General features: G+C 72.1%; 216 protein-coding genes, 6 tRNA genes and 1 pseudogene (2 of these 223 running past the window's edge). 124 read left to right on the top strand and 99 right to left on the bottom strand.

What is annotated here, in order from left to right:
* The 3 genes in view from HUT12_RS06675 to HUT12_RS06685 are tightly spaced (each overlapping or abutting the next) and all read right to left on the bottom strand, a layout consistent with a single transcriptional unit that may run on beyond the window.
* A protein-coding gene (locus HUT12_RS06675) for a hypothetical protein (RefSeq protein ID WP_176092834.1) crosses the window boundary here: on the bottom strand, positions 1-584 show its 5' portion. Its footprint begins 118 nt before the window's first position; the window shows 584 of its 702 coding nt (coding positions 1-584); it begins with the start codon at positions 582-584; the stop codon falls past the left edge of the window.
* Positions 581-1372, bottom strand: coding sequence for an ABC transporter permease (locus tag HUT12_RS06680; RefSeq protein ID WP_131054257.1), 792 nt, complete (start codon positions 1370-1372; stop codon positions 581-583). Before HUT12_RS06680 ends, HUT12_RS06675 begins: the two co-directional genes overlap by 4 nt.
* Positions 1369-2298, bottom strand: a complete 930-nt coding sequence (locus tag HUT12_RS06685) for an ABC transporter ATP-binding protein (protein ID WP_176092835.1) — start codon at positions 2296-2298, stop codon at positions 1369-1371. Before HUT12_RS06685 ends, HUT12_RS06680 begins: the two co-directional genes overlap by 4 nt.
* Positions 2299-2431: 133 nt before the next feature.
* Between HUT12_RS06685 and HUT12_RS06690 the strand changes: the two genes are divergently transcribed.
* The 3 genes from HUT12_RS06690 (at position 2432) to HUT12_RS32705 (ending at position 5030) form a co-directional block, all read left to right on the top strand.
* Positions 2432-3670, top strand: coding sequence for a sensor histidine kinase (locus tag HUT12_RS06690; RefSeq protein ID WP_176092836.1), 1239 nt, complete (start codon positions 2432-2434; stop codon positions 3668-3670).
* A gap of 92 nt (positions 3671-3762) precedes the next feature.
* Positions 3763-4362: a response regulator transcription factor gene (locus HUT12_RS06695; RefSeq protein ID WP_254877030.1), complete on the top strand. Its 600-nt coding sequence runs from the start codon at positions 3763-3765 to the stop codon at positions 4360-4362.
* Between the two features lie 338 nt (positions 4363-4700).
* Positions 4701-5030, top strand: coding sequence for a hypothetical protein (locus tag HUT12_RS32705; RefSeq protein WP_254876737.1), 330 nt, complete (start codon positions 4701-4703; stop codon positions 5028-5030).
* Positions 5031-5106: 76 nt separating this feature from the next.
* Here the strand turns inward: HUT12_RS32705 and HUT12_RS33135 are convergent, their stop codons facing one another.
* On the bottom strand, positions 5107-5895 hold the full coding sequence (locus HUT12_RS33135; protein WP_176092838.1) for a M15 family metallopeptidase: 789 nt from the start codon (positions 5893-5895) through the stop codon (positions 5107-5109).
* A gap of 303 nt (positions 5896-6198) precedes the next feature.
* Here HUT12_RS33135 and HUT12_RS06710 point away from each other — a divergent pair, with 303 nt between their 5' ends.
* Positions 6199-6828 carry a DUF6642 family protein gene (locus tag HUT12_RS06710; protein WP_131055281.1) on the top strand — a complete coding sequence of 210 codons (630 nt, stop codon included), beginning with the start codon at positions 6199-6201 and terminating at the stop codon, positions 6826-6828.
* A gap of 19 nt (positions 6829-6847) precedes the next feature.
* A complete protein-coding gene (locus tag HUT12_RS06715; protein WP_131055279.1) occupies positions 6848-7312 on the top strand; it encodes a PPOX class F420-dependent oxidoreductase in 465 nt (154 codons plus the stop codon).
* A gap of 52 nt (positions 7313-7364) precedes the next feature.
* On the opposite strand, the gene HUT12_RS06720 is transcribed toward HUT12_RS06715, so the two are convergent.
* The 3 genes from HUT12_RS06720 to HUT12_RS06730 form a co-directional block, all read right to left on the bottom strand.
* Complete coding sequence (locus HUT12_RS06720) at positions 7365-8726, bottom strand: M28 family peptidase (RefSeq protein ID WP_131055277.1); 1362 nt, start codon at positions 8724-8726, stop codon at positions 7365-7367.
* A gap of 180 nt (positions 8727-8906) precedes the next feature.
* Positions 8907-9548 (bottom strand): NAD(P)-dependent oxidoreductase, encoded by a 642-nt coding sequence (locus HUT12_RS06725; protein ID WP_131055275.1) that lies wholly within the window; start codon positions 9546-9548, stop codon positions 8907-8909.
* Between the two features lie 101 nt (positions 9549-9649).
* Complete coding sequence (locus HUT12_RS06730) at positions 9650-10882, bottom strand: serine hydrolase (protein ID WP_176092839.1); 1233 nt, start codon at positions 10880-10882, stop codon at positions 9650-9652.
* Positions 10883-10955: 73 nt separating this feature from the next.
* On the opposite strand from HUT12_RS06730, the gene HUT12_RS06735 reads away from it, so the two are divergent.
* The 5 genes from HUT12_RS06735 to HUT12_RS06755 all read left to right on the top strand — a co-directional run bounded on the left by HUT12_RS06735 (position 10956) and on the right by HUT12_RS06755 (position 14189).
* Positions 10956-11552, top strand: a complete 597-nt coding sequence (locus tag HUT12_RS06735; RefSeq protein ID WP_131055272.1) for a pentapeptide repeat-containing protein — start codon at positions 10956-10958, stop codon at positions 11550-11552.
* A 131-nt stretch (positions 11553-11683) separates the two neighbouring features.
* A complete protein-coding gene (locus HUT12_RS06740) occupies positions 11684-12646 on the top strand; it encodes a hypothetical protein (RefSeq protein WP_176092840.1) in 963 nt (320 codons plus the stop codon).
* A gap of 62 nt (positions 12647-12708) precedes the next feature.
* On the top strand, positions 12709-13146 hold the full coding sequence (locus tag HUT12_RS06745; RefSeq protein WP_131057061.1) for a nitroreductase family deazaflavin-dependent oxidoreductase: 438 nt from the start codon (positions 12709-12711) through the stop codon (positions 13144-13146).
* 104 nt (positions 13147-13250) lie between these two features.
* Entirely contained in the window at positions 13251-13580 is a 330-nt protein-coding gene (locus HUT12_RS06750; protein ID WP_131057063.1) for a hypothetical protein, read from the top strand.
* A 327-nt stretch (positions 13581-13907) separates the two neighbouring features.
* Positions 13908-14189 carry an adhesin gene (locus HUT12_RS06755; RefSeq protein WP_131057065.1) on the top strand — a complete coding sequence of 94 codons (282 nt, stop codon included), beginning with the start codon at positions 13908-13910 and terminating at the stop codon, positions 14187-14189.
* 8 nt (positions 14190-14197) lie between these two features.
* On the opposite strand, the gene HUT12_RS06760 is transcribed toward HUT12_RS06755, so the two are convergent.
* From HUT12_RS06760 to HUT12_RS06785, 6 genes are all read right to left on the bottom strand, one after another.
* Positions 14198-15271: a beta family protein gene (locus HUT12_RS06760; RefSeq protein ID WP_176092841.1), complete on the bottom strand. Its 1074-nt coding sequence runs from the start codon at positions 15269-15271 to the stop codon at positions 14198-14200.
* 170 nt (positions 15272-15441) lie between these two features.
* Entirely contained in the window at positions 15442-15996 is a 555-nt protein-coding gene (locus tag HUT12_RS06765; RefSeq protein ID WP_176092842.1) for a PepSY domain-containing protein, read from the bottom strand.
* Positions 15997-16086: 90 nt separating this feature from the next.
* Positions 16087-17373: a HAMP domain-containing sensor histidine kinase gene (locus HUT12_RS06770; RefSeq protein WP_176092843.1), complete on the bottom strand. Its 1287-nt coding sequence runs from the start codon at positions 17371-17373 to the stop codon at positions 16087-16089.
* Positions 17370-18065 (bottom strand): response regulator transcription factor, encoded by a 696-nt coding sequence (locus tag HUT12_RS06775; protein ID WP_176092844.1) that lies wholly within the window; start codon positions 18063-18065, stop codon positions 17370-17372. The genes HUT12_RS06770 and HUT12_RS06775 overlap by 4 nt, the downstream gene beginning before the upstream one ends.
* Before the next feature lie 73 nt (positions 18066-18138).
* The gene (locus HUT12_RS06780) at positions 18139-19500 is read right to left on the bottom strand and encodes an IS4 family transposase (protein WP_176092250.1); all 1362 of its coding nucleotides are present in this window, start codon (positions 19498-19500) and stop codon (positions 18139-18141) included.
* 131 nt (positions 19501-19631) lie between these two features.
* Positions 19632-20993, bottom strand: a complete 1362-nt coding sequence (locus tag HUT12_RS06785) for an IS4 family transposase (protein WP_176092250.1) — start codon at positions 20991-20993, stop codon at positions 19632-19634.
* A 171-nt stretch (positions 20994-21164) separates the two neighbouring features.
* Between HUT12_RS06785 and HUT12_RS06790 the strand changes: the two genes are divergently transcribed.
* The 4 genes from HUT12_RS06790 to HUT12_RS06805 all read left to right on the top strand — a co-directional run bounded on the left by HUT12_RS06790 (position 21165) and on the right by HUT12_RS06805 (position 24829).
* Positions 21165-21665: a septum formation initiator gene (locus HUT12_RS06790; RefSeq protein ID WP_176092845.1), complete on the top strand. Its 501-nt coding sequence runs from the start codon at positions 21165-21167 to the stop codon at positions 21663-21665.
* 211 nt (positions 21666-21876) lie between these two features.
* On the top strand, positions 21877-22284 hold the full coding sequence (locus HUT12_RS06795) for a hypothetical protein (RefSeq protein ID WP_254876738.1): 408 nt from the start codon (positions 21877-21879) through the stop codon (positions 22282-22284).
* A 288-nt stretch (positions 22285-22572) separates the two neighbouring features.
* Positions 22573-22965 carry a cupin domain-containing protein gene (locus HUT12_RS06800; RefSeq protein ID WP_117228987.1) on the top strand — a complete coding sequence of 131 codons (393 nt, stop codon included), beginning with the start codon at positions 22573-22575 and terminating at the stop codon, positions 22963-22965.
* Between the two features lie 67 nt (positions 22966-23032).
* Positions 23033-24829 (top strand): glycoside hydrolase family 15 protein, encoded by a 1797-nt coding sequence (locus HUT12_RS06805; RefSeq protein ID WP_176092846.1) that lies wholly within the window; start codon positions 23033-23035, stop codon positions 24827-24829.
* An 18-nt stretch (positions 24830-24847) separates the two neighbouring features.
* Here the strand turns inward: HUT12_RS06805 and HUT12_RS06810 are convergent, their stop codons facing one another.
* Entirely contained in the window at positions 24848-26041 is a 1194-nt protein-coding gene (locus HUT12_RS06810; protein WP_176092847.1) for a threonine synthase, read from the bottom strand.
* Between the two features lie 10 nt (positions 26042-26051).
* Positions 26052-27095 (bottom strand): DNA polymerase ligase N-terminal domain-containing protein, encoded by a 1044-nt coding sequence (locus HUT12_RS06815; protein ID WP_176092848.1) that lies wholly within the window; start codon positions 27093-27095, stop codon positions 26052-26054.
* 78 nt (positions 27096-27173) lie between these two features.
* Between HUT12_RS06815 and HUT12_RS06820 the strand changes: the two genes are divergently transcribed.
* Positions 27174-27959: an aldo/keto reductase gene (locus HUT12_RS06820; RefSeq protein WP_131052073.1), complete on the top strand. Its 786-nt coding sequence runs from the start codon at positions 27174-27176 to the stop codon at positions 27957-27959.
* 61 nt (positions 27960-28020) lie between these two features.
* Here the strand turns inward: HUT12_RS06820 and HUT12_RS06825 are convergent, their stop codons facing one another.
* Positions 28021-28542, bottom strand: coding sequence for a GNAT family N-acetyltransferase (locus HUT12_RS06825; protein ID WP_176092849.1), 522 nt, complete (start codon positions 28540-28542; stop codon positions 28021-28023).
* 86 nt (positions 28543-28628) lie between these two features.
* On the bottom strand, positions 28629-29750 hold the full coding sequence (locus tag HUT12_RS06830; RefSeq protein ID WP_131052075.1) for a cellulose binding domain-containing protein: 1122 nt from the start codon (positions 29748-29750) through the stop codon (positions 28629-28631).
* A 361-nt stretch (positions 29751-30111) separates the two neighbouring features.
* On the opposite strand from HUT12_RS06830, the gene HUT12_RS06835 reads away from it, so the two are divergent.
* Together HUT12_RS06835 and ctaD are read left to right on the top strand one after the other, a co-directional pair.
* On the top strand, positions 30112-31218 hold the full coding sequence (locus HUT12_RS06835; RefSeq protein ID WP_131052076.1) for an FAD-dependent monooxygenase: 1107 nt from the start codon (positions 30112-30114) through the stop codon (positions 31216-31218).
* A gap of 116 nt (positions 31219-31334) precedes the next feature.
* Positions 31335-33092, top strand: a complete 1758-nt coding sequence (gene ctaD / locus HUT12_RS06840) for a cytochrome c oxidase subunit I (RefSeq protein ID WP_131052077.1) — start codon at positions 31335-31337, stop codon at positions 33090-33092.
* 270 nt (positions 33093-33362) lie between these two features.
* Here the strand turns inward: ctaD and HUT12_RS06845 are convergent, their stop codons facing one another.
* The 4 genes from HUT12_RS06845 to HUT12_RS06860 form a co-directional block, all read right to left on the bottom strand.
* Complete coding sequence (locus tag HUT12_RS06845) at positions 33363-34646, bottom strand: MFS transporter (protein WP_131052088.1); 1284 nt, start codon at positions 34644-34646, stop codon at positions 33363-33365.
* Between the two features lie 71 nt (positions 34647-34717).
* Complete coding sequence (locus tag HUT12_RS06850) at positions 34718-35299, bottom strand: isochorismatase family protein (protein ID WP_131052078.1); 582 nt, start codon at positions 35297-35299, stop codon at positions 34718-34720.
* A 33-nt stretch (positions 35300-35332) separates the two neighbouring features.
* Complete coding sequence (locus tag HUT12_RS06855) at positions 35333-36619, bottom strand: nicotinate phosphoribosyltransferase (protein ID WP_176092850.1); 1287 nt, start codon at positions 36617-36619, stop codon at positions 35333-35335.
* A 16-nt stretch (positions 36620-36635) separates the two neighbouring features.
* Positions 36636-39317: a LuxR family transcriptional regulator gene (locus HUT12_RS06860; protein ID WP_131052080.1), complete on the bottom strand. Its 2682-nt coding sequence runs from the start codon at positions 39315-39317 to the stop codon at positions 36636-36638.
* A gap of 200 nt (positions 39318-39517) precedes the next feature.
* Here HUT12_RS06860 and HUT12_RS06865 point away from each other — a divergent pair, with 200 nt between their 5' ends.
* The 10 genes from HUT12_RS06865 to rdgB all read left to right on the top strand — a co-directional run bounded on the left by HUT12_RS06865 (position 39518) and on the right by rdgB (position 46891).
* Positions 39518-41005, top strand: a complete 1488-nt coding sequence (locus HUT12_RS06865; protein ID WP_176092851.1) for a hypothetical protein — start codon at positions 39518-39520, stop codon at positions 41003-41005.
* 157 nt (positions 41006-41162) lie between these two features.
* A complete protein-coding gene (gene clpS / locus HUT12_RS06870; protein ID WP_131052082.1) occupies positions 41163-41453 on the top strand; it encodes an ATP-dependent Clp protease adapter ClpS in 291 nt (96 codons plus the stop codon).
* A gap of 2 nt (positions 41454-41455) precedes the next feature.
* Positions 41456-41956, top strand: a complete 501-nt coding sequence (locus HUT12_RS06875; protein ID WP_176095674.1) for a DUF2017 domain-containing protein — start codon at positions 41456-41458, stop codon at positions 41954-41956.
* Between the two features lie 54 nt (positions 41957-42010).
* The gene (locus HUT12_RS06880; protein WP_131052084.1) at positions 42011-42499 is read left to right on the top strand and encodes a Mov34/MPN/PAD-1 family protein; all 489 of its coding nucleotides are present in this window, start codon (positions 42011-42013) and stop codon (positions 42497-42499) included.
* A gap of 65 nt (positions 42500-42564) precedes the next feature.
* Positions 42565-42951: a MoaD/ThiS family protein gene (locus HUT12_RS06885; protein WP_176092852.1), complete on the top strand. Its 387-nt coding sequence runs from the start codon at positions 42565-42567 to the stop codon at positions 42949-42951.
* A gap of 10 nt (positions 42952-42961) precedes the next feature.
* Positions 42962-43927: a PLP-dependent cysteine synthase family protein gene (locus tag HUT12_RS06890; RefSeq protein ID WP_131052086.1), complete on the top strand. Its 966-nt coding sequence runs from the start codon at positions 42962-42964 to the stop codon at positions 43925-43927.
* Between the two features lie 260 nt (positions 43928-44187).
* Entirely contained in the window at positions 44188-44934 is a 747-nt protein-coding gene (locus tag HUT12_RS06895; RefSeq protein ID WP_131052087.1) for an MBL fold metallo-hydrolase, read from the top strand.
* A 53-nt stretch (positions 44935-44987) separates the two neighbouring features.
* The gene (locus HUT12_RS06900; protein ID WP_176092853.1) at positions 44988-45401 is read left to right on the top strand and encodes a hypothetical protein; all 414 of its coding nucleotides are present in this window, start codon (positions 44988-44990) and stop codon (positions 45399-45401) included.
* 82 nt (positions 45402-45483) lie between these two features.
* Positions 45484-46209 (top strand): ribonuclease PH, encoded by a 726-nt coding sequence (rph, locus tag HUT12_RS06905; protein ID WP_176092854.1) that lies wholly within the window; start codon positions 45484-45486, stop codon positions 46207-46209.
* A gap of 64 nt (positions 46210-46273) precedes the next feature.
* Positions 46274-46891 (top strand): RdgB/HAM1 family non-canonical purine NTP pyrophosphatase, encoded by a 618-nt coding sequence (gene rdgB / locus HUT12_RS06910; RefSeq protein ID WP_131056644.1) that lies wholly within the window; start codon positions 46274-46276, stop codon positions 46889-46891.
* 67 nt (positions 46892-46958) lie between these two features.
* Here rdgB and hutH read toward each other — a convergent pair whose 3' ends face one another.
* From hutH to HUT12_RS06940, 6 genes are read right to left on the bottom strand one after another with little or no spacing between them, the layout of a single operon-like run.
* Positions 46959-48494, bottom strand: a complete 1536-nt coding sequence (gene hutH / locus HUT12_RS06915) for a histidine ammonia-lyase (RefSeq protein ID WP_176092855.1) — start codon at positions 48492-48494, stop codon at positions 46959-46961.
* The gene (gene hutI, locus HUT12_RS06920) at positions 48491-49672 is read right to left on the bottom strand and encodes an imidazolonepropionase (protein ID WP_176095675.1); all 1182 of its coding nucleotides are present in this window, start codon (positions 49670-49672) and stop codon (positions 48491-48493) included. Before hutI ends, hutH begins: the two co-directional genes overlap by 4 nt.
* Positions 49673-49679: 7 nt before the next feature.
* Complete coding sequence (locus HUT12_RS06925) at positions 49680-51044, bottom strand: formimidoylglutamate deiminase (RefSeq protein ID WP_176092856.1); 1365 nt, start codon at positions 51042-51044, stop codon at positions 49680-49682.
* Entirely contained in the window at positions 51041-52288 is a 1248-nt protein-coding gene (locus tag HUT12_RS06930; RefSeq protein ID WP_176092857.1) for an allantoate amidohydrolase, read from the bottom strand. Before HUT12_RS06930 ends, HUT12_RS06925 begins: the two co-directional genes overlap by 4 nt.
* Before the next feature lie 11 nt (positions 52289-52299).
* Complete coding sequence (hutU, locus tag HUT12_RS06935) at positions 52300-53973, bottom strand: urocanate hydratase (RefSeq protein ID WP_131052680.1); 1674 nt, start codon at positions 53971-53973, stop codon at positions 52300-52302.
* Positions 53974-53987: 14 nt separating this feature from the next.
* A complete protein-coding gene (locus HUT12_RS06940) occupies positions 53988-54836 on the bottom strand; it encodes a MurR/RpiR family transcriptional regulator (protein ID WP_176092858.1) in 849 nt (282 codons plus the stop codon).
* Between the two features lie 164 nt (positions 54837-55000).
* Between HUT12_RS06940 and HUT12_RS06945 the strand changes: the two genes are divergently transcribed.
* Positions 55001-56914 carry a serine protease gene (locus HUT12_RS06945; protein ID WP_176092859.1) on the top strand — a complete coding sequence of 638 codons (1914 nt, stop codon included), beginning with the start codon at positions 55001-55003 and terminating at the stop codon, positions 56912-56914.
* Between the two features lie 9 nt (positions 56915-56923).
* Here the strand turns inward: HUT12_RS06945 and HUT12_RS06950 are convergent, their stop codons facing one another.
* The 6 genes from HUT12_RS06950 to HUT12_RS06975 form a co-directional block, all read right to left on the bottom strand.
* The gene (locus tag HUT12_RS06950; protein WP_176092860.1) at positions 56924-59038 is read right to left on the bottom strand and encodes an acyltransferase family protein; all 2115 of its coding nucleotides are present in this window, start codon (positions 59036-59038) and stop codon (positions 56924-56926) included.
* A gap of 69 nt (positions 59039-59107) precedes the next feature.
* A complete protein-coding gene (locus HUT12_RS06955) occupies positions 59108-60454 on the bottom strand; it encodes an O-antigen ligase (protein ID WP_176092861.1) in 1347 nt (448 codons plus the stop codon).
* A 1-nt stretch (position 60455) separates the two neighbouring features.
* Positions 60456-61802: a lipopolysaccharide biosynthesis protein gene (locus HUT12_RS06960; RefSeq protein WP_176092862.1), complete on the bottom strand. Its 1347-nt coding sequence runs from the start codon at positions 61800-61802 to the stop codon at positions 60456-60458.
* Complete coding sequence (locus tag HUT12_RS06965) at positions 61799-62863, bottom strand: glycosyltransferase (protein WP_176092863.1); 1065 nt, start codon at positions 62861-62863, stop codon at positions 61799-61801. The genes HUT12_RS06960 and HUT12_RS06965 overlap by 4 nt, the downstream gene beginning before the upstream one ends.
* A complete protein-coding gene (locus HUT12_RS06970; RefSeq protein WP_176092864.1) occupies positions 62863-63816 on the bottom strand; it encodes a glycosyltransferase in 954 nt (317 codons plus the stop codon). Before HUT12_RS06970 ends, HUT12_RS06965 begins: the two co-directional genes overlap by 1 nt.
* A gap of 146 nt (positions 63817-63962) precedes the next feature.
* A complete protein-coding gene (locus HUT12_RS06975) occupies positions 63963-65507 on the bottom strand; it encodes a sugar transferase (protein ID WP_254876739.1) in 1545 nt (514 codons plus the stop codon).
* Positions 65508-65869: 362 nt separating this feature from the next.
* Between HUT12_RS06975 and HUT12_RS06980 the strand changes: the two genes are divergently transcribed.
* Complete coding sequence (locus tag HUT12_RS06980; protein ID WP_176095677.1) at positions 65870-67327, top strand: sugar transferase; 1458 nt, start codon at positions 65870-65872, stop codon at positions 67325-67327.
* A gap of 52 nt (positions 67328-67379) precedes the next feature.
* Here the strand turns inward: HUT12_RS06980 and HUT12_RS06985 are convergent, their stop codons facing one another.
* Positions 67380-68447 carry an LCP family protein gene (locus HUT12_RS06985; RefSeq protein WP_176092865.1) on the bottom strand — a complete coding sequence of 356 codons (1068 nt, stop codon included), beginning with the start codon at positions 68445-68447 and terminating at the stop codon, positions 67380-67382.
* Positions 68448-68561: 114 nt separating this feature from the next.
* Here HUT12_RS06985 and HUT12_RS06990 point away from each other — a divergent pair, with 114 nt between their 5' ends.
* The 3 genes from HUT12_RS06990 (at position 68562) to HUT12_RS07000 (ending at position 71330) form a co-directional block, all read left to right on the top strand.
* On the top strand, positions 68562-69395 hold the full coding sequence (locus HUT12_RS06990; RefSeq protein WP_176092866.1) for a class I SAM-dependent methyltransferase: 834 nt from the start codon (positions 68562-68564) through the stop codon (positions 69393-69395).
* Positions 69396-69399: 4 nt separating this feature from the next.
* Complete coding sequence (locus HUT12_RS06995; protein ID WP_176092867.1) at positions 69400-70218, top strand: MOSC domain-containing protein; 819 nt, start codon at positions 69400-69402, stop codon at positions 70216-70218.
* Positions 70219-70307: 89 nt separating this feature from the next.
* Positions 70308-71330, top strand: coding sequence for an expansin EXLX1 family cellulose-binding protein (locus HUT12_RS07000; protein ID WP_254876740.1), 1023 nt, complete (start codon positions 70308-70310; stop codon positions 71328-71330).
* Between the two features lie 20 nt (positions 71331-71350).
* Here the strand turns inward: HUT12_RS07000 and HUT12_RS07005 are convergent, their stop codons facing one another.
* From HUT12_RS07005 to bcp, 3 genes are all read right to left on the bottom strand, one after another.
* On the bottom strand, positions 71351-71884 hold the full coding sequence (locus HUT12_RS07005) for a GNAT family N-acetyltransferase (protein ID WP_176095679.1): 534 nt from the start codon (positions 71882-71884) through the stop codon (positions 71351-71353).
* Between the two features lie 67 nt (positions 71885-71951).
* Positions 71952-72034, bottom strand: a tRNA-Leu gene (locus HUT12_RS07010).
* A 54-nt stretch (positions 72035-72088) separates the two neighbouring features.
* Positions 72089-72565 (bottom strand): thioredoxin-dependent thiol peroxidase, encoded by a 477-nt coding sequence (gene bcp, locus HUT12_RS07015; RefSeq protein WP_176092868.1) that lies wholly within the window; start codon positions 72563-72565, stop codon positions 72089-72091.
* A gap of 147 nt (positions 72566-72712) precedes the next feature.
* On the opposite strand from bcp, the gene HUT12_RS07020 reads away from it, so the two are divergent.
* Genes HUT12_RS07020 through HUT12_RS07035 form a run of 4 tightly spaced genes read left to right on the top strand, consistent with a single transcriptional unit; the run spans position 72713 to position 75352 of the window.
* Positions 72713-73429 (top strand): energy-coupling factor ABC transporter permease, encoded by a 717-nt coding sequence (locus tag HUT12_RS07020; protein WP_131056086.1) that lies wholly within the window; start codon positions 72713-72715, stop codon positions 73427-73429.
* Complete coding sequence (locus HUT12_RS07025; RefSeq protein WP_131056088.1) at positions 73426-73812, top strand: PDGLE domain-containing protein; 387 nt, start codon at positions 73426-73428, stop codon at positions 73810-73812. Before HUT12_RS07020 ends, HUT12_RS07025 begins: the two co-directional genes overlap by 4 nt.
* A gap of 8 nt (positions 73813-73820) precedes the next feature.
* Complete coding sequence (gene cbiQ, locus HUT12_RS07030) at positions 73821-74585, top strand: cobalt ECF transporter T component CbiQ (RefSeq protein WP_176092869.1); 765 nt, start codon at positions 73821-73823, stop codon at positions 74583-74585.
* The gene (locus HUT12_RS07035; protein WP_176092870.1) at positions 74582-75352 is read left to right on the top strand and encodes an energy-coupling factor ABC transporter ATP-binding protein; all 771 of its coding nucleotides are present in this window, start codon (positions 74582-74584) and stop codon (positions 75350-75352) included. The genes cbiQ and HUT12_RS07035 overlap by 4 nt, the downstream gene beginning before the upstream one ends.
* On the opposite strand, the gene HUT12_RS07040 is transcribed toward HUT12_RS07035, so the two are convergent.
* From HUT12_RS07040 to HUT12_RS07055, 4 genes are read right to left on the bottom strand one after another with little or no spacing between them, the layout of a single operon-like run.
* Positions 75342-76487: a hypothetical protein gene (locus HUT12_RS07040; protein WP_254876741.1), complete on the bottom strand. Its 1146-nt coding sequence runs from the start codon at positions 76485-76487 to the stop codon at positions 75342-75344. The genes HUT12_RS07035 and HUT12_RS07040 overlap by 11 nt on opposite strands.
* On the bottom strand, positions 76484-77200 hold the full coding sequence (locus HUT12_RS07045) for a thioredoxin domain-containing protein (protein WP_176092871.1): 717 nt from the start codon (positions 77198-77200) through the stop codon (positions 76484-76486). Before HUT12_RS07045 ends, HUT12_RS07040 begins: the two co-directional genes overlap by 4 nt.
* Positions 77193-77711 (bottom strand): MauE/DoxX family redox-associated membrane protein, encoded by a 519-nt coding sequence (locus tag HUT12_RS07050; protein WP_176092872.1) that lies wholly within the window; start codon positions 77709-77711, stop codon positions 77193-77195. The genes HUT12_RS07045 and HUT12_RS07050 overlap by 8 nt, the downstream gene beginning before the upstream one ends.
* Positions 77708-78301 (bottom strand): sigma-70 family RNA polymerase sigma factor, encoded by a 594-nt coding sequence (locus tag HUT12_RS07055; protein WP_176092873.1) that lies wholly within the window; start codon positions 78299-78301, stop codon positions 77708-77710. Before HUT12_RS07055 ends, HUT12_RS07050 begins: the two co-directional genes overlap by 4 nt.
* 204 nt (positions 78302-78505) lie before the next feature.
* On the opposite strand from HUT12_RS07055, the gene HUT12_RS07060 reads away from it, so the two are divergent.
* The 3 genes and pseudogenes from HUT12_RS07060 to HUT12_RS32720 all read left to right on the top strand — a co-directional run.
* Complete coding sequence (locus HUT12_RS07060; RefSeq protein ID WP_176092874.1) at positions 78506-80170, top strand: copper resistance CopC/CopD family protein; 1665 nt, start codon at positions 78506-78508, stop codon at positions 80168-80170.
* A gap of 15 nt (positions 80171-80185) precedes the next feature.
* On the top strand, positions 80186-80947 hold the full coding sequence (locus HUT12_RS07065) for a YcnI family protein (protein ID WP_176092875.1): 762 nt from the start codon (positions 80186-80188) through the stop codon (positions 80945-80947).
* 668 nt (positions 80948-81615) lie between these two features.
* Positions 81616-81879: pseudogene (locus HUT12_RS32720) on the top strand (hypothetical protein); the annotation flags it as partial.
* Between the two features lie 266 nt (positions 81880-82145).
* Here the strand turns inward: HUT12_RS32720 and HUT12_RS07075 are convergent.
* Positions 82146-83441 (bottom strand): glycosyltransferase family 87 protein, encoded by a 1296-nt coding sequence (locus tag HUT12_RS07075; protein WP_176092877.1) that lies wholly within the window; start codon positions 83439-83441, stop codon positions 82146-82148.
* A gap of 67 nt (positions 83442-83508) precedes the next feature.
* On the opposite strand from HUT12_RS07075, the gene orn reads away from it, so the two are divergent.
* The 4 genes from orn to HUT12_RS07095 all read left to right on the top strand — a co-directional run bounded on the left by orn (position 83509) and on the right by HUT12_RS07095 (position 86552).
* Entirely contained in the window at positions 83509-84105 is a 597-nt protein-coding gene (gene orn, locus HUT12_RS07080) for an oligoribonuclease (protein WP_201272270.1), read from the top strand.
* A 92-nt stretch (positions 84106-84197) separates the two neighbouring features.
* A tRNA-His gene (locus HUT12_RS07085) sits at positions 84198-84273 on the top strand.
* Between the two features lie 160 nt (positions 84274-84433).
* Complete coding sequence (locus tag HUT12_RS07090; protein ID WP_176092878.1) at positions 84434-85957, top strand: MFS transporter; 1524 nt, start codon at positions 84434-84436, stop codon at positions 85955-85957.
* Between the two features lie 34 nt (positions 85958-85991).
* On the top strand, positions 85992-86552 hold the full coding sequence (locus HUT12_RS07095) for a TetR/AcrR family transcriptional regulator (protein ID WP_131054056.1): 561 nt from the start codon (positions 85992-85994) through the stop codon (positions 86550-86552).
* A 21-nt stretch (positions 86553-86573) separates the two neighbouring features.
* Here the strand turns inward: HUT12_RS07095 and HUT12_RS07100 are convergent, their stop codons facing one another.
* Positions 86574-87833 carry an Ig-like domain-containing protein gene (locus HUT12_RS07100; protein ID WP_176092879.1) on the bottom strand — a complete coding sequence of 420 codons (1260 nt, stop codon included), beginning with the start codon at positions 87831-87833 and terminating at the stop codon, positions 86574-86576.
* A 125-nt stretch (positions 87834-87958) separates the two neighbouring features.
* On the bottom strand, positions 87959-89203 hold the full coding sequence (locus HUT12_RS07105) for an Ig-like domain-containing protein (RefSeq protein ID WP_131054054.1): 1245 nt from the start codon (positions 89201-89203) through the stop codon (positions 87959-87961).
* A 185-nt stretch (positions 89204-89388) separates the two neighbouring features.
* Between HUT12_RS07105 and HUT12_RS07110 the strand changes: the two genes are divergently transcribed.
* Positions 89389-89464, top strand: a tRNA-Lys gene (locus HUT12_RS07110).
* 571 nt (positions 89465-90035) lie between these two features.
* Here the strand turns inward: HUT12_RS07110 and HUT12_RS07115 are convergent.
* Complete coding sequence (locus tag HUT12_RS07115) at positions 90036-92375, bottom strand: MMPL family transporter (protein WP_176092880.1); 2340 nt, start codon at positions 92373-92375, stop codon at positions 90036-90038.
* A 129-nt stretch (positions 92376-92504) separates the two neighbouring features.
* Between HUT12_RS07115 and HUT12_RS07120 the strand changes: the two genes are divergently transcribed.
* From HUT12_RS07120 to HUT12_RS07150, 7 genes are all read left to right on the top strand, one after another.
* The gene (locus HUT12_RS07120) at positions 92505-93068 is read left to right on the top strand and encodes a TetR/AcrR family transcriptional regulator (protein WP_176092881.1); all 564 of its coding nucleotides are present in this window, start codon (positions 92505-92507) and stop codon (positions 93066-93068) included.
* A 131-nt stretch (positions 93069-93199) separates the two neighbouring features.
* Positions 93200-94153, top strand: coding sequence for an aldo/keto reductase (locus HUT12_RS07125; RefSeq protein WP_176092882.1), 954 nt, complete (start codon positions 93200-93202; stop codon positions 94151-94153).
* Between the two features lie 140 nt (positions 94154-94293).
* Positions 94294-95229 carry an oxidoreductase gene (locus HUT12_RS07130; protein WP_176092883.1) on the top strand — a complete coding sequence of 312 codons (936 nt, stop codon included), beginning with the start codon at positions 94294-94296 and terminating at the stop codon, positions 95227-95229.
* Positions 95230-95607: 378 nt separating this feature from the next.
* Complete coding sequence (locus tag HUT12_RS07135) at positions 95608-97776, top strand: M48 family metalloprotease (RefSeq protein ID WP_176092884.1); 2169 nt, start codon at positions 95608-95610, stop codon at positions 97774-97776.
* Positions 97773-98171 carry a hypothetical protein gene (locus HUT12_RS07140; RefSeq protein ID WP_131054049.1) on the top strand — a complete coding sequence of 133 codons (399 nt, stop codon included), beginning with the start codon at positions 97773-97775 and terminating at the stop codon, positions 98169-98171. Before HUT12_RS07135 ends, HUT12_RS07140 begins: the two co-directional genes overlap by 4 nt.
* Before the next feature lie 70 nt (positions 98172-98241).
* On the top strand, positions 98242-99891 hold the full coding sequence (locus HUT12_RS07145) for a sigma-70 family RNA polymerase sigma factor (RefSeq protein WP_176092885.1): 1650 nt from the start codon (positions 98242-98244) through the stop codon (positions 99889-99891).
* A gap of 176 nt (positions 99892-100067) precedes the next feature.
* The gene (locus HUT12_RS07150) at positions 100068-100421 is read left to right on the top strand and encodes a hypothetical protein (RefSeq protein ID WP_131057791.1); all 354 of its coding nucleotides are present in this window, start codon (positions 100068-100070) and stop codon (positions 100419-100421) included.
* Positions 100422-100485: 64 nt separating this feature from the next.
* Here the strand turns inward: HUT12_RS07150 and HUT12_RS07155 are convergent, their stop codons facing one another.
* The 4 genes from HUT12_RS07155 to HUT12_RS07170 form a co-directional block, all read right to left on the bottom strand.
* A complete protein-coding gene (locus HUT12_RS07155) occupies positions 100486-101091 on the bottom strand; it encodes a DUF305 domain-containing protein (protein WP_236146072.1) in 606 nt (201 codons plus the stop codon).
* Entirely contained in the window at positions 101076-101891 is an 816-nt protein-coding gene (locus tag HUT12_RS07160) for a lytic polysaccharide monooxygenase (RefSeq protein WP_176092886.1), read from the bottom strand. The genes HUT12_RS07155 and HUT12_RS07160 overlap by 16 nt, the downstream gene beginning before the upstream one ends.
* 87 nt (positions 101892-101978) lie before the next feature.
* A complete protein-coding gene (locus HUT12_RS07165) occupies positions 101979-103289 on the bottom strand; it encodes a HAMP domain-containing sensor histidine kinase (RefSeq protein ID WP_176092887.1) in 1311 nt (436 codons plus the stop codon).
* Positions 103286-103972 carry a response regulator transcription factor gene (locus HUT12_RS07170; protein WP_176092888.1) on the bottom strand — a complete coding sequence of 229 codons (687 nt, stop codon included), beginning with the start codon at positions 103970-103972 and terminating at the stop codon, positions 103286-103288. Before HUT12_RS07170 ends, HUT12_RS07165 begins: the two co-directional genes overlap by 4 nt.
* 36 nt (positions 103973-104008) lie before the next feature.
* On the opposite strand from HUT12_RS07170, the gene HUT12_RS07175 reads away from it, so the two are divergent.
* The gene (locus HUT12_RS07175; protein WP_176092889.1) at positions 104009-104599 is read left to right on the top strand and encodes a DNA mismatch repair protein MutL; all 591 of its coding nucleotides are present in this window, start codon (positions 104009-104011) and stop codon (positions 104597-104599) included.
* A gap of 20 nt (positions 104600-104619) precedes the next feature.
* Here the strand turns inward: HUT12_RS07175 and HUT12_RS07180 are convergent, their stop codons facing one another.
* Both HUT12_RS07180 and HUT12_RS07185 read right to left on the bottom strand, forming a co-directional pair.
* Complete coding sequence (locus HUT12_RS07180) at positions 104620-105447, bottom strand: DUF72 domain-containing protein (protein WP_217706065.1); 828 nt, start codon at positions 105445-105447, stop codon at positions 104620-104622.
* 152 nt (positions 105448-105599) lie between these two features.
* Positions 105600-106514, bottom strand: a complete 915-nt coding sequence (locus HUT12_RS07185; protein ID WP_236145850.1) for an alpha/beta fold hydrolase — start codon at positions 106512-106514, stop codon at positions 105600-105602.
* A gap of 62 nt (positions 106515-106576) precedes the next feature.
* On the opposite strand from HUT12_RS07185, the gene HUT12_RS07190 reads away from it, so the two are divergent.
* Complete coding sequence (locus HUT12_RS07190; RefSeq protein ID WP_176092891.1) at positions 106577-107197, top strand: TetR/AcrR family transcriptional regulator; 621 nt, start codon at positions 106577-106579, stop codon at positions 107195-107197.
* Here HUT12_RS07190 and HUT12_RS07195 read toward each other — a convergent pair.
* Together HUT12_RS07195 and HUT12_RS07200 are read right to left on the bottom strand one after the other, a co-directional pair.
* The gene (locus tag HUT12_RS07195; protein WP_131054448.1) at positions 107194-107940 is read right to left on the bottom strand and encodes a hypothetical protein; all 747 of its coding nucleotides are present in this window, start codon (positions 107938-107940) and stop codon (positions 107194-107196) included. The genes HUT12_RS07190 and HUT12_RS07195 overlap by 4 nt on opposite strands.
* Before the next feature lie 125 nt (positions 107941-108065).
* Positions 108066-109313 carry a glycoside hydrolase family 16 protein gene (locus tag HUT12_RS07200; protein WP_176092892.1) on the bottom strand — a complete coding sequence of 416 codons (1248 nt, stop codon included), beginning with the start codon at positions 109311-109313 and terminating at the stop codon, positions 108066-108068.
* 189 nt (positions 109314-109502) lie between these two features.
* Here HUT12_RS07200 and HUT12_RS07205 point away from each other — a divergent pair, with 189 nt between their 5' ends.
* On the top strand, positions 109503-110228 hold the full coding sequence (locus HUT12_RS07205; protein WP_131054447.1) for a Clp protease N-terminal domain-containing protein: 726 nt from the start codon (positions 109503-109505) through the stop codon (positions 110226-110228).
* A 4-nt stretch (positions 110229-110232) separates the two neighbouring features.
* Here the strand turns inward: HUT12_RS07205 and HUT12_RS07210 are convergent, their stop codons facing one another.
* Positions 110233-110751 (bottom strand): hypothetical protein, encoded by a 519-nt coding sequence (locus HUT12_RS07210; RefSeq protein WP_131054446.1) that lies wholly within the window; start codon positions 110749-110751, stop codon positions 110233-110235.
* Positions 110752-110858: 107 nt separating this feature from the next.
* Complete coding sequence (locus tag HUT12_RS07215) at positions 110859-111041, bottom strand: hypothetical protein (RefSeq protein WP_131054445.1); 183 nt, start codon at positions 111039-111041, stop codon at positions 110859-110861.
* A 168-nt stretch (positions 111042-111209) separates the two neighbouring features.
* Between HUT12_RS07215 and HUT12_RS07220 the strand changes: the two genes are divergently transcribed.
* Complete coding sequence (locus HUT12_RS07220) at positions 111210-111869, top strand: GNAT family N-acetyltransferase (RefSeq protein WP_131054444.1); 660 nt, start codon at positions 111210-111212, stop codon at positions 111867-111869.
* A gap of 204 nt (positions 111870-112073) precedes the next feature.
* Here the strand turns inward: HUT12_RS07220 and HUT12_RS07225 are convergent, their stop codons facing one another.
* A complete protein-coding gene (locus HUT12_RS07225) occupies positions 112074-113543 on the bottom strand; it encodes a glycoside hydrolase family 3 protein (protein WP_176092893.1) in 1470 nt (489 codons plus the stop codon).
* A gap of 163 nt (positions 113544-113706) precedes the next feature.
* Here HUT12_RS07225 and HUT12_RS07230 point away from each other — a divergent pair, with 163 nt between their 5' ends.
* Positions 113707-114882 (top strand): ROK family transcriptional regulator, encoded by a 1176-nt coding sequence (locus HUT12_RS07230; protein ID WP_176092894.1) that lies wholly within the window; start codon positions 113707-113709, stop codon positions 114880-114882.
* Between the two features lie 80 nt (positions 114883-114962).
* Here the strand turns inward: HUT12_RS07230 and HUT12_RS07235 are convergent, their stop codons facing one another.
* The gene (locus tag HUT12_RS07235) at positions 114963-115973 is read right to left on the bottom strand and encodes an ABC transporter permease subunit (RefSeq protein WP_131056773.1); all 1011 of its coding nucleotides are present in this window, start codon (positions 115971-115973) and stop codon (positions 114963-114965) included.
* Positions 115970-116977, bottom strand: coding sequence for an ABC transporter ATP-binding protein (locus tag HUT12_RS07240; protein WP_176092895.1), 1008 nt, complete (start codon positions 116975-116977; stop codon positions 115970-115972). Before HUT12_RS07240 ends, HUT12_RS07235 begins: the two co-directional genes overlap by 4 nt.
* 97 nt (positions 116978-117074) lie before the next feature.
* Here HUT12_RS07240 and HUT12_RS07245 point away from each other — a divergent pair, with 97 nt between their 5' ends.
* Positions 117075-117917, top strand: a complete 843-nt coding sequence (locus tag HUT12_RS07245) for an ABC transporter ATP-binding protein (protein WP_176092896.1) — start codon at positions 117075-117077, stop codon at positions 117915-117917.
* A gap of 95 nt (positions 117918-118012) precedes the next feature.
* Entirely contained in the window at positions 118013-118912 is a 900-nt protein-coding gene (locus HUT12_RS07250) for a ribokinase (RefSeq protein ID WP_176092897.1), read from the top strand.
* Here HUT12_RS07250 and HUT12_RS07255 read toward each other — a convergent pair.
* Entirely contained in the window at positions 118894-119922 is a 1029-nt protein-coding gene (locus HUT12_RS07255) for a helix-turn-helix domain-containing protein (protein WP_176092898.1), read from the bottom strand. The two genes, HUT12_RS07250 and HUT12_RS07255, sit on opposite strands and share 19 nt — an antisense overlap.
* 70 nt (positions 119923-119992) lie before the next feature.
* Between HUT12_RS07255 and HUT12_RS07260 the strand changes: the two genes are divergently transcribed.
* Positions 119993-120448, top strand: coding sequence for a rhodanese-like domain-containing protein (locus tag HUT12_RS07260; RefSeq protein ID WP_176092899.1), 456 nt, complete (start codon positions 119993-119995; stop codon positions 120446-120448).
* Between the two features lie 80 nt (positions 120449-120528).
* Here HUT12_RS07260 and HUT12_RS07265 read toward each other — a convergent pair whose 3' ends face one another.
* From HUT12_RS07265 to HUT12_RS07275, 3 genes are all read right to left on the bottom strand, one after another.
* Positions 120529-121347, bottom strand: a complete 819-nt coding sequence (locus tag HUT12_RS07265; protein WP_176092900.1) for a hypothetical protein — start codon at positions 121345-121347, stop codon at positions 120529-120531.
* A 48-nt stretch (positions 121348-121395) separates the two neighbouring features.
* Positions 121396-121875 carry a DUF6232 family protein gene (locus tag HUT12_RS07270; protein WP_131054623.1) on the bottom strand — a complete coding sequence of 160 codons (480 nt, stop codon included), beginning with the start codon at positions 121873-121875 and terminating at the stop codon, positions 121396-121398.
* Between the two features lie 78 nt (positions 121876-121953).
* Positions 121954-122433 carry a DUF6232 family protein gene (locus HUT12_RS07275; protein WP_131054624.1) on the bottom strand — a complete coding sequence of 160 codons (480 nt, stop codon included), beginning with the start codon at positions 122431-122433 and terminating at the stop codon, positions 121954-121956.
* Positions 122434-122532: 99 nt separating this feature from the next.
* On the opposite strand from HUT12_RS07275, the gene HUT12_RS07280 reads away from it, so the two are divergent.
* Entirely contained in the window at positions 122533-123306 is a 774-nt protein-coding gene (locus HUT12_RS07280) for an enoyl-CoA hydratase/isomerase family protein (protein WP_131054625.1), read from the top strand.
* Positions 123307-123373: 67 nt separating this feature from the next.
* The gene (locus tag HUT12_RS07285) at positions 123374-124996 is read left to right on the top strand and encodes an acetolactate synthase (protein WP_176092901.1); all 1623 of its coding nucleotides are present in this window, start codon (positions 123374-123376) and stop codon (positions 124994-124996) included.
* Between the two features lie 24 nt (positions 124997-125020).
* On the opposite strand, the gene HUT12_RS07290 is transcribed toward HUT12_RS07285, so the two are convergent.
* From HUT12_RS07290 to HUT12_RS07300, 3 genes are read right to left on the bottom strand one after another with little or no spacing between them, the layout of a single operon-like run.
* Positions 125021-125434, bottom strand: coding sequence for a PLD nuclease N-terminal domain-containing protein (locus HUT12_RS07290; protein WP_176092902.1), 414 nt, complete (start codon positions 125432-125434; stop codon positions 125021-125023).
* Between the two features lie 30 nt (positions 125435-125464).
* Positions 125465-125767 (bottom strand): DUF202 domain-containing protein, encoded by a 303-nt coding sequence (locus HUT12_RS07295; RefSeq protein WP_176092903.1) that lies wholly within the window; start codon positions 125765-125767, stop codon positions 125465-125467.
* Positions 125764-126153, bottom strand: coding sequence for a DUF202 domain-containing protein (locus HUT12_RS07300; protein ID WP_131054629.1), 390 nt, complete (start codon positions 126151-126153; stop codon positions 125764-125766). Before HUT12_RS07300 ends, HUT12_RS07295 begins: the two co-directional genes overlap by 4 nt.
* A gap of 40 nt (positions 126154-126193) precedes the next feature.
* Here HUT12_RS07300 and HUT12_RS07305 point away from each other — a divergent pair, with 40 nt between their 5' ends.
* The 4 genes from HUT12_RS07305 to HUT12_RS07320 all read left to right on the top strand — a co-directional run bounded on the left by HUT12_RS07305 (position 126194) and on the right by HUT12_RS07320 (position 129343).
* Entirely contained in the window at positions 126194-126991 is a 798-nt protein-coding gene (locus HUT12_RS07305) for a GNAT family N-acetyltransferase (protein ID WP_176092904.1), read from the top strand.
* On the top strand, positions 126988-127401 hold the full coding sequence (locus tag HUT12_RS07310; RefSeq protein ID WP_131054631.1) for a hypothetical protein: 414 nt from the start codon (positions 126988-126990) through the stop codon (positions 127399-127401). Before HUT12_RS07305 ends, HUT12_RS07310 begins: the two co-directional genes overlap by 4 nt.
* Before the next feature lie 190 nt (positions 127402-127591).
* The gene (locus tag HUT12_RS07315; protein WP_176092905.1) at positions 127592-128371 is read left to right on the top strand and encodes an electron transfer flavoprotein subunit beta/FixA family protein; all 780 of its coding nucleotides are present in this window, start codon (positions 127592-127594) and stop codon (positions 128369-128371) included.
* A 12-nt stretch (positions 128372-128383) separates the two neighbouring features.
* On the top strand, positions 128384-129343 hold the full coding sequence (locus HUT12_RS07320) for an electron transfer flavoprotein subunit alpha/FixB family protein (protein WP_176092906.1): 960 nt from the start codon (positions 128384-128386) through the stop codon (positions 129341-129343).
* A gap of 101 nt (positions 129344-129444) precedes the next feature.
* Here HUT12_RS07320 and HUT12_RS07325 read toward each other — a convergent pair whose 3' ends face one another.
* Together HUT12_RS07325 and HUT12_RS07330 are read right to left on the bottom strand one after the other, a co-directional pair.
* Positions 129445-130242 (bottom strand): anti-sigma factor, encoded by a 798-nt coding sequence (locus tag HUT12_RS07325; RefSeq protein ID WP_176092907.1) that lies wholly within the window; start codon positions 130240-130242, stop codon positions 129445-129447.
* A complete protein-coding gene (locus tag HUT12_RS07330; RefSeq protein ID WP_176092908.1) occupies positions 130196-130798 on the bottom strand; it encodes an RNA polymerase sigma factor in 603 nt (200 codons plus the stop codon). The genes HUT12_RS07325 and HUT12_RS07330 overlap by 47 nt, the downstream gene beginning before the upstream one ends.
* A gap of 229 nt (positions 130799-131027) precedes the next feature.
* On the opposite strand from HUT12_RS07330, the gene HUT12_RS07335 reads away from it, so the two are divergent.
* The 14 genes from HUT12_RS07335 (at position 131028) to HUT12_RS07400 (ending at position 149623) form a co-directional block, all read left to right on the top strand.
* Positions 131028-131858, top strand: coding sequence for a DUF4397 domain-containing protein (locus HUT12_RS07335; protein WP_131057029.1), 831 nt, complete (start codon positions 131028-131030; stop codon positions 131856-131858).
* On the top strand, positions 131855-132505 hold the full coding sequence (locus HUT12_RS07340; protein WP_176092909.1) for a class F sortase: 651 nt from the start codon (positions 131855-131857) through the stop codon (positions 132503-132505). Before HUT12_RS07335 ends, HUT12_RS07340 begins: the two co-directional genes overlap by 4 nt.
* A gap of 49 nt (positions 132506-132554) precedes the next feature.
* Positions 132555-133730, top strand: a complete 1176-nt coding sequence (locus HUT12_RS07345; RefSeq protein ID WP_176092910.1) for a cysteine desulfurase family protein — start codon at positions 132555-132557, stop codon at positions 133728-133730.
* Between the two features lie 111 nt (positions 133731-133841).
* Entirely contained in the window at positions 133842-134915 is a 1074-nt protein-coding gene (gene mnmA, locus HUT12_RS07350) for a tRNA 2-thiouridine(34) synthase MnmA (protein ID WP_217705961.1), read from the top strand.
* A gap of 16 nt (positions 134916-134931) precedes the next feature.
* A complete protein-coding gene (locus HUT12_RS07355; RefSeq protein WP_176092911.1) occupies positions 134932-135933 on the top strand; it encodes a methionine synthase in 1002 nt (333 codons plus the stop codon).
* Positions 135934-135969: 36 nt separating this feature from the next.
* Positions 135970-136341, top strand: a complete 372-nt coding sequence (locus tag HUT12_RS07360; protein WP_131055842.1) for a VOC family protein — start codon at positions 135970-135972, stop codon at positions 136339-136341.
* A 61-nt stretch (positions 136342-136402) separates the two neighbouring features.
* Complete coding sequence (locus tag HUT12_RS07365; RefSeq protein WP_176092912.1) at positions 136403-137407, top strand: ADP-ribosylglycohydrolase family protein; 1005 nt, start codon at positions 136403-136405, stop codon at positions 137405-137407.
* Between the two features lie 83 nt (positions 137408-137490).
* Positions 137491-139626 carry an NAD-dependent DNA ligase LigA gene (gene ligA / locus HUT12_RS07370; RefSeq protein ID WP_176092913.1) on the top strand — a complete coding sequence of 712 codons (2136 nt, stop codon included), beginning with the start codon at positions 137491-137493 and terminating at the stop codon, positions 139624-139626.
* 158 nt (positions 139627-139784) lie between these two features.
* Complete coding sequence (locus tag HUT12_RS07375) at positions 139785-142235, top strand: bifunctional diguanylate cyclase/phosphodiesterase (protein ID WP_176092914.1); 2451 nt, start codon at positions 139785-139787, stop codon at positions 142233-142235.
* A gap of 186 nt (positions 142236-142421) precedes the next feature.
* A complete protein-coding gene (gene gatC / locus HUT12_RS07380; RefSeq protein ID WP_088995614.1) occupies positions 142422-142727 on the top strand; it encodes an Asp-tRNA(Asn)/Glu-tRNA(Gln) amidotransferase subunit GatC in 306 nt (101 codons plus the stop codon).
* A complete protein-coding gene (gene gatA / locus HUT12_RS07385; RefSeq protein ID WP_131053692.1) occupies positions 142724-144199 on the top strand; it encodes an Asp-tRNA(Asn)/Glu-tRNA(Gln) amidotransferase subunit GatA in 1476 nt (491 codons plus the stop codon). Before gatC ends, gatA begins: the two co-directional genes overlap by 4 nt.
* A 201-nt stretch (positions 144200-144400) precedes the next feature.
* Positions 144401-145549, top strand: coding sequence for an Ig domain-containing protein (locus HUT12_RS07390; protein ID WP_254877032.1), 1149 nt, complete (start codon positions 144401-144403; stop codon positions 145547-145549).
* Between the two features lie 97 nt (positions 145550-145646).
* Positions 145647-147140 carry an Asp-tRNA(Asn)/Glu-tRNA(Gln) amidotransferase subunit GatB gene (gene gatB, locus HUT12_RS07395; RefSeq protein ID WP_176092916.1) on the top strand — a complete coding sequence of 498 codons (1494 nt, stop codon included), beginning with the start codon at positions 145647-145649 and terminating at the stop codon, positions 147138-147140.
* 125 nt (positions 147141-147265) lie between these two features.
* Complete coding sequence (locus HUT12_RS07400; protein ID WP_176092917.1) at positions 147266-149623, top strand: 1-deoxy-D-xylulose-5-phosphate synthase N-terminal domain-containing protein; 2358 nt, start codon at positions 147266-147268, stop codon at positions 149621-149623.
* A gap of 558 nt (positions 149624-150181) precedes the next feature.
* Here HUT12_RS07400 and HUT12_RS07405 read toward each other — a convergent pair.
* Together HUT12_RS07405 and HUT12_RS07410 are read right to left on the bottom strand one after the other, a co-directional pair.
* Entirely contained in the window at positions 150182-151774 is a 1593-nt protein-coding gene (locus HUT12_RS07405; protein ID WP_131053688.1) for a metallophosphoesterase, read from the bottom strand.
* Positions 151775-151840: 66 nt separating this feature from the next.
* On the bottom strand, positions 151841-153004 hold the full coding sequence (locus HUT12_RS07410) for a sorbosone dehydrogenase family protein (RefSeq protein ID WP_176092918.1): 1164 nt from the start codon (positions 153002-153004) through the stop codon (positions 151841-151843).
* Positions 153005-153098: 94 nt separating this feature from the next.
* On the opposite strand from HUT12_RS07410, the gene HUT12_RS07415 reads away from it, so the two are divergent.
* Complete coding sequence (locus HUT12_RS07415; protein ID WP_176092919.1) at positions 153099-154025, top strand: 2-hydroxyacid dehydrogenase; 927 nt, start codon at positions 153099-153101, stop codon at positions 154023-154025.
* Here HUT12_RS07415 and HUT12_RS07420 read toward each other — a convergent pair.
* Complete coding sequence (locus HUT12_RS07420) at positions 154019-154396, bottom strand: PH domain-containing protein (RefSeq protein ID WP_176092920.1); 378 nt, start codon at positions 154394-154396, stop codon at positions 154019-154021. The genes HUT12_RS07415 and HUT12_RS07420 overlap by 7 nt on opposite strands.
* A gap of 195 nt (positions 154397-154591) precedes the next feature.
* Here HUT12_RS07420 and HUT12_RS07425 point away from each other — a divergent pair, with 195 nt between their 5' ends.
* Entirely contained in the window at positions 154592-156847 is a 2256-nt protein-coding gene (locus HUT12_RS07425; protein WP_254876742.1) for a GGDEF domain-containing phosphodiesterase, read from the top strand.
* A gap of 16 nt (positions 156848-156863) precedes the next feature.
* Here the strand turns inward: HUT12_RS07425 and HUT12_RS07430 are convergent, their stop codons facing one another.
* Positions 156864-157886, bottom strand: a complete 1023-nt coding sequence (locus tag HUT12_RS07430; protein WP_176092922.1) for a LacI family DNA-binding transcriptional regulator — start codon at positions 157884-157886, stop codon at positions 156864-156866.
* Between the two features lie 292 nt (positions 157887-158178).
* Between HUT12_RS07430 and HUT12_RS07435 the strand changes: the two genes are divergently transcribed.
* The 5 genes from HUT12_RS07435 (at position 158179) to HUT12_RS07455 (ending at position 164908) form a co-directional block, all read left to right on the top strand.
* Positions 158179-159450, top strand: coding sequence for an ABC transporter substrate-binding protein (locus HUT12_RS07435; protein ID WP_176092923.1), 1272 nt, complete (start codon positions 158179-158181; stop codon positions 159448-159450).
* A gap of 71 nt (positions 159451-159521) precedes the next feature.
* On the top strand, positions 159522-160415 hold the full coding sequence (locus HUT12_RS07440; protein WP_254877033.1) for a carbohydrate ABC transporter permease: 894 nt from the start codon (positions 159522-159524) through the stop codon (positions 160413-160415).
* Positions 160412-161332 (top strand): carbohydrate ABC transporter permease, encoded by a 921-nt coding sequence (locus HUT12_RS07445; RefSeq protein ID WP_176092925.1) that lies wholly within the window; start codon positions 160412-160414, stop codon positions 161330-161332. Before HUT12_RS07440 ends, HUT12_RS07445 begins: the two co-directional genes overlap by 4 nt.
* Positions 161329-163785 carry a glycoside hydrolase family 2 protein gene (locus HUT12_RS07450; protein WP_176092926.1) on the top strand — a complete coding sequence of 819 codons (2457 nt, stop codon included), beginning with the start codon at positions 161329-161331 and terminating at the stop codon, positions 163783-163785. Before HUT12_RS07445 ends, HUT12_RS07450 begins: the two co-directional genes overlap by 4 nt.
* 493 nt (positions 163786-164278) lie before the next feature.
* Entirely contained in the window at positions 164279-164908 is a 630-nt protein-coding gene (locus HUT12_RS07455) for a DUF4352 domain-containing protein (protein ID WP_254876743.1), read from the top strand.
* A gap of 151 nt (positions 164909-165059) precedes the next feature.
* Here HUT12_RS07455 and HUT12_RS07460 read toward each other — a convergent pair whose 3' ends face one another.
* The 7 genes from HUT12_RS07460 to HUT12_RS07490 form a co-directional block, all read right to left on the bottom strand.
* Positions 165060-165374: a hypothetical protein gene (locus tag HUT12_RS07460; protein ID WP_131052024.1), complete on the bottom strand. Its 315-nt coding sequence runs from the start codon at positions 165372-165374 to the stop codon at positions 165060-165062.
* Between the two features lie 73 nt (positions 165375-165447).
* On the bottom strand, positions 165448-165873 hold the full coding sequence (locus HUT12_RS07465; protein WP_176092928.1) for a hypothetical protein: 426 nt from the start codon (positions 165871-165873) through the stop codon (positions 165448-165450).
* Entirely contained in the window at positions 165860-166516 is a 657-nt protein-coding gene (locus tag HUT12_RS07470) for a hypothetical protein (protein WP_176092929.1), read from the bottom strand. Before HUT12_RS07470 ends, HUT12_RS07465 begins: the two co-directional genes overlap by 14 nt.
* Positions 166513-166773, bottom strand: a complete 261-nt coding sequence (locus tag HUT12_RS07475) for a hypothetical protein (protein ID WP_176092930.1) — start codon at positions 166771-166773, stop codon at positions 166513-166515. Before HUT12_RS07475 ends, HUT12_RS07470 begins: the two co-directional genes overlap by 4 nt.
* A 15-nt stretch (positions 166774-166788) precedes the next feature.
* On the bottom strand, positions 166789-167052 hold the full coding sequence (locus tag HUT12_RS07480) for a hypothetical protein (protein ID WP_131052028.1): 264 nt from the start codon (positions 167050-167052) through the stop codon (positions 166789-166791).
* Positions 167053-167350: 298 nt separating this feature from the next.
* Complete coding sequence (locus HUT12_RS07485) at positions 167351-167545, bottom strand: DUF397 domain-containing protein (RefSeq protein WP_176092931.1); 195 nt, start codon at positions 167543-167545, stop codon at positions 167351-167353.
* Positions 167538-168422 carry a helix-turn-helix transcriptional regulator gene (locus tag HUT12_RS07490; protein WP_131052040.1) on the bottom strand — a complete coding sequence of 295 codons (885 nt, stop codon included), beginning with the start codon at positions 168420-168422 and terminating at the stop codon, positions 167538-167540. The genes HUT12_RS07485 and HUT12_RS07490 overlap by 8 nt, the downstream gene beginning before the upstream one ends.
* Positions 168423-168701: 279 nt before the next feature.
* Between HUT12_RS07490 and HUT12_RS07495 the strand changes: the two genes are divergently transcribed.
* From HUT12_RS07495 to HUT12_RS07515, 5 genes are all read left to right on the top strand, one after another.
* Positions 168702-170669 (top strand): hypothetical protein, encoded by a 1968-nt coding sequence (locus HUT12_RS07495; protein WP_176092932.1) that lies wholly within the window; start codon positions 168702-168704, stop codon positions 170667-170669.
* A 151-nt stretch (positions 170670-170820) separates the two neighbouring features.
* Positions 170821-171225, top strand: a complete 405-nt coding sequence (locus HUT12_RS07500; RefSeq protein WP_131052031.1) for a helix-turn-helix domain-containing protein — start codon at positions 170821-170823, stop codon at positions 171223-171225.
* A gap of 35 nt (positions 171226-171260) precedes the next feature.
* Complete coding sequence (locus tag HUT12_RS07505; protein ID WP_176092933.1) at positions 171261-171680, top strand: VOC family protein; 420 nt, start codon at positions 171261-171263, stop codon at positions 171678-171680.
* Between the two features lie 226 nt (positions 171681-171906).
* Positions 171907-172689, top strand: coding sequence for a transposase family protein (locus tag HUT12_RS07510; RefSeq protein WP_176092643.1), 783 nt, complete (start codon positions 171907-171909; stop codon positions 172687-172689).
* Between the two features lie 127 nt (positions 172690-172816).
* The gene (locus tag HUT12_RS07515) at positions 172817-173599 is read left to right on the top strand and encodes a transposase family protein (RefSeq protein WP_176092643.1); all 783 of its coding nucleotides are present in this window, start codon (positions 172817-172819) and stop codon (positions 173597-173599) included.
* 7 nt (positions 173600-173606) lie between these two features.
* Here the strand turns inward: HUT12_RS07515 and ilvD are convergent, their stop codons facing one another.
* Complete coding sequence (gene ilvD / locus HUT12_RS07520; RefSeq protein ID WP_131052033.1) at positions 173607-175454, bottom strand: dihydroxy-acid dehydratase; 1848 nt, start codon at positions 175452-175454, stop codon at positions 173607-173609.
* 112 nt (positions 175455-175566) lie between these two features.
* On the opposite strand from ilvD, the gene HUT12_RS07525 reads away from it, so the two are divergent.
* The 5 genes from HUT12_RS07525 to serA all read left to right on the top strand — a co-directional run bounded on the left by HUT12_RS07525 (position 175567) and on the right by serA (position 183566).
* Positions 175567-177927: a putative bifunctional diguanylate cyclase/phosphodiesterase gene (locus tag HUT12_RS07525; RefSeq protein ID WP_368660230.1), complete on the top strand. Its 2361-nt coding sequence runs from the start codon at positions 175567-175569 to the stop codon at positions 177925-177927.
* Between the two features lie 233 nt (positions 177928-178160).
* The gene (locus HUT12_RS07530; RefSeq protein ID WP_176092934.1) at positions 178161-180026 is read left to right on the top strand and encodes an acetolactate synthase large subunit; all 1866 of its coding nucleotides are present in this window, start codon (positions 178161-178163) and stop codon (positions 180024-180026) included.
* The gene (gene ilvN / locus HUT12_RS07535; protein ID WP_131052035.1) at positions 180026-180541 is read left to right on the top strand and encodes an acetolactate synthase small subunit; all 516 of its coding nucleotides are present in this window, start codon (positions 180026-180028) and stop codon (positions 180539-180541) included. Before HUT12_RS07530 ends, ilvN begins: the two co-directional genes overlap by 1 nt.
* 118 nt (positions 180542-180659) lie before the next feature.
* Entirely contained in the window at positions 180660-181673 is a 1014-nt protein-coding gene (ilvC, locus tag HUT12_RS07540; RefSeq protein ID WP_131052036.1) for a ketol-acid reductoisomerase, read from the top strand.
* Positions 181674-181967: 294 nt separating this feature from the next.
* Positions 181968-183566, top strand: coding sequence for a phosphoglycerate dehydrogenase (gene serA, locus HUT12_RS07545; protein ID WP_131052037.1), 1599 nt, complete (start codon positions 181968-181970; stop codon positions 183564-183566).
* Positions 183567-183671: 105 nt separating this feature from the next.
* On the opposite strand, the gene HUT12_RS07550 is transcribed toward serA, so the two are convergent.
* Together HUT12_RS07550 and HUT12_RS07555 are read right to left on the bottom strand one after the other, a co-directional pair.
* Positions 183672-184034 carry a hypothetical protein gene (locus HUT12_RS07550; RefSeq protein WP_131052038.1) on the bottom strand — a complete coding sequence of 121 codons (363 nt, stop codon included), beginning with the start codon at positions 184032-184034 and terminating at the stop codon, positions 183672-183674.
* A gap of 335 nt (positions 184035-184369) precedes the next feature.
* Positions 184370-185215, bottom strand: a complete 846-nt coding sequence (locus tag HUT12_RS07555) for an FAD:protein FMN transferase (protein WP_176095683.1) — start codon at positions 185213-185215, stop codon at positions 184370-184372.
* Positions 185216-185431: 216 nt separating this feature from the next.
* On the opposite strand from HUT12_RS07555, the gene HUT12_RS07560 reads away from it, so the two are divergent.
* Entirely contained in the window at positions 185432-186463 is a 1032-nt protein-coding gene (locus HUT12_RS07560; protein WP_131053244.1) for a 3-isopropylmalate dehydrogenase, read from the top strand.
* A 242-nt stretch (positions 186464-186705) separates the two neighbouring features.
* Positions 186706-187803, top strand: a complete 1098-nt coding sequence (locus HUT12_RS07565) for a branched-chain amino acid aminotransferase (protein ID WP_176092935.1) — start codon at positions 186706-186708, stop codon at positions 187801-187803.
* A 136-nt stretch (positions 187804-187939) separates the two neighbouring features.
* Here HUT12_RS07565 and HUT12_RS07570 read toward each other — a convergent pair whose 3' ends face one another.
* Positions 187940-188677, bottom strand: coding sequence for a tyrosine-protein phosphatase (locus HUT12_RS07570; protein WP_131053242.1), 738 nt, complete (start codon positions 188675-188677; stop codon positions 187940-187942).
* 73 nt (positions 188678-188750) lie between these two features.
* Entirely contained in the window at positions 188751-189263 is a 513-nt protein-coding gene (locus HUT12_RS07575; protein WP_176092936.1) for a PRC-barrel domain-containing protein, read from the bottom strand.
* Positions 189264-189570: 307 nt separating this feature from the next.
* On the opposite strand from HUT12_RS07575, the gene cimA reads away from it, so the two are divergent.
* Positions 189571-191154 carry a citramalate synthase gene (gene cimA / locus HUT12_RS07580; protein WP_131053241.1) on the top strand — a complete coding sequence of 528 codons (1584 nt, stop codon included), beginning with the start codon at positions 189571-189573 and terminating at the stop codon, positions 191152-191154.
* A 131-nt stretch (positions 191155-191285) separates the two neighbouring features.
* Here cimA and HUT12_RS07585 read toward each other — a convergent pair whose 3' ends face one another.
* Entirely contained in the window at positions 191286-192278 is a 993-nt protein-coding gene (locus HUT12_RS07585; protein WP_236145732.1) for an endonuclease/exonuclease/phosphatase family protein, read from the bottom strand.
* 376 nt (positions 192279-192654) lie between these two features.
* Between HUT12_RS07585 and HUT12_RS07590 the strand changes: the two genes are divergently transcribed.
* The 7 genes from HUT12_RS07590 to arfB all read left to right on the top strand — a co-directional run bounded on the left by HUT12_RS07590 (position 192655) and on the right by arfB (position 198112).
* Positions 192655-193149 (top strand): hypothetical protein, encoded by a 495-nt coding sequence (locus HUT12_RS07590; RefSeq protein ID WP_131053240.1) that lies wholly within the window; start codon positions 192655-192657, stop codon positions 193147-193149.
* Between the two features lie 191 nt (positions 193150-193340).
* Positions 193341-194393 carry a MoxR family ATPase gene (locus tag HUT12_RS07595; protein WP_131053239.1) on the top strand — a complete coding sequence of 351 codons (1053 nt, stop codon included), beginning with the start codon at positions 193341-193343 and terminating at the stop codon, positions 194391-194393.
* Positions 194393-195409 (top strand): DUF58 domain-containing protein, encoded by a 1017-nt coding sequence (locus HUT12_RS07600; protein WP_131053238.1) that lies wholly within the window; start codon positions 194393-194395, stop codon positions 195407-195409. Before HUT12_RS07595 ends, HUT12_RS07600 begins: the two co-directional genes overlap by 1 nt.
* Positions 195406-196365 (top strand): VWA domain-containing protein, encoded by a 960-nt coding sequence (locus tag HUT12_RS07605; RefSeq protein ID WP_131053237.1) that lies wholly within the window; start codon positions 195406-195408, stop codon positions 196363-196365. The genes HUT12_RS07600 and HUT12_RS07605 overlap by 4 nt, the downstream gene beginning before the upstream one ends.
* 53 nt (positions 196366-196418) lie before the next feature.
* Entirely contained in the window at positions 196419-197273 is an 855-nt protein-coding gene (locus HUT12_RS07610) for a S1C family serine protease (protein ID WP_131053236.1), read from the top strand.
* A gap of 110 nt (positions 197274-197383) precedes the next feature.
* Positions 197384-197620: a hypothetical protein gene (locus HUT12_RS07615; RefSeq protein ID WP_176092937.1), complete on the top strand. Its 237-nt coding sequence runs from the start codon at positions 197384-197386 to the stop codon at positions 197618-197620.
* Positions 197621-197686: 66 nt separating this feature from the next.
* Entirely contained in the window at positions 197687-198112 is a 426-nt protein-coding gene (gene arfB, locus HUT12_RS07620; protein ID WP_176092938.1) for an alternative ribosome rescue aminoacyl-tRNA hydrolase ArfB, read from the top strand.
* A gap of 85 nt (positions 198113-198197) precedes the next feature.
* On the opposite strand, the gene HUT12_RS07625 is transcribed toward arfB, so the two are convergent.
* On the bottom strand, positions 198198-199064 hold the full coding sequence (locus tag HUT12_RS07625; RefSeq protein ID WP_131053233.1) for a 3-methyladenine DNA glycosylase: 867 nt from the start codon (positions 199062-199064) through the stop codon (positions 198198-198200).
* Positions 199065-199097: 33 nt separating this feature from the next.
* A complete protein-coding gene (locus HUT12_RS07630; protein WP_176092939.1) occupies positions 199098-200381 on the bottom strand; it encodes a hypothetical protein in 1284 nt (427 codons plus the stop codon).
* A gap of 168 nt (positions 200382-200549) precedes the next feature.
* On the opposite strand from HUT12_RS07630, the gene HUT12_RS07635 reads away from it, so the two are divergent.
* The 4 genes from HUT12_RS07635 to HUT12_RS07650 all read left to right on the top strand — a co-directional run bounded on the left by HUT12_RS07635 (position 200550) and on the right by HUT12_RS07650 (position 202169).
* A complete protein-coding gene (locus HUT12_RS07635; protein ID WP_131057754.1) occupies positions 200550-201353 on the top strand; it encodes a fumarylacetoacetate hydrolase family protein in 804 nt (267 codons plus the stop codon).
* A 96-nt stretch (positions 201354-201449) separates the two neighbouring features.
* Positions 201450-201521 (top strand) — tRNA-Gln (locus tag HUT12_RS07640).
* A gap of 136 nt (positions 201522-201657) precedes the next feature.
* A tRNA-Glu gene (locus tag HUT12_RS07645) sits at positions 201658-201730 on the top strand.
* A gap of 363 nt (positions 201731-202093) precedes the next feature.
* Positions 202094-202169, top strand: a tRNA-Glu gene (locus HUT12_RS07650).
* Positions 202170-202385: 216 nt separating this feature from the next.
* Here the strand turns inward: HUT12_RS07650 and HUT12_RS07655 are convergent.
* Entirely contained in the window at positions 202386-203072 is a 687-nt protein-coding gene (locus HUT12_RS07655; protein WP_091084913.1) for an IclR family transcriptional regulator, read from the bottom strand.
* 49 nt (positions 203073-203121) lie between these two features.
* Here HUT12_RS07655 and leuC point away from each other — a divergent pair, with 49 nt between their 5' ends.
* The 4 genes from leuC (at position 203122) to HUT12_RS07675 (ending at position 208107) form a co-directional block, all read left to right on the top strand.
* Complete coding sequence (leuC, locus tag HUT12_RS07660) at positions 203122-204567, top strand: 3-isopropylmalate dehydratase large subunit (RefSeq protein ID WP_176092940.1); 1446 nt, start codon at positions 203122-203124, stop codon at positions 204565-204567.
* 16 nt (positions 204568-204583) lie between these two features.
* Entirely contained in the window at positions 204584-205171 is a 588-nt protein-coding gene (leuD, locus tag HUT12_RS07665) for a 3-isopropylmalate dehydratase small subunit (RefSeq protein WP_131054512.1), read from the top strand.
* A 172-nt stretch (positions 205172-205343) separates the two neighbouring features.
* Positions 205344-206000 (top strand): HU family DNA-binding protein, encoded by a 657-nt coding sequence (locus tag HUT12_RS07670; RefSeq protein ID WP_176092941.1) that lies wholly within the window; start codon positions 205344-205346, stop codon positions 205998-206000.
* Between the two features lie 157 nt (positions 206001-206157).
* Entirely contained in the window at positions 206158-208107 is a 1950-nt protein-coding gene (locus HUT12_RS07675) for an endonuclease/exonuclease/phosphatase family protein (protein WP_254876744.1), read from the top strand.
* 12 nt (positions 208108-208119) lie between these two features.
* Here HUT12_RS07675 and HUT12_RS07680 read toward each other — a convergent pair whose 3' ends face one another.
* The 4 genes from HUT12_RS07680 to cofC are packed head-to-tail and all read right to left on the bottom strand — an operon-like array spanning position 208120 to position 212256.
* Positions 208120-208998, bottom strand: a complete 879-nt coding sequence (locus tag HUT12_RS07680; RefSeq protein WP_131054514.1) for an NUDIX hydrolase — start codon at positions 208996-208998, stop codon at positions 208120-208122.
* A 53-nt stretch (positions 208999-209051) separates the two neighbouring features.
* Entirely contained in the window at positions 209052-211346 is a 2295-nt protein-coding gene (locus HUT12_RS07685) for an RNA degradosome polyphosphate kinase (protein WP_176092942.1), read from the bottom strand.
* A gap of 54 nt (positions 211347-211400) precedes the next feature.
* Entirely contained in the window at positions 211401-211598 is a 198-nt protein-coding gene (locus HUT12_RS07690; protein WP_176092943.1) for a cold-shock protein, read from the bottom strand.
* Positions 211599-211626: 28 nt separating this feature from the next.
* Positions 211627-212256 carry a 2-phospho-L-lactate guanylyltransferase gene (cofC, locus tag HUT12_RS07695; RefSeq protein WP_176092944.1) on the bottom strand — a complete coding sequence of 210 codons (630 nt, stop codon included), beginning with the start codon at positions 212254-212256 and terminating at the stop codon, positions 211627-211629.
* A 129-nt stretch (positions 212257-212385) separates the two neighbouring features.
* Between cofC and HUT12_RS07700 the strand changes: the two genes are divergently transcribed.
* The 5 genes from HUT12_RS07700 to HUT12_RS07720 all read left to right on the top strand — a co-directional run bounded on the left by HUT12_RS07700 (position 212386) and on the right by HUT12_RS07720 (position 217341).
* Complete coding sequence (locus tag HUT12_RS07700) at positions 212386-213117, top strand: 1-acyl-sn-glycerol-3-phosphate acyltransferase (RefSeq protein ID WP_131053798.1); 732 nt, start codon at positions 212386-212388, stop codon at positions 213115-213117.
* 120 nt (positions 213118-213237) lie between these two features.
* A complete protein-coding gene (locus HUT12_RS07705) occupies positions 213238-214236 on the top strand; it encodes an NAD(P)H-dependent glycerol-3-phosphate dehydrogenase (protein WP_176092945.1) in 999 nt (332 codons plus the stop codon).
* Positions 214237-214250: 14 nt separating this feature from the next.
* A complete protein-coding gene (locus tag HUT12_RS07710; RefSeq protein ID WP_176095685.1) occupies positions 214251-215399 on the top strand; it encodes a cystathionine gamma-lyase in 1149 nt (382 codons plus the stop codon).
* Entirely contained in the window at positions 215399-216250 is an 852-nt protein-coding gene (locus tag HUT12_RS07715) for a putative protein N(5)-glutamine methyltransferase (RefSeq protein ID WP_176092946.1), read from the top strand. Before HUT12_RS07710 ends, HUT12_RS07715 begins: the two co-directional genes overlap by 1 nt.
* 38 nt (positions 216251-216288) lie before the next feature.
* Positions 216289-217341 (top strand): ROK family protein, encoded by a 1053-nt coding sequence (locus HUT12_RS07720; protein ID WP_176092947.1) that lies wholly within the window; start codon positions 216289-216291, stop codon positions 217339-217341.
* A 37-nt stretch (positions 217342-217378) separates the two neighbouring features.
* Here the strand turns inward: HUT12_RS07720 and HUT12_RS07725 are convergent, their stop codons facing one another.
* The 3 genes from HUT12_RS07725 to HUT12_RS07735 form a co-directional block, all read right to left on the bottom strand.
* Positions 217379-217963: a hypothetical protein gene (locus HUT12_RS07725; protein WP_176092948.1), complete on the bottom strand. Its 585-nt coding sequence runs from the start codon at positions 217961-217963 to the stop codon at positions 217379-217381.
* A gap of 162 nt (positions 217964-218125) precedes the next feature.
* Positions 218126-218326 carry a DUF397 domain-containing protein gene (locus tag HUT12_RS07730; protein WP_131053803.1) on the bottom strand — a complete coding sequence of 67 codons (201 nt, stop codon included), beginning with the start codon at positions 218324-218326 and terminating at the stop codon, positions 218126-218128.
* A 4-nt stretch (positions 218327-218330) separates the two neighbouring features.
* Entirely contained in the window at positions 218331-219176 is an 846-nt protein-coding gene (locus HUT12_RS07735; RefSeq protein ID WP_131053804.1) for a helix-turn-helix transcriptional regulator, read from the bottom strand.
* A 275-nt stretch (positions 219177-219451) separates the two neighbouring features.
* Between HUT12_RS07735 and HUT12_RS07740 the strand changes: the two genes are divergently transcribed.
* The gene (locus tag HUT12_RS07740) at positions 219452-219688 is read left to right on the top strand and encodes a hypothetical protein (RefSeq protein ID WP_131053805.1); all 237 of its coding nucleotides are present in this window, start codon (positions 219452-219454) and stop codon (positions 219686-219688) included.
* Between the two features lie 157 nt (positions 219689-219845).
* A complete protein-coding gene (locus HUT12_RS07745) occupies positions 219846-220952 on the top strand; it encodes a D-alanine--D-alanine ligase family protein (protein ID WP_176092949.1) in 1107 nt (368 codons plus the stop codon).
* 54 nt (positions 220953-221006) lie between these two features.
* Here the strand turns inward: HUT12_RS07745 and HUT12_RS07750 are convergent, their stop codons facing one another.
* Both HUT12_RS07750 and HUT12_RS07755 read right to left on the bottom strand, forming a co-directional pair.
* Positions 221007-221627, bottom strand: coding sequence for a DUF3515 domain-containing protein (locus HUT12_RS07750; RefSeq protein WP_131053807.1), 621 nt, complete (start codon positions 221625-221627; stop codon positions 221007-221009).
* Positions 221628-221861, bottom strand: coding sequence for an Lrp/AsnC ligand binding domain-containing protein (locus HUT12_RS07755; RefSeq protein WP_088646044.1), 234 nt, complete (start codon positions 221859-221861; stop codon positions 221628-221630).
* A 166-nt stretch (positions 221862-222027) separates the two neighbouring features.
* Between HUT12_RS07755 and HUT12_RS07760 the strand changes: the two genes are divergently transcribed.
* Positions 222028-222966 (top strand): thiamine-phosphate kinase, encoded by a 939-nt coding sequence (locus HUT12_RS07760; protein WP_131053808.1) that lies wholly within the window; start codon positions 222028-222030, stop codon positions 222964-222966.
* A 41-nt stretch (positions 222967-223007) separates the two neighbouring features.
* Positions 223008-223475 carry a GNAT family N-acetyltransferase gene (locus HUT12_RS07765; RefSeq protein WP_131053809.1) on the top strand — a complete coding sequence of 156 codons (468 nt, stop codon included), beginning with the start codon at positions 223008-223010 and terminating at the stop codon, positions 223473-223475.
* Positions 223476-223517: 42 nt separating this feature from the next.
* On the opposite strand, the gene HUT12_RS07770 is transcribed toward HUT12_RS07765, so the two are convergent.
* The 3 genes from HUT12_RS07770 to rpmB form a co-directional block, all read right to left on the bottom strand.
* Positions 223518-224879 (bottom strand): IS4 family transposase, encoded by a 1362-nt coding sequence (locus tag HUT12_RS07770; RefSeq protein ID WP_176092250.1) that lies wholly within the window; start codon positions 224877-224879, stop codon positions 223518-223520.
* A gap of 131 nt (positions 224880-225010) precedes the next feature.
* A complete protein-coding gene (locus HUT12_RS07775) occupies positions 225011-226372 on the bottom strand; it encodes an IS4 family transposase (protein WP_176092250.1) in 1362 nt (453 codons plus the stop codon).
* Positions 226373-226667: 295 nt separating this feature from the next.
* Entirely contained in the window at positions 226668-226859 is a 192-nt protein-coding gene (gene rpmB, locus HUT12_RS07780) for a 50S ribosomal protein L28 (protein ID WP_093401721.1), read from the bottom strand.
* Between the two features lie 270 nt (positions 226860-227129).
* On the opposite strand from rpmB, the gene HUT12_RS07785 reads away from it, so the two are divergent.
* Positions 227130-227479, top strand: the start of a protein-coding gene (locus tag HUT12_RS07785; protein WP_176092950.1) for a DAK2 domain-containing protein. 1333 nt of this gene lie beyond the right edge of the window; the window shows 350 of its 1683 coding nt (coding positions 1-350); it begins with the start codon at positions 227130-227132; the stop codon falls past the right edge of the window.

Genomic DNA, 227479 nt, shown 5'->3' on the forward strand with positions numbered 1-227479 from the left:
TCGTCGTCCATCGCCTTCTGCCGGGCTTTCAGCAGCGCGTCCGCGCCCGGCGGCAGGCCGGGCAACTCGGGCACCCAGAGCCGGTACGCGGCCCGGTGCGGGTCATCGTCCGCCCAGGGCCAGCCGTGCTCCCGGAACGCCCCGGCCAGGTCGGCGCCCGAAAGGTCGGAGCGCTGCCGGAGGAGTTCCTCGTCGTCTGCGCCGAGCAGCACCAGCTCCTTGCCGTCCCGGTAAGCCACCTGGGCGTCCCGCCGGGCGAACTCCCGCTCCTTGCCGCCGCGCCGTACGCGTACCCGGTCCACCGCCACCTCGACGACGACCCGATCGGCGGCCCCGAGAGCACCGAACACCAGCCCGGCCAGGACGCCGACCGCCACCCCGGCCGCCAGAGCCTGCTGGTCGGGCATGCGGTCGACCATGCGGAACAGCCCCTGCGCGGGGGCCCAGGACAGACCGGCCACCCAGCCCGCCCCGGCCGCCAGCGCCGCCCCCACGGCACCGCCCGCCAGCGGGAACCCGACCCAGAGCACCAGCGTCTCCAGCCGACCCCCGCTGACCACGGTCGGCCTGCCGTACGCCGTCACGCCACCTCCCGACGCGTCGTCCGCACCAACCCGACGACCATGGGTAGGACCAGCCACACCAGCAGGGAGACCGCGAGCCGGGCCCACTGCCCGGCGGTCACCTCCGGGGTGAACAGCGGCCCCATGGTGCGCCCGGTGTCCAACCACTCGGCGCTGCGGTTCAGCGGCCGGATCAGCCCGCCGAGGATCATCCAGACGTTCGGCAGCACCAGGTAGGAGACGATGGCCAGCGGCGTGTGCAGGAACAACAGGCCGAAGGCGGCGCCCATCAGAACACAGGACACCTGGAACACGACGGCGTGCAGGACCAACGCACCCTCGATTCGCCAGGTCCCGGCGCCGCCGGTGGCGTCGGCGATCAGGTTCGCCACGGCCGCCACGGCGAGACTGACCACCACCGACGCCAGGGCGGCCAGCACCACCGCGACGAGTTTGGCGATGATCACCCGGCCTCGGCGGGGTACCAGGGCGAAGGTGGTCAATGCCGTCCGCTGCGACCACTCGCTGGTGATCGAGAGGATGCCCAGCACCGGCAGCAGCAACCCGATCGGCAGCAGCGACGGGATGAAGAAGTCGACGAAGGTCTGCTCGGCGTCCTCCGCGTACACCAGTTGGATGGTGGCGATCAGGGCGGCGATCAGCGCGATGGTGATCAACAGCCAGCGTCCGGCCCGGGTGTCGACGAGCTTGCGCAGCTCCACCCGGGTCAGCCGGGTCAGTGACGGTGCCCGCTCGGCCGCCCGGCTGGCCGGCCGGGTGTCCTCGGGGGCGACGGTGGTGGTGGTCATCGGACGGGCTCCCTGGTCGGCTCGGTGGCGCTGGTCGCGGCGGTCTGTGATCCGCCGGTCGCGGTGAGGGTGAGGAAGAGCTGCTCCAGGCCGCCGCTCCCGGCCGGGCGCAGCTCGGTCAGGGCGACGCCGGCTGTCAGCGCGGCCTCGCCGACCGCGTCGGTGTCGGCGCGGACCACCAGCCCGTCGGTGCCCTCGCTGATCGGCAGGCCGGCGCGTTCCAGCGCGGTCCGCAGCGCGCCCCGGTCGCGGGCGCGCACCAGCGTGCCGCCGTCGGCCAGCAACTCCTCCTTGTCGCCCTGCGCCACGACCCGGCCGCCCCCGATCACCACCAGCCGGTCCGCCACCGCCTCGACCTCACGCAGCAGGTGGGAGGAGAGCAGGACGGTGCCGCCCCGGTCGGCGAAGTCGCGCAGCAGGCCGCGCATCCAGAAGATCCCCTCCGGGTCGAGGCCGTTGGCCGGCTCGTCCAGGACCAGCACCCGGGGGTCGCCCAGCAGCGCGTGCGCGAGGCCGAGCCGCTGACGCATCCCCAGCGAGTACGCGCCCACCCGCCGCCGGGCCGCGACCGCGTTCAGGCCCACCCGGTCGAGCACCTCTCCCACCGCGCGCCGGTCCACGCCCATCGTGGCCGCGGCCACCGCCAGTGCCTCCCGGCCGCTGCGTCCGGCGTGCTGGGCGGAGGCGTCCAGCAGGACACCGACGACGCGACCCGGGTTGGGCAGTCGGCGGTAGGGGTGCCCGGCGACGGTGGCGGTGCCGGAGGTCGGTGTGCTCAGCCCGCAGAGCATCCGCATCGTGGTCGACTTGCCGGCCCCGTTGGGCCCGAGGAAGCCGGTGACCGTGCCCGGTTCGCAGCGGAACGACACGTCATCGACGGCGGTGTGCCGTCCGTACCGTTTGGTGAGCTGGTCTACGACAATCATGCCGATCAGGCTGCCGGGGCCACCCGGCTGTCCGCAGCGGCCGCCGGTCGACACCGGCTAGACCAAGGTCGACCCCGAAGGACCGACTTTGGTCGCTGGCCGGAGCCCTCGACGACTGCCTACCATGACGTCTGTGACCAGCCCTGTCGTCCCCGAGCACCCGTGGCTGCTGCCCGGGGCGCTCGGTGGGGCCGACCGTAGCCCCCGTCGCACCATGCGGGACTGGCTGATCGACAGCACCTGCTTCCTGCTCTCGCTCGGCTGGGTGGTGCTGACCACGTTCGACGCCCTCACGCCGGCCCCGATCGTCGCCGAGCGGCTGCCGTACGGCTGGATGATCGTCGCGGACGCGGTCGTCGGGCTGGCCTGCACGGTGGCGCTCTGGTGGCGTCGTCGCTGGCCGCTCGGGCTTCTGCTGGTGACGTTGCCGCTGACCATGCTCTCGGTCACCTCGATCGCGGCGCTGCTGATCATCTACTTCACCGTGGTGGTGCATCTGCGGACCGCCGTGGCGTTGGCGGTCACCGCGGCCGCGCTGGTCTGCAACATGTTCTTCGCCCTGTTCCGCCCCGACCCGCAGAGCAGCTACTGGGCCGCGACCATCTGGGGCGTGGTGATCACCCTGCTGGTGATGGCCTGGGCGATGTTCGTACGGGCGCGTCGGCAACTGGTGCTGTCGCTGCGGGAGCGCGCCGAGCGGGCGGAGGCCGAGCAGCAGCTCCGGGTGGCCCAGGCCCAGCAGGTGGAGCGCACCCGGATCGCCCGCGAGATGCACGACGTGCTGGCCCACCGGATCTCCCTGCTCAGCCTGCACGCCGGTGCGCTGGAGTTCCGGCCCGACGCCAGCCCGGAGGAGGTCTCGCGGGCCGCCGGGGTGATCCGGGGCAGCGCGCACGCCGCCTTGCAGGACCTGCGTGAGGTGATCGGCGTCCTGCGGGCCGACACGTCGCTCACCGCCGAGCCGGAACGCCCGCAACCCACCCTCGACGACCTGCCCGCGCTGGTCGCCGAGTCCCGGGCCGCCGGTACCCGGGTGGACCTGCGGGACCGGGTCAGCGACCCGGAGCGGCTGCCCGCCGGTCTGGGGCGCAGCGTCTACCGGATCGTGCAGGAGGGGCTGACCAACGCCCGCAAGCACGCCGGGGGTGCGGCCGTGACGGTCGGGCTCAGCGGGGCGCCCGGCGACGGGCTGGCCGTGGAGATCCGCAACCGGTGGCCGGTGGGTGACGCCGTGCCGTCGATCCCGGGTACCGGAACCGGGCTGATCGGGGTCGCCGAGCGGGTCACCCTGGCGGGTGGGCGGTTGGAGCACGGCCGTGACGACAGCGGCGACTTCCGGCTCGCCGCCTGGCTGCCCTGGCCGGCGTCGTGACCGGACCCGAGCAGGCGCTGCCGGTGGCGGACCCGCAGCCGATCCGGCTCCTGATCGTGGACGACGACGCGCTGGTGCGCGCCGGGCTGTCGATGATCCTCGGCGGTACGCCCGACCTGGAGGTGGTCGGGGAGGCGGCCGACGGCGGCGAGGTGGTCCAGGCGGTCGCCATCTGCCGGCCGGACGTGGTGCTGATGGACATCCGGATGCCGAGGGTGGACGGGCTGGCGGCCACCGAGGCGCTGCGGGCGCTGCCCCGACCGCCGGAGGTACTCGTGCTGACCACCTTCGACGCCGACGAGCACGTCCTGCGGGCGCTGCGGGCCGGTGCCGGCGGATTCCTGCTCAAGGACACCCCGCCGGCCCAGATCGTGCAGGCGGTACGCCGGGTGGCGGCCGGGGAGGCGACCCTGTCACCGACGGTCACCCGGACCCTCATCACGCACGTCACGGTGGGCACCGCGAGCGATCCCCGACAGGAGCGGGCCACCCGGCTGCTCGGCGGTCTCACCGACCGGGAACGCGCGGTGGCGATGGCCATCGGTCAGGGGCGGACGAACGCCGAGATCGCCAGCGAGCTGTTCATGAGCGTCGCCACCGTCAAGGCGTACGTCTCGCGGCTGTTGACCCGGCTCGGTCTGAACAACCGGGTGCAGGTCGCGCTCCTCGTGCACGACGCCGGGCTGGTCTGACCGGGGCCGGCGGCGACGGTCGGCACTCTCGGTTAACGGTGCGCCGAGCCGGTTTGAACTTTCCCGCTCGCCAGGCCGTATCAATGGGCGAGGTGCGGTGCTCAGGCGCATCGCCACCGAACTGCGGGAGGCCTGCCGTGCGAGTTGATGGTCAGTCGACGGATCCCATCGATCAGATTCTGGGCGAGTTGCCGGTCCCGACGCCGTTGACCCCCGAGGATGTCCGCGTAGCGGTCCGGGCGGTAGTAGTGCACGCGGCGGAGGAATGGCCCACCGGGCCACTCTGCCGCAACGACGGCGCGAGGTTCCCCTGCCGGCTGCATCGCTGGGGTCGGAAGGTGCTGCTCGACCACGGGCTCAACGAACGACAGCTCGATGCCCTCATCCGGCACGGGAATCCGTTCGTCCACGTACCGTTCCCGTTCCTGGTGAACGGGCCGCAACAGGGCCGCACTCCGGTCGCCCGCCCGGCCGGTGCCGAGCGGTCCGCCGGTCACCCGATGCGTGCGGGCGCGGCCGGATATCCGCCGAGGACGAACCCGGCCGGTTACCCGGCCCGGGGTCCGGTGCCGAGGGTGGCAGCGCCGGCCGCCCGGGCCGGTGTCCGAACCCCCGGCCGGCCGGTGGCACCCCCCGCCACCGCGCCGCGCTGGCCGCGGGCGAGCTGAGCGGGCTCGTCCGCCGACACGACGCCGGCCCGGGCGTACGGGCATCCCCCCGCCCAGCCCGGGCCGGCGTCGCGACTCAGCGGTAGCCGGGTGCGATCCCGCAGTCGGGTGCCGCCCAGTACGTGTTGTTCGTGCTGTTGTCGCGGTTGTTCTCGCGGCGTGAGTCCACGTGCACGTGCGAGTTGTGGCCACTCACCCCGGGGCCGATGATGCCGCTGAAGCCGTGGTTGCGCGCGGCGCGAGCGATCTGGCACAGCGAGCGGTTGTCGGAGACGAGGTCGGCCGCGTTGCCGTAGAGGTGCTGGCTGTTCGACGCACCACCCACCTGGCTGTTGCAGGTGCGGCTGCGGAATCCGCTGGTCACCTCCAGCGGCTGGTCGCCGAGGCCCTTGCGCAGCGCCTCCAGCTTCCACATCGTGCGCAGGGCGTTCTGCCGGGTCTGCGCGGTGGTCAGCGGACCACCGGTCCAGCCGCCCCGGCCACAGCCGTCGTCCATCTCGTTCCAGGTGAAGTGGCGCGGGGTGCAGTCGTTGTCCTGGATCTGGTACAGCTTCGCGAAGGTCTGCTGGCCGGCGACCCCGTCGGACCGTAGTCCGTACGCGGACTGGAAACGGCGTACGGCGGCAGCGGTCTTCGGGCCGTACTGGCCGTCGAGCTCCACCACGTTGTTGTTGCCCGCCCAACCGGCGATCCGCAGTTGCAGCTCGCGGACGTCGCTGCCCGAGCTGCCCCGGGACAGCGTGCGGTTCCAGGTGTAGCAGCCGTCGGCATGGGCCGGCGGCGCGGCGACCGCCGAGGCGATCGCGGCACCTGGCACGGCCAGGGCGAGGGCGAGGACAGCCCGCTTCATCAGATGTGCGCGCACAGAGAGTCCTCCTGCTAGGAGAGCGAATGGGGTGGCATTCCGGGACGTGGACCGCCGTCCCGTGAATCCACACTCGCACCTCGACGGCCGGTTGGTGACGGTTAACGCGAATTCCTCTCGGGATGACCTGTGATTGTCGGTTGGCCCGGAATTAATCCGATTCCACGGAATCGGGCATTCACCCTGGCCATGCCGCAAAGGCGCGTGGCGGTACGGAAAGTCGCAGGTGACCGCAGGACGGGTGATGTCGCCGGGCCGAGGTGGCCCGGTAACCTCAGCGCGGGCGACGACGGGGAGGCGGGCGTGGCACGCGGAGGCATCTTCTGCGTCGAGGGCCAGTGGCACCGGGACCTCAACGAGCGGGGATCGGTGCTGCCCACCCTCGAACTGCTCGAACGGCTGGGCAAGGTCCGTTTCATCCACAAGGACGCGGCCACCCGGGACGAGCTGTTCTACTTCGTCGACCGCTGGCTGCTCAAGCAGTACGCCGACCACCGGCTCGGCTTCTTCGCCATGCACGGCGAGCCGAACCGGCTGTGCCTGACCGACTGGCAGTCGGTCGAGCTGACCGAGGTGGCGGAGTTGATGGCCGGGCGCTGCGAGGGGCGCCGGCTCTACTTCGGCAGTTGTTCGGTCCTGCGCGCCCCCGAGTCGGTGCTGCGGGAGTTCCTCGAGGTGACCGGCGCGGCGTTGATCTGCGGCTTCACCCGCGAGGTGGACTGGGTCGAGTCGGCGGCGTTCGAGACCGTGCTGCTCGACGTACTCGCCAACGGTCGGCGGCACAACGCCGCCGAGCTGCGGATGGGCTCGGCGCACTGGGCGCCGCTCGCCTCCTACCTCGGCTTTCGGGTGATCTACGCCAACGGCCGCGCCTGGCGACCCTCGGCGCGTCCCCGGGTGCCCCGCCAGTCGTCCGTGGGCCGGATCGGCTGACGACTGGTACAAACGAACGATGCCACGCACGATCGCTCGTAACACCCGCGTCGACCGCGACGACCTGCTCGCCTTCGTCCGCCCCCGGCACCGGGTGGTGCTGATGACCACCCGTCCGGACGGTCGGCCGCAGTCCTCGCCGGTCAGCGCCGGGGTGGACGCCGACGGCCGACTGGTGATCTCCACCTATCCGGAACGCGCGAAAGTCTCCAACATCCGCCGCGACCCCCGGGTGTCGGCGTGTGTGCTCTCCGACGACTGGAACGGACCCTGGGTGCAGCTCGACGGCACCGCCGAGGTCCTCGACCTGCCCGACGCCCTGGAGCCGCTGGTGGAGTACTTCCGCAGCATCTCCGGGGAACACCCGGACTGGGACGACTACCGGGCGGCGATGGTGCGGCAGGGCAAGTCGCTGATCCGGGTGACCATCACCTCGTGGGGCCCGGTCGCCACCGGCGGTTTCCCGGCCCGACTGGCCGACTGACGACGGGCGGGGCACGGCTCCCGCCGTGCCCCGCCCGCCCCGGTGGTGGGTGTCAGTGTCCGGCCGTCGCGTACGTCGCGCAGCCGATCAGCTCCATTGACACCTGCAACCGCTCCAGGCTGATGTTCTTGGCGATGGTGTCCTCCGGGCTGTGGTACGGCGGCTCCAGCAGCGCCGGAGACTCCTCACCCCGCCAGGAGAAGTTGGCGCTGGCGATGCCGACCTCCTGGAACGACTGGTGGTCACTGGCGCCGCGCTGGGTCACCGGGGAGATCTGTGGCTGGTAGCCGAGCCGCAGCGCCGCGGCGGAGACCTCGTCGGTGGCCCGGTTGGCCTCGCCGGTGAAGGAGAGCAGCCAGTACCGCGTCGCCGGGTCCCAGCTCGTGGCGACCATGTCGTTCTGGTAGACGGCGAGGATCCGGTCCCGCTCCACCTGCGGCAGCTCCCGCACGTAGTAGCGCGAGCCGATCAGGCCCTGCTCCTCCGAGCCCCAGAGGCCGAACCGGACCGTGGCGTTGATCGGGATCGCCTTCAGCACCCGGGCCAGTTCCAGGCAGAGCACGGTGCCGGAGCCGTCGTCGTTGGCGCCCGGCGCGCCGATCACCGAGTCGTAGTGCGCGCTGACCATGACCACCGGGCCGTTCGCGCCGGACCGCCCACGCCGCTCGGCCAGCACGTTGTACGAGGTCAGGCCGCGGTGCGCGGTGGTGGCGACGGTGAGGGTGAGCGGTCCGGCGGCGAGCAGCGCCCGCAGCCGGTGCTTCTGCGCCTGGGCGACGCCGACCACCGGGATGCCCAGCGGCGTGGCGGCGGAGCCGGGCAGGGTGGGCGAGAACGCCGACGCGCGGCGCGGCTCGACCAGGTCGGCCGGGAGGAAGACCACACCGGCCGCACCGGCGGCCACCGCCCGCGCCGCCACCGCCTCCCGTTGGGCGGCGACGTAGTCCACCAGCACGATCTTGCCGGCGACGTCGGCGGTGAAGTCCGCCGCCGCACCGGCCCGCACGTCGACGACCGCGGCGGTGACCGAGGTGTCCAGGGCGGCGTGGGCGCTGGCCCCGACCTGCCAGTTCAGGTCGGTGGGCAGGCCGGCGGGGGAGCTGAGCTGGGCGAGGAACTTGTCGGCCACCGGAAACGGTTGCAGCGTGGTGTCGTACCGCAGCTTGTCGAACTGGCCCGCGAGGTAGTTCGCGGCCCGGCGCTCGGACTCGGTGCCGCCGATGCGCGGGCCGATGTCCTCGGAGAGCACCTTCAGGTGTTCCAGCGCCCGGCGGGGGGAGAGCTGAGCGATGACCTTGCGGTCCTGGGGGGTGAGCTTGGGCGGGCGGTGTGCGCCCGGCCGCTTGTCGTCGGCGGCCCAGGCCGGTGCCGGGAGTGCCACGGTGGCCGCCCCGCCGAGTGCGACGGTGAGCATGCGTCGACGGTTGAACACAGTGGAGCTGGACGATTCGTGCGAGGGTGTCACGGCGTCGTCGAGGGATGACAAGAGCAAGCCTCCTGATTCGAGGTACGGACCCGGGAGTCAGGGGTGAACATCCCGGGTCACTGCGGCTCGAATCTAACCCGCTAGCTGCTCGTTCTCAAGATCGAGGAATTAGTATGCGGCAGTGAACCGCATATTCCGGAAACGCGGGCTCTCGATTTCGTCGACCACCGCGACCGCCAGATCCTCGTAGCTGAGCGCGCTGCGGCCATCGTCGTCGGTCACTGGCTGCTCGGTGCCGGTGCGGTACCGTCCGGTGCGCTCGCCGGGATGGAACTCCAGCGGCGGCGGGGACAGGTAGGTCCAGGTGACACCGTCGGCAGCGGACCGGTAGACGTCCAGCGCGTCGGCCTGGCCGAGCGCGGCCTCCCGGTAGTCGGCGGGGAAGTCCGGCTCGTCGAGCAACCGGCCCCCGGTCGGAGTGAGCAGGGTGGACCCGCCGCCGACGTGGATCACGCGGGGCGCGGCCGGCATCCCGCCCAGCACGTGGAGCAGCGTCCGGGCCGCGTCCGGCCACAGCGTACGGTCGCCACCACCGATCGCCACCACCAGCGCGTCGGCGTCCGGCGCCAACTCCCGTACGCTGCGCTCGCTGGTGGCGTCCCCGGTGACCACGCGTACGGCCGGTGGCAGGTACGAGACGGCCTCCGGTCGGCGTACCGCGGCCACCACCCGGTGTCCCCGGTCGACCGCCTCCACCACGATGCGGGAACCCGCGGTGCCGCCCGCCCCGAACACGACGATGTTGCTCACCACCCCAGGCTATGGACCGGGCCCGGGGTGCGTCGGTGGAACGGCGATCCTTCAGTCCACCAGGGCGGATGGTCCTTCAGTCCACCAGTGCGGATGGTCCTTCAATCCACCAGGGCGGAGTAGACGAGCTGCCTCAGCTGCGCGCGCAGCGGCCAGGTGCTCGACGGCATGAGCTGGGTGAACAGCAGGGCGGTGAGCTGCTCCGCCGGGTCGACCAGGAACGCGGTGCTGGCCACCCCGCCCCAGTAGTACTCGCCCACGCTGCTCGGCAGCCGGCTCGGCACCGGGTCGTCGACCACCGCGAAGCCGAGGCCGAACCCGATGCCGTCCAGCGTCGTCTCGGCGAACCCGCCGGTGGACAGCATGCCCAGGTCACCGCCGCCGGGCAGGTGGTTGCGGGTCATCAGGCGCACCGTACGCGGGCCGAGCAGGCGTACCCCGTCGAGCTCGCCGCCGCGCAGCAGCATCTGGGTGAACCGGTGGTAGTCGGCGGCCGACGAGATCAGGCCACCGCCGCCGGAGAGGAGACTCGGCTTCGCGTACGCCAGGTCGCCGAGCCGGTCGTGCCGGACCGCCCGACCGGTGGTCGGGTCCGGCACGTAGAGCGCGGCCAGCCGCTCGGCGTCGGCCCCCGCCACGTGCCAGCGGGTGTCGGTCATGCCCAGCGGATCCAGCATCCGTTCGCGCAGGAAGGTGTCCAGGCTCTGCCCGGAGACCACCTCGATCAGCCGGCCCAGCACGTCGGTGGCGACCGAGTAGCCCCACGCGGTGCCGGGCTGGAACAGCAGTGGCAGCTCACCGAAGACCCGGGAGGCCTCGGCCAGGTCCACGCCCGACGGCGGGTACAGGTCGTACCCGGCGGCCCGGTACAGGCCGTCGACCACCGAGGTCTGCATGAAGCCGTACGTCAGCCCGGAGGTGTGACTGAGCAGGTGCCAGACCCGGATCGGCTCGATCGCCGGCACCGTGTACGGCTTCAGCGTCGAGCCCTTCGAGTAGACCCGCATGTCGGCGAACTCGGGCAGCCAGCGGCCGATCTCGTCGGTCAGCTCGAAACGGCCCTCCTCCCAGAGCATCATCGCCGCCACCGAGGTGATCGGCTTGCTCATGGAGTAGATCCGCCAGAGCGTGTCCGCCTCGACCGGCGTACCGGCCTCGCGGTCGCGCAGCCCGTACGCCGCACTGTGCGCGATCTCGCCGTGCCGGGTGACCAGGACCTGGAAACCGGCGAGCCGGCCGTCGTCGACGTACCGGCCGAAGTGCGCGTCGATCCGGGCCAGCCGGGCCGGGTCGAAACCGACCTCGGCCGGCGCGATGCTGCGTGCCATGCTCATCCGACCGAACCTACCGGCCGGTACGCGGGCCGGGAACGAAAGGTCGTCGGTGTCACTGGCTAGGCTCCGCCTCATGCCGGAGCCGATCGAGGGCGTCACCTTCCACGACGAGGACTGGTACGCCGAGGAGCTGACCGACCGGCGTTTCGTCGGGTGCACCTTCCACCGCGTCGACCTGACCGAGGCCACCAGCCGGGGTGCCGTCTTCGACGGCTGCACCTTCGGCGACGTGCTGTTCAACGTCTCCCGGCACGTCGACTCGGCCTTCACCCGGTGCGTCTTCACCCGCTGCAACCTGTTCGAGGCGGAGTTCACCGGCTGCAAGTTCGTGGGCAGCAGCTTCGACCGGTGCGATCTGCGTCCGCTGACCGTCGACGGCGGCGACTGGTCGTTCGTCACGCTCGCCGGCGCCGACCTGCGGGGCGCGCGCCTCACCGGCGTACGCATGCGGGAGGCCGACCTCTCCGGTGCCGACCTGACCGGCGCGACCGTGAGTGGCGGCGACCTCTCCGACGTGCAGTGGCGCGGAGCCCGGCTGTCCGGTGCGGACCTGCGCGGCAGTGACCTCTCCGGTCTGGATCCGACCGCCGTGCACCGCTCCGGCGCGATCGTCGACGCGGTGCAGGCCGTCATGATGGCCCGCGCCCTCGGCTTCCAGGTCCTCGGCTGAGCCGTCCGTGGCGACGAACCGGCCACGACGCCGCACTAGCGCGCCGGGTGTCGGTGATGCGAATGTGAGACGGCCCCGCGTCCGGGTCGAGCGTGCCGGCGTGATTCCGGTCCGGCAGAAGTGGAGAGTCGGTGGCGGAGGAGAAGCCCGCGCAGTCGGTCGGGCCGGCGTCGCACCGCACCCGGGCGGGCCGCCGCCGCGCGGAATCGGCCCGACCCTCGCCACCGACAGCGCCACCGTCGGCCGAAGGGGAGACCCGGGCAGCCGCCCGACGGCTCGCCCGCGCCCGGCGACGTCGGCGCACCACGGTGGAGGCGGTCGCCGCCCTCGCCGGTCTGCTGGCCCTCGTCGGCTACGTCAACTGGTGGTCGGAGCCGGTGCCGGACGACCAGCCGGACCCGGACGGCCTGCCGGCGGTGGTCGGGCGTCCGGCGCTGCCCAGCGCCACCGCCGACGCCGACGCCATGCCGGGCCTGCGACCGCGCGAGCGCAGTCCGAGCCCCTCGCCGAGTGCCGTCGTGGTGCCCACGCCCGCCCCGCCGGCCGCGCCGCCGACGCTGACGCTCGGCCGGGCCGACATCCCGGCGACGGTGGACCTGACCGAGGCGGGCCGCCGCGACTGGCTGCACTGGGGCCTCGGCGGCACCACCAGCCCGGTACGCAAGCGCGACGGCTCCGCCTCCCTGCGTGACCTGGGCGGACAGGGCGACCGGGACAGCTGGGACGGCAACCAGGAACTGTTCCGGTGGCGCGACGGAGCGCCGGTGAACTCGGCCGGCGACGTCGCGGACGGGGTCTACACCTGCGGTGCGGGCAACGGTTTCCGGCTCGCCGTCGTCGCCGACGGTCAGCCGCGTACCGCCACCGTCTATCTCGGCGTCTGGATGGCCCGCGGTCGGCTCGACATACGCGTGGGTGACGACGGGCCACGCCGGACGCTGCGTCTGGAGGAGCGGCACACCAGTCTCTCCTCGGGCGTGACGGTCCGGTTCGAGGCGCCGCAGGGCACCCGTGTCCTGCTCACCTGGACGGTGGAGGAGACGTTCACACCGCACTGCGGCAACGTCGGCCTCCAGGCCGTCGCACTGCGCTGACCTGCCCCCGGCACGGTTCTCCAGTAGCGTGGTCGGTGACCGATCATGATCGAGGAGGACCGATGACGTCGGGCGAGAAGGTAGTGGACAGCCCCACCGACTGGGTGGCCGAGCACATCGACAGGTACGTCGAGACCGACGGTGCCGAGGGACACGAGTGGCAGCCGGGCGTGTTCACGTTGCTGCTGACCACCCGGGGCCGGCGCAGCGGCGCCCTCCGCCGGACCGCGTTGATCTACCGGCGGCACGGCGACGCGTACGTGGTGGTCGCCTCCCAGGGCGGCGCTCCCCGACACCCCGCCTGGTATCTGAACCTGCTCGCGGACCCGGAGGCCCAGGTCCAGGTCGCGGCCGAGCGCTTCACCGCACGGGCCCGCACCGCCACGGCCGAGGAGAAGGCCCGGCTCTGGCCGGACATGGTCGCCGTCTGGCCGGCGTACGACGACTACCAGACCAAGACCGACCGGGACATCCCCGTGGTGTTGCTGGAACGCCTCTGACGGCAGCCGTACCCGCCGTCGGGCAGTTTGTCCGTCGGGTCGCCTCCACCGGACCGTACCGTCCTGCTGTCCGGGTTCGACTGTCCTGTGTGGAGGCCAGGCTGATGAGCAGCAGCAGTACCCTCCGTCCGTCCCCGCCCACCGGCGAGCCGGTCGGAACGGCGTTGCGGGAGATCCCGCTGCCGCCGTACGTGACCGCCGAGGACGCCCAGTTCGCCGTCCGTGCCGTCGTGGTGCACGCGCCCCGAAGATGGTCCGGCGGCACAGTCTGTCGCAACGACGCCAGCCCGCACCCGTGTCGGCTGCACCGCTGGGGCACCCGCGTGCTGGCGCTGCGCGGCCTGCGTGACTCCGAGATCGCCGCCCTCATCGAACGCGGCGATCCCGCCGCTCCCGTCCCCCCGCCCAAGATGCAAGGAAGGGCCCCCTCCTAACGCCTGCGGTATAGCAAGGGTCCCCTCCTAACATCAGGGAAACCTCGTCGGGTACCCGTTCGCAGAGCTTTCACACCCGGTTAATCAATCGACGGTGGTCTACTTGACGGATGCCTCCAGAGCGGGCACCGTGGGCAGTGGAGGGGCCTTGAGCTGCCCCGATGCGGCGGTGGGCGACCGCTGCCCGGCGAGCCGCGCCGGGTGTGGTCGGCCTGGAAAGGCCGCCAAATCCGTACCCGGTGTGCGGGCCGAGTGCCGGTCCGCTCACGGACTGGCCGGCAGTGTGCCTCCGGCACCGGGAGTCGAGAACCCACGAGGAGTCCCGCCATGCTCACGATGACCGACAACGCCGTCCTGGTGATCCGTGATCTCGCCAACCAGCAGGACGTGGCCGAGGGCGGTGGGGTACGCATCGCCGCGGACACCACCGCCGGATCGCTCACCGTCGAGCTGGTCGCCGCGCCGGTCGCGGGTGATCAGGTGGTCGACAACCAGGGCGCCCGCATCTTCCTCGACTCCGACGCCGCCGACCTGCTCGGCGACGCCGCGGTCGACGCGACCGTCGACGACGAAGGCGTGGTGCAGTTCGGGTTCACCGAGCAGCAGTAGCCGCAGGCTCAGCCCGCGCGGCGGTGCTCCCCGCCACGGGGCCGTGGGGGCGGGACGGGCCCCGGGGGCCGGGCTCCACCACCGCTGGTACGTCCCAGTGTGGCCAGCACGTGTGCCAGGTGGTGCGAGGTGCTCCAGGCCACCCAGTTGGTCGCCGACCCGGCTCCGGCGACCCGACGCGCCCGGCGCACGATCTCGTGGTCGCCCCAGGAGAAGCCGGCGCCCGTCGACGGCCAGTGCGGCGCGGACACCAGTTCACGGCAGAGGTCGGCGACCCGCTCGTCGCCGCGCCGACCCCGCCGCGACCACCGGTAGAGCCACCACGCGTCAACGTCGGTGTAGCGGACCGTCGGCAGCCGGTCGGCCGGTTCCGCGCCGGGCGCGGCGGAGGCGACGCCGTAGTCACCGAACCCCACCCCGAGGTCGGCCAGCCGCCGCCAGAGCAGCCAGTCCCAACGGTCCAGCCGGACCGGTTCGTCGGTGGGCAGTCGGGCCAGTGCCGGGGGCATCCCGCCCGCCACCACGGTGACCGTGCGCCACGCGTGCCGTCGGGCCCAGTCCCGCGCCCGGCGTACCCGGGGCTCCGTCGTGCGGATGTCCGCCGGGCAGCACACGTCACCGCAGTCGAGCACCAGGTCGCACTGCTCGGGGGCCAGTCGCGCGTACCGCCAGATCCGTTCCACGGCGGTCGTGGCGGCGTCGGGTCCGGCCCGGTCCAGGCGGATCCGCAGGCGCACCACGGCCCGGCCGCAGTACGCCCGGGCGGTGACCCCGTGCGCCGCAAGCCGCTGGTCACCGTCGGTCAGACCGATCACCGGCACCAGCGGTACGCCCCATCGCAGCGGCTCGGCACCGGCCGGATCGGGCAGCGCGCCCACGTCGACGGCCGGGATCAGCCCCGGCGGCAACCGGTTCACGGCTTCCACGATGGATCTGTCGAGTTCGGACACGTGCAGGATCGGGGCGATCAGCGGGGCGAGGGCGTCGTCGAGGTGGCCGAGCGCGTCCAGTTCGCCCCGCCGTGCGGGGAGGACGGGACGGTAGACCGGTTCCGTCGCCCAGCCCCGGTGGGCGGGCACCATAATTAAATGTAGCCAGGTGATTACCCAGCTCACAGGGCATGCAGCCGGAAATTCGGCGGAACTCTGTCAGCTCCGCGACTGTCATCGCGGGGCACCGACAGCGCGACACCCCGGGCGGCGGGTGCCGCTCCGGGGTGTCCATCGGCCGTCACCGGCCCGCTGCCGACCGGTCAGTCGTCGTCGCGGTCGTCATCGTCATCGTCATCGTCATCGTCGTCGTCGCGGTCGTCGTCGCCGTCGTACCGCTCCTTCTCGGCCTTGAGCACCTCGCCGGTCTCCCGGTCGACGTCGATCTCGTGCTCGACGTCGCCGTTGACGATCTCGACCTCCCAGACCGGGCGCTTGTTCTCCCGGTCCCGGTCGATCTCGGTGATCCGACCGCCGCCGGCGTGCGCCAGGGCGATCTCACCGGCCCGCTCGCGGCTCACCTTGTCGGCGGGGTCCGGCGTGCCGGTGCCGGCCGGCGGGGTGGCCGTGGTCGGGTCGGCGGGCGGGGCCACGGTGCCGGGGTCGGTCGGCGGGGCGACCGTGCCCGGGTCAGCCGGGGGCGTGACCGCGTCGGGAGCGGCCGGGGTGGTCTCCTCCGGCGCGGCGGTCGCCGCGGTCAGCGTGGTCTGCCGCGCGCGGTCGGTGTCGGCCGCCGTGACGCCCAGGAAGATCCCGGCCGCCGCGAGGACCGCCGCGGCGCCGCCGACCGACGCCAGGATCAGGGGGTTGCGCTTCATTGGTGCCACCTCTCCTCGGTTGATGCACACAGCATCTGTCGCGGCGGGATAGCGGCGCGCTGTCCGAACACTAAGGCCGGGTTAAAAGCGCTAGGGACCGGTCGCGGCGATCTTCGGCGTGCCCAGGACGAGCACCACCTCGGCGCCGCCACCGGGACGTTCGCCCAGTTCCAGCCGGCCGCCGCTGGCCTGGGCGGCCCGGCGGGCGATGTCCAGCCCCAGGCCGGTCGACCCGGCCTGGCTGGCTCCGCGCCGAACCGACTCGGCGGCGATGCCGGGGCCCTCGTCGGCCACCGCCAGCACCACCCGGTCGCCGTCGGGAGCGAGTCGCACGGCGAAGGCGGTGCCGTCGGGGGTGTGCGCGAAGACGTTGCCGAGCAGCGCGTCCACCGCCGCCGCCAGCTCGTCGACGGGGACGCCGACCGGCAGCGGGCCGGGTGCCAGGTCGAGGTCGACCGCTCGGCCGGTCTCCTCGGCCAGCACCGACCAGAAGGCCACCCGCTCGGTCACCGTCGCCACGGCGTCGGTGACCACCGCACCGTCGGCGGGCGTACGCCAGCGGGCCTGCCGGATCAGACCGGTGACCGCCCGTTCCAGCCCGTCCACCGCACCGGCGATCCGGGCGGCGTCCTGCGGATCGGTCAGCGACTCGGCCTCCAGCCGCAGCGCGGTCAGCGGGGTCCGCAACCGGTGGGACAGGTCGGCCACCTGCTCGCGTTCCTGCACCAGCAGTTCCTGGATCCGTCCGGCCAGGTGGTTGAGGGCACCACCCACCTCGCGCAGCTCCGCCGGCCCGGACGGCTCGACCCGCGCGTCCAGTTCGGCGTTGGCCAGCCGGTGCGACACCGCCGACAGCTCACCGATCGGGCGGACCAGGGTGCGGGCCAGCCGGTCGGCCACCGCGAGACCGATCAGCACCAGCAGCAGTCCGAGCAGGGAGAGCACCAGCCAGGCCCGGTCCACCCCGTGGGTCAGCTCGGCCTCGGAGACGAAGGTGCGGATGACCGCGGTGCCGTCCGTACGGCCCTGTACCGCGATCACCACCTCGCGGCCCTCCGGCGTCTCGGCCGTCAGGCTCTGCCCCCGGGCGGCCAGCTCGACGGCGGGCGTCCGCGGTGCCGGCGCGCCGAGCTGTTCGCCGTCGGGGAGGAAGACACTGACCGGGCGGCCGGACTGGACGAGTTGGTCGACGGTCAGCCGGACGGTCTCGGAGTCGGCGGTGCCGACCACCGGGGCGAGACCCTGCACGTCGGCGGTGGCCCGTGCGGTCGCCCGGTCCTCGGCGGAGGTCCGCAGCAGCAGCGCCAGCGGCACCAGGAAGGCGATCACGATGAGCACGCTGACGGCGGTGACCAGCAGTGCCAGGCGCGCCCTCATCGTGGTGCCTCGGGCGAGACCAGCCGGACCCCCACCCCGCGTACGGTGTGCAGGTAACGCGGCTGCTGGGCGCTCTCGCCGAGTTTGCGACGCAGCCAGGACAGGTGCACGTCCACGGTCTTGTCCGCCCCGCCGTACGGGATCTGCCACACCTCGGTGAGCAGCTCCCGTTTCGTCACCACCTCACCGACCCGGCCGGCCAGGTGCCGCAGCAGGTCGAACTCGCGCGGCGTCAACTCGACCGGCGTGCCGTCCAGGCTGACCTGCCGTGCCCGGGGGTCGATCCGCAGCCCACCGACGACCATGGTCGGGTCCTCCTCGGCCGGTCCGCCCGGCCCGCGTCGCAGCACCGCGCGGACCCTCGCGTCGAGTTGGGCGGCGGTGAACGGCTTGACCACGTAGTCGTCGGCCCCGGCGTCGAGGACCCGGACGACCTCCGTCTCGTCGTCGCGGGCGGTCGCGACGATGACCGGCACCGCGCTGACCGCGCGCAGCATCCGGAGCAGCTCGCGGCCGTCCAGGTCGGGCAGCCCGAGGTCGAGCACGACCAGGTCGGGGCGGTCGTCGAGCGCGTCGCGGAGCCCGGCCATCGCGGTGGACGCCGCCGCCACCGCGTGTCCCCGTTCGCGCAGCGCCCGCACCAGCGGGTTGCGGATGGTCAGGTCGTCCTCGATGAGCAGCAGGCGGGCCACAGCAGGCAGGGTATATCCGCTCGGGCGCGACGGCGGCGTCCGTTAACCCTCCCTTAGCCTCAATGCCGCTCAGTTAGGGCGGTGGGCGGGTTGTCAATGCTGCTGTTTCGAGGATGTTGATGTTGATGGTGGCGTGGTAGTTGGTGCGGTCGATGGTGCCTTTGGCGCGGTGTTTGGAGATCGCGCGTTTGACCACGCGGGGGCTGATTCGGGTGCGGCGTGGGGGTAGCAGGTCGGCCAGGATTGCGCGGCCGATGGTGCCGACGAGGTCGATGACGGTGCCGGCGATGACACCAGCGGCTTGGGTGATCTGGTCTCGGGCGGCGTGGACGGCGATGGTGAAGCTGGCCCGGTCGGGGTTGGTCGTGGGCCGGCTGGCGGTGGCGTCAGCCATTGCCAGCCGGACCGCTTGGTAGGTGGTGAGCAGGGCGTGGACCTCTTGACTGATCCCGTTCGGGGTTCGGGCTCGTAGGACCCGTCCGCCCCGCAGGGTGGACTTCAACTCCAGATATGTCGTCTCGATCTCCCAGCGGTGGTGGTAGAGGGTGACCAGGTCCATGGCCGGGAAGCGGCGCTGGTCGGTGAGGGTGGTGATCAGCCGGTACCGGCCGACGTGGCGTTTACCGTTCATGCTCACGACGATCTCGGCGTCAACGACCCGGACCGTCATCGTGCCGATGACAGACAGCCAGGACCCGTCGCGATGGCGGCGGATGACGGGCAGCCGCCGGTCGTCCTTGTCGCGGATGAGCAGGTCAGCGCCGGTGCTGGCGAACTGTTCGATCATCTGACGGGCGGCGAACCCACGGTCGGCCAGCAGCAGCATGCCTGGGCGCAGGCAGCCCAACAGACGCCCCGCACACGTGAGTTCGCCAGTGCTGATGGGGGTGAACACCGCGTCGATGACAGCGCGGGTGCCGCACGCCACGACGGCGACCAGCCGCAGCATCGGATACCCCGACCCACCGTGGCTGCCCGCCTGACGCGGATAGACCGTCAGGTTAGCCGCCGTATCGGGCACGAACATGCTGGTGCCGTCGATCGCGCACACCAGCAGACCCCGCCACCGGGCGGCCCCCGCCGGCGGACCCGACAGCAACCGGAACAACGCCACCAGCGGCTTGTCCCCGACCCGACGGCGAGCCTGCGACAACGCCGAAGACGTCGGCAGCGCCACCGTCAACCCGTCCAGCCCAGCGACCAACCGAGCCCACACCTGCCGGTAACCGACCTCAGCGAACAGCCCCGCCGCGAGCAGCAGATACACCACCACCCGCGACGGCAGATCCCGCACCCGCGACTGCACACCACCGGCCTCAGCCAGAACGGCATCGACCATCTCGAACGGCACCTGCTGCGTCAACTCACCCAGATGGCCCGGCGCGAACCGCCCCGCAGCCACCCTGATCGTGGACGTGATGGCAGACTGTTCCAACGGCGGGGCTCCCGGTCCAGAGGCTGTCTTGGAGTGACAAACCTCTATACCGAGACCCCGCCGTCCACGTCTACACCCCGCTTGACATCCACCACACCGCCCTAACTGAGCGGCATTGCAATGCCGCTCAGTTAGGGCGGTGGGCGGGTTGTCAATGCTGCTGTTTCGAGGATGTTGATGTTGATGGTGGCGTGGTAGTTGGTGCGGTCGATGGTGCCTTTGGCGCGGTGTTTGGAGATCGCGCGTTTGACCACGCGGGGGCTGATTCGGGTGCGGCGTGGGGGTAGCAGGTCGGCCAGGATTGCGCGGCCGATGGTGCCGACGAGGTCGATGACGGTGCCGGCGATGACACCAGCGGCTTGGGTGATCTGGTCTCGGGCGGCGTGGACGGCGATGGTGAAGCTGGCCCGGTCGGGGTTGGTCGTGGGCCGGCTGGCGGTGGCGTCAGCCATTGCCAGCCGGACCGCTTGGTAGGTGGTGAGCAGGGCGTGGACCTCTTGACTGATCCCGTTCGGGGTTCGGGCTCGTAGGACCCGTCCGCCCCGCAGGGTGGACTTCAACTCCAGATATGTCGTCTCGATCTCCCAGCGGTGGTGGTAGAGGGTGACCAGGTCCATGGCCGGGAAGCGGCGCTGGTCGGTGAGGGTGGTGATCAGCCGGTACCGGCCGACGTGGCGTTTACCGTTCATGCTCACGACGATCTCGGCGTCAACGACCCGGACCGTCATCGTGCCGATGACAGACAGCCAGGACCCGTCGCGATGGCGGCGGATGACGGGCAGCCGCCGGTCGTCCTTGTCGCGGATGAGCAGGTCAGCGCCGGTGCTGGCGAACTGTTCGATCATCTGACGGGCGGCGAACCCACGGTCGGCCAGCAGCAGCATGCCTGGGCGCAGGCAGCCCAACAGACGCCCCGCACACGTGAGTTCGCCAGTGCTGATGGGGGTGAACACCGCGTCGATGACAGCGCGGGTGCCGCACGCCACGACGGCGACCAGCCGCAGCATCGGATACCCCGACCCACCGTGGCTGCCCGCCTGACGCGGATAGACCGTCAGGTTAGCCGCCGTATCGGGCACGAACATGCTGGTGCCGTCGATCGCGCACACCAGCAGACCCCGCCACCGGGCGGCCCCCGCCGGCGGACCCGACAGCAACCGGAACAACGCCACCAGCGGCTTGTCCCCGACCCGACGGCGAGCCTGCGACAACGCCGAAGACGTCGGCAGCGCCACCGTCAACCCGTCCAGCCCAGCGACCAACCGAGCCCACACCTGCCGGTAACCGACCTCAGCGAACAGCCCCGCCGCGAGCAGCAGATACACCACCACCCGCGACGGCAGATCCCGCACCCGCGACTGCACACCACCGGCCTCAGCCAGAACGGCATCGACCATCTCGAACGGCACCTGCTGCGTCAACTCACCCAGATGGCCCGGCGCGAACCGCCCCGCAGCCACCCTGATCGTGGACGTGATGGCAGACTGTTCCAACGGCGGGGCTCCCGGTCCAGAGGCTGTCTTGGAGTGACAAACCTCTATACCGAGACCCCGCCGTCCACGTCTACACCCCGCTTGACATCCACCACACCGCCCTAACTGAGCGGCATTGCCCTTAGCCTTCCCCGAAGGTGGCCCCAACCCGCGATCAGGGATAGTCGGGTGATGGGACGTCGCACGCTCCTCGCCGTCGCCGGGTGGCTGGCCACCGCGGTGGTCGCCACGCTGATCGGAGTCGCCGCCATCCGGCTGGTGGGGGAGAGCCTCACCGGCACGCCGGGCGGCGTCCGCAGCCAGGAGGAGATCGCCCGCGAACTGGCCGCGCCGCCCCGGACGACCGGACCGACGACCGGTACGCCGGGCCCGACCGGCTCGCCGGACCCGGCGGCCACCGCTCCGGTGAGCCCGACCGCCTCGACGAGTCCCACCCCGGAGACGTCCCACCGGCGCAGCTTCTCCAACCAGGGCGGCAGCGTGGTGGCCGAGTGCGTGCCGGGCGGGGTGTGGCTGGCGTCCTGGTCGCCGAAGCAGGGTTACTCGGTCGAGGACGTGGACCGGGGCCCGGACGACGACGCCGAGGTGAAGTTCGTCGGCCCGAGCGGCGAGCACGAGCTGTCGGTGCGGTGCGCCGGTGGCGTGCCGGTGCTGGACCCGGACGACGACTGACGACACACACCCGACTGCGGAAGTTCCGTCGCAGGTCAGAGGCTTGATCGAGATGCCGATTGTCCTTGATCGGACAGCCTGTCGTGTGGCTGTCGACGGGGAACGCGACATACGTTCGATGCACAAAGGGTGCTGATCGGTGCTGATCCTTCTTAGTCGCCCCAATCAACTCAACACGTCTCGGCCGCCCGGCCGGCTGGAGAGGAGAACGATGTCCAGCGCGAGAGCCAGGAGCAGGCGGGCGACCCAGCCGGTGCCAGGCCAGGAGACCATGGCCCGTGCCGACGCCGCGCACACCACCTGCGGCGGCGCCGGCATGCCGTCCACGGCGAGGGTGCTGTTCGCCGTGGTCAGCGCGAACGGTGTCCTGGTCCGGGGGATGGGCGCCGCGACCGCCGACCGGTTGAGCACCGGGATGTACCAGGTGGTCTTCGACCAGGACGTGACCGCCGCCGGATGCGTCGGCACGGTGGGGCTGTCGGGCAGCTCGGGGCTGGCGCCGTCCGGCCAGATCGCCGTGGCCGGGCGTACCGGCATCCCGAACGCGGTCTTCGTCACCACCTTCGACAGTGCCGGGGCCTCTGCCGACCGGCCCTTCCACCTGGCCGTCCTGGCGTAGCCGTGGAGTGCACCGTCCCGGCGTGGCCGCACGGACGGGGCACCGACCGAGGTCCGGGCACGAGCGCACGGCGCCGTTCGATCCGAGGACCCGAACGTCGCCGCGCTCAGCCGTCTCCCGCCACCGCAGCCGTACGGCGGTACGTCGACGGGGACCTGGCATGGCCGACCAGTGCCGGCCGGTCGTGTCGATCCCCGTTCGGCGTGCCTCCAAACCCTCGGATCGTGCGCAATTCCACTATCTGCAAGTCCCGGCGTGGAGCGGGTCGCAACGGGGTATGTCCCCGTCATGGAGCACTTCACTATCGCCACGGTCGCCGAGAAGAGCCCGGACTTCCGGCGCGTGCTGTGGACCGGGAAGCACACCCAACTGGTGATCATGACGATTCCGGCGGGCGGTGAGATCGGCGAGGAGGTCCACGAGGACATCGACCAGATCCTCACCTTCGTCAGCGGCACCGGCGAGGCCCGGGTGGCCGGCGAGAAGCGCGAGGTCGTGCAGGGAGACCTCGTGGTGGTGCCGGCCGGGACGAAGCACAACTTCGTCAACACCGGGCCGAACCCGCTGGTGCTCTACACCGTCTACGGGCCGCCGGAGCACGCCGACCAGGCGGTGCACAAGACGAAGGAGGAGGCCGACGCGGCCGAGGCCGCCGGCGAGGACGAGCCGCCGACCTCCTGACCCGTCCCGCCGGCCCGGGCCTCCTCCGCCGGCGTGATGTGGACGAGGATCCGGGTACGCGCACCGGATGGTGCAGCCGCCGATCTCCGACTACGCGTTCCTCTCCGACTGTCGATCGGGGGCGTTGGTCGGGCGGGACGGCTCCGTCGACTGGTGGTGCCCGAACAGGTTCGACTCGCCCGCCGTGTTCGCCCGGCTGCTCGACGCCGACGGCGGCCACTGGCGGCTCGCGCCGGTCGCCGCCGGGAGCGCCGGACACCGGGTGCAGCGGGCGTACCGACCGGACACCCTGGTGCTGCGGACCGTGCACCGGACCCCGGAGGGCAGCGTCGCGGTGACCGACGCGCTCGCCGCCGAGGCCGGTGCCCGGGGCCACGAACTCGGCCTGCGGTCGCCGGCCGTGCTGCTCCGCGTCGTGGAAGGACTCTCCGGCCGGGTACGAATGGCGCTCGACTTCCGGCCCCGGCCGGAGAACAGCCTGCTCACCCCTTACTTCTGCGAACTCGACGACGGTGGGGTGCGGGCCGTCGCCGGGCCGGTCGAGTTGACGCTGCGCTGCGCCGGGATGCGGCTGACCGCCGAGCACGACCGGGTGCGGCACGTCTTCGAGGTCGACGAGGGGCAGGTGCTCGGCTTCGAGGTCGCGTACGCCCCCGCCTACGGCGAACGGCCCCCCGCGCTGGACCCGGTCCGGCGGCTGGCGGACACCGTGCAGGCCTGGCGCTCCTTCCGCGACACGCACCACTACGACGGCCGGTACCCGGACCTGGTCCGACAGAGTGCGACCGTGCTCATCGGCCTCACGTACGCCCGCAGTGGCGCGGTCGTCGCGGCACCGACCACGTCGTTGCCGGAACGCGTCGGCGGTGACCGCAACTACGACTACCGCTTCTCCTGGCTGCGCGACTTCGCGATGACGATGCGCGCGCTGTGGGTGGCGGCCTGCCCCACCGAGGCGTCCCGGCTGTTCGACTGGTCGGCCCGCTCGATCGGCCGGATCGGTGCCGATCCGGTGCCGGTGATGTTCGGCCCGGAAGGGGAACGGGACGTCTCCGAGCACGACTGCCCCGGCCTGACCGGCTACGCGGGCAGCTCCCCGGTACGCGTCGGCAACGACGCCTGGCGGCAGCGCCAACTGGACGTACCGGGCGAGATGGTGTCGGCGGTGTGGCGTCTGCGCGACTACCTCGGCGAGCCGTTCGGCACCGAGGTGCGGGAGATGGTGCTCGGCCTCACCGAACAGGTGGCCGCCACCTGGCACCTGCCGGACCGGGGCATGTGGGAGACCCGCGACACCGACCGGCACTACGTGGCGTCGAAGGCGCTCTGCTGGGTGGCGATGGACAAGGCCGTACGGCTGGCACCCCACCTCGGCGAGCGGGCCGACCCACGACGCTGGGCGGGCGTCCGGGACGAGATCCGCGCCACCGTGCTCCGCGACGGCTTCAGCCGGGAGCGGGGTGTCTTCACCGGCGCGTTCGGTTCGCCCGAGCTGGACGCCGCGGTGCTGTACCTGCCGGTGGTGGGCTTCCTGCCGGCGACCGACCCACGGATGCGCGCGACCATCGACGCCGTCGAGCGGGAACTCGGCGGCGAGGGCGGCCTGATCCGCCGCTGGGACACCGACCCGGCCGGCTTCCTGCTCTGCTCGTTCTGGCTGGTGGAGTGCCTGGTGCTGGCCGGCGAACAGGAGCGGGCGGCCCGGCTGTTCACGCAGGTGGCCGGGCACGCCAACGACGTCGGCCTGTTCAGCGAGCAGATCGACCTGACCACCGGCGCGCAGCTCGGCAACACCCCGCAGGCGCTGTCGCACATCGGCCTGGTCAACGCCGCCTGGCGGTTGACCGACCCGGCCGCCGAGTGACCGGCCGGGCGTCGCGCGTCAGGCGGGCAGCAGCGGTACGCCGCTCACGTCCACCGTCTCCGGATACTTCAGCCCGGTCCCGGTGTTGAGCACCACCACCCGCTCGCCCGCGCGGATCCAGCCACCGGCGCGCAACCTGCGGGCGGCGGTCAGACAGGCCGCCCCCTCCGGGCAGAGCAGCAGCCCCTCACGAGCCGCGAAGTCCCGCAGGTCGGCGAGGATCTCGGCGTCGTCCACCGCGATCGCGGTCCCGGCGGTGGCGCGTACCGCGGCCAGGATCAACTCGTCGCCGAGCGGCGCCGGCACGGTGATGCCGAACGCCACCGTGTGCGCGTCCGCCCACGGCTGCGCCCGGTCCTCGCCGGCCGCGAACGCGCGCACGATCGGCGCGCAGCCGGTCGACTGCACCGCCACCAGCCGGGGCAGTCTGTCCTCGACCCAGCCCAACTCGCGCAGCTCACCGAGCGCCTTGTGGATGCCGATCAGCCCCACCCCGCCGCCGGTCGGATAGATGATCACATCGGGCACCTGCCAGCCCAACTGCTCGACGATCTCGTACCCCATCGTCTTCTTGCCTTCGAGGCGGTACGGCTCGCGCAGCGTACCGGCGTCGAAGATGGAACCGCCCGAGGCCGCGACGAGCGCGGCGACCTGCCGCCCGGCGTCGCCGATCAGCCCGTCCACCAGGCGCAGGTCCGCCCCGGCGGCCACGCACTCGCGGCGGCAGATGGTCGGCGCGGACAGCGGCATGGCGATGGTCGCGCCCATCCCGGCGCGGGCCGCGTAGGTGGCCCACGCGGCGCCCGCGTTGCCGTTGGTCGGCATGGCGATCCGCCGCACCCCCAGCTCCCGGGCCCGGGACACCCCCACCGCCGCGCCGCGCGCCTTGAACGAGCCGGTCGGGGTCAACCCCTCGTCCTTGACCAGCAGCTCGTCGACACCGATCTCCGCGCCGTACGCCGGAGCACGCAGCATCGGCGTCCAACCCTCACCGAGCGTGGTGACGTACGCCGGGTCCGCCACCGGCAGCAGCTCCCGATAGCGCCACAGGTCGGCCGGGCGCAGCCCGAACCGTTCCGGCTCCACCGTCCGCCGCACCGCCGCCAGGTCGTAGCGGGCCAGCAGCGGCGAGCCGCACGAGCAGAGGTTCTGCGGTACGCCGGAGTCGTGCTCGGTGCCGCAGCGCGGGCACTCCAAGTGGGTCAGGTGCACGATGGCCCCCTCAGCTCGCGTCGACGCTGCGCCATGCCGGGCTGCGTCGTCCGGGCTCGTAACCGGAATCCAGCCGCTTCGCCACGACCCCGGGCAACCCCTGCTCACGGGCGGTACGCAGGGCTTCGGCGCCGGTGCCGGGGAACCACGGCGGAGTCTGCCAGTGCGGCCCGGCCAGCGCCAGACCGTCGAGCAACTCCCGGCGCTGTGGATAGGGCAGGTCGACGCTGCTCACGCCCTCCAGCCAGAGCAGGTCGACCAGCAGATACTGGGCGTCGGAGGTGCTCCGGCCACCCCGGGCGGGTCGAACCCGGCCGGTCCTGTCGATGCGGACCAGGACGCCGTCGAGCACCGCCTCGGTCGGTGCCAGCGCCTCGGCCATCGGGCGCAGCCAGGGGTACCCGCCGGTGATCTCCGCCCCGTCCTCGGCGAGCAGCCGCAACCGCCCGCCCGACACGTACGCCGTCGCGCGTACCCCGTCCCAGCGCAGCTCGTACCCCCAGTCGGCCTGGTCGGCGGGGAGCCGGCGGGCGGGTGTGGGGCGCATCGGCGCGACCTGCTCGGGCATGCTGGTCCAGCCGGGCGGCGGCGGATCGGTGCGTCGCACCATCCAGTCCCGGCCGTCGCGGCCACCGGCGGCGAACAGCACGTACCGCCCGGTGGTGCGCCGGCCGCGCAGCTCCACCACCACCTCGCGCTCCTGCCACTTCTCGCAGCGGTAGGTGCCCCGATCGTGAACGATCATGCGTCCGCCGCCGTACTCGCCGGCCGGGATCTCACCGGAGAAGTCCAGGTACTCCATCGGGTGGTCCTCGGTGTGCACGGCCAGGTGGTTGCGGCCCGGCTCGCGGGGCAGCCCGCGTGGCACCGCCCACGAGGCCAGCACCCCGTCGTGCTCCAGCCGCAGATCCCAGTGCAGGCTGCGGGCGTGGTGCTGCTGGATGACGAAGCGGCCCCGGTCCGCGCCGGCCCGGCGACTCCGGGACGCCGGCACCGGTTCCGGGGTACGCGCCGCGTCGCGCTTGCGCCGGTACTCCTCCAGCCGGTCAGCCACGATGACATTCTCCGGCAAACCGGGGCGGCGTGCCCGGGTCCGGGAATGGCGGCGACGATCAGGGGTAGAACAGTCGGTATGGACCACGTCGACCAGCCCACCGCCGTCCTCCCCGGTGACGTCCGAATCCCCCTGCTCGGTTTCGGCACCTGGCAGGCCACCGGTGAGACCGGCTACAAGGCGGTGCTCGCCGCGCTGGACGCGGGCTACCGGCACATCGACACCGCCACCATGTACGGCAACGAGGAGGAGGTCGGCCGAGCGGTCCGCGAGAGCGGGCTGCGCCGCGAGGACGTCTTCATCACCACCAAACTGCCGGCCGACCAGGTCGGTCGGGAACGCGAGACGATCGAGGCGAGCCTGCGCGCCCTCGGCCTCGACTACGTCGACCTGTGGCTGCTGCACTGGCCGCCCAGCGACCCCGGCGCCCTGATCCCGACCTGGCGCGAGATGCTCGCCGCCCGGGACGCGAACCTGGCCCGCGCGGTCGGCGTGAGCAACTTCAGCACCCCGCAGATCGACGAGCTGATCCAGGCCACCGAGGAGAACCCGGCGGTCAACCAGATCAAGTGGAGCCCCCGGCTGTACGACCGGCAGCGGCACGCCGAACACCGTGACCGGGGCGTGGTGCTGGAGGGCTACAGCCCGTTCAAGGCCAGCGACCTGTCGGACCCGGTGCTGACCCGGATCGCCGGCGCACACAACGTCTCGCCGGCCCAGGTGGTGCTGCGCTGGCACCTCGACCACGAGATCGTGGCGATCCCCAAGTCGGTGACCCCGGACCGGATCCGGGCCAACGCCGACGTCTTCGGCTTCTCCCTCACCGCCGAGGAGATCCGCGACATCGACGCACTGGGCTTGTGACTCTGTGAAAGGAGGGGTCCCCTGCTAACGCCTCGTGCATAGCAGGGGACCCCTTTTAACGTCAGGAGCGGGTGCAGGGCGTCACCGAGCCGCCGCGTTCCCAGCGGTGCAGCACGAGCCGGCGTCGTCCCTCGTCGACGACGACCGGCTCGTCACCGGTCGGCCGGTAGCCGACCGCCCGAGCGGTGGCCATGCTGCCCGTATTGTCCGCCTCGATCTCCAGGTACGTCGTGGGCAGGCCCGGGATCGAGTCGGCGTACGCGGTCAGCAGTCGCAGCGCCCGGGCGGCCAGCCGCTCGCCCCGATAGGGCGGCCCGACCGCGTACCCGATGCCGCCGGTGACCAGGTTGAGCATCACCTCGCCCCGGGCCAGGTCGTCGGCGTCGGTGACGGCCAGGTACAGCCGGTCGCGGGAGGCCCGCGCCTTCGCCAGGTACGCCTCGGCCGCGGCCCGGTCGAAGGGCGTGGCGACCGGTAGCCGATGGGCCATCTCCGGATGATCGAAGATCACGACGAGCTGGGGCAGGTCGTGTACCGCCCACGGGCGCAGCACGAGCCCGTCGCCGTCGAGGCGAATCTGCACGGCCTCGGTCCTCTCGCCGGCTGGATGTTAGGAAGGGTCCCCTCCTATGCACGAGGCGTTAGGAGGGGACCCTTCCTTACATCAGGTTAGGAGCGGGTGCAGGTGGCGCCGTTGAGGGTGAAGGTGGTGGGGGAGGAGTACGACCCGCTCAGCGAGCCCTGGTAGCCGAAGCTGGCCGTGGCGCCGGGGGCGAGGGTGCCGTTCCAGGTGATGTTCCGCGCGGTCACCGAGGATCCGCTCTGGCTCACCGTGGCGTTCCAGGAGCTGGTGATCTGCTGTCCGGAGGGCAGTGAGTACGCCAGCGTCCAGCCGTTGAGGGTGCTCGACCCGGTGTTGGTGATCTGCACGTCGGCGGTGAAGCCGTTGTTCCACGAGTTGGCGGTGTACTTGACCGCGCACGCGCCGCTGCCCGAGGGCGGCGGGGTGGTGGTGGGCGGCGGGTTGGTGCCGCCGCCGTTGACCGAGGCCGAGAAGTTGGTGACGGCCAGGCCGGCGCCGCCCTGCCAGGGCTCGAAGCCGGCCTGGATGCTGGTCAGGTACCAGGAGTTGGTGATCGCGCCCCGGTTGCGGGTGTCGTTGATGAAGGCCAGCAGGTTGAGGTTCGCGCTGCTGATGGCCGACGGCGACAGGTACGAGATGACGTTGTTGGAGCCGTTGCTGCCGCGCCAGACCTCCCAGTTCCGGCCGTCGATGTTCGCGTTGCCGACGGGGGAGCCGATGGGCTGGATGGAGCCCTGGCGGTTGAGCCAGATCATGATCTCCATCTGGTTCACGCCGTCGCGCTTGGGCGACGGGTCGAGCCAGATGTCGTACGAGGCGTTGTAGGTGGCCCCGCTGACGTACCGGTAGTTGATGCTGCTGCTCGCGCTGCTGATCTGGCTGACCTGGATCGGCAGGTTGGTGCCGGGGGAGCAGTTGGTGTAGTGGCAACCGACGAAGACCGACGGGTACGCGGTGGGAGCGCCGTTGGTCGGGCTGCTGCCGTTCTGGGTTCTGATCTCGAAGCCGCTGCTGGTCACGTTGATGCACTGCTCGGCGGTGGTGCCCCAACGGTTGTTCTGCACCACGTAGCGGTTCTGGATCACCGTGCTGCCGTACTGCTCGCAGATCAGGGTGTCGGCGGAGGCGGTGCCGCCGAGGGCCACGGCGACGGTGGAGCCGGCGGCGAGCAGGCCGACGGCCGTGATGGCCCGCAGGATACGTCTCATGATGCTCCTTGCGCTGCGGCGTCAGGGACGCCGGGACGGTGTGCGAGTGGAGCGGAGGGAGGTGCTCGCCGCCGGGGGGTGGGTGGCTCCGGGAGCGCTCCCATGTGCTCATCGTCACATTTACATACTTGAAACAACGGGCGCAACCGACCGGGGTTATTGAGGGGAATTATGAGGTGTGTCACGTACGCGCCGACCGGTCGGCCGAAGGCCCCCGGCCGGGCGCTGGGCGGCGCCGACGGGAGGGATCGCCGCGCCGAGGGATGTCCGTCGTGGGCTGGTTGCCTCTGGCGTGCACCGATTGCGCCGAGTAGTGTCTTGCCTCCAACGCGTGCCGACCACTCCGGAGGCGTACAACCCCATGCGTAGCTCCCCCCTGCGCATTCTCGTCGTCGGCGCGGGCATCGCCGGTCTGGCCGTGGCCCGGGCGCTGCGCCTGGCGGGTTTCCGGCCGGACGTGACCGACAAGGCGCCCCCGGGCGAACTCGCCGACGCCGGCCTCTACCTGCCGGGCAACGCCGCCCGCGCGCTGCGCCGACTCGACCTGGACGACCCGGTACGCCCCTACGGGCAGGTCATCCACCGCCAGCGCTTCCTGGACGCGGACGGCGTACCGCTGTGCGAGGTCGACCTCGACACACTCTGGGCCGGCGTCGGCGAATGCCGCGCCTTGCCCCGCGCCGACCTGCACCGGGTCCTGCTCAGCGGGGCCGGCGGCGCGGTCCGGCACGGCGCCGAGGTCCGCACCATCGACCTGCTGGCCAACACCGTCGGCGTCACCTTCGTCGACGGCACCCAGACCGAGTACGACCTGGTCATCGGTGCCGACGGTCCGCGCTCCTCGATCCGGGCGCTGGCCGCGCTCGGTGGACCGCCCCGCCCCGCCGGTCAGGTGGTCTACCGCAGTGTCGTCCGCGACGGGCCGACCGTCCGGGACTGGACCGCGCTGCTCGGTCAACGCAGCGGGATCCTGGTGGTGCCGATCGGTGCCGGTCGGCTGCACTGCTACGCGGACGAGGCCGGCACCGCGTCGCCGGCCGACCCGAGGGCCCGGCTGCGGGAGCTGTTCGGCGAGTACGGCGGCCCGGTGCCCGAAGTGCTCGACGCGCTCGGGACGGTGCACGCCAGCGTCACCGACGAGGTCGAACTCGGTCGCTGGCACCGGGGCCGGGTGCTGCTGGTCGGTGACGCCGCCCACGCCACCGCGCCGACGCTCTCCCAGGGTGCCGCGATGGCTCTGGAGGACGCGGTGGTGCTCGCCGAGTCGCTGGCCGCCGCCGGCAGCGTCGAGGCGGCGCTGACCGCGTACGAGAGCCGCCGCCGACCGCGTACCCGATGGGTGCGGGACCGGACCCGGGACCGCAACCGCACCCGCGACGTGCCGCCGGCGCTCCGCGACCCGTTGTTGCGCGGACGCGGCGACCGCATCTTCGGCGAGCATTACCGGTTGCTCCTCGGCCCGCTGTGATCCACGCCCGGTGACCCCACGCGGCGCTCTCACCTGCCGGGGACTATCCTCCTTGCGGATGACGGCCCGCAGAGACACGCGTGCCGAGCGGGACAACCCAGAACCGGAGGCCACTCGTGACCACCGTCGCACCCAAGCCGGTCGTGACCCGGCCCTGGCCGGTCCGGGAGCCGGTCAAGGGGTCGGCCATCGCGCGGCTGTTGCGGTCCACGGACGCGAAGCAAATCGGGATCATGTACATGGTCACCGCGTTCGTGTTCTTCATGATCGGTGGCCTGATGGCCCTGATCATGCGGGCCGAGCTGGCCCGGCCCGGGCTGCAGTTCCTCTCGCCCGAGCAGTACAACCAGCTGTTCACGATGCACGGCACGATCATGTTGCTGTTCTTCGCGACGCCGATCGTGTTCGCCTTCGGTAACTACATCGTGCCGATCCAGATCGGCGCGCCGGACGTCTCCTTCCCGCGACTGAACAGCTTCGCCTACTGGCTGTACCTGTTCGGTGGCACCATGGCCACCGCCGGCTTCCTGACCCCGGGCGGCGCGGCGGACTTCGGCTGGACGGCGTACACCCCGCTGAGCACCGTGGAGCACTCTCCCGGCGTCGGCGCGAACATGTGGGTGGTCGGTCTGGCCATCTCCGGTCTGGGCACGATCCTCGGCGCGGTCAACCTGATCACCACGATCCTGACCCTGCGCGCGCCCGGCATGACCATGTTCCGGATGCCGATCTTCACCTGGAACATGCTGGTCACCAGCCTCCTGGTGATCCTGGTCTTCCCGCTGCTGGCCGCCGCGCTGTTCGCGCTCGCCGCCGACCGGCTCCTCGGTGCCCACGTCTACAGCCCGGACACCGGCGGCCCGATGCTGTGGCAGCACCTGTTCTGGTTCTTCGGGCACCCCGAGGTCTACATCATCGCGCTGCCGTTCTTCGGCATCATCAGCGAGATCATCCCGGTCTTCTCCCGCAAGCCGATCTTCGGCTACAAGGGTCTGGTCGCCGCCACCATCGCCATCGCCGGCCTGTCGATGAGCGTGTGGGCACACCACATGTTCGCCACCGGCCAGGTGCTGCTGCCGTTCTTCAGCTTCCTGAGCTACCTGATCGCCGTGCCGACCGGTATGAAGTTCTTCAACTGGATCGGCACCATGTGGCGCGGCCAGATCAGCTTCGAGACGCCGATGCTCTGGTCCGTCGGCTTCCTGGTCACCTTCCTCTTCGGTGGCCTGACCGGCGTGCTGCTGGCCGCCCCGCCGCTCGACTTCCACATGCACGACTCGTACTTCGTGGTGGCGCACTTCCACTACGTGCTCTTCGGCACGATCGTGTTCGCGGTGTTCGCCGGCATCTACTTCTGGTTCCCGAAGATGTTCGGCCGGATGCTGGACGAGCGGCTCGGCAAGATTCACTTCTGGCTGACCATGATCGGTTTCCACACCACTTTCCTGGTGCAGCACTGGCTCGGCAACGAGGGCATGCCCCGGCGGTACGCCGACTACCAGGCCATCGACGGCTTCACCACGCTGAACATGATCTCCACGATCGGCGCGTTCATCACCGGTATCTCCACGCTGCCGTTCATCTACAACTGCTGGAAGGCGTACAAGGCCGGTCCGGTGGTCGAGGTCGACGACCCGTGGGGCCACGGCAACTCGCTGGAGTGGGCGACCACCTCCCCGCCGCCGCTGCGCAACTTCGACCGGATGCCCCGCATCCGCTCCGAGCGCCCCGCCTTCGACGCCAAGTTCCCCGAGCTTGCCGCCGGGCAGAGCCTGGCCGGCCCGCCCGAGGGTGGCTCCAAGCCGCTCACCAGCGAGTCCGACGGCGGCGCCAGCTACCAGGAGGACACCTCCAGCGACATCGATCGCCGCTGACACCACCACACGCACCCACGACGGGCGCCACCCCCACCAGGGGAGGCGCCCGTCGCCCTTTCCACCCAGGGGCCGTACGTCGGGTCGACCACCGGAAACCTGATCGGCGCTGCCGTGCCCCGCTGCGGTGCGGCAGCAACTTCATGGTTGTTGCTGTCTCAGAGCGAGACGAGGCAGCAACGTCCCCGAAGTTGCTGCCTCGGCCACGGCCGTCAACAGAGGGCCAGGGCGACGGCCAGGGAGGCGGGTGCGGGTTGACGCGGCGCCGTGTCAGGAGGTGGTCGTGGAGAGGGCCGGTGTGGGTTCGTGCTCCGGGCCCGATCGGACCAAGGGGATGGGCGTGGCGTCGGCGGGGACGGTGGGTGGCGGGGTGTCGAGGGTGGTGCGGTCGGCGCGGCGGTGGCGTAGCTCGATCGGGAGGACCGCGAGGGCCACCAGGGCGCCGATCGCGCCGGTGACGGCGAAGCCCCACAGCGGGGTGGAGGCGTCGATGACCGCTCCGGACAGGGGGGCGCCGACGGCGATGCCGACGGTGACGGCCGAGCCGTGCAGGCCCATGGCCTCGCCGCGTACGCCGGCGGGGGCGAGACGGCTCACCGCGTCGGAGGTGGCGGCGATGGTGGGCGCGCAGAGGGCTCCGGCCGGGATCAGGGCCAGGCAGAGCAGCCACCAGTGTGAGCCACCCAACCCGACGGGGATGGTGCACAGGCTCAACGCGCCCATCAGCGCCACGGTGGAGAAGGAGCGGCGGGCGGCGCCGTACGCGAAACCGCCGGCCAGCGACGCCACCGCCCAGACGGCGAGGACCACGCCGGTGAACCCGGCGTCGCCGTTCTCGCGCAGGACCGCGATGACCGCCACGTCGGTGCCACCGAGTACGAGGGTCGCCGCGGTGCTGACGGCGAAGACGGCGATCAGCCGGGAGGTGAGCCACTGGCGTCGGGCGATCCTCGGCTGCGGGCCGGCGGCTGCCTCACCGGCGCTGCGGACCGGCGGGTTGAGCATCCACAGCGCGATACCGGCGGTGACGATTCCGGCGCCGACCAGGTAGAGCGTGAGGCGCGCGGAGACGGTGGTCACGCCGACCGTGGCGAGCGCCGGGCCGATCATGAAGGACAGCTCGACGGACATCGAGTCGAGTGCGTACGCGGGGCGGCGTTTCTCCGGTGGCACGAGCGCGGCGACGGACTGCCGGATCACCGAGAAGATGGGCAGCGCGAGCAGGCCGGCCAGGAAGGCGGCCGGCAGCAGCAGCGGGTACGAGAGCTGTGGCGCGGTGGACCAGAAGACGGCTTCGGCGACGGTGGTGAGGACCAGGACGGGACGCAGCCCATGGCGGTCCACCAGCCGGCCGAGCAGCGGGGCGCCGACGGCGGCACCGACGGTGATCGCGGCACCGGCCAGTCCGGCGGCGCCGTAGCCGCGCCCGAGGTCCTGCACGACATAGAAGGTCAACGTGACCCCGGTCGCCGTCAGTGGGATGCGCGCTAGTACCGCCACCAGCAGCAATGACCGGAGACCGGGTAGGGCGAGCGCCTCCCGGTAAGGCTTCATGTTCACGTCGGTCCGTACCTCCGCCGGACATCTTCGACGGAGGGTGGCGCCGACGCCAGCCAATTAGCCGATCATGCGTCCCTGATCACAGGGGCGCCGTGCACGGTGATCCCGGCACCCTCGAAGGCGCGCAGCGCGACGTCGGTGGTGTCGGGCGCGACGGCGGCGGTCAGGTCCAGCAGCACGGTGGTGGCGAAGCCCTCGCGGGCGGCGTCCAGGGCGGTCGCACGGACGCAGTGGTCGGTGGCGATGCCGACCACGTCGACCCGGTCCACCCCGTGTCGGCGCAGCCAGTCGGCCAGTCCCGCGCCGTCGGGGGTCTGCCCTTCGAAGCCGGAGTACGCGGCGGCGTACTCGCCCTTGTGGAAGACGGCCTCGATCCGGTCGGTGGCCAGCTCCGGGTGGAACTCGGAGCCCGTCGTGCCGACCACGCAGTGCCGGGGCCAGGTGCTGACGTAGTCCGGTGCGTCGGCGAAGTGGTTGCCCGGGTCCACGTGGTAGTCCTTCGTCGCCACCACGTGGTCCCAGCGCTCCGGCTCACCGGCCAGCAGCCGGGAGATCCCGGCGGCGACGCCGGCTCCGCCCGCGACGGCCAGCGAGCCGCCCTCGCAGAAGTCCTTCTGCACGTCGACGATGATCAGCGCGTTGCTCACCGACGCGCTCCTTTCACTCGGCGGGTAGGGCGGTCATCCGGCGGGTACGACGGTGACCGGGATGGCCGGGTCGCCCGTGGAGAGCTTGAGGCCCTCCCACGGGATGGAGATCAGGCACTGGCGCAGGTGTTCGCGCGACTCGTCCAGCGTCGGCAGTTCCACCGGCTCGCCGTCGGCGACGTACGACCGTTGCAGCAGTCGGTCGTGGGAACGGCGGTCCGGCACGCCCTGCGAGACGATGATCTCTTCGGTGGCGGTGCCGGTGGGCTTGTGTCGGCGGACCGCGACCTTGCGTCCGCCGATGGTGGCCTTGTGCTCGGAGCGCTTGACGACCGGCCGTCCCTCGACCTCGACCAGCTTGTAGACCAGGCCGGCGGTGGGCGCGCCGGAGCCGGTGACCACGGCGGTGCCGGCGCCGTACATGTCCACCGGCTCGGCGGCGAGTGAGGCGATGGCGTACTCGTCGAGGTCGCCGGAGACGATGATCTTCGTCTCGGTGGCGCCGAGCGAGTCCAGCAGTTCCCGGGACTGCTGGGCGATCACCGTCAGGTCGCCGGAGTCGATCCGGACCGCCCGCAGCTCCGGCCCGGCCACCTCGATCGCGTTACGGATGCCCTGGCTGATGTCGTACGTGTCGACCAGGAGCGTGGTCTCCTTGCCCAACGTGGCGACCTGCGAGGCGAAGGCGGCCCGCTCGTCGTCGTGCAGCAGGGTGAACGCGTGCGCGGCGGTGCCGGCGGTGGGGATGCCGTACCGCTGGCCGGCGGCGAGGTTGGAGGTGTACCGGAACCCGGCCAGGTACGCGGCACGGGCCGCCGCGACGGCGGCCTCCTCGTGTGCCCGCCGGGAACCCATCTCGATCAGGGCCCGGCCCCGGGCGGCGGTCACCATCCGGGCTGCGGCGGCGGCCACCGCGCAGTCGTGGTTGAGCACCGACAGCACCAGCGTCTCCAGCACCACGCACTCGGCGAAACCACCGGTGACGGTGAGGATGGGGGAGCCGGGGAAGAAGAGGTCGCCCTCGGGGTAGCCGTCGATGTCGCCGGTGAACCGGTAGTCGGCGAGCCACGCGGCACCCTGCTCGTCGACCACACCGGTGCGGCGCAGGAAGTCCAGGTCGGCCGGGTCGAAGCGGAACTCGCGGAGCATCTCCACCAGCCGGGTGGTGCCGGCGACCACGCCGTAGCGGCGGCCGATCGGCAGCCGCCGGCTGAACACCTCGAAGACGCAGCGGCGATCCGCCGTGCCGTCGCGAAGGGCGGCGCTGACCATGGTCAGCTCGTAGTGGTCCGTCAGCAGGGCGGGACGAAGGCTGTGCACAGCCCCAGCCTAGGGTTCAGGCGGTCGCCGTGCCGTCGTGGCCCGGGATCGTCCGCAGCGCCGCCCGCAGTTCGACGCGTCCGGTCACCCCGAGCTTGGTGTAGATCCGCTGGAGGTGGTTCTCCACCGTCCGCGCGGAGAGAAAGAGCTGCTCAGCGATGGCGCGGCTGGTCTCGCCGAAGGCCGCCAGCCGGGCCACCTGCCACTCCCGGTCGCTGAGCGTCGGGGTGGCCGCGCGCAGCGCCGGAGTGTGCACCATGTCACAGCAGCCGAGCATCACCGCGAGCCGCTCACCGGCGCTGGCGAGCTGCGGCGAGCGACGCTGGCGCAGCAGGTGCACAGCCTCGGCGGCGGCCTCCGCGGCCGGCAGCGCCAGCCCCAGGTCCAGGAAACCGTCGGCGGCGGCGAGCAGCTGCTCGGGCGAACTCTCCGCCGCCGCGCGGGCGTGCCGGGCCAGGAGCGGCGGCAGGGTGCCGTCGACCTGTTCCGAGAGTTCGGCCAGCCGCTGGGCGACCGTGCGGCGGCTGCCGTCGGAGCAGGTCGGGCCGGTCGGCGCGGTGGCCTCGCCGAGGCGTACCAGATCGTGCAGCACCAGGGTCTCGTGCCCGGCGAAGCCGTCCACCCGAAGCCGGTCGACCAGCCCGTGCAGGTGGGCCGCCGCGCCGGTCAGGTCACCACCGGCCGCGAGCGTGGCCGCCCGGGCCTGCTCCAGCCACGGGTACAGCACGGCCATGCTCGGCGCGTGGATGCGGTCCGCCTCGGCCATCGCCTCGGCGGCCTGCCGGGCGTCGCCGCGCAACGCGGCGGCCTGTGCGCGTTCGGCCTGGGCGAGACCGGCGTACACCCGACTGGTCGCCAGCACCGCGCAGGCACCGAGCGCGGCCTGCAACGCCGCGTCGCTGCGTCCGCGCAGCCGGGCCGCGTACGCGCGCAGGATCGCCAGGTAGCCGCTGCCCAGCCGGAAGTCACCCGCGTCGGCCAGGTCGGCGAACTCGTCGGCGACCAGCGCGTCGATGCCGGACAGGTCACCGGAGAGGGCCAACCGGGTGCCCCGGGCCAACTCCACGGCGAGTTGGAGGTATGGCATGTCCGCCCGCCAACTGGCCACCTTCGCCTGGACGAGGTCGACGGCGGTGGCGCTGCGGCACAGTTGCCCCTGCACCGCCTGGAGGTGGGCGATGGCGCACCGGGCCAGCTCCCGCGCGGCGATGCTGGCGGCCGGACGGTCCAGCACGTTCTGGGCGAGCCGGAGCGCGGTCGGCGCGTCCAGCCGGTGCAGCCGCATGATCGATTCGAAGGCGCGTACCCGGGCCTGGGCGGCGTGGTCCTTGAGGTCGCCGCCCCGCTTGGCGATCTCCTCCACCGTCGAGTGCTGACTGAGTCCCCAGTAGCTGACCATGCCGCGGACCGTGAGCCACCGGCTGAGTCGTTCCTCGTCACCGGTGTCGGTGGCGACGGCGTCGAGCACGCCGAGCGCCTCGGCCGGGCGGTCGGCGAACATCAGGATGGTGGCCAGCAGCTCGGCCGCGTCGAACCCGCCGTCGGCGTCGAGTGCGGCCCGCGCCAGCCGGGTCGCCAGCGGTACGTCGTAGCGCGCGAACGCCTGAGCGGCCGCGTCGACCAGCATCGCCGGATCCTGCGCGGTGCCGGAGTCCAGGCGCCACACGGCGACCCGCAACAGGTCCTCCCGGCGTCGCTTGCCGACCCCTTCCAGCAGTTCGGCGAGGTGTGCCTGCAACCGGCGGGTCCGGCTGACCGGGCACTGCCGGCGTACCACCTCGCCGTAGAGCGGGTGGGCCAGGCGGACGTCGACCCGCCGGTCGGAGGGGGCCACCGTGATCAGACCGCGCTCCTCGGCGGTCTCCACATCGGCCTGTTCCGCCGCGCGGTACAGCAGCCGCAGGCCCAGCGGCTCGCCGAACGCGACCAGCTCGACGACCGTGCGGACGCCCGGGGTGAGCTGGTTGATCCGGATGTCGATCAGGTCGGTCAGGTTGGGTGCCAACTCCAGTCGGCCGGTCCAGGTCCAGACGCCGTACTTCTTGCTGGACTCGCCGCTGTTGGTGACGGCGTGCACCAGTTCGCGCAGCAGCAGCGGGTTGCCGGAGCTGAGTCGGCCGAGCCGCTCGGACGAGGCGTGGTCGACCTGGCAGCCGAGGATCTCCCGGAGCAACCGGGCGGTCTCGGCCGGTGGCAGTGGGCTCACCTCGGCGTGGTCGACCAGTCCGTCCGTCCACAGTGCGCGGATCGGCAGCGGGATCTGTTCGCCGTCGCGCAGGGTGCCCACCACGGAGGCGTTCTCGGACCGGGCGACCAGGTGCACGAGTGCGGCCGACGGCGGGTCGAGCAGGTGGGCGTCGTCGACGGCGAGCACGATCCGCCGGCCGGCGGCCTGCTGCTGCAACACGTCCACGGCCCAGCGCAGGATGCCGGCCGGGGAGAGCCCCTGTGGTTGTTCGACGGGAAGCACCTGGACCAGGCCGCCGAACTGCACCGCCTGGGTGGTGGCGCTGGCCGCGATCCACCAGACCGCGTACTCCTCGACGGGCAGCGCGTTGACGCCTTCCCGGAGCAGACGGCTCTTGCCGATACCCGGGCTTCCGGCGAAGAATATGCCTCGCCGGCCCTGGGCGCCGGTCACCGCCGCCTGCAGACGGTCGAGTTCCGCCGTGCGGCCCACGAACTTCCACCGACTCATTCGCGCAGCATATCGATGGAACTGTGCCCCGGCCGGTAGCCCGAGCGGGTGAAGTTGAGTAGTCGCGGAGTTACCCAAGAGTACTTTCGTTTGTCCCGTTCCCGCCGCCCGCGCCCGTACTCTTCCGAAATCCGGGTGCGTCGCCGGATGCTCACCGCGGCCGGCCCTGCCGACCGCCCAGCCTCGGAGGCCGCCGCCTGATGAAGCCGGGCCCTCTCCACGACATCGGTACGTCCGACGATGCGACCGGGCCGCCGGGTCACCGCCCGTTCCCCGATCGGCTCGGCGTGACCGTCGATCCGCGTGAGCCCCTCGGGGTGGTCGCCGTGGGTCCGGCCGGCGCCGGGCGGGCGAACGTGCTGGCCGCCCTGCTGGACCTCGACGCCGGGATGTTCACCGTGCCGGCCGGAAGCTGGCTGGTGGTGCGGCACGCGGCCGAGGCGAGCCGGTCCGCCTACGTGCCCGGCTACCGGGCGCCGTTCTCCTACCGTGTGGACCTGCCGGAGGTGGGACCGGCGCTGGCCCGGCCGCCCCGCCGGGTCGAGCTGAACCTGTCCGCGCCACTGCTCAAGCGGTACGTCCTCGTCGACACGCCGGACATCTCCTCGCTCGGACGGACCGGCACCGGGGTCGTGCTCGACGCCGCGGGCCGGGCCGGCGCACTGCTGTTCGTGATCGCGGCGGATCAGTCCTTCAGCGCTGCCGAACTGCACCTGCTCGCCGAGGTCGTGGGTAGCCGGGTCGAGGTCTTCTTCGCGGTGACGCCGGGCGCGGGCGGCTGGGCGTCGCCGGAGTCGGCCGACGGCACGGCGGTGGATCCGATCGCGGTCACCGTCGAGGCGCACCGGGCCGCGTTGCTCGCCGCCGTACCCGGGCTGGCCAGGGCCCGTTGGTTCCCGATCGTCGCGGGCGACGCACTGGACCTGCGGCGGGCGCTCGTCGGGTGGGCCTCCGACGAGGGACTGGAACGCTCCAGCCTCGATCCGCCGGACGTGCCCGGGCTGTACGGCCGGGTGCCGGTGCTGCCGGAGCCGGGCGAGTGGTCCGAGCTGCTCGACCGCCAGGTGCGGTCCGCCGGTCGGCGCATCCGCCAGCATCTGGCGCTGGAACTGGCCAAACTGCACCTGAGGGTGGTGCAGGAGATCGTCTTCGGCACCGGCTGCGCCGGTCTGCCACAGTTGCTCGACCGGGAGATGGAGGCGCTCTCCCTGCTGGCCACCTCGCAGTGCGACCACGCGGTGCGGGAACTGGTCGAGGACGTCGGCGGCCGGCTCTTCGGCGCTCCACTGCCGGAAGGGGTCCGTCGTCGCATCGCCAAGGCGGTCCGGTGGGGAATGTCCGACCACGTCACCGGTCCGGAACTGGAGCGGGTGCTCTTGATCACCAGCACCGCCGGCGTGGCGTCGCTGATCGGCCCCGCCGCGATCGACGCGCTGGCGGCGTACCCCACCGTGCCGCGGACCGAGGTCCTGCCGCCGGTCGCGGTGTCGCTTGCGGGTGGCTGCTGGCAACACTGGCGTACGCCCGCCAACGCCGACCAGAGCGCCGCGCGGGCCTGGTCCCAGCGGGCGTTGCGGGAGGTGGAGCTGGAGTTGTCCCGCGAGATCGCTCGTCGGTTCGAGGCGGTCCGTCTCTCGCTCGGCACGGTGCTGTCCGATGCAGCCGAACACGGCATCCTGCTCGCCTGACCGCCACGCGGCGTACCCCGGCGGCCCGGCCACCGGGGTGCCCGCGTGTGCGTTCAGGACGACCAGCCGTGGTCATCGGGCGGCGGTCGGTGGCGATCCCCGCCGGTCCGGCGTTCCGGTTCCTCGGTTCCGCCGAACCGGTGGCACGATGGGGGGCATGGCGGCTCCGCAGGTTGCACCGGCGCAGACCCCGGACACCGATGAGGTGCCGGCCTCCGATCGGCCGTGGGTGACGATCGTGTGGGACGACCCGGTCAACCTCATGACATATGTGACCTGGGTCTTCCAGAAGCTCTTCGGCTACAGCCGGGAGAAGGCCGAGCAGTTGATGCTGGACGTGCATCACAAGGGCAAGGCGGTGGTCTCCAGCGGGGCCCGCGAGCGCATGGAGCACGACGCCTCGCAGCTGCACGCATACGGACTGTGGGCGACGGTGGACCGCTCGTGAGCATGTTCCGCCGCCGGGGTGACCGGTACGTCGCCTCGTTCGCCGTCGACGAGGTGCGTGTCCTGCGCAAGGTCGCCTCCGAGGTGGTCGGGCTGCTGACCGACGGGTTCGACCACTCCGACCCGGTGGTGTGCCGACTCTTCCCGGAGGTCTATCCGGAGGACGCGGCGGGGACGGCGGAGTTCCGCCGGTACACCGAGGGCGACCTCAAGACCGCCAAGATCGATCAGGCCGGGGCGATCCTGGCCGCGTTGCCCGACGACGGTGACGGCGGCGGTGAGGTACGCCTGGACGCCGAGGCGGCCGAGGCGTGGCTGCGGGCGCTGAACGACGCCCGGTTGGCGATGGGCGTACGGCTGGAGATCAAGGACGGGACCGATCTGGGGGCAGAACTGGACGATGCGGTCGCCGAGGACCCGTCCTCCAGCCGGGTGTTCCAGCTTTCGGTCTACGCGTATCTCGGTTATCTCCAGGAGTCCCTGCTCAACGCCTTGATCGAGTGACTGTGACCGGCGCGACCTCGCGGTCGTGGGCCGCCGGGCGCTAGTCTTGGCGACGTGCTGAGCATCGACCGGTCGATCGTTGACGCGATCGTCGCCCACGCCCGTCGGGACCACCCCGACGAGGCCTGCGGCGTGGTCGCCGGCCCGATCGGCGGCGACACTCCGACCCGGCACATCCCGATGGAGAACGCCGCCCGCTCGATGACGTTCTACGAGTTCGACTCGATGGAGCACCTGCGGGTGTGGCGCGAGATGGACGACCGCGACGAGGAACCGGTCGTGATCTACCACTCGCACACCGCCACCGAGGCGTACCCCTCGCGGACGGACATCTCCTTCGCCGGTGAGCCCGGCGCCCACTACCTGCTCGTCTCCACCCGCGAACCCGACACGGAGGAGATCCGTTCCTTCCGCATCGTGGACGGGGTGGTCACCGAGGAGCCGGTGCGGATCCTCGACGCCGGGGTGGACCCGCACGCCGTGCAGTCGTACATGTTCGGGCAGAGCCCGGCGACGGTCGACTACGAGTGTTCGGGTCGCTGATCCCCTTCAGCACCCGCACGCCCTTTCCCGTCACCGAGCACACCTGATCGAGGAGTACGACAGACATGGCCATCGAGGTTCGCATCCCCACCATCCTGCGCAGCTACACCGGCGGCGCGAAGGTCGTCGAGGGCAGCGGTGACACGCTGGCCGACCTGCTCAGCGACCTGGACTCCCGGCACGCCGGGCTGCGGGGCCGGCTGGTCACCGAGGCCGGCGCGCTGCACCGCTTCGTCAACGTCTACGTCAACGACGAGGACGTCCGGTTCCTGGGCGCGCTGGACGCCAAGCTGAACGACGGCGACAGCGTCACCATCCTGCCCGCCGTGGCCGGTGGCGCGTTCGGCTTCGCGGCCGCTGCGGCGATCAGCCAGCACAGTGCGGCCGCTGCGGCGACCAGCCAGCACCGCGCGCCCGTGGCCGGGCTTCGCGCGCCCGTCGCCGCGAGCTGAGGCGGCCGCGATGACGCGGTACGACAGCCTGCTGGACGCCTGCGGCGGTACGCCCCTGGTGGGGCTGCCCCGACTGTCGCCGACGGTGCCCGACGGGGCACCGCCGGTGCGGCTGTGGGCGAAGCTCGAGGACCGCAACCCGACCGGCAGCGTCAAGGACCGGGCCGCGATGTTCATGGTGCGGGCCGCCGAGGAGTCCGGCAAACTCCGGCCCGGCGACACGATCCTTGAGCCGACCAGCGGCAACACCGGCATCTCGCTGGCCATGGTGGCGAAGCTGCGCGGCTACCGGCTGGTCTGCGTGATGCCGGAGAACGTCTCGACCGAGCGGGTGCAGCTGCTCCGGATGTACGGCGCGGAGATCATCTTCTCGCCGGCGGCGGGCGGCTCCAACCAGGCGGTGGCCACCGCGAAGCAGATCGCCGCCGAGCATCCGGACTGGGTCATGCTGTTCCAGTACGGCAACGAGGCGAACGCCCGGGCGCACTTCGAGACGACCGGCCCCGAGCTGCTGCACGACCTGCCCACGATCACCCACTTCGTGGCCGGGTTGGGCACCACCGGCACGTTGATGGGGACCGGGCGCTACCTGCGCGAGAAGGTCGAGGGCATCCAGATCGTCGCGGCCGAGCCGCGCTACGGCGAGCTGGTCTACGGCCTACGCAACATCGACGAGGGGTACGTCCCGGAGCTCTACGACGCGACCGTGCTCAACCGGCGGTTCTCCGTCGGCACCCGGGACGCGGTACTGCGTACCCGGCAGTTGGTGGAGGTGGAGGGTCTGTTCGTGGGCTTCTCCACCGGGGCGGTGCTGCACGCCGCCCTGGCCGTGGCGCACGAGGCGGTACGGGACGGCCGCCGTGCCGACGTGGCGTTCGTGGTCAGCGACGGCGGCTGGAAGTATCTCAGCACCGGGGCGTACGGCGGCACTCTCGCCGACGCGGAGGACGCCCTGGAGGGGCAGCTCTGGGCCTGAGCCCGGCGACATCGACGAGGGTCATCGGCGTGATGCCGGTGGCCCTCGTCGCGTCGGACGGTCCGGATCAGCCGGTCCGGTAACCCGGGCTCGATCGGATGGGCGGAACGGGTGTCACGTTGGTGACAACTTCCAGCGGATCATTCTTGCGTTCCGGCGCGCGGGCGTAGGCTGCGCAGCGTGGCGTACGCGTCGGTATTGATCATCTCCGGAGCGGCGACCGGCTCGATCGCTACCTATCGTGACAGCGAGACAACTCGATGCGACTGACCGTCCTGGGCTGTGCGGGCAGCTTCCCCGGACCCGAGTCCCCGTGTTCGGCCTATCTGGTCGAGGCCGAGGACTTCCGGCTCCTGGTGGACTTCGGCCCGGGCTCGTTGTCCACCCTCCAGCGGTACGCCGGGCTGCACGCGCCGGACGCCATCCTCCTGACCCACCTGCACTGCGACCACATCCTCGACGCCGCGTCGTACGTGGTGGTCCGGCGGTACGCCCCGGACGGCCCGTACCCGCCGCTGCCGGTGTACGCCCCGGCCGGTGCCCCGGACCGGCTCGCCACCGCGTACGGGCAGGAGGACAGCACGGTCGAGGACGTGTACCAGTTCTACGCGCTGGAACCCGGCACCTTCCCGATCGGCCCGTTCACCGTCACCGTCGACCGGGTGCTGCACCCGGTGGAGACGTACGGCGTGCGGTTGGAGCACGGCGGCCGGACGCTCTGCTACTCGTCGGACACCGCCCCCTGCGAGGCGTTGCTGCGGTTGGCCCAGAACGCCGACGCCTTCCTCTGCGAGGCCAGCTACCTGGACGGCGTGGACAATCCACCCGATCTGCACCTCACCGGACGGGAGGCGGGCGAGGCGGCGGCCAAGGCCAACGTGGGACGGCTGCTGCTGACCCACCTGGTGGCCGCCTGGGGCAGCGAGGCGCACACCGTCACCTCGGCGGCGGCCGCGTACAGCGGCCCGCTGGACGTGGTCCGACCGGGCGCCAGCTACGACATCTGAGCCTGCGCCGGGAGCGGGCAGCGGGGTCGTCGACCGGACTCTAGGATCGCCCGGTGACCGACCCCTCCGCCGGCCCACCCGATCCGCGTCCCGCCGACCGGCCGGCTTCTCCCGCGCCGGGCCGGCCGCCCGCCGGGCCGTACCCTCCGGCGTTCGTGCCGCACCCGCCGGGCGCCTGGGCACCCCCACCGGGCCCCGGAGCGTACGGTCCTCCGCCACGCCCCGGACCGTTCCCACCGGCGCCGGCACCGCGTCAGCGGCCCCGCACCGGCCTGGTGGTGGGTCTCCTGATCGGTGTCGCCGCGTTGCTGCTCGCGCTCTGCTGCTGCGGCGTGTTCGCCTACAAAGGGTGGTACCAACCGCGTCAGCTTCAGGAGCAGCGGGAGGAGTTGGTCGAGACGGCCGGCGTGCCGCCGGGGTCCACCGTGTCGACCGTTCGGCGAGCGACAGGCGGGTCGGCCTGGTGACCCTGGTCGTCGGTCGGCACGACCGAGTCGCCCCGACGGCACCCGGGGACGGTCCGATCGTGGCACCGCATAGGGTGCAGGCATGGCGCGACCTGACGGGCGGGAGCCCGACCGACTCCGACCGGTGACCCTGACCCGTGGCTGGAGCAGCCACCCGGAAGGCTCCGTGCTGGTGGAGTTCGGCGCGACCCGGGTGCTCTGCACGGCGAGCGTCACCGAGGGCGTGCCCCGCTGGCGCCGGGGCTCCGGGCTGGGTTGGGTCACCGCCGAGTACGCGATGCTGCCCCGTGCCACGAACACCCGTTCCGACCGGGAGAGCGTCAAGGGGCGGGTCGGTGGGCGTACCCACGAGATCTCCCGGCTGATCGGTCGGAGCCTGCGCGCGGGCATCGACCTCAAGGCCCTCGGCGAGAACTCGATCGTGCTGGACTGCGACGTCCTGCAGGCCGACGGCGGCACCCGGACCGCCGCGATCACCGGCGCGTACGTGGCGTTGCACGACGCGGTGAGCTGGCTCGCCGACCGCAAGGCCCTGGCCGGCAAGCCGGAGAAGGTGATGCACCGGTCGGTGTCGGCGGTCAGTGTCGGTGTGGTGTCCGGTGAGCCGCGCCTGGACCTGTGCTATGACGAGGACGTGGCCGCCGAGGTCGACATGAACGTGGTCTGCACCGGCACCGGGGACTTCGTCGAGGTGCAGGGCACCGGTGAGGCCGGCGTCTTCGCCCGCGAGCAACTGGACGCGCTGCTCGACCTGGCGGTCGCCGGCTGTCTGGACCTGGCCGAAGCCCAGCGCGCGGCTCTCCTGTGAGGGCCGTCGCGAGCGAACGTGAGCTTGCGAGCCCCACAGTCGCGAGCGAAGGAGAGGTCTATCCATGAACAAGGTCCTGCTCGCCACCCGGAACCGCAAGAAGCTCGTCGAGCTGCAGCGGATCCTCGACGGTGCGCTCGGCGCGCACCGGGTCGCCCTGATCGGGCTCGACGACGTCGAGGCGTACCCGGAGCTGCCGGAGACCGGGCTGACCTTCGGCGAGAACGCGCTGATCAAGGCGCGGGAGGGCTGTCGGCGTACGGGTCTGCCCACCGTCGCCGACGACTCCGGGCTGGCCGTGGACGCGCTCAACGGCATGCCGGGCGTGTTCAGCGCCCGCTGGGCCGGGCGGCACGGTGACGACCAGGCCAACCTCCAGCTCGTCCTGGACCAGATCGGCGACGTGCCGGACGAGCACCGGGGTGCCTCCTTCGTCTGCACGATCGCGTTGGTGCTGCCCGGTGGCAAGGAGCACCTCGTGGACGGCCGTCAGGCGGGTCGGGTGCTGCGTGCCCCGCGTGGTGAGGGCGGTTTCGGTTATGACCCGATCTTCCTGGGTGACGGTCAGGACCGCACCAACGCCGAGCTGACCCCGCAGGAGAAGGACGGGGTCAGCCACCGGGGCAAGGCCCTGCGCGAGCTGGCCGCCCTGATCGCGAAGGTCCTCCCCGCAACTCCCTGACCCACCACCAAGGTCGCCGCCCGGCCCGTCCGGGCCAGGGCCGGCTCTGCGCGGGCCAGCCGCACAGTCAGGTCAGGGGGCCGATCTCGGCCTCGATGGCGGTGCGCAGCGCGGGGCCGGACACCACGTCCCGGGCCGCCTCCATCAGCGGGGCGAGGAAGACGTCCGGGCCGGGTGGGCCGGCGACTCCGCCGAGGGCGGCGATCGCCGCCTGTCCGGCCGGGGACGGCGTCAGCGGGGCCCGGAGCTGGAGTCCGCGTACGGCGGCGAGCAGTTCCACCGCGAGCAGGCTGGTCAGGTTGTCCAGGACCGTCCGCAGCTTCTTGGTCGCCGCCCAGCCCATCGAGACGTGGTCCTCCTGCATGCCGCTGGTGGGCAGCGAGTCCACCGAGGCGGGCGCGGCCAGCCGCCGGTTCTCCGCCACGATCCCGGCGGCGGTGTACTGGGCGATCATCAGCCCGGAGTTGACCCCCGCGTCGGGGGAGAGGAAGGCGGGCAGGTCCCGCGAGCGGGTCACGTCGAGCAGCCGGTCGACCCGACGTTCGGAGATCGCACCCACCTCGGACGCGGCGATGGCCAGGTAGTCCGCCGCGAAGCCCAGCGGGGCGCCGTGGAAGTTCCCGGTCGACTCGACCCGCCCGTCCGGCAGCACCACCGGGTTGTCCACCACGGACACCAGTTCCCGGCCGGCGACCGTCCGGACGAAGTCCAGCGTGTCCCGGGCCGCTCCGGCGACCTGGGGCGCGCACCGCATCGAGTAGGCGTCCTGCACCGCGTGGGCCAGGTCGTCGCGGTGCGAGTCCATCACCGCCGAGTTCTGCAACAAGCGGTGGATGTTGGCCGCCGAGACGCCCTGCCCGGGATGCGGGCGGATGGCGTGCAGCTCCGGGCGGAACGGCCGCTCGGAGCCGAGCATCGCCTCGATCGCCAGGGCGGCGGTCACGTCGGCCATGGTGAACAGGTGGGCGGCGTCGTGGATCGCCAGCAGCAGCATGCCGAGCATGCCGTCGGTGCCGTTGATCAGTGCCAGGCCCTCCTTGGCGGCCAGCGCCACCGGAGCGAGACCGGCCTGCCGCAACGCGTCGGCGGCGGGCCGCCGCTCCCCGGCCGGGCCGAGCACCCAACCCTCGCCGAGCAGCACCAGCGCGCAGTGCGCCAGCGGTGCCAGGTCGCCGGAGGCACCCAGCGAGCCGTGCTCCGGCACCCACGGCGTCACGTCGTGGTTGAGCAGGTCGACCAGGGCCTCGGCGACCAGCGGCCGTACCCCGGAGTGGCCCAGCGCCAGCGAACGGACCCGCAGCAGCATCATCGCCCGCACCACCTCGCGGGGCATCGCCGCGCCGACGCCCGCCGCGTGCGAGCGGATCAGCGCGTGCTGGAGTTCGGCACGTCGCTCGGGGGCGACGAACGTGTTGGCGAGCGCGCCGAAGCCGGTGGAGACGCCGTACACCGGACGACCGGCGGCCTCGATGCCGTCCACGATGGACCGGCTGGTCGCCATCGCGGCGATCGTGGCCGGGTCGAGCACGACGGTGACGGCACCGCGCGCCACGGCGAGCACGTCGGCGGGACAGACCCCGGTGGGTTCGATGGTGACGGTCATCGTGGCACTCCGTTGCGCAGGACCTGGCGGATGAGGGGTACGCCCGGCCGGTAGGCCAGGTGCAGGTGGGACGGGGCGTCGAGGATCATCAGGTCGGCCCGTGCACCGGGCCGCAGCACGCCGACGTCGGTGCGGCGCAACGCCCGCGCGCCGCCTGCGGTGGCGGCCCACACCGCCTCCGCCGGGGTCATCCGCATCTCGCGGACGGCCAACGCGATACAGAACGGCATCGACGACGTGTACGACGAACCGGGGTTGCAGTCGGTGGCGAGGGCGACGGTGACCCCGGCGTCGAGCAGCCGACGCGCGTCCGGATACGGCGACCGGGTGGAGAACTCGGCACCCGGCAGCAGCGTGGCGACCGTGCTGCCCTCGCTGTCCGCCAGCGCGTCCACGTCGGCGTCGTCCAGGTGCGTGCAGTGGTCCACACTGGCCGCGCCGAGTTCCACCCCCAGGCGTACCCCCGGGCCGGGGCCGAGTTGGTTGGCGTGCACCCGTACGCCGAGACCGGCCGCCTGTCCGCAGGTCAGGATCGCCCGCGCGTGGTCGGCGTCGAACGCGCCCCGCTCGCAGAACACGTCGATCCACCGGGCGTACGGCGCGGCGGCGGCCAACATCGGCCCACAGACCAGCCCCACGTACTCGTCGGGCCGGTCGGCGTACTCGGTCGGCACCACGTGCGCGCCGAGGAACGTGGTCTCCTCGGTCACCTCGGCGGCGATCCGCACCGAGCGGGCCTCGTCGGCGACGGTGAGGCCGTACCCACTCTTGATCTCGATCGTGGTGGTGCCCTGCCGCAACGCCTCGTCGTGCAGTCGGCGCACGGTGGCGCGGAGCTGCCCGTCGCTGGCCGACCGGGTGGCGCCCACGGTGGTCCGGATGCCACCACCGGTGTACGGCTGCCCGGCCATCCGGGCCGCGAACTCCGTCGCCCGGTCCCCGGCGAAGACCAGGTGCGCGTGACTGTCCACGAACCCGGGCAGCACCGCCGCGCCGTCGGCGTCGATCCGCCGGTCCGCAGCCGGCGCGTCGGCGGCCGGACCGACCCAGACCACCTCGCCCGCCTCGACCAGCAGGGCGACCCGCCGACGGAGGCCCAACGGCCCGCCCTCGCCCGCGCCGGCCTCGTTGGTGACCAGCTCGCCGATGTTGTCCACCAGCAGGCTGCCCGCGCGCACCTTCGGCTCACTGGGCACCGGTCACCTCGGCGATGGCCGTGGCCAGCTCGCGGGGGACGTCGACCCGGACGTGCCGGCCGTCGCGGACCAGCACCCGGCCGTCGACCACCACCTGGGTCACGTCGGCGGCGCCGGCCGCGAACCACACACCCGCCGGGACCACCCCGGCCGTGCGTACGCTGTCCAGCCGCACCGTCACCAGGTCGGCGCGGTCACCGACGGCGAGCCGACCGGCGTCGGTCCAGCCCAGCGCGGCGTGCCCGGCCTCGGTGGCGGCGGTGAGCAGCTCGGCCGGGGCGAAGTGGCCGCGCCGACGGGTCCGCAGCCGCTCGTCGAGTTCCATCGCGCGGGCCTCCTCGAACGGGTCGATCACGGCGTGACTGTCGCTGCCCAGGCTCAACGGGATCCCCGCGTCGGCCATCCGGCGGGCCGGTCCGAGACCGTCGGCGAGGTCGCGTTCGGTGGTCGGGCAGAGACACACCCCGGTCCGGCTCTCCCCGAGCAGGGTCACGTCGGCGCTGGTGGGGTGGGTGGCGTGCACCGCCGTGGTGGCCGGTCCCAGCACACCGTGCTCGGCCAGCAACCCGGTCGGCGTCAGCCCGTGCACCGCCCGGCAGGCGTCGTTCTCGGCGGGCTGCTCCGACAGGTGCACGTGCAGCGGTGCGTCACGTCGTCGCGCCCACCCGGCCACGGTGGCGAGCTGGTCGGCCGGGACGGCCCGGACCGAGTGCACGGCCGCGCCGACGCGGGCGCGCTCCCGGTCCGTGGTGAACGCGGTGACCCGTTCCGCCCACCGCTGCGCGTCACCGTCGCCGAAGCGCTCCTGCGGCCCGACCAAGGGCGTACCGTCCACCCCGGCGGTCAGATAGCAGGTGTCCAGCAGCGTCAGCCGGATCCCGGCCTGTGCCGCCGCCTCGACCAGCGCCGCGCCCATCGCGTTCGGGTCCGCGTACGGGGTGCCGCCCGGACCGTGGTGCAGGTAGTGGAACTCGCCCACACAGGTGATCCCGGCCAGCGCCATCTCGGCGTACACCGCGCGGGCCAGCGCCAGGTACGTGTCCGGGTCCAGGCGACCGGTCACCGCGTACATCTGGTCGCGCCAGCTCCAGAAGTCGCCGCGCCCGCTGTGGGTGCGCCCGCGCAGCGCCCGGTGGAACGCGTGCGAGTGGGCGTCGGCCAACCCGGGCAGCGTCAACCCGGGCAGCCGCACCGCGTCGGCGAGCACGTCCACGCCCGCGTCCGGGTCGCCGCCGGGAGTCAGCGGCGTCACGCCGGTGATCCGGCCGTTGACCGTCTCGATCAGCACGTCCGGGGTCGGCGCGGCGTGTGCGGGCAGCCACGCGTACTCGGCGAGCCAGCGGGTGGCGGTCATCCGGCACGCTCCGCGTCGCGCCGGACGGCCCGCGTCAGCTCCGCCAGCACCGTGGCAAGGGCGGTCACCCCGGCCGCGCAGTCCGCGTCGGTGGCCGACTCGGCGGGGGAGTGCGACACCCCGCTCGGGTTGCGGACGAAGAGCATCGCCGTCGGTACGTGTGCCGCCAGCACCCCCGCGTCGTGTCCGGCCCCGGTCGGCAGCACCGGCGCGGCCAGCAGCCCGGCCAGCCGGTCGGCCAACCCGCCGTCGAAGGAGACCAGCGGCGTCGCCGACTCCTCGGTCAGGGTCACCTCGGTGCCGTCGCGTCGGGCCCGTTCGGTGGCCTTGGCGCGTACCGCCTCGACCAGCCCGGTGAGGGCCTCCGGCTCGGCGGCCCGCGCGTCCAGCCAGCCGGTCACCCGGGACGGGATCGCGTTGGTGGCGTTCGGCTCCACGGTCACCCGACCCACGGTGGCGTGCGCGTCGCGCAGCCGGGCCTCCTTGTTCGCCGCGAGCACCGTGAACGCGTACGTCAACATGGGATCGCGGCGGTCGGCCATCCGGGTCGTACCGGCGTGGTTGCCCTCGCCCGTGACGTCGAAGCGCCAGCGGCCGTGCGGCCAGATGGCGCTGGCCACCGCCACCGGTGCGTCCCGGTCGACCAGCGCGCGGCCCTGCTCGACGTGCAGCTCCACGAAGGCCGCGAAGCGGCCCAGCAACGCCGGATCGGCCCCCGCCGGCGGGTGTCCCAGCGCCTCGGCGAAGCTCACCCCGGCCGCGTCCCGCAACGCGCCCGCCCGATCGGGACTGATCTGGCCGGTGAGCAGCCGCGAACCCAGGCAGGGTACGCCGAAGCGGGCGCCCTCCTCCTCGACGAAGGCGGCGACGACCAGGGGCCGGGCCGGAGTGACGCCGGCCGCTCGCAGTTCGTCCACGGCGAGCCAGGCGCTGACGATGCCGAGCGGCCCGTCGTACGCCCCGCCGTGCGGCACCGAGTCGAAGTGGCTGCCGGTCAGCACCGCGCCACCGGCGTCCGGGTCACCCCACCAGGCGAAGAGGTTGCCGTTGCCGTCCTGCGCCACCGGCATGCCCCGGGCGTCGGCCTGCTCCCGGAACCACGCCCGCAGGCGCAGCTCCGGTGCGGTGAGCGCGTAGCGCAGGTAGCCGCCGCTGTCCGCGTCCCGCCCCACCGGCGCGATCTCGTCCCACAGTTCCCTGAACCTGAAAGGAAGGGACCCTTCCTCTACCGTATGCGTTAGCAAGGGACCCTTCCTCACTCGGACATCGGCACGCGGACGCCGGTGCGGGCGGCGACCTCGCGGGCCGCGTCGTAGCCGGCGTCGACGTGCCGGATCACCCCCATCGCCGGATCGTTGGTGAGCACCCGCTCGATCTTCTGCCCGGCCAGCGCGGTGCCGTCGGCCACGCACACCTGCCCGGCGTGCAGCGACCGGCCGATGCCCACCCCACCCCCGTGGTGGATCGACACCCAGGACGCCCCGCTGGCGGTGTTCACCAGCGCGTTCAGCAGCGGCCAGTCGGCGATCGCGTCGGAGCCGTCGGCCATCGCCTCGGTCTCCCGGTACGGACTCGCCACGCTGCCGCAGTCCAGATGGTCCCGCCCGATCACCACCGGGGCGCTCAGCTCACCGGCGGCGACCATCTCGTTGAACCGCACACCCGCGACGTCCCGCTCGCCGTAGCCGAGCCAGCAGATCCGCGCCGGCAGGCCCTGGAATGCGACCCGCTCACCGGCCATCCGGATCCAGCGGGCCAGCGGCTCGTTCTCCGGGAACAGCTCCAGGATCGCCCGGTCGGTGGCCGCGATGTCGGCCGGGTCGCCGGAGAGCGCCGCCCACCGGAACGGCCCCTTGCCCTCGCAGAACAACGGCCGGATGTACGCCGGCACGAAGCCGGGGAAGTCGAAGGCGCGCGGGTACCCGCCGAGCTGTGCCTCGCCCCGGATCGAGTTGCCGTAGTCGAAGACCTCCGCACCGGCGTCGAGGAAGCCCACCATCGCCTCGACGTGCTTCGCCATCGACGCCCGCGCCCGGTCGGTGAACTCGGCGGGCTTGGCCGTCGCGTAGTCCCGGGCGTCAGCCGGCTCCACCCCCTCCGGCAGGTACGACAGCGGATCGTGGGCGCTGGTCTGGTCGGTCACCACGTCGATCGGCACACCCCGGCGCAGCAGCTCGGGGAAGACCGTGGCGGCGTTGCCGACGACGCCGACGCTGAGCGCCCGCCGGTCCCGCTTCGCCGCCAGGACCCGCGCGACCGCGTCGTCCAGGTCGTCGCCGATCTCGTCCAGGTAGCGGTCGTGCACCCGCCGTTCGAGCCGGGTGCGGTCGACGTCCACGATCAGGCAGACGCCGCCGTTCATGGTGACCGCCAGCGGCTGGGCGCCACCCATCCCACCGCACCCGCCGGTGAGCGTCAGCGTGCCGGCGAGGGTGCCGCCGAACCGCTTCTCGGCGACGGCCGCGAAGGTCTCGTAGGTGCCCTGGAGGATGCCCTGGGTGCCGATGTAGATCCACGAGCCGGCGGTCATCTGGCCGTACATGGTCAGACCGAGCTGCTCCAGGCGGCGGAACTCCGGCCAGGTCGCCCAGTCACCGACCAGGTTGGAGTTGGCCAGCAGCACCCGGGGCGCCCACTCGTGGGTCCGCAGCACCCCGACCGGCCGACCCGACTGCACCAGCATCGTCTCGTCGTCGCGCAGGTCGGTCAGCGTACGCACCAGGGCGTGGTAGGACGGCCAGTCCCGCGCGGCCTTCCCGGTGCCGCCGTAGACGACCAGGTCGTCGGGGCGCTCGGCGACCTCCGGGTCGAGGTTGTTCATCAGCATCCGCAGCGCGGCCTCCTGCGGCCAGTTGCGCGCCGTACGCGTGGTGCCGCGCGCGGCCCGGATGTGTCCGGTGCCCGGCGCGGCCGGGATGGACTGCGTCATGTGCGGAACGCCTCCTAACCGAGGAACAACTGACGACGGGTGGCCGAGGCCTCGAACGCCTCCAGCCGACGCTGGGTCTCGGCCGGCGCGGCGTCGCAGATCGCCTGGAGCAGCACCATGGCCAGGGTCATCGGAGCGGTGTGCAGGTCGAACACGAGCTGCGCGCCGACCGCCGCGGCGAGCACCACGTCGGCGTGCTCGGTCGCCGGGCTGACCGGCGAGTCGGTGATCGCGACCACGGTCAGCCCGGCGGCCTGGGCCTCGCCCAGCGCGTCCAGGGTCTCCCGGGGATAACGAGGCAGCACGAACGCCAGCAGCGCCCCGGCCCCGGCCTCGGCCGCCTGTTCCAACCGGTCGGTGAGCAGGCTGCCGCCGTCGTTGAGCACCCGCACGTCCGGGTGCACCTTGGCGGCGAAGTACGCGAAGTACGCGGCCAGCGGCGCGGCGGCGCGCAGCCCGAGCACGGGCAGAGGTCGACTGGCGGCCAGCAGTCGCCCGGTCTCGGCGATCCGGTCCCGGTCGGCGAGCTGCCCGGCCAGCCGGTCCAGGTTGCCCATCTCGGCGCGTACGGCCTGTTGAAGCTCGTTGCCGGCGGTGTCCGGACCCGGCGCGGCGGCGGTCAGCTCGCGCAACCGGCGGCGCAGCGCCGGATAACCGTCGTGTCCGAGCGCCACCGCGAACCGGGTGACCGACGGCTGGCTGACCCCGGCCAGCTCGGCGACCTCGGCGGCGGAGAGATAGCCGACGGAGGGCGCGTGCTGCACCAGGCAGTGCGCGATGCGCCGCTGCGTCGGGGTCAGTCGTACCCCGTCGAAGAGGCCGACCATTCGTTCGGTCGACGCGACGGTGGCTCCGTCATTCATTCGTCGACTCTATGCATGAAAACTTTCACGAGGCAACCCTTCCCGACCCCTGCCCGGTCGTGACCTGCGGGTTCGAATCGGCGAGGAAAGGCCCACGACCGGCGGAGAGGGCGAGGTGCGGCGGGTCGATAGGATCCGCACGGCGGTCGACTAGAGGAGTTGTCATGCAGCCGGACGGCCCCTACCGGTACACCCACCTGCTGGGCGGGTCACCGGTCGGCAAAGCGTGGGCAGCCATCGACGGGCAGGGCCGTTTCGTGACGGTGGCGGTGCTCGACGCCGCAGTGGCCGCTTCTCCGGGCTGGCGTGAGGCGTTCGCCGGGATCGTCAACCACCTGGCGCAGGCGCCCGGTGGACTGCCCTTCACCTACGCCGACTTCTCCGCCGCCGCGCCCTGGGTGGCCTATCCCGCCGAGACCGGACCGGCCGCGGAGAAACTCTTCCGGGCCCTCGGGGTCGACTACCAGCCCGTACCCACGCCGGCCCCGCCGCCGGTGTCGGGTCCGCCCGCTCCGGTGTCCGGTGCGCCCCACCCCACCTCCGGTCCGCCGCGCGCGGTGTCCGGTGCACCGCACCCGACCTCCGGTCCGCCGCTTCCGACCTCCGGTGCGCCCCACTCGGTCTCCGGTCCGCCGCGACCGGTCTCGGCTGCTTCGCAACCGGTCTCCGGCCTGCCCAGGCAGCCGATTTACGCCGATCCTGTCTCGGGCGCGCCGATCTCCCCGGGCCTCGGTCCGTCCCTCGACGATCCGCCGCAGCACGATCCGTTCACCGCCCCGGCGCGCCGGATCCAGCCATCCGCACCACCCAAGCGGCAGACCGGTCTGTGGGTCGCGGTCGCCGCGCTGCTCCTGGCTGCCGTCGCTGGTGGCGGCGCCGGCGTCTGGGCCATCTCGGCGAGCGGGTCCGACCCCTCGACGCCAGCTCCCGCCCCGACCGCCACTCCGCCCGCACCGGGGCTCAAGCCGTGGGCGGAGGCCACGCCGCGTAGCGCGGAGGAGCGCACCCTCGCCACCGCGGCGCCGTCGATGGTCTTCCTGGAGGCCGTCCTCACCGGCTTCATCCGCAACCGGCAGGACAACGCACTGCTGCACCCGGAGCCGTTCACCTTCAGCCGTCGGTGCACCGGGGTCGTGGTCAACAACGACGGTCACGTGCTCACCAACGGGCAGTGCGTGCAGCCCGCCCCGGACATCCTGCTCGAACATGCGCTCGGTTCGTTGGCCGACACCCGCGTGGCCGACGGCGAGCTGAAGGCCGCCGAGGTCAGCGGTTTCGTCCGGGCCCGGCTGGCAAGCAGCGTCTTCACCGGACCCGAGGCGGGCACGCCACCGGCGGCCACCCTGTACGGACAGCTGAACGTGGCGAAGGGTGACCTCAAGGACGGCGCGGCGATTCCCGGCACCGTGGTCCGCGCGCTCAGCCTCGACGAGGGCAATCTGGCGCTGGTGAAGCTGGACCAGGCGAACCTGCCCGCCGTGGAGCTGAACACCTCGGCCACCGTGACCGCCGGGACGGCGTTGCACGCGCTCGGCTACGGCACCACCGACACCGACTACCGCTCCGCCGCCTACCAGGTGCTGACCAAGCCGGTGCAGGTGACCGAGCTGGACGTCGAGTCGTCGACCTACCGCATCAACGAGGACATCGGCTCCTCGTCCCGAGGTGGCATCGTGGTCGACGGCGAGGGCCGGGTGGTGGGGATGCTCGACAACGACCTGTTGCAGCCCGACCGGCTGAACCGGCTCGTGGTCCCGGTCTCCCGGATGACCGGACTTCTCGACGCGGCCGGTGTCGCGCACGCGCTCGGCGAGCCTGACCGGATCTACCGCAGCGCCCTGGACGCGTACTTCGGTGACGACGAGGCCGAGGCCGCCGCCCGGTTCGCCGAGGCAGCGGAGGCGGCACCGATGAACGCGTTGGCGCAGGCGTACCGTGAGGCGTCCGTGGCCGCCGGTGGGGAGGTGCCGTCCTCCCGGCCCGGCTGGGCGGTACCGCTGCTGGTAGCGGCCGGAGTCGCACTGGTGGGTGGAATCGTGGTGGTGGTCCTGCTGCGGCGGCGACCGAATGCACGGTGACGCCCGGGGCTAGTCGGTCGACGGCGGACCGAGGATCGGAATCAGCGCGTCGTCGAACAGCGGAGCCAACCGGCGGGCGTAGTCGGGCGTGACGTGGTTGCCGTCGCGTCGCACGATGACCCCGCCGATGAAGATGGGGCAGCGGCCGGAAAGACAGAACCAGTCCGTGGTGGGGATGTACCAGGAACCCTTACCACCCCAGACCCGCTGGTCGGCCTCGGCGTACGTCCGGTACTCCTCGGAGAGCGCCGAGATGCAGTCGCGGGGCGCGGAGAGCCGGGTGATGCAGGTCTTCGGGTCGGGGCCGAGCGGCGGCGGTTGCAGGGCCACCACCCGGCCCGCCGCACCGAGCCACCTCTCCTTGGCCGTGCGGGCGGCCTGCTCCCACTCGGCCAGCGACGGGTTCCCGCCGGTGTCGGCGAACCGCTGCCGGTAGGCGTTGCTGAGGATCACCAGATCGGGCCGGCTGTTCTCGACGACGGTACGTACCGCCCGCCGGTGACCGGGGCACGTCTCGGTGATGCTGGCGGTCGGTGACACCGTGTCCGAGGCGAGGAAGGGGCAGCCGGCGTAGGTCAGGTCCCGCACCTCCCACCCGTCCGGTTCGAGCACCCGCCGCACCAGGGGCAGCCAGGCACTGCCGATCGAGTCTCCGACAACGACCGCCAGCCTGCGGGGGCGTGGCGTGACGGTGCAGTCGTTGCCCTCCGGGACCGAGGGCCGGCAACCCTGGCCGTCCCCCCGTGTGAATCCCAGAGTGTCCAGTTCGCCTGGGGGAGGGGTCAGCACCGGCCAGTCGGCGGCGTCGAGTGCCGCCCCGATCTGCTGTGACAGCTCCCGCTGCGACGCGACCACCGCCACCTCCGGTCCAACCTGCGGCGACGACGAGGTCCGGACCGCTACCGTGCCCACCGTGACCGTCACCGCGGCCAGCGTCACCAGGACGGCGGTGCGGCGGATCCGGGCCACACCGCTGGGTTGTCGGGGCTTGCCCGGAGGCCGTCGTTCCAACCAGGACGATCGACGGACCGGATTCTCCACCAGGTGGTAGGAGAGCACCGAGAACACCGCCGTGCCGACGAGCGTGAGCAGCGCGACGACGTGTCCACCGGTCGGCAGGGCGGCCCCGATCAGGACGAGCAGCGGGAAGTGCCATAGGTACAGCGAGTAGGAGATGTCACCGACGTATCCGACCGCCCGGTTGGTCAGCGGGAACATAAGCCGCTGGCCACCGACGCCACCGGCGATGACCAGGGCCGTCGAGATCACCGCCAGGAAGGCGCCCGGGACGGGGAAGGGCGACTGCGCGGTGATGACGAGCACCGAGACGACCAGGCCGGTCAGGCCGAGCCACTGGTATGCCGGGCGGGCCGGGGCCGGAATCCGGGCCAGCAGCGGTGCCGCCACCGCGAGCAGCGCACCCACCCCGAGTTCCCAGGCACGGGAGAAGGTCGAGAAGTACGCGACGGTCGGGCGGTGACCGACCTCCCACAGGGCGAACGCGATGGAGCCGACGACCACGGCCGCCAGCACCATGCCGACCGCCCACCGGGAGCCGCTACCGTACCTGCCCCGTCGGGCGGCCATGCCGAGCACCGCCACCAGCAGCACCGGCCAGACCAGATAGAACTGCTCCTCGACGGAGAGCGACCAGTAGTGCCGCAACGGCGAGACCGGTCCGTCAATCTGCCAGTAGTCCGTGCCGGTGTACGCGAATCGCCAGTTGGCCGCGAAGAGAGCGGCCCAGAGCGCGTCCCAGGCCGTCGCGCGGACCCGCTCGCCGAAGAACAGCAGCGACGACGCGAGGTACGTGCTCACCAGGACGAGCATCGCCAGCGGCAGGATTCGGCGGACCCGTCGACGGTAGAAGTCCGCGAAGGAGATCCGTCCTCTGCGGTCATGTTCGTCGAGCAACAGGCCGGTGATCAGGAAACCGGAGACGACGAAGAAGACGTCGACGCCGACGAACCCGCCGGCCGGCCACCCGAAGACGTGTTCGAGGATCACCACCACGACCGCGAACGCGCGCAGTCCCTGGATGTCCGGTCGGAAACCCGAACCGGGCGTCGACGGCCGCCGGGCGGCGGCCCGATGAACCGGCGCCGTGAGGGAGCCTGACGACATCGGGTCCTTCCTCACACCAGCGGACCTGCGGCCCGCGACGACTGTGGCGGAGACCGGTCCGGAGCCCGGTCAGTCACGCGCCTCGGTGGGCGTACGACCGACGGACGGCCGGCCGGTCCCGCGGCGGAGCCGGGCCAGCGCTCCCTGCCGGCGGTCGGCCGTCGCGTCGACCGGGACGGGGCCGGTCGATCCTAGCGCGGACTTCGTCAACACCATCAGGACGAAGATCCAGGTGAGTCCGTCGACCGAGAGCGGGTTCCAGACCACCTCGGTGAACGAGTAGATCACGAAGAGTGCCACCGGTGCCTTGGCGGAGAACGCGCGCCCGTCGACGACAGGCGCGCGCAGCAGCGTGGCCAACAACAGGCCCCACAGGGTCAGTGCGACGAAGCCGCCGGAGAAGATGGCGAGCACGTAACCCGAGTGGAAGAAGTGGTGTGGAGCCTCGCCGATGTCCCGCAGGTAGTACCACTTGGAGACGCCCACACCCGTGGCCTCCGCACCGGCGATGTACTCCCGCACGTGGATCCAGATGTTCCCCCGGTTGCTCAGGGTGGTCTTGGAGGCGCTCCAGGTCAGATAGGTGGCCACGGCTGCGGCGCCGACGACCAGCGACACGCAGAGGGCGAAGTGGATCCGCTGGTACGGCCGGTACCACTGGAGCACCCACGCGCCGAGCACCCAGACGCCGACGGCGGCCAGTGCCAGGTAGCTCGTCCGGGACCCGGTCGCCACGATGACCAGCAGGCAGAACGCCACCACCGCCCACCGCTCGGCCCGGCGCAACGCGCAGACGGCGGCGACCAGCGTGAACGAGGTGATCAGAGCGATGTAGTTCTCGGAGTCGTAGAAACTCTTGAACAGTCCGCCCGCCAGTGAGCACTTCTCCAACTGCCCATCGGTGCAGGCCCGCCATGCCTGTCCGTAGACGGCCGTCGGGATGGTGAGCAGAGCCAGGACGGCCAGCCCGGTGTAGGCCATCGCGCCCAGGCTCACCGGGGCCCCCGTCGCCAGCAACCAGGCCGCCACCAACAGCAGACCGGCGGCGGCATACGCCGGCAGTCGTGACCCGTACACGCCGTCCCCGGTGAGGACGTCGACGGCGACGCACCAGACGAGCACGGCCCCGGCCAACCCCAGGCAGATCCGTCGCCAGATCTCGGGCAGGCCGGCCAGCCGTCCGCGGCGTGCCACGAGCAGCCAGACGACCAGGGCGAACACCAGGACGCCGATGAGCGCCGACGAGTGGTCCCCGGCCAGTACGGGCGCGGCGTTCGCGAGCACCGCGAATCCGATGAGCGCGACGGCGGTCGACGCACCGCCGAAGCTGGCAGCGACCGCCTTACGCGCGTACACCAGCCAGCCGGCCACCGCGAGACCGGTGGCGCTCAGCAGGACACCGAAGAGTGTGGTCACCTCAGACCCTTTCCATGGAACGTGGCGCGGGGGGCGTGCCCGCCGGGTCGCGGCGGACGGCGACGGCGAGACATCCCCAGAGCAGTACGGCGAGCAGCGCGTCGCAGGCCAGACTGGAGTAGACGGCACCCTGCCAGCCGTACGCCGGAATGAGCCACAGGTTGAGCAGGACGTTCAGCACACCGACGCCGATCTGGCAGACCGTCCGTCGCCCCTGCATCCGGGCTCCGGACAAGGCATCTGCGGCAAGGTAGTGCAGAGACTTCAGCACGAGCAGCGCGCTCAGGCCCTGGAGCGCCGGCACGGCTGCCTCGAAGTCGGCACCGAACACCAGCGGCATCATCCACGAGAAGGCGACCAGCAGCAGGCTCACCGGCACGCTGAAGGCCAGGAATCGCGGCAACAGGCCCCGGGCCATCCGCAGGGCCGCCCTAGGGCCGTTGCGGCCCGCCTCGAAGAACCGGGGATAGGCGATCGCGCTCATCGACCGGGCCGGTGTGTACGCCAGGTCGACCACCCGGTAGGCCGCGGCGTAGATGGCGGCGCTCTCGGGGGTGCCCAGACGCGAGAGCATGACCTTGTCGACGTCGTTGTAGACCGACTGGGCCGACAGCCCGACGGCGAAGAGCATCCCGGTCCGAGCCTGTCCGAGGGAGCCCCGGACGCTGATCGCGTGCCGGCCTCCGCCGCGCAGCCCGCCCAGGATCACCGGCAGGCACACGACGACGGACAGCACCACGGACGTCACCGCCCACCCGTGCAACGTGATCGGTCCCGCCGCGACGGACAGCACCACGGCGCCGGCCAGCCGACAGACGTGCAGCAGGGCCGGGATCAGCGCGGCGAGCAGGATCCGACCGCGTACCTGGATCGACGCCGCCACGGCCTCGATGAGCCGCCACGCGACCAGGTCGGCGAAGGCCAGACAGAGCAGGTCCACCACTCCGACGTCGGCGCCCCAGATGACCAGCCCTGCGGCGGCGACCAGGACGGTTGCCGCGCAGCCGAAGACGGTGGACAGGAACAACCCACGCACGAGGTGGCGGGCCCACTCGCCCGGCGCGTCCGCGTAGTTCTGCATGATCAGGCTCGGCGCGCCGGCGGACGCGAAGGGCGAGACCACCGCGACCAGCGCGGTGACACCGACGAAGAGACCGTACGTGCTGATCGGCATCTCCCGCGCCAGCAGCACGAAGAGAGCTCCCTGGGCGAGGGTGCGCAGCAGGGTACCGGTGAAGAAGGTGCCGGACTTGCGCAGGAAACCGTCGCCTCGACCGGCGCGGAACGGCCTGCGTCGACCGGGTCGTGGACGACCATCGTCCGCGACGTCACCGGGCGCCGCCGTCACGTCAACGCCTCCACCCACCGGCCCCCGACCGTCGCCGGGTCCAACTCGGTGCACCGGGCGTGCCACGCCCTCTCGAAGTCCGTGACGCCGGGGCGGCCGTCCCCGGCCAGCCGCACGATCGCGGCGGCGAGTGCCTCGGCCGAGGTGTCCGCCGCCAGCGTGCCCGGGACGAAGGTCGGGATCATCTCGTCCAGAGCGGGCACCGGCAGCGCGGCGACCGGCAACCCCGCCTCGGCGGCCTCCACGATGCTGAAGCCGAACGTCTCGGCACGGGACGGATGCACCAGCATGTCCGCCTCGGTCAGGAGACGGGCCACCGTCGGCACCCGGCCGAGGAAGGTCGTACGGTCCTGCAACCCGAGCCGGCGCGCCGTGTCGTGCAGCAGTTCACGCTCCTCCCCGTCCCCGGCGAGCGTCAGCTGGTAGTTCGTGGGCAGCAGGGCCAGCGCTTCGAGCGCGCAGGAGTGGTTCTTGTACGGCCGGAAGGCGGCCGTGGTGAGCAGGCGGATCCGCGCCCGGTCCGGCACCTCGCGTGGCGCGACGAACGGCTTGGCCGGCATCGGGTTGAGGATCGTCACCACCCGCTGCTCGGGAGCGAGTCGCCGGACGGTCCGCGCGACACCGTCGGAGACGGCGACGACGAGTCGAGGCCGCAGCGCGCGGGCCCGGGCTGCCCGGGCGAGCATCCGGACCCGGCCGTCGATGCGCAGCCGCTCCGGCAGCAGCGAGTGTTCCCAGGCGACGTACTCGCGACCGGTGCCGGTCAAGGCGGCACCGACCGGGACACTGCCCCAGAGTCCGCTCGCCACGATCTGCGTGTTCGCCGGAAGACGTGGCAACCGGCGTCGTAACGGTGGGACCGCCTCCATCAGGCGGGTGATCCGGGTGCCGAGACCGAGCGTGTCGATCGCCAGGTCGCCCAGGGAGGCCGGGACGGGCCCCGACACCACGGTCGCCGACACCTCGACGCCCTGGTCGTGAAGTCCTCGCATCAGCAGCGCGGCGGCGAGTTCCATGCCGTACAGCGGTTCCAGTTGGGGGAGCACGAAGTGCAGACGCATCACTGCTGCCCACCAGTGGGGACGCCGCCGGTGGTCCGGGACTTGCGCATCGCCACCCGTTCGAGCGCGGAGCGCGGCACGAGGCCGAGTGCCGCGAGAACGGCGTTGCTCGCCGACGGAACGGAGTTGCGTCGGATCGCCCGCACCATCTCGCGTACGCCCTCGCGGTCACGGGCCTGGAGCGCGTACCGCAGGGTCTGTGCGGTGACGAAGTCGGCGAAGGTCGCTGGTGCCCAGACGCCCTCCCAGCGTTGGGCCCAGGCCCATGAGGTACGCCAGTCGGCGCCCGCCGAGATCGAGCCGGGGCTGCCCACGGTGTAGACAGCGGTCGCCTCCTCGATCTGCACGATCTTCGCACCCGGCAGTCGGGCCGCCCGGACGAGCCAGTCCCAGTCCTGGTGGCGGGGCAGCGACTCGTCCCACGGGCATTTCGTGGCCACCGTGATGGTGGTCAGCAGCGTCGAGGTGGGCAGCGACTGGCGTGCGACCCCGAGCTGCCGTCGACGGAACAGGTAGTCCTCCGGTCGCTGGCCGTCGGCGATCAGCGTGCCCGGCACGGCGGAGGGAAGCGGATCGGCGCCCGCCTTGCGCTGCAGCGTCCGCGACGACACCACCGGCAACCAGCCCTCGCCGGCCAGCCGTTCCAGGACGGGCAGTTGGGCGGCGAGCTTGCCGGGCAACCACGCGTCGTCGTCGTCGAGGAACGCCACATGGCTACCTGGCGCGGCATGCCGTACGCCGAGATTGCGGGCGTGTGAGCCGCGTCGTCCGCCGCCGGTGCAGACGATCTCGTCGATCTGGCCGCGCAACTCGGACACGCTGGTCGGTACCTCGGCGAGATCGCATACGACGACCACGTGCACCGAGACACCGCGCTGCGCGCGGGCGGTGGCGACCGCCTCGGCGAGGCTGGGCCTGCCCGTCGTCGGGATGACTACCGAAACGTCCGGCATCGGGATTTCTCCAAGCGGTTCGGCTGCACGCGGTGAGGGCGTCGCCGGTGGGTTCAGGGGCACGTCGGTGAGGGCGTCGCCGGTCGCGAGCGGGCGATCAGGTCGCCGGTCCGGTCCGGACGACGGCACGGACTATGGCAGATCGGTCAGCGACCACCACCGCGGAACACCTCTGCCACCGTCCGCAGGAGCACCTTGGTGTCCAGCCACAGTGACCAGTTCTCGATGTAGTAGTTGTCGAAGCGGGCGCGATCGGAGATCGGCGTGTCACCTCGCAGGCCGCTGACCTGGGCGAGGCCGGTGAGTCCCACCGGCACCCGGTGACGCATGGCATAGCTGGGATATTCGGCGGAGAACTTCTCCACGAAGTACGGGCGCTCGGGGCGCGGCCCGACCACACTCATGTCGCCCTTGAGGATGTTCCAGAGCTGAGGCAGTTCGTCCAGGGACGTACGCCGGAGGAAACGTCCGATCGGGGAGACCCGCCGGTCGTGGGCGATCGACCAGTTGGTCTGTGACTCCTGCTCGTCGAGTGGCCGCATGGTGCGGAACTTGATGATGTCGAAAGGCTGACCGTGTCGACCGATGCGCTCCTGCCGGAAGAAGACGCCACGCCCTCCGTCGACGAAGGCGAGCGAGGCACAGAGCAGCAGGAGCGGGCTGAGCAACAGCAGGGCCGAGCCGGCGAAGAGCGCGTCGGAGGCGCGCTTGAGTGCCCAGTGCGGCCCGGACAGGATGGTGTCGCTCACCTTGACGATCGGGATGGCGCCGATGTGGTCGCCGTGGGACCGGGAGCCCCAGAGCCGGGGGGCCGCCCACAGGTCGCAGGTGGCGACCGGGGGCTGCCGGAGGATCTCCATCAGCACCAGCTCGGGACAGTCCGGATCAGCGATGATCAAAACGTCGCACTCGGTCAGCCGTACCAGATGCCCGAGCTGGTCGAGCGTGCCGATGACGGGCACCGTGGACGAGGTCGCCGGTGACGGGCTGTCGACGTGCCCGACGAACCGCAGCCCGTAGCGGGGGTAGCGACGCAGCAACCGGGCCAGTTCCACGGCGGTGGGTCCACTGCCGATGATGATGGCGTTGTGCTCGACCCAGCGGCGACGGCGGGCCAGGGTGGCGATCTCCCGGGTGAGCAGCCGACCGGCCAGCACCAGGACGGCGGCGATGGCCATGCCGCGAATGAAGCCGACGAGGTACTGCGGGGAGTCGTGGCGCAGCGCCGCGAGGATCACGACGATCGCCGAGGAGGCCAGCAGCCGGCCGCAGAGGCTCGGCAACTCGTCGAGGATGCTCACGTGGCGGCGGGCGCGGTAGAGCCCTCCGGCGGCGAAGACGGCCACCGTCAGGGCGGTCATGACGAGGGTGCCACGCCAGTACTGCGGGGCGACGGCGAGCGGCGACAGCAGTGCGGCGACGTCGACCGGGGCGGTCAACATCCAGGCACGCAGACCACGGGTACGGGCCGAAGCGCGGGAACCGGCGTACGGCAGCACGGTGGTCACGTCGAGACCGGGCCGCGGGCCGGTTTCCGTTGCCGCCGATGCGGGCGGGGCCTCGGCGGCTTCGGTCACCTGCGGGTCGTGGCTCTCGTGCTCCGGCTCCGGAGGCTGCTGGTCCAGGATCGACATTCCCGCGTCGTCGGGCACGTCCGTGGCCGGACAGCCCACGACAGGTTGCCTCGACATGTCCAGTTCCTCTCCCCCGCGGAGTGAACGCCGTTGGCGTCGGAGCCACCGGAGCGAACGCAGGATACGGCGGCCCTGGTGACAGCCGCCAGACCCGGTGGGTCAATAGATGAGCTACTTTCCGCCTACCACCGGGGTCACGGGGTGGCCTCCCGACAGCGGCCCCTGTCGAGACACCGTGAACCTTCGTCCACCGTGCACCGTACGGTTGGGCACTCGTGGCGTTCGTTATCGTCACGATTGACGAGGCTGGTGAAAGGAAAGTCGTGTCCGCGCACACCCAGTTCCTCAAGACGGTGGGACCGGTACCGGCCCCGCGCTTCGACCCCGATCTCGGGGTGATCACACCTCCGTCCAACGGCATGCCCCGGTCGGTCTTCGGTCGTCCGGTCGCGCCCCGGGCGAAGTGGCGACGGCGGTACATGGCCTGGCTGATCGCGCTCGACTTCCTCGCCGCGTGGGCCGCCAGCCAGACGGTCGTCACGGTGTTCGAGGAGGCGGACGCCGGCTTCTGGGACGAGCGGCTGCTCGGTGTCAGCACCTTCGAGTTGGTGGCCAACCTGATCGTGCCGTTGATGTGGTTGACCATCCTCGCCGGTGCCGGCGCGTACGACCGGCGGGCGCTCGGACGGGGCACCGAGGAACTCAAGCGGGTGGTCCGGGCCAACGTGGCGATGGCCGCCGCCGTCTCCTTCCTGGCCCTGGGCTTCAAGAAGGACCTGTCCCGGGCCACCGTCGCCGCGATCATCATCGGCCTGCTGGTGTACACCGTCTTCGTCCGGTTCGTGGCCCGGGTGGTGCTCCGCCGGATCCGTCGCAGCAGCCAGCGGGCCTCGCAGAAGGTGCTGCTGGTGGGGCGCCTCTCGGACGCCCTGGCGGTGCACGAGGTGGTGACCCGCAACGCGGGTGCCGGTCTGCGTCCGGTCGCCATCCACCTGCCCCGGTTCCCTCGGGCGGGTGAGCGGGTGGAGGCGCCGGTGCCGGTCTATGTCGGCTGGGATCTGGTGCCGCTGGTCCAGCAGTTGGGGGCCGACACCATCGCGGTCTGCGGTCCGGCCAGCCTCGAGTCGTACGAGTTGCGCAAGCTGGCCTGGCAGTTGGAGGGCACCGGCCTCGACCTGGTCGTGGTGCCGCAGGTGACCGACATCACCGGGCCACGGATCCACGTCCGCCCGATCGAGGGCCTGCCGCTGTTGAACGTCGAGGAACCGACGATCTCCGGCCTGTCCCTGCTGGCCAAGAGTGTGATGGACCGGCTCTCGGCGCTCGCCGGGCTGATCGTGCTGAGTCCGCTGCTGCTCGGTATCGCGGTGGCGATCAAGGTGACCGATCCCGGTCCGGTGATGTTCCGGCAGAGCCGGATCGGTCACCAGGGCAAGGCGTTCAAGGTGTGGAAGTTCCGCACCATGTACACCGACGCCGAGCAGCGGTTGGAGGCCCTGCGGGCGCACAACGAGAGCGACGGCCTGCTCTTCAAGATGAAGAACGATCCGCGGGTCACGCCGATCGGTCGGCATCTGCGTGCCCTGTCGCTCGACGAACTACCCCAGTTGATCAACGTGTTGGCGGGGCAGATGTCCCTGGTCGGCCCGCGCCCGTTGCCGACCGAGGACGACGACTATCGCGGCGACGTCCGGCGTCGACTGCTGGTCCGTCCGGGCATCACCGGCCTCTGGCAGATCTCCGGCCGATCCGACCTGACCTGGGAGGACGCCGTCCGGCTGGACCTGCACTACGTCGACAACTGGTCGCTCGTCTACGACCTCGGCATCCTCTGGCGCACGGTGCGGGTGGTGCTGGCCCGGCGCGGCGCCTACTGAGATCGGGCAGTGGTGGTGCGGCGCCCCGACCGGAGCGCCGCACCACCACCGGTCACTTCTTCTCGGCCCCGGCGATGATGTCCTGGACGGCGTCGCGGCGGACGGCCGCATAGAACGTGTCGACCCGCTCGTCGTCGGCGAAGACCACGCTCTCCGAGCCGACCCGTCCGGTGCCCCTGGTCGGGCTGGTCACGAACGTCAGACTCCGGCCGCGCAGGTTGCGGTTCTCGGTGGCCATGTCGAACAGGGAGAGATCCCTGTCCATCGAGAGCGAGCCGGAGGTGGCCTGGAGGAAGGAGTTCAGCCGCGCCGGGTTGGTGAGCAACCCGCCCGAGGTCGCCTTGTCCAGGATCGCCTTGATCACTTGCTGCTGGTGCCGGATGCGGGAGAAGTCGCCGTCGGCGAACTGCTTGCGCTGGCGGGAGTAGTCGAGAGCCGCCTCGCCGTCCATCTTCTGCGGACCGGCCTGGAACGTGCGGAACGGTGGATGGATCGAGGTGAACTGCTTCTCCGAGTTCACCTCGATGCCGCCGAGCGCGTCGATGATCTCCGTGAAACCGGCGAAGTCGACCATCACCACGTGGTCGATGCGGACCTTGGTGAACTGTTCCACGGTCTGCACCATGAGCGGCACCCCACCCCACGCGTACGCGGCATTGATCTTCGCGTCGCGACCGCCGCGTCCCTCCGCGGAGCGTGGCACGGCGACCCAGGTGTCGCGGGGGATGGAGATGAGCTGGGCGCTGGAGCGGTCCTTCGGCAGGTGGGCCAGGATGATGGTGTCCGTGCGAGAACCGCCGGTGCTCTCCGGATCGCGCGAGTCGCTGCCGAGCACCAGAATGTTGAGCGCGTCGGTGGCGACCACCTCGGGCCGGGTCTCCGCCGGTACGCCGTCGAAGGCGTCGACCCGCTCGATGTCCGACTCGACCGACTTCAGATAGAAGCCTGCGGCCACCATGCCCCCGGCACCGACCAGCACCAGCACCAGCACGCTGATCAGGGTGATCCGCAGCCATCGGCGACGCGGTCTGCCGGCGGTCGTCGGCTCCGGCCCGTCGGTGCCTCCCGCAGGCGGGTTCTCCGCCGGGGAGACGGTCCCGGCCTGCTCTCCACTCGACATGGCGGAGATGCTACTGATTTCACGTTCTCGGGGAATCCCCGGCCGGTGCCGAATTTCGCCTGGCCGTCCCGTCGTGTCCCCCACACGTTCCCGTCAGTCTGATACAACCCAGCCGTGGACGCCGTCAAGCTGCGTCGGGCCATCGCCCGTACCCGCCTCGCACCCGTTGCCGCCTTCCCGAAACGACTGGTCGCGGTCGCCCGTCATGACGCCCGGGTGCTCCGTACCTCGGTCCGCTGGTTGGTGGCCTCCCGGGAGCACCACAACTACACGTACGAGCTGACCAAGCTCAGCCGCAGCCACCTCGCCTGGTTCGTCAGCGTGGTCTGCGACCTGCCGGTGCGGCAGGTGCGCGGTTACCTGAAGGAGATCGAGTCGGACGACGCGCTGCGGCAGCACATCTCCTCGGCCACCGCCGGTGCGGCCCGTCGCGGGCTGGCCGACACGCAGGTCCGGTACGCCCGCCGGATCGGCTGGTACGCGATCGTCCGTGCCCGCAAGCCGACGCACATCGTGGAGACCGGCGTGGACAAGGGGCTGGGCAGTTGCGTACTCGCCGCCGCTCTGCTGCGCAACGCCGCCGAGGGCCACCCCGGCCGGGTCAGCTCGATCGACATCAACCCGGAGGCCGGCTACCTGGCCCGGGTCGCGCCCTGGTCGGAGGTGATCGACCTGGTCGTCGGCGACTCCGTCGAGTCGATCGGCGCCCTGGACCGGCCGGTCGACCTGTTCCTGCACGACAGCGACCACCGCCGCGCCTACGAGAAGCGCGAGTTCGACGCCGTCGAGTCGAAGCTGGCACCGGAGGCGATGCTGCTCACCGACAACGTCACGCACACCACCGTGCTGGCCGACCACGCCGAGCGGACCGGCCGTCGGTTCCTCGCCTACCGGGAGACGCCGGTCGACCACTGGTACCCCGGCGACGGCATCGGGGTGGCATGGTGACCGGGTGCGGTTGACCGAGATCAACACCTATCCGATCAAGGGCTGTCGGGGGATCGGCCACGCCGAGGTCGGGGTGGCGCCGTGGGGCCTCGACGGCGACCGGCGCTGGATGGTCGTGGACGCCGAGGGCGTCGGCGTCACCCAGCGCGAGGACACCTCGCTGGTCCGGGTGCACGCCCGGCCCGGACCCGACGGGCTGCTGCTGCGCGCCGAGGGGCAGCCCGACCTGTCGGTGCCCGAGCCGGTCGGCGTCGACCCGGTGCCGGTGCGCACCTTCCGCCGTCGGGTGCTGCGGGTCGACGCGCTTCCCGCCGGCCCGGCCGCCGACGCGTGGTGCAGCGCGGTGCTGGACCGGCCGGTCCGGCTGGTCTGGCTGGCCGAGCCGACCCGGCACATCGAACCGGGCCGCAAGAAGCACGACCCGGGCGACCGGGTCAGCTTCGCCGACGCGTACCCGGTGCTGCTGACCAGCACCACGTCGCTGGCCGCGCTCGGCGACTGGCTGACCGAGGCGGGCGCGGAACCGGTGCCGATGACCCGGTTCCGTCCCAACCTGGTCGTCGACGGCGCACCCGCCTGGGCGGAGGACGGCTGGGAGGGGAGGCCGCTGCGGATCGGCGGTGTCGCGTTCCGCGCCGCCGGCCCGTCGGCCCGCTGCCTGGTCACCACCACCGACCAGGAGACCGGGGTACGCGGCCGGGAACCGTTGCGCACCCTCGCCCGGCACCGCAACATCGGCCGCCAGTTGCTGTTCGGGCTGAACGTCGTACCGGTGGAGTCCGGCCGGCTCACCGTCGGTGACCAGGTGGAACCGGCCGGTTGAGGCGTGTCGACCGGCCCCGCTGATCTTCGTCTTAGCTTTCGCTTAGGTGGCTTGTCCGATCCGGTGGCCGTCCGGCAACATCGGTCCGCGTGACCGACGGAACCGACGGCCCCGCCGACCGAGCCCGCACCCGGCGTCCGAAGCTGGGCCGTTGGCTGGCCGGTGGGGCCGTGGCGACACTCGCCACCGTTCTCGGCCTGACCCTCGCCCTGCGCTCGGGTGCCGCACCCGCCTGCGCCGCACCGCCCCGCGCCGCCGCCCCGGTCGCCGCCGCCCCGGTCGCCGCCGCGCTGCTCGCCCCGCCCGCCGCCGGCACCCTCAACAAGGGGAAGTCGACCTTCTACGACTCCAAGGGCGAGGGCGGCAACTGCTCCTACCCGTCCGCCCCCGCCGACCGTCTCTACGTCGCCCTCGGCCCCAGCGAGTACGCCGGCGGCGCGGGCTGCGGCGGCTACCTCGACGTGACCGGGCCCAAGGGCAAGGTCCGTGTCATGATCATGGACCAGTGCCCGGAGTGCGCGCCCGGCCACATCGACCTGTCCCGGGAGGCGTTCGCCCGGATCGCCGACCCGGTGCAGGGCATCGTGAACGTCAGCTACCGCCTGGTGGTCGACCCGCCGTTGGCCGGCCCGCTCAGCTTCCGGATCAAGGAAGGCGCGTCGCAGTACTGGTTCGCCGTGCTGGTCGCCGGACACGGCAACCCGCTGCGCGCGGTCGAGGTGCGTCAGGGCAGCTCGGGCGGCTGGCGCACGGCCACTCGGGAGAGCTACAACTACTGGCTGATCGACTCCGGTGCCGGTCCCGGGCCGTACCAGATCCGGGTGACCGACACGCGCGAACACCGGGTGACCGCCACCGGCATCCGGATGGCTCCCGGCCAGGTCCAGCGCTCCACCGTCCGGATGTACGGCGGCACGAGCGGCGGTACGACCACCACCTCCCGGTCACCGTCGGCCAGTCCGAAACCGCGCGCCAGCGCCACCGGAAGCCCGACCCCGTCCGTCTCGACCACCCCGTCGGCCGAGACGGCGACCCCGGCCGCACCGACCAGCGACCCGGCCGACCTGCCGCCCGTTCCGGTGGCCGCCACGTCGCCCGGCTGCGGTTCCTGACGACCCGCTCGCCGGCAGCGCTAGCCGGTCGGGTCGGGCGTCAACCCGAGCCACATCAGGATCTCGTCGCGGTCGTCGCCGGGGCCGACCCGCAGCGCTGCGGGCCAGCGGCCCACCTCGCGGTAGCCGAGTCGCCGATAGAACCGGTCCAGTCCCAGCCCGTCCCGCACCGTCACGTGCAGGGCCGCCAGCCCCAGGACCCGGCCCACCCGCTCGGCCTCGCGCATCAGCGCCTCGCCGAGCCCACGCCCCTGCGTGTCCGGGTGCACCATCACGCGGGTGAGCACCCGCAGGTGCGTCTTCAGGTGGAACCGGGGGTCGGTGAAGATGGCCATCGCGACCAGCCGGTCACCGTCGTACCCCACCAGCAGGCGGTCCGGCCCGTCCGCGATCCCGGCCAGCGTCGGGTCGGCGATGGTGCGGACATGGTCGGCGGTGACCGGGGCGACGAAGCCGACCGCCCCGCCCGCGTTGGTGACGTCGACCCAGAGCGCGACGATCCGGGTACGCAGATCGGGGGTCAGCTCGGGATCCAGGACGAAGCGCAGACTCACGGTGCCCATCGTCATCGAACCGCACCCCGATCACCTGCGATCGTGACCAAGGCGACGGATCGGTCGGTGCGGGAGGGGGGATTCGAACCCCCACGTCCTTTCGGACACAGGTTCCTAAGACCTGCGCGGCTGCCCTTACGCCACTCCCGCCAGCGAGACAGAGTCTAGAGCGTCGCGCCGGGACCGTGTCGAGTCGGCGCAGCGTCAGTCCAGGCCGAGATCGCGGCGGAGCTTGGCGACGTGGCCGGTGGCCTTGACGTTGTAGAGCGCCCGCTCGATCTTGCCGTTCTCGTCGATGACGAACGTCGAGCGGATCACCCCGGTCACCGTACGGCCGTAGGACTGCTTCTCGCCGTACGCCCCGTACGCGGTCAGCACCGACTTGTCGGTGTCGGCGACCAGCGGGAAGGTGATCGCGTCGCGCTCGCGGAACGTGGCCAGCTTCTCCGGCTTGTCCGGCGAGATGCCGATCACCTCGTAGCCGGCGGCCTGGAGCGAGGCGAGCGAGTCACGGAAATCGCAGGCCTGCTTGGTGCAGCCGGGGGTCATCGCGGTCGGGTAGGCGTACAGGATGACCTTGCGGCCGCGCAGGTCGGCCAGGGTGAGCTGCCCTCCGGTGTCGGTGGGGAGGGTGAACTCGGGTGCCGCGTCACCGGCGGCGAGACGAGCGGGTGCGGTCATGGCACGACCCTACCGCCGTGCCGTGCCGACCCGGTCGGCACGCCGCACCCGTGATCACCCTCTTGCCAGGTATTGGCAACAGCCTATGTCGGGAAATACGCTCACCTCTGCCGGCGAGCGTGGGCCCGCCGTCACGTGGGAGGTCACGTGGAAACCCTGGCCATGCACATCTCCAACGGAATCATCAACGGCCCGGTGGCGGCGGCCTTCGGGGTGCTGGCGCTGGCGGCGATGGCGTTCTGCGTCCGGCGCGGACGACAGGACCTGGACGACCGCCTCGCGCCGATGGCCGGTCTGGTCGCCGCGTTCATCTTCGCCGTGCAGATGCTCAACTTCCCGATCTTCATCGGGGGAGTCAGCGGCCACCTGCTCGGCGGTGCGCTCGCCGCCATGCTGGTCGGTCCCTGGGTCGGCGCGCTCTGCGTGGCGGTGGTGCTGGCGGTGCAGGCACTGGTCTTCGGTGACGGCGGCGTGGCGATGCTCGGGCTCAACGTCACCAACATGGCGGTCGTCGGCATCGCGGTGGCGTACCTGACGATCGCGCTCCTGCTGCGGGTGCTGCCGCGTACGCCGACCGGGCTGGCGGTGGCGGCCTTCGTCGCCTCGGTGGTCAGTGTGCTGGTCGCGGCGATGGGCTTCGTGCTGCAGTACCAGCTCGGCGGCACCACCGACCTCGGCGGCAACCTGGCCGGTCTGGCCGGCACGATGGCCGTCTCCCACCTGCTCATCGGCGTCGGCGAGGGGCTGATCACGGCGACCACCGTGGTCACCGTGGCGAAGGTCCGACCCGACCTGGTGTACGCGCTGCGGGCACTGTCGCCGACCGCGTCGAGGTCCGTCCCGGCTACCGGAGGTGTCCGATGAGTACTCGGTCCCGGTCCTTCCTCGTCGGCGGTCTGCTCGTCGCGCTGCTGCTGGCCGGGCTGGTCAGCAACGTCGCCTCGGCCCACCCCGACGGGCTGGACTCGTCGCTGCGGGAGGGCTGCGTCTTCGACGCCGACGACGAGATCGTCGGCGGGGACTGCCCGGCGCGGCAGGAGAAGGAGCACGAGATCGGCGGGCCGCTGGCCGACTACGGCATCGCCGGGCTGGACAACGACGTCGTCTCCACCGGTCTGGCCGGCGTGCTGGGCGTACTGCTCACCTTCGCCGTGGCCGGCGGCGCGTTCTGGCTGGTCCGCCGTCGTGGCCCGGGGCCGGACGGCGAGGCGGACCGGAACGGCGTCACCGCGTCGGGCCGGGGGTAGCGGCGGGGATGGCTGCCGCGCACGTGCTGTACCGGGAGTCCGACTCACCGGTGCACCGGCTGCCGCCGGAGGTCAAGATCGCGGCGATGGTGGCGTTCACCGTCGCGGTCGTCGCGACGCCCCGCGTGGCGCTCTGGGCCTTCGGCGTGTACGCCCTGCTGGTCGCCGCCGTCGCCGCGCTGGCCCGGGTGCCCGCCGGTTGGCTGCTCCTGCGCTCGACGATCGAGCTGCCGTTCGTGCTGTTCGCGGTCGCGCTGCCGTTCCTCGGCACCGGGGAGCGGGTCGACGTGCTCGGGCTGGCGTTGTCGGTCGACGGGTTGTACGGCGCGGGGAACATCCTCGCCAAGGGCACCCTGGGCGTGTGGGCGTCGCTGCTGCTGGCCGCGACCACCACCACGCGGGATCTGATCGTCGGGCTGGACCGGCTGCGCTGCCCGCAGATCCTCACCCAGATCGCCACCTTCATGCTGCGCTACCTGGACGTGCTGGTGGGCGAGGCCCGCCGGATGCGGATCGCCCGGATCTCCCGGGGCGACGATCCGCGTTTCCTCTGGCAGGTGCGGGGGTTCGCGGTCGGGGTCGGTGCCTTGTTCCTGCGCGCCTTCGAGCGGGGGGAGCGGGTGTACCTGGCGATGCGTTCGCGCGGGTACACCGGCCGGATGCCGGTGGTGTGGTCGGGTCCGGGTGCGGCGACGACCGGTCAGTGGCTGCTCGCGGCCACCGTCCCGGTGCTGGCGGGCACCGTGGCGGCCACCGCCGCCGTGCTGACGTGACCGCCGGTGGGTCGCCGCCCAGCCTGCACGTGCACGGCGTCCGGTACGCCTACCCGGACGGGCACGTCGCGTTGCGCGGTGTCGACCTGACGGTGGCCCGGGGTGAACGGGTGGCCCTGCTCGGCCCGAACGGTGCCGGCAAGACCACGCTGGTGCTGCACCTCAACGGGATCCTGGTGCCCACCGAGGGCGGCGTCACCGTGGGCGGTCTGGCGGTCGGTCCGGACCGGGCCACGCTGGCGGAGATCCGCCGCCGGGTCGGCATCGTCTTCCAGGACCCGGACGACCAGCTCTTCCTGCCCACCGTGGCCGAGGACGTGGCCTTCGGACCGGCCAACCTCGGGCTGCGCGGCGCGGAACTCACCGCCCGGGTGGACGAGGCGCTGGCCGCCGTCGGCATGTCGGAGCACCGGGAGCGGACCCCGCACCACCTCTCGTTCGGTCAGCGCCGCCGGGTGGCGGTGGCCACCGTGCTGGCCATGCGTCCGGAGGTCCTGGTGTTGGACGAGCCCTCGTCCAACCTGGACCCGGCGGCCCGGCGGGAGCTGGCCGTCATCCTGCGGTCCCTGCCGGTGACGCTGCTGATGGTCACCCACGACCTGCCGTACGCCTACGAACTCTGCGACCGCTCGGTGATCCTGGACGCCGGCCGGATCGTCGCCGACGCTCCGACCCCGGCGCTCCTGGCCGACGCGGAGCTGCTGGCGCGGCACCGGCTCGAACTGCCCTATCCGTTCCGCCCCGTCCCGCACCCGGTCAGCGAGTGACCGGTTCGGCCGGCTCGGTCGGTGTGGCGGGCTCGGTCGGCCCGGTCGGTGTGGCGGCCCGGCCGGTGGCGTGCAGGCGCAGCACCGCGGCGGCGAGTGCTCCGGCCCCGGCGACGAGGACCACCACGATCAGCATCCGGGTGGCGGTGGCCGACCAGGGCGCCGGTGGGACGGCCCGGGACAGCACGGCGGCGTTGGCGATCCCGGCGAAGAGGGCCAGGCAGGCCCCGGCCAGCGCCAGCACGAAGTCCACGCTGTCGCGCCGGGTCACCGCCACGCCACCGGCGACGATCGCGCCGAGCCCGGTCACCAGCGTCCAGGCCGGGCCGGAGAGCAGCCCGGCCAGCACGGCGCCGACTCCTTCGGCCCCGGCGTCGAGCACCCGTCCCACGGCGAGCACGACCGCCGCCACCCCGCCGACCGCCAGCAGCGCACCGAGGCCGGTCCGCGCCCGACCGCCGGGGGAGGAGGCGGCCGGCAGCAGCCCGGCCGCGCCCACCGCGAGCGCGCCGAGCGTGATCGCCACCCACCAGGGGTACGCGTCCGGCGGCGGCACCCAGTCCAGGGTGCCCCGGATCTCGGTGCGCCCGTCCGCGTCGCGCAGCGGTACGGCCCAGTCGCGTACCCGGTGCTCGCGGTCGGGTGCGGCGCGGACCTGGGCGGGCGGACCCGCCTCGCGCCACAGCGCGCGCTGGTCGTGCCAGCGGGCGGTGGTGCCGGTGTCGACGCGTCGCCACTGCGGTGCGGCGGCCGGATCGACCTCGTCCGGCAGCGGGGTGTCGGCGAGGATGGTGCGGTTCAGGTACGTCGCCGGGGAGCGGGTGTTCTCGAAGACGCCGTCCGGCCCGACCCGCAGGTAGGGCTCGCCCGAGTAACCGATCACCTCGACCGGCCGGTCACCGGTGTTGGTCAGTTCCAGTCTGGCGCCCGCCTCGACCACCCGGACCCGCAGGTCCGGTCGGGCCGCGACCGCGCCGACCGCCACCCGGTAGTCGGTGCCGTCGGGCGCGTCCGCGCCGTGTGCGGCGGCCGGGGCGGCGGTCACCAGCAGCGCGGCGACCACGGCGGTGAGCAGCAGCCCGACGCGGGCCGCCAGGGGCGACAGCCCGACGCGGGCCGCCAGGGCACGGATCACTTTCCGGCCGCCTCCACCGCGGCGGTGATGTTCTCCGGCGTCCACTGCTGCACCGGCTCGCCGTCGACCAGCACGGTCGGGGTGCCGGTGACGTCGGCGCGGTTGGCCTCCTCGGTGACGTGCGCGGTCCACGACGTGTACCTGCCGTCCCGGACGCAGGTGCCGAAGGCGTCCCGGTCCAGCCCGACCTCGGCGCCGATGTCGATGAGCTGGTCGTTGCTGAGGCCGGCGCCGCCCTCCGGCGGCTGGCGCTCGAACAACGCCGCGCCGAACTCGCTGAACCTGCCGCCCTCGGCGGCGCACCCGGAGGCGGCGGACGCCCGGGTCGAGTACTGGGTGCTGGAGAAGCGGTTCAGGTAGGCCACCGGGTGGTACACGACCCGGATCTTGCCGTCGTCGACGAGCTGTTTGAGGGTGGGGCCGCTGGTCTGCTCGAACTGCTTGCAGGCCGGGCAGATGTAGTCCTCGTACACGTCGACGGTCACCGGTCCGGTGCCGACCACCACGCCGGTGCCCGCGTCGTTGGCGCCCGGTGGCGGGGTGAAGTCGCCGGACCGCTGGCCCGACCAGACACTCCACCCGATCAGCCCGGCGATGACCAGCACCACCACCGCGCTGAGTGAGATCCACAGGGTCCGTTTGCGGCGCCGCTCGCGGGCCAGTTGCTCCCGGACGACCCTTGCCGCGTCCTTGCGTCCCTTGCGACTACTCATCTTCGTCCTCCACCGGTTCGCCCGTCAGGACGCCGTCGAGTGAGACGGCCGTCCGGGGCCAGATCAGCAGGAACCCGGCCATCGCCAGGAAGGCCACGTCCCGGAGGATCTCCGGGAGGTAGCTGGGGCGCTGCCCGGTCGGCAGCTCGCCGCCGGTCCCGAAGCAACCGCAGTCGATCGCCAGGCCACGGGCCCAGGCCGAGGCGATGCCCGCGACGAAGAGCAGCAGCAGGACCGCCGAGACCCCGGCGGTCAGCCGGGTGGCCAACCCGAGCAGCAGGAGTACGCCCAACGCCAGCTCGACGAAGGGCAGCGCCGCGCCGACCACCACCGCCAGGTCGTACGGCATCACCTGGTACGCGTGCACACTGCGGCCGGAGGCGGCCAGGTCACCGACCTTGGAGGCGCCGGCATAGAGCCAGACGGCGGCCAGCCCGAGCCGGAGGGCGAGCCCGAGCCAGGGCCGCCACCGCGTCCACCTCGACGTCGCGCTCCGCGCAGCCCCGTTCACCCGGCCAGCGCCTCACCGACCGCGTCCATGAGGTCGGCGCGGGCCCGGGCGACCCGGGACCGGATGGTGCCCACCGGCACGCCCTCCACGGTCGCCGCCTCGGCGTACGAGAGGCCGAGCAGTTGGGTCAGCACGAACGCGCCGCGCCGCTCGGCGGGCAGTCGGCGGACAAGGTCGGCCGTGCCGAGTTGCCCGGCCGGATCGGGGTGTGCCAGGTCGGTGTGCGCGTGGGCGGTGAGTCGCTGGTCGAGGCGTCGCCGCCGGACCACCGTCCGGAGGTGGTCGGCGCAGGCCCGCCGGGCGATGCCGAGCAGCCAGGTGCGGGCGGTGGACCGACCCTCGAAGGTGGGCAGTGCCCGGAACGCCCGCAGGTAGGTTTCCTGGGTGAGGTCGTCCGCGCTGTCCCGGTCGAGCAGTGCCGCCGTGAACCGCCACACCTCGGCCTGGGTGGCCCGGACGAAGGCGGCCTGGGCGGCCGGGTCGCCGTCGCGGGCGGCGAGGGCCCATCCGGTGGCCGGGTCGGGGCCGGCGTGTCCGTCGACACCGCCGGTGTCGGCGGTGGCGCGGCTGTCGCGCGGAGCGGGGATCACGACAACCCAGGTTACGCGGCGGGACCGGCAGCAGCAGGGTCCTTCGGCCCTTCATGGCCTGCGCCACGCCGGGAACTTTCTCCGGGTTCCGGCCGACTACCCGCTCATGACCTCGGCTCGGCACCCGCGTGGGCGTACCCGATCGAGGACGATAGTCGTCAATCGATGGCCGCGACTCGCCGGAAGGGGGTCCGGTCGGAGACGATGTGGGTCATGACTGCCGTCCCTCGCCGCCGATCCGCCCGCTGGGCCGCCGCTGCCGGCCTGCTGGTCACCGTCGTCGCCCTGCTGCTCGTCCCCGCCGGACCGGCCGCCGCCCACGCCGTGCTCTCCAGCAGCAGCCCGGCCGCGTCGGCCGTGGTGCCCACGGTGCCGGCCGAGGTGGTCCTCACCTTCAGCGAGACGGTCCGCCGGGTGCCGGACCGGATCCGGGTCATCGCACCCGACGGCTCCCGCGTCGACCGGGGCGATCCGACCTTCACCGACAGCGTGGTCAACATCGCGGTCGACACCTCCGGCGGCAACGGCACCTACCTGGTGACCTACCGGGTGATCTCGGCGGACAGCCACCCGGTCTCCGGTGCCTTCACGTACTCCGTCGGCGCGCCCTCGGAGCCGCCGGTGGACAGCGGCGACGACGGCCGGGCCGATCCGCTGGTCACCAACGCGATCAAGACCGCGAAATTCGTCGGGTACGTCGGTCTGCTGCTGCTCGTGGGCCCCGCACTGGTGCTCGCGCTGCTCTGGCCACGTCGGCTCTCCCGGCAGGGACCGGCCCGCCTGGCCTGGACCGGCCTGGGGCTGGTGGCGGTGGCCACCGTCGCGGTGGCGTTGTTGCAGGTGCCGTACACCAGCGGGGGCGGGCCGTTCGACATCAGCGGCGAGGGGCTGGGCCTGGTGCTCGGCAGCACCTTCGGCGCCGCGCACCTGATCCGGCTGGGACTGCTCGCGGCGGCGGTGTTCCTGCTCCGGCCGCTGCTCGCCGGGCCGGTCGGCCGGGCCGATCTGATCATCCTCGGCCTGCTCGCCGGTGCGGCACTGCTCACCTGGCCGCTGGCCGGGCACCCGGCCGCGTCGCCCGCCCCGGCGGTGTCGGTGATCGTCGACGCGGTGCACCTGGGCAGCATGGCGGTCTGGCTGGGCGGTCTGGTGATGCTCGCCGCCTTCCTGCTGCCCCGGGCGGACGAGCGGGAGTTGGGCGCGATCCTGCCGATCTGGTCGCGCTGGGCCGCGTTGGCGGTCTCCGCGCTGCTGCTCGCCGGCATCGTCCAGGCGCTGATCGAGGTGGCCACCCCGGCAGCGCTGGTCGGCACCACGTACGGCCGACTGGTGCTGGCCAAGGTCGGGCTCTTCGCCGTGGTGATCGGGTTGGCCGCGTACTCGCGGAACCTGATCCGCAAGCGGATCGCGGCCAGCCGTCCCGCGCCGGTTCGCCGGGCCGTCTGGGCGGAGCTGGCGGTCACCGCGGTCGTGCTCGGCGTCTCCGCCGTCCTGGTGCAGACCACTCCCGCGCGGACCGCCTCCTCGGACGTCGCCGCCGTCGACGCCGGCTACTTCACCACCCGGGTGGAGAGCACGCTCTACGCGCTGCAGATCGAGATGTCCCCGGCCCGGCGGGGCAACAACTCGGTGCACTTCTACGCGTACACGCTGGACAACCGGCCGCAGCCGGTCGTCGAGTGGAAGGCCACCATCGCGCTGCCGTCGGCCGGGATCGAGGCGATCGACATCCCGCTGCTGCCGCTGACCGACAACCACGCCACCGGCGAGATCACGCTGCCGGCTCCGGGGGAGTGGGAGCTGCGGATCACCGCCCGGACCACCGAGATCGACCAGGCCACGGTGACCGCCACCGTGCCCGTTGCCTAGAGAGGTTCCATACCGATGATCCGTCACCGGCGTACCGTGGGTACCGCCGCCGCCCTGGCGCTCGGCGCCGTCGCCACCGCCGTCCTCGGCTTCGCGACGCCCGCGTCGGCCCACGTCACGGTCGCTCCGGAGGTGGCCGAGCAGGGCGACTACACCCGGTTCGCGTTCCGGGTGCCGAACGAGAGCGATACGGCGTCGACCACCAAGTTGGAGATTTTCCTGCCGGAGAACGCCGCGATCGGTTCGGTCTCCACCACGCCGGTGCCGGGCTGGACGGTGGCGGTGGAGAAACGCCGGGTCGACCCGCCGGTGCTGGTGCACGGCGCGGAGGTCTCCGACGTGGTCGCGAAGGTCACCTGGACGGCGAGCGGCGATGACGGCATCGCCCCGGGCACCTTCCAGGAGTTCCCGGTCATGATGGGGCCGCTGCCCGAGGTGGACCAGATGGTCTTCAAGGCGTTGCAGACCTACTCCGACGGTGGGGTGGTGCGTTGGATCGACGAGCCGCAGCCGGGCGGTGAGGAGCCCGCCGCCCCGGCGGCGGTGCTCACTCTGACCGCCGCCGGTGCTCCGACGGAGGGGCCGGCCGGGGCGCCCGCGCCGGAGGCGGTGGCCGACGACGATGACGAGGACGGCTCCGGGTTGGCCGTCGGGCTGGGCGTCGCGGGGCTGGTCGCCGGGGTCGGTGGTCTGGTGCTGGGCGGGCTCGCGTTCTCGCGTACCCGCCGGGACGCCGGCCCGGCCGACCGCGACGGCGAGGCGACCACGACCTCCTGACCGGTCCCGCGTCGCGGGCCCGCCGGGTGTTCCCGGCGGGCCCGTCCGCTTTCGGACCCGCTGCCGTGGATATCCGCAGATCAGCCGTTCGGCGTGGGTAAGGTCTGCCGGGTATCTCGCTACGGAGGGGGACAAGGCGGATGCGTTTCGTGTGGGCGTTGGCCGGCATGGTGCTGCTGATCACCGGCACCACCGCGTTGCTCGGTGCCGCCGGACTCGGCCTGTTGACCAGTCACGCGGATCCGGGCGGGGGGTTCACCGCCCGCGTCGAGACCGTGCGGACACCCGGGCACGCGGTGGTGGTGGTCGACCTGGACGCGCTGCTGCGGCAGGAGGTGCCGTTCAGTCGGGTCGGGCAGGCGCGGCTGCGGCTGGAGGCCCGCACACCGGACGGCCCGGCGTTCGTCGGGTTGGCCCCGGCCGACGAGGCGCGTCGCTGGCTGGCCGGGGCACCGCACGCGGTGGTGCAGCGGACCGCCCTGGCCCGGGGCCCGCTGCCGGTCCGGCTGGAGCACCGCGCCCCGGAGGTCGGCACGCCGCCGACCGTGCCGGCCGCCCCGGCCGCACAGACCTTCTGGGTACGCGCGGGTGCCGGCGCCCTCGAATGGAGTCCCGGGGAACTGGCCGGTCAGCGACTGAGCCTGGTGCTGATGCACCCCGACGGCCGGGCCGACCTGGCCCTTGACCTGCGCGCCGAGTTGCGGGCGGGTTGGGTCGCGCCGGCCACCTGGGGCTCGCTGGCCGGCGGCATCCTGCTGGTGGTCCTCGCGGCGCTGGTGCTGCTGCGCCCGGTACGCCCGCGCGAGGTGGTCTTCGTGGTCGAACCCGACCAGGTGCCGGTGCTCGCCGGCAGGCTGGGCGTCAGCTCGCTCAGCGGCCTGGGCACCCCGCCGTCGCCGCGTGCGATGCCCGAGCGGCAACTGGTGTCGGTGGCCGCCGCACCCCGGGCGGCGATCGCCCCGGTGCCGCGTCCGGAGACCCTGGCCGACCTGCCCGCCCCGCACCACCCGCTGCGCCCGCCCGCCCCGCCGTCCTGACGGTCCCTCGGTGGGTGCCGGGGCAGCCGTCCTGACGGCACATCGGTGAGCACCGGTGCCGGGACGGGTGGGGCGGGCCCTCCGCGCTGCCGACGTGGAGGGCCCGCCCATCACCGGGGGATATCGGTGCCCATCGGAGGGATGATGCCTCTACGGGCAGATTACCGGTGAATGGTCGTCTCGGGAAGAGTGTCCGCTTCGTGCGACTCGGTCAGTGGCCGGTCCACCCGCGGACGCACCGGCAGCACGACCAGCAGCAGCAGGCAGAGCAGCACGTACGCGTTGCGGAGTACGAACTCCCACGGCGTCTGGGTGGGTGTCGGAGTGACGCCCCAGTCGTAGAACGACACCACGCCGTACACGATGATCATCGAGGTGCCGAGCGCGAGCCAACTCAGCCGGCGGCGCCGCCGCGCCCCCTCGGGCGTGCGGGGATCGGTCCGCAAGGTCGCGTCGATCAGGATGATCACCGCCGGGACGAACCAGTAGATGTGGTGCGTCCAGGTGATCGGGCTGATCAGGGCGGCGACCAGGCCGGTCAGGGTCAGCGCGGTGAGTGCGTCGCCGGCCTGGGTGGCGCGTACCGCCCGCCAGAGGCCGTACGCGACGACGGCCGCGACCAGGGGCAGCCAGATTAACCGGCTCGGCTCCTCCGGCGCGGTCAGCCGGCTCAGCAGCCCGAACAGCGACTGGTTGCCGGTGTAGTCGGTGCGACCGACCCGGTCGGTGGCCCACAGCTCGTGCGTCCAGAAGCGCCACGAGTCGCCGGGTGCCACCGCAGCGGCGAGCAGGGTGGCTCCGGCGGCGGCCGCGCTCGCCACCACCGCCGCGCGCCAGCGCCGGGTGGCCAGCAGATAGACGATGAAGATGCCCGGGAAGAGCTTCAGCGCCGTGGCCAGCCCGATGCCGATCCCGGCCCACCGGCTGCCACGGGGTACGGCGAAGAGCAGGTCGGCGAGGATCAGCACCACCAGCAGCATGTTGATCTGTCCGAAGGTGATCGTCTCCCGGGTGCTCTCCACGCCGAGGACCAGCAGCGCGCCCACGGCCAGGGTGAACGCGTACGGCAGGCGGTGCCGGCGGATCACCGGGTCGAGCAGCCACTTGGTGGTGACCACCACGCCGAGCACGGTCAGGCCGGTGAAGATCGCCACCGTGGCGCCCAGCTTCAGCAGGGAGAACGGCAGCAGCAGCAACGCGGCGAACGGGGGATAGGTGAAGAAGAGCTCACCCTGCACCCGGTCGGGTTGGGCGTAGTCGTAGAGCGGATTGCCGGCGGCCCACCAGTCCATCGCCGCCATATAGATCTTGAGGTCGAAGAAGTCGTGCACGGTGCCCGGCAGGTAGAGCACCGGCAACACCGAGGCGAGCGCCAGTGCCCCGACGATCCGCCGTGCGGTGCGGCCACCAGGGTCTTCGAGGTCGACGCTGGACGGTGTGGCGGGTTCGGCGGGCACGGGAAAGACCCTAGCGGTCGGTCGGGCCGGCGGCGCGCAGCCACGGTGCGTGGGCTGCGCGTAGGCTGTGCCGATGGCTGATCTTCTCGTCTGGATCGACTGTGAGATGACCGGGCTCGACCTCGGTGGCGACAGGTTGATCGAGGTGGCCGCGCTGGTCACCGACCCCGATCTGCGCGTGCTCGGCGACGGCGTGGACGTGGTCATCCACGCCGACGACGCGGCGCTCGACGCCATGCCGGAGATCGTCCGCACGATGCACGGCAAGTCGGGGCTGACCGAGGAGGTTCGCCGCTCCACGGTGAGCCTGGCCGAGGCCGAGGAGCGGGTGCTCGACTACATCACCAGTCACGTGAAGGACCCACGGACGGCACCGCTCTGCGGCAACTCGATCGCCACCGACCGGGGATTCATCGCCCGGGACATGCCCCGTCTCGACGCGCACCTGCACTACCGGATGATCGACGTCTCCTCGATCAAGGAGCTGTGCCGCCGGTGGTACCCCCGGGTGTACTTCGGCCAGCCGCAGAAGGGCCTCGCCCACCGGGCGCTCGCGGACATCCGGGAGAGCATCCGCGAGCTGGAGTACTACCGGCGCACCATCTTCGTACCGCTGCCCGGTCCGGACGTGGAGAGCGCCAAGGCCATCGCCGCCGACCTCTGAGCGTCCCGGCAACCCGCTGGACGCGGTCGACCACGGTGGGGGTATGATTTCTCCGCACCCGCACGGGCGATGAGTTCGGGCGCGGCGGCATGGTGGCTGTAGCTCAGTTGGCAGAGCACCGGGTTGTGGTCCCGGTTGTCGTGGGTTCAATTCCCATCAGTCACCCCACACCTGCGAGGCCCGAACCTTTGGTTCGGGCCTCGTTCTTGTTCCGGTCGCCCCTCCCCTCGGGCCAGCACGCGCCCGTATCCGCTGTGGCCTTGCCCTCGACAGATATTTGAACGATAGTTCTAGTTGTACGTTCGTTCAAATATCTTGTGGAGGTGCCGTGTCGGAGGTCGCCGTCCGGCGTGCGGGCGGGCGCGAGTGGGCGGGCCTCGGGCTGCTGGCGCTGCCCACGCTGCTGCTGGGTCTGGACGTCACCGTGCTGTACCTGGTGCTGCCGAGCATGGCCGAGGCGCTCGACCCGTCGGCCACGCAGACCCTGTGGATCATGGATGCCTACGGGTTCCTCATCGCCGGGTTCCTCATCACCATGGGCACCCTGGGGGATCGCATCGGCCGGCGACGCCTGCTCCGGATCGGGATGGCCGCGTTCGCGCTCGTGTCGGTGCTCGCGGCCGTCGCGCCCAGCGCGGAACTGTTGATCGCGGCCCGTGCGCTGCTCGGGATCGCGGGCGCGACGTTGATGCCCTCGACGCTGTCGCTGATCTCCAACATGTTCGCCGACGCCCGACAGCGCGCGATGGCGATCGGGGCCTGGGCCACCATGTTCGCCCTGGGCATGGCGGCCGGTCCGGTCGTCGGCGGTGCCCTCGTCGACGCGTACTGGTGGGGCGCGGCCTTCCTGCTCGCCGTCCCCGTCGCGATCGTCGTCCTGATCGGGGCGAGGTCACTGCTGCCCGAGTACGCCGACCCGCAGGCCGGGCCGCTGGACCTGGTCAGCGTCGCGTTGTCCCTGGCGGCGATCCTGCCCGTCGTCTACGCCGTCAAGCAGGCCGCCTCCCACGGTGCCGGTGCGCGTACGCCGGTCCTCCTCGTCGTCGGCGCCATCGCCGGGGTGGCGTTCGTCCGCCGGCAACGGCACCTGACCGCGCCGCTGCTGGACGTGACCCTCTTCGCCGACCGGGCCTTCTCCGCAGCTCTCGCCGTCCTGCTGATCGGGCTCGTCGGTGTCGGCGGCACCATGTACATGGTCACGCAGTACCTCCAACTCGTGGAGGGCCTCACCCCGTTCACCGCGGGCCTGTGGATGGGTCCGCCGGCGCTGGCGATGTTCGCCGCCGCCGTCGGCGCGCCCCTGGTCGCCCGGCGGGTCCGGCCGGGCCTGGTCATGGCCGCCACGCTCGCGTCGTCGGTGTTCGGCTACGTCCTGCTGGCCACCGCCGCTCCCGGCGACACGGTGACCGTCGTGGCCGGGTTCGCCGCCGTCTACCTCGGTCTCGGGGCGATCGCCGCGCTCGGCACCGACATGGTCGTCGGCGCCGCACCGGCCACCGAGTCCGGATCGGCCGCCGCCATGTCCGAGACCGTCCAGGAACTCGGCATCGCCGTCGGCGTCGCGCTGCTCGGCAGCCTCAGCACCGCGCTCTACACCGCGCGGATGGTCGCGCCGGCCGACACCGCACCGGAGGTCGCCGACCGCCTCACCGGAAGTCTCGCGGGCGCGCTCGCCGTCGCCGACCAGGTGCCGACCGAGGCCGTACGGGCCGCGCGGGACGCCTTCACCACCGGGGTGAACGTCGCCTCCGCCGTGGCCGGCGTCGCGATCGTGGCGGCCACCCTCCTGTGCCTGGTGGCCCTGCGGCACGTCCCTCCCCTCGGCGCGGATCAGGACGCCGACGGTCACTGACCGCTCGACTACCCTGGGCGCCAGGGGAGGGAGCATGAGCGAGGAACCCGTCGACGGGCGACGCGCCAGGGGCGCCAAGCGCCGGTCCGAGATCATCGAGGCCACCCTCGCCGTCGTTCTCCGCGAGGGCGCAGCCGGTGTCACCCACCGTGCCGTCGCCACGCAGGCCGGCGTCGCCACCAGCCTGAGCATCTACTACTTCGCCACCCTGGACGACCTTCTCGTCGCCGCGCTGTCCAGCGTCGCCGACGGGTACACCGAACGGATCCGCCGGATCATCGACGGCCCGGGTGACAAGCTGCGCGGCCTGGCCGCTCTGATCGTCGAGTCCGCCGGGCCGGGACGCGAGAAGGCGCTGGCCGAACGCGAACTGTCCACGCTCGCCGCCCGCAGACCCGCCCTCGCCCCGATCGCCCGGCACTGGCGCGAGAACGTCGCCGCGCTCGCCGCCACCCTCACCGACGACCCCCACGCCGTGGACGCGGTGGTCGCCGCCTCCGACGGCCTGTGCACCGCCATCCTCATCGAGAACGTCCCCGCCGACACCGACCACGTGCACCGGATCCTGGCGCACGCGCTCGGCGTCGACCGATAGTGCGGTGTCCAGCCCGTCGACTCACTCGGTGGTGTCGGGGGAGGCGTCCGGCGCGGACTCGTCGCCCGCGGGCTCGTACGGCAGGGCGCTGCCCTTGACGTACTCGTCCCAGCTCACGTTCCAGTCCGTCCAGCCGTTGCCGTTCTGGAGCTTGCGCTCGGTGCCCTTGACCACGATCGGGTCGCCGACCTTCGTGTTCTCGAAGAGCCAGGCGCCGTTGACCATGGAGACGTTCACGCAGCCGTGTGAGACGTTGGTGGTGCCCTGCTGCCCCTCCGACCAGGGCGCGGCGTGGATGAACTCCCCGCCCCAGGTCAGCCGCTGGGCGTAGTCGATCTTCGTGCGGTAGCCCTCTTCGGGGCCCAACTCCTCCAACGTGTCGAAGACCGTCTTGCGCAGCTTCTCCATCACCACCATCGTGCCGCTGGAGGAGGGCGTGGTCTTCTTGCCGAGGCTCACCGGGATCGTCTTGATCGTCTCGCCGTCCCGGGTGACGACCATGCGTTTGTTGCTGTTGTCCACCGTCATGACCAGCTTCGGGCCCACGGTGATGTCCACGGTCAGGTCGGCCCGGCCGTACCAGCCGTCGCCCAGCGGCAGCCCGCCCGCCTGCACCCGGTAGGAGACCTTGCTGCCGGCCTTCCAGAACTCCTTCGGCCGGTAACGGACCTCGGTGGGGCTGACCCAGTGCCAGACGCCCTCCTGGGCGGGCGTGGACTTCACCGTCATCCGCCGCTGGAGGTCGGCGCGGTACTTCTCCGGGATCTCCCGGCCGAACTTCACGATCAGCGGCATCGCGACCCCGACCGTCTGGTCGTCGCCGAGGAAGCTGGTGACCCGGACCTGGTTGCTCGGCTGCTTCATCACGGTGAAGGCGCTGGTCGCGGTTACCGGGACACCGTCGTCGCCGGTCGCGGTGACGGTCGCGGTGTACGACTCGCCGTACGCCAGCGCCTTCGACGGCAACCAGCTCTTACCGTCCGGGGCCAGCGTGCCCTTGACCGGCTCCCCGTCGGCGCCGGCCAGCTCGACAGTGGTCTCCTCGGACTGCTCGGCGGCGAAGGTGACCGCCGTCGAGGCGGGAACGTCCTTCGCGTCGGCGGCCGGTTCGCTGATGCTCACCGACGCCTTCGGCGCCGGCTGGTCGGCACCGTCCTGCCAGCCCGGCCCGTTGTCGCCGCCCTTGCCGCCGGTGCAGGCGGAGGTCAGCACCATCGCCACGGCGAGCATCCCCGCGGCGAGCACCCCCCGCCGGCGGTTGCGCTGGTCCCGAACTCGCATGGTGTCCTCACAGTCATGGTCCGCTGCCCGTCCACATCACAGACGCACCGGAACACGTACCCGTTGCGGAAGGTGAACCGAAACACGTGGAGCGGGATGTCCGGATAGTGACATATCTGGCACGGTCACAGGGCCGGACCCGCACCACCGTCCGGAACCGGCAGCGCGCTGCCCTTGACGAACTCCGACCAGCTCAGATCCCACGCCGTCCAACCGTTGCCGGCGGCCAGCTTCCGCTCGGTGCCCTTGATGGTGATCGGATCACCGACCTTGGTCCGTTCGAAGAGCCAGCGGGCGTTCGCCAGGGACACGTTCACGCAACCGTGTGACACATTCTGCCGTCCCTGGACGTGTTCCGACCAGGGCGCCGCGTGGATGTACTCGCCGCCCCAGGTCAGCCGCTGGGCGAACTGGATGTCGGTGACGTAGCGGTTCTCCGGATCGGGATCGTCCATCGTGTCGAAGACCGTCGCCTCCTTCTTCTCCATCACCACCAGCGTGCCGCTGGACGACGGGGTCTTCTTCTTGCCGAGGCTCACCGGCAGGGTCTTGATCAGGTTGCCGTCCTCGTACACCCGCATCTGCTTGTCGGCATTGTCCACCTTCATCTCGAAGGCCGAGCCGATCTTCGCGGTGGCGCTCCGGTCGACGTTGCCGAACCGGCCGTTGCTCAGCGGAATGCCGGTCAACGCGATCCGTACGGACAGCTTCGTGCCGGCCTTCCAGTACTCCGGCGCCCGGTAGAACGCCTGAGTGCCGTTGCTCACCCAGTGCCAGGTGCCCGGCTGCGGCGGATCGGTCTGCACGAACATCCGCTTCTGCACGGCGGCCCGATCCTTCTTCGGGATGCCCGGGTGGAACTCCGCCACCACCGGCATCGCCACGCCGTACGTCCGGTCGTCGAAGAGGTAGAGCCCCGAGGTGATCATCGAGCCGGGCTTCGCCATCGTGGTGAACGTGCTGGTCCCCTCGCTGACCGAGCCGTCCGGCTGCTTCGCGGTCACCGTGGCCGTGTACTCGGTGGACCACTTCAACGGCGCGGACGGCACCCAGGACGAGCCGTCCGTACGCAGCTTGCCCTTGACCTCCTTGCCGTTGGCGGTCGTCAGACTGACCTTCGACACCGTCGCGCCGTCCGGCAACTCGGCACCGATCTCCACGCTCACCGGCCGCTTCTTCGCCCCGTCGGCCGGGCTCACCGCCAACGGCGGCCCACTCGACGGCGGTGTGTCCGGCGTCACCGCACCGCTGGTCGCGGGCCCCGGCACGAACTCGGCAGCCGAGCCCTCCTCGCGACAACCCGACAGTGCCAGCGACGCCACCAGACCCAGGGTGCCCACCAACGCCCCGGCCCGCGCGAACCTGCCCATCCCCACCCCTGTCTTAGCGACCTGGCGGACATCGTGCCCCATCCACGCCGCCCAACATGAACCCGTCCCACGCCTTGTGTGTGCTTGTTGCCAAATGTCCGGAAAGCTCGACCGAAGGGAGGACCCGGGTATCGGATTGGAACCCGCCTCAGGGTGCGTGCTAGGGTTTCCCCCGTTGCCACCGAGCGCCGCTAGCTCAACTGGCAGAGCAGCGGACTCTTAATCCGCGGGTTCGGGGTTCGAGTCCCTGGCGGCGCACCAAGCAGCAAGGCCCTGACCTGGTAGAACTCTGCCGGTCGGGGCCTTTTTCGTGTTGTCGTGATGGCTGGTCGCTCGCCGGGTGCTCGGGGGTCGATGAACCGCTCCGGCGTCGGCGGGACGCGCGGCGCGGCGACCATCCGCGTCGATCGTGGAGTTGTGGTCGCCGCAAAACGGCTCTTGGTGGACATGGAAGTGACCACCACTCCATGATCGGCGCGGATTGGGGCAGCTCCTCGTCGAGGAGTTGGCTCTGGTGGACGGTGGTGGTGATGGCGGTGTCAATGGTGACGAGCCTGGCTCGGTGAGCAGCACGATCTCCAGCCGGTCTGCCAACTGGCGGCATCGCTCGACGCGGGGTGGCGTGCCCACCCCGCGCCCGTACAGGTTGAGGAGACATGCGGACGACGACCGTGGGTCACGTGACCCTTCTCCTGCCGGACCTCGATCCGGAGGACCTTGACCAGGTCACCGACCTCTCTGCATCAGCTCCACCCCCACAACACCGGTAGCACCGCCGATGTCTTCGACCGGTTCCTCGGCTGGCCCACCCGGCACCGCAGCCACCGCCCGCCTACGGACGACCCGCAGACACCGGCGGAGACATGAGGGTGGGCGCCATCGGAGTCATCACCGCCCTGAGGGATTCGCTCCGGGACAGGGCTGATCCTTCGATGTCGACGTTCGGCAGTGCCCGGTCGAGCCAGGCCGGTAGCCACCAGGCGCGGTCGCCGAGAAGGTGCATCAGTGCCGGGACCAGGACCAGCCGGACGACGAAGGCGTCGAAGAGGACTCCGGCCGCGAGGCCGAAGCCGAGTGGCCGGATCATCGTGAGGTGGGAGAAGACGAATCCTCCGAAGACGGCGACCATGATGATGGCCGCGGCGGTCACGACGACGCGTCCTCGGCGGTGCCCGATGGTGACGGACAGTCGGGCGGGGCGGCCGTGGACGAAGGCTTCGCGCATGCCGGAGACCAGGAAGATCTGGTAGTCCATGGCCAGGCCGAACAGGATGCCCATGATGACGATCGGCGCGAAGCTGAGCACGGGCCCCGGTCGGTGCACGCCGAACAGGTCGGCCAGCCAACCCCACTGGTAGATGGCAGTCACCGCGCCCAGGGCGGCGCCGAGGGAGAGGACGTACCCGGCGGTGGCGACGATGGGCACGAGCAGGGACCGGAACACCGCGATCATGATCAGGAGCGACAGCCCGATCACGACGAGCAGATAGACCGGTAGGGCGTCGGCGAGCTTCCGGGAGATGTCGATGTTGCCGGAGGCCTGGCCGGCCACGCCGACGGTCATGTCCGCCGCGAGTGGTGGTAGGGCGCGGAGGTCGTTGACGAGTTGTTCGGTCGTCGTGCTGTTCGGTCCTCCGGCCGGTACGACCTGGAAGGCGAAGGTCTTGCCGTCGGCGGCGACCGCGACGGGTGCGGCGGCGACGACGTTCGGCTGTCGCAGGATCGTCGTGACGATCTCGGCCTGGGCGGCGACCTGGTCGGCTTCGGCGACCGGCGTGGGAGATTCCGCGACGACGAGCAGTGGGCCGTTGGTTCCCTCGCCGAAGCCCTGAGCGACTGCGGCGAACGCGCGGTACTGGGGGCTGTCCGGAGGTTCCGAGGAACCGTCCGGCAGGCCGAGACGCAGCGACATGACGGGTACGGCGATGACCGTCAGGGCGGTGACGACGAGTGCCGCCGCAGCGACGGCCCGGCCCGTGCGCATGGGCTGTGGCGGTTTCTGCCGCCGGGCGGTGGCCCGGAGCCGCCCGGGCAGCACGCGCGTGCCCATGAGGCCCAGCAGTGCCGGGGTGAGGGTGATCGACACCAGGACCGCCACCATGACACAGAACGCGGCGACCGCGCCCATGACCGCGAGGAACGGGATGCCGGTGACCGCGAGGGCGACCAGGGCGACGACCACCGTGGAGCCGGCGAAGACGACCGCCGTTCCCGCCGTGCCGTTGGCGACACCGATCGACTCGTGCACCGGCATGCCGTCGCGGACCTGACGGCGGTGCCGGTCGAGGATGAACAGGGAGTAGTCGATGCCGACGGCGAGTCCGAGCATGACGCCGAGGATCGGTGTCCCCGACGTCATGTCCACGACGTCGCTGAACGCCATCGATCCCACCACACCGACCCCCACGCCCACGATCGAGGTCAGCAGCGGGGTGAGGGCGGGTATCAGCGCACGCAGCAGGACGAGCAGGACGATCAGCGCCACGGCGAGCCCGATCACCTCGCCGATGCCGAACGGGCTGCCGGCCGTGGCGACGATGGTCGAGGAGTAGTCGACCGCGACTCCGGGGATCTCCGCCTCGTCCAGCGCCGTGGCGATGTCGCGTTGCAGGTCCGGTGACAGGTTGAAGATGCCGTCGCGGAACATGACGGCGGCTACCGCGACGGTCCGGTCCTCGCTGACCGTCCGGATCGACGAGGCGGCACCGCTCAGCGTGGTGGCGTCCTCCATCTGGCGGAGTTGGGCCTCCTGCTCGGCCGTCAACGGCCGAGGGGCGCTCTCCAGGGCGGCGAGACCGGCATCGAGCCGCCTGGACTGCTCGGCGCGCTGCTGCGCGGCGGTGAACGGGTCGATGACCGCGGCCACGCCGTCGCGTTGCCCGACGCCCGCCAGCACCTCGCCGATCCGTGCCTGCTGCGCGGGGGTGAACGCCCCTTCGGTACTGGTGAACACCACCGAGCCGGTGGCGCCGGTCAGTTCGGGAAACGCCTCGACGAGCCGTTCGTTGACCTTCTCGGTCGGGGTGCCTGGGATCGAGAAACCGGTGGCGAGCGAGCCTCCGAAGGTCACCAGCCCGCCGACGGCGAGGGCCAGCACGGCCAGCCATCCGACGATCACCATCCCGGACCGGCGAGCGCCGAAACGCCCCAGACGGTACAGAAGTATTGCCACGAAGTCCTCCCCTGACAGCGGCTCCGGGTGGGCGACCTGCCCGGCCACCAGACAGTAAACCAACACTCGTTGTTTATCCAACACCTGTTGGATAAGTCGCTCCCGAGGAGGACGTGACAGGATCGAGCCATGGATCCACGGGTGGCGCGAACACGGACGAGCCTGCAGGAAGCGCTACTGGCCCTCGCCCGCGAACGCCCCCTGGACGAGATCGCAGTCGGAGACATCACCGGCCGGGCGGGCATCAACCGCAGCACCTTCTATCAGCACTACGACGACAAGGAACAACTCCTGACGGCCGCACTCAAGAGCGCCGTCGACCGGGCCTCCGCCGGAATCCACACCACCAGGCGGGACCCTCTCGTCCCGGGTACCGCACCCGAGATGAGGCTCTATCTCGAACACATCGCCGCCAACGCGACCGTCTACCGGCAGGTCCTGCAGAGCAACAGATCCTCGATCGTCGCCGCAGCCCTCCGCGAGCGGATCGAGGAACTGATCACCAGCGGCCTCGACGCGTCGACCGCCCTCGACGAGGACGACCTGCCCCGCGATGTCCTTGCCGCCGCACTGTCGGGCATGACGATCGGCATCATCACCGCCTGGCTTCGGCGCGACCCGCTCCCCGATGCGGCCGTCGCGGCACGATGGCTCTGGCGCAGCCTCACCCGCCCGGCGGCCCCGCAGACCTGACCGACAGGGTCCGTTCCCGATCCGCCGTGGTTCAGCAGCGTCACAATTCACCTCGACGCACGGTCGTGTGTGGAGGCCCGGAACAGAACCCAGGCTCCGGCTGACGGATCCCGCCCATTTCTGGAGGAACGATGAGACGACGTGAGCTGTCCGATGGATCGGGCGTTCAGGTCAGCCAACTCTGTCTCGGTGCCATGTCGTTCGGGACGGTGATCGACGAGGCGACCTCTTTCGCGATCCTGGACCGGTTCGTCGAGGCCGGCGGCACCACGATCGACACCGCGAACTGCTACTCGTTCTGGGTGCCCGGTGGGTCCGGTGGCGAGAGCGAGGCGGTGCTGGGGCGCTGGCTGGCCAGCCGGGGCAATCGGGACGACCTGGTCCTGGCGTCGAAGGTCGGCTCCGGGTTGGCGGCCGGCGGAGGGGCCGAGGGACTCGGCGCGTCGGTGATCCGGGAGCAGCTTGCCGGCTCGCTGAAGCGGCTCGGCGTCGACCATCTCGACGTCTACTACGCCCACCGCGAGGACCGCGAGACCTCCGACGAGGAGACCCTGGCCACGTTCCACGAGGCGGTGACCGAGGGCAGGGTGCGGGCGCTGGGGGCCAGCAACCACGCCGCCTGGCGGCTGGCCGAGACGCGGGCGTTGGCCTCGGCTCGGGGGTGGACGCCGTACACGGTGGTCCAGCAGCGCTATTCGTACCTGCTGCCGCGTCCGGCGACCGTGCTACCTGAGGGTGGGCACGTGCACGCGAGTGACGAACTGCTGGACCTGGTACGCAGTCGCGATCTGACCATGTTCGCGTACAGCACGCTGTTGTGGGGGACCTACACCCGCGCGGACAGGCCGTTGCCGGAGCACTACGCGCACCCGGGCACCGAGCGCCGGCTGCGGGTGCTCGGGGAGGTGGCGGCGGAACTGGACGCCACCCCGAACCAGGTGGTGTTGAGCTGGCTGATGGACGGTGACCCGGCGATCGTGCCGATCGTCGGGGTCAGCTCGGTGGCACAGCTCGACGAGTGTCTGGCGTCGGTCGACCTGAAGCTGCCGACCGAGCTGCGCCAGCGCCTGGACCAGGCCGCCTGAACCGAGAGTGCCTGGCGAGGCCGCCTGAGCAGGATGCCACAGGCCACCGAGGCCGACCGCGCTTGACGCGGCGGCGGTACGCGGTAAGCCTTGTCACGCCTGCGATGCCGGTCGTCGGCGGCGGGCCGGAGGGGTGACGGATGACGCGCTGGACGTACGACGATGTTCCCGACCAGCGGGGACGTACCGCGATCGTCACCGGCGCCAACACCGGCCTCGGCCTGGAGACCGCCCGGCTGTTGGTGGGCCGGGGCGCGCGGGTGGTGCTCGCCTGCCGTGACCAGGGTAAGGGCGAGGCGGCCGTGGCACGGATCCGGGCGCAGTTCCCGGACGCCGAGGTGCGGAGTCTCCGGCTGGACCTGGCGGATCTCGGCTCGGTCGCCGAGTTCGCCGCCGCGTACCGGGCCGAGCACGACCGGCTGGACCTGCTGGTGAACAACGCGGGCGTGATGTATCCGCCGCTGCGGCGTACCCGGCAGGGGTTCGAGTCCCAGTTCGGGGTGAACCACCTCGGGCACTTCGCGCTCACCGGCCGGTTGCTCCCGCTGCTGCTGGCGACCGAGGGGTCCAGGGTCGTCGCGGTGGCCAGCAACGCGTACCGCACCGGCCGGATCGACCTCGACGACCTGAACTGGGAGCGACGGCGCTACGGGCGCTTCGCCGCGTACGCGCAGAGCAAGCTCGCCGTGCTGCTGTTCGTGTTGGAGTTGGATCGCCGGTTGAGCGGGGCCGGGGCGCCGGTGCGGGTGACCGCCGCCCATCCCGGGTGGACGTACACCGGCGAGGGGCAGGGGCGGGACCGGTTCGTCGACGTCGTCAACACCATCGGGCGGTACGTGGCGATGAAGCTCGACGACGGGGTGCTGCCGACGTTGCGGGCCGCGACCGATCCGGGGGCCGAGAGCGGCAGCTACTGGGGGCCGGCGCACCGGATGGAGAACTCCGGTCCGCCGGTGCGGGCGGGCCGGAGTGCGCGGGCGCGGGACGTCGCGGTGGCGGCGCGGCTGTGGACGGAGAGCGAGCGGCTGACGGGTGTACCGATCACCGTCGACCCGGTCGGTCGTACCGACCTCTGAGGGTGTGCGGCCGGGGCCGGGAATCGCTGTGGTCCGGCCAATGATCCGTGGAAGTTTCATCTTTACCGGAGATCGCGCGGTAATCACCGGCGCCGCATGTCCAATTGCCGCATCCGGCGGATATCGGTCGGAGTAAACGGGGTGGCGCGTCAGGCATAGACCGGAGTAAGGTCTGCGCCTACCCCGATACGTCTCCTGACTGAATCATGGCCCGGCGGCCTGGTGAGGAAACAATTCTCCCCTGCATGCCGGGCCGCCCCTTGCCCTGTTCGGCCTCGTGGAGGAGCTTCCGTGCAGCAGCACGATCCCGATGCGGCGCAGCCCTACGGCGATCAGCGAAATCAGATTGCCGACACTTCTTCCGCACCTTCCGTGCGAATGACCGAATCCGTCGAGGAGGGGACTCGCCCCGACCCGGACGGCGGTCGGCTGGCCAACCGTCCGCCCGGCTATCCGAACGCCGTCGTCTGGCTGCGGGTCGGGATCCTGCGGGATTGGCGCGGCGTCCTGGGCGCCTTCGTCGCGGCCTGGCTCTACGTGCCGGTGGCGCTGTTCACCGCAGTGGTGCTCGCGACGACCGCCGCGCTCACGCTCGCGTTCACCGGCGGCGGGATCGTCGCCGACCAGGTGCCGCACGCGGTACGCGACGCCCCGATCATCGGTGGGCTGATCGATTCCTTTCTGCAGCAGTCCGGTGGCCCGATCGGCGCTTTCGTCGGTGCGGCCATCGCATTCCTGGTCGGTCTGCTGGTCATTCCCGTCCTCCGGTTCAGCGAGGTGGACGGGCCCGTCTCACTGCTGGCCCAACTGGTCGGAATGGTGGGCGCGGCCATTGTGCTGGGCCTGCTCTACACGCTGTACCGAGTGGTGCTGGAGCACCGTTTGTTGCGGGTGTCGGGCGCCCGCGACCTCAGTCGGCGGGAGCGCGATCTGATTCTGCCGATCCTGCACGAATGCGCACAGCGGCTCGGTCTGCCGAGTGTCCCGCGACTACTGGTCGAGGACGACCTGGTCACCACGAACGCGCGGGCGTACTCCCGGCACGTCGTGGTCACCACCGGTCTGCTCACCGACTCGCGGGAGGAGATCGCCGCGCTGCTCAGTCACGAGCTGGTGCACTGGCGCACCGGTGACGAGATCACGTCGGCCTTCGTCCGGGGTGTCGGGCTGCCCCTGGTCCTGGTGCACGCGGTGCCCACCTGGCTGATGCGCAGGTTCCCGCACCCGGCCACGAATCTGTTCGTCTTCCTCTTCTTCTGGCCGGTCCTGCTGACGATGAAATACCTGGTACAGCCGCTGCACCGCGCCGACGTGCGGGCGGCGGAGTACCGGGCGGACCTCGGCGCGGTGGCGGCGGGGCACGCCGACGGTCTGCGGGCGGTCCTGGAGCGCCGCAAATCGTTCGAGAGCGGGCGCAGTGGCTGGGACGAGGCCGTCTGCGCCGAGCATCCGCCGAACGAGCTGCGCCTCGACCGGCTGGAGCAGGTCCAGGCCGCAGGCGACGTCCCGGACACCGGGACGCCACCGAGGCGGGTGGTCGCGCCGGCAGAACTCTTCGGCGGGGACGACCCGGTCAGCGTCCGGCGACCGGCCGTCATCGGTGCCGCCGTCCTGCTCTCGGTCTGCCTGGTCTCCGGCCTGCTCGGGGTCGTGCAGTGGGGCTTCTTCCGGCCGGTGACCGCCGTCGACGGATACTTCTCGGCGCTCGCGGACCGGGACGTGGACGACCTGGTCGGATGGCTGAGCCCGGAGGTCGAGGCGGCAGTGCGCGGCGACGACCTGCTCGGCAAGATGATCGAGTCGGCCGACTACCAGCCGCCGACCGACGTCGACGTCACGGCGATCGACCGGAAGGAGGACGACGCCACCGCCACGGTCTCGTTCGTGCTCGGCGGGGAGCGCATGGAGAGCGAGCTGACGCTGCGCCGGGACGACGGGGCGACGGCGGGGATCTTCCGGGGTTGGCACGTCGTCGGTGGTGTCTCCACCCTGGACGTGACCTCCGGTCAGCAGGGCCTCCTGGTCAACGGGGTGTCGATGCCGGAGAACCCGCAGGGGCAGTCGGTGCTCGCCGTGCCCGGCGTGTACCTGGTGACCGCTGCCGCCAGCCCGTTGAGCGAGACGCCGTCGCAACGGATCGGCGTGGCACCCGGTGCCGACTACGCGACGCCGATCCAGGTCGTCGCCGAGTTGAAGCCCGCCGCCCGGTCGACGGTCGACGCGCAGGTGAAGGAGTACCTCGACGGCTGTGCGCGACAGACCGTCGCCGCCCCGCAGGACTGCCCGTTCCGGTTGAGCGGCTACCAGGGTGCCAAGGGGATCACGTGGACGATCGCCAGCTACCCGACGCCGCAGATCGACCTGCTCGGCCCGGCAGCGGCGCAGGTCAGCACGCCCTACGAGGAGCAGGGTCAGGTGCGGGTGAGCGGGACCTACGAGTCCTACTTCGGCGAGGAGGAGTTCACCGAGACCTACCCGCTCTCCGTCACCGGCATGGTCACCGCCGCCGGTGCGGGGCTGACCTTCCAGCCCGAGGTGGACGAATGAACACCGACGCGTCCGTAGCGGGACGGCAACCCGTCCGACTCCAGATGATCACCACGCTCCGGCAGCCGGCCCAGGTCCCGCTCGTCGACTGGATCCACCGCCGGCCGGAGTTCCGGGCCGGCGTACGGGACCTGAGCGGGCGTGGCGGAGGGCGGGCGGGCTTCAGCGAGGCCGTCATCATCGCGGTGGTGGCGCAGAGCCTGCTGCCCGGACTCTTCGCCCTGCTGCAGACCTGGCTCAGCCAGCAGCCCAGCGGTGCCACGGTGCGGATGCGGATCGGGGAGTCTGAGGTGGAGGTGCAGGTGACCGGGCGGACCGATCCGCGCCAGTTGCTGGAGCAGGTCACCCGGACCATCCAGGAGCACCGCGATCCGCCCCGCCCCGGCCCGGAGTAGGCCGTACGCCGGCGATTGTCGATATCGTGTGACGTCGTGCACGGCGGGACCATTTCCTAGGCGGTGCGGTATGACGGTCACTGCGGACCACGCCGAGTTGGTCGTCGCCGCACAGGCGGGGGACCGGTCGGCCCGTGACCAGCTCGTCTCGGCGCACCTGCCGTTGCTCTACAACCTCGTCGGCCGGGCGTTGAGCGGGCATCCGGACGTCGACGACGTGGTGCAGGAGACGCTGCTCCGGGTGGTCCGTGACCTGCCCACCCTGCGGGCGCCGGAGAGTTTCCGCTCCTGGCTGGTGGCGATCGCGCTGCACCAGATCGCCGGCCACCGCAGCCGGGTGCGCGGCGCGGTCGACCGGCTCGCCCTGGGCGACGGGGTGGAGCACCTGTCCGGCGGCGGGGACGTCGAGGGTGAGGCGATCGGGCGGCTGCACGTGTCGGACCAGCGTCGACAGCTTGTCGAGGCGACCCGGTGGCTCGACCCGGCGTACCAGCCGCTGCTGGCGCTCTGGTGGCAGGAGTGCACCGGTGGGCTCAGCCGGGCCGAGGTCGCCGCCGCGACCGGTGTGACCGTCGCGCACGTCGGCGTACGCCTGCACCGGATGCGGGAGCAACTGGAGTCGGGCCGGAGCATCGTCGCGGCGCTGGCGGCCCGTCCGCCCTGCCCGGACCTCTCGGCGGCGATCCGTGGCTGGGACGGGCGACCCACGCCGGTGTGGCGCAAGCGGATCGCCCGACACGTCCGCGACTGTCCGTACTGCGGTGCGGGTGTGGCCGATCGGGTGCCCGCCGAGCGGCTGCTGCTGGGCATCGCGTCGTTGGCGGTGCCGGTGGGCCTGACCGCCGCACTGGTCGCCAAGGGCCTGCTGGCCGGGGCGGCCGGCGGCACCCCGGTCGTGGCGGCGCACGCCGTCGCCGGTGGGGCAACGGTGGCGGGCGGGACGGCGGTCGCCGGTGGCGCCGCGATCGACGGCGCAACGGTGGTCAGCGGTGGGGCGGCCGTCGGTGGCACGGCAGGCCAGGGCGGGTCGCTGCTGGGCGTGCTGACACAGGCGGTGGTGGCGCATCCGGTGGCGAGTGCCGCCGCCGGGGCGGTGCTGATCGCCGGGGCCACCGCCGGGGTCGCGCTGCGGCCGGATCCGGCGCCCCCGCCGCCGGCCGTCGCGGCGCCGGTGACGACGTCCGCCGCGCCGCCGCGCCCCAGCCCGACCCCGGCCACCACGACCCCGGCGACGTCGCCGTCCGTGTCACCGTCGGCGGTACGCCCGTCCGTGCCGGCCGGCACCATCCCGCTGGGCACCTGGTCGTTGGAGTCCGTACGGGCACCGGGCCGGTACCTGACCGTCGACGGCGACGTGGCCGGGCTCGACGAGGTGACCGGAGCCAGCAGTGCGCAGGCCCGGCGACGGGCCACCTTCACAGTCGGTCGAGGGCTCGCCGACCCGGACTGTGTCACCCTGCGCAGCGCCGACGGGCGGTACCTGCGGCATGCGAGCCTGCGACTGCGGCTGAGCCCGAACGAGGGCACCCCGCTGTTCCGGGAGGACGCGACCTTCTGTCCCGAGCGCGGCGCGACGGCTGCCTCGGTGACGATGCGCGCGCACAACTACCCGCATCTCGTGGTGCACGAGCGTGACGTGGGGTTCTGGATCGACTTCCCCGACGGTACGCAGACGTTCGCACGGGCGAGTTCCTTCCGGGTCCGTAACCCCTGGGCCTGACCGTCGGGCCCGACTCGCCCGACCGGCGACCCGCGATTCGGCGACGCACTTTTCGTAATGCCGGACCGGCTGCCGCGCCTCCTACTGCGTGAGGCGTCGGCGGCTCATGACCGGTGGTACGCCGCACGCCGTTCGTCCGAGTCGGCGGGAGCCCGTATGCAGGTGAGGCCACGGTCATGACCGAAGAACGTCCGCCGCCGACCCCGCACCGGGTCGTGGCCGAGTCGGCCGAGCATCCGCCGATGCGCCCGCTGTGGTTGTGCCGCCACTGTGGCCACCCCTGGCCGTGTACGCGTGGCAAGCTCGCCCTGCTGGCCGACTACGAGGGTGCCCCGGTCAACCTCTTCGTCTATCTGGCCGGTTGCCTGCACGAGGCCATCGACGACCTGCATCGACTCGATCCCTGCCAGACCGGCAGCGCCGCCGACATGTTCGACAGGTTCCTGGGCTGGCCGAACCGACTGAACCGGCGCTACCGGGTGACCCGGACGAGCGTGCGTGGCGACCGGCCCCCGACGGTCAGTCGGTAGGACCGGACAGGGCCCGGGGACGGCCGACGCCTACGGCCGTCCCCGAGCTGCCCATACGCAGTCGTCAGCTGGTCATCATTGCGAGCATCTGCTGGATGCCGCCCTGCCGGGAGGCGCGTACCCGCTCGCCGAAGGCCTTGGTCTCGGCGTTCTTGCCGCCGCTGCGGACCAGGTTGGCCAGTTCCATCGCGTTGTGCTGGTGCGCCAGGAAGAGGCTCAGGAAGGACGTGTCGAACTCGGCGTCCTTGACCGTCGTCAACGCCTCGATCTCGGCCGGTCCGGTGCCGGGCAGTCCACCGTGGTGGGCGTGCAGGTTGGGCGCGGTGTCGACCTCGGTGGACTTGCCCCAGCTCCTGAGCCAGCCCTCGATCATCTTCAGCTCGTCGGACTCGGTGACCTGCACCGCCTGGGCGAGCGTCTTCAACTCCGGGTCCTGGGCGCGCTTCACGGCGGTGGCGGTCATCTGCAGGGCCTGCCGCTGGTGGTGGACGAACATCTGCAGGAACATCACGTCGGTGTCGTTGTACTCGTCGCCGGCCGTGATCTCGGCGACCGTCGTGTCACTCGTCGGAGCGGGCGGCGGCTGCGCGGCGGGTGACCCGCAGGCGCCGAGCAGGAACGGTACGACCAGGGCTGCCGCGACCAGTCGGCGCCTCACAGCGGGAGCCACAGCGCGAGGGTGTAGATCGAGGGCTCCCAGCTGTTGATCGCGGTGTGGCCCTGGCGGCACTCGTACCGCCTGCCCTCGAACGTCACCACGTCGCCGGTGCGGTAGCTGACCCCGGCGGCCCAGGCGTCACCGCCCGCTGCCGGCGGCGGGGCCGCGCTGGTCGGTGCGGCGGTGGTCGGCGTGGTGCCGGGCCGGGTGGGTGCGGTGGTGGGCGCCGTGGTGGGCGCGGCCGTGGGCGGTGCGGTGGTGGGCGCGGCGGTGGTCGGCCGGGGGGCGGGCGCGGCACCGCCGCCACCGACGATCAGGTCGACGCAGTTGTAGAAGGCCATCGGGGTGTCGCCGATGTTCCAGACCGCGAGCAGCCGTTGGCGGCCGGGGAAGTTGCTCAGGTCGATGGTGTGCGACACGGTCGCGTCCGGCTGGGCGTTGCCCTCGTCGATCTCGGCGACCAGTCTGCCGTCGATGAAGTACTGCCAGTCGGCGGTCCGGTGCCGGGCGGTCAGCACCCAGGTGAGGGTCACCGAACTGCCCACGTTCCGGGCCGGCCAGTCGCGGGACTCGTCGGAGAGGACGGACCACTGGGCCACTCCGCCGTCGCACCGCTGGGAGCCCTTGGGTGCCTCGACGCTCTGCGGCTCGAACTGGATCGGGCCGCAGTCGGTGACCGTTCCGGCCGCGCACAACGCCTGTCGGCTGGGCGGGTTGGAGACGTATCCGTGGGCCTGGGCGGGCGAGGAGACCGCCAGGGACGAGGCGACCATGCCGAGGGCCACCAGTGGGTAGGTGATCTTCCTGCGCATCTGAACTCCGTACGGCTCGCTGCGGCTGTGACGGCGAGGACGCTAGTGCGCGGTTCCATAAAGGAGCCTTAACGGCTCCGAAAAGGATCATGAAAGGCGGCTGCTGCTCCCGAGTCGCTCCGGAGCGTGGTCGACCGTCCCGAGCAGGATGCCGACCCGGGCACCGCCGAGCGGACTGCGGGTGACCACCAGGTGACCGCCCGACGTCTCGGCGGCGCGCCGCACGATGTCGAGACCGAGGCCGGTCGACCCGGCGGCGCTCACACCCCGCTGCACCGCCCGTGCCGGGTCGGCGATGCCCGGCCCGGCGTCGTCCACCAGTACCCCGTCGGGCGAGACGCTGACCCGGAAGGCGGCACCGTCCGGGGTGTGCGCGAAGACGTTGCCGAGCATCGCGTCCACCACCAGGATCAGTTCGCTGCGCGGCATCGGCAGGACCACCGGTACGTCGCCACCGGTCACCTCCCACGGACGCTCCTGGTCCTCGGCCAGCACCGACCAGAACGCCAGCCGGTCGGCCAGCACCTCCACCAGGTCGGCGCTCTGCCCGTCCCGCCCGTCGGTGCCGCGCCGCACCCCACGGATGATCGAATCGAGTTCCTCGTCGAGCAGGTCGCAGGCCTGCCGCATCCGCTCGCCTATCGGGCCCGGCGGCATCGCCTCGGCGTCCAGACGCAGCGCGGTCAGCGGCGTCCGCAACCGGTGGGAGAGGTCGGCCGCCAACTCGCGCTCCCGGTTCATCAGCAGCCGCAGGTCGTCGGCCATCGCGTTGAACGACCGGGCCGCGTCCTGGAGTTCCCGGGGGCCGTTCGGCTCCGCCCGGGCGGTCAGGTCGCCGCCGCCGAGCCGCCGCGCCGACGCGGACAGGTCCCGGGTGGCCCGCACCAGCCGGCCGCCGAGCCGGTCGGCGAGCAGCGTCGAACCGGCCACCAGGACGATCGCCAACCCACCGAGGACGACCCAGGCGGTCCGGACGCCCCGGCGCAGGTCGGCCTCGGGCACGTACACCTCGACGATCACGGTGCGGCCGTCGGCCAGCACGGTGGGTTGCAGGTACGCGACACCGTCGCCGGCCGGGGCCAGCACCGACCGGCGGTCCCCGGCGGCGCTGCGTACCTGCGCGTCGGTGACGTGGGTGACGCCGATCGGCGCGTTGTCCGGCAGGTGCACGGCGAGCCGTCCGGCGCTGCCCGCCGTGGTGCTGGCCACCGCGTTGGTGAGCAGCATCGGGTCGGCGTCCATGCCCAGCACGGTGACCAGGGCGGTGGCCTGCTGGCGAGCTTCGCTGACGGCCCGGTCCCGGGCGATCTGCCCGGTGGCGATGGCCAGCGGCACCAGGAAGGCCAGCGCCACCATCGAGGTGATGGCGATGGCCAGCCGGTTCAGGGCCCACCTCATCGGGGTTCGACCATCATCACGCCGACCCCGCGTACGGTCCGCAGGAAGCGTGGCCGGGCGGCCGTCTCCCCGAGCTTGCGACGCAGCCAGGAGATGTGCACGTCGATGGTCTGTTCCTCGCCGATCTGCGCCTGGTGCCAGACCTCGTTCATCAGCTCCCGGCGGCTGACCACCTGACCGACCCGCTCGGCCAGGTACGCCAGCACGTCGAACTCGCGTCGGGTCAGTTGCAGGGGTTGCCCGTGTAGTTCGGCCAGGCGTTGCCGGGGACGGATGGTCAGCTCGCCCACGGTGATCGACGGCGGGGTCTCGTTCGCGGTGGGCCGGGCCCGGCGGAGCACCGCGTCGATGCGAGCCAGGATGTGTCCACCGGAGAACGGCTTGGTCACGTAGTCGTCGGCACCGGCGCCGAGCAGGCTGATGATGTCGGTCTCGGAGCGGCGCGCGGTCGCCACGATGACCGGTACGTCGGAGACCGAACGGATCATCCGCAGCGCGTCGGCACCGTCGATGTCGGGTAGCCCGAGATCGAGGATGACCAGGTTCGGTCGCTCGGTGCTGACGATCCGCAACGCCTCGGCGGCGTGCCCGGCGGGCCGTACCACGTGACCGGCGTCGGTCAGCGCACGGGTGAGGGCGGCCGCGATGTTCCGGTCGTCCTCGACCAGCAGGATCATCGCCATGGCGTACACCATATGGGTAGATGAGACGATGTCTTTGTGCGATCTTCCTGGTGGGCGCCGATCACGGGATGGTGCGTCGCCACCGCGTCGAGCATCGTGCTCGCGTCGATGGCGATCCTGCCCGTGCTGCGGGAGCCGGTCGCCCAGGACCGGACGCTGAGTCCACCACCTGCGGCGCAGACGCCCGGACCGCCGACGCCACTGCCCTCGTCGACACCGCCGCCGACGACGTCGGCGTCACCGCGACCCCGCGTGAGCCCGACCCCGACCCCGAGCGCCACGCCGGAGTCGGTGGAGAGCCGCCGCCCGACGACCAGACCGAGCCGGACCACGGCCCCGACCGTGACCACCGAGGACGGTTGGACGGTGACGGTGGGCGACGACGGCGTCCGCAGCTACGTCCGCTCGTTCCGGGTGGAGGGCGGCCAGGCGGTCGTCCGGATGACCTCGGCGGGCGTGGTCGAGCTGGTCACGGCGACCCCGGCGGACGGGTACGCGGTGCAGAAGGTGCAGAACTCGCCGGACAACATGGCGGTCTACTTCAACGCGCCGAACAGCAGCTTCATCATCCACGCGATCTGGTGGGACGACCGCCCGTTCGTGCAGGTGAGCAAGGTCGGCTCGTAGGGTCGGTGCCGCGCGGTCGCTCAGAACAGGGTGGTGGGCTCCACCGGGATCGGCTCGGGCAGGGGCGTCAGCTCGGGCACGCGGGCACGGACCTCGTCGTGGAAGCGGCGGGCGAGCACCGGCGCGTCGGCGTTGTCGGGGGTGTGCACGAACATGGTGGGGGAGCGGCCCTCGCGCAGCCAGTCCACGGTGACGTCGACCCAGTGCTGCCAGCCCTCGACCGTCCGGTCCGTGTCGTCGCGGCCGAGGTAGCGCACGATGGGCCGGTCGGTCAGCGCGTGGGTGCGCAACGGCATCCGTGGCTTCTTGGTCCAGGCGTCGCGCTCGGCGTCACTGGTCGGCGGGTCGGCGAAGAAGGCGGTGGTGTCGAACGGCACCCATTCGGCGTCCGCCTCGTCGAGCGTGGTCTCCAGCAGCCGGACCGCGTGCGGCTCGGTGAAGAAGGCGGGATGGCGGACCTCCACCACGGCTCGGTGGGTGGCGGGCAGTCGGCGCAGGAAGCGGGCCAGCGTGGGTACGTCGTCCGGGCCGAACGAGCCGGGAAGCTGCACCCAGAGGGCGTGGGCACGCGGGCCGAGCGGTGCCATCGCGTCCAGGAACACCCGCATCGGCTCGGTGACGTCGGTGAGCCGGCGCTCGTGCGTCACCAGTTTGGGCAGCTTGACCACGAACCGGAAGTCCGGATCGGTCTGCTGCGCCCAGGTGGCGACGGTGTCCCGGGTCGGGGTGGCGTAGAACGTCGTGTTGCCCTCGACCGCGTCGCACCACCCGGCGTAGTGGCGCAGCCGTTCGGAGGTCGGCAACGGGTGCGCCAGCAGCCGACCCTGCCAGGACTTGTGCGTCCACATCGCACACCCGACGTGCAGCCGCATACCGCCGACTCCTTCCTCCGCCCCTGGCCCGGCGACAGTGCGGGCACCCGGCCGGGCTTGCTGCGCGGCCCGGTGCGGCGCGACCCCGGCTTGACGTACCGTAGCCGGGTGTCCGTTGGCCGGCCGCGTCAGCGGGCCGGGCCGGCGGAGTCGCCCGGGGCGAGGGACGCGATGAAGTCGAGAATGCGCTGGTTGACCAGCTCGGGACGTTCCAGCGGCAGCCCGTGGCCGGCACCGGTCACGATCTCGGTGCGGACCGAGGGGATCAGCTCCGCCGCCCGGGCCGCCGCCCGACGGGGATCCAGCAACGAACTGCGCCCGGCCAGCAGCACCTGCACCGGCACGCGGATCGCGCGCAACTCGTCGTCGTCGAACCGGCGAGCTGCGACCGGGCGGCCCGACCGCCAGTGCCGGGCTGCGATCATGATCGGGGCCAGTTGCTCGGCGGACTCGACCAGGGCATGGTTGGCCAGCCGCTGGGCGAACCAGGGCCGGGTGCGCCGGGGGGCCAGTGTCGCCAACGCTCCGGCCAGCATGTTCGCGTAGAACCTGAGTGGCACCTTCTCCAGGCCCCCGGGATCGAGCAGCGTGACCGAGGCCAGCCGGTCGGGCCGGTGCAGGGCCTGGGCGAGCGCCAGGAATCCGCCGTAGGACAGGCCGACCAGGTGGACGCCGTCCAGCCCGAGTGCGGTGAGCGTCTCGTCGAGCCAGGCGGCGTTGTCGGTCGTACTCGGCACCGGTCGGCGTTGCACGCTGCGACCTGGGTCGTCGACGGTGTCCACCGCGTAGACCCGGTGGTGGACACCGAGCGGGGCGACCTGCGGATACCAGTTGCTGGAATTGCCCTGAGCGCCGTGTAACAACACGATCGGCTCACCCGTGGCGATGCCATGCTGGTGCACGTGGACGGTGCCGAACCGCGTCTCGACGTCCCACTCCTGTCGAGGGTGCGGCCATGCGCCCATCGCCACCTCATAGGCGGCGAGGAACCTGCTCCGTGCCTGGTCGCTGGTGAACCGTCCGATGCCTGGCGTCGCTCGCACGTCGACCTCCCCGTTTTGGTAGTACGATCGTACTACCAAAACGGCTGACAAGGGGTGCCACGATGCCGAGACTGTCCGACCGTGACGCGCGCCGAGGCGAGATCCTGGCCGCGCTGCTGCGGATCGCCGGCGAGCGTGGCCTGCACGCCGTGAGCATGCGTACGGTGGCCGCGCAGGCGGGCGTCTCGGTGAGCACCGTGCAGTACTACTTCCGGACCAAGGAGGAGTTGCTCTTCGCCGGGCTGCGGCACCAGGCCGACATCGTGGGTCGGCGCGCCGTAGCCGGGATGCCGGTCGACCCGGCGGAGCACCCACGGGACAGCCTGCGTGCCTGGCTGGTTCAGTTCGTTCCCGTCGATGCCGAGCAGCGTGCCGCCTATATCGTCTTCGCCGCCTACCACGCCCTGGCACTGACCGACCCGGCGCTGGCCGAACTCTCCTACAGCCGCGACTCGGTCGAGCTGGAACGCGCACTATGCGAACTGGTGGCCGCCGCCCAGCGCTCAGGTGCGGTGCCAGCCGAGCGGGACGCGGACGCCGAGGCCGGCAACCTGCTCGCCCTGGCGACCGGCCTCGCCGACAGCGTCATGGCGGGCATGCGGAGTCCCGAGACCGCCATCGCGCTGTTGGACTACCAACTCGACCACGTCTTCCGCACGCCGTCGGCGGGCTCGGTCGGCTAGCCGTCGCCGTCGGTGCGGTCGACGGTGAGGCTGGAGACGCCGGAGGTGGCGTCGATGTCGTAGCGGTCCGTGGCCGACTCCCACTCCGGTGGCGTCAGCACAGTGCCGCCGGCCACGCCGGACTGGGTGGATCCGTCGACGGTGACCGAGCCGGCGCCGCCACCCGCGCGTACCCGCACCGGGGCGTCACCGGCCAGGCGGACGACGACCTGGTTCGCGCCGCCACTGAGGACGGTCCGCTGAGTGCCCTCGGCCGGCGGCAGGGTCAGCTCGATCCGGCTGGCCCCGGCGGTGAACTCGACGTCGCCGAGCTGGGCGCCCCGCAGGTCGAGGTGCTGCTCCTTGGCGCCGCCGCCGAGCCGCAGGTGCCAGCGTACGGAGTGGTGCAGCACCACCTCGACGATGGCCGGCCCGTCCTGTCCGGTGCCGCGCAGGCTGGTGAGTATGTTGCCGTCGGCGAGCGAGACCGCGGGCCGTACGCCCGAGTCGCGGGACGTCGACACCCGGTACGCGTCCCCGCCGAGGTCGTCGGTGCGCAGCCGGACCACGTCGGCGCCGTCGAGCAGGACGAAGGTGGCCTCCCGCAGGTCGTCGGCGCTGCCGGTGACGACGTGCCCGGCCCGGCCGTCGCCGCGCACCGTGACCCAGGTCCAGGCGGAGACCAGCACCACCACCAGAACCAGCAGTGCCCCGCCGAGCCACCACCAGAACCGTCGCCCGTCGGTCGCTTGAGCGTTCTCCACGTCGCCTCCCGTGCCTCGGTGACCGCAGGGGGCTACTACCCGCCCGGCCCGTCACCGACTCTTACGGCTGCGACGGCGCGTGGGCTCACCGCCGACGGCGGTGAGCCCACAGGTACCGCTTGCGGTCAGGCGCGGGACCACTTCTGGTTGGCGGTGCCGCCGCAGTCCCAGAGCTGCAACCGGCCGCCGTTGTTCGGGTTGTTCTCCCGGACGTCGACGCACCGGTTCGCGCTGAGGTTCACCAGGTCACCGGCGGGGCTGAGGGTGAACCGTTGGGCCGGGTTGCCGTTACAGGTGACCAGGTTGACCTCGGTGCCGTTGGCGGTGCCTGCCCAGGCCGGGTCCATGCACTTGCCCATGGCGCGGACGGTGCCGTCGGCGGCGAAGGTCCACGCCTGGGCGGCGGTGGTGTTGCAGTCCCAGATCTGCAACGGCGCCCCGTCGTACGGGTTGGCGCTGGGGATGTCGATGCACCGTCCACTCTGCTGGCCCCGGATCCGGGTGGTGCCGGTGTTGCCGTCCGGGACGTAGCCGTAGACCCGCACGTAGTCGACGAGCATCTGCTGCGGGAACTGGGTGCTGCCGTCCGGGTAGCCGGGCCAGTTGCCGCCCACCGCGACGTTGAGGATCATGAAGAACGGGTGGTCGAAGACCCACCGGTTGCCGCCGAGTCGGCTCGGGTCGACGCGGAAGAACTCCTGGCCGTCGAGGTACCAGCGGATGCTGTTCGGTTCCCAGTCGACCCGGTAGGTGTGGAAGGCGTCGGCCAGCGGCTGTCCGATGACGCGGCTGCCGGTGATCCCGCCGCCGCCGGAGTAGCCGGGCCCGTGGATGGTGCCGTGCACGGTGTTCGGCTCGCGACCGACGTTCTCCATGATGTCGATCTCGCCGGAGGCCGGCCAGCCGACGTTGCCGAAGTCGCTGCCGAGCATCCAGAAGGCCGGCCAGATGCCCTGACCGCGAGGGATCTTGATGCGGGCCTCGAACCGGCCGTACGCCTGGCTGAAGGTGGCGGCGGTGAGCAGTCGGGCCGAGGTGTACTCGCACCGGCCGTAGTGACACTGGTAGTTGGCCGGGTTCTCCCGGCGCGCGGTGATGACCAGGTTGCCCTGCCCGTCGTGCACCGCGTTGCTGGTGCTGTTGGTGTAGTACTGCCGCTCGTTGTTGCCCCAGCCGTGGCCGCCGATGTCGAAGCGCCACTTGGACTGGTCGACCGGCGTACCGGCCGGGGCGTTGAACTCGTCCTGCCAGGTGAGTCCGCCGATGGCGGCGGCGGCCGGTGCGGCGGTCACGGGGACGACGAGCATGCTGGCGACGACGGCCGCGGCGAGGGCGGCGGCTGTCCGTCGAAGCCTTCGGGAGATGGTGGACACGATGGTCTCCTTGGGGTCTGCGGATGAGGCTGGCGCCCCGGCGAGGAGGGGAGAGCGCTCTCCATATCGCAGTCTGTCGATTTCAACAGAATTAGTCAAGGTTGTTAACAGCGATCATGGAGCGTGACGACGCTCGGTGATCGTCAACTTTGGGTTGACGACTGCGGGTCGTCAACCTATGGTTGACGCATGACGAATCCGGTCCAGATGAACAATCCCGTCCGGCTCGACGACCTGATCCAGGCCATCAAGCAGGCCCATCCCGACGCGCTCGACCAGCTCACCGACGCGGTGATGGTCGCCGACCACATCGGCGAGGTCGCCGACCATCTCATCGGTCACTTCGTGGACCAGGCCCGCCGCTCCGGCGCCTCCTGGACCGAGATCGGCCGCAGCATGGGAGTGAGCAAGCAGGCCGCGCAGAAGCGCTTCGTGGCCAAGAGCGACGCCGGGCCGATCGACCCGCAACAGGGGTTCAACCGCTTCACCCCGCGCGCCCGCAACGTGGTGATGGCCTCGCAGAACGAGGCCCGCGCCGCCGGCAACGCCGAGATCGGCCCGGCGCACCTGGTGCTCGGGCTGCTCGCCGAGCCGGAGGGCCTGGCCGTGAAGGTGCTGGCCGCCGAGGGCGTCACGGCCGGGGCGGTACGCGAGGCGGCCACCGCCGCGCTGCCGCCCTCCGTCGGCGAGGTCCCGGATCTGATCCCGTACGACGCGGCCGGCAAGAAGGCGCTGGAACTGACCTTCCGCGAGGCGCTGCGCCTGGGGCACAACTACATCGGCACCGAGCACATCCTGCTGGCGCTGCTGGAGCAGGAGGACGGCGAGGGCGTGCTCACCGGCCTCGGTGTGGAGAAGGCCGCCGTGGAAGCGGGCACCGCGGCGGCCCTGGCCAAGGTCCGGGTGTTCGAGTAGCGGATCAGGGCGCGGTGGGGAAGCCGTACCGGGCGGCGTGCTCCGGGTCCTCCGGCTCGATCTGGCGCAGCCCGGCGTCGGCGAGGCGCTTGTTGACCTCGTCCAGGTGCTCACGCACCAGTCGGGCCTCCTCCTCGGTGACCCGCCCCCGGTGCGGCTTGCCGGCGTGGTCGATGGTGCCGTAGTCGATCTTCTCCGGGGCGCGTCGCGCCTTCGGTGGGCGTACCCGCTCGGCGGTCTTGAGCAGTTGTGCCATCGGCATGTCGGTGGCCATCGCGTCGAACTCGCTCGCGGTCAGCACCACCCGGCGCGGCTCACCGTTGCCGTGCCGGTCGTGGATCTCGACCACCGCCACGTCCAGCGCGGCGTCGTCGATGTTCTCCACCTCCACCGGCGTCGCGTCCAACTGCACGGGCCCGGCCACCAGGTCAGGATGCTCGACGACGACGACGCGGACCGCCTCGTCGTCGGGACCCAGCACCGTGCCGCTGAAGTCGGAGACGCGGATCGTCTTCTTGCCCATGTGCGCAGTTGCTCCCGTCGTGGCCTGTCGGAGGACCAGCAGACGTTACCCGACAGGTGTGCGAAAGGACGCGCTGGCTCGCCGGGCCGGCCCGGGTGCCGGGGGCCTCAGAGCGTGTTGAGGTGGCGGCGGGAGGAGTAGCCCGCCGGCAGTTCGTTGAGGTCGTGCCAGGAGAGGGCACCGAGGCCGGCGCGGTGACCGCCGTAGGAGAGCTGACCCGGGAAGTGTTCGGCGCACCGTCGTATCCGTCGGGTGTCCTGCGCGGAGCGGTCGTTCGGCTGAATCGGCATGTCCCCCACCGTTTCAAAGAAAGTTGTCCATGTATGGAAATGGATATGACGGTCGATCGATGACCCGGGTTCCCGGCCGAGGCGTTGGTCACCCGATCGGTACCACCGCGCCCAGTGCCCGACGTACCGTGATCGGCGGAGGCCGGAGCGACGGTGCGGAGGTGGGCGATGCTCGACCGGCGGCTCCACCTGCACCTGGCGACCTGGCTCGGGCAGTGGCCGGCAGGTCCCGGGCTGCACGTGGTCTGCTCCACCCGGCGCGCCCGCCCGGCCTGGGACGGCCGGTTGCGGCCGGCTGTCGCGGTCACCGCCGGCACGAGCACCGTGCTCTCGGTGGCCCCGGACCGGGTCGCGGCGGTACGCGACCTGGCCCGGCGGCCGGAGTCGCTGCCGGACGCGTTGCCGGCGGCGGTCGGTCATCCCGGCTGGGTGGTACACGACGACGTGTTCCGCTGGAGCGTCGCTCCCGCGCCCCTGCCCGACGTCGGTGAGTGGGTGCCGCCCGGTTCCGCCGGCCTGCCGTCCTGGTTGCGCCTGTTCGACCGGCCGGTCCTGGTGGTGCGGGACGTGCGGGGTCGTTACCTGGCCGGCGTCGGCGTCAAGCGGCACGACCGGCACGGGCACGAGTTGGCGGTGGGTACGCAGCCGGCCGCCCGGGGGCGCGGACTGGCCCGGCGGTTGGTGGCCCAGGCCGCGCGTCGGGTGCTCGCGGACGGCGCGGTGCCGACCTATCTGCACGCCCGGGACAATGCCGCCTCAGCCCGGGTGGCGGAGGCGGCGGGTTTCCCCGACCGGGGCTGGCGGTCGTACGGCGTCTATCCGGGCTGACGGTCGACCTGACGGCAGGGCGCGGACCGTGGATCCCGGGCCGGATCCACGGTCCGCAGCCTCCCCCCAGGCCCATGTGCGGCTCGATGTGATCACGCTACGTATCTGAGTGGTGGTCGGCAAGTAGCCACCGCGTGGTCTGCGGTGTCGAAAAGTGGACTTGACCTGCCCGGACGCATCGATGTGGATCGGCTGCGGGGTGACTCAGCGTGTGGTTTCGGCGTGCCCGGTCAGGCCCAGTGCCTCGGCGGCGGCCCGCCCGTTGGCGTGGCTCGCGCCGAAGGTGGTGACGAACGCCTGGACGCCGGCCGGTCGCCACGCGGCCGGCCACCCCATCTCGACCACCGCCACCGGATGCGTGGCGGCCAGCGCGGCGGCGAGTTCCGGGCCGCCGGGCAGCCGGTGCAGGTGGCGCCCGACCAGCACGATCGGGCGGGTGCCGGCACGGCGGCGCAGCGCCTCCGGGTCGGCCTCGGTGGCCACCACCCGGATCTCCTCGGTGCCGTCGAGGTGCGGGCCGAGCCCCCACGGCACCCGTCCCTCGGCGACGGTGGAGCGGGCGTGCACCTGCACCACCAGTGGCTGGTCCAACCCGGCCAGGACGCCCTCCACCCGGACCGCCCGGCGCGCGGCGGCGTACCCGAGGTCGGCGGGGACGGTGACCTCGGACCGCGCGGTCCGGGTCCAGGCGGCGAGGGCGGCGACGCGGTCGGCGGCCTGCTCCACCCGGACGCGGTCGAGCCGGCCGTCGCCGAGCGCGGCGACGATCTCGGCGGCGACGGCCTCGACCAGGTCCGCGTCGACCTTGGCGCCGATGCAGAGCAGGTCGGCTCCGGCGGCCAGGGCCCGCACCGCACCCGGTGCGACGCCACCGGCGGCGAGGGTGGCGCCCCGCATCTCCAGCGCGTCGGTGACCACGACGCCGTCGAAGCCGTACCGGTCGCGCAGCAGGTCGGTCAGGACGGCGCGGCTGAAGGTGGCCGGCCCGTCGCCGGTCAGTGCGGGAACCCGGATGTGTGCGGTCATCACGGCCTTCGCCCCGGCCGCGATCACCGCGGCGAACGGTGGCAGGTCGCGCTGGCGCAGGAGGTCGGGCGAGGCGTCCACGGTGGGCAGCTCGTGGTGGGAGTCGGCGATCGTCGCGCCGTGGCCGGGGAAGTGCTTGGCGCAGGCGGCAACTCCGGCGGCCTGGAGCCCGGTGGTCGCCGCCGCCGAGTGGGCGGCCACCCGGACCGGGTCGGCTCCGAACGAGCGGGTGCCGATGACCGGGTTGTCGTCGGCGCTGTTGACGTCGACGGTGGGTGCCAGGTCGACGGTGATGCCCAGGGCGGCCAGCTCCGCGCCGATGGCGTGGTAGACCCGGCGGGTGAGGGCCACGTCGCCGATCGCGCCGAGCGCCGCGTTGCCCGGGTACGGGCTGCCGGTGGCGTGCGCCAGTCGGGTTACGTCACCGCCCTCCTCGTCGACGGCGATCAGCACGTCGGACCGTCCGGCCCGCAGCGCGGCCGTGGCGGCCGCCACCTGCTCCGGCCGATGGATGTTGGTGCCGAACAGGGTGTGCCCGGCCAGCCCCTCGGCCACCAGCTCGACCGCCCAGTCGGGCGGGACCGGCCCCGGGTACGCGGCCAGCAGGGTGCCCAGCGCCAGCCGGCGGAGTCCCGGATCGATCCCCATGGAGGCGTCTCCTCTCGGTGCCGGCCGGTGCGGATCTCGTACCGGGTCGGCCGAGAGCCCTGCTTCCACCCGGCCGATACGCTACGGCTACCCGTTCCAAGGTCGGTTTACTGTTGTCAAAGCTAGATAGTTAGCAAAGTTTACTAATACATGAGGACATGGCATGAGTGCGACCCGGTTGCCCGGCACCCCACGTCTGTTGCGCGCCCTCAACGACCGTGCGGCGCTGGAACTGCTGCTGGAACAGGGGCCGCTGACCCGGGCTCGGCTCGGTGAGCTGACCGGCCTCTCCAAGGTCACCGCATCCCAACTGGTGGAGCGGTTGGAGGAGCGGGGGCTGGTCGCCCGGGTGGGTGAGCAGGCCGGTGGTCGGGGGCCGAACGCCCAGCTCTACGCGGTGCGCCCGGGTAGCGCGCACGTGGTCGGCGTGGACGTCGGGCCGGAGCGTGTGGTGGCCGCCTGCGCCGACATCACCGGCGCGGTGATCGGTCGGGTCGAGCAGTCCACCCGGGACACCGACGACCCGGTCGGCGTCGTGCACAACGCGGTGGTGCAGGTGGCCGGCAGTGCCGGTGCCCAGCTGTCGAGCGTACGGCGGATCGTGCTCGGCACCCCCGGCCTGGTCGACCCGGGCACCGGCGACATCACCTTCGCGTTCAACCTGCCGCGCTGGCACCGGGGTCTGCTCGCCGCGCTCCGCGACGACCTGGACACCCCGGTGGTCTTCGAGAACGACGTGAACCTGGCCGCGGTGGCCGAGGCGCAGTCCGGTGCGGCCCAGGGTCTGTCGGACTTCGTGCTGGTCTGGGTCGGTGCCGGTGTCGGCCTGGCGATCATGCTGGGTGGGCGGCTGCACCACGGCAGCAGTGGCGCGGCCGGCGAGATCGGCTACCTGCCGGTGCCCGGCGCGCCCATCCCGCGCGACGTCTCCCGGCGGGCCAAGCCCGCCTTCCAGCAACTGGCCGGTGCCGACGCGGTCCGCGCGCTGGCCCGCGAGCACGGCTACCCGGACGCCGGGGCGGCCGACGCCGTCCGCGCCGCGATCGCCGACGGCGCCGCCGGCGGACCGATGCTCGACGAGGTGGCCCGTCGGCTGGCCCTGGGCGTGGCGAGCACCTGCGTGGTGCTGGACCCGCCGCTGGTGGTGCTCGCCGGTGAGGTGGGGCAGGCCGGCGGGGCGGCGTTGGCCGAACGGGTACAGCACGAGGTGGCCGCCATCACGCTGGTCCGCCCCCGGGTGGTGTCCACCGGGCTGACCGAGGAACCGATCGTGCACGGGGCGTTGCGGACCGCGCTGGACGCCGTCCGGGACGAGGTCTTCGGCTCCACGGTCGGCTGAGCCGCCGATGCCGTCCATGTGAAGGAAGTCTTCAGCATCGGCCCGGAGGTGGCAAGGAGTTGCCGCCTCCAGGCCGGCGCTCAGGTCAGGTCGCGGCGCCGGAACAGCGCGAAGGCGGCCACGGTGAGCCCGACGGTGAGCGACAACAGCACGGCCAGTGCCGGTCGCCAGGTCAGCGTGTAGAGACCGTCGCAGTAGCTGGAGAGCAGATTGGTGCAGGCGCTGTCGTCCCAGAGCTCGACCCTGCCGGTGAGCCACGCCCAGACGTAACTGGTCAGCATGAGTTGGTCGGGTCGGGGCGTCCCGACGATCTCCAGCACGATCCGGCCGCCCAACTCCCACACCACCAGGTACGCGGCCACCGCCCCGAGTGCCGCCGAGGTGTGCCGGCCCATCGTGGCCACGGCGAAGCCGATCGCCGTGGCCAGGAGCACCAGCACCAGGCCCCGGACCCAGATCGCGCCCAGGCTGCCCCAGAACGTCGGATTCGTCGGGCCGGGATGGCCGGCCAACTGGGCGATCGTCCAGAAGGTGACCAGGTAGGTCGCCGAGGCGAGCAGGGACAGGGCCAGCACCGCCCCGAGCAGCGTGCCGAGCTTGGTGCCCAGCACCGTCATCCGGCGCGGTCGCCACAGCAACAGGTTCACCACGCCGCCGGAGTTCAGGTCGGCGCCGATCGCCGAGGCCCCCACCAGGAAACCGAACAGCACCAGGAACGCCACGAGGAAGTACAACAGCGGCTCGGCCTGCCGGGTGAAGGTGAACACGCCGTCGAGGTAGTCGGCCGCCACCGGCAACCGGTCCCGGAGCGCCGGATCGACCTCGCTGCAGTCGGCCGGCAGGTAGCCGTCCTCCTCCCGGGGCGGCGAACCCTGCTGTCGGGCCAGGCACCGGTCGTGCTCCAACTCCAGTCCGCGCCGGTCGTCGGCGGCCTGTCGCTGGGCCGCGGCCAACTCGGCCGGACTGGGACTGTGCGAACCGGCGATCGTGGTGCCGGCGGTGACCACGAAGGCCAGCGCCAACAACGCCACCATGAGCTGGACGAAACGGCGGGCCGCCAACCGTTCCGCCTCGGCACGGATCAGGTTCACGCGCCCACCTCCCGGACGCCGAGGTCGATCTCCCGGCCGACGGTCGTGTCGTCCGACGTGTCGTGCACCTGCCGGGGCACCCCCACCGGCCCCGGTGCGCCGGTCAGATCCAGGAAGACGCTCTCCAGATCCGGGCGCAGCGGCGTCAGTTCGCGTACCCAGACGCCCTGCTCGCCCAGCGTCCGGTTGACCAGCGCCGGATCCGGCACCCCGTCCACCACCAGATGGTCGGCGTGCCCGGTGACCGCCCACCCGGCGGCCACCAGCAACTCCTCGGCCCGGCCCAGGTCGTCGGCGCGGACCAGGCACTCGTGCCGGTCGTGGCCGGCGAGCACCTCCGCCACCGGACCGCTGGCGGCCCGTCGCCCCCGCGAGATGATCGTGACGTGGTCGCAGATCACCTGGATCTCGGCCAGGATGTGGCTGGACACCAGCACGGTCACCCCGCGCTCGGCCAGCGCCCGCATCAGGTCACGCATCTCCCGGATGCCCGCCGGGTCCAGCCCGTTCGCCGGCTCGTCGAGGATCAGCAACTCCGGTTGCTTGAGCAGCGCCGAGGCCACCGCCAGACGCTGCTTCATGCCGAGCGAGTAACCCTTGACCCGCTCGTGCGCCCGGTCGAGCAGACCGACCTGCTCCAGCACGTCGTCGACCCGGGCGATCGGTACGCCACCGGCCAGCGCGAGCAACCGCAGCGTGCGGTACGCGGTGAAGTTGCCGAAGAACTGCGGACTCTCCACGATCGCGCCCACCCGGCCCGCCACCTGGGTCAACTGCTCCGGGGCGGAGGCGCCGAGCACCCGCATCCGGCCCTGGTCGGCGCGTACCAGCCCGAGCAGCGCCCGCAACGTGGTCGTCTTGCCCGACCCGTTCGGGCCGAGGAACCCGTGCACCTGACCGGCCTCGACCAGCAGGTCGAAGCCGTCGACCGCGACGCGGCTGCCCCGACGCAGGCTACGGAAGGTCTTCCGTAGACCGTCGATCTCGATGACCGCACTCGCCATGAGCCGCCCTTCGGGTGAGCAATGACACGGCGCCCCACCCTACGGCGGGCGCGTACGCCCGTGGGGGCAGCCCGCTGCTGCGTGGTTGGATGGGCGGGTGACTGGTGACCTGATCCCTGGCGCCGGTGGCGCCACCCCCGCCCCCTCACCCGTGGACGCGGATCTGGTGGTCAGCCTCGACGGCGTCGCCGTACGCCGGTCCGGCACCGCCCTGCTGCACGATGTGGACTGGCGGGTCGAACTGGACGAACGCTGGGTGGTGCTGGGCCCCAACGGTGCCGGCAAGACCACGTTGCTCAACCTCGCCGCCGGGCGGCTGCACCCGACCACCGGCACCGCACACGTGCTGGGCGAGCGGATCGGCCGCACCGATGTGACCGAGCTGCGTACCCGCATCGGGCTCGCCACCGCCGCGCTCGCCGAGCGTCTGCCCGCCGACGAGCGGGCCGTGGACGTGGTGATGACGGCGGCCTGGTCGGTGGTGGGCCGCTGGCGGGAGAGCTACGACCCGGCCGACGAGTCCCGGGCCCGGGCGCTGCTCGACCAGCTCGGGGTCGGCGCGCTGACCGACCGGACGTACGGCACGCTCTCCGAGGGCGAGCGCAAGCGGGTGCAGATCGCCCGGGCGCTGATGACCGACCCGGAGCTGCTGTTGCTGGACGAACCGGCGGCCGGGCTCGACCTCGGCGGCCGCGAGGACCTGGTGGGCCGGCTCGCCGAGCTGGCCCAGGACCCGGACGCCCCGGCGTTGGTGCTCGTCACGCACCACGTGGAGGAGATCCCGCCCGGCTTCACCCACGCGCTGCTGCTGCGCGACGGCGCCGTGATGGCCCAGGGGCTGCTGGCCGACGTCCTCACCGCCGACAACCTGACCAAGACCTTCGGCCTGCCGCTGCTGGTCGAACGCCACGGCGAGCGGTTCACCGCCCGCGCCGCCTGAAAGGAGGGGTCCCCTGCTAACGCCTGCGGTATAGCAGGGGACCCCTCCTTTCACCCCACCCCAGCCAGCCAGACGAGCCAGCCGGAGGAGCTTCCGTGCCCCAGACCCGGGTCGCCGTGGTGGGCAGCGCGAACATGGACCTGGTCGCCACCGCCCCGGCCCTGCCCCGGCCGGGGGAGACCACGCTCGGCACCGACTTCGTCACGGTGCCCGGCGGCAAGGGGGCGAACCAGGCCATCGCCGCCGCCCGCGCGGGTGCCGCCAGCACCTTCCTCGGCGCGATCGGTTCCGACTCGTTCGGGGTGACCCTGCGGGCCCGGATCGCCGCCGCCGGGGTCGACACCAGCCACCTCCGCACCAGTTACGGCGCCTCCGGGGTGGCCCTGGTCATGGTCAACGCCGCGGGCGAGAACGCGATCCTGGTGACGCCGGGCGCGAACGGCTCGATGACCGCGCTCACCGAGGGCGAACTGGCCGCCGTACGGGACGCGGACGTGCTGGTCGCCCAGTTGGAGATCCCGGTGGAGACGGTGACCGAGGCGGCGGTGGCCGCCCGGGCGGCCGGCACCCGGGTGGTGCTCAACGCCGCGCCGGCCGTTCCGTTGCCGCCGGACCTGCTGGCCGCCGTGGACCTGCTGGTGGTCAACGAGAACGAGGCGCAGACGTACACCGGTCGGGGCCGGGACGAGCCGCAGGCGCTGCTCGACCTGGTGCCCCGGGCGGTGCTCACCCTCGGCGCGCAGGGCGCCTGGTACGGCGACCGGGACGGTGTCGCCGCGCACGTGCCCGCCGTACCGGTGGACACGGTGGACTCGACGGCCGCCGGGGACGCGTTCACGGCCGCGCTCGCGGTGGCCTGGGGCGAGGGCCGGGACCTGGTCGACGCGGTCCGCTGGGCGGCGGCGGCCGGCGCGGCCTGCGTCCGTCGGCTCGGCGCGAGCGTGTCGCTGCCGCACCGGGCCGACATCGACCAGCTCTACGTCCCGGCACCCTGACCGGGACGGCCGGTCGGGCGTCCGCCGCCGTGTCCCGGTGCGGTGTCGGCGTCGGTGCGGAACGCCCGGCGGTACGCCGACGGTGAGGTCCGCATCGCCCGGGCGAAGTGGTGGCGGTAGGTGACCGACGTGTCGAAGCCGACCGCGGCGGCGATCTCCGTGACCGGTGCGTCGCTCGTCTCCAGCAGCGCCAGGCTGGCCCGGATCCGCTGGTCGATCAGCCACCGGATCGGGCTGGTGCCGGTGGCACGGGCGAAGTGCCGCAGGTAGGTGCGCGGTGACATGTGCGCCTGCCGGGCCAGCGTCGCCACCGTCAGCGGTGCGGGCAGGTGCGCCAACGCCCAGGCGAGGCTGCCGGCGATCCGGTCGTCGTCCGGGCCGGTGGTCACCGGGGCCTCGATGAACTGCGCCTGACCGCCGTCGCGGTGCGGCGGGATCACCAGCCGCCGGGCCACCGCGTTGGCCACCGCCACCCCGTGGTCCCGCCGGACCAGGTGCACGCAGAGGTCCAGACCGGCGGCGCTGCCCGCGCTGGTGAGCACGTCACCGTCGTCGAGGTACAGCACGTCGGGATCCACCGTCACCTGCGGGTAGCGGCGGGCCAGCAGGTCGGCGTACCGCCAGTGGGTGGTGGCCCGGCGCCCGTCGAGCAGGCCGGCGCCGGCCAGCGCGAACGCGCCGGAACAGAGGGAGACGAGCCGGGCGCCGCCCCGGTGCGCCCGGCGCAGGGCGGCCACCAGTTCGGGTGACGGCGTGCCGTGCACGTCGGGCACCCCGGGCACGATCACCGTCCCGGCGGCGGCCAGGTCGTCCAGGCCGTACGGGCTGTGCAGGCCGGCGCCGCCGACCAGCGGCACCGGGCCGGGCCGTTCGGCGCAGAGCCGCAGCGTGTACCAGGGCACGCCCAGCTCGGGCCGGGGCAGACCGAAGACCTCGGTGACGAATCCGGTCTCGAAGACCGACATCCCCGGGTACGCGAGCACGGCGACGGTGCGGTCCGCCGGAGTCATGGCGGGATGTTAGCGCAGTACGGCGGCAGCGCCACTCGTCGTCGACGGCGTACCGGCCGAGGATCGGTGCATGTCACGTGTTTTCGCGGTGCCGGCCGCCACGCCGGAGGCCGCCGTCACCCAGTTCCTGGACCGGCTCCGGTTCGAGACCGACGTCGCCGACGTGCACGCCGACCTGACCGCCGGGGTGCCCGATCTGGTGGTGGTCGACTCCCGGAGCGACGACGCCTGGGAGCAGGGGCATCTGCCCGACGCCCTGCACCTGCCCACCGCGCGGATCGCCACGGAGGCGGCGGTGACGGTGCCACCCGGAGCGCGGGTGGTGACGTACTGCTGGGGTCCCGGTTGTGACGGCGCCACCCGGGCGGCGCTGGAGTTCGCCCGGCTCGGCTATCCGGTCAAGGAGATGCGCGGCGGGTACGAGTACTGGGCGCGGGAGGGCCTGCCGGTGGTGACCGGGACCGGGATCACCCAGCGACCGGTGGACGAGCTGACCGCGCCGCGCCGCGCCGCCTGCGGCTGCTGACCGTCCTCCGGCCACCGCCCGCGACCGCCGGCTGTCTCCCCGGGGGCGCGGGCGGCGGACCGGCACCGCGTCGGGTGGTGTCAGCCGGCGTCGTCGCTCAGCTTCTCGCCCCGTCGTCGCAGCATGCCCAGGCCGGGGATGCCGGCCACGGCGAGCTTGAGGTCCCGGGTGACGTCGAGCAGGTCGTGCAGGTCCGGACCGACCCGGTCCAGCGTGGCCAGGATCGGCAGCACGTCCGAGGTGAGGTGTTCCCGGAGCCTCGGCAACTCGTCGACCAGGCGTACGGCGGCGGTGACCTCCTCCTCGCTGAGCTGCTCGACGAAGTGGTTGGCCATCGGGGCGGCCCGGCGCAGCGCCGGCTCGTACGCGGCCAGCAGCTCGGCCGCCGTCGCCGCCGCCTCGGCCGCCGCGCCCACCGTGCCGGCGGCCCGGCCGGTCACCGACGTCGCCGTGTCGACCACGCCCTCGGCCGTGCGGGTCACCCGCTCGGCGCCGGCCACCACGGTGGCGGCGGCCGTCGACACCTGCTCGGCGGTGGCCACCACGGTGGCGGCGGCCGCCGACACCCGCTCGGCCTCACCGATCACCCCGGCCGCCGTGGCGGTCAGCTCGCTCGCCTGCCGCACGGCGGTGGTGGCCGCCGCGCTGATCACCGCCACCTCGCGGACGGCCACGTCGGCGTCGGTGAGCATCTGGTCGGTGCGGTCCAGGGTCTGCTCGACCCGGTCCACCACACCCTCGATCCGGTCCACCACGCCGTTGATCCGGTTCAGCAGCTCCTCCACGCCGTCCAGCACCGCGAACGCGCGGGTCGGGACCGCCGCGAACGACGCGGCCTGGTCGAGGGCGGATCGGGTGAGACCGACGACCGAGGTCGGCCGGGGAAGGGGGATCGCCATGCCGTCAAGTGTGCGCCGCCCCGGCCAGCGGCACCGGGCGGCCGGTCGTCAGTGGTCTCCCTGCTGCTCGACGGCGCGTTGCACCGCCCGGTAGATCTGCCCGAACCGCAGCGCGTCGGGCGTGCGCAGCACCATCACCTCCTGACCCCGGTACTGCACCCACAGCTCGTTGACCCGGTTCCCACGCTCGTACGAGCGGTCCAGCCAGCCGAGCGGGATCTCCAGGAACGGCACCAGCGCCAGCGCGACGACCACGCAGGCGACGAAGACGATCAGCGCGGGCATCCACTCGCCCCGGTCCGAGGCGGACCAGGCCAGCGAGATCACGCAGATCAGCCCGATCAGCGGGGGCAGGGAGAGCAGCAGGACCAGGACGCCCCGGCCGAGCACCCGCCCCCGTACGGCGAGGGTGGTCTGTCCCTTGGCGTGCCAGACGTAGGTCACTTCGGTCAGCGGGATGACGTGTCCTGCGGCCCGGATCGACTCCGACGTCACCTGCACCGTGTCGTCCCGGTAATAGAGCGCCATCACTAAGCCTAACCACCTCCGGGCGTTCCGTGTCTGTCACGCGGAGGTCAGCGTCGCCTCATGCGGAGGTCGGCCCGGTCAACGACGGCGGGGCGGGCGGGCCGGTTCGTTCGCCTCCATGGCCCGTTGCACGGCGCGGTAGATCTGCCCGAAGCGCAGCGCGTCCGGGGTCTGGAGCAGCCGGACGGGGTGTCCCCGCCAGCGGATCCACACCTCCCGCTGGCGGCTGCCCCGGGCGTACGAGCGGTCGAAGTACTCGAAGAGCTGGTCGGCGATGGGCCCGGCGGCCAGGCCGATCAGCACCGAGGTGCCGATGATGGCGACGGTGACGGTCGGCGACCGGTCGAGCCAGATGCCGATGACGATGCCGATGACGGCGAAGACCAGCGGGACGATCATCGCCGCGCCGAGGGCGCCACGTCCGGCCAGCACCCGCCAGGACAGGGTGCCCCGGTGGTGCCAGAGCTCGCTGATCTCGGTCAGCGGGTACGAGTCACCGTCGACGGTGACGGCGCGTGAGGTGACCTGTACGGACCTGTCGTCGTAGTACGTGACCATCGCGGGAACTCCGGGTGGTGGGACTGGCGGCCAGACTACGTGTCCGACCAGGTGCGCCGTAAGGTTGGCACGGACTTCAACGAGGAAGTGAGGGTCAGCGTGGGTGAGTTCGTGCGGCTGGAGACCAGGGACGGCATCGGCACCATCCGGTTGGACCGGCCACCGATGAACGCGCTCAACACCCAGGTGCAGGAGGAGTTGCGGGCCGCCGCGTCGGCCGCCACCACCGACCCCGAGGTCCGCGCGGTCATCGTGTACGGCGGGGAGAAGGTGTTCGCGGCCGGTGCGGACATCAAGGAGATGGCCGACATGTCCTACGTGGACATGTCCGAGCGGGCGGCCGACCTGTCCAGCGCGCTCGGCGCGATCGCCCGGATCCCCAAGCCGGTGGTGGCCGCGATCACCGGGTACGCCCTCGGTGGCGGCTGCGAGCTGGCGCTGGCCTGTGACTGGCGGGTGGTGGCCGAGGACGCCAAGCTCGGCCAGCCCGAGATCAAGCTCGGCATCATCCCCGGTGCCGGCGGCACCCAGCGGCTGGCCCGGCTGATCGGGCCGGCACGTGCCAAGGATCTGATCATGTCCGGTCGGATGGTGGACGCGCAGGAGGCGCTGCGGATCGGTCTGGCCGACCGGGTCGCGCCGGCCGGCGAGGTCTACGACGCGGCGGTGGCGCTGGTGCAGCCGTACCTGCGCGGCCCGGTGCAGGCGCTGCGGGCGGCGAAGCTCGCCGTGGACGGCGGCCTGGACATGGACCTGAACTCCGCCCTGGCCTGGGAGAGTCAGCTCTTCGCGGCGCTGTTCGCCACCGACGACCGGCGGGAGGGTATGGCGGCGTTCGTGGCGAAGCGGAAGCCGGACTTCACCGGTCGATGAAGATGGTTCACATTCCAGCTACCGGCCAGTAGCGTGTGACTCCGGTCGCCGACGAGAAGGAGCGGGAATGACGGAGCGGATCGAGGGGCACGGCGGGGAACTCGCACTCGCGGCGCTGCGCGCGTACGGGGTGCGGGAGATGTTCACCCTCTCCGGCGGGCACGTGTTCCCGCTCTACGACGCCGCGTACAAGTCCGACTTCCCGATCTACGACGTGCGGCACGAGCAGTCCGCCGTCTTCGCCGCCGAGGCGGTGGCGAAGCTCCAGCGTCGCCCCGGCCTGGCCGTACTCACCGCCGGACCGGGCGTGACCAACGGTGTGTCCGGCCTGACCAGCGCGTACTTCAACGCCTCGCCGGTGCTGGTGATGGGCGGCCGGGCCCCGCAGTTCCGCTGGGGCTCGGGCAGCCTCCAGGAGATGGACCACCTGCCGCTGGTCGCCCCGGTCACCAAGCACGCCGAGACGGTGTTCACCGCCGACGACATCCCCCGGGCCGTCGCCGCCGCACTGCGCACCGCGCTCGCCCCGCACCGGGGGCCGGTCTTCCTCGACTTCCCGCTGGAGGCGATCTTCTCGGTGGGCGACGCCGAGCTGCCGACGGCGACGGGCGTCGAGCCGGTCGAGGCCGACCCCGACGAGGTGGCCGCCGCCGCGCGGCTGATCGCCGGTGCGGCCCGTCCGGTCATCGTCGCCGGTTCCGACGTGTACGCCGGTGACGCCGTGGACGCGCTGCGCGCCGCCGCCGAGGCGCTCACCGTGCCGGTCTTCACCAACGGCATGGGTCGGGGCGCCCTGCCGCCGGAGCATCCGCTGGCCTTCGCCAAGGCCCGCCGGGTCGCGCTCTCCGGCGCCGACGTGGTCGTGGTGGTCGGCACCCCGCTGGACTTCCGGCTCTCCTTCGGTGACTTCGGGGACGCCCAGGTGGTGCACGTGGTGGACGCGCCGAGCCAGCGCGCCTCGCACGTCGAGACGGCCGTCGCTCCCGCCGGTGACCTGCGGGCCGTGCTCACCGCCTTCGCCGAGTACACCGGCGACCGGGCCGACCACGCGGACTGGGTGGCGCAGTTGCGCACCGCCGAGGACGCCGCCAAGGCCCGCGACGCCGAGGAGATGGCCGCCGAGACGGACCCGATCCGGCCCGCCCGTGTCTACGGGGAACTGCGCAGGGTCCTCGCCCGCGACGCGGTCACCATCGGCGACGGCGGCGACTTCGTCTCGTACGCCGGGCGCTACCTGGAGCCGGCCCAGCCCGGCACCTGGCTCGACCCGGGCCCGTACGGCTGCCTCGGCACCGGCATGGGTTACGCGATGGGGGCCCGGATCACCCACCCGGACCGGCAGGTCTGCGTGCTGATGGGCGACGGCGCGGCCGGCTTCTCGCTGATGGACGTCGAGTCCCTGGTCCGGCAGAAGCTGCCGGTGGTGATCGTGGTCGGCAACAACGGCATCTGGGGTCTGGAGAAGCACCCGATGCGGGCCATGTACGGCTACGACGTCGCCGCCGACCTCCAGCCCGAGCTGCGGTACGACCACGTGGTGAGCGCGCTCGGTGGGGCGGGGGAGACGGTCGCCAAGGCGGCCGACCTGGGTCCGGCCCTGGCGCGGGCGTTCGACGCGGGAGTGCCGTACCTGGTCAACGTGCTCACCGACCCGGCCGACGCGTACCCCCGCTCCTCGAACCTGGCGTGAGCGCGGCACCCCGCCCCGGCCGGTTCACACCTCGGGGCGGGGTTCCTCGCGCGGCGGGTCGCCCTCGCGTCGGCGCAGGTCGTCCTCGCGCCGCCGCAGGTCCTCCTCCCAGCGCTGGAAGAGTTCCTGGTCCTCCTTGCGGGACCGCTCCTGGATCGAGCGCAGGAACTCGGGGTCGTCGTCCGGGGCGAGCGGCCGCTGCGGGCCCCGTTCGGTGGGTCGGCCGCCCGTCGAGAACATGCCGCTGTCGGCCTTGCGCTCGCGCCCGGCGACGAACCAGGCGATCGAGCCGATCAGCGGGGCGAAGAGGATCATCAGCACCCAGGCGATCCGGGGTAGGTGACGGATGTCGTCTTCCTCGGCGGAGAGGCAGCTGATCAGGGCGCAGACGGCGAGGACGACCTGCACCACGAAGAGGAGGATGTACAGCCGGGCCATGTACCCATCATGTCCTACCCGACGGGATGGTCACACCCCGCGCAGCACCAGCAGCACGCCGAGCAGGGCGAATGCGGCCGTCCCCAGCCCGACCAGGGCGAGCGTACGGCCGCCGCGGGCAGCCGCGCCGACGGTGCTGCTCCGCCGCCAACAGAGCGTGACGACCGCCACCCAGCCGAGCACGGCCAGCGCGGCCGGCAGTGCCCCGGCGGGGCCGCCGGTGAGGGCGAGCCGGACGGCCAGCAGCACCACCACGGTCATCGCCAGCGCGGTGCGTCGCCAGGCCAACCAGGTCCGTTCGGGTTGCAGTCCGGGGTCGCGGGTCGCGCTCATCGGCCCACCGCACCCACCAGCACCGCCACCGTGAGCAGCAGCGCGCCGAGCGCGACGACCAGGGCGAGCACGGCCGGGAACCGGGACGCGGGCAGTTCCCTGCCGAGCCGGATGGCGCGTTCGCTGCGCGCCCAGTGGTCCACCGCCCGCAGCGCGACCACGCCGCCGAGCAGCAGCAGCGCCACCGAGATCACCTCGCGCAGGTAGGACGCCGGCATCTCCGGCAGGAACTGCGCGGCGGCGAGCCCACCGGCGATCAGTGCCAGCCCGGTACGCAGCCAGGCCAGGAACGTCCGCTCGTTGGCCAGCGAGAAGCGGTAGTCGGGGGTGTGCCCCACCGACCGCATCTCCTGCGGGTCGAACCAATTCTTGATCAACTGCCACACGCAGGTGATTATCCGGTTCCGGTCGGGCATAACTGGAAACATGACGGATCTTGACGCGATCACGTTGCGCACGGCGTACGACACCCATCTGCGGCCGGGGCTGCCCGATCCGGTGCCGGACGGGGTCCTGGTGGAGCGGGACGGTCCGGTGTCGCGGGTGTGCGGGCTCGACAGCCGGGGCCTGGTGACCTATCGCGATCTCGGCGGTCTGACCGGCATCGAGCTCGACGGGTTGATCGCCCGACAGGTGGCGGCGGCCGTCGAGCGAGGTGAGCCGGTGGAGTGGAAGCTGCACGGTCACGACGAGCCGGCCGACCTGCCGCAGCGGCTGCGCACGGCCGGGTTCGTCCCGGAGTCGGAGGAGTCCGTGATGGTGGGGCCGGTCGCGCCACTGGCCTCCGCGTTGCCCGTGGTGCCCGAGGGCGTGCACCTGCGTGAGGTGACCGGTCGCGCGGACCTGGAGCGGATCGCGGAGTTGGAGACGCAACTCTGGGGTGCGGACCTGTCCGGCCTGGCCGACGGGCTGGCCCGGGAGATCGACGCCGACCCGCAGTCGATCACCGTGGTGGTGGCCGAGGCGGACGGGACGCTGGTCAGCGCGGGCTGGGTGCGGTATCCGGCGGAGAGCACCTTCGCCACGCTCTGGGGCGGATCGACCCGGCCGGAGTGGCGGCGTCAGGGGATCTACCGGGCGCTGGTCACCTACCGGGCCCGGTCCGCCGGTCAGCGCGACCGGACGCTGTTGCAGGTCGACGCCGGTGCGGAGAGCCGTCCGCTGTTGGAGCGGCTCGGCCTCGTCGCGGTCACCACGACCACGCCCTACGTCTACACTCCGTGATCATGACGCAGCGGCTGACCGACGAGGAGAAGCTGACCCTCAAGACGGGCGCCTTCGGCGCGGTCCTCATGGTCTCGAACGCCGAGCCCGGCCTGCTGGCGGTGTTCCGGGAGAGCTTCGCCGCCTCCGGGGCGATCTCCGAGGCCAGTGGCGTGGTGAAGGAGGCGTTGACCAGCGGGCCGCTGCCGAGGCTGCCGCGCGACTCGGCGCTGGAGATCGAGTCGGTGGTGCTGCCGGCGCTGCGCCGGGCGGTCGGCATCCTCACCGAGAAGGCGCCGCAGGACGTCGGGGTCTACCGCGAGGTGGTGCTGGCCGCCGCGGACCGGACCGCCCGCGCCCACCAGGGGGTCAGCCCGGCGGAGGCCGAGGCGATCGGTCGGATCAGGGACGTCCTGGGCGGGGCGTCCTGACCGGTGATGCCTCCGGTGAGCTGCGTCACGCCGGTCGCGCGGGGAAGCCGATGCTACCGGCAGGTAACATCGCGTCGTGGGCAACTGCACAGCAGCCCACGGTTGACCTGACGGCAACAGACACGCAAGGCTGCGCCCCAGACCAGGGCGATTGAGCACACCACCACAGCAGGAGGGTCGTCGAAGCGCGATGAACATCGTCGTACTCGTCAAGCAGGTGCCCGACTCGGGCGCGGACCGCAACCTGCGAACTGACGACAACACCGTCGACCGCGGTTCGGCGAGCAACGTCATCAACGAGATGGACGAATACGCCATCGAAGAGGCGTTGAAGATCAAGGAGGCGCACGGCGGCGAGGTGACGATCCTGACCATGGGTCCGGACCGGGCGACCGAGTCGATCCGCAAGGCGCTGTCGATGGGGCCGGACAAGGCGGTGCACGTGGTGGACGACGCGCTGCACGGCTCCTGCGCGGTGGCCACCTCCAAGGTGCTGGCCGCGGCGCTGGGCCAGCTCGGCGCGGACCTGGTGCTCTGTGGCGCCGAGTCGACCGACGGCCGGGTGCAGGTGCTGCCGCACATGCTGGCCGAGCGGCTGGAGGTGGCGGCGCTGACCGGCGCCCGCAAGCTCACCGTCGACGGCAGCACGTTGACCGTGGAGCGGCAGACCGAGGAGGGCTACGAGGTGGTCACCGCCTCGACGCCGGCCGTGGTCTCCGTCTGGGACACCATCAACGAGCCCCGGTACCCGTCGTTCAAGGGGATCATGGCCGCCAAGAAGAAGCCGGTGCAGACGCTGGGCCTGGCCGACCTGGGCGTGGCCGCCGACGAGGTGGGCCTCGCCGGGGCGACCAGCACGGTGCTGGAGCACAGCAAGCGTCCGCCGCGCTCCGGTGGGGTCAAGGTCACCGACGACGGCTCCGGTGGCGCCCAGTTGGTCGAGTTCCTCGCCACCGAGAAGTTCGTGTGAGGGGTGTGGGACATGTCTGAGGTTCTCGTCGTCGTCGAAGCCACCCGGGAGTTCGGCGTCAAGAAGGTCACCCTGGAGATGCTCACCCTCGCGCGCGAGCTGGGCACTCCGGCGGCGGTGGTGCTCGGCGGCGCCGGTGCCGCCGACGCGCTCGCCGGCAAGCTGGGCGAGTACGGCGCGGAGAAGATCTACGCCGCCGAGGGTGAGGAGATCGACGGTTACCTGGTGGCGCCCAAGGCCACCGTGGTCGCCGACCTGGTCAAGCGGGTCCAGCCGGCCGCCGTCCTGCTCGCCTCCTCACAGGAGGGCAAGGAGATCGCCGCCCGGCTGGCGGTCAAGCTGGACAACGGCATCCTGACCGACGTGGTGGCCCTGGCCGCCGACGGCACCGCCACCCAGGTGGCCTTCGCCGGCTCGACCGTGGTCACCTCCAAGGTGACCCGTGGCCTGCCGCTGGTCACCGTCCGGCCGAACTCGGTCACCCCGGCCCCGGCCGCCGCCACCCCGGCGGTGGAGCAGCTCACGGTGACCGTCGGCGATACCGACAAGCTGGCCAGGGTCGTCGACCGGGTGGCCGAGCAGAAGGGCTCGCGCCCCGAGCTCACCGAGGCCGGCGTGGTGGTCTCCGGTGGTCGTGGTGTCGGCAACGCCGACAACTTCACGCTGGTCGAGGAGTTGGCCGACCTGCTCGGCGGCGCCGTCGGCGCCTCCCGGGCCGCCGTCGACTCCGGGTACTACCCGCACCAGTTCCAGATCGGTCAGACCGGCAAGACCGTCGCCCCGCAGCTCTATGTGGCGCTCGGCATCTCCGGTGCGATCCAGCACCGGGCCGGCATGCAGACCTCGAAGACGATCGTCGCGGTCAACAAGGACGGCGAGGCGCCCATCTTCGAGCTGGCCGACTTCGGCGTGGTCGGCGACCTGTTCAAGATCGTGCCGCAGGCCGCCGAGGAGATCCGCAAGCGCAAGTGAGACGTGACGACGAAGCCGCCGACCGGGAGACCGGGCGGCGGCTTCGTCGTCTGCGCCGAGGGAGCTGATCGGCGGGCCGGGGAGCTGATCCGGCCCGCCGATCAGCCCGTCAAGGAGCCCCTCAACAGGCTGTCGCCGGAGTGGGCGGTGTCGTTGTCGAACTGTTCGGCGGAGACGTCGACAACAGAGTACTTCCCCAGGTCGACGGTGGGCGGGAGCGGCAACAGCACCTCGCTGCCGGTGCCGAGCACGCCGATCGAGAACATCTCCATGGTGCGCGGGTCGATGAGCCAGACCTCGTAGTACCCCGACACGGCCGGGAGATTCGCCACATGCAGATGAAGCTCGCCGCTGTCGAGGACCCGCACGTCCCCACGGGCCTGTGGCGGCGTGCTGCCGTACGCGTCGAGTCGGGCGCTGGCCACCACCGCCTGGGCCGGTGGCGCCGGGTCGGTCGCGCCGCCGCCCAGCACGACCGCGGTGCCGACCACCCCGACGGCGGCGGCGGCCACCGCCGTGGTCGCGGTCGCCAGCCAGCGCGGCACCCGGCCACGCCGGCCCCGTGCCGCCGGGCCTCCGCCGGTGACCGCCGGGCGGCCGGGGGCCGCCGACGTGTCGCCGGTACGCGGACCGGGCGCGCGTCGCCGCGCGTCGGCGGTCAGCCCGGGCAGGTCCTGCGCGGCCCGGATCTCGGACGTGATGCCCTGCCAGAGGTGCTCCGGCGGATCGGGCAGGTCGCGCAGCCCCTGGGTGGCGGCACCGAGACCGGCGACGTGCCGCAGGTTCTCCAACTCGCCACGACAGTGCGGGCAGCCGTCGAGGTGGGTGCGGTCGACGTCCTCCGCCTCGCTCTCACCGAGTGCCAGAAAGACCAGCCGATCGTGCTCCAGGTGCGGCACCGTCCACCTCCCATCTGCGCTTCAGGCTCGCCATGCCCCGTCGGATGTGACTCTTGACGGTACCCAGCGGCACACCGGTCACCGCCGCGATCTGCTGGTGGGTCAGATCGTCGAAGAAGGCCAACTCCAGCATGCGTCGCTGGTCGGCGGGGAGTCGCGCGAGCTCGTCGGCGACCACCAGCCGATCGACCACGACGTCCGGGTCCACGCCGGGTGCGACCGGCTCGGGCAGTTGGCGGACCGCCTCGGTGACCCGGTTGTCCCGGCTGACCGACCGCAGCCGGTCCACCACCTTGCGCCGGGCGATCCCGAGCAGCCAGCCGACCAGGGAGCCCCGGGCGGGATCGAAGGTGTCCCGGCCGAGCCAGGCGGCGACGAAGGTGGCCTGGGTGACGTCCTCCGCGTCGCTGCGGTTGACCAGGGTGCTGGTGGCCAGATGGAACACGGCACGGCCGTAGCGGTCGTACGCCTCGCGTAATGCCAGTTCGTCGCCGTGGCGGAACCGGTCGGCGAGGTCGTCCTCGGGTGTCCCCGGCTCGTGCCGGGACCCGTTCACGGGACAGGTCGCCTGGTTGGGGGCATGCCCGACTGTAGCTCTCACCGGCGCTGTCCCCTCTGTCGACCCAGCGGCTCCTCGATGTCTCTTCGCTCGGGACCGCCCCGCCGGATGCGGTGGAGAGGAAGAAAAGAAAGTCGAATCCCGGCGCATCCAGGCGACGGCGTACCGGCGTAACTCGGGATGTCAGCAACACCAACGAACCAGTACGAACCATCAGGAGGCAGACATGCAGCTCGCGTACCTTCGTCGGGTCGCGGCAGGCGGCGCGGTCGCCGCGCTGACCTTCGTCGCCGCCGGCGTCGCCACCGCCACCCCGGCCTACGCCGCCACCTCGAAGGTCTCCGTCGTGCACGGCATCCCGGACACCCCGGTCGACGTCTACGTCAACGGCGAGAAGACGCTCGAGGGATTCAAGCCCGGTGACGTGGCGGGTCCGCTGGACCTGGCCGAGGGGCGGTACGACCTCGCGCTGACCAAGCCGGGTGAGCCGATCGGCCAGGCCATCCTGACCGTGGACGACGCCGAGGTGCCGGGCGGGGCGAACCTCAGCCTCGCCGCCCACCTCGACGCCGAGGGCAAGCCGAAGATCACGCCGTTCGTCAACGACACCGCCAAGGTGGACGCCGGCAAGGCCCGGCTGATCGTCCGGCACACCGCCGCCGCCCCGGCGGTGGACGTACGGGCCGGTGGCACGCCGGTCTTCGAGGACCTGACCAACCCGAACGAGGCCAAGGGCGACGTGGACGCGGGGAGCGTCTCGGCGGACGTGGTGCTCGCCGGCACCGACACGGTGGTGATCGGGCCCGCCGACCTGAACCTGCGCGAGGGCACCGCGACGATCGTCTACGCCATCGGCTCCGCCGAGGGCGAGAACCTGGACATCGTGGCGCAGACCATCACCGGGCTGCACTCGGCCCCCTCCGGCGTGCCCAGCGGCACCGGCGGCCAGGCCGGGACCGGGCTCACCACCGGCTGGTACGTCCTGGCGGGTGTCGGGGTGCTGCTGCTGGTGCTGGGCGGCGTCCGGGTGGCCGGCACCGTCTCGGGTCGCCGGTGAGCGTCGTCAACCGGGCGGCGCTGGCGGCACTCGCCGCCGGCGCCGCCGCGCTCACCGTGACCGCCGTGGTGGCCGTCGCCTCCCGTCCGTCGGGAAGTGTCGGCGCCGAGCAGGCCGCCGCACTGGCCAGTCCGACCCCGTCGGCCGTGGCGCCGAGCGTGGCGGTACGCCCCGGCGGGCTACCCGACGCGGAGACCCCGGTGCCCCCGGTACGCCTGCGGATCCCCGCGATCGAGGTCGTCGCACGGGTGGAGCCGGTCGGGGTGGACGCGCGCAGCGGCGAGTTCGACGTGCCGCCCAGCGTGGACCGGATCGGCTGGTACCGCTTCGGTCCCGGCCTGGAGGCCGACGCCGGTTCGGTGGTGATCGCCGGCCACGTCGACAGCGCGGAGCAGGGCCGGGGCGCCTTCTGGCGACTGCGGGAACTCGCGCCGGGCGACACGCTCACGGTCACCGGCGCCGACGACACGCCACGCGACTACCGGGTCGTCGCCCGGGAGGAGTACGACAAGACGAAGATCCCGCTGGAGCGCTACTTCGCCCGTGACGGCCGGCCCCGGCTGACGCTGATCACGTGCGGCGGACCGTTCGACGCCCAGGCCCGCAGGTATCGCGACAACATCGTGGTGACGGCGGTTCCGGCGTGACCACTCCGGCCTGCGGTCGAGGCGGGCACGGTCGTTAGGCTGAACCGTGATGGCTTACCTGGATCATGCCGCGACCACTCCGATGCTCGACGAGGCACTGGAGGCGTACGTCGCGACCGCCCGTGAGGTCGGCAACGCGTCCTCCCTGCACGCGTCCGGTCGGCGTGCCCGGCGGCGGGTCGAGGAGTCGCGGGAACGGGTGGCCGCCGCGCTGGGTGCCCGGCCGTCCGAGGTGATCTTCACCGGGGGCGGTACGGAGAGCGACAACCTCGCGGTCAAGGGCATCTTCTGGGCGCGCCGGGACGCCGACGGTGGGCGGACCCGGGTGGTCTCCAGCGCCGTCGAGCACCACGCGGTGCTCGACGCGGTGGACTGGCTGGGCGCGCACGAGGGCGCCGAGGTGGGCTCCCTGCCGGTCGACGGCACGGGTCGGCTGCACCCCGACGCGCTCCGCGCCGAACTGGCCGCGCACGGCGACCGGGTGGCCCTGGTCACCGCGATGTGGGCGAACAACGAGGTCGGCACCGTCCAGCGGGTCTCCGACCTGGCCGCGGTCGCCGCCGAGTACGGCGTCCCGTTCCACACCGACGCGATCCAGGCGGTCGGCCAGGTGCCGGTCGACTTCGCCGCCAGCGGTGCCGCCGCGCTCACCGTGACCGGTCACAAGCTGGGCGGGCCGGTCGGCATCGGTGCGTTGCTGCTGGGCCGGGACGTCGCCGCGGTGCCGCTGCTGCACGGCGGCGGCCAGGAACGCGACGTGCGTTCCGGCACGCTGGACACCGCCGGCATCGTCGCCTTCGCGGTCGCCGTCGAGGCGGCGGTCAAGGGCCAGCAGGAGTACGCCACCCGGGTCGCCGCACTCCGCGACGACCTGGTCCACCGGGTGCGGCAGGCGGTGCCCGAGGTGGTGTTCAACGGCGACCCGACGGACCGGCTCCCCGGCAACGCGCACTTCTCCTTCCCCGGCTGCGAGGGTGACGCGCTACTACTCCTGCTGGACGCCCAGGGCATCGCCTGCTCGACCGGTTCGGCCTGCTCCGCCGGGGTGGCGCAGCCCTCGCACGTGCTGCTCGCGATGGGCGCCGACGACGACCGGGCCCGTTCCTCGCTGCGCTTCTCGCTCGGTCACACCAGCACCGCCGGGGAGGTCGACGCGCTCATCGCCGCCCTGCCGGCGGCCGTCGACCGGGCCCGGCGGGCGGCGGCGCTGCGGACGCCGCGCTGACGTAGCACGCTCGGCGGTCGGACCGGCCTCGACGCCGGCCCGGCGCGGACGGGGGGAGACCGCCGCCCGGCGGTACGGAGATAGGCTTCGCGGGAAGGGAGCGTGGTCCGGGTGAGGGTGTTGGCGGCGATGTCCGGCGGTGTGGATTCCGCCGTGGCGGCGGCGCGTGCGGTGCAGGCCGGTCACGACGTCACCGGTGTGCACCTGGCGCTGGCCCGCAACCCGCAGACCTATCGCACCGGAGCGCGGGGCTGCTGCACCCTGGAGGACTCCCGGGACGCGCGCCGCGCCGCCGACGTGCTGGGCATCCCGTTCTACGTGTGGGACATGGCCGACCGGTTCCACGAAGACGTGGTCGACGACTTCGTGGCCGAGTACGCCGCCGGGCGTACCCCGAACCCGTGCCTGCGCTGCAACGAGAAGATCAAGTTCGCCGCGGTGCTGGATCGGGCGGTGGCCCTGGGCTTCGACGCCGTGGTCACCGGCCACCACGCCCGACTCGGCCCGGACGGCCTGCTGCGGCGCAGCGTCGACCTCGCCAAGGACCAGTCGTACGTGTTGGCCGTGCTCACCCGCGCGCAGTTGGACCGTTCGATCTTCCCGCTCGGTGACTCGACGAAGGCGCAGGTCCGGCAGGAGGCCGCCGACCGGGGCCTGGCGGTGGCCGACAAGCCCGACTCGCACGACATCTGCTTCATCGCCGACGGCGACACCCGGGGCTTCCTGGCCCAGCGGCTCGGCGAGACGCCCGGCGACGTGGTCGACGCCACCACCGGTGCGGTGGTGGGCACGCACGCCGGCGCGTACGCGTACACCGTGGGTCAGCGGCGCGGGCTGCACCTGGACCGCCCGGCCCCGGACGGGCGCCCCCGGTACGTGCTCTCCATCACGCCGACGACCAACACGGTGACCGTCGGGCCGGCCGAGGCGCTGGAGGTGGCCGAGGTGCGTGCCGCCCGCCCGGTCTGGACCGGCGGCACGCGTCCGGACGCCCCGATCGAGTGCGAGGTGCAGTTGAGGGCGCACGGGCTCGTGGTGCCGGCCGAGGTCACCGTGGACGCCGACACGTTCCGTGCCGACCTGCGGCAGCCGGTCCGGGGGGTCGCCGCCGGTCAGGCGATCGTCGCGTACCGCCCCGACCCGGCCGGTGACATCGTGCTCGGCTCCGCCACGATCACCGACTGACCGGTACCCTTCGGCCGTGAGTGATCAGGTTTGGCCGTGGCCCGCGGGCGCGGCGACCGGCATCGGGTCGCTGCCCGGCACCGACATCGCCGAGGCGCAGCGGATCGTCCTCGGTGAGTTGCCCGCCCTGCCCCACCTGCCGGAGCTGCCGGCCCGCGGCCCGGGCGCGGACATGATCGGGCGCGGCGCGGGCCTGCTGGTCGAGCTGCCGGTCGAGCTCTACGCCGCGCGGTGGCGGGTGGCCCTGCGCCCCGGCCGGGACCTGCGCCGCGCACGGGACCTGATGGAACGCGACCTCGACCAGCTCGCCGAGCAGGCCGAGGAGTACGCCGGCCCGATCAAGGTGCAGGCACCCGGTCCGTTCACCCTCGCCGCCTCGGTGGAGCTGCCCATCGGCGGCCGGATGGTGCGCGACCCCGGTGCGGTACGCGACCTGGTCGGCTCGCTCGCCGAGGGGCTGCGCGCGCACGTGGCGGCGGTGGCCCGCCGGGTACCCCGGGCCACCGTCCTGCTCCAGGTGGACGAACCGTCGCTGCCGGCGGTGCTCGCCGGTCGGGTGCCCACCGAGAGCGGCTTCGGCACGTACCGGGCGGTGCAGCCGGAGGACGCGCGGGCGTTGCTGGGCACGGTGGTGGAGGCGGTCGGAGTACCGACCGTGGTGCACTGCTGTGCCCCGGACGTACCGCTGAACCTGATCCGGTCCACCGGCGCGGCCGGCGTCGCCCTCGACCTGGACCTGGTCACCGACCTGGACGCGCTGGGCGAGGCGATCGACGCCGGGCTGGGCCTCTTCGCCGGTGCCGCGCCGGGCACCGCCCCGGCCGGTCGCGCACCGACCTCGGCCCAGGTCGCCGACCGGGTCCGCACCCTGTGGGACCGGCTCGGCTTCCCGCGTCGCCGACTCGCCGGGCAGGTGGTGGTCACGCCCGCGTGCGGCCTGGCGGGCGCCACCCCGGCGTACGCCCGCGCGGTCCTGTCCGCCTGCCGCGACGCGGGGCGCCGGATCGTCGAGGAGTGAGGTTTCGGCGCGCTGCGCGGGGGCAGCAAGCCGGGCATGATCGGACGACTGCGTTCCACCGTGATCGATTGCCCCGACCCGCGCGCCCTGGCCGGCTTCTACGCCGAGCTGCTCGGCCTGCCGCTGATCGAGGAGGACTGCGACGGCGACGAGTGGGTGGTGCTGGGTGGGCACCCCGGCCACCAACCCCGGATCGCGTTCCAGCAGGCACCCGACCTGCGCCCACCGACCTGGCCCGACCCGGAACGGCCGCAACAGTTCCACCTCGACGTGACCGTGGAGGACATCGAGGTCGCTGAGCGGGCCGCGCTGGCCCTGGGCGCGCGGCGGCTGCCGGGGGAGGGCGAGGGCTTCCGGGTCTACGCCGACCCGGCCGGACACCCGTTCTGCCTCTGCTGGGAGAGCTGACCGTCGCGCGTGGGAGATCCGGCCGTCGCGCCGGCCCGCCCGAGCGGGCATGATCACCAGCATGATCAGTCCTGTGCCCGGGTGGGCCGCCGGCTCGCTCCTCGGACTCGCCTACGGTGACGCCCTGGGCAAGCCCACCGAGTTCCTCACGCTGGCCGAGATCGAGCGACGGTACGGTCCGACCGGCCCCCGGGAACTGGTCGGCGACCCGGCGTTGGTCACCGACGACACCCAGATGGCGCTCGCGGTCGGCTGGGCACTGCACGACGCGTCCGCGTACACGCCCGAGGTCGTCGAGCCGTTGCTGCGGCAGCGCTTCCTGGCCTGGGCGGCCAGCCCGGACAACAACCGCGCGCCCGGGATGACCTGCCTGCGGGCCTGCGCCGAGCTGTCCCGAGGACTGCCCTGGCAGCAGGCGACCCAGGCCGGTTCGAAGGGCTGTGGGGCGAACATGCGGGTCACCCCGGTCGGTCTGCTCGACGTCGACCTCGACACCGTCGCCGGACTGGCCCAGCTCCAGGCCGGACTGACGCACGGGCACCCGACCGGCCTGGCGGCCAGCGAACTGACCGCGTACGCGGTGCGGCTGCTGGTCGACGGCGCGGCGCTGGCCGAGTTGCCCGGCCGGCTCACCGTGCGGGCCCACGAGCAGCGCGAGGTCTACCGGGGCGACTGGCTCGGCGACCTCTGGCAACGCCCCGGCGTGCGGACGCCGCAGGAGTTCATCGCCCGGGGGTGGGACGAGTGCCTGCGGGTGCTGGCCCGGCTCGACGCGGCCCTCGCCGGCCCGGACGACGGCGGCGACCCGTGCCGCTGGACCGGTGAGGGCTGGGTCGCCGAGGAGGCGTTGGCGACCGCGCTCTACTGCGCCGTCCGGCACGCCGACGACCCGGTGGGCGCGCTGACCCGGGGTGCGCGGACCGCCGGTGACTCCGACTCGATCGCCGCGCTCGCCGGGGCGTTCGTCGGTGCCGCCGTGGGTGCCGCCGCCTGGCCCGCCGACTGGGCAGGTCGCATCGAGTACGCCGACCAACTCGCCGCCCTCGCCGCCGCCTGGCAGCGCTGACCGGCACGAACCGGTGGGGTTCCCGGTGAACTGTCCGACCCGCCGGATACCGTGCCGGGGTGCCCATCACAGGAGGTCGCGGGGTGTCCGAGGAAGCCATCGGCGAGCAGGTCAGCGCGGCGCAGGAGGCGGCGGCCGGTGCCGAGCCGACCCCGCAGGCACGGGAGCGGCACGCCACGCTGAGCCAGGAGCTGACCGAGCACCAGTACCGCTACTACGTGCTCGACGCGCCGACCGTCTCGGACGCCGATTTCGACCGGCTGCTGCGGGAGCTGGAGGCGCTGGAGGAGGAGTTCCCGGCGCTGCGCACCCCGGACTCGCCGACCCAGCGGGTCGGCGGCACCTTCTCCACCGACTTCGCCCCGGTGGCACACGCCGAACGGATGATGTCGCTGGACAACGCGTTCGCCGACGAGGAGCTGGCGGCGTGGGCCGAACGGGTCGAGCGGGACGCCGGCGGTCCGGTGCCCTACCTGTGCGAGCTGAAGGTCGACGGGCTGGCGATCAACCTCACCTACGAGTCGGGTCGGCTGGTGCGGGCGGCGACCCGGGGCGACGGCCGCACCGGTGAGGACGTCACCGCCAACGTGCGCAGCATCCGGGACGTGCCCGGCCGGTTGACCGACTCGGCGGAGTTCGGGCCGGTCCCCGAGCTGATCGAGGTGCGCGGCGAGATCTACTTCCCGGTCGCCGCCTTCGCCGACCTGAACGCGGGCCTGGTCGAGCAGGGCAAGGCGCCGTTCGCCAACCCGCGTAACGCCGCCGCCGGCAGCCTGCGCCAGAAGGACCCACGGATCACCGCGTCCCGGCCGCTGTGCCTGGTGGTGCACGGCATCGGTGCCCGGCGCGGCTTCCAGCCGGCCACCCAGTCCGAGTCGTACTCCGCGCTGCGGGCCTGGGGGCTGCCGACCAGCGACCGCTGGCGGGTGGTGCCCGACCTGGCCGGCGTCCGGGACTACATCGCGCACTACGCCGCGCACCGGCACGACGTGGAGCACGAGATCGACGGCGTGGTGGTCAAGGTCGACCCGGTGCCGATCCAGGGCCGGCTCGGCTCGACCAGCCGGGCGCCCCGCTGGGCGATCGCCTTCAAGTATCCGCCCGAGGAGGTCAACACCACGCTGCTCGACATCGAGGTCGAGGTGGGACGGACGGGTCGGGTCACGCCCCGGGCGCTGCTCCAGCCGGTGAAGGTGGCCGGCTCCACCGTCGCGTACGCGACCCTGCACAACGCCCGCGAGGTGGAGCGCAAGGGGGTGCTGATCGGCGACACGGTGGTGATCCGCAAGGCCGGCGACGTGATCCCCGAGGTGCTCGGCCCGGTGGTCGAGCTGCGTCCGCCCGACGCCCGGGCGTTCGTGATGCCCACCGTCTGCCCGGCCTGTGGCACCCCGCTCGCCCCGGCGAAGGAGGGCGACGTCGACATCCGTTGCCCCAACTCGCGCAGTTGTCCGGCGCAGTTGCGCGAACGGGTCTACCACCTGGCCGGGCGCAAGGTCTTCGACATCGAGGCGCTCGGCTACAAGAGCGCCGCCGCGCTGCTCGACGCGCAGGTCATCACCGACGAGGGCGACCTCTTCTCGCTCGACGCCGAGCAGTTGGCCCGCTCGCCGTTCTTCGTCAACAAGGACGGCAGCCTCGGCAGCAACGCGGTCAAGCTGCTCGACAACCTCGCCGTCGCCAAGGAACGCGAGCTGTGGCGGGTGCTGGTGGCCCTCTCGATCCGGCACGTCGGGCCGACCGCCGCGCAGGCACTCGCGCGGCACTTCCGGTCGGTCGAGGCGATCGACGCCGCGTCCGAGGAGGAACTCTCCTCCGTCGACGGAGTCGGCCCCACCATCGCGGTGAGCATCCGGGAGTGGCTCGCCGTCGACTGGCACCGCGAGGTGATCCGCAAGTGGGCCGACGCGGGCGTCCGGATGGCCGAGGAGGCGCAGGGGGAGGGCCCGCGTCCGCTGGAGGGGGTGACCGTGGTGGTCACCGGGACCCTGTCCGGTCACTCGCGCGACCAGGCCGCCGAGGCGATCCAGTCCCGGGGCGGCAAGGTCAGCGGCTCGGTGTCGAAGAAGACCGGCTTCGTGGTGGTCGGCGACAATCCCGGGTCCAAGGCGGACAAGGCGGCCGGGCTCAAGGTGCCGATCCTCGACGAGGAGGGCTTCCAGGTGCTGCTCGACTCCGGCCCGGAGGCGGCCCGCGCGGTGGCCCGCGTCGAGGAGTGAAGCGGCACTTGCCGATCTTGCGGGGACTCGCCCGGATACCAACTTAATTACGACTACGACCGATTCGTGGCTGTCGTACCTTGTTTTCGGCCGTCGAGGGCGTTTCATGGGGACACGGTGCGTAAACCCACGCGTCGTGTCCTGTAGCGGGAGGTGTGATGGAGCCGCCCGATCCGCGCAACCTCGTCCCGCCCGGGCGCACCGCGCCGTTCTCGGTCTTCGTCGGCCTCGTGCTGGTCGTGGCCGTGCTGCTCTCCGTCGGGCCGATGGTCTCGTTCGCCGGAACGCTGCCCGACCTGCCGGCGGCGTTCTGGACGATGGCCGTGCTCGCCGTCGCCTGCGACGCGCGCCCGTTCCTGCCGCCCGGCCGGCGGCCCTCCTCGTCCGCGGTCTTCCCGTCGACCTGCTTCACCTTCGCCATCCTGCTCGGCTGGGGTCTCGGCCCGGCAGTCGCGGTGCAGGCGGTCGCCGTGCTGGTCTCCGGAGCCCGGATGCGGCACACCCCCTGGCGGGTCGCCTTCAACGCCGGGCAGTACGCCTGCGCGCTGGCCGCCGCGTACGCCGTCACCCGGCTCGGGCCGGGCGGCATCTTCGACGGCGGCCGTCTGGGGTGGACCGACATCGCCGCGATCGGCGGGGCCGGGGTGGCCTGGTTCGTGGTGAACTACGGGCTGGTGACCACGGCCGTCCGACTGCGCTTCGGCGAACGGTGGTGGCCCAACGCCCGCCACGGCCTGCCGTTCGAGCTGCTCTCCACCGGGTCCCTGCTGCTGCTCGCGCCGGTGCTGGTCACCGCCGCGCGGGCCAGTGCCGCCCTGGTGCCGCTGGTCCTGGTGCCGCTGTTCGCCGTCTACCGGATGGCCCGGCTCACCGTGGAACAGCACCAACTCGCCGCCCTCGACCCGCTGACCGGGCTGCCCAACCGAAAGGCGCTGCTCAGCGAGGTCAACGAGCAGGTCCACCGGCACGCCGAGCGCGCCGCACGCGGCGAGCCCGGCGCCCGCCTGGCCCTGCTCCTGATCGACCTGGACCGCTTCAAGAACGTCAACGACGCCCTCGGGCACGCCGTCGGCGACCGGCTGCTGGTCGAGGTGAGCGCCCGGCTGACCGACCTGGTGCCGGCGCCGGACCTGGTGGTCCGCCTCGGCGGCGACGAGTTCGCCATCGTGATGACCGGGGTGGACGACGTCACCGAGGCCCGTGCCCTCGCCGACCGGGTGGTGCGGGTCCTCGCCGAGCCGGTGCCGCTGGACGGGCTGCCGCTGGACGTCGGCGGCTCCATCGGCATCGCCCTGTACCCGGAGCACGGCGAGGACTTCGCCACCCTGATGCGCCACGCCGACGTGGCCATGTACGACGCCAAGCACCGCAACGACACGGTCGCCGTCTACACCGCGGAGTCCGACCACAACTCCGCCGAGCGGTTGGGCCTGCTGGCCGACCTGCGGCGGGTGCTGGACGCGGGCGCGGCGGCCCGTTCCGCCGCCGCCACCCCGGGCGAGGCACCCGGGACGCGGGACGGGGACACCACGCCGGTGGTACGCGGCGGGGACGGCGCGGCGCTGACCGCGAGCCCGGTGGTGCGGCAGCGCGGTGCCGGCCGGTGGTTCCGTCGTCGTCACCGGCCGCCGGTGGTCGCGTCCGACGACGAGCTGATCGCCCGGATCGTGACCGGCGCGGACCCGATCCTGCGCCGGACCGCCCGGCCCGTCGACCCGGCGGCGGTCCCCGGCGAGCCGTGGTCCGGACCGGTCGGCGCCCACCGGTCGGGTGACGAGGGCACACCCTTCGCCGGTGCCGCGATCGGCGGTGATCCGGCCGGGGACGCGGGCGAGATCACGATGTACTACCAGCCGCAGGTCGCCATCGCCACCGGCGAGGTGGTCGGGGTCGAGGCGCTGCTGCGGTGGCGGCACCCCCGCCGGGGCATGGTCGACCCGGAGGAACTGATCCGGGTCGCCGAACAGAGTGCGGTGATGCGCCTGCTCACCCGTCGGGTGGTGGACGACGTGGTCGAGCAGTTGGCCAAGTGGTCGGCGGCCGGTCTGGGCCTGCGGGCGGCGCTCAACGTCAGCGTGCGGGACCTGCACACCGGCGAGATCGCCGACCAGATCGCGGACCGGTTGACCCGGTACGGCGTGGCGCCGGAACGGCTGCAACTGGAGATCACCGAGGGTGCGTTGATGGCCGACCCGCGCCGCGTCCTGACCACCATCACCCGCCTGCACCGGATCGGGGTCGGCATCGCACTGGACGACTTCGGCACCGGCTACTCGTCACTGCAACACCTGCGCCGGCTGCCGCTGTCGGAGGTGAAGGTCGACCGGTCCTTCGTCCTCGGGATGACCGAGGACTCCGACGACGCGGCGATCGTCCGGTCGACGATCGAGTTGGGCAAGGCGCTCGGGCTGCGGGTGGTCGCCGAGGGCGTGGAGGACGAGAAGACCTGGCGGATGCTGCACGCGGCCGGGTGTGACGCCGCGCAGGGCTGGTTCTACGCCCGACCGATGCCGGCCGAGGAACTGGTCGCCTGGCTGGGTCGGTACCGACCGGTGCGCCCGCTCGGCGGTCACGACGAGCCGGACGTACCCCGCCGCAGCCCTCGGTGACCCTCGGCCGGGCCGCTGCGACACCGCCGCCCGGCCGGGTTCCCGGGTCGGTGGGCCGGACGCCCCGGGGAGCCGGGGACGGCGGGCCGGGCGCGGAACAATAGACTCGCTCCGGTCACCGCGCGTCGCGTCGCACGCCGCGCGGTGGGCGTACGCAGACGCAGGACAGCCACGAAGGGGGCACCGATGGCCGCCATCTCCCGCGAGGAGGTCGCGCACCTGGCGCGACTGTCGCGGCTCGCCGTGACGGAGGAGGAGCTGGACACCTTCGCCGGCCAGCTCGACGTGATCCTCCAGGCGGTCGCCCAGGTGGGCGAGGTCGCCGCCGCCGACATCCCGCCGACCTCGCACTCGGTGCCGTTGACCAACGTGCTCCGCGAGGACGTCGTGACGCCGTGCCTGACCCCCGAGGAGGCGCTGTCCGGCGCGCCCGACGCCGAGGAGCAGCGGTTCCGCGTTCCGCGGATCCTGGACGAGGATGTGGCATCGTGAGCGAGCTGACCAGATTCACCGCCACCGAGATCGCCGGGCTGGTCGCCTCCGGTGAGACCTCGGCGGTCGAGGTGACCCGGGCGCACCTGGACCGGATCGCCGCCGTCGACGACCGGGTGCACGCCTTCCTGCACGTCGACACCGAGGGTGCGCTCGCCGCCGCCCGCGAGGTGGACGCCCGGCGGGCCGCCGGAGCGGAGCTGGGCCCGCTGGCCGGAGTGCCGGTCGCGGTCAAGGACGTGCTCACCACCCGGGGCGTGCCGACCACGGTCGGCTCGAAGATCCTGGAGGGCTGGCGCCCGCCGTACGACTCGACGATCGTGCAGCGGCTGCGCGCCGCCGGCACCGTGATGCTCGGCAAGACCAACATGGACGAGTTCGCCATGGGCTCCTCGACGGAGTACTCGGCGTACGGGCCGACCCGCAACCCGTGGGACACCGGGCGCATCCCGGGCGGCTCCGGCGGGGGCAGCGCGGCGGCACTGGCCGCGTACGAGGCACCGCTGGCGATCGGCTCGGACACCGGCGGCTCGATCCGCCAGCCGGGCGCGGTCACCGGCACCGTCGGCGCGAAGCCGACCTACGGCGGGACCTCCCGGTACGGCCTGGTGGCCTTCTCCTCCTCGCTGGACACGCCCGGCCCGTGCGCGCGTACGGTGCTGGACGCCGCGCTGCTGCACGAGGCGATCGGCGGCCACGACCCGCGTGACTCCACCTCCATCCCGGCCCCGGTGCCGGACGTGGTGGCCGCCGCGAGGCTCGGCGCGACCGGCGACCTGACCGGGGTCCGCCTCGGCATCGTCTCCGAGTTCGTCGGCGAGGGTGCCGAGCCGGGCGTGATGGCCGCCTTCAACGAGGCCGTCGACGCGTTGACGAAGCTGGGCGCGGAGATCGTCGAGGTGTCCTGCCCGAACTTCGCGTACGCGCTGCCGGCCTACTACCTGATCGCCCCGAGCGAGTGCTCCTCCAACCTGGCCCGCTTCGACGGTGTGCGGTTCGGCCTGCGCATCGGCGACGACGGCAACCGGTCGCTGGAGGAGGTCATGTCGCTGACCCGGGAGGCGGGCTTCGGCCCCGAGGTCAAGCGCCGGATCATGCTCGGCACGTACGCGTTGTCGTCGGGCTACTACGACGCGTACTACGGGCAGGCGCAGAAGGTCCGTACGCTGATCACCCGCGACTTCACCGCCGCGTTCGAGCGGGTCGACGCGCTGATCTCGCCGACCACGCCGTTCGTGGCGTTCCCGCTGGGCGCGCGCACCTCCGACCCGTACCAGATGTACCTGGCCGACCTGTACACCATCCCGACCAACCTGTACGGCGGCCCGGGCATCTCGGTGCCGTGCGGTCTCTCCGACGGGCTGCCGGTCGGGTTGCAGGTGATGGCCCCGACGATGGCCGACGACCGGATGTACCGGGTCGCCGCCGCGCTGGAGAGCGCGGTCGGCACCTTCACGCCGCCGACGCTGTGACGCCGTGCGGGGCGGCTCCGGCCGCCCCGCCGGTCCTCGGCCTCCCGGTGACACGAGGTCACCGTTCGGACTCATAACGCATGGTGACGTGCGCGGGTTGGATAGAGTCCGAGCCGCTGGCGAAACGCAAGCATGGGCTTCTAGCCGACTGGAACTGCGATGAAGACGCTGCGGCCGATCACGATTGTCTCGGTGCTCACGATGCTGCTGATCGGCGTCGCCGCGCCCGCTGCCGCAGCACCGGTCGTCGCCGATCCGCTGATCGTGGATCCGGCCGCCGTCGATCCGGTGATCGTGGATCCGGCGGTCGTCACCATCGCCGTCACCTCCGACCCGCCGCCGTCCGGGGTGACCGCCCACGAGCCGTACCCGGGTCACACCTTCACCGCCACCGGCGACGAGGAGATCCGGTTCTCGCTGGTCGCCGGCGCGATCCCGCCCGGTCTGGCGCTCTCCTCGGCCGGGACCCTGACCGGTACGCCCACCGTGGCGAGTCGCTTCGCCTTCACCGTCCGGGCCACCGGTTCGCCGAGCGGGGAGTTCGCCGACCACCAGGTCACCGTGGTGGTGGCGCAGCCGGTCGTCACCGTCACCTCGCCGGCGCCGGTCTCGCCCTGGTACGTCGGGCAGGTCTACCCGACGCACCGGTTCGTCGTCTCGGGCGGCACCGCCCCGCACACCGTCTCGCTGGGCTCGGGCGCGTTGCCGCCGGGCCTGTCGCTCTCCTCGGCCGGTGTCCTCGCGGGCAGCCCCAGCCAGGCCGGCCGTTACCGGTTGGACCTGCTGGCGACCGACGCGAACGGCTTCCAGGGGCGCCAGGAGGTCACGCTGGTGATCGCCACGCCGGCCGTGGTGGTCACCTCGGCCGCCCCGCCACGCGGCACGGCCGGGCAGGCGTACTCGTTCCGGTTCTCCGCCGACGGCGACTCCGACATCCGGTTCGGGCTGGCCGCCGGGGCGCTGCCCGACGGGCTCGTGCTCGCGGCGGACGGCGTGCTCAGCGGCACCCCGACCGTCGCCGGGAGCTTCGACTTCACGGTCCGCGCCACCGGCACCGCGACCAGCGACACCGAGGAGCTGTCGCTGGTCGTCTACCCCGACCCGACGGCCACCCCGTCGGTCTCGCCGACCCCCACCGAGCAGCCGACCGCGTACCCGACCGCGCCGTCGCAGAGCCCGACGCCGACCGCCGCCGCGCCGTCGCCGTCCCGGACGACCGGGGCCTGGCTGCCGGTCACCGGGGAGAACTCGGCCCTGGTGCTGATGCTCCTCGGTGTCGTGGCGTTCAGCATCGGCGGCATCCTGCTGGTGGTGGCGTACCGCCGTCGGCAGGGGTTCACCGCGGGGTGACGCCCGACCGAGGACAGGTGGGCGGAGCGGCTAGGCTGGGCGGCGTTGTGTCCGGATGCCGGCGCGGGCCGGCTACCGCCCGAAAGCTGGAGTTCTCATGACCACGACGCTGCCCGCGTACGACGAGGTCGTCGCGCGATTCGAGCCGGTGATCGGCCTGGAGACCCACGTCGAGCTGGGCACGAACACGAAGATGTTCTGCGGTTGCCCGACCGACTTCGGCGGCGAGCCGAACACCCGGGTCTGCCCGGTCTGCCTGGGCCTGCCCGGCTCGCTGCCGGTGGCCAACAAGGCGGCCATCGAGGCGACCATCCGGATCGGCCTGGCGCTGAACTGCTCCGTCGCCGAGTGGTGCCGGTTCGCCCGGAAGAACTACTTCTACCCCGACATGCCGAAGAACTTCCAGATCAGCCAGTACGACGAGCCGCTCTGTGTGGACGGCTACCTGGACGTCGAGGTGAACGGCGAGACGGTGCGGATCGGCATCGAGCGGGTGCACCTGGAGGAGGACACCGGCAAGACGCTGCACGTGGGCGGTGCCACCGGCCGGATCCACGGCGCGACCGAGTCGCTCGTCGACTACAACCGGGCCGGCATCCCGCTGGTGGAGATCGTCACCAAGCCGATCCCGGGCACCGGCGCGCTCGCCCCCGAGGTGGCCCGGGCGTACGTCACCGAGCTGCGGGACGTGCTGCGCTCGCTCGGCGTCTCCGACGTGCGGATGGAGGAGGGGTCGCTGCGGTGTGACGTGAACACGTCGCTGAACCTGCCCGGCGAGGAGTGGGGCACCCGCACCGAGACCAAGAACGTCAACTCGCTGCGCTCGGTCGAGCGGGCGGTGCGCTCGGAGATGCTGCGGCAGGCGTCGGTGCTGGACGCGGGCGGGCGGATCACCCAGGAGACCCGGCACTTCCACGAGGACACCGGCGACACCACCCCCGGCCGGTCCAAGGAGACCGCCACCGACTACCGCTACTTCCCCGAGCCGGACCTGGTGCCGCTCGCGCCGGACACCGCCTGGGTGGCCGAGCTGAAGGCGGCCCTGCCGGAGCTGCCCCGGCTGCACCGGCGCCGGCTCCAGGAGGCGTGGGGGCTCTCCGACCTGGACATGCAGTCGGTGCTCAACGCTGGCGCGGTGGAGCTGATCGAGGCCACCATCGCCGCCGGTGCCACCCCGGCCGCCGCCCGCAAGTGGTGGCTGGGCGAGTTGTCCCGGCGGGCCAACGAGACCGGCGTGGAACTGGCCGACGTGGGCGCCACCCCGGCGCAGGTCGCCGAGCTCCAGGCGCTTGTCGACGCCGGCAAGCTCAACGACAAGCTGGCCCGTACGGTGCTGGAGGGCGTGGTCGCGGGCGAGGGTACGCCCACCGAGATCATGACCAACCGGAACCTGGAGGTCGTCTCCGACACCGGCGCGTTGACCGCCGCGGTGGACGAGGCGATCGCCGCCAACCCCGACATCGCCGACAAGGTGCGCAGCGGCAAGGTCGCCGCAGCCGGCGCGCTGGTCGGCGCCGTCATGAAGACCACGCGCGGGCAGGCCGACGCCAAGACCGTCCGCGAGCTGATCCTGGAGCGCCTCGGCGCCTGAGGTGTAAGGAAGGGACCCTTCTTACCGTCTGGTGTATAGGAAGGGTCCCTTCCTTGCATCCGCACCACCACCCCTGTCCCCCCGACCGGGCGTCAACGACGACGTGCCGGACCCCTGGAGTCACCGTGAACCAGCACGACATCGACGTCCTCGACGAGATCCAGCGCCGGGTGCTCTGGCTTGCCACCCGGATCGTGGACGCGGCCAACCACGAACGCAGCACCGGGGACGGGGTGAAGGTCGGCGGACACCAGGCGTCCAGCGCCTCCCTGGTCACCGCGATGACCGCGTTGTGGTTCGCGCATCTCGACGCCGAGGACCGGGTCGCGGTGAAGCCGCACGCCTCACCGGTGTTCCACGCCATCCAGTACCTGCTCGGCAACCTGGACCGGTCGTACCTGACCACGCTGCGGGCCCGGGGTGGACTCCAGTCGTACCCGTCACGGACCAAGGACCCGGACGACGTGGACTTCTCCACCGGCTCGGTGGGCCTCGGCGCCGCCGCGCCGCTGTTCGCCGCGGTGACCCGGCGGTACGTCGACGCGCACTTCGGCGCGCGCCCGCACTCCCGGTTCGTGGCGCTCATCGGTGACGCGGAACTGGACGAGGGCAACATCTGGGAGGCGGTCGCCGACCCGGCCACCACCGGACTCGGCAGTGTCATGTGGGTGGTCGACTTCAACCGGCAGTCGCTGGACCGGGTCGTCCCCGGCGTCCGCATCGACCAGTGGCGCGGCCAGTTCGAGGCGGCCGGTTGGCACGTGGTCGAGGTCAAGTACGGTCGCCGGCTCGCCGAGGCGTACGAGCGGCCGGGCGGGGCGGCACTGCGCGACTGGATCGACAAGATGCCGAACGAGCAGTACCAGTCGTTGTTCGGGCTGACCGGGTCGGCGCTGCGCGAGCAGTTCCTGGACGGGGCGCCCGACGGCATCGCCGCGTTCATCGCCGACATCACCGACGAGGACCTGGGCCCGCTCGTCACCGACCTGGGCGGGCACGACCTGGCGGCGCTGCTCGACGCGTACGCTCAGTGCGACGCGGTGACCGACCGTCCGAGCGTGGTGTTCGCGTACACGGTCAAGGGGTGGGGTCTGCCGATCGCCGGCAATCCGCGCAACCACTCGGCGCTGCTCTCCGGTGAGCAGGTCGACGCGTTGCGGGCCGGGCACGACCTGACCCGGGACACCGAGTGGGACCGCCTCGACCCGGCGTCCCCGGCCGGCATCCGGGCCGGGCAGCGTCGGGAGGCGCTGTCCCGCGCGCCCCGCGAGCGTGCGCTCGGGGTCACCGTCCCGCAGGCCACGAACGTACGCGCCAACAAGCCGATCTCCACCCAGGAGGTCTTCGGACGGGTGCTGGTGGACCTGGCCCGGGATCCGCAGGTCGGGAAGTACCTGGTGACCACGGCGCCGGACGTGGCCACGTCGACCAACCTCGCCGGGTTCATCAACCGGACCGGGGTGTTCGCCCCGACCGCCCAGCGCTCCTGGTCGTCGGAGACGATGCTGCGCTGGACGGAGAGCCCCGAGGGGCAGCACATCGAGCTGGGCATCTCCGAGATGAACCTGTTCCTGCTGCTCGGCCAACTCGGGCTCGCCTGGGACCTGTCCGGCCAGCCGCTGCTGCCGGTGGGCACCGTCTACGACCCGTTCGTGCTGCGCGGGCTGGACGCGTTCCTCTACGGCACGTACTCCGGTTCCCGGTTCGTGGTGGCCGGCACCCCGTCCGGCATCACGCTCGCCCCGGAGGGCGGCGCGCACCAGTCGACCATCACCGCCAGCGTGGGGCTGGAGCTGCCCGGCGTGACCTTCGTCGAGCCCGCGTACGCGGTCAGCCTGGACTGGCTGCTCTGCGACGCGCTCGGGCACATCGCGGGTGCGCCACAGCCGGTGCCGACGGCCGCGCCGGCCGAGGACGGCGCGTACTACTTCCGGCTGAGCACCCGCCCGCTGGACCAGGCGCCGTTCGAGGCGGCCCGGGCCCGGCTCGGTGACGCGGTGCTGCGCCGCCAGGTGCTGGCTGGGGCGTACCGGCTGGTCGACGCGCACCAGGCGTACCCGCACCTGACCGACGCGCCGACGGTGCAACTGGCCGCCTCGGGTGCGGTCCTGCCCGAGGTGCTCGCCGCCGCCGCGGAACTGGCCGACGAGGGCGTCGCCGCGCACGTGGTCGACGTGACCAGCCTGGACCGCCTCTACCGCGCCTGGCAGCGCACCCTGCGGCAGGGCGTACGCACCGCCACCGTGCCCAGCGTGCCGGGCGCGCTGCGGTCCGCCTTCGCCGACCGGGTGCCGGTGGTCAGCGTGCACGACGCCGCCTCGCACGCGATGGCGTGGCTCGGCTCGGCGGTGGGTGCGGCGGCGGTGCCGCTCGGCGTGGACGAGTTCGGCCAGTCCGGCAGCGTCGCCGAGCTGTACGAGCTGCACGACCTGCTGCCGGGCAGCATCGTCAACGCCGCCCTGGCCGCTCTCGCCCTGCGCTGACCTCGGCCGGTGCTGCTGGAGCGAGCGGCCCGGATCGACCTCGTGCCGTCAGTTCGGAACCCCGGTCGGTGCCTGTCCCCGTCGCTCCATGCCGGGGGTGGGTGTGTGCGTGCAGAGGTGGCGGTATCGGGTCCGGGTCCTTTCGAGCTGACGGCATGGACGGATCGCGCAGGCCCCCAGTCGGTAGGTCGTTCACGACGGGTCGCGGTGGCTGTCGTCGGTGGTCGCACGACGGGTCGCGGTGGCTGTCGTCGGTAGGTCGTACGACGGGTCGCGCAGGCCGTCGTCGGTAGGTCGCTCACGACGGTGAGCGACCTACCGCGACCGGCACCGAGCGGACCGCCGGAGACCTCCGCGAGCACCCCGGTCGGTTCTCCTCGCCGCTGCTGTGAAGGAGCACCTCGGGCGGGTCGAGGATCGCGACAGCATGGGCGGTTCAGCTCGACAGCAGCCGAGACCGACACCAGCGAGCCGCGAGACCGAGCCGCAAGCGGCGAGCCAGAACCCCGAGCCGGGGCCGCCTCAGCGTGCCTGGGGCCTCGCCGGACGTCGCGCGCGTCAGCGGGTCGGTGTCGGGGTGGGGGTGAGCGGCGGGGTCAGCAGCGGCGTCGGCGGCTGCACCACGGTGCGTTCCAGGTTCACCTGCGCCTGTCCGGTGCCGCCGACGGTGATGTCGTCGTACGCCTGGAGCTGCTTGTCCTGGTCGAAGTAGAGGACGGTCATCGCCAGCGGGGTCGGCTCCTCGCCTTCCAGGCCGCGTAGCCCGGCACCGCCGGTGGAGCCCTGCACCATCAGCGTCGTCGGCTGCTCGCCCGGCACCTCGGGCAGCGTGTTGACCCGCCGGTCGTGGGTGTGGCCGGCGAGCACCAGCGGGCAGGTGCCGGAGAGCGGACCGGCCGAGGCCGGGTCGTGCACCAGTGCGATGTTCACCGGCCGGGGGGAACTGCGGACCGTGGCGGCCAGCTTGTCACCGGTGGCGATCAGCTCGTCGGCGGTGGGCTGGTTCAGGCCGCCGCTCGCCGGTGAGGTGCTCTTGTCCGGGGTGAAGCGGGGGTCGCCGATGCCGGCGATGGTCAGCCCGGCGACGGTCGCGGTGGTGTTGTCCAGCACGATCGCGTTCGGCTGCCGGGCCACCGCCGCAGCGGTACGCGGCGAGTCGTGGTTGCCCCGGATGTAGACGAACGGCTTCTCCAGCAGGCTGATCGAGCCGACGTAGGAGGCCTCCGGCTCGCTGCCCCAGTCGGTGATGTCGCCGGTGTCGATCACCACGTCGATGCCGAACTGCTCGGTCACCGTCCGGATGAGCTGCCAGGCGGCCGGATTGAGGTGCATGTCGGAGATGTGCAGCACCCGGGTGGTGCCGGGCTCCGGCTCGTACACCGGCAGGGCCGACACGGTGGTGTAGAGCTGGGTGACGTTGCCGATGAGCCGCTGGAGCTGTTCGGCGTACCGGCCGTAGTCGTTGGCGATCTTGCGGACGTCACCGACGATCGCCGGGGCGTTGACCAGCAGCCCCTCGTACGTGGGCTCCTCGATCGCCTGCGGCCGCACGGTGGCGGCGGCAGTGCCCAGGCTGCCCGCGCTGATCACCAGCGCCAGCGCGCCGGCCCAGGCCGCCCGCCGGGTGTCCCGGAAGGCCAGCAGCGCCAGCACCAGCGTGGCCAGCACGGTCGCGCCGACGGTACGCAGACCGAGCCGCAGCACACCCTCCTGGACGTCGTCGACGGCCGACTGGGTGGCCCGGTTGATGCTCGCCGGGTCGTCGATCAGGGCTTCGGTGCGGCCCTGGTCCAGCGCACCCAGCTCCACGGTCAGCCGGGTCGGCCCGTCGTGGCTGTCCAGCAGCAGCGCGCCCAGCGGCGGGATGTCGACGGTGGTGCTGCCGTTGACCGCCGGCGCGACGGAGAGCCGGGCCTGGAACGGGCCGATGTCGGTGCTGACGTGCCCTCCGGCGAGTACCCCGAGCAGCACCCCGGTCAGCGTGACGACCAGCAGCGCCAGCCCGGCCCCGAGCCGGCGCAGCCCATGGCGCCGCCCGGCGCGGGGCGAATCGGCGGCGGCGCGCCGTAGCGAGACGAAGCGACGCGGACGACCGGTCGGGTCGTCCCCGTCCCGATCGCGGTGCGGCTTCTCGTTCTCGTGATCGTCCATGCTGAGATTCTGACCTGCCCGCCTGAGGATCTTGGCAAACCCGAGGTGCTGCGTGTCGAGGATGCCTCAGCTTCGCCCGGCGCCGCCACCTGCGAAAACAAGCCGCAACAAGCGGTCATCCTCTGGTGCGGGTCGACCGCGTCCGTCATGGTTGGAGGTGCCCACCCAGAGAGAGCCGTCCGGCGCGGCGGCGACCGCCCGCAGCCGCCCGTACTCCTCGGTGAGCAGCGCCTGCGGCTGCCCGAGCACGGTGCCGGTGTCGGTCAGCTCGACCAGCCAGAGCCGCTGTCCGCGCAGGCAGGCGGTGGCCAGCAGCCGCTCGCTGGCGGCCAGGCCGGAGCAGGACGCCTCGTCGGTCGACCACTGCACGATCGGGTCCACGTACGCCTTGTCGCCGCCGCGCCCCTCGACCTCGGGCCAGCCGTAGTTCTTGCCCTTGGTCACCTGGTTGATCTCGTCCCAGGTGTTCTGGCCGAACTCCACCGCGTACATCCGGTCGCCGGACCAGGCGATGCCCTGCACGTTGCGGTGCCCGACGGACCAGACCGGGGAGTTCGGGAAGGGGTTGCCCGGCGCGGGCTTGCCCTCGGTGGTGATCCGCAGGATCTTGCCGCCGAGCTTCTTGACGTCCTGCGACTGGTCGGTGTCCCCGGCGTCGCCGGTGCTGGCGTAGAGCTGCCCGTCCGGGCCGAACGCCAGGCCGCCGCCGTTGTGGACGCCCGCCTTGGGGATGCCGGTGAGGATCGGGGTGGGTTTCTCGCCCAGCCGCATCCGGGCGATCCGGTTGTCCTGTTCGGCGGTGTAGTAGACGAAGACCGTGCGGTCCTGCGCGAACTCCGGCGACACGGCGATGCCCAGCAGGCCACCCTCGCCGGAGGCGACCACGTCGTCGACGGTCTGCCGCTCGGTGATCCGCAGGCCGTCCGGGCTCGACTCCGGGCCGACCTGGACGATCCGGCCGCTGTCGCGTTCGGTGACCAGCGCCCCGCCGTCGGGCAGGAAGGCGATGCCCCACGGCACCCGCAGCCCCCGGGCCAGCACGGTGGCCACCACCTCCTGGCCGCCGCCCGGGGCGCTGGCCGACGGCGTCGGGAGGTTCGGCGGCTCGCCGGCCGGATCCGGTTCCGGTTCGCCGAGGCTGCACCCGGTGGCCGCGAGCAGCAGCGTCGTGCAGGAGGCGGCGAGGAACCCACGGACCCGACGGGCCGGGGAGTACGGGGGAGCGCTCACCCGCCCGAGCCTAGCCCGCTGTCCGGGTCGGCGTGGAGGTCGGCGGACCCCCGCCCCGGTGGCGGTACGCACGACGGGTCTATCGTCGGCTGGCGTGAAGGTATGGATCCCGCACGAGTCCGGTCACGCCCTGCTCGGCGAGCTGCCTCCGCAGACCGTCGTCGAGACGATGGAGGACCCGGCGAGGCCCCCCTCGTCGGTTGACGGTGTCCGGTTCTGGGTGCCGCCCTTCCTCGCGACCCGGGAGATCGTCCCGTTCGCGCACGAACTGCCGGATCTGGCGGTGGTGCAGTTGCTCTCCGCCGGTGCGGACGCCTGGGCCGGCCGGGTGCCGGACGGGGTGATGCTCTGCGACGCCCGGGGTGTGCACGACCCGTCCACCGCCGAGTGGGTGGTCACCGCGATCCTGTCCCGACTGCGGGCCTTCCCGGAGATGATCCGCGCCCAGGCCGAGCGCCGGTGGGCGTACGACGAGGTGGCGCCCACCGACGAGCTGGCCGGCAAGCGGGTCCTGATCGTCGGGGCCGGGTCGATCGGCACCGCCGTGCGGGACCGGCTCGCGCCGTTCGAGGTGGAGTTCACGCTGGTCGCCCGGACGGCCCGGCCGGAGCAGGGGGTGCACGGCGTCGACGAGCTGCCCGAGCTGTTGCCGCACGCCGACGTGGTGGTGCTGCTGGTGCCGCTGACCGCGCAGACGCGGGGCCTGGTCGACGAGAAGTTCCTGGCCGCGATGCCGGACGGCGCGCTGCTGGTGAACGCCGCCCGGGGGCCGGTGGCCCGCACCGAGGCCCTGCTCGCCGAGCTGTCCACCGGCCGGATCTCCGCCGCGCTGGACGTCACCGATCCGGAGCCGCTGCCCGCCGACCACCCGCTCTGGGAGCTGCCCAACGTGCTGATCACCCCGCACGTGGCCGGTTCGGTACGCGGGCTGCTGCCCCGGGCGTACCGGCTGGTCGGTGAGCAGATCCGCCGGTTCGCCGCCGGTGAGCGGCCGGAGAACGTGGTGGTCGACGGCTACTGAGCCGTCTCGGGTTCGCCCCGCCCGGCCGCCGCCACCAGCCGGGGCAGGTCCTCACGGCGTACGGCGGGCAGCACGAGCTGCTCACCGTCGTCGAGTCGGGCGACCGCCCGGCCCCGGGGATCGGCGCCGAACTCGGCGACCTGGTCCCAGGGGATCCGACGCTGCCCGGCCAGCGCCCGCAGGCGCAGCCCGGCGAGGTCGGCGTCGGTGCCGGCCCGCCACGCCCAGACCGCCACCGCCAGCGGCACCAGCAACACCGGCAGCAGGTAGGCGCGGGCACCGGCCAGCGGCAGGGCGCCGATGGTGGCGACGATCGCCGCCACCAGGATGGCCTGGTTGTGCCGGAACCGGGTGGTGTCGGAGCGAGCCATGTCCCGATGATTGCACCAGGCCGGATGCCGCCCGCAGCGGGCCGCCCCGGAGCGGGGACACGTGACCGGACTCACTGTCGACTGCCCGTCACTCCCGGCGAGCCGGATCGTTCATCGATGTTGGGCGGTGGACTTCACCTGTCGCCGCCCCGCACCGCCGCACCGCCCCAGTGCCCCCTCACGAAGGCGACCGTCGTGCCCGTCGCGTCTGTGTTCCGAGCCGCCGTGTTCCGTGCCGGCGCCCGCTCACCGTTTCTGCCGGAGTCCTGCGTACTCGCGCTGGTCGTGCTGTTGGTCGCGGTCGGTGCGGTCGGTGCGGTCCCGACCCTGGCGGTGGTGGCGCTCGCCGGGGCGGCCGGCTCCACGCTGGCGGGCGTCCGCCTGTCCCGGCTCGCCACCGGCGCCGACGTGCCGGCCGCCACCGTCGACGGCGGTCGGTTGGCCCGTCGTCGCGCGGCCCGGCCCCGCCGTGCCGCCGCGCTGCTGCACGGCGCCGTGATGGCCGCCGGCCTCACCGCCGCGGTCCTGCCACTGGCCTCCGTGGGGCAACGGCCGACAGCCGCGACGGTCGGGCTCCTCGGCACCGCCGCCCTGCTCGTCGGTGGCCTGTCGAGCCTGCCCCGACCGCCGAGACCACCGTGGCGGGTACGGCTGCTGCGGGTGCTGGACGCCGCCGCGCCCGGCGTCTGGCTGGTGCTCGTCGCCTGGCTGTCGCTGCCGTACGCCGGCACGGCACCCTCGGTGCGGCTGGTCGCGGCGGTGGCGTTGGGCGTGCTGGCGGTCGACGCGCTGCTCGTGCTGACCGGTGCCTATCGGGCCGGCGGCGTCAGCCGGTGCCGGGCCGGTGCGTCGGCCATCCTGTTCGCGCTGGTGCTGCTGGCGGTGCTGCCGTCGGCCGCCGGCCGGGTGGCGCTGCTGGCGGTCGCCCCGCTGGTCGCCGGGGTGCTGCTGGTCGCCGGCGGGATGCGGCAGGCGGCGCGGTCGGGACCCGAACCGGAGGTCCGGACGGCCCGGTCCTGGCCGGTGGTGGTGGTGCCGGCGGCGGCGGTGGTGCTCGCCGTCGTCCACCAGGTGCAGGCCGGGCTCCTGCTGGACAACACGGCGGTGCTGCTCGCGCTCGCCGCAGTGCCTCCGCTGGTCGCCCGGGAACTGGTCCGGGGCGCGCAGGAAGCCACGGCGTCGGCGGAACCGGCACCGCCCGGACCGGAGCCGGTGACCGCCGAGAGCCGCGGGCCGGACGGCCGGGCCGGTCTGCTGCGGGCGCTGGCGGCCTGGCCGGACCAGGGTGCCCTGCTGGTGGTGGACCTGCACCTGACCGAGTTGCCCGGGGTGGCACTGCGCGACGACGTGGCGGCCGGGGCGGTGCGCCGGGCGCGCGCCATGGTGACCGCCGACGACGAGGTGTTCGACCTCTCCGGCGGCGGGCTGGCGGTGGTCACCGGGTCCGGACCGATGATGGCCTATGCGTTGGGCAGCCGCCTGATCACCGAGTTGCGCCGTCCGTACGAGGTGGCCGGCGCGGTGCTGCGCTCACGTCCCAGCGTCGGGCTGGCCGAACTGGCCCCCGGGCGCCCCGAGGACGTGCTGCGGCAGGCGGACCTGGCCCGGCGGCGGGCCGCCCAGCTCGGCCGGGAGCGGGTCGAGTGGTACGACGCCTACCTGGAGGAGCAACTGGTCCGCCGGCTGGACCTGGAACGGGAGCTGCCCGGTGCGGTCGCCCGGGGTGAGCTGGACCTGGTCTTCCAGCCGGTGGTCGACCTGGCCGACCGCTCGCCGGTCGGCACCGAGGCGCTGCTGCGCTGGCGCAGCCCGGTGCTCGGCACGGTCTTCCCGGCGGAGTTGCTGCCGGTGGCCGAGGACCTCGACATCGTGGGCGAGCTGGGCGTCTGGGTGCTGGACCGGGCCTGCCGGCAGTTGGCGCACTGGTCCGGCGGCGGTCGGCGGCTCTGGATGTCGATCAACGTCACCACCCGGGAGCTGACCTCGCCGGACTTCGTGCCCCGTACGGCCGCGGTGCTCGACGCGTACGGGGTGGCGCCGGACCAACTCGTGGTGGAGGTGGCCGAGCCCCGGGTGGGTGCCGAGCTGTCCACCGTGGTGGCCCGGCTGGCCGGTCTGCGGTCGATGGGCATCCGGACCGCCCTGGACGACTTCCGGGCCGCGCACGCCTCCCTGGCCCAGCTGCGGCGGCTCCCGATCGACCTGCTCAAGGTCGGTCCGGAGTCGGTGGTGCCGAGCGGCGATCCGGCCGGTCCGCTGCTGGACGTGGTGGTCACCGTCGCTGACCGGCTGGGTCTGGAGGTGGTCGCCGAGGGGTTGGAGTCCGCCCACCAGGTCGACGGGGCGCAGCGCGCCGGGTGCCGCTACGGCCAGGGCTTCGAACTCGCCCGGCCGGCGACCGCGGAACGGGTCGAGGCGTACCTTGAGGAGTTCCCGTCCACGTCACGATGACGGTGGCTTAACCGGTTCATGGGCGGAACGCGGGCGGGCCGGTACTGCCGCGCGGGGTCAGGTGCGCGGTCTCGTCCTCGACCACGACCGCAGCAGCGCCCTCGATCGCCTGGAGCAGGTGCCGGGCGGCGTGCGCGCCGTACGCGGGGATGTCCCGGCCGAGCGCGGTCAGCGGCGGGTGCACCAGCCGGCACAGCGGGGAGTCGTCCCAGGCCACGATGGACAGCTCGGTCGGGACGGCGAGCCCCATCTCCTGGGCCACCGAGAGCCCGGCGATGGCCATCACGTCGTTGTCGTAGATCACCGCGCTCGGCCGGACCCGGGAGCTGAGCAGCCGGCGGGTGGCCCGGGCGCCCTCCTCGCCGGTGTAGTCGGAGGAGACCGTCACCGCCTCGGCCAGTCCCAACCGCTGGCAGACCTCGCCGAACGCCCGGGTGCGGGTGGCGGTGTGCAGCAGCTCGGGCAGGCCGCCGACCCGGGCGATCCGCCGGTGGCCCAGCGCGTACAGGTACTCCACGGTCTCCACGAGGGCTGCCGCGTCGTCGGACCAGACGCTGGTCAGTCCACCGGTGCCCGAGGGGCCGCCGATCACCACGGCGGGCAGGCGCAACTCCTCCAGCACCGGCACCCGCCGGTCGTCGGTGCGCAGGTCGCAGACGAGTACGCCGTCCACCCGCCGCTCGCCCCACCACCGCCGGTAGACCGCGATCTCGGCGTCCTGGTCGGCGACCACCTGGAGGGTCAGCGCGTACGAGCGGGCGGAGAGTTCGGTCTCGACACCGCTGATCAGCTCCATGAAGAACGGCTCGATGCCGAGCGTCTGCGCCGGTCGGGCCAGGATCAGCCCGATCGCCCGGGCGGACGCGCCGGAGAGGGCCCGCGCGGCGCTGCTCGGGCTGAACCCGATCTCGGCGGCGATGGCGAGGATGCGTTGCCGGGTCGCCTCGGAGACTCCCGGCTGCCCGTTGAGCGCGTACGACACCGCGCCCTTGGAGACCCCCGCCCGTCGGGCGACGTCCGCGATGGTGGGCCGCTTCACCGGCGTACGTCCTCCTGGTCGCTCTGTCTGCCCGCCGCGCGCGGGGGCGCGGGCGTCGGGCACCAACGCTACCGGTCGCCCACTGCCGTCCCGGTGGCGGTCCGGCACCTTCGTGATCGGCTGATCGGACGCCGTCACTTGTTCGGTTCAGCCGACCGACGGGTTACCGGAAGACGCGGTCTGTAACGCACCGTTGACACCGCGAGAGCGCGCCCTTACGGTCCTAACTTATCCGGTTCAGTCGACGCTCCTCGATCTATGGAGCGTTCGCAGCCTGCGTGGAGGAGGGGTCATGAGACGGTCCACACCCCGGTGGCTGCGGGTCGCAGCCGTGGGTCTGACGGTCGGTTCGCTCGTCGTCGCGTGCAGCGGACGCAGCACCACCGGCGGCTCCGGCGGTGAGGTCACCCTGACGATCAACTTCTGGGGGGACTTCGGCCTGCAGGACCTCAAGACGAAGTACGAGGCGGAGCACACCAACGTCAAGATCGCCCTCAACTCGGGCGAGTACAACGCCCAGCACGAGGACCTGCAGAAGAAGCTGATCGCCGGCTCCGGTGCCCCCGACATCGCCGCCGTCGACGAGGGGTTCATCGTCCAGTTCCGCAGCCAGGCCGACAAGTTCGTGAACCTGCTCGACAAGGGCGCCGGAAAGTACGAGACCGCCTACCTGCCGTGGAAGTGGAAGCAGTCGCTCTCCGCCGACGGCGCCACCCAGATCGGCCTCGGCACCGACGTCGGCGGCCTGGCCATGTGCTACCGCACCGACCTCTTCTCCGCCGCCGGCCTGCCCACCGCGCGCGACCAGGTCTCCGCACTCTGGCCCACCTGGGACAAGTTCCTGGAGGTCGGCCAGGGGTACACCGCCGAGACGGGGAAGAAGTTCATCGACAACGCCACCAACCTGTTCAATCCGATCCTCGGGCAGCAGCAGGTCGGCTTCTTCGACGCCGACGAGCAGTTGCAGATGGCAGGCGGCCCCAAGGTCGCCTTCGACTACGCGGTCAGGGCGGCCGACGTCGGGATCTCCGCCAACCTGACCAGCTTCCAGGCCGACTGGGACAAGGGCTTCACCAGCGGCGCGTTCGCGGTGCTGCCCTGCCCCGCGTGGATGCTCGGGCACATCCAGAACACCGCACCCGGCACCAGGGGGCAGTGGGACATCGCCACGGTGCCGGGTGGCGGCGGCAGTTGGGGCGGCTCCTTCCTCACCGTGCCGAAGCAGGGGCGCAACGTCGACGAGGCGTACAGGTTCGTGGAGTGGCTGATCCAGCCGGAGCAGCAGATCGAGGTCTTCAAGACGGTCGGCAACCTGCCCTCGCAACCCGCCCTCTACGCCGATCCGGCGATCGCCGAGTTCACGAACGAGTTCTTCAACGCCGCGCCGGTCGGGCAGATCTTCCCCCGGATGGCCGAGGGCCTCACCCCGCAGTACCTGGGCCGCAAGAACGGGCCGACCCGGGTCGCGGTGGAGAACGTGATCAACCGGGTGCAGAACGGCACGCTCGCGTCCGGCGCGGCCTGGGCCGAGGCGATCAAGGAAGCCGAGAAGGCCGGCAGGTGACGGTACGGGTGGCGCGGCGCACCCGCACCGCCCGGTCCCTGACCTGGCGGGACCGGCTGCACCGCTTCGACATGCGGTACGTGCCCTACCTGTTGATCGCGCCGTTCTTCCTGCTCTTCCTCGTGTTCGGCCTGTTCCCGATGATCTTCAACGGGGTGGTGGCGTTACGCCACTGGCGGCTGGACGACCCGGAGCTGACCGGCTGGGCCGGTACGGAGAACTTCCGTCGGCTCCTCACCGACGGCGACTTCGGCAACGCGCTCTACAACACCTTCGGCATCTTCCTGCTCTCCACCGTCCCGCAACTGCTGCTCGCGCTGGTCATCGCGTCGATGCTCAACCGGCGGCTACGGGCGCAGACCTGGTGGCGGGTGGGCGCGCTGCTGCCGTACATCACCCCGATCACCGCCTCCACACTGGTGTTCAACGTCTTCTTCTCCCGCGACTTCGGTATGGCCAACTGGGCGCTGGGCCTGCTCGGCATCGGCACCGAGACGCCGATCGACTGGCGGGCGGACAAACTCCACTCCTGGATCGCCATCGCCACGATGGTCAACTGGAAGTGGATCGGCTACAACGCCCTGCTCTATCTGGCCGCGATGCAGTCCATCCCGCGTGACGTCTACGAGGCGTCGGCCCTGGACGGAGCCGGGCCGTGGCGACAGCTCTGGCGGATCACCGTGCCGATGATCCGCCCGGTGGTCATCTTCACCGTGGTGCTCTCCACCATCGGCGGGCTGCAACTGTTCACCGAGCCGATGCTGTTCGACCTGAACGCGCAGACCGCACGCGGTGGGGCCGGCGGAGAGTGGCAGACCGTGGCGCAGCTCGTCTACAAGGTCGGCTGGAAGGACCTCAACCTCGGGTACGCCGCCGCGATGTCCTGGGCGCTGTTCCTCATCATCCTCGTGGTCGCGGCCCTGAACACCCTGCTGACCAACCGCATCTCGGGGGGCCGGAGATGAGCGCACCGAGCACCACGGAGGCCCGGCCCCGAAAGCCGGGCACACCGCCCGGTGGACGCAGGCGGACCGGGGCGTACGGCCGCGCCCCGCAGGACACCCCGGCGGGCGTCGGGACGTACCTCTTCCTGGCGGTGACCACGCTGTTCGCGGCGTTCCCGCTGTACTGGATGTTCGTCATCGCCACCAGCACCGACGAGGCGACCGCCCAGGTGCCGCCGGCGGTCGTCCCGGGTGACCAGTTCCTGGTGAACCTCAACGAGGTCTTCACCCTCCAGGACGTCTACTTCGCCGCCTCGCTGGTGAACAGCGTCATCGTCGCCACCACGGTCACCGCCGCCGTGCTGTTCTTCTGCTCGCTCGCCGGGTTCGCCTTCGCCAAGCTGCGGTTCCGGGGCAGCCGACCACTGATGCTCTTCGTGGTCCTCACCCTGACCGTGCCCAACCAACTCGGCGTCGTCGCGCTCTACATCGTGATGGGCAAGCTGGGCTGGAACGGTACGCTGCTGGCAGTGATCGTGCCCGGCCTGGTGACCGCCTTCGGCGTGTTCTACATGCGACAGTTCATCGTCAACTCGGTGCCGGACGAACTGGTCGAGGCGGCCCGGGTGGACGGTGCCACCACCATGCGGATCTACTGGAGCGTGGTGCTGCCGGCGATCGGCCCGGCGCTGGCGGTGCTCGGCCTGCTGACGTTCGTGGCCACCTGGAACGACTTCCAGTGGCCGCTGATCACGTTGAACGGCACCGACTATCCCACCTCGATGGTGGCCATCTCCGACCTGGCCAGCGGCAACTACGTGATCTATCGACGGGTGCTGGCGGGTGCGTTCGTGGCCACCGTGCCACTGTTGGTCGTGCTCGTCATCGGCGGTCGCCGGATCGTCCGAGGAATCATGGAAGGCGCGGTGAAGTCTTGAGCGACGCACGGGGGAGCCGGCCGGACCGGTTGCCGTTGCACGACGGCTGGACCCTGCGACCGGTGCCCGGCCCGCAGGTGCCACCGGAGGTCGACGGTCGGGTGGTGCCGGCCACCGTCCCCGGCTGCGTGCACACCGACCTGCTCGCGGCGGACCTGATCCCCGACCCGTACCTGGACGACAACGAGACCGCGCTGGCCTGGATCGGCCGCACCGACTGGGTGTACGAGACCACCTTCGACCGGCCCGACGGCGACCACCAGCGCCTCGACCTGGTCTGCGCGGGGCTGGACACGGTCGCCACGATCACGCTCAACGGTGTCGAGGTCGGCCGCACCGAGAACATGCACCGGGCGTACCGCTTCGACCTGACCTCGCTGCTGCGCGCCGAGGACAACAACCTCGCGGTCCGCTTCGACTCCGCCTACCGGTACGCCGAGGCGCAGCGCGACCGGCTCGGCGACCGGCCCAACGCGTACCCGGAGCCGTTCCCGTTCATCCGCAAGATGGCCTGCAACTTCGGCTGGGACTGGGGCCCGACCCTGGTCACCGCCGGGATCTGGCAGGAGATCGGCCTGCACGGCTGGTCGACCGCCCGGCTGGCGCGGGTGCACCCGCTGGTCACCGTCGAGGACGGCACCGGCCGGGTGGAGCTGCACGTCGAGGTCGACCGCGCCACCGACGTGCCGGTCACCGTGCACGCCGAGGTGGCCGGTGCCACCGCCGGGGTGACGATCCCGGCGGGGGAGCGGTCGGCGGTGCTGACCGTCACCGTCGACGAACCGGAGCTGTGGTGGCCGCGCGGCCACGGCGGTCAACCCCGTTACGACCTGACGGTGACGCTGCGCGGGCCGGACGGTGCGACCCTCGACGACTGGCACCGGCGGATCGGCTTCCGTTCGGTACGCCTCGACACCACCCCCGACGCGCACGGCGCCCCCTTCACGCTGCACGTCAACGACGTGCCCCTCTTCGTGCGCGGGGTGAACTGGATCCCCGACGACGCCTTCCCCCACCGGGTCACCCGGGACCGTCTGGCGCACCGCTTCGACCAGGCCGGGGCGGCCAACGTCAACCTGCTGCGGGTCTGGGGCGGCGGCCGGTACGAGTCCGACGACTTCTACGACCTGGCCGACGAGCGGGGCCTGCTGGTGCAGCAGGACTTCCTCTTCGCCTGCGCGGCGTACCCGGAGGAGGAACCGCTGCGCACCGAGGTGGCCGCCGAGGCCGCCGAACAGGTGACCCGACTGGCCGGGCACCCGTCGCTGGTGCTGTGGACCGGCAACAACGAGAACATCTGGGGCTGGCACGACTGGGACTGGCAGCAGCCGCTCGCAGGACGCACCTGGGGACACGGCTACTACCTGGACCTGCTGCCCCGGATCGTCGCCGAGCTGGACCCGACCCGCCCGTACTGGCCCGGCAGCCCGTACTCCGGCCGGGAGGACGTCCACCCCAACGACCCGGCGTACGGCACGACCCACATCTGGGACGTCTGGAACACCGACGACTACACGAAGTACCGCGAGCACCTGCCCCGCTTCGTCGCCGAGTTCGGCTACCAGGCGCCACCGGCGTACGCCACCCTGCGGCGGGCCCTGAGCGACGAGCCGCTGGCGCATGACTCACCCGGCATGGCCCACCACCAGAAGGCCACCGACGGCGACCTCAAGTTGCGTCGCGGCCTGGACGCCCACCTGCCCGCGCCGCGCGACTTCGACGACTGGCACTACCTGACCCAGCTCAACCAGGCCCGCGCCATCCAACTCGGGGTCGAGCACTTCCGCTCCCACCGGGGCTACTGCATGGGCACCATCGTCTGGCAGCTCAACGACTGCTGGCCGGTCACCTCGTGGGCCGCCGTCGACGGCGACGGACGCCGCAAACCCCTCTGGTACGCGTTGCGCCGGTCCTACGCCGACCGCCTGCTCACCGTCCAGCCCCGCGACGGCGGCCTGGCCCTGGTCGCGGTCAACGACGGCGGCCGACCGTGGCACGCGTCGACCACGGTCACCCGGCTCACCCTGACCGGGGAGCCCCGCGCGAAGACCACGCTGGAGCTGGCGGTGCCGGCCCGCACCTCGGTGACGCTGGCGCTGCCTGCGGAGCTGACCCGGCCCGACGAGGCCCGCGCCGAACTGCTCGTCGCGGACGCCGGCCCCGACCGGGCACTGTGGTTCTTCGCCGAGGACCGCGACGTCCCCTGGCCGACCGCGTCCTTCGACGCCGTGGTGGAAGAGGTCGACGGCACCCAGCGGGTACGCGTCACCGCCCACACCGTCCTGCGCGACCTGACCCTGCATCCCGACCGGCTCGACCCGTCCGCCGAGGTCGACGAGGCCCTGGTGACGCTGCTGCCCGGTGAGTCGACGACGTTCGTCGTGCGGTCGTCGGCACCCCTGGACCCGACCGCCCTCACCAGTCGCCCGGTGCTCCGCTGCGTGAACGACTGATCGTCTGTCGCATGTGCGGCACCCATTGTTCTCTCGGATTTGCATATTCCGTCTGATCGAGCCAGGGGATCGGGATGGCGGATATCCGACAGAATTCAGCCTCGGCGTCGATTCTGCCGCACTTCGGTCGGGTGCGCCGGTCCGTCGCATTGGCTTGACGTCTGACGGTCGAATCAGCATTTCGGTTGGTTCCACAGTGAACTCGTCGCGCGAGCCAGGCCGCCCGTACGACCATTTCTGCGTTTAACCGTGGCACCGTTGGAGCGCTTTACTGATCACGCGGTAGTGCTGGACGAGACCCGGGAGAAACCACTCGATGACGGCCCCATACGACCCTGCCCAAAACCCGCCCCCGGCTGGTCAACCGCCGACCGCGCAGTTCCCGCAGGTGCCCGCAGCGCAGCTACCGCCTTCGGGCGGCGGTCAACTACCTCCACCGGCACCAGCCCAGTTCCCTGCACCGCCCGTGCCCAGGAAGCGGACCTCGTGGCTGGTGCCCACCCTCATTGGTGTAGGCGCGTTCGTCATGCTGTGCTGCGGTGGCGCGCTGGTGGTCGGGTTGGCCGGCGGCGACACGACGACCGAAGTCACCTCCGCGAGCAGTGGGGCTCCCGCTGCCGATGACACGGCGCCTGCGCCGGAATCGGCACCAGCGACCAAGGCGGCGGCAGCGGAGCCGACCAAGGCGGCGGAGAAGCCGGAGCCGGCGAAGTCGAAAGCCACCGGTATCGGCGACAAGGTGCGTGGCGGTGACTTCGAGTTTACCGTCAAGAGCGTGAAGTGTGGGATCTCCCGGGTCGGCAGCGAATTCCTCAACGCCAAGGCGCAGGGCACCTTCTGCAAGGCCAGCGTGACCGTCAAGAACGTCACCAAGAGCGCCCAGACATTTCACGCAGATAGCGCCCTGACCGCACAGGACGACAGGGGCCGAGAGTTCGAGCCCGACGGAACGGCCGGGATCTACGGCAACAGCGACGCGCAGGGATTCCTGGACAAAATCAACCCGGGTAACTCGGTGACGGCGAACGTCTACTTCGATGTGCCGAAGGGCACCAAACTCAAGAGCATCACGCTCGACGCCGGGTTGTTCACCTTCGCCGAGGATGCTGTCGTGGTCCTGTGAGTGGCCGACGCCTTCGGCCGATTCATCGAGGGTTCGATGATTGACGCGATGCCCCGCTCGGTGGCCTGTGCTTGATCTCTGGCCCGTCGGCGAGTTCTACACGTGGCTCGCCGACGGGCTGTATGACCGCCGCACGATCAGTATTGAGCGATCACTCGGGCTTGGGGCGGTGCTCGTCCCAGGCGGCGGAGTGGTAGGCGGAACTCCAGGCGTTCAGGCAGATCCCGATCGCCACGATGATGGCCGCGCCCGCGCCGATCTTGCCCCAGGTGCCGACGCTCGGATCGGAGAGGCGGTCGAGCCCCCACACGGTGACCGCGATCTGCCCGATCTGCACGGCGATGGCAACGAGGTAGAGAAATTTCGTCTCGCCGGAGGCGTCGGCGGGGATCTCGTCGAGTTCTTCGGGGACGAAGTCGGCCAGTGCGTGGTCCTCCTGGCCGGCAGCGCGATCCTTCTCCTCCACGAATTTATAGTAGGCAATGTGACAGGTGGTGGGGGACGAGGAAGTTCGGGCGGCACCGATCGCCCCTGAGTGCTCAGGGACGGGACGACAGCGTAACGGCTTCCGCGAGTATGGCGTCCAGTTCGTTGTCCGGCAGGTCTTCCTCGGTGAGGATCTTCTGCACCGTGGCTGCCTGGATGCGGCCGATCATTTGCTGGCTCATCGAGTAGTCCAGCGATGGGTCGATGATGGACATGATGAGCTGCTCGGCAGCCTCGGCATTGATCTCGGGCCCGCCGTTGGCGAGCCCGGCGCGTAGCTCGCCAACGAAGGCGATGACCTCGGCGCGGCCGGTGGTCTCGCCGAAGCGGCGATCGACGGCGAGGAAGAAGACTGCCGCGAGGTAGCGCGGAAGGCCGTCCCAGCCCTCGGCGTCAAGCTTGGCCTCAACCGCGTCGTTGGCAACGTGATCGCCACGAACCATCGTGCGGACATACTCGGCCAGCTCAGGTTTGATCATTGTCGTCCCGCTTCCTCGCTCGTCGCGCTTTGCCATGGTTCCATATGGCCTTCACCGTCACTGCCAACGCGCCAGCGGCCATCACCGTTGCCGTCACTGGGTTGTCGACGTGCGGCCGATCCTGTGCCGGCATGGGTCCTGGGCTTGCCGTTCCACTCGTGGTGCCACCCTGGCCGTCGCCGTGTTGCTTGAAGAACTTGAACGTCTCACGGGCGCTGGTCTCGGCGTTCTTCAGGCCGTCCTCGATGTCGTCGGCCTTCTTGACCTGCTTTCGCCAGGCGATGTCTGCACGCCGTCCGCGTCGCTCGGCCTCGGTCACCACCCGCTCGCCGGTGGGTAAGGCACTGTCGGCGGCAGGCGCGGTGGGTGCGGCGCCGGGGGCGATCGTGTTGACGTACGCGGTGATGTGGCGAGCAGCCTCGGACAACAGGCGGGCGTAGCGGCCGGCTTTGTCCCTGGCCACCTCGGCGTCCCCGACGGCCGCGCGTAGCCGCTGGTCATTGGTGCCCCGCTGGACCTCGACCAGCCGGGCCAAGGCCACCTCGGCGTCCGTCCGGGCGCGTAGCGCGGTCACCGCAGCGGCATCAAGCTTCTGTTGTACGGCGAGAAGCTGCGCGACCAGTTCGGCGATGCTGCCGCTCATCCGAGTCGCGTGAGGTAGTCGCTTGCCTGTTCGGCGGTGTCCTTGAAGCGGCGGCGAGTCGGTGCGACCTCTGCCCCGGCAGCGGCAAGGGCCTCGTGGGTGGCCCTCACGTGCTCGTGTCGGCTGCCGTGCAGGAGGGCGGTCGCCGTGCGGGTCGCCGCCTCGGCCTCGGAGACCGCTTGGTCGAACCCATGTCGTCCCTGGCGGGCGGCTTCGACGGCGGCGCGAAGAGCCGCCTTGACCTCGCCGACACTCATGATGGTGGTGGCTGCTCAGCCGAGGATGCCGACGTAGCGGCGGGCGGCCTCCGAGCTGCCCTGCACGAGGGTCATGGCCTCGGCCAGCCGTTGTTTGCTCTGCTCGCCCCGGGCGATGGCCTCGGCGATCGTCGGATGGCCGGTGCCGGCGGCGACGGCACGTAACCGGCTCAGCATCTGCTCGGTGTTGTCGGCGGCGGCTCGGATCTGGTTGATCGTGGCGTTGCCCTGCTCGGCTGCCTGCATCAGTGCCGCCTTGACCTCTTCGATGCTGGCCATGCCGTCCTCCTACCGCCGTCCGCGAAAACAGGTCATGTCTGCGTAGTCGGGCGGACACTATCGGAGACGAGCGTGGGTCGCAGCCCCGGTAACTACAGGTAGTCGGCTGCCGTGCGCTCCACGACGGCGCACGCCGCAGAAGGTGATCAGCCCAGTGCCGGTGACGAAGTCGGCGGAGAAACTGCGCAAAGCGCCCAGCATTCGGCGTAATCGTGGGCGACGACTGTCTATCTTGGACACTTTCCGTTCGAGTCGAACGGAAAGTGTCCAAGATCCTGAGGTCCCCCGGGTTCGCAGGTCAGTCGGTGGTGCGGGTGGTGGTGAGGAAGGTGGCCCAGGCGGCGGGGGTGAAGGTGAGGGCGGGGCCGTGTGGGTCTTTGCTGTCGCGGACCGCGACGACGCCGGGCAGGTTGTCGGCGACCTCGACGCACTCGCCGCCGTTGCCGCCGCTGCGGGTGCTCTTGCGCCAGCGGGCACCGGTCAGGTCAACCACGGTGAACCTCCTCGATGATCTTGTCGATTAGTCGCCTTGATTGTTCCTCATCAAGGGCGAGGCTGAGCAAGCTCGACCATGCCTTTTCGTAGGCGGCGAACTCGGTCGGCCGGTCCAGGTACAGCGCCCCGGTCCACGACTCGCAGTAGACGACTGAAGGCTCGGGAGTGGCGCGGTTACCCAAGGGGAAGTCGAGCATCACGAATTCGCCGCCGACCGCGCCAAGGTGCGGACCGGCGGCGAGTGGCAGGAACCGAACCGAGACGTCCGGCAGGTTGCTCAACTCCTGCACGTGCCTCAACTGCTCAGCGGTGACAGTTGGTGTGTCGACCGGTCGGAGTAGGACGGACTCGCAGAGGACGACCTGCACCTGTGGTGGCTTGGGCAGGCGGCGGGTCAGCAGGGACTGGCGTTGCAGACGCAGGTCGACGGCGCGTTCGCGGTCGTCGTCGGTCATGTCGGGCTGGTCGATCCGATAGATGCCCCGGGCGTAGTCCCGGGTCTGGAAGATGCCCGGCACGAGGCTGTTCTTGTAGAACCGCAGTCTCGATGCGGCGGATTCGAGGCCGACGTACAGCTCGAACCAGTCGGGGATGGCGTCGCCGTAGGCGTGCCACCAGCCTTTTGCTCTCGTCTCGGTGGCCAGTGCGGTGAGCGCCCGGGTCAGCTCGGCGCGGGCGGCGTACAACTCGCACATCGCGCGGACGTCGACGCCGCGCACGGAGCCGAGGCCGCTCTCGATCCGCCACACCTTCTGTCGGCTGCACTCCAGTGCCTCGGCGGCGGCATCGAGCGTGATGCCGGCCTCGGTGCGCAGGTCACGCAAGGTCCTGCCGAGCTGTCGTCGGGGCACTGTCGACCCCATGTCTTCGGCCATCGCACCCTCCTTCCTGTCGGGTTTTGCAACATCCTGACGGCGGTCGTGGAACTCCGAATTGGTGCGATCAAGTATCGGAAACGTATGACGAGACATTCATTGTGATGGTGTTTCCGACCCTACAAGATGAGCCCGACAACAGCGATGACCGCGACGTCGATCCCGATCCCAGAACAGGTGGTGCCGATTCGTGTGCACAATATTCCCACCGCCGCAGTGGGCAGACGATAAGCAGGCGGGTACGCGGTGACGGTCATAACCTGCCCGGACTGCGACGGGATGACCTTTCGCCTGCTGCCGTGCCGGTGCACCAGCTTCGGGAACCGGTTCCTGGCGGAGGAGACCGCCATACCCGCGCATCGGGTGGCGTACCGGGATTGCGAGCAGTGCCGGGGCGCGGGCACTGTGGCGGACCCGTGTGGGCGCTGTCGGCGGCGCGGGCAACGGCGGGCGCAGGTGGTGCTCAGCGTGGCCGACCTGGACACCGGCGCGGTCGCCTCGCACCGCGTCGTGCCGGGAGGTCTCGACCCGGAGCGCACGCAGTCCGGATGGGTGGTCGACCTGGGCCGGAAGGTACGCGAATTGGCCGCCCGCATCGGCGCGGCCGTCACCGACGAGGCACCCGAGCTGTGGTTGCCGCAGCAGTGGCGACCCGACGCGCCGCTGGTGCAACGACTGGAGCTGGAGGCTCAGGCGATCGTGCGGATGGACTACCTGCCCTGGCTGCTCTTCCTCGGGCGAAGCGAACCGGTGCCGCCGGTCGATCCGGCCGAACGGCTCGTCCGACTCTGCGTGCTCGCCGATCTGCTCCTGCTCGACCTGGTGATCGAGGTACGTCGGCCGGGGATGGGCTGGGACGTCCGGTACGAGGTGCCCGGCTCGCCGGTGCCGGGCTTCCGGAGCGGGCAACCCGACCTGCCGCAGGCGCTGACCCGCACCGACGTGGCCGACGCGCTCGCGGGGCTCACCGAGCGCGGCCGGGGTGTCGCGGCCCGGCTGGTGCAGCCCGATCGACCGCGCCCGCCCGCCGTGCCGTCCGTCGACGTGGACCAGCTCGAACGGCGGATCCTCGCCGACTGCGTCGACCCGGTCGACGGCGCCGAGCTGCCCGGCGCACAGGCCATCTGGCGGGACGGGCGGTGGTGGCACAGCAGCCTGCGTGACGGCGATCCGGTCGAGACCCTCGTGGAGCAGCTCACCGGCCAGGTCGTACGCCGGGTGCGGGTGCCGTTGCGGCGCGGCTTCACGCCGCCCGAACCGGCCTGGCTCGGTGCGGAGACCGGCTGGCGGCCCTGCCCGGACTGCGTGCCCGGCAGCCGCCTGCGCAGCTGCGACTGCCGGCTCGGCGGCCGTGGGGTGGAGGCGGGCTGTCCACGCTGCCGGGGCGCCGGGCTGCACACGTCCGTGCTGGCCTGCTTCACCTGCGACGGCACCCACCGGCTGCACGAGGCGGTGGTGCTCACGCTCACCGACCTGCGGCACCGGGTCGTGCACCTGACCTGGCACACCGGCACGCCGGAGCCGGTCACGCTCGTCGCCACCCAACCCGGCGGCAAGCCGGTGGTCCAGCTCCCCGACCGCTATCGGTTGGCCGCCTGGGCACCCGTCCTCGGCGTACGGCCGGAGGACCTCGCCGAAGCCGACGGCGGGCACGAGATCGAGGCGCGACTGCGGGGCGGCCACGTCACGCTGCCCTGGGCCGGAGCCGATCCGGTGGGCGAGCACGTGCGCGCCGCCGGTCGGGGCCAGCCCGCAGGTCGGCTGATCGTGACGGCGGTACGCCCCGACGCGCCGCCGCTGACCGTGCTGATCCGGCTCGCACTCGGCCTGGACCTGGCGTGCGAGGTCAGCATCTGCGACCTGCGGCACAACGCCGACGATCCGCGCTACCTGAGCGGGCTGCGCTGGTCGGTCGAGCTGCGACCGCGTGACGCCCCGGTCCGCCCCGACGAGTGGCCCTACCGCCCGACCCTGGAAGCGGCGCTGGCCTGGTGCGTCGAGTGCCTGACCGACACCATCGCCAGTGCCGCGCCGGCTGACGCGGTGGTGCCCATCCCGGTGCCCGAGGCCCCGCCGACCGCCCTGCCCGCCGACCCGGTGCCGGTGCTGCTGCGGCTGGCCGCCCGACACGTCGGGCAGGTGCTGACCGTGCGGTTCACCCGGGCCGGCTGCACCCTCCACCTCCATGACGACGAGGGCATACACCTCATCGCCGAAGCTCCCGACCTGTATGCCGTCGAAGGATGAGTCGCGCGGCCGCCGGCAGCGGCGAACCGGTGGTGGCGCTTGTCGACGTCGTCGGCTGACCGACCGGGGAGCGTAGGCTCCGGCCAGTGGAGTGCCCGTCGGATTCGTGCCGGCCGGGCCTGATCTGTTCGGCGTCGTGGGGAGATGGCCGGTGAGCAGGGCGGTCGAGCAGACGAACCGGGCGATGCTGCGCGCCCGGGACGCGATGGACCGCGCGTACGCGCAACCGCTGGACATCCCGACGCTGGCGAGGATCGCGTACGTCTCCGAGGCGCACTTCATCCGTACGTTCCGGGCGACCTTCGGGGAGACGCCGCACCGCTACCTGCAACGGCGTCGGGTGGAGCGGGCCATGTACCTCCTCCTGCACACCGAGCAGGACGTGACCGAGGTGTGCAACGCGGTCGGGTTCGGCAGTCTCGGCACGTTCAGCCGCACCTTCCGACAGATCGTCGGCGAGTCGCCCACCGACTACCGCAAGCGGCGCATCGCGCCGACCGCGCCGGTGCCGGGCTGCTTCACCAAAGCCTGGACGAGGCCGAGCAGTTTTGGATAAGCAGCAGGTCAGGGCGTTGCATTAGCGTTTCGGGCATGACGATGAACGCGATCAGCCGCTCCCAGGTCTACGTCCTCGACCAGGACGAGGCGCTCGACTTCTATGTGGGCAAGCTCGGCCTGGAAGTGAACACCGACCAGGATCTGGGCTTCATGCGGTGGCTCACGGTGAACCTGCCCGGTGACCGGGGGCGCGAGATCCTGCTGGAGAAGCCCGGACCGCCGAGCCTCGACCCGGCCACCGCCGAGCAGGTCCGCGAGCTGCTCACCAAGGGGGCGGCCGGCGGCTTCCTGTTCATGACCACGGACGACGCCCACAAGACGCACGAGGAACTCGTCGCCAAGGGCGTGGACATCACCGACGAGCCGATGGAACGGCCGTACGGGATCGACTTCGGCATCCGTGACCCGTTCGGCAACAAGATCCGCATCGGGCAGATGTTCGCGCAGTCTTGAGCGCACCGGGCCGCGCACGTCGAGTGCGGCGCCGTCTGGAATGTTAGGAAGGGCCCCCTGCTATACGCGAGGCGTTAGCAGGGGGCCCTTCCTTTCACTCATTGAGCCATTTTCATCGTGACGGTGCAGGTCACGGGTGGTGCGGGAAGCCGGTGTCCAGGTAGGACGAGGCTCCCGGTAAGACAGCAATCGACCAAGATCAGATGCCCCAACCGGGAGCCTCGCTGTGCTGTCTTACCCTGCCGCGATTCCGTTGTCCACCCGCAGCCTGAACCACCTCGCCGCCCTCATCCGAACCCGCCGCCAGCAGCGACGGTCCCGGTGGCGACGCCTCGCCCCCGGCCGGCAAGCCCTGCTCGCCCTTGCCCACTTGCGCAACGGCGACACCCTGGCCCGCCTGGCCGTCGGATTCGAGATCGGCGTCACGACGGCCTGGCGCTATGTCCGCGAGGCCATCGACCTGCTCGCCGCGACCGCCGGCGACCTGGCCACGGCCATGACCAGGATCCGGCTGCTCGCCTACGCGATCCTCGACGGCACCCTGATCCCGATCGACCGGGTCGCCAACCAGAAGCCGTACTACTCCGGGAAGCACAAGCGTCACGGAGTGAACGTGCAGGTCATCGCCGATGCAGCCGGGCGTCTCGTCTGGGCCTCGGCCGCGCTGCCCGGCTCGACGCACGACCTGACCGCCGCCCGCGCCCACGGCATCATCGACGTCTTGACCAGCGCCGACGTGATGACCTTCGCGGACAAGGGCTATCAAGGCACCCACGGCAGCGTGCGCACCCCGTTCAAGCGGCGCCGCTTCCGGCCGAAGCTGTCATCCCGGCAGAGAGCCGTCAACCGGGCCCACGCGAAGATCCGCGCTCGCGGCGAACGCGCGATCGCCACCCTCAAGACCTGGAAAATCCTGATCAAGCTGCGCTGCTGCCCACGCCGAGCGACCGCGATCGTGCAAGCCATCCTCGTCCTGCACCACGTCGAAGCCGACCGCCACGCACGATGAAAATGAGCCATTTTCATCGTGACGGTGCAGGTCACGGGTGGTGCGGGAAGCCGGTGTCCAGGTAGGACGAGGCTCCCGGTAAGACAGCAATCGACCAAGATCAGATGCCCCAACCGGGAGCCTCGCTGTGCTGTCTTACCCTGCCGCGATTCCGTTGTCCACCCGCAGCCTGAACCACCTCGCCGCCCTCATCCGAACCCGCCGCCAGCAGCGACGGTCCCGGTGGCGACGCCTCGCCCCCGGCCGGCAAGCCCTGCTCGCCCTTGCCCACTTGCGCAACGGCGACACCCTGGCCCGCCTGGCCGTCGGATTCGAGATCGGCGTCACGACGGCCTGGCGCTATGTCCGCGAGGCCATCGACCTGCTCGCCGCGACCGCCGGCGACCTGGCCACGGCCATGACCAGGATCCGGCTGCTCGCCTACGCGATCCTCGACGGCACCCTGATCCCGATCGACCGGGTCGCCAACCAGAAGCCGTACTACTCCGGGAAGCACAAGCGTCACGGAGTGAACGTGCAGGTCATCGCCGATGCAGCCGGGCGTCTCGTCTGGGCCTCGGCCGCGCTGCCCGGCTCGACGCACGACCTGACCGCCGCCCGCGCCCACGGCATCATCGACGTCTTGACCAGCGCCGACGTGATGACCTTCGCGGACAAGGGCTATCAAGGCACCCACGGCAGCGTGCGCACCCCGTTCAAGCGGCGCCGCTTCCGGCCGAAGCTGTCATCCCGGCAGAGAGCCGTCAACCGGGCCCACGCGAAGATCCGCGCTCGCGGCGAACGCGCGATCGCCACCCTCAAGACCTGGAAAATCCTGATCAAGCTGCGCTGCTGCCCACGCCGAGCGACCGCGATCGTGCAAGCCATCCTCGTCCTGCACCACGTCGAAGCCGACCGCCACGCACGATGAAAATGGCTCATTCCGGGACGCGGCGGTAAGCGCCGTCGCTGGCCGAGGTGGCCATCGAGGCGTACGCGCGCAGCGCGGCGGAGACCGGACGCTGCCGGTCGACCGGGGTGTACGGGCGGTCCCGCTTCTCCTGGGCGATCCGGCGGGCCTCCAGCACGTCGGCCGGCACGTTCAGGTCGATCGACCGGTTCGGGATGTCGATGACGATCTCGTCGCCCGGCTCCACCAGCGCGATCAGCCCGCCGGAGGCCGCCTCGGGCGAGACGTGCCCGATGGAGAGCCCGGAGGTGCCGCCGGAGAACCGGCCGTCGGTGAGCAGTGCGCAGGCCCGGCCCAGCCCCCGGCCCTTCAGGAACGAGGTGGGGTAGAGCATCTCCTGCATGCCGGGGCCGCCCTTGGGGCCCTCGTAGCGGATCACCACGACGTCCCCGGCGACGATCTCCTTGGCCAGGATGGCGGTCACCGCGTCGTCCTGCGACTCGTAGACCTTCGCCGGCCCCCGGAAGGTGAGGCACTCCTCGGGCACCCCGGCGGTCTTCACCACGCAGCCGTCGGGCGCGATGTTGCCGTGCAGGATGGCCAGCCCGCCGTCGGCGGAGTACGCGTGCTCCCGGTCGTGGATGCAGCCGTTCGCGGCGTCGGTGTCCAGGCTCGACCAGCGGTTGGTGGTGGAGAACGGCTCGGTGGTCCGCACGCCACCGGGCGCGGCGTGGAACAGCTCGATCGCCTCCGGGGTGGCCGAGCCGCCGCGCACGTCCCAGTCGGCCAGCCACTGGTCGAGCGAGGGGGAGTGCACCGCGTGCACGTCCCGGTGCAACAACCCGGCCCGGTCGAGTTCGCCGAGGATGGCCGGGATGCCACCGGCCCGGTGCACGTCCTCCATGTGGTACTGCGGCGAGTTCGGGGCGACCTTGGACAGGCAGGGCACCCGGCGGGAGATCGCGTCGATGTCGGCCACGGTGAAGTCCATCTCGGCCTCGCGGGCGGCGGCCAGCAGGTGCAGGATCGTGTTCGTCGAGCCGCCCATCGCCACGTCCAGCGCGACGGCGTTCTCGAACGCGGCCCGGGAGGCCACCATCCTCGGCAGCACCGAGGCGTCGTCCTGGTCGTACCACCGCCTGGCGATCTCCACGGCGGTGCGGCCGGCCTCGACGAAGAGCGCCCGGCGGGCGGCGTGGGTGGCCAGCGTCGAGCCGTTGCCCGGCAGGGCCAGCCCGATCGCCTCGGTCAGGCAGTTCATGGAGTTGGCGGTGAACATGCCGGAGCAGGAGCCGCAGGTCGGGCAGGCGGAGCGCTCGATGGCGTCGAGCTGGTCGTCGGTGACGGCCTCGTTCGAGGAGGCGACCATCGCGTCGATCAGGTCGATCTTGGAGTGGACGACGCCCTCGATCGCCACCGTCTTGCCGGCCTCCATCGGGCCGCCGGAGACGAAGACCGTCGGGATGTTCAGCCGCAGCGCGGCCAGCAGCATGCCCGGGGTGATCTTGTCGCAGTTGGAGATGCAGACCAGGACGTCCGCGCAGTGCGCGTTGACCATGTACTCCACCGCGTCGGCGATCAACTCCCGGCTGGGCAGGGAGTAGAGCATGCCGGCGTGGCCCATGGCGATGCCGTCGTCGACCGCGATCGTGTTGAACTCCCGGCCCACGCCGCCGGCCTCGGCCACCGCTTCGGCGACCAGCCCGCCGAGGTCCTTGAGGTGTACGTGACCCGGCACGAACTGGGTGAAACTGTTCGCGATGGCGACGATCGGCTTGCCGAAATCGTCGTCGGTCATCCCGGTGGCCCGCCACAGGGCCCGGGCGCCGGCCATCATCCGACCGTGCGTGGAGGTCTTCGACCGCAGCTCAGGCATGCGTACCAGTCTTGCACCGTGAACCCGGTGTCGGACAGGCACACGCACCGTGTCCCAACAGATGCACACCCGATACCCCCACGGCGCGAGCTCATCCGGCAGAGTTGACGGGGTGCACACACCCCCGGCCATGATCGGTGTCGCGGTGTCGAGCGTGCTGGTCGCCCTCACGGCCGGTGTGCTGCTCGTCCTGGCGGTCCGCCGCCGGTCCGCCCCGCACCGCCCGGCGTACGCGTTGCTGGCCGCAGGCGGCGTGATCGCCCTGCTGACCCTGCTGGTCGGGGCGACCGAGGCGCTCACCGTCGGCGGGCACTGGGCGCACGAGCAGTCGCAGCGCACCGGCTGGGCCACGCTGGTCGCGTTCGGCACGGCGGCGAGCAGCCTGCTCTTCGGTGCCGGCCTGCTCCGGATGCCCGGGGTCGCCGGCTCGGCGAGCTCCGCCGCCCGACTGGCCCTGGACGGGGTGATCGTCGGCGCCGCGCTCTGGTTCGTGGGGTGGGTGCTGCTCTCCGAGCCGACCCGACTGCTCGGCGCGGCCACCCCGACGGCCTGCCCGGCGATCCTGGTCGCCTCGGCCAGCGCGGCGCTGAGCACCGGACTGGCCGCGATCATGGTCTTCCGTGCCCCGCCGCCCCGGCAGCACCTCGCGGTGCTCGGTGGCGGGATCACCGTGGCCACCGGTGGCGGGCTGGCCATCGCGGCCGGGCTCTGCCAGGGCGGGCCGGGCGTGACCTTCACCGGTGCGGCGGTACTCGCCCTGGGCCTGCTCGCCGCCGCGCTGGCGGTACGCCGGATCGACCCGCCCGACCAGGTCGCCGTCGACGTGATCCGCCGCGACAGCGAGTACGCGGTGGTGCCGATGGTCGCGATGGCCGCCTCGGCGATGTACCACCTGTTCCAGGACGGCCGGTTCGACGGTCCGGCCATCGTCGCCGGCAGCATCGAGGGCTTCGCCCTGGTCGCCCGGCAGTACCTCACCCTGCACGACGTGCGCGCCTACGCCCGGCGGCTCGCCGAGCGGGAGGCGCACTTCCGCCAGCTCGCGCACACCGACGCGCTGACCGGGCTGGCCAACCGGCGGGGGCTGTTGCAGGCGATGCACCGGTCCGCCGAGGCCCGGGTGCCCTGCGTCCTGCTCGGCCTGGACCTGGACGGCTTCAAGAACGTCAACGACATGCGTGGGCACGACGTCGGTGACGCGGTGCTGGCCGAGGTGGGCCGGCGGCTGCGCGGCAACCTGCGCCCCGGTGACCTGGCCGCCCGGCTGGGCGGTGACGAGTTCGCGGTGCTCATGCACGGTGGTCCGGCCGAGGCGGGAGTGGTGGCCGAGCGGCTGCTCAGGGTGCTCGGCGGTGCCTACGAGCAGTCCGAGGGGCCGGTGTTCCTCTCGGTCAGCATCGGCCTGGCGGGCTGGGCCGAGGAGCCCGACGTCGAGCTGCTGCTACGTCACGCGGATGCCGCCCTGCGCTACGCCAAGCAGAGCGGCAAGAACCGCATCGAGCGCTACGACGGGGCGTACGACCGGTTGCTGCGTCGCCGGACGACGCTGGAGCACGAGCTGCGCGGCGCGATCGAGCGCGACGAGCTGCGGTTGGTCTTCCAGCCGGTGGCGTCGCTGCCGTCGGTGCGTCCGGTCGGTGCCGAGGCGCTGCTGCGCTGGCGCCATCCGGAGCTGGGCAACGTCCGGCCGGACGAGTTCATCCCGCTCGCCGAGGAGTGCGGGATGATCGCCAAGCTCGGTGCCTGGGTGCTGCACCAGGCGTGCTACCAGCTGTCCCGCTGGCTGGCCGAGGGGCACGACGTCTGGGTGTCGGTCAACGTCTCGCCGCACGAGCTGCACGCCGCCGAGTACGTGGTGCAGGTCGCCGAGGCGCTGCGCGCGCACCACGTCCCGCCGCAGCGGCTGGTGCTGGAGGTCACCGAACACGCGGTCGCCACCGATCTGGACGAGCTGATCCGGCGGCTGACCGCGCTGCGTCTGACCGGTGTGCGGATCGCGCTGGACGACTTCGGGGCGGGCTACTCGTCGTTGGGGCAGTTGCGTCGGCTCCCGATCGACATTCTCAAGATCGACCACAGTCTGGTCGCCGAGCACGAGCCGGTCCGGCCGGTGGGGCAGGACGGCCCGGCCTTCGCGCCGATGGTCGACATCGTGATGCGGCTGGGGCACCAGCTCGGGCTCGAGGTCATCGCCGAGGGCGTGACCAACCCCACGGAACTGGCCGCGGTGGTCGCCGCCGGCTGCCGGTTCGGTCAGGGCGCGCTGTTCGGCTGGGGCGTACCGGCCGAGCACCTGGAGGCGATGCTGGAGGCGGCGACGTCGCCGGGTGCCCGTCCGCTCCGTCCGGTGCCGGTGGGTGAGACGCCGACACGTCCCTACCAGCCGCCCCTTCCGCGCCCGGTCGAGAGCGCGTCCGAGCACGTCGGGCCCGGTGCGGGCGGCGTGCCGGAGGGAACGCGCCGAAATCCGTGAACCAATATGTGGGATCAGTTGACTCATCGCGTGAGATGCGTCAGGCTTGGCCCATGTCGTCGAACCGGTCGCTGCGAGTACTTACCTGAGCGCACTCTCCCTGACCGAGAGTGCGCTGGCCCCGTGCATCTGGCACGTGGGCTTTTTTCTTGCCGTCGAACCCATCGGACGCCGCCGGACTGCCGCGTCCACCCGTGAGTAGCCCCACCCACTCCAGCCGAAGGCAAACCGCCATGACGAGACCCACGCCAGAGACCCTCGCCCACTCCGCCCGGCGGGCCCGTAGCGCCGCCGAGACCACCGACGCCGCCCGCGCCGCCGCCCCCACCCCGGCGGTACGCCCCACCCAGGCCCAGGCCGAGGTCTCGGGCGCCGGTTCGCTGGTGCGTTCCCTTGAGGCGCTCGGCGTCGACGTCGTCTTCGGTATCCCGGGTGGCGCGATCCTTCCGGCGTACGACCCGCTCTACGACTCGACCGTCCGGCACATCCTGGTCCGGCACGAGCAGGGCGCCGGGCACGCGGCCACCGGCTACGCGCAGGCCACCGGCCGGGTCGGGGTGTGCATCGCCACCTCCGGGCCGGGCGCGACGAACCTGGTCACCCCGATCGCCGACGCGTACATGGACTCGGTGCCGCTGGTGGCGATCACCGGTCAGGTGGCGCGGCCCTCGATCGGCACGGACGCCTTCCAGGAGGCGGACATCCAGGGCATCACGCTGCCGGTGACCAAGCACAACTTCCTGGTGCAGAACGCCACCGAGATCCCTCGGGTGCTGGCCGAGGCGTTCCACCTGGCCTCGACCGGTCGTCCCGGGCCGGTGCTGGTGGACATCCCCAAGGACGTGCTCCAGGCGCCGACCACCTTCGCCTGGCCGCCCACCCTGGACCTGCCCGGCTACCGGCCCACCCTGCACCCGCACGGCAAGCAGATCCGGGAGGCGGCCCGGCTGATGAGCAACGCCCGTCGCCCGGTGCTCTACGTCGGTGGCGGTGTGCTCAAGGCCGGCGCCACCGAGGGCCTGCGCAAGCTGGCCGAGCTGACCGGCATCCCGGTGATCACCACGCTGATGGCGTTGGGCGCCTTCCCCGACTCGCACCGGCAGCACCTGGGCATGCCCGGCATGCACGGCACCGTCGCCGCCGTCTACGGCCTGCAGAAGGCTGACCTGATCGTGGCGTTGGGCGCCCGGTTCGACGACCGGGTCACCGGCAAGCTGGACTCGTTCGCCCCGGACGCCGCCGTGGTGCACGCCGACATCGACCCGGCCGAGATCGGCAAGAACCGGCACGCGGACGTGCCGATCGTGGGCGACGCCCGGCACGTCATCGACGAGCTGCTGGCGGCGGTCAACGCCGAGCGGGCCGCGGGCCGTGGCACCGACCTCACCGACTGGTGGGCGCAGCTCGACGACCTGCGTGAGCGGTACCCGCTGGGCTACGAGGAGCCCGGCGACGGCACCCTCTCCCCGCAGTACGTGATCAAGCGGCTGGGGGAGATCGTCGGGCCGGACGCGATCTACGTCGCCGGGGTCGGCCAGCACCAGATGTGGGCCTCCCAGTTCATCTCGTACGAGAAGCCGCAGACCTGGCTGAACTCCGGCGGTCTCGGGACCATGGGGTACGCGGTGCCGGCGGCGATGGGCGCCAAGGTCGGCATGCCGGAGACGGTGGTCTGGGCGATCGACGGCGACGGCTGCTTCCAGATGACCAACCAGGAGCTGGCCACCTGTGCCCTGGAGGGCATCCCGGTCAAGATCGCCGTGATCAACAACGGCAACCTCGGCATGGTCCGCCAGTGGCAGACGCTGTTCTACGGCGAGCGGTACTCCAACACCGACCTCGGCACCCACAAGCACCGCATCCCGGACTTCGTCAAGCTCGCCGAGGCGCTGGGCTGCATCGGGCTGCGGTGCGAGAACGCCGAGGACGTCGACAAGACCATCGAGGCCGCTATGGCCATCAACGACGCGCCCGTGGTGATCGACTTCGTGGTCGGCAAGGACGCCATGGTCTGGCCGATGGTCGCTGCCGGCACCAGCAACGACGAGATCATGTTCGCCCGTGGCGTCCGCCCGACCTTCGACGAGGATGACATCTGATGACCATGCATACTCTCTCCGTGTTGGTGGAGAACAAGCCGGGTGTGCTGGCCCGCGTCTCCGGGCTGTTCTCCCGTCGCGGGTTCAACATCGACAGTCTCGCCGTCGGTGAGACCGAGAACCCGGACGTCTCCCGGATCACCATCGTGGTCAACGCCGAGTCGTCCCCGCTGGAGCAGGTCACCAAGCAGCTCAACAAGCTGGTCAACGTGCTCAAGATCGTCGAGTTGGACCCGTCGACCTCGGTGGCGCGCGAGCTGCTGCTGGTGAAGGTGCGCGCGGACCGCAACGCCCGCGCCCAGGTCCTGGAGACGGTCAACCTGTTCCGGGCCCGGGTGGTCGACGTGGCCTCCGACACGCTCACCATCGAGGCCACCGGCACCCCGGACAAGCTCGACGCGCTGCTGCGCGACCTCGAACCCTTCGGGATCAAGGAGATGGTGCAGTCGGGTCTGGTGGCGATCGGCCGCGGTTCGCGCGCCATCACCGCCGGCCCCGCGCTGCGGGCCGCCTGACCCGAGACCGCGGCCCGTCGCGCGGGCCGTCCGAACCGAACCGCCGGCCCGGCTCCTCCGGCCGCGGCAACCACGAAGCCACGACGGGCCACTGCGGCCGCCGTACGAAAGGGAAGTCATGAGCGTTGAGGTGTACTACGACGACGACGCCGACCTGGGCCTGATCCAGTCGAAGAAGGTCGCCGTGATCGGGTACGGCAGCCAGGGCCACGCCCACGCGTTGTCGCTGCGCGACTCGGGTGTCGACGTGGTGGTCGGTCTGAAGGAGGGCTCGAAGAGCCGGGCCAAGGCGGAGGAGCAGGGCCTGCGGGTGCTCACCCCGGCCGAGGCGGCCGCAGAGGCCGACGTGATCATGGTGCTGGCGCCGGACACCGCGCAGCGTCACATCTACGCCGAGTCGATCGCGCCGAACCTCAGCGCCGGCAAGGCGCTGTTCTTCGGGCACGGCTTCAACATCCGGTACGGCCTGATCACGCCGCCGGCCGAGGTGGACGTGGCGATGGTCGCCCCGAAGGGCCCCGGTCACCTGGTCCGCCGGCAGTACTCCGACGGCAAGGGCGTGCCCTGTCTGGTCGCCGTCGAGCAGGACGCCAGTGGCAGCGCGCTCGCGCTGGCCCTGTCGTACGCCAAGGGCATCGGTGGCACCCGGGCGGGCGCCATCAAGACCTCCTTCAAGGAGGAGACCGAGACCGACCTCTTCGGCGAGCAGGCGGTCCTCTGCGGCGGTGCCGCGGCGCTGGTGCAGACCGGTTTCGAGGTGCTCACCGAGGCCGGGTACGCCCCCGAGGTGGCCTACTTCGAGTGCCTGCACGAGCTGAAGCTCATCGTCGACCTGATGTACGAGGGCGGCATCGCCCGGATGCGGTACAGCGTCTCCGACACCGCCGAGTACGGCGACCTGTCCCGGGGCCCGCGCGTCATCGACGGCCGGGTCAAGGAGGAGATGCGCAAGATCCTCGGTGAGATCCAGAACGGCGAGTTCGCCCGCGAGTGGGTCGCCGAGGACGAGGCCGGCCGCCCCAACTTCGGCAAGTGGCAGGCGGAGGGCGCGGCGCACCCGATCGAGGAGACCGGCGCCAAGCTGCGCGGCATGATGAGCTGGGTCGACCGGCCGATCACCGAGACGGCCTGAGACCTCGGCCACCTGAGAGCACTCTCACCGACGGCACCCGGACCCGACGTTCTCCCCGACGTCGGGACCGGGTGCCGTGCTGTTCACCGAGGTGGCTAACGATCGTTAACACGCACGTCACGTCCGGTTTGTGAGGGCACTCACCCCGTAGTCCGGGGCACGCCGGCCTACCCGCCCCCTACGATCGCGGGTAGGTGCTCCAGGCGGCACCTGACGGCCATGGCCCCGCCCGCGCCGGGCGCAGCGCAGCGTCCCCGCACCGGCCGACCGCTCTGACGACATCTACGAGGACCAATGACTCCTGTCGTACTGATCGCCGAAGAACTCGCCCCCGCCGCCATCGAGGTGCTCGCCCACGACTTCGACGTCCGGCACGTCGACGGCACCGACCGCCCGGCTCTGCTCTCGGCGCTCTCCGAGGCCCACGCCGTCATCGTCCGCAGTGCCACCCAGATCGACGCCGAGGCGATCGCCGCCGCTCCGCGACTCAAGGTCGTGGCCCGCGCCGGGGTGGGTCTGGACAACGTCGAGGTGCCCGCCGCCACCGCGCGGGGTGTCATGGTCGTCAACGCCCCCACCTCGAACATCGTCTCCGCTGCCGAGCAGGCCGTCGCCCTGCTGCTCGCGGTCGCCCGCAACACCGCCAGCGCCAGCGCCGCGCTCAAGGCGGGGGAGTGGAAGCGGTCCAAGTACACCGGTGTGGAGATGCAGGGCAAGACCGTCGGCGTGGTGGGCCTGGGCCGCATCGGCGTGCTGTTCGCGCAGCGCATCGCGGCGTTCGGCACCCGGCTGATCGCGTACGACCCGTACATCCAGCCGGCCCGCGCCGCGCAGCTCGGCGTACGCCTGGTCGGGCTGGAGGAGTTGCTGCGGGAGAGCGACTTCATCTCCATCCACCTGCCGAAGACCCCGGAGACCGTGGGCCTGATCGGTGAGAAGGAGCTGTCCATCGTCAAGCCGGGCGTGCGGATCGTCAACGCCGCCCGGGGCGGCCTGGTCGACGAGCAGGCGCTGGCCGACGCGCTGGCCGAGGGCCGCGTCGCGGGCGCCGGTGTGGACGTGTACGCCAAGGAGCCGTGCACCTCCTCGCCGCTGTTCGCCCTCGACAACGTGGTGGCCACCCCGCACCTGGGCGCCTCCACCGCCGAGGCGCAGGACAAGGCCGGTCTGGCCGTGGCCAAGAGCGTCAAGCTGGCCCTGCAGGGCGAGTTCGTGCCGGACGCGGTCAACGTGCAGGCCGGCGGTGTGGTCGCCGAGGACGTACGCCCGCTGCTGCCGCTGGCCGAGAAGCTCGGCCGGGCCTTCACCGCGGTCGCCGGTGGGATCGCCGCCAGCGTCACCGTCGAGGTGCGCGGCGAGATCGTCGACCACGACGTCACCGTGCTCAAGCTCGCCGCCACCAAGGGGCTGTTCAGCTCGGTGGTGGAGGAGCAGGTCACCTACGTCAACGCGCCGCACCTGGCCGCCCAGCGTGGTGTGGAGGTGTCGCTGACCACCCAGACCGACACCGTCGAGTACCCCGTCCTGGTCACCGTGCGCGGCGCGCTGCCCGACGGCCGTACGGTGAGCGTCTCCGGCACGGTGACCCACGCGGGCACCCGGGACATCATCAAGCTGACCGAGGTGGACGGCTTCGACGTGGAGATCGGTGCGGAGGGCATCCTGCTGTTCCTCCGCTACGCCGACCGCCCGGGCGTGGTCGGCACCGTCGGCACGCTGCTCGGTGAGGCCGGCATCAACATCGCCGCGATGCAGGTGGCCCGTCGGGAGGCCGGCGGCGAGACGCTGATGACCCTCACCGTCGACCAGGCGCTCGGTGCCGAGCTGCTCACCTCGGCCGCCGACTCGATCGGCGCGACCTCGGCCAGCGCGGCGGACCTGCGCGACGAGTAGTCCACACACGACCGACAGGGGCCCGGCCGTCGGCCGGGCCCCTCGTCGTGTCGCCGTCGCCGGCACGGACCGACAGGGTGTCGGCACACGGCCGGGCGGGGCGGGTCAGCCGGGCAGGCGGACGGTGGTCGGCGGCGGGTAGACCGAGCCGTCCTGCGCGTCGAACAGCATCAGCCGGTACTCGCCGGCCAGCCGCTCGATGTCCAGCAGCACCTGGTCGGGGCAGCCCGGGTCCAGGTTCATCTCCACGTGGTCGGCCGCCGCGTGCAGCGGCATCACCGCCCAGGGCGTCGGTCGGCCGGTCGGCCGGTCCGGGTAGCTGGCGGTGATCGCCCGATAGAAGGCCACCACCCGTGGGTCCGGTTGGCGTTCGCCGTGCCGGCCGCTCCGGCACTGCTGCACCGCCGCTCGTACGTCCTCGGGCGTCGCCCCGTCCGGCAGGGCCCACACGCTCAGATCGAAACTCACGGCGGACAGCGTGCCATCCGATGTGCACGTTGTCGAAAACGGGCCGGTTGCGAAACGGTTCAGTGTGCCGCTGGAACCATTCCAGACGCTCCCCTGTGGAGCCCTTGCCGCGAATCACGTCAATTCGATAGCGTACGTGTGCGGTCACCGGCCGAGTTCGTGGCAGCGGCCCGTCTTCGGGTGGCGAGGTCGACGTCCGGCCGACCGGCCCGCACCCCTCGATTGCGTGAGCCATGCGCATTCGTCGCCGACCGGCCTCCACGGTCGTTGCCGCGGCTGTGGAGGCCGATCGCTGTCACCACCCACATTCGACACCCGCTTCGGGCCCGCCTCGATCAGCGCCGGGCGGCGAACAACGCGTGGTAGTCCGAATCACCACGGAACCAGGACAGTCCGGCCGACCCGGCGGCGTACAGGGCGGTGGCGTACGCGTCGGCCACCGACAGGTCGGGACCGACCACCGTGGCGGCGACCAGTTCGTCGGCGGGTCCACCGGTGTGCGGATCCACCACGTGCCCCTGCCGTCCGGTCACCCCGGAGGTGCCGATCGCACCCGCCGTCATCTCCAGCACCAGCGGTTCCCGGCGCCGGTCGGTCGGGTGGTGCACCGCGATCCGCCACGGCCCACCGTGTGCGGCGTTGCCGCGTACCACCAGGTCGGCGCCGGCGAGCACGGCGTAGTCGTGGATGCCGGCGGCGCGCAGCCGGGCCGCGGCCCGTTCGACCGCCCAGCCGCCGAGCAGGCCGCCCGGGTCGAATCCGCCGGGCACCGCCCAGGCGTCGAACCAGCCGTCCGTCGCCGCCCGCATGGCGGCGCAGCGGTCGACCAGCTCCGCCAGCGGCGGGTACGACTCGGCGCTGATCTCGCCCCGACGCAGCCGGGACACCAGGCTCCCCGGCCGGTTCGGGCCGTAGGTCAGGTCGATGGCCCGCAGTTCGGCGACCGCGTCCCGCAGCGCCTCGCCGACTCCCCGGCGGCCCAGCCACTCCGGCGCGTTCAGCATCAGGCGGTACTGCGCGGTCGAGGTGCGGACCGTGTGTGTGACGGCGATCCGGTCACCGGTCACCGTGCCGGTGCGGTCCGGCTTCGGGTCACGGGTGCCCAGTCGCAGGTCGGGCCGGCGGTAGCGGAAGACCGCCGGGTCGATCCAGCGGGTCCGTGGCTGCTCGTCGGTCCACATCGTGTCCGCCCCCTCCTCGACGGTCGCCGCGCCGTTACGCCGACCGTCCGGGCTCGGTGGCCCGTTGGAGATCACCGTAGGCAGCGGACATGACGGCCCCATGAATGCCTCCTGGGAAGCTGCTGTGCGTCAGCGATTTCCCGAAGAATGGAACACTCGTACCGGGAGGCGGGACGGCAGCGTACCGTCGAGCCGATACGAGCGAAGGAGCTGACGGTGGCACGGATCGCGGTGGTGGCCGGGGACGGGATCGGACCCGAGGTGGTCGCGGAGGCCCGCAAGGTCATCGACGCGGTACTCCCCGGAGTCGAGGCGACCGAGTACGACCTCGGCGCGGCACGTTACCACCGCACCGGCGAGGTGCTGCCCGACTCGGTGCTGGCCGAGCTGGCCGAGCACGACGCGATCCTGCTCGGCGCGGTCGGCGACCCGACCGTCCCGCCCGGCGTGTTGGAGCGGGGCCTGCTGCTCAAGCTGCGGTTCGCCTTCGACCAGTACGTCAACCTCCGCCCGTCGCGCCTCTGGCCGGGCGTGGCCAGCCCGCTGGCCACCGTCAAGTCCGGCGAGGTGGACCTGGTGGTCGTCCGTGAGGGCACCGAGGGTCTCTACGCCGGTGCCGGCGGCGCGCTGCACCGGGGCACCCCGGCGGAGATCGCCACCGAGGAGAGCCTGAACACCCGGCACGGGGTGGAACGGGTGGTCCGGGACGCCTTCGCCCGCGCCCGTCGGCGCGAGCGGCGCAAGGTGACCCTGGTGCACAAGACCAACGTGCTCACCCACGCCGGCTCGTTGTGGGCCCGCACCTTCGAGGCGGTGGCCGCCGAGCACCCGGACGTCACCACCGAGTACCAGCACGTCGACGCCGCCGCCATGTTCCTGGTCACCCAGCCCCAGCGGTACGACGTGGTGGTCACCGACAACCTCTTCGGCGACATCCTCACCGACATCGCCGCCGCAGTCACCGGCGGGATCGGCCTGGCCGCCAGCGGCAGCATCAACCCGGACGGGACATTCCCGTCGATGTTCGAGCCGGTGCACGGCTCCGCGCCGGACATCGCCGGCCGTGGCGTGGCCGACCCGGTCGCCGCCGTACTCTCCGCTGCCCTGCTGCTCGACCAGCTCGGGCACGCCGACGCCGCCGCCCGGATCACCGCCGCGGTCAGCGCGGAGCTGGCCGCCCGTGGCCCGGACGTAGCCCTGCGCACGGCAGAGGTGGGCGACCGGATCGCCGCGCAGGTAACCGCCTGAGGCTGCCACGCCCTCGCCGGTGACCCCGGTGACGAGGGTTCGTCGTGTGCTCCGGGCGATCCCCCGGACCTCGGCTCCGCCCTGCCTCGATCACGCACGTTCCGTGGGCTCCGTACCGGTTGTCGGCTTGCTACCCGCCGGTCGACCTACCCGCTGAACGACCGTTCGGGGTAAGTTTCTGGCACAAAAGTTTCCGGCATGCGGTCGGCGCATGTCGTCGTCCCCCCAGGGAGGTCAGCGCAATGAGCGGTGGTGACAAGCTCGACTTCGAGATCCGTCCGAATCCCGCGCCGGTATCCGCCGCCGATCGGGCCGCGCTGCTGGCCAACCCGGGATTCGGTCGGGTGTTCACCGATCACATGATCACTGTCCGTTACGCCGAGGGCAAGGGCTGGTACGACGCCCGGGTCGAGGCGCGCGGGCCGATCCCGATGGATCCCGCCAGCGCGGTGCTGCACTACGCGCAGGAGATCTTCGAGGGGATGAAGGCGTACCGCGCCACGGACGGCGGGGTCACCATGTTCCGCCCGTACGCCAACGCGGCCCGGTTCAACGTCTCGGCCACCAGGATGGCGATGCCGACGCTGCCCGAGGAGACCTTCGTCGACTCGCTGCACCGGCTGATCGAGATCGACCGCGAGTGGATTCCGGAGGGCGAGGACGGCAGCCTCTATCTGCGGCCGTTCATGTTCGCCAGCGAGGTCTTCCTCGGTGTGCGGCCCGCCAACGAGTACCTCTACTCGGTGATCGCCTCGCCGGTGGGGGCGTACTTCTCCGGTGGGGTCAAGCCGGTGACGGTCTGGGTCTCGCCCGACTACACCCGGGCCGGGCCCGGTGGCACCGGCGCGGCCAAGTGCGGCGGCAACTACGCCGCCTCGCTGGCCGCCCAGGCGCAGGCCATCGAGCACGGCTGTGACCAGGTGGTCTTCCTGGACGCGGTGGAGCGCAAGTACGTCGACGAGTTGGGCGGCATGAACGTCTTCTTCGTCTACGACGACGGCTCGATCGCCACCCCGCCGCTGACCGGCACCATCCTGCCCGGCATCACCCGGGAATCGGTGATCATGCTGGCCGAGGCGGCCGGACACCGGGTCGAGGAGCGTCCGGTGACCTTCGACGAGTGGCGGGCCGACGCCGCCAGCGGCCGACTGCGCGAGGTCTTCGCCTGCGGTACGGCTGCGGTGATCACGCCGATCGGCGCGGTGCGCTTCCCCGAGGGGGAGTTCGCCGTCGGTGGCGGCGAGCCGGGCACGGTGACGATGGGCCTGCGTCAGCAGCTCGTCGACATCCAGCGAGGCAAGGGCGCCGACCCGTCCGGCTGGGTCCACCGCGTGCTCTGAGATGCAAGGAAGGGTCCCCTGCTAACGCCTACGGCATAGCAGGGGACCCTTCCTCACATCCCGACGGCGCGACGTCCTCCGCACGGCGAGGGCGCGTCCTCGACAGGGTGAGCGGGTCGTCGAGGTGCGCGGCAGGCTAGGCGAGCAGGTGGGTGCGCAGGGCGGTGAGCTGCTCGTCGGTGACCCCGGCGTGCCGCAGGTAGTCCTCGACCGAGCCGTGGCCCGCGCGGATCTCGGTGAGGAAGAGCAGCATCGCCTCGGACGGCGAGGACAGGAACGGCGCCGGCAGCGGCGCGGCGTCGGGCAGGGTGGCGGCGACCCACGCGCTGAACCGTTGCGAGGCCTCGGTGCTCAGCGCGTAGTCCGACGCGATCTCCTCGTCGTCGACGCCGAGCACGGCGAGGGTCAGCCCGCAGACGATCCCGGTGCGGTCCTTGCCGGCCACGCAGTGCACCACCACCGGGCTGTTCGCCGCGTCGGCGATCAGCCCGATCGCCTCGGCCAGCCCGGCGGTGCCGGTACGGGCCAGGTCGGCGTACCGGTCGGCGAGGTAGCGGGCCAGGTCGGTGTGGGACTCGTCCAGCCCGGCCCACTCCGCGTGCTCGGGATGGATGTTGCGGTAGGTCAACCCGTCGAAGTCGGGGACCCGGCCGTCGCGTTCGACCTCGTGCGGCCGCCGCAGGTCGATGACGGTGCGGACACCGAGCGCCGCGAAGGCGTCCCGGTCGCCGTCGTCGATGCGGTGCAGCGAGTCGGAGCGGTAGAGCCGGCCGGTGCGTACGGTGCGACCGTCGTGTCCCCGATAACCGCCGACGTCTCGGAAGTTGAACGTGGTGGTGAACGGGATCCTGCGGTTGACCTCGATGGCGTCCACCCCTGTCACGGTAGACGGCCGGCGGGCGGATGCCCACCGGCCGTCAGGGCCGTACGCCCACGCGGGGGAGTCGTCAGCGGGGAGCGCCGGGCGGAGTGGCGGCGTACGTGTCGTTGTAGTAGCCGCCGAGCTTGTCGCGGTACGCCGGGTCGGTGGCCGTCTCGTCGTACTCCGGAGCGGCCTTGATCTGGTCCTTCTCGCGGTCGACGTAGACCTTCTGCTCCTCGTGGTCGACGTGGTTGACGGTGCCGGCGGGCAGCATGACCTTCTTGCCGAAGATCCACGGCCCGGTGTCGACGACCAGGTAGCTCGCGTTGACCTCGGCGCTGTTGCTGTCGATCTTGCCGATCGACCCGTCGGTGGCCTCGACCTTGTAGCCGACCAGGTTGGCGCCGGCCACCCCGGCCTCGTCCCGGTAGCTCCACGGGTCGAAGGCGCCGGCGGGGGCGCCGCCGGGCACCGTCCCCTGGTCGCCCTGGATGGTGACGTCCTCGCTCGACACCGCGCGCAGCGTCGGGTCGGACGGGGTGCCGTGCAGCGCCGGGTCGGGCGTGGCGTGCGTGCTGTCCGGGTTGAGCCTGTCCATGGGATCTCTCCTGCCCCGACTGTGACCAGCCGTCTCGGAGGTAGTGGTTCGCTGTCCCGGAGACACGTACCCGGGGCGAAGTCTCCTACACCCGTTGCGGGGAATCCACCTCGATGTCCGTCCCGACATGTGGATTGTTTCTCCCACGGGCTGTCCGAGAGTGGCAGAGTACCCACCGTGACCAGCACCGCCCTCATTATTGGCAACTAGCGCGCCGGCTCTCCCTCCGCCGAGCGCGCAGACCTCCCGCATCCGCGGGGGGTCTTTTTGTTGCGTCGGCCGGTGCCTGTACGAAGGGATCTCCCCCATGACGTTCCAGGTCTACGACACGACCCTGCGCGACGGTGCCCAGCGCGAGGGGGTCAGCTACTCGGTGGTCGACAAGCTCGCGGTGGCCCGGCTGCTCGACGAGTTCGGCGTCGGCTTCATCGAGGGTGGGTGGCCGGGTGCGGTGCCGAAGGACACCGAGTTCTTCCGCCGGGCGCGTACCGAACTCGACCTGAAGCACGCGGTGCTGGTCGCCTTCGGCGCCACCCGCCGGGCCGGCTCGGTCGCCGCCGACGACCCGCAGGTGCGCGGCCTGCTCGACGCGCAGACCCCGGCGATCGCCCTGGTGGCCAAGGCCGACCTGCGGCACGTCGAGCGGGCGCTGCGTACCACCGCCAAGGAGAACCTGGCGATGATCCACGACACGGTGACCCACCTGGTCGCCGAGGGGCGGCGGGTCTTCGTCGACGGCGAGCACTTCTACGACGGCTACCGCCACGACCCGGCGTACACCGCCACGGTGGTGGAGACGGCGCTGGCGGCCGGGGCGGAGCGGTTCGTGCTCTGCGACACCAACGGCGGGATGCTGCCCTCCTGGGTGACCGCGGCCATCTCCGACCTCACCGACCGGATCGGGGTCGCACCCGAGGTGCTCGGCATGCACGCGCAGAACGACACCGGGTGCGCGGTCGCCAACACCCTCGCCGCCGTCGAGGCGGGCGTCCGGCACGTGCAGGGCACCGCCAACGGGTACGGCGAGCGGCCGGGCAATGCCGACATCTTCGCCGTCGCGGCGAACCTCCAGCTCAAGCTCGGGCTGCCGGTCCTACCGGAGGGCTGCCTGGAGCAGATGGTGCGGGTCTCCCACGCCATCGCCGAGATCGCCAACATCGCCCCCGACACCCACCAGGCGTATGCCGGGGCCGCCGCCTTCGCTCACAAGGCGGGGCTGCACGCGAGTGCGATCAAGGTGGATCCGCTGCTCTACAACCACGTCGAACCCGAGGTGGTGGGCAACGACATGCGGATCCTGGTCACCGAGATGGCCGGCCGGGCCAGCATCGAGCTCAAGAGTCGTGAGCTGGGGCTGGATCTGGCCGGCCATCCGGAGACGCTGTCCCGGGTCACCAACCGGGTCAAGGAACTGGAGGCCGGTGGCTGGTCGTTCGAGGCCGCCGACGCCTCGTTCGAGCTGCTGGTCCGCTCCGAACTGCCGGACGCGGCACCGGCGCGGCCGTTCGCGCTGGAGTCGTACCGGGTGCTGGTCGAGCACCGCGAGGACGGCGCGGTGGTCTCCGAGGCGACCGTCAAGATCCGGGTACGCGGTGAGCGGGTGATCGCCACGGCGGAGGGCAACGGCCCGGTCAACGCGCTCGACGAGGCGCTGCGCGTCGGCCTCGGACGGCACTACCCGGAGCTGCGCGACTTCGAGCTGGCCGACTACAAGGTCCGCATCCTGGAGGGCAGCCACGGCACCGGCGCGGTCACCCGGGTGCTGGTCGAGACCGCCGACGGCCGGGGCGGTGGCTGGACCACCGTCGGCGTGCACCCCAACGTGGTCGAGGCGAGCTGGCACGCCCTGGTCGACGCGCTGACGTACGGCCTCGACCGGGCCCGCGTGTAACACCGCACCCGGCTGCTCCCGCCCGCACCCCTCGCACGCGCGCGGCGGGCGCGGCCGGGGTGTTAGCAGGGGTCCCCTGCTATCGCCTGGTGCACTAAAAGGGTCCCTTCCTTACACCGGCGGCGTCCGCGTCACGCGGCAGCGGGTGCGGGCAGGTGGAGGTCGGCGAGGACCATCCGGTGGTCGCTGCCGGGTAGCGGATGCACCGTCACGGCGCGTACCGCGATCCGGCGGTCGACCAGCACGTGGTCGATCACGACCGGTGGGATCGGGTCGCCGTCGTACGGTCCCCAGGTGCCGGTGAGCCCGGCGCCGACCGAGGCGGCGGCGTCGGCGTACCCGGTGCGCAGCAGGGCGCGCAACGGACTGTGGTCGAGGGTGGCGTTGAAGTCGCCGGCGAGGACGCTCAGCGGCCCGTCCGGGGTGGCCGCGGGTTGGGCCGCCAGGTCGGCGCGCCAGCCGGGCACCTGGTCCACCGCGTACGGGGCGGCCGGGTGGACCGACTCGACGCGGACGGCAGGCGCCCCGGGCACCGCCACCGTCGCGTACGCCTGGGTGAAGCTCCAGCCGCCACGGAGCTGGCGGACACCACCGTCGCCGATCGGGTGGCGGGCGTAGAGGCCGGAGCCCGGCGTGCCGTCCATCGCGTTGAGCTGCCGGTGGGGGAGCAGGTCCGCCAGGCCCAGTCGGTCCAGGTCGGCCTGCGCCTGCGGGGTGAACTCCTGCATCACCAGCACGTCCACCCGCGCCTCGCGGACCAGCGCGACGACCGCCCGTGGGTCGGCGGCTCCGGCGAGCAGGTTGGCGGTGAGCACGCGCAGCTCCGGTCCGTCGACCGTCGGCTGCGGCGAGGGTAGTGCGCGGGGCACCACCACCGCGAGCAGCGCCGCCGTGGTCACCGCCGCGACCACCGCCGGCCAGCGGCGTCGGAGGGCGACCGCGAGCACCAGCGGGACCAGGCTGCCGAGCAGCGCGTACGGCGTGAAGGCCAGCGCCTGCACCAACGGTCCCCGGTCCAGCCCGGCCAGCCGGACGACCGCCCACCCGGCCCCGGGGGCGACGGCGAGCCAGCAGAGCACGGTACGTCCGGAAAACTCCGACGGTCGGCCGAGGAAGATCGCCACAGCAGGCAGGGTAGCTGCCGCCCGCCGACCGGCGGAGATCCATTGCGTACGCGAGCGACCGAACAATTCTCACTCCTCATTCGTGAATGCGCCTCTCACAATTAGTGGTGATGATCCGACATTGCCCCAAAGCGTGAAGGGTTATTGACCGACGGTATTTTCCGGTGTTACGTTCCTGCTGGTCGGGTGGTCGCGATCAGGGAGATTTTCCCAGCTCAGAGCGCATGTCGATCATCGAGTAGAGCCGTTTGCGAGTGCACGAGAAAATGCAGCATCCGGCGTTCGAAGGTCATTGCGGCCCGACGAGGAAAAAGGCAATATCCGCCCCGCGTGTCGCGGGTCGGCGTATCCCCACGGTCACCAAGGGAGACCTGTCATGACCAGATTTTTCCGACGTAAGGCGGCCGCGGTGTCGATCGCGGCCCTGGCCCTGGCCCTCGCCGGCGGTGGTATCGCCGCGGCGAAGCCCACCGTGGCGGGCAACCAGCCCACCGCCCGCGCCACCGCGCAGCAGCCGGCGGTCACCACCGCCTCGATGAACAGCGCCCGGGCCCTGCTGGCCAAGGGTGAGGTCGCCGCGGCCAGCACCTCCGGGTACGCGACGGCGGTCAACGCCAACGGCACCAAGGCCCGCGGCGACGGGGTCGTGATCAAGTACGGCGTCGGCCAGTACGAGGTGCAGTACGGCAGCAACGTCGCCTCGGGCATCTACGTGGCGACGATCGGCCAGGCGGGCTCGTGCTGCGTCCCGCCCGCCGGGGAGGTCTCGGTGGCACCCCGGCTGCTCACCCCGAACGGGGTGTTCATCCAGACGCGCAACTCCGCCGGTGTTGCCGCCGACCTGCCGTTCTTCGTGATCGTGCACCGCTGAGCGTGGCACGTCCACCGGCCCCCACCCGTGCGGTGGGGGCCGGTGGTCGTTGCGTTCCCGGACGACCCACCCGACCGCTTTCGTGCCGTCCGGCCCGGTCCACGCCGTAACGGTGACGCCCGACCCGTCTGGGCCGCCCAGGGCCGGTAATTCCGACGTTTGTCCGAGGCGCCCCTCGGGAAGCAAGCACCGTGACGGACATCTCGGACACCATGGCCAGCCTGCCCAGCCCGGTCGATCCGGACGCGACCGCTGCGGAGCTGGACCAGACGCTCTTCGAGGTCAAACGCGTGATCGTCGGGCAGGATCGGCTCGTCGAGCGCCTGCTCACCGCCCTGATCGCCGACGGGCACTGTCTCCTGGAGGGCGTACCGGGGGTGGCCAAGACGCTCGCCGCGCAGACCCTCGCCACGGTCGTCGGCGGCACCTTCTCCCGGATCCAGTTCACCCCCGACCTCGTCCCGTCGGACATCGTCGGCACCCGCATCTATCGGGCGTCGAAGGAGAGCTTCGACGTCGAACTCGGGCCGATCATGGCGAACCTGGTGCTCGCGGACGAGATCAACCGGGCCCCGGCCAAGGTGCAGTCCGCGCTGCTGGAGGCGATGGCCGAACGCCAGGTCTCGATCGGCGGGCGCAGCTACCGGGTGCCGGAGCCGTTCCTCGTGCTGGCCACCCAGAACCCGATCGAGTCGGAGGGGGTCTACCAGCTCCCCGAGGCACAGCGCGACCGCTTCCTGATGAAGATCCTGGTCGACTACCCGGACGGCGCCGACGAACTGGCCATCCTCTACCGGATGAGCGCCGACCGCCCCCGGGCCCGCCCGGTGCTCGACGCGGACCGGCTGCGCGCGTTCCAACGACAGGCCACGCAGGTTTTCGTGCACCATGCCATCGCCGAGTACGTGGTCCGTCTCATCCTCGCCACCCGGGACCCGGTCCGGTTCGGGCTGCCGGAGATCGCCCCACTGCTGGCGTACGGCGCCAGCCCGCGCGCCACCCTCGGCCTGGTCGCCGCCGCGCGGGCCCGGGCGATGCTGCGCGGCCGGGAGTACGTGCTGCCCGAGGACGTCTGGGACCTCGCGGGCGACGTACTGTCGCACCGGCTGGTGCTCTCCTTCGACGCGGTCGCCGACGGGGTGACCGCCGAGGCCGTCGTGCGCCGCCTGGTCGAGGTGGTCCCGCCGCCCCGGGTGGCGGCCACCGGTCAACCCGAGTATGCCCCCGACCTGGCCGCCGCCTGATGGCCCGCCGACCCGTGCCGGTGCCCGTACCGGCCGATCCGGTGCTCGCCGACCTCACCCCGGACCAGCGGCTGCGTCGGCTGGAACTGACCGTCACCCGCCGGCTCGACGGGATGCTGCACGGCGAGCACCGGGGCCTGCTGCCCGGCCCGGGCAGCGAACCCGCCGGCAGCCGGGAGTACCGGCCCGGCGAGGACGAGGTGCGCCGGATGGACTGGTCGGTGACCGCCCGGACCACCGTGCCGCACGTCCGGCAGGTGGACGCCGACCGGGAGCTGACCACCTGGCTGCTGGTGGACGCCAGCCCCAGCATGGAGTACGGCACCGCCGAGCTGGACAAGCGGGAACTGGCGGTGGCGGCGGTCGCCACCGTCGGCTTCCTCACCACCGGCCCGGGCAACCGGCTCGGTGCCCAGGTGCTCACCACGTCCGGGTTGCGTCGGATGCCGCCGCGCGGTGGGCGTACCCATCTGCTCGGGTTGTTGCGTGGGCTGCTGGCCGAACCCCGGGTGGGTGGCCACGACGGGCCCGCCGGGCCGCCGCCCGGCGCGGCCGACCTCTCCGACGCGGTGGCGGAGGTACACCGGGTGGCGCACCGGCGCGGCCTGGTGGTGGTGGTCTCCGACTTCCTCGACGGACTGCCCGACGACCCCCGGTCGCCGGCCACCTGGGAACGCCCGCTACGTCGGCTGGCCGTGCGGCACCAGGTGCTGGCGGTGGAGATCACCGACCCTCGTGAGCTGGAGCTGCCGGACGTCGGCCTGATCACCCTGGCCGACCCGGAGACCGGCGAGCGCCGCGAGGTGTGGACCGGCGACCGGCGGCTGCGCGAGCGGTACGCGGCCGCCGCCGCCGCCCAGCGCGAGCAGGTCCGCGACGCGGTACGCCGATCCGGCGCGACCCACCTGAGCCTGCGCACCGACCGGGACTGGGCGGCCGACATCGTGCGGCACGTCCACGCACAACGTCGCCTGGCCGCCGCCGGAGCCGGACCGAACCGGGGAGGGGCGGCATGATCTGGCAGTCGCCGGTCCGCCTCTGGCTGTTGCTCGGCGTGCTCGCCCTGGCGTTGACCTATCTGGTGGCGCAACGGCGGCGCAGCCGGTACGCGGTCCGCTTCACCAACCTGCGGCTGCTCGACCGGGTGGCGCCCCGGCGGCCGACCTGGCGTCGACACCTGCCGGCCGGGCTCTTCCTGGCCATGCTGGCTCTGCTGGTGGTGGGTTTCGCGCGGCCCAGCGCCGAGGTGCGGGTGCCCCGGGAACGGGCCACCGTGATGGTGGCGGTGGACGTGTCCACCTCGATGCTCGCCGGCGACGTGGACCCGGACCGGCTCACCGCGGCCAAGAGCGCCGCCCGGCGGTTCGTCGACAACCTGCCGGACGAGTTCAACGTCGGGTTGGTGGCCTTCGCCGGTAGCGCGGCGGTGCTGGTGCCGCCGAGCACCGACCGGGAGTCCCTGCACGACGGCATCGAGCGCCTCGCCGAGGGGGTGACCGGCGTGCAGGGCACCGCGATCGGCGAGGCGATCAGCACCTCGCTGGGGGCGGTGAAGGCGTTGGACGAGGCTGCCGCGACCCAGCCGCCCCCGGCCCGGATCATCCTGCTCTCCGACGGTGCGAACACCTCGGGCATGGATCCGATGGAGGCCGCCGCCGACGCCGTCGCGGTCGAGGTGCCGGTGCACACGATCTCGTTCGGCACACTGAGCGGTTTCGTGGACCGGGGCGGTCGGCCGATCCAGGTGCCGGTGGACGGAGAGACGTTGCAGGCCGTCGCCGAAGAGACCGGGGGCGTCTTCCACGAGGCCGCGACGAGCGACGAACTGCGGGCCGTCTACGACGACATCGGCAGCTCGGTGGGCTGGCGAAAGGTGCGGCAGGACGTCTCGTCCCGGTTCATCGGGCTCGGGCTGGTGTTCGCGATGGGTGCGGCGTACGGCTCGATGCGGTGGTTCTCCCGCCTGCCCTGACCCGTCCTGGCGACCGGATCGACCCGGGCCCGCCACACGTGAGGAGCGTACGAATGGCAGTGCAGACCGGACTGGGTGAGCCACGCGGACCCTGGTTCGTCTCGCCCGATCTCCCACCGGACGGGCGGGGTGGACCGGACGGGCCGAGCGGGGACCGGGCGGCCTGGAGTTGGCGCCGTCGACTGCTGGCCGGGCTGGCGGTGGTGACGCTGTCGACGGGGTCGGGGGCGTTGGCCGGTGGCTGGGTGGCCGGTCGCGACGGTGTGCCGGGTCCGGCTGCCGCGTCCGCCGCCCCGGTGCCGGCCGAGCTGGTCACCGCGGCGGAGAAGACCGTGCCCGGGGTCGTGTCGGTGCTGGTGGGCGGCTCCGGTGGCGCCTCGGCGACCGGCTCCGGTTTCGCCGTCGACACCGAGCAGCACATCATCACCAACGACCACATCCTGGCCAAGGGGCGTGGCGAGGTGACCGTCGAGCTGCCGGACGGCCGGCGGTTCGCGGCGGAGGTGGTGGGCCGGGAACCGGGCAGCGATCTCGCCGTGCTCCGGGTGCCGTCCTCCGCCGGGCTGACGGCGTTGCCACTGGCCAAGCCGGGGTCGACCCGGGTGGGCGAACCGGTGCTGGCGGTGGGTTCGCCGCTGGGGCTGCCGGGCACGGTCACGGCGGGGATCGTCAGCGCGCTGGACCGTCAGGTACGCCTCGGTGACAACCGGCACCGGGCGGTGCAGACCGACGCCTCGATCAACCCGGGAAACTCCGGTGGCCCGCTGGTCAACGCCCGGGGCGAGGTGGTCGGTGTGAACACCGCGATCGCCACCATCGACGGCAACGGCTCGATCGGCATCGGGTTCGCCATCCCGATCGAGCAGGTGCAGCAGACCGCCGACACGATCATCGGCAAGGGCGGCTGAGGTCACCCAGAGTCACTGTCCCATTACGGTCGGATGTGTGATCTGTCGGGTTTCTGGCGGTCGAAGATCGGAGAATGGAAATATTACGCTGAGTATGAATACTGGCGTGGGTGGAGCGTCCTCTCATCACGGTCCTCCTGCTGGTGGGCCTCATCATCGGAAGTGGCGTCGGGTCGTCGTACGCGCGGGCCCGGCGCGGCTGGAACGACTATCAGGCGGCGAAGAAGACCGTGCCCGGCGCGCGTCGCGCCGCCTGGCTGCTGATCAAGGTGGTCACCACGAAGGTCGGCGTGATCGCCCTGCTTCTCGTCGGAGCGGTCGCGTTCGCGGCGGTCGGCGGCGACTAGCCGGCCAGGCCGGAGCCGAATCCGAGCAGCGCTCCGAAATAGCCCCCGGCACGCTAGCCTCTGTGCGTGGACGACGGACTGCGGGTGACCGACCGGTGGAGTGTCCCCGCCGCCGAGCTGCGGGAACGGTTCTCCCGGTCGTCCGGGCCCGGCGGCCAGGGGGTCAACACCACCGACTCCCGGGTCGAGCTGAGCTTCGACCTGGCCGGTTCGCCCAGCCTGCCGGAGTCGCTGCGGACGCGGGCGCTGGAGCGGCTCGCCGGCCGGCTGGTCGACGGCGTGCTGACCATCGCCGCCAGCGAGCACCGGGCGCAGCTCGCCAACCGCGAGGCGGCTCGGGACCGGCTCGCCGCACTGCTGCGCGAGGCGGTCGCGCCACCGCCTCCGCCGCGTCGGCCGACCCGCCCGTCGCGTGCCGCCAAGGAGCGCCGGCTCGCCGAGAAGAAGCGTCGCTCGCAGCGCAAGCGCGACCGCCGGGCGGACGGCGAGTGACGCCGCTCGGGCATCACGGGACGAGGCTGACGGCGAGCGGGCGACACGGCGCTTCCGGCGCCCGATGACTGTCCGTAGTGGAGCGTCAGGCGGGGATCGCCGCCAGCAACCGGTCGCGCAGCACCCCGGCCCGCTCGGCGAACTCCCGCTGCGCCGTGGCGTACGTGGCGCGCCCCTCCGGGGTCTCCACCCGCACCGGCGGGTAACCGAGCGCCGCCAGGTCGTACGGCGAGGCCCGCATGTCCAGCGTGCGGATCTCCCGGGCCAGCGCGAAGGCGTCGCCGACCAGCTCCGACGGCACCAGCGGGGAGAGCTTGTAGGCCCACTTGTACAGGTCCATGTTGGCGTGCAGGCAGCCCGGCTGCTCGTGCTCGTGCTGCGTGTCCCGGGTCGGCCGGAGCACGTTGAGCGGGCGGGCCGGCTCGGTGAAGAACCGGTACGCGTCGAAGTGGCTGCACCGTACGCCGCGCTCCTCGACGACCTCGGCGGTGCGTTCCGGGCTCAGCCGCAGCGGCCACGCGCGGTGCCGGACCTCGTCCTGGTTCTGCCGGTAGACCATCGCCCACTCGTGCATGCCGAAACAGCCCAGGTGGGCGGGGCGTGCGGCGGTCGCCGCCAGCAGGGACCCGATCCAGCGCACCGACTCGCCACGACGGGCCAGGACCGCCCCGGTGTCGAGGACGACGCCGCCGTCGACCACCCGGTGGTCCGGACCGAAGTCGGCGGCGTCCGCCCCGCGCAACAGCACCCCCGCACCCGGCTGCCACCGGCGCAACTGCGCCGGCCGGCACGAGTAGTAGGTGAAGAGGAAGTCCTCCACCGGATGCTTCTCACCTCGCCGGCGGCGCTCCAGGTGCCCGCCGAGCCAGCCGTCCACCCGCTCCTCGTGGGCGCGGCGGCGGGCCTGCCAGTCGGCCGCGTCGAGCACGGCGGGGGCGAGGGCGGCGGTCATCGCCCCAGGGTACGACCGCCGCCCGCCCGCCGGTCAGGGCACGTCCACCCGCACGCCGGCGGAGAAGACACCGCTGCGCAGTTCCAGGTGCCGGGGCGCCTGCGCGCCGTCGACGGTGAAGACCAACGGCAGCACCGTACGACTGCCCGCCGCAACCGGTTCGGCGAAGACGTCCCGCCCCCGGTTGGCCCGCCGGGTGGCCTGCTCGTCGGTGGTCACCCAGTTGCCGTCCGCCAGGTACGCCCGCTGCAACTTGCCGTGCCAGCTCTGGTGCTCCGGCGTGACGTTGCGCACCCCCACGGTCGCCTGGCACTTCCGGGCGCCGCCGCCCGGCTCGCAGGCCATCCGGTAGACGGTGAACTCGAACGAGTCCTCGCGTAGCGGCACGCCCAACCCGCCACTGATGCCGGTGCCCTTCCACGCGCCGCTGGTCGGCTGACTGTCGGTGTCGATCGCGGCGACGCGCCGGGTGGCGGTCCACGCCGCCACGCCGATCGTGACGAGGAGCACCGTCGCGGCCACCGGCACCACCAGCCACACCGGTGGCGTACGACGACGGGCCGGGGGCCGGGGCGCGGCCGGGCGCGGGTAGACCGTCCCCCGTCCCTCCGAGGCCAGCGCGGCGGCGACCGGTCGCGTGCGTCGACGCCAGGTGACGAAGCCGATGAGGCCGAGCACCAGCACCGCGACCGCACCGGCCAGCAGCGCGGGCGCCTGGTGCCGCCAGCCCGACTCCGCCGCACCGGCCGCCGGTGCGTCCGGCGACGTCCAGGTGGCCGACGCACAGTCGTACGGCTGCTGGTCGTCGGTGCCGAAGGCGCAGGCGGGTGTGGTCAGCGGCGCTTGCGTGGAGGCGGCGGCCAGCGTGGTGTCCAGCGTCCGGGCGCTGTGGGGCGGCAGGCTCAGGCGCCAGGTCACCTCGGTCGCCGCCGACCCGTCGGGGCGTACCTCCCGGCCGCCGCCGCTGATCGTCGTCGCCGTGGCACCCTGGGGCAGCTCCTGGCGCACCGTGGTGGAGACCGGCGCGTCGCCCCGGTTGCGGACCTCGATGCGGTAGCCGGGCGCGGCAGTGTTCTGCGGTCTCACCGCCACGCTGATCTCCGGCTTGGCCGCCGGTGGGGCGACCCGGGTCGGAGTGGGCACCGCCGGCGGTGCCGACGGCATGGTGGGCTCCGGCGTGGCGGCTGCCGCGTGCGGCCGACCGGGCGCCGGGGCGTCCGGAGCGGTTGCCGCCGGTAGGACCGGCAGCGCCGTCAGCAGACCGACGCAGTGCACGATCGCCGCGAGCTTCCTGTGGTGTCGTGTCGATGCAGGCATACGAACGAACCTCCGCAGCCGACGCTAGGGGCGCGCGCACGTCGTGCGGGTACGAAGCGGCGAATCCGGCCCCGACGCTGATCATCGCGGGTAGGCTGCGCCGTCCCCGAGGCGACCGTACCGGATCGGCGGTGCTGGTCCGGTCTGCGACCGGACTAGATTGACCTGGTGCGTATCGCTCGTTTCGCTCATGCCAAGGGAATGTCGTTCGGGGTCGTCGAGGGGGAGCCGGAGGCGGGCCCGCAGGGGCTGACCGTCGCCGAGATCACCGGACACCCGTTCGGCCAGATCACGTTCAGCGGCGTCCGGTGGGCGCTGTCCGACGTCCGCCTGCTCTCCCCGATCCTGCCCAGCAAGGTGGTCTGTGTCGGCCGCAACTACGCCGAGCACGCCGCCGAGCACGGCAACGAGGTACCGAAGGAGCCGCTGCTCTTCCTCAAGCCCTCCACCTCCGTCATCGGCCCCCGGGACGCGATCCGCCTGCCCGAGTTCAGCAAGCAGGTCGAGCACGAGGCGGAACTGGCCGTGGTGATCGGGGCGCCGGGCGCCCGTCGCGCCGACCGGGCCGCCGCCGAACGGGCGATCTTCGGCTACACCTGCGCCAACGACGTCACCGCCCGGGACCTCCAGCGGTCCGACAGCCAGTGGACCCGGGCCAAGGGGTTCGACTCCTTCTGCCCGATCGGTCCGTGGATCACCACCGGGCTCGACGTCACCGATCTGGAGATCCGCTGCGAGGTGGGACGCGACCCGGAGGAGATGGAGGTCCGGCAGCTCGGCCGTACCCGGGACATGGTCTTCGACGTGCCGGCCCTGGTGTCGTACGTGTCGCACGTGATGACGCTGCTGCCGGGCGACATCGTCCTGACCGGCACCCCGGCGGGGGTTAGCCCGATCACGGAGGGGGATACGGTGGCCGTCCGGATCCAGGGGATCGGTGAGTTGACCAACCCTGTCGTGTCCGCGACCTGACCGCCGTTTACGCAGCTCAAGGGCGGTTTGGGGAAGTTGATTTGGCCCGTCGGTGCCGGGAGGGTAGAGTTTGCTCCCGGCACCGCAAGGGGCCAATGGGGTATGGGGTAATTGGCAGCCCAACTGATTCTGGTTCAGTTAGTCTAGGTTCGAGTCCTGGTACCCCAGCGCAACCGCGATTCGCACGAATCGAGGTCGCTGGATTCTGGTGGAGTTCAGCACCGATGTCCCGCAGGGGACCCGGTCACGAATTCTGGTAGAGTTTGGCGGCACCACCGCGAGGTGGTGTCGCACAGTGTGTTCTGGCCCCGTCGTCTAGCGGCCCAGGACGCCGCCCTCTCAAGGCGGTAGCGCCGGTTCGAATCCGGTCGGGGCTACAAGAGATTCAGGTAACGGCTCGTCCCGCTCCGCGGGTCGGGCCGTTTCGCTGTGTGCTGCCGTCCTGCGCCGGCCCGGCGTGCCGGCCATCCCGCATGCCGGCCTTCTGCATGCCGGCCATCCTGTGTGCTGGCCCGCTGCCGTGCCGCCATCCTGTGTGCTGGCTCCCTGCGTGCCAGCCTTGGGGGCGGGTGCGACTGACTGCTGGCCCCCCGCCCGGCCCGGTGTCGGTTCACCCGATCGGGTGACATCGCCCCCGGCCTGGCCCGACGGCGGCGTCCCACCCCAGATTCCGTCGTCGAGAGGGACGCCGCTAGACTACTGCCGCACCGCCCGCGAGGGTGGTGAACCAGGAAAGTCTTGGCCCCGTCGTCTAGCGGCCCAGGACGCCGCCCTCTCAAGGCGGTAGCGCCGGTTCGAATCCGGTCGGGGCTACCACACCGAAGCCCGTCTCGCCCCGCGCGAGGCGGGCTTCTCCCGTCGCACCCCCCACCATCCGCACGTCCACGCCACCCTCAGGTCGACCCTTCGGCGAGTTGACCAAGAAGTTCGCGTCAGGATCCGCCCCTCCCGAAGGTGCAAACTTCTTGATCAACCGAGGAGAGGGCGGGCGGAGGGGAGAGGGGGGAGGGTGGGAGGGAGGGAGTGGGAGGGTTAGAGGCCGGAGAGGCGTTGGCCGGCGCGGACGACGGCCATGGCGTGGCGTTCGCCGGGGCGGCGGCCGAGACGCTCGATGGGGCCGGAGATGCTGATCGCCGCGATGACCCGGCCGGTGCGGTCCCGGATCGGTGCGGAGACACTCGCCACACCGGCCTCGCGTTCGGCGACGCTCTGCGCCCAGCCCCGGCGGCGTACCTCGGCGAGGGTGCGGCCGGTGAACTTGGACCGCGGTAGCAGTGGCATCACCGCCTCGGGTGGCTCCCAGGCGAGCAGGATCTGCGCCGCCGAACCGGCCACCATCGGCAGCACCGACCCCACCGGGACGGTGTCCCGCAGCCCGCTGGCGCGCTCGGCGGCGGCCACGCAGATCCGTTCGTCCGCCCGGCGCAGGTAGAGCTGTGCGCTCTCGCCGGTGGCGTCGCGCAGGGCGGCCAGCAGTGGCTCGGCGGCGGTCAGCAGCACGTCCGGTGCGGCGTTCGCCAGTTCGCCCAGGCGTGGCCCGGGACGCCAGCGGCCCTGGGTGTCCCGGACCAGCATCCGGTGGATCTCCAGCGCCTGTGCCAGCCGGTGCGCGGTGGCCCGGGGCAGCTTGGTGCGTTCAACGAGTTCGGCCAGGCTGGCGCCGTCGACACAGGCGGCCAGGATGACCACCGCCTTGTCGAGAACGCCGACACCGCTCATACTGTGTCCCACAAGCCGAAATTTACCTCCCAGAATTTAGGATGTCCAGATGGTGGGAGTCACTCCTGAGCCGAGGACCCTGGCCGAGAAGGTCTGGGACGCGCACGTGGTCCGATCCGCCGATGGTGAGCCCGATCTGCTCTTCATCGACCTGCACCTGCTGCACGAGGTGACCAGCCCGCAGGCCTTCGACGGGCTGCGGCTCGCCGGCCGGCAGGTGCGCCGTACCGACCTCACGCTCGCGACCGAGGATCACAACACCCCGACCGGGTACGCCGATCCCTCGTTCCGGCAGCGCCGTGGTGACCTGCTCACCATCGCCGACCCCACCTCCCGGACGCAGATCGAGACGCTGCGCCGCAACTGCGCCGAGTTCGGCGTGAAGCTGCACCCGCTGGGCGACGAGAACCAGGGCATCGTGCACGTCATCGGGCCGCAGCTCGGGCTCACCCAGCCCGGCATGACGATCGTCTGCGGCGACTCGCACACCGCCACCCACGGCGCGTTCGGTGCGTTGGCGTTCGGCATCGGCACCAGTGAGGTCGAACACGTCCTGGCCACCCAGACGCTGCCGCAGGGCCGCCCCAAGACGATGGCGGTCACCGTCAACGGCCAGCTCCGTCCCGGTGTCACCGCCAAGGACCTGGTCCTCGCGCTGATCACGAAGGTGGGCACCGGCGGCGGGCGCGGGCACATCGTGGAGTACCGGGGCGAGGCGATCCGGGCGTTGTCGATGGAAGGCCGGATGACCATCGCCAACATGTCCATCGAGTGGGGCGCCAAGGCCGGCATGATCGCGCCGGACGAGACCACCTTCGCGTACCTGAAGGGGCGGCCGAACGCGCCGGCCGGCGCGGACTGGGACGCCGCGGTCGCGTACTGGCGGACGCTGCCCACCGACGAGGGCGCGACGTTCGACGCCGAGGTGACGCTGGACGCCGCCGAGATCACGCCGTTCGTCACCTGGGGCACCAACCCGGGTCAGGGTGCGCCGCTGGGCGCGGCGGTGCCGAACCCGGACGACTTCGGCACCGAGCCCGAGCGGGCCGCGGCCCGTCGTGCCCTGGAGTACATGGACCTGCGGCCCGGTACGCCGCTGCGGGACCTCTCGGTGGACGTGGTCTTCGTCGGCTCCTGCACCAACGGCCGGCTGGAGGACCTGCGGGCCGCCGCCGACGTGCTGCGCGGCCACCAGGTCGCCGACGGCGTACGCATGCTGGTGGTGCCGGGCTCCGCCGCGGTACGCGAGGCCGCCGAGTCCGAGGGGCTGGACAAGGTCTTCACCGACGCGGGCGCCGAGTGGCGTTTCGCCGGCTGCTCGATGTGCCTGGGCATGAACCCGGACACGCTCTCCCCGGGTCAGCGGTCCGCCTCCACCTCCAACCGGAACTTCGAGGGCCGGCAGGGCCGGGGTGGGCGTACCCACCTGGTGAGCCCGCCGGTCGCCGCCGCCACCGCCGTGGCCGGCCGGCTGGCCGCCCCCGCCGACCTGTAGAGAAGGGCTGCGACAGATGGACAAGTTCACCGTGCACACCGGCACCGCCGTGCCGCTGCGTCGGTCCGACGTGGACACGGATCAGATCATCCCGGCGGTGTACCTCAAGCGGGTGACCCGTACCGGATTCGCCGACGGGTTGTTCAGCGCGTGGCGGGAGGACCCGGGATTCGTCCTCAACGATGAATCATATTCGGGTGCCTCGATTCTGGTGGCCGGTCCGGAGTTCGGCACCGGGTCGTCGCGGGAGCACGCCGTGTGGGCGTTGCGCGACTTCGGCTTCCAGGTGGTGATCTCGCCGCGCTTCGGTGACATCTTCCGGGGCAACGCCCTCAAGGAGGGTCTGCTGCCGGTCGAGTTGGAATTGAAAGCCGTCGAGGAGATCTGGGCCCTGGTGGAGTCCGACCCGAAGGCCGCCATCACCGTCGACCTCGCCGCTCGGCAGGTCCAGGCGGGCGGATCCACGTGGTCGTTCCCCCTCGACGACTTCAGCCGCTGGCGGCTGATGGAGGGCTTGGACGACATTGGACTCACCCTTCGCCACGAGTCGCAGATCAGTGCTTTCGAGGGCACCCGACCCCCCTTCCTGCCCCGCGTCGCCTAGCCGTTCACCCGGCTTCGTCGCCGATTTCGCCCCCTCCGGTGCCACCGGTGGGGGCGAATCCGTTACGACACAAGGGCTTTTTTCCACCGAATGTTTGTGTCCGGGCAGCACAGGGCATACCGTGCGCGCAGAATGGCTCGCGTCGAGTCAGTTGCACAATCAGGAGGAAGTAGTGAACAAGGCCGAGCTCATCGAGGCGCTCGCCGTTCGCCTGGGGGACCGGAAAACGGCGACGGCCGCGCTCGACGCGGTCCTCGCTGAGGTCCAGGCGGCGGTCACCAAGGGCGAGAAGGTGGCGATCACCGGATTCGGGGCGTTCGAGAAGCGCGTACGGGGCGCGCGAACAGCCCGCAACCCGCGTACCGGGGAGGCGGTGAAGGTCAAGAAGACCTCGGTGCCGACCTTCCGTCCGGGCGCCGGGTTCAAGGAGATGGTGGCCAACGGCAAGGTGCCGAAGGCCACGGCGGCGGCGAAGAAGACCGCCGCGGCCACCGCCAAGACCACCGGTGCGAAGGCGACCGGTGCGAAGGCGACGGGTGCGAAGGCGACCGCTGCCAAGAAGACGACCACGGCGAAGGCCACCGCGGCAAAGAAGACGACCGCCACGAAGACCACGGCGGCGGCGAAGAAGACGACCGCGGCCAAGGCGACCAAGACCACCGCCGCGGCCAAGAAGGCGACCGCCACGAAGACGACCGCCACGAAGAAGGCCGCCCCGGCGAAGAAGACCGCCACGGCGTCCAAGGCCACCGCGGCCAAGAAGACCGCGACGGCCAAGAAGGCACCGGCGAAGAAGGCGCCGGCCAGGAAGAGCGCGACCCGGCGCTGAGCCGGTCGTACGACGAGGGCGTCCGCCGCACGGCGGGCGCCCTCGCCATGTCCGTCGGGTCCGCGCACCGAGGTGCGAGTCCGGTATCCGACGGGCGTTGACGGGGCGGGGTACGACGCCCAGAATCGCCGGACCACCCCTCGGCGAAAGAGGAACCGTGCTGCGTCACCGCCATCTCGGTACCGCCACCCTGGCCCTCGGTCTCGTCGTCCTGACCGACGTGCTGCGGGTCTTCCTGCCGTCGGTCATCACCATCTTCGGGCAGGCCGCGTCGACCCCGGCCGAGCTGCTCGGGGCGTTCGCCCTCGGCTGGTTCGTGCTGGCGCTCGCCGCACCGCCGCTCGTCCGGCTGGTCGGCGGCCACGTCGTCGGCGTGGTCGCCGTGGCGTTGCTGGGCGTCGCCCGGCTCGCCCTCACCGCCGGCCCCGGCGGGTACGCGCAGCTCTGGCTGGCCGGCGCCGGTCTGCTCGCCGGTCTGGTGTGGCTCGCCGCGACGGCGGCCCGGGGCGAGCGCGCGGTACCCGGACTGGCGCTCGGACTGGCCGCCGCGGCGCTCGGGCACGTGCTGGTCGGCACGTACGACCTGGTCTGGCGGGGGAGTTGGTCGGCGTGGGTGGCCGGTGGCGCGATGGTGGTGGCGCTGCTCGCCGGTGAGGTCCTGCTCGCCCGTCGTCCCGGCACGTCCACGCCGGTGCCGCACGGCCGGGCGTGGTTGCTCGCCGGGCCGGCGCTGCTGCTGGGCGGCATGGTGGCGCTGTCACCGGCGGTGGTGGGCACCGCGACGTCCTACTGGTTCGGCGCGGCGGGCACCGCCTCGACGCCGCTGTTCGCGTTCGCGCCGCTCGGAGTGACGCTCGCGGTGTTCCTGCTCGCCGCCCTGACTCCGTCCCGGCCGCGCGCCCGGCCGGTGTGGCCGGGGCTGCTGCTGGCCGGGACGCTGCTGTTCGGGTACGGCCCGCCGTCGCTGCTGACCGTCGCCGCCCTGCTCGGCGCCGCCGGTCTGGGCGGCTGCCTGGCGCTGGCCGACGGTGCCGCCGTGCCGTCGGCGCGGGCCGCGACCCGCCGGGGGTACGCGGCGGTGGGCGGCATGCTCGTCTTCGCGGTCGTCTCGGTGCTCTACTACGCCGCCTACGACCTGGGCTATCCCAACGGGTGGCTACCGGTCCTGGTGGCCGTGCTGACCGGCCTGATCGCGTTTCAGGGCGGTTCACGGCCCCGCCCGGCCACCGCACCGGCCACCGAGGAGTTCGTCGCTCCAGCGGCTGCTCCGGCCGTCGAGGGGTCCACCACGTACGGTCGGCTGCCCACGGTGCCGATCGCCGTGCTCGCCGCACTGACCGCCTTCGCCGCCGCGGTGATACACGAGCCGTGGCCGGTGGCGACCAATCGGCCGGGCCCGCCGGAGCAGGTACGCGTGGTGGCCTACAACATCCGGATGGGCTTCGGCATGGACGGCCGGTTCGACCTGCCCGCGTTGGAACGGGCGGTGCGGGGGGCCGACGTGGTGGCGCTCAGCGAGGTGGACCGGGGCTGGCTGCTCAACGGCGGCCACGACACCCTGCACCTGCTCTCGGACCGCCTGGGCCTGCCCTACGTCTTCGCGCCGGCCGCCGACGCGCTCTGGGGCGACGCGGTGCTCAGCCGGTGGCCGGTGGACCGGGCCCGGACCCGCGTGCTGCCCGCCGTGGGCGCACCCACCGGCGCGCAGGCGCTCGGCGTCACCGTGGACTTCAGCGAGGGCGTACGCCTGGCCGTGGTGAGCACGCACCTGCAACCGCCGCCCGGCGCGGATCCGGTGGTGCAGGCCCGTGCCGTCGCCGAGTTCGCCACCGGGTACGCCGACGGTCTGCCGCTGGTGGTCGCCGGTGACTTCAACACCGAGCCGGGCGACCCGGCGTTCGCCGCGTTCACCGGCGCCGGTCTGGTCGACGCGTTCGCCGCCGCCCGCCCGCTGGCGACCAGCCCGGCCGACGACCCGCGTCAGCAGATCGACCACGTCTTCGTCTCACCCGACCTGGTCGCCTCGGACGCCGTCGCGACACCCGGCACCGCCAGCGACCACCTGCCGGTCGCGGTCACCCTCACCCTGCCCGGCGGTGCGGGCTGACGTCGGAGCGGGTCAGAGCCGGTCGGCGGCGACGAGGCGGTCGGCGCTGAAGGCGAGCAGCCAGCCCGTGCCCTTGTCGGTGTCGTAGTCGCCGTCCTGCCCGGCCAGACGTTCCAGCGCACCCGGGATCACCTTGCCCTGGCTGCACACCGCCGTACGTTCGCCGGCGGCGGCCAGCGCGGCCATCCGTGCTGCCGCGGCGAGGACCCGTTCGTCGGGCTGCTGGCCGGCGAGGGGCTCGTCCAGGTCGCCGCTGATCTCGATCGGCAGGTCCAGCGTCGCGGCGGCCGGGTCCAGGGTCTGTACGCAGCGGCGCGGTGACGCCGACAGCAGCCGGCTCGGCCAGGTCAGCGCGATCAGCGGCGCCAAGGTACGTGCCTGCGACCAGCCCCGGTCGTCCAACGGTCGGGCCGTGTCCGGGCCGGACCAGGTCAACCGCTTGCCGGCGTTGCCGTGCCGGACCAGCACCGTGGTGGCGGTGACCCGGGGCAGGGCGGCGAATGCGGCCAGGATCTCCGCGTCGTGCGGATAGCTGACCAGCGCCACCGCGTCGTCCACGTCGAGCCAACGCACCGCGTCGACCTCGGTGCCCGGCTGGAAGCCGCCGGTGCCCATCGCCCGCATGGACCAGTAGTCGACCTCCTTGAGCCGACCCTCGCTGCGGTACCGCACCGAGGGCAGGCGCACCTCGGGCGCGGCCCGTGCGTCGGCCTCCTCGGCGACCTCCCGGACGGCTGCCGCCAGTGGATGCTCGCCCGGCTCCAGCTTGCCCTTGGGGAGTGTCCAGTCGCCGTACCGGGGGCGGTGCACCAGACAGACCTGGACGTCGTCGTACGGTCCGGGACGCCACACCACGCCTCCGGCCGCCCGGATCTCGATCACGTCGGTCATCCGGTCCGTCGCCGTTCCTCCTCGATCATCCGCTCAGCCTATGCCGGTGCCGCTCACCCGGCGGTGCTGCCGACGCGACGCAGCAACATCTGCTGCAGGTGGGCCGGTGGCGTGTCGGTCGCGCCGGTACGCCGGGTCCAGCTCCCGTCGGCGGCCAACTCGAACGCGTCGGTGTCGGGGCTCATCGCGGCGGCGAGCACCTGGTCCAGTTCGGCCCGAGCCACCGGGTCGCTGACCTGCACCAGTGCCTCGACCCGCCGGTCCAGGTTGCGGTGCATCAGGTCGGCGGAGCCGATCCAGAACTCGGCGTCGCCGTTGTTGCCGAACCGGAAGACCCGGGAGTGTTCCAGGAACCGGCCGAGGATCGAACGGACCCGGATGTTCTCCGACAGCCCCGGTACGCCGGGTCGCAGGGTACACATGCCCCGGATGATGAGGTCGACGTGGACGCCGGCCTGGGAAGCCCGGTACAACGCGTCGGTGATCTCCTCGTCGACCAGCGAGTTCACCTTGAACTGCACGAGTCCCGGCATGCCCAGCCGGACGTGGGCGATCTCCCGCTCGATGCGTTCGACCAGGCCGCTGCGGATGCCCTGCGGCGCCACCAGCAGCCGCCGGTACGCGGTCTGCCGGCTGTAGCCGGTCAACACGTTGAAGAGGTCGGTCAGGTCGGCCCCGATCTCCGGGTCGGCGGTGAGCATGCCGAAGTCCTCGTAGAGCCGGGCCGTCTTCGGGTGGTAGTTGCCGGTGCCGATGTGGCAGTAGCGCCGGATCTGGTTGCCCTCCTGGCGTACCACCAACGCGGTCTTGCAGTGCGTCTTGAGACCGACCAGGCCGTAGACCACGTGACAGCCGGCCCGCTCCAGGGTGCGGGCCCAACCGATGTTCGCCACCTCGTCGAAACGCGCCTTCAACTCGACCAGCACCACCACCTGCTTGCCGGCGGCGGCGGCGTCGACGAGCGCGTCCACGATCGGTGAGTCGCCGCTGGTGCGGTAGAGCGTCTGCTTGATGGCGAGCACGTTCGGATCGGCGGCGGCCTGCTCCACGAAGCGCTGCACGCTGGTGGCGAAGGAGTGGTACGGGTGGTGCACCAGCACGTCCCCGTCGCGCAGGGTGGCGAAGACACTGCGCGGCACCTCGCCCTCGGCGAGCCGGGGATGGGTGGCCGGCACGAACGGCGGGTCCTTGAGGTCGGGCCGGTCGGCCTCGCCGTACAACTGCCAAAGCGCGGAGAGGTCGAGCAGCCCCCGGACCCGCAGCACGTCCTGGGCGTCCATGTCCAGTTCCCGGACGAGCAGCTCCAGCATGTGGTCGGAGATCGAGGCGGCCACCTCCAGCCGCACCGGCGGGCCGAAGCGACGCCGGGCCAGCTCCCGTTCCAGCGCCTGGAGCAGGTCCTCGTCGCGGTCCTCGTCCACCTCCACCTCGGCGTTGCGGGTGACCCGGAACAGGTGGCACTCCACCACCTGCATGCCGGAGAAGAGCTGGCCGAGGTGCACCGAGATGACGTCCTCGACCGGCACCATCCGCACGCCGGGCTGGTCCCGGTCGACGCGGACGAACCGGGGCACGTTGTTCGGCACCTTCACCCGGGCGAACAACTCGGGCCCGCCGTCCGGGTCGCGGACCGACACGGCCAGGTTCAACGACCGGCCGGAGATGTACGGGAACGGGTGGGCCGGGTCGACCGCGAGCGGGGTGAGCACCGGGAAGATCTGCTCGCGGAAGTAGGCGCGCAGCCGGTCCCGCTCGACGTCGCCCAGGTCGGACCAGCGCAGGATCCGGATGTCCTCGTCGGCCAGCTTGGGCAGCACGTCGTCGACGAAGCAGGTGGCGTGCCGGGTGACCAGCGTGGCGGCCTTTCCGGCGACGAGCGCCAGCTGGGTACGCAGCGGCATGCCGTCACCTCCGCGCACCGGCAGGCCGGCGGAGAGCCGGCGCTTGAGCCCGGCCACCCGGACCATGTAGAACTCGTCGAGGTTGCTGGCGAAGATGGCCAGGAACTTCGCCCGTTCCAGCAGCGGGGTGCGCGGGTCCTCGGCCAGCGCCAGGACCCGGGCGTTGAAGTCGAGCCAGGACAGCTCCCGGTTGAGGAACCGATCCTCCGGCAGCGGCCGGAGCGGTGGTGGCTCGTTGTCGGAGGCGTCCGGTGCGCCCGGCTCGGACACCGGGTCGAGAACCTCCTCCAGGCCGGTGGAGGCGGCGGCCGGGTCGGTGCCGGCCAGCTCGGTCATCGGCCGGGTACGGCGGAAGCGCCCGTCGGATCCCCGGGAGCGACCTTCGTCGCGGCTGGTGTGGTCGTCGGTGCCGGCGGGACTGGCGTTGCTTTCGCGAGGGGTGCTCACCTGCTCATAATCACCCGACTCGGGTTAACGCAAAATGAACTTCCGCTGGGTACGTCAGGACATCGTCGGCAGGGTCACGCGGATCACGTCCCCGGCGGCGTCGGTGTCGACGCGTACCCGCTGGCCGAGCCGGAGCAGCCGCAGCCCGGAGGCGTCGAAGGCACGGGCCGGGAAGGACAGCTCGGTGCCGTCGTCGAGCAGCAGCAGCCCGCTGCGGGTCGCCGCGTCGAAGGTCGCCACCGTGCCCTGCATGCCCAGCACCGTACACCGGTGGGGGAGCTCAGCCGGTGAGGCAGCCGGCGGCCAGTCGCGCGGTGCGCGGACCGAGCCCGAGCCGGGCCGCGGCGGCCAGGTCGTCCGGGGTGTCCACGTCGCGGCGCAGGCTGGGCCAGTCACCGTCGAGCGGGCGGGCGCCGCTCGCCGCGTGCGCCGCGGCCGAGCCGGGCCCGAAGCGCGGCCCGAGGGGTACGCCGGCCGGCGCGGTCAGCAGCACGGTCCCGGTGCCCGGCGTGTCGGCCACGAAGCAGCGGACGCCGGGCGGAGCCTCCCGCGCCGCCCGGAGCGCGACCGCCAGCTCGGCCGGACGTAGCGCCGGAAGGTCGGCGGTGATCCCGGCCACTGGGCCGGGCACCTGGGCCGCGCCGTGCCGGAAGGCGCCGTTGAGTCCGGCGTCCGCGACGTCCGCGAGCCACCGCGCGGCAGCCGCCGGGGCCTCGGCCCGGACCCGGACGTCGTCGGTGACCACGAGCACCCCGCCCACCTCGGGACAGGCCCGCACCGCGTCGAGGGTGTCGGCCACGAGCGCCAGCGCCAGCTCCTCGTGGGGTACGCCGGGCAGCCCGCCACGCAGCCGCGACTTCGCGGCGACCAGGCGTTTGACCGGCACCACCACGGTCCAGGGCTGACTCACACCTGTCATCCTGCCAGCCCGGCGGCGGTACCCTCACTGGCCGTACCAGGGGCGAACAGGCATGATTTCGGCTGCGGGCGTCACCGGAGGTCTCCGGTGGGCGGGTCGGGGTGGGCACGAGGAGGCACGGTGGGTCGGCGCAGGCTGGGATTCTGGCAGAGGTTCGCCGTGGTGCTGGTCAAGCCGGCGATGACCGTCTGGACCCGGCGTACCTGGCGGGGCATGGAGCACCTGCCGCAGGACGGCCCGGTGATCATCGTGGCGAACCACATCTCGCACGCCGACCCGCTGGTGTCGGCGCACTTCGTCTACGACGCCGGCCGGTGGCCGCAGTTCCTCGGCAAGGCGAGCGTCTTCAAGGTCCCGGTGGTCGGCTGGATCCTGCACCGGTGCCGCCAGATCCCGGTGGAGCGCGGCTCGGTCGACGCGGTCAAGTCCCTGGAAGCCCTGGTCAAAGCACTGAACGAGGGCGATGCGGTGATCATCTATCCAGAGGGCACCACCAGCCGGGAACCGGACCTGTGGCCGATGAAGGGCAAGACCGGCGCGGCCCGGCTGGCGTTGACCACCGGTGCCCCGGTCGTGCCGGTGGCGATGTGGGGGCCGGAGAAGATCTTCGACCCCCGGCGGGGCAGGCTCAACCCGCGCCCCCGCATCCCGGTGAGCGTGGTGGCCGGGCCGCCGGTCGACCTGAGCCGCTGGGCCGGCGCCACGCCGAGCCGGCAGGTGCTGGAGGAGATGACCGACGTGATCATGCTGCGGGTGCGGGACCTGCTCGCCGAGATCCGGGGCGGCACACCTCCGCCGCTGTGGCAGCGCACCTCTCGCGCCAACGCCGACCGCCCCGAGGCGACGGCATGAGCGAGCGTCAGATTCGTGGCGGCGCGCAGCGAAGCGGAGTGGCGGCATGAGCGAGCGTCGGCGAGTGAATCGGTGGTGTCGGGTGACTCGTGGCGGCGCGCAGCGAAGCGGAGTGGCGGCATGAGCGGACATGTGGCGGTGCTGGGAGCCGGGTCGTGGGGGACGGCGTTCGCCAAGATCCTCGGCGACGCCGGCCGGGACGTCACGATCTGGGCGCGGCGGCAGTCCATCGCCGACGTCCTGCGGGACGAGCGGTGCAATCCGGAGTACCTGCCGGGGGTGGTGCTGCCGCCGCGCGTCACCGGCACCGGTGACGCCGCCGAGGCGATCGAGGGCGCCGAGATGGTGGTGCTGGCGGTGCCGTCGCAGACGCTGCGCGGCAACCTCGCCGAGTGGGTCGGTCACCTGCACCCCGACGCCACCCTGGTGTCGTTGATGAAGGGCATCGAGCTCGGCACCACCAAGCGGATGAGCGAGGTCATCGTGGAGACCGCCGGGGTGGCGGCGGATCGCGTGGTGGTGGTCTCCGGACCCAACCTGGCCCCGGAGATCGCGGCCGAGCAGCCGGCTGCCACCGTGGTCGCCGGCACCGACGCCGACCGCGCCGCGCTGGTGCAGCGCTCCATCACCACGCCGTACTTCCGCCCGTACACCAACGACGACGTGATCGGCTGTGAGCTGGGCGGGGCGGTGAAGAACGTGATCGCCCTGTCGTACGGCATCGCCACCGCGATGGGGTTCGGTCACAACACCCGCGCGATGCTGGTCACCCGGGGACTGGCCGAGACGGCCCGGCTCGGGGTGGCCCTCGGTGCCGACCCGCTCACCTTCGCCGGTCTGGCCGGCATGGGCGACCTGGTCGCCTCCTGCTCGTCCCCGTCGGCCCGCAACCGCACCTTCGGTGAGCACCTGGGTCGGGGCGCGACGCTGGAGGAGGCGCGGGTGGCCACCCGGCAGACCGCCGAGGGCGTCAAGAGCGCGCTGGCGATCCGGGACCTGGCCCGCGCGCACGGGGTGGAGATGCCGATCACCGAGCAGGTCGAGCTGGTCTGCCACGAGGGCGTCGACCCGCGGCGTGCGGTCCGGGCGCTGATGAGCCGCACCACCAAGCCGGAGTGAGCAGCGTGGACGAGATGCGCTTCCGTTCCCCCGAGGAGCACGCCCGGACGCCCGGTTCCGCCGGTGACGGCACCCGGTGCGTACACGCGGGTCTGCCCGAGCCGACGCCCGGCGCGCCCTTCCTGCCCGGTCCGGTCTTCGCCGCGCCGTACCACCTCGATCCCCGGCAGGGACCGGCGGCGGCGCCGAACGGTTACGGGCGGCCGGACAACCCGACCCGCCGGCTCCTGGAGGCGGCGATCGGCGAGCTGGAGGGTGGCGACTGCCGGGTCTTCGCCAGTGGCCAGGCGGCGATCACCGGCCTGCTGCTGGCGGTGCTGCGGGCCGGTGACACGGTGGTGCTGCCCGCCGACGGCTACTTCCCGGTGCGCGCGTTCGCCACCGACACGCTGGCCGGCAACGGGGTCCGGGTGCTGTTCGCGCCGACCGTCGGGCCCTACCCGGACTTCACCGGGGTACGCCTGGTGCTGGTCGAGACGCCGGCCAACCCGGGGCTCGACGTGGTGGACCTGCCGGCCCTGGCCGAGCGGGTGCACGCGGCCGGTGCCCTGCTGGCGGTGGACAACACGACCGCGACGCCGCTCGGCCAGCGTCCGCTGGACCTCGGCGCGGACCTGGTGGTGGCCTCCGGCACCAAGGCGTTGACCGGGCACTCCGACCTGCTGCTCGGCTACCTCGCCACCCGGTCGACCGCACTGCTGGAGCAGGCCACCTCCTGGCGGACGGTCGCCGGGTCGGTGCCCGGGGCGTTCGACGCCTGGCTGGCCCACCGGTCGCTGGCCACTCTCGACCTGCGTCTGGCCCGGCAGACGGCGAACGCCGAGGCGATCGCCCGGCTGCTCGTGGCCCGGCCCGACGTGTCGGGGGTGCGCTGGCCGGGGCTGCCGGACGACCCGGCGTACCCGGTGGCGTCGCGGCAACTGCGGCGGATGCCGGGTGTGCTCTCCTTCGACCTGGCCGACGCCGACCGGGTCGCCCGGTTCCTCGACGCGGCCCGGCTGGTCGGGGCGGCCACGTCCTTCGGCGGCCTGCACACCACCGCCGACCGGCGGGCGCAGTGGGGCGACGACACCGCGCCCGGCTTCGTCCGGCTCTCCTGTGGGGTGGAGGACACCGTCGACCTGGTCGCCGACGTCGCGGCCGCGTTGGACGCGGCGGCCTGATGGGGCCCGTCTCCCCGGCCGAGTTCGACGCCCTGGTGCGCCGGCTGCGGGAGGCGGGTTGTGTCTGGGCCGAGGACGAGAGCCGGTTGCTGGTGGAGGGCGCCGACAGTCCGGAGACACTGGCCGGTCTGGTCGACCGGCGGGTCGCCGGTGAGCCGTTGGAGTACGTGCTCGGCTGGGCGGAGTTCTGCGGTGAGCGGATCGACGTACGGCCGGGGGTCTTCGTGCCCCGGTCGCGTACCGCCCTGCTGGTCTCGGCCGCCGTGGCGGTGACCGGGCCGGCCGCGGCCGTGGTGGAACTCTGCTGCGGTTCCGGCGCGGTGACCCGGGTGTTGGCCGGTCGACTCACCGCGCCCCGGCTGGTGGCCGCGGTCGACCTGGACCCGGCGGCGGTGGCCTGCGCCCGACGGAACCTGGCCGACCTGGCGGTGCCGGTGCTCTGCGGTGACCTCTTCGCGCCGCTGCCGGCCGCCTGCCGGGGTGCCCTGGACCTGGTGGTGGCGAACGCCCCGTACGTGCCGACGGCGGCGATGCCGCTGCTGCCGCCCGAGTCCCGCCGGTACGAGGCGCCGGTGGCGCTGGACGGCGGTCCGGACGGCTTGGCGGTGCTGCGTCGGGTCGCCACCACCGCGCCCCGGTGGCTCGCGCCCGGCGGGCACCTGGTGGTGGAGGTGGGGGAGGACCAGGTGGACGAGCTGTGGGCGGTGTTGACGGAGGTCGGGCTGGTGCCGGAGGTGGTCCGCGACGGCGATCTGGGGGCCACCGCGATGACCGCCTGCCGGCCGGTCTGTGCCGGACATCGGGACGCGAACCGCCGCGTGGGCATGGCGGGCCGACGGACCGAGAACTAACCTCGCGTCAGGTTCGGACGGCGGGAGGCGGGTTTCGGGTGGATGGCGCAGCGGTGCCGGTGGTCGTCGGGATCGACAACGGAGGTACGAGCAACAACACCACGGTCCTGACCCTCGACGGGCGGTTCCTGGTGGACGAGCTGGTGGAGACGCCCAGCGAGGTGCAGGCCGGGCCGGAGGCGGCGGTGGCGGCGATGGCGCGGGCTCTCGACGGCGTGCTGGCCCGCACGGGCGTGCCCCGCGAGCTGGTCCGGGCGGTCGGGCTGGACACGCCGGGTCCGGCCAGCGCCACCGGGGTGATCTCGTCGAAGGGCTCGACGAACTTCTCCCAGCCGGCCTGGCGCGGGTACGACGTGCGGGGCGCGTTGGAACGCCGGATCGGGCTGCCGGTGGTCTATCACAACGACGGCAACGCCGCCGCGCTCTACGCCCACCACGTGCACTTCGGGGCCGACGCGATGCGGCGGTCGTCGGTGTCGGCGATCGTCGGCACCGGACTGGGCGGCGGCGTGGTGGAGAACGGCCGGGTGGTGTCCGGCGCGGCCGGCATGGCCGGTGAGCTGGGGCACGTGCAGATCCCGCTGACCACCGTGCTGGCCCCGGAGCAGCCGGTGCCGACCTGCGCCTGCGGTTTCGCCGGTGACGTGGAGAGCGTGGCCTCGCTGACCGCGATCGGGCGCAACCTGCTGCCGTACTGGTTGACGCGCTACCCGGGGCATCCGCTGGCCGACGAGTCACCGGACCGGGCGGCCAAACTGGTGCGCGGGTACGGCGAGCGCGGCGACGACCTGGCCCGGGAGATCTTCGCGCAGCAGGCGCGGGCGCTCGGTGCGCTGTTCACCATCGCGGCGAACTTCACCGACCCGCACGCGTACTTCGTCGGCGGTGGCGTGGTGGAGACGGCACCGGAGTTCCGTGACTGGTTCCTCGCGGCGGTCCGCGAGCACACCGCGCTCCGCATGGAGCAGGCCGCGCTGGCCACGTTCGCCCTGGTGCCGGAGCGCGACATGGCCGGTGCGCGGGGCGTCGCGCTCGCCGCGCTGGAGGCGGCCCGGGACCTGCCGGCACCGCTGCCGCTGGTCGGCGACTGACCCCGGTCGTCGGTGGGCGACCGACCGTGGTCGCCGGTCAGCCCAGTCGGACGTCCGTCAGGACCGGGAAGTCGTACCAGCTCACCGAGAAGGGCTCGGTGGGGGACGGCGAGACGGGGAAGACGCCCCACGTGTCGGTCGACTGCCCCGGGGCGACGGTGACCGCCTCGCCGGCCCGTTCGGCGGCGCACCAGGTGTCGGTGGGGCGTACGGTGCGGCCGTCGGCGAGCGTCAGCGCGGAGGAGTTCAGGTCGTCCTCGCGGCTCGGGCAGACCAACGGCCACGGCAGCGGCGAGTCGTTGCGGTAGCGGAAGGTGAGCCGCAGCGTGCCGTCGGAGGTCTCGGCGCCGGTCAGCGTGAGCCGGAACGACGACTCCTGGTAGATCTGGCGGTCGAGCCGGTACGTCTGCCGGTCGGTGCCCACCGGGGTCTGCGGGGCGTCGTCCGCGTCCCGGGCGGGGGCCCGGTCCCGGTCCGTCGCGTTCTCCGGGCTCCGGTCCGATCCCGCCTCGACGGTCGGCGATCCCCGGTCGGCCAGGTAGTACCCGGCGAGGGAACCGACGATGGCGAGACTGGCCGTCGACGCGACGACGGCGATCAGGACGCCGTACTTTCTCTCCACACGGACCCCCGGGCTGCTGGGCGGCATCGTCGGCCGTGAAGGTAGCACCGCCGGGGTAGCGCGTCGGCACCCGAGCCGGGGCTGACCGGGCCGGCGGTGCCCTTACCGGCCCGGTCAGCGGTCCTGGGTGTGGTGGTACGGCTCAGGGAGTGCGGACCCGGTTCAGGGGGTCGGGGGCGACTGGGCGAAGGCGGTCCACGCGGCCGGCGGGAAGTGCAGCAGTGGACCGCTCGGGTCCTTGGAGTCGCGTACGGCCACCGTGCCGGGAACGACCGCCACCTCCACGCAGGCTCCCTCGTCGCCGCTGTGGCTGCTCTTGCGCCACCCGGCCACGGCCACCACGGTGTTGGTCGTCGGTGTCATCCTCTTACCGTCCCTTCAGGGTCTTCACGAGTAGGTCACGGCTGTCCGCCGGGCTGAGCGCGACAGTCCGCAGGTGTTCCATGATCTTGGTGCAGGTGCGCAGGTCACCGGGCCGATCCAGGATCATCTGGCCGGCGACGGTCTCCACCGAGGCGATGATCGGGTCCTCCGGGTCGGCGAACTCGAGGATGTGCAACGACCCCCGGGTGCCCCGGTGGTAGCCGGCGGACAACGGGATCACCTGCACGGTGATGTTCGGCAGATCGCTCATCTTGAGCAGATGGTTGAGCTGCCCCTGCATGGCCGATTCGTCGCCGACGGGGCGCAGCAGCGCCGCCTCGTCGAGGATCGCGTCGAAGATCGGCGGATCCTGCTCGAAGACCCGCTGTTGCCGGTCGAGCCGCATGTGGACCCGCTCCTCGACGTCGTTGTCGCTGAGCGTGTGCGGACCGCCCCGCATCACCGCGCGGATGTAGTCGGCCGTCTGCAACAGACCCGGCATCACCGACGGCTCGAAGTTGGCGATGCCGGTGGCCTCGGCCTCCAACGCGATGAAGTCGATGGTGCGCCGGTCGAGCAGGTACGAGTACGAGACCCACCAGCCCGGCTTGCGCGCGTCCTTGGCCAGCGCGACGGCGGCGGCGACCTCCTCGGCCTTGACGCCGTAGAGGGTGAGCAGCGCCCGCACGGTGGCGGGGCTGACCAGTGTCTGCGCGTTCTCGTAGCGGGAGAGCGTGCTACGGGTGCTGTTGATCTCGTCCGCCGCGGCCTCCAACGTGAGGCCGGCGGCTTCCCGGTGGTGGCGCAGCGCGAGGCCCAACCGGCGAGCGCGAGCGGTCTTCGGTGCCATGCATCGATGGTCGCACGTATTTGGGACTCTGTACATGAGAGAACGTCGGTGAGAGTTGCATTCATGCCCATGGACCTGTCAGTCTGTTAGCGCGTCCTCACCGCCGGTTGTCGTGGCGACGGTGGTGGTGAGCGACCGGAGGGGATGGGGCGCGCGGCGGTCGGGTTATTCCCCCGTACCCGACCGCCGCGTGCCGCGCCAGTTGTCGGCCACCGGAAGGGAATCGACGTGCTGACTGGTCAGCGAGTGTGCGCCGAGCGCCTCGGCGGCCGGCAATGACGCGCTTCCTGGTGGTCCTGACCGACGTCCGTCCGTACGAGATGGACGGTCGCAACGAGCGCGTCGCCCCGGAGCGCCGACGTCAGGTCGTCGGTGCGAACAGCCGGGAGGCGGCGGACCGGATCGCCGGCGCGTTCATGGCCCTGGGCATGGTGCGCGCGGGCCGGCAGCGGGTCAAGGTGATCGCCATCGGCCGGCGGCACGCGTTCGGCGAGCGGGAACTGGTCGGTTGACCTGGTCGACATGCGCGACCAGTAACGCACCGTATATGACACGTTGACCGAATGCGGCCATCCCGCGTTCCCGCCGGGTATCGGCCACCCGCTCCCGCCACGCACAGTAAGGTCATCCGGGAGAGCGCCAGCAGTGCGTCCCGGAAAGGTGACCGCAGTGACCACCCCAGGCAAGACCCGCGTGGCGATCGTCTTCGGCGGCCGTAGCCCGGAACACGGCATCTCCTGCGTCAGCGCCGGAAGCGTGCTCGCCGCACTCGACCCCGACGAGTTCGAGGTGGTGCCGGTCGGCATCACCCGGGCCGGGCAGTGGGTGCTGACCAACGGCGACCCGGCCCAGCTGGCGATCAGCGCGCGCCGGCTGCCCGAGATCACCGCCCAGTCCGGTGTGGACATCGTGCTGCGCGCCGACCCGACCGGCAGCGGCCTGCTGGTGCTCGACCCGGCCGAGGGGCCCCGCGCGCTGGCCGATGTGGACGTGGTCTTCCCGGTGCTGCACGGCTCCTACGGCGAGGACGGCACCATCCAGGGCATGCTGGAGATGGCCGGCATCCCGTACGTCGGGGCGAAGGTGTTCGCCTCGGCCGCCGCCATGGACAAGGAGTTCACCAAGAAGCTCTGCGCCGCCGAGGGCATCCCGGTCGGCCCGTACGCGGTGCTGCGCAGCGGGATGACGCTCAGCGAGGCGGAGAAGGAACGGCTCGGCCTGCCGGTCTTCGTCAAGCCCTCCCGGGCCGGGTCCTCGTTCGGCGTCAGCAAGGTCAACGACTGGGCCGACCTGGAGACGGCGATCGCCGCCGCCCGGCAGATCGACAACAAGGTCCTGGTCGAAGGCGCCATCGTCGGACGCGAGATCGAGTGCGGCGTGCTGGAGGGCGAGGCCGGCGGCATGCCCGAGGCGTCCGTACTCGCCGAGGTGCGGGTGGTCGGCGACTACGAGTTCTACGACTTCGAGGCCAAGTACATCGACGCGGCGTCCGCCTGCGAGTACGACCTCCCCGCCGACCTGCCCGACCGGGTCACCCGGCAGGTACGCGACTACGCCGTCCGCGCCTTCGAGGCGCTGGACTGCGCCGGCCTGGCCCGGGCCGACTTCTTCGTCACCCCGGAGCTGGAGGTCTACCTCAACGAGGTCAACACGATGCCCGGCTTCACGCCGACGTCGATGTTCCCCCGGATGTGGGCGGCGGCCGGCCTGGAGTACCCGAAGCTGATCGACCGGCTGATCCGGACCGCGCTCACCCGCGGACCCGGGCAGTACTGAGTCACCACCCCGACGCGGGCCCGCCACCGGGGCGGCCCGCCGTCGGCGGGTGGGTCAGGCGGTGCAGCCGGTGGGCTTCGAGTCGGCCGACGGGATCGACTCGACGATGGTCGCCGAGATCGGGGCGGCCCACTGCAACGCCTCGCCGTAGAAGTGCGGCACCCGCAGGGTCACCTCCGTCTCCCGGTCGACCGTGGTCAGCTCCGTCGCGTCCGGCCCCTCCTCCGCGAACCAGCAGACCGAGTTGACCAGGTAGAGGTGCGCGTCGCGGGCCACGGCGGGGCGATCGGCACCGCAGGCCACCGTCAACGCCGGATCACCGTACGCGGCGTTCTGCTCGGGACCGGCCGAGACCGGCCGTTGCGGCAGGTCGCGGACCGTCTCCGGCAACTGCGACAACAGGGCGCGACACACCACGGTCGGTCGTTCGGCCAGGTCCGGAGCGGCCATCTCGACTGGGGTGGTGGACCGGGGAGCAGCGGTGCTCGGTGACGCCGTGGGCGTGGCGGCCGGCTCACTCGACGGGAGGTTGGCCCAGGCGACGGCGCCCACCAGCAGCGCCACCGGCAACGCCACGGCGGTGGCGATCAGCGCGGCGGAGCGGTTCGTGCGGTCGGGCGCCTTCGCGCCCTCGGTGCGGTCGTCGTCGGTGGGCTTCCTGGTGGTCTCGTCCACTTACAGCCGCACCACTGAACAGGTCAGGGTGCGGGTGATGCCGGGCACCATCTGCACGTTGCTGACGATGAGCTTGCCGAGCTCATCGACGGTGTTGGCCTCGGTGAGCACGACCACGTCGTACGGCCCGGTGACGGCGTCGACCCGGACCACCCCGGCGAGATCCGCGATGAGACCGGCCACGTCACGTGCCCGACCGACCTCTGTCTGGATGAGGATGTACGCCTGTACCACGCTCGACCTCCCTCCGTCGCCGCCGTCAAGCGGCCCGAAGGGAGAAAGTACCTTACGGACCAGGGGTGATCCCTATCGGTGGCCAAGGAGAAGCAGTGAGCGAGCGAGCTGAGCGGCTCAGCGCGACGACGTCCCCGGTCGGCACGGGGCGTGACGGAGCAGCGGCGTGAGCGTGGCGGGTGTCGGCGAGTTCGGGCTGATCGACCGGGTGACCTCCCGCCTGTCGTACGGCTCCACGGTGCTGCTCGGCCCCGGTGACGACGCGGCGGTGGTCGCCGCGCCCGACGCCCGGGTGGTCGCGTCGACGGACGTCCTGGTGGAGGGGCGGCACTTCCGCCGGGACTGGTCCGGCGCGTACGACATCGGGCGCCGGGCGGCGGCGGCGAATCTCGCGGACGTGGTGGCGATGGGTGCCGACCCGACCGCGCTGCTGGTGGCGCTCTGCGTACCGGCCGACGCGGACACCGACTGGGTGGAACAGCTCGCCGACGGGCTCGGTGCCGAGGCGGCCGAGGTGGGCGCCAGCGTGGTGGGCGGGGACATGTCCGCCAGTCCCACCCTGACCATCGCGGTCACCGCCCTGGGCGACCTGGGTGGTCGTGCCCCGGTGACCCGGAGCGGGGCGCGACCCGGGGACCTCGTCGCCCTGGCCGGTCGCACCGGGTACGCGGCGGCCGGATTCACCGTGCTCTCCCGAGGATTCCGGACGCCCCGGCTGCTCGTCGAGGCGTACCGCCGCCCGGAGGTGCCCTATCCGGCGGGACCGCAGGCCGCCCGGCTCGGCGCCACCGCGATGATCGACGTCTCCGACGGGCTCCTCGCCGACCTCGGGCACGTGGCGCGGGCCAGCGGGGTGACCGTCGACCTCACCCGGGACGCCTTCGAGGTGCCGCCGCAGATGCGGGACGCCGCGCAGGCGCTCGGCGTCGACCCGTACACCTGGTTGCTGGCCGGTGGCGACGACCACGCGTTGGTGGCGACGTTCCCGCCGACGACGGCGCTGCCCGCCGAATGGCGGTTGGTCGGCCGGGTCGAAGAGGGCTCCGGGGTGACCGTGGACGGGCGGCCGTTCGACGGTCCGGGCGGCTGGGATCACTTCCGGTGACCCCGCCGGGTAAGGAGCGGGTCGGGTCGTACCCTTTACCTGTGCAGCAGATCGAGATCCATGTGGTGCCCTTCGACTCCCCGGTCGCGCAGCGGTTGATCACCGCCGCGTTGGCCGACCTGGGCGCCCGGTACGGCGGCAGCGGCGACGAGACCCCGGTCGACCCCGACGAGTTCGTGCCCCCGGCCGGGGCGTTCCTGGTCGCTCACCTCGACGGGCAGCCGGTCGGTTGCGGCGGCTGGCGCAGTCACGGCGACGAGGGCGACACCGCCGAGCTGAAGCGGATGTACACCGCCCCGCAGGCCCGTGGCCGGGGGGTGGCCCGGACGGTGCTCACGGCCATCGAGCGCTCGGCCCGCGAGCACGGCCGTAAGCGGCTCATCCTGGAGTGCGGCGACCGGCAGCCCGAGGCGATCGCGATGTACACCGGTGCCGGTTACGAGCGGATCCCCAACTTCGGGTTCTACGCCGCCGAGCCCGGCTGTCTGTCCTTCGGCCGCACCCTCTGAGCGTGAAAGGAAGGGTCCCCTGCTAACGCCAATGCCGCTCAGTTAGGGCGGTGGGCGGGTTGTCAATGCTGCTGTTTCGAGGATGTTGATGTTGATGGTGGCGTGGTAGTTGGTGCGGTCGATGGTGCCTTTGGCGCGGTGTTTGGAGATCGCGCGTTTGACCACGCGGGGGCTGATTCGGGTGCGGCGTGGGGGTAGCAGGTCGGCCAGGATTGCGCGGCCGATGGTGCCGACGAGGTCGATGACGGTGCCGGCGATGACACCAGCGGCTTGGGTGATCTGGTCTCGGGCGGCGTGGACGGCGATGGTGAAGCTGGCCCGGTCGGGGTTGGTCGTGGGCCGGCTGGCGGTGGCGTCAGCCATTGCCAGCCGGACCGCTTGGTAGGTGGTGAGCAGGGCGTGGACCTCTTGACTGATCCCGTTCGGGGTTCGGGCTCGTAGGACCCGTCCGCCCCGCAGGGTGGACTTCAACTCCAGATATGTCGTCTCGATCTCCCAGCGGTGGTGGTAGAGGGTGACCAGGTCCATGGCCGGGAAGCGGCGCTGGTCGGTGAGGGTGGTGATCAGCCGGTACCGGCCGACGTGGCGTTTACCGTTCATGCTCACGACGATCTCGGCGTCAACGACCCGGACCGTCATCGTGCCGATGACAGACAGCCAGGACCCGTCGCGATGGCGGCGGATGACGGGCAGCCGCCGGTCGTCCTTGTCGCGGATGAGCAGGTCAGCGCCGGTGCTGGCGAACTGTTCGATCATCTGACGGGCGGCGAACCCACGGTCGGCCAGCAGCAGCATGCCTGGGCGCAGGCAGCCCAACAGACGCCCCGCACACGTGAGTTCGCCAGTGCTGATGGGGGTGAACACCGCGTCGATGACAGCGCGGGTGCCGCACGCCACGACGGCGACCAGCCGCAGCATCGGATACCCCGACCCACCGTGGCTGCCCGCCTGACGCGGATAGACCGTCAGGTTAGCCGCCGTATCGGGCACGAACATGCTGGTGCCGTCGATCGCGCACACCAGCAGACCCCGCCACCGGGCGGCCCCCGCCGGCGGACCCGACAGCAACCGGAACAACGCCACCAGCGGCTTGTCCCCGACCCGACGGCGAGCCTGCGACAACGCCGAAGACGTCGGCAGCGCCACCGTCAACCCGTCCAGCCCAGCGACCAACCGAGCCCACACCTGCCGGTAACCGACCTCAGCGAACAGCCCCGCCGCGAGCAGCAGATACACCACCACCCGCGACGGCAGATCCCGCACCCGCGACTGCACACCACCGGCCTCAGCCAGAACGGCATCGACCATCTCGAACGGCACCTGCTGCGTCAACTCACCCAGATGGCCCGGCGCGAACCGCCCCGCAGCCACCCTGATCGTGGACGTGATGGCAGACTGTTCCAACGGCGGGGCTCCCGGTCCAGAGGCTGTCTTGGAGTGACAAACCTCTATACCGAGACCCCGCCGTCCACGTCTACACCCCGCTTGACATCCACCACACCGCCCTAACTGAGCGGCATTGCAATGCCGCTCAGTTAGGGCGGTGGGCGGGTTGTCAATGCTGCTGTTTCGAGGATGTTGATGTTGATGGTGGCGTGGTAGTTGGTGCGGTCGATGGTGCCTTTGGCGCGGTGTTTGGAGATCGCGCGTTTGACCACGCGGGGGCTGATTCGGGTGCGGCGTGGGGGTAGCAGGTCGGCCAGGATTGCGCGGCCGATGGTGCCGACGAGGTCGATGACGGTGCCGGCGATGACACCAGCGGCTTGGGTGATCTGGTCTCGGGCGGCGTGGACGGCGATGGTGAAGCTGGCCCGGTCGGGGTTGGTCGTGGGCCGGCTGGCGGTGGCGTCAGCCATTGCCAGCCGGACCGCTTGGTAGGTGGTGAGCAGGGCGTGGACCTCTTGACTGATCCCGTTCGGGGTTCGGGCTCGTAGGACCCGTCCGCCCCGCAGGGTGGACTTCAACTCCAGATATGTCGTCTCGATCTCCCAGCGGTGGTGGTAGAGGGTGACCAGGTCCATGGCCGGGAAGCGGCGCTGGTCGGTGAGGGTGGTGATCAGCCGGTACCGGCCGACGTGGCGTTTACCGTTCATGCTCACGACGATCTCGGCGTCAACGACCCGGACCGTCATCGTGCCGATGACAGACAGCCAGGACCCGTCGCGATGGCGGCGGATGACGGGCAGCCGCCGGTCGTCCTTGTCGCGGATGAGCAGGTCAGCGCCGGTGCTGGCGAACTGTTCGATCATCTGACGGGCGGCGAACCCACGGTCGGCCAGCAGCAGCATGCCTGGGCGCAGGCAGCCCAACAGACGCCCCGCACACGTGAGTTCGCCAGTGCTGATGGGGGTGAACACCGCGTCGATGACAGCGCGGGTGCCGCACGCCACGACGGCGACCAGCCGCAGCATCGGATACCCCGACCCACCGTGGCTGCCCGCCTGACGCGGATAGACCGTCAGGTTAGCCGCCGTATCGGGCACGAACATGCTGGTGCCGTCGATCGCGCACACCAGCAGACCCCGCCACCGGGCGGCCCCCGCCGGCGGACCCGACAGCAACCGGAACAACGCCACCAGCGGCTTGTCCCCGACCCGACGGCGAGCCTGCGACAACGCCGAAGACGTCGGCAGCGCCACCGTCAACCCGTCCAGCCCAGCGACCAACCGAGCCCACACCTGCCGGTAACCGACCTCAGCGAACAGCCCCGCCGCGAGCAGCAGATACACCACCACCCGCGACGGCAGATCCCGCACCCGCGACTGCACACCACCGGCCTCAGCCAGAACGGCATCGACCATCTCGAACGGCACCTGCTGCGTCAACTCACCCAGATGGCCCGGCGCGAACCGCCCCGCAGCCACCCTGATCGTGGACGTGATGGCAGACTGTTCCAACGGCGGGGCTCCCGGTCCAGAGGCTGTCTTGGAGTGACAAACCTCTATACCGAGACCCCGCCGTCCACGTCTACACCCCGCTTGACATCCACCACACCGCCCTAACTGAGCGGCATTGCTGCTAACGCCTGGTGCATAGCAGGGGACCCTTCCTAACATCTGTGCCGGCGCCCCGTCGATGCCGGCGGTACGGTGCCGGCGAGTCGGTGCCGGCGGTACGGACCTCCCGGGGGCGGACACGACGATGCCGGTGGGCCATCGGCCCACCGGCATCGAACGACAGTGTCTTCCCGCGTCAGGCGCGGGCGACCTTGCCCGCCTTGATGCAGGACGTGCAGACCTTCAGCTTCTTGGTCGTGCCGCCACCGGCGGGGGTACGCACCGACTGGATGTTCGGGTTCCAGCGGCGGTTGGTCCGCCGGTGCGAGTGGGACACGTTGTGGCCGAAGCCCGGTCCCTTGCCACAGACGTCGCACACGCTAGCCACGGGATACTCCTGGGTTTGAAACGTTCATGAGGTCGCCGGCAGGTGCTGCCCGGGCAACCTGGCCAGGGTACCCGATGGGTGAACCGGCTGCCCAATCGGGCCTGGCCCGGCCTCGGCGGCCACCGTCCGGCCGCAGGACCGGCCCCGCCGGGAACCCGGACGCCCGGCACGCGGCAGGTTCGGCCGGGTGGGACGGGCCGTGCGGCACATGGATCCGACCGCGGCGTGACACGCCCGGCGACTGTCAGCGTACGCCAGTAGGCTTCCACCGTGCTGGACACCCTCGATGCCGCCGCCGTGCGCCGCTGGTGTGCCAGCGGGCTGGACACGCTCAAGCGGCACCAGCGGGAGATCGACGACCTCAACGTCTATCCGGTGCCCGACGGCGACACCGGCACCAACCTGGTGCTCACCCTCACCTCGGCCCAGCAGGCCCTGGCGATGGATCTCGACACCGGGGCGGACGGCACCTCGACCGCGCACGGGCACGCCCTGCGGCTGCTGGCCCGGGGCGCCCTGCTCGGGGCCCGGGGGAACTCGGGCGTGATCCTGTCGCAGATCCTGCGGGGCCTCGCCGACGCGCTGGGCCCGGTGCCCGAGGTGGGCGGCCGGGAGCTGGC

The sequence above is a fragment of the Verrucosispora sp. NA02020 genome (genome assembly GCF_013364215.1).
In the GTDB taxonomy this organism is placed as follows: domain Bacteria; phylum Actinomycetota; class Actinomycetes; order Mycobacteriales; family Micromonosporaceae; genus Micromonospora.

What these genes read in the sequence shown, in the direction of transcription:
- HUT12_RS07630 (WP_176092939.1), bottom strand. Translation starts at nt 200,381, where the DNA reads ATGCCTGCATCGACACGACACCACAGGAAGCTCGCGGCGATCGTGCAC.
- rph (WP_176092854.1), top strand. Translation starts at nt 45,484, where the DNA reads ATGGCGCGACCTGACGGGCGGGAGCCCGACCGACTCCGACCGGTGACC.
- HUT12_RS07555 (WP_176095683.1), bottom strand. Translation starts at nt 185,215, where the DNA reads ATGTGGACCGACGAGCAGCCACGGACCCGCTGGATCGACCCGGCGGTC.
- HUT12_RS07575 (WP_176092936.1), bottom strand. Translation starts at nt 189,263, where the DNA reads ATGGACAGGCTCAACCCGGACAGCACGCACGCCACGCCCGACCCGGCG.
- HUT12_RS07145 (WP_176092885.1), top strand. Translation starts at nt 98,242, where the DNA reads ATGACGGTCACTGCGGACCACGCCGAGTTGGTCGTCGCCGCACAGGCG.
- HUT12_RS07150 (WP_131057791.1), top strand. Translation starts at nt 100,068, where the DNA reads ATGACCGAAGAACGTCCGCCGCCGACCCCGCACCGGGTCGTGGCCGAG.
- HUT12_RS07625 (WP_131053233.1), bottom strand. Translation starts at nt 199,064, where the DNA reads ATGACCGCCGCCCTCGCCCCCGCCGTGCTCGACGCGGCCGACTGGCAG.
- clpS (WP_131052082.1), top strand. Translation starts at nt 41,163, where the DNA reads ATGGCGGCTCCGCAGGTTGCACCGGCGCAGACCCCGGACACCGATGAG.
- HUT12_RS07135 (WP_176092884.1), top strand. Translation starts at nt 95,608, where the DNA reads ATGACCGAATCCGTCGAGGAGGGGACTCGCCCCGACCCGGACGGCGGT.
- HUT12_RS07680 (WP_131054514.1), bottom strand. Translation starts at nt 208,998, where the DNA reads ATGACCGACGTGATCGAGATCCGGGCGGCCGGAGGCGTGGTGTGGCGT.
- HUT12_RS07360 (WP_131055842.1), top strand. Translation starts at nt 135,970, where the DNA reads ATGATCGGACGACTGCGTTCCACCGTGATCGATTGCCCCGACCCGCGC.
- HUT12_RS06805 (WP_176092846.1), top strand. Translation starts at nt 23,033, where the DNA reads ATGGTGCAGCCGCCGATCTCCGACTACGCGTTCCTCTCCGACTGTCGA.
- HUT12_RS07480 (WP_131052028.1), bottom strand. Translation starts at nt 167,052, where the DNA reads ATGGCCAGCATCGAAGAGGTCAAGGCGGCACTGATGCAGGCAGCCGAG.
- HUT12_RS07275 (WP_131054624.1), bottom strand. Translation starts at nt 122,433, where the DNA reads ATGGTCACGTACTACGACGACAGGTCCGTACAGGTCACCTCACGCGCC.
- HUT12_RS07690 (WP_176092943.1), bottom strand. Translation starts at nt 211,598, where the DNA reads ATGCAGGGCACGGTGGCGACCTTCGACGCGGCGACCCGCAGCGGGCTG.
- HUT12_RS06735 (WP_131055272.1), top strand. Translation starts at nt 10,956, where the DNA reads ATGCCGGAGCCGATCGAGGGCGTCACCTTCCACGACGAGGACTGGTAC.
- leuD (WP_131054512.1), top strand. Translation starts at nt 204,584, where the DNA reads ATGGACAAGTTCACCGTGCACACCGGCACCGCCGTGCCGCTGCGTCGG.
- HUT12_RS07375 (WP_176092914.1), top strand. Translation starts at nt 139,785, where the DNA reads ATGGAGCCGCCCGATCCGCGCAACCTCGTCCCGCCCGGGCGCACCGCG.
- HUT12_RS06790 (WP_176092845.1), top strand. Translation starts at nt 21,165, where the DNA reads ATGGGACGTCGCACGCTCCTCGCCGTCGCCGGGTGGCTGGCCACCGCG.
- HUT12_RS06985 (WP_176092865.1), bottom strand. Translation starts at nt 68,447, where the DNA reads ATGTCGAGTGGAGAGCAGGCCGGGACCGTCTCCCCGGCGGAGAACCCG.
- HUT12_RS07715 (WP_176092946.1), top strand. Translation starts at nt 215,399, where the DNA reads ATGGGGCCCGTCTCCCCGGCCGAGTTCGACGCCCTGGTGCGCCGGCTG.
- HUT12_RS07335 (WP_131057029.1), top strand. Translation starts at nt 131,028, where the DNA reads ATGCAGCTCGCGTACCTTCGTCGGGTCGCGGCAGGCGGCGCGGTCGCC.
- HUT12_RS07100 (WP_176092879.1), bottom strand. Translation starts at nt 87,833, where the DNA reads ATGCGAGTTCGGGACCAGCGCAACCGCCGGCGGGGGGTGCTCGCCGCG.
- HUT12_RS06925 (WP_176092856.1), bottom strand. Translation starts at nt 51,044, where the DNA reads ATGACCGCCACCCGCTGGCTCGCCGAGTACGCGTGGCTGCCCGCACAC.
- HUT12_RS06745 (WP_131057061.1), top strand. Translation starts at nt 12,709, where the DNA reads ATGACGTCGGGCGAGAAGGTAGTGGACAGCCCCACCGACTGGGTGGCC.
- HUT12_RS07390 (WP_254877032.1), top strand. Translation starts at nt 144,401, where the DNA reads ATGCTGCTGATCGGCGTCGCCGCGCCCGCTGCCGCAGCACCGGTCGTC.
- HUT12_RS07025 (WP_131056088.1), top strand. Translation starts at nt 73,426, where the DNA reads ATGAGTACTCGGTCCCGGTCCTTCCTCGTCGGCGGTCTGCTCGTCGCG.
- ilvD (WP_131052033.1), bottom strand. Translation starts at nt 175,454, where the DNA reads ATGCCTGAGCTGCGGTCGAAGACCTCCACGCACGGTCGGATGATGGCC.
- HUT12_RS07240 (WP_176092895.1), bottom strand. Translation starts at nt 116,977, where the DNA reads ATGGCGAGTGCGGTCATCGAGATCGACGGTCTACGGAAGACCTTCCGT.
- HUT12_RS06830 (WP_131052075.1), bottom strand. Translation starts at nt 29,750, where the DNA reads ATGAGACGTATCCTGCGGGCCATCACGGCCGTCGGCCTGCTCGCCGCC.
- gatC (WP_088995614.1), top strand. Translation starts at nt 142,422, where the DNA reads ATGGCCGCCATCTCCCGCGAGGAGGTCGCGCACCTGGCGCGACTGTCG.
- HUT12_RS07045 (WP_176092871.1), bottom strand. Translation starts at nt 77,200, where the DNA reads ATGAGTAGTCGCAAGGGACGCAAGGACGCGGCAAGGGTCGTCCGGGAG.
- HUT12_RS06875 (WP_176095674.1), top strand. Translation starts at nt 41,456, where the DNA reads ATGTTCCGCCGCCGGGGTGACCGGTACGTCGCCTCGTTCGCCGTCGAC.
- ilvC (WP_131052036.1), top strand. Translation starts at nt 180,660, where the DNA reads ATGAGCGTTGAGGTGTACTACGACGACGACGCCGACCTGGGCCTGATC.
- HUT12_RS06715 (WP_131055279.1), top strand. Translation starts at nt 6,848, where the DNA reads ATGCCACGCACGATCGCTCGTAACACCCGCGTCGACCGCGACGACCTG.
- HUT12_RS07465 (WP_176092928.1), bottom strand. Translation starts at nt 165,873, where the DNA reads ATGATCAAACCTGAGCTGGCCGAGTATGTCCGCACGATGGTTCGTGGC.
- HUT12_RS06800 (WP_117228987.1), top strand. Translation starts at nt 22,573, where the DNA reads ATGGAGCACTTCACTATCGCCACGGTCGCCGAGAAGAGCCCGGACTTC.
- HUT12_RS07165 (WP_176092887.1), bottom strand. Translation starts at nt 103,289, where the DNA reads ATGAGGTGGGCCCTGAACCGGCTGGCCATCGCCATCACCTCGATGGTG.
- leuC (WP_176092940.1), top strand. Translation starts at nt 203,122, where the DNA reads ATGGTGGGAGTCACTCCTGAGCCGAGGACCCTGGCCGAGAAGGTCTGG.
- HUT12_RS07495 (WP_176092932.1), top strand. Translation starts at nt 168,702, where the DNA reads ATGACCTTTCGCCTGCTGCCGTGCCGGTGCACCAGCTTCGGGAACCGG.
- HUT12_RS07740 (WP_131053805.1), top strand. Translation starts at nt 219,452, where the DNA reads ATGACGCGCTTCCTGGTGGTCCTGACCGACGTCCGTCCGTACGAGATG.
- HUT12_RS07470 (WP_176092929.1), bottom strand. Translation starts at nt 166,516, where the DNA reads ATGAGCGGCAGCATCGCCGAACTGGTCGCGCAGCTTCTCGCCGTACAA.
- HUT12_RS06980 (WP_176095677.1), top strand. Translation starts at nt 65,870, where the DNA reads ATGCCCCGGTCGGTCTTCGGTCGTCCGGTCGCGCCCCGGGCGAAGTGG.
- hutU (WP_131052680.1), bottom strand. Translation starts at nt 53,973, where the DNA reads ATGACGCAGTCCATCCCGGCCGCGCCGGGCACCGGACACATCCGGGCC.
- HUT12_RS07305 (WP_176092904.1), top strand. Translation starts at nt 126,194, where the DNA reads ATGACGGATCTTGACGCGATCACGTTGCGCACGGCGTACGACACCCAT.
- HUT12_RS07505 (WP_176092933.1), top strand. Translation starts at nt 171,261, where the DNA reads ATGACGATGAACGCGATCAGCCGCTCCCAGGTCTACGTCCTCGACCAG.
- HUT12_RS07590 (WP_131053240.1), top strand. Translation starts at nt 192,655, where the DNA reads ATGACCAGATTTTTCCGACGTAAGGCGGCCGCGGTGTCGATCGCGGCC.
- HUT12_RS07225 (WP_176092893.1), bottom strand. Translation starts at nt 113,543, where the DNA reads ATGGGGATCGATCCGGGACTCCGCCGGCTGGCGCTGGGCACCCTGCTG.
- HUT12_RS06965 (WP_176092863.1), bottom strand. Translation starts at nt 62,863, where the DNA reads ATGCGTCTGCACTTCGTGCTCCCCCAACTGGAACCGCTGTACGGCATG.
- HUT12_RS07190 (WP_176092891.1), top strand. Translation starts at nt 106,577, where the DNA reads ATGCCGAGACTGTCCGACCGTGACGCGCGCCGAGGCGAGATCCTGGCC.
- HUT12_RS06760 (WP_176092841.1), bottom strand. Translation starts at nt 15,271, where the DNA reads ATGGTGCCCGCCCACCGGGGCTGGGCGACGGAACCGGTCTACCGTCCC.
- ilvN (WP_131052035.1), top strand. Translation starts at nt 180,026, where the DNA reads ATGACCATGCATACTCTCTCCGTGTTGGTGGAGAACAAGCCGGGTGTG.
- HUT12_RS06755 (WP_131057065.1), top strand. Translation starts at nt 13,908, where the DNA reads ATGCTCACGATGACCGACAACGCCGTCCTGGTGATCCGTGATCTCGCC.
- HUT12_RS07345 (WP_176092910.1), top strand. Translation starts at nt 132,555, where the DNA reads ATGGCTTACCTGGATCATGCCGCGACCACTCCGATGCTCGACGAGGCA.
- HUT12_RS07405 (WP_131053688.1), bottom strand. Translation starts at nt 151,774, where the DNA reads ATGGACGATCACGAGAACGAGAAGCCGCACCGCGATCGGGACGGGGAC.
- HUT12_RS06895 (WP_131052087.1), top strand. Translation starts at nt 44,188, where the DNA reads ATGCGACTGACCGTCCTGGGCTGTGCGGGCAGCTTCCCCGGACCCGAG.
- HUT12_RS07710 (WP_176095685.1), top strand. Translation starts at nt 214,251, where the DNA reads ATGCGCTTCCGTTCCCCCGAGGAGCACGCCCGGACGCCCGGTTCCGCC.
- HUT12_RS07170 (WP_176092888.1), bottom strand. Translation starts at nt 103,972, where the DNA reads ATGGCGATGATCCTGCTGGTCGAGGACGACCGGAACATCGCGGCCGCC.
- HUT12_RS07270 (WP_131054623.1), bottom strand. Translation starts at nt 121,875, where the DNA reads ATGGCGCTCTATTACCGGGACGACACGGTGCAGGTGACGTCGGAGTCG.
- HUT12_RS07140 (WP_131054049.1), top strand. Translation starts at nt 97,773, where the DNA reads ATGAACACCGACGCGTCCGTAGCGGGACGGCAACCCGTCCGACTCCAG.
- rdgB (WP_131056644.1), top strand. Translation starts at nt 46,274, where the DNA reads ATGAACAAGGTCCTGCTCGCCACCCGGAACCGCAAGAAGCTCGTCGAG.
- HUT12_RS06865 (WP_176092851.1), top strand. Translation starts at nt 39,518, where the DNA reads ATGAAGCCGGGCCCTCTCCACGACATCGGTACGTCCGACGATGCGACC.
- HUT12_RS06940 (WP_176092858.1), bottom strand. Translation starts at nt 54,836, where the DNA reads ATGAATGACGGAGCCACCGTCGCGTCGACCGAACGAATGGTCGGCCTC.
- HUT12_RS06885 (WP_176092852.1), top strand. Translation starts at nt 42,565, where the DNA reads ATGGCCATCGAGGTTCGCATCCCCACCATCCTGCGCAGCTACACCGGC.
- HUT12_RS06945 (WP_176092859.1), top strand. Translation starts at nt 55,001, where the DNA reads ATGCAGCCGGACGGCCCCTACCGGTACACCCACCTGCTGGGCGGGTCA.
- HUT12_RS07610 (WP_131053236.1), top strand. Translation starts at nt 196,419, where the DNA reads ATGGCAGTGCAGACCGGACTGGGTGAGCCACGCGGACCCTGGTTCGTC.
- HUT12_RS07735 (WP_131053804.1), bottom strand. Translation starts at nt 219,176, where the DNA reads ATGGCACCGAAGACCGCTCGCGCTCGCCGGTTGGGCCTCGCGCTGCGC.
- serA (WP_131052037.1), top strand. Translation starts at nt 181,968, where the DNA reads ATGACTCCTGTCGTACTGATCGCCGAAGAACTCGCCCCCGCCGCCATC.
- HUT12_RS07125 (WP_176092882.1), top strand. Translation starts at nt 93,200, where the DNA reads ATGAGACGACGTGAGCTGTCCGATGGATCGGGCGTTCAGGTCAGCCAA.
- HUT12_RS06765 (WP_176092842.1), bottom strand. Translation starts at nt 15,996, where the DNA reads ATGAAGCGCAACCCCCTGATCCTGGCGTCGGTCGGCGGCGCCGCGGCG.
- hutH (WP_176092855.1), bottom strand. Translation starts at nt 48,494, where the DNA reads ATGACCGTCACCATCGAACCCACCGGGGTCTGTCCCGCCGACGTGCTC.
- HUT12_RS06730 (WP_176092839.1), bottom strand. Translation starts at nt 10,882, where the DNA reads ATGAGCATGGCACGCAGCATCGCGCCGGCCGAGGTCGGTTTCGACCCG.
- HUT12_RS07065 (WP_176092875.1), top strand. Translation starts at nt 80,186, where the DNA reads ATGATCCGTCACCGGCGTACCGTGGGTACCGCCGCCGCCCTGGCGCTC.
- HUT12_RS07655 (WP_091084913.1), bottom strand. Translation starts at nt 203,072, where the DNA reads ATGAGCGGTGTCGGCGTTCTCGACAAGGCGGTGGTCATCCTGGCCGCC.
- HUT12_RS07095 (WP_131054056.1), top strand. Translation starts at nt 85,992, where the DNA reads ATGAGCGAGGAACCCGTCGACGGGCGACGCGCCAGGGGCGCCAAGCGC.
- HUT12_RS07490 (WP_131052040.1), bottom strand. Translation starts at nt 168,422, where the DNA reads ATGGCCGAAGACATGGGGTCGACAGTGCCCCGACGACAGCTCGGCAGG.
- HUT12_RS06950 (WP_176092860.1), bottom strand. Translation starts at nt 59,038, where the DNA reads ATGTCGTCAGGCTCCCTCACGGCGCCGGTTCATCGGGCCGCCGCCCGG.
- HUT12_RS07530 (WP_176092934.1), top strand. Translation starts at nt 178,161, where the DNA reads ATGACGAGACCCACGCCAGAGACCCTCGCCCACTCCGCCCGGCGGGCC.
- HUT12_RS07260 (WP_176092899.1), top strand. Translation starts at nt 119,993, where the DNA reads ATGTCACGTGTTTTCGCGGTGCCGGCCGCCACGCCGGAGGCCGCCGTC.
- HUT12_RS07255 (WP_176092898.1), bottom strand. Translation starts at nt 119,922, where the DNA reads ATGACTCCGGCGGACCGCACCGTCGCCGTGCTCGCGTACCCGGGGATG.
- HUT12_RS07210 (WP_131054446.1), bottom strand. Translation starts at nt 110,751, where the DNA reads ATGGGCAAGAAGACGATCCGCGTCTCCGACTTCAGCGGCACGGTGCTG.
- HUT12_RS07060 (WP_176092874.1), top strand. Translation starts at nt 78,506, where the DNA reads ATGTGGGTCATGACTGCCGTCCCTCGCCGCCGATCCGCCCGCTGGGCC.
- HUT12_RS07435 (WP_176092923.1), top strand. Translation starts at nt 158,179, where the DNA reads ATGAGACGGTCCACACCCCGGTGGCTGCGGGTCGCAGCCGTGGGTCTG.
- HUT12_RS07295 (WP_176092903.1), bottom strand. Translation starts at nt 125,767, where the DNA reads ATGAGCGCGACCCGCGACCCCGGACTGCAACCCGAACGGACCTGGTTG.
- HUT12_RS07730 (WP_131053803.1), bottom strand. Translation starts at nt 218,326, where the DNA reads ATGACACCGACGACCAACACCGTGGTGGCCGTGGCCGGGTGGCGCAAG.
- HUT12_RS07285 (WP_176092901.1), top strand. Translation starts at nt 123,374, where the DNA reads ATGACGGAGCGGATCGAGGGGCACGGCGGGGAACTCGCACTCGCGGCG.
- HUT12_RS07605 (WP_131053237.1), top strand. Translation starts at nt 195,406, where the DNA reads ATGATCTGGCAGTCGCCGGTCCGCCTCTGGCTGTTGCTCGGCGTGCTC.
- HUT12_RS06890 (WP_131052086.1), top strand. Translation starts at nt 42,962, where the DNA reads ATGACGCGGTACGACAGCCTGCTGGACGCCTGCGGCGGTACGCCCCTG.
- HUT12_RS07160 (WP_176092886.1), bottom strand. Translation starts at nt 101,891, where the DNA reads ATGCGCAGGAAGATCACCTACCCACTGGTGGCCCTCGGCATGGTCGCC.
- HUT12_RS07475 (WP_176092930.1), bottom strand. Translation starts at nt 166,773, where the DNA reads ATGAGTGTCGGCGAGGTCAAGGCGGCTCTTCGCGCCGCCGTCGAAGCC.
- HUT12_RS07320 (WP_176092906.1), top strand. Translation starts at nt 128,384, where the DNA reads ATGTCTGAGGTTCTCGTCGTCGTCGAAGCCACCCGGGAGTTCGGCGTC.
- HUT12_RS07420 (WP_176092920.1), bottom strand. Translation starts at nt 154,396, where the DNA reads ATGGCTCGCTCCGACACCACCCGGTTCCGGCACAACCAGGCCATCCTG.
- HUT12_RS06795 (WP_254876738.1), top strand. Translation starts at nt 21,877, where the DNA reads ATGTCCAGCGCGAGAGCCAGGAGCAGGCGGGCGACCCAGCCGGTGCCA.
- HUT12_RS07265 (WP_176092900.1), bottom strand. Translation starts at nt 121,347, where the DNA reads ATGGCGATCCCCCTTCCCCGGCCGACCTCGGTCGTCGGTCTCACCCGA.
- HUT12_RS07440 (WP_254877033.1), top strand. Translation starts at nt 159,522, where the DNA reads ATGCGGTACGTGCCCTACCTGTTGATCGCGCCGTTCTTCCTGCTCTTC.
- cimA (WP_131053241.1), top strand. Translation starts at nt 189,571, where the DNA reads ATGACGTTCCAGGTCTACGACACGACCCTGCGCGACGGTGCCCAGCGC.
- HUT12_RS07445 (WP_176092925.1), top strand. Translation starts at nt 160,412, where the DNA reads ATGAGCGCACCGAGCACCACGGAGGCCCGGCCCCGAAAGCCGGGCACA.
- HUT12_RS07565 (WP_176092935.1), top strand. Translation starts at nt 186,706, where the DNA reads ATGAGCGGTGGTGACAAGCTCGACTTCGAGATCCGTCCGAATCCCGCG.
- HUT12_RS06835 (WP_131052076.1), top strand. Translation starts at nt 30,112, where the DNA reads ATGCGTAGCTCCCCCCTGCGCATTCTCGTCGTCGGCGCGGGCATCGCC.
- gatB (WP_176092916.1), top strand. Translation starts at nt 145,647, where the DNA reads ATGACCACGACGCTGCCCGCGTACGACGAGGTCGTCGCGCGATTCGAG.
- HUT12_RS07705 (WP_176092945.1), top strand. Translation starts at nt 213,238, where the DNA reads ATGAGCGGACATGTGGCGGTGCTGGGAGCCGGGTCGTGGGGGACGGCG.
- HUT12_RS06750 (WP_131057063.1), top strand. Translation starts at nt 13,251, where the DNA reads ATGAGCAGCAGCAGTACCCTCCGTCCGTCCCCGCCCACCGGCGAGCCG.
- HUT12_RS06770 (WP_176092843.1), bottom strand. Translation starts at nt 17,373, where the DNA reads ATGAGGGCGCGCCTGGCACTGCTGGTCACCGCCGTCAGCGTGCTCATC.
- HUT12_RS07290 (WP_176092902.1), bottom strand. Translation starts at nt 125,434, where the DNA reads ATGGCCCGGCTGTACATCCTCCTCTTCGTGGTGCAGGTCGTCCTCGCC.
- bcp (WP_176092868.1), bottom strand. Translation starts at nt 72,565, where the DNA reads ATGACCGCACCCGCTCGTCTCGCCGCCGGTGACGCGGCACCCGAGTTC.
- HUT12_RS07180 (WP_217706065.1), bottom strand. Translation starts at nt 105,447, where the DNA reads ATGTGGACGCACAAGTCCTGGCAGGGTCGGCTGCTGGCGCACCCGTTG.
- HUT12_RS07365 (WP_176092912.1), top strand. Translation starts at nt 136,403, where the DNA reads ATGATCAGTCCTGTGCCCGGGTGGGCCGCCGGCTCGCTCCTCGGACTC.
- HUT12_RS07215 (WP_131054445.1), bottom strand. Translation starts at nt 111,041, where the DNA reads ATGCCGATTCAGCCGAACGACCGCTCCGCGCAGGACACCCGACGGATA.
- HUT12_RS07130 (WP_176092883.1), top strand. Translation starts at nt 94,294, where the DNA reads ATGACGCGCTGGACGTACGACGATGTTCCCGACCAGCGGGGACGTACC.
- HUT12_RS06685 (WP_176092835.1), bottom strand. Translation starts at nt 2,298, where the DNA reads ATGATTGTCGTAGACCAGCTCACCAAACGGTACGGACGGCACACCGCC.
- HUT12_RS06695 (WP_254877030.1), top strand. Translation starts at nt 3,763, where the DNA reads ATGATCCTCGGCGGTACGCCCGACCTGGAGGTGGTCGGGGAGGCGGCC.
- HUT12_RS06720 (WP_131055277.1), bottom strand. Translation starts at nt 8,726, where the DNA reads ATGCTCACCGTCGCACTCGGCGGGGCGGCCACCGTGGCACTCCCGGCA.
- HUT12_RS06820 (WP_131052073.1), top strand. Translation starts at nt 27,174, where the DNA reads ATGGACCACGTCGACCAGCCCACCGCCGTCCTCCCCGGTGACGTCCGA.
- HUT12_RS07315 (WP_176092905.1), top strand. Translation starts at nt 127,592, where the DNA reads ATGAACATCGTCGTACTCGTCAAGCAGGTGCCCGACTCGGGCGCGGAC.
- HUT12_RS07205 (WP_131054447.1), top strand. Translation starts at nt 109,503, where the DNA reads ATGACGAATCCGGTCCAGATGAACAATCCCGTCCGGCTCGACGACCTG.
- HUT12_RS07600 (WP_131053238.1), top strand. Translation starts at nt 194,393, where the DNA reads ATGGCCCGCCGACCCGTGCCGGTGCCCGTACCGGCCGATCCGGTGCTC.
- HUT12_RS06845 (WP_131052088.1), bottom strand. Translation starts at nt 34,646, where the DNA reads ATGAAGCCTTACCGGGAGGCGCTCGCCCTACCCGGTCTCCGGTCATTG.
- HUT12_RS06975 (WP_254876739.1), bottom strand. Translation starts at nt 65,507, where the DNA reads ATGTCGAGGCAACCTGTCGTGGGCTGTCCGGCCACGGACGTGCCCGAC.
- HUT12_RS07105 (WP_131054054.1), bottom strand. Translation starts at nt 89,203, where the DNA reads ATGGGCAGGTTCGCGCGGGCCGGGGCGTTGGTGGGCACCCTGGGTCTG.
- HUT12_RS07230 (WP_176092894.1), top strand. Translation starts at nt 113,707, where the DNA reads ATGAGTGCGACCCGGTTGCCCGGCACCCCACGTCTGTTGCGCGCCCTC.
- HUT12_RS07220 (WP_131054444.1), top strand. Translation starts at nt 111,210, where the DNA reads ATGCTCGACCGGCGGCTCCACCTGCACCTGGCGACCTGGCTCGGGCAG.
- HUT12_RS06860 (WP_131052080.1), bottom strand. Translation starts at nt 39,317, where the DNA reads ATGAGTCGGTGGAAGTTCGTGGGCCGCACGGCGGAACTCGACCGTCTG.
- HUT12_RS06970 (WP_176092864.1), bottom strand. Translation starts at nt 63,816, where the DNA reads ATGCCGGACGTTTCGGTAGTCATCCCGACGACGGGCAGGCCCAGCCTC.
- HUT12_RS07120 (WP_176092881.1), top strand. Translation starts at nt 92,505, where the DNA reads ATGGATCCACGGGTGGCGCGAACACGGACGAGCCTGCAGGAAGCGCTA.
- HUT12_RS06680 (WP_131054257.1), bottom strand. Translation starts at nt 1,372, where the DNA reads ATGACCACCACCACCGTCGCCCCCGAGGACACCCGGCCGGCCAGCCGG.
- cbiQ (WP_176092869.1), top strand. Translation starts at nt 73,821, where the DNA reads ATGGCTGCCGCGCACGTGCTGTACCGGGAGTCCGACTCACCGGTGCAC.